The organism is Paenibacillus sp. FSL L8-0436, assembly GCF_038593025.1.
Lineage (GTDB): Bacteria > Bacillota > Bacilli > Paenibacillales > Paenibacillaceae > Paenibacillus_AQ.
On sequence record NZ_CP151955.1, the window covers coordinates 4261519 to 4492204 of the forward strand.

General features: G+C 49.7%; 210 protein-coding genes and 4 pseudogenes (2 of these 214 running past the window's edge). 35 read left to right on the forward strand and 179 right to left on the reverse strand.

Annotated features, from left to right (window positions below):
- Positions 1 to 2067: the 5' portion of a DNA mismatch repair protein MutS gene (gene mutS, locus NSS79_RS19345; protein WP_342440403.1), read on the reverse strand. The gene continues 765 nt to the left of window position 1, outside the view; 2067 of the gene's 2832 nt are visible here — the first part of the coding sequence; it begins with the start codon at positions 2065 to 2067; its stop codon lies off the left edge, out of view.
- 256 nt (positions 2068 to 2323) lie between these two features.
- Between mutS and NSS79_RS19350 the strand changes: the two genes are divergently transcribed.
- On the forward strand, positions 2324 to 3154 hold the full coding sequence (locus NSS79_RS19350) for a GNAT family N-acetyltransferase (RefSeq protein ID WP_038593035.1): 831 nt from the start codon (positions 2324 to 2326) through the stop codon (positions 3152 to 3154).
- A gap of 28 nt (positions 3155 to 3182) precedes the next feature.
- On the opposite strand, the gene NSS79_RS19355 is transcribed toward NSS79_RS19350, so the two are convergent.
- The 7 genes from NSS79_RS19355 to NSS79_RS19385 form a co-directional block, all read right to left on the reverse strand.
- Entirely contained in the window at positions 3183 to 4646 is a 1464-nt protein-coding gene (locus tag NSS79_RS19355) for a hypothetical protein (protein WP_342435763.1), read from the reverse strand.
- Between the two features lie 171 nt (positions 4647 to 4817).
- Entirely contained in the window at positions 4818 to 5375 is a 558-nt protein-coding gene (locus NSS79_RS19360) for an outer spore coat protein CotE (RefSeq protein ID WP_038593037.1), read from the reverse strand.
- A 304-nt stretch (positions 5376 to 5679) separates the two neighbouring features.
- Positions 5680 to 6702 (reverse strand): HD-GYP domain-containing protein, encoded by a 1023-nt coding sequence (locus NSS79_RS19365; RefSeq protein WP_038593039.1) that lies wholly within the window; start codon positions 6700 to 6702, stop codon positions 5680 to 5682.
- Between the two features lie 217 nt (positions 6703 to 6919).
- The gene (locus NSS79_RS19370) at positions 6920 to 7909 is read right to left on the reverse strand and encodes an aromatic acid exporter family protein (protein WP_038593041.1); all 990 of its coding nucleotides are present in this window, start codon (positions 7907 to 7909) and stop codon (positions 6920 to 6922) included.
- Positions 7910 to 7998: 89 nt separating this feature from the next.
- Positions 7999 to 8835 carry an ABC transporter permease gene (locus NSS79_RS19375; RefSeq protein ID WP_081965859.1) on the reverse strand — a complete coding sequence of 279 codons (837 nt, stop codon included), beginning with the start codon at positions 8833 to 8835 and terminating at the stop codon, positions 7999 to 8001.
- Complete coding sequence (locus NSS79_RS19380) at positions 8832 to 9611, reverse strand: ABC transporter ATP-binding protein (protein ID WP_342435764.1); 780 nt, start codon at positions 9609 to 9611, stop codon at positions 8832 to 8834. Before NSS79_RS19380 ends, NSS79_RS19375 begins: the two co-directional genes overlap by 4 nt.
- A 43-nt stretch (positions 9612 to 9654) precedes the next feature.
- Complete coding sequence (locus NSS79_RS19385; protein WP_038593046.1) at positions 9655 to 10662, reverse strand: ABC transporter substrate-binding protein; 1008 nt, start codon at positions 10660 to 10662, stop codon at positions 9655 to 9657.
- 388 nt (positions 10663 to 11050) lie between these two features.
- Here NSS79_RS19385 and NSS79_RS19390 point away from each other — a divergent pair, with 388 nt between their 5' ends.
- A complete protein-coding gene (locus NSS79_RS19390; RefSeq protein WP_342435765.1) occupies positions 11051 to 11500 on the forward strand; it encodes a DUF3459 domain-containing protein in 450 nt (149 codons plus the stop codon).
- On the opposite strand, the gene NSS79_RS19395 is transcribed toward NSS79_RS19390, so the two are convergent.
- Positions 11487 to 12155: a hypothetical protein gene (locus NSS79_RS19395; protein WP_144024245.1), complete on the reverse strand. Its 669-nt coding sequence runs from the start codon at positions 12153 to 12155 to the stop codon at positions 11487 to 11489. The two genes, NSS79_RS19390 and NSS79_RS19395, sit on opposite strands and share 14 nt — an antisense overlap.
- Positions 12156 to 12327: 172 nt before the next feature.
- Between NSS79_RS19395 and NSS79_RS19400 the strand changes: the two genes are divergently transcribed.
- The gene (locus NSS79_RS19400) at positions 12328 to 12567 is read left to right on the forward strand and encodes a hypothetical protein (protein ID WP_038593052.1); all 240 of its coding nucleotides are present in this window, start codon (positions 12328 to 12330) and stop codon (positions 12565 to 12567) included.
- A 111-nt stretch (positions 12568 to 12678) separates the two neighbouring features.
- Here the strand turns inward: NSS79_RS19400 and NSS79_RS19405 are convergent, their stop codons facing one another.
- On the reverse strand, positions 12679 to 12816 hold the full coding sequence (locus NSS79_RS19405) for a hypothetical protein (RefSeq protein ID WP_179091687.1): 138 nt from the start codon (positions 12814 to 12816) through the stop codon (positions 12679 to 12681).
- Positions 12817 to 13145: 329 nt separating this feature from the next.
- On the opposite strand from NSS79_RS19405, the gene NSS79_RS19410 reads away from it, so the two are divergent.
- On the forward strand, positions 13146 to 13772 hold the full coding sequence (locus tag NSS79_RS19410) for an FMN-dependent NADH-azoreductase (protein ID WP_038593055.1): 627 nt from the start codon (positions 13146 to 13148) through the stop codon (positions 13770 to 13772).
- 215 nt (positions 13773 to 13987) lie between these two features.
- Here the strand turns inward: NSS79_RS19410 and rsgA are convergent, their stop codons facing one another.
- Positions 13988 to 15079, reverse strand: coding sequence for a ribosome small subunit-dependent GTPase A (gene rsgA, locus NSS79_RS19415; protein WP_038593058.1), 1092 nt, complete (start codon positions 15077 to 15079; stop codon positions 13988 to 13990).
- 245 nt (positions 15080 to 15324) lie between these two features.
- Here rsgA and NSS79_RS19420 point away from each other — a divergent pair, with 245 nt between their 5' ends.
- Positions 15325 to 15579 carry a hypothetical protein gene (locus tag NSS79_RS19420; RefSeq protein ID WP_342435767.1) on the forward strand — a complete coding sequence of 85 codons (255 nt, stop codon included), beginning with the start codon at positions 15325 to 15327 and terminating at the stop codon, positions 15577 to 15579.
- Between the two features lie 37 nt (positions 15580 to 15616).
- Here NSS79_RS19420 and NSS79_RS19425 read toward each other — a convergent pair whose 3' ends face one another.
- From NSS79_RS19425 to NSS79_RS19435, 3 genes are all read right to left on the reverse strand, one after another.
- Positions 15617 to 16288 (reverse strand): HAD family hydrolase, encoded by a 672-nt coding sequence (locus tag NSS79_RS19425; RefSeq protein ID WP_342435768.1) that lies wholly within the window; start codon positions 16286 to 16288, stop codon positions 15617 to 15619.
- Positions 16289 to 16444: 156 nt separating this feature from the next.
- Positions 16445 to 16900, reverse strand: coding sequence for a DUF3939 domain-containing protein (locus NSS79_RS19430; RefSeq protein ID WP_038593064.1), 456 nt, complete (start codon positions 16898 to 16900; stop codon positions 16445 to 16447).
- 121 nt (positions 16901 to 17021) lie between these two features.
- Positions 17022 to 17618, reverse strand: coding sequence for a metalloregulator ArsR/SmtB family transcription factor (locus NSS79_RS19435; RefSeq protein ID WP_038593067.1), 597 nt, complete (start codon positions 17616 to 17618; stop codon positions 17022 to 17024).
- Between the two features lie 193 nt (positions 17619 to 17811).
- On the opposite strand from NSS79_RS19435, the gene NSS79_RS19440 reads away from it, so the two are divergent.
- Positions 17812 to 18795, forward strand: coding sequence for a YpdA family putative bacillithiol disulfide reductase (locus NSS79_RS19440; RefSeq protein ID WP_342435769.1), 984 nt, complete (start codon positions 17812 to 17814; stop codon positions 18793 to 18795).
- Positions 18796 to 18816: 21 nt separating this feature from the next.
- The gene (locus NSS79_RS19445) at positions 18817 to 19260 is read left to right on the forward strand and encodes a DUF441 domain-containing protein (RefSeq protein ID WP_038593073.1); all 444 of its coding nucleotides are present in this window, start codon (positions 18817 to 18819) and stop codon (positions 19258 to 19260) included.
- 87 nt (positions 19261 to 19347) lie between these two features.
- Here NSS79_RS19445 and NSS79_RS19450 read toward each other — a convergent pair whose 3' ends face one another.
- The 3 genes from NSS79_RS19450 to NSS79_RS19460 all read right to left on the reverse strand — a co-directional run bounded on the left by NSS79_RS19450 (position 19348) and on the right by NSS79_RS19460 (position 22225).
- On the reverse strand, positions 19348 to 19917 hold the full coding sequence (locus NSS79_RS19450; RefSeq protein WP_342435770.1) for a hypothetical protein: 570 nt from the start codon (positions 19915 to 19917) through the stop codon (positions 19348 to 19350).
- Positions 19914 to 20333: a MerR family transcriptional regulator gene (locus tag NSS79_RS19455; RefSeq protein WP_342435771.1), complete on the reverse strand. Its 420-nt coding sequence runs from the start codon at positions 20331 to 20333 to the stop codon at positions 19914 to 19916. Before NSS79_RS19455 ends, NSS79_RS19450 begins: the two co-directional genes overlap by 4 nt.
- Before the next feature lie 143 nt (positions 20334 to 20476).
- Positions 20477 to 22225 (reverse strand): ABC transporter ATP-binding protein, encoded by a 1749-nt coding sequence (locus tag NSS79_RS19460; protein WP_342435772.1) that lies wholly within the window; start codon positions 22223 to 22225, stop codon positions 20477 to 20479.
- Between the two features lie 124 nt (positions 22226 to 22349).
- On the opposite strand from NSS79_RS19460, the gene NSS79_RS19465 reads away from it, so the two are divergent.
- Positions 22350 to 22865: an ADP-heptose synthase gene (locus NSS79_RS19465; RefSeq protein ID WP_076109478.1), complete on the forward strand. Its 516-nt coding sequence runs from the start codon at positions 22350 to 22352 to the stop codon at positions 22863 to 22865.
- 139 nt (positions 22866 to 23004) lie between these two features.
- Here NSS79_RS19465 and NSS79_RS19470 read toward each other — a convergent pair whose 3' ends face one another.
- Positions 23005 to 23322 carry a hypothetical protein gene (locus NSS79_RS19470; RefSeq protein ID WP_342435773.1) on the reverse strand — a complete coding sequence of 106 codons (318 nt, stop codon included), beginning with the start codon at positions 23320 to 23322 and terminating at the stop codon, positions 23005 to 23007.
- A gap of 513 nt (positions 23323 to 23835) precedes the next feature.
- On the opposite strand from NSS79_RS19470, the gene NSS79_RS19475 reads away from it, so the two are divergent.
- Complete coding sequence (locus tag NSS79_RS19475; RefSeq protein WP_342435774.1) at positions 23836 to 25584, forward strand: ABC transporter transmembrane domain-containing protein; 1749 nt, start codon at positions 23836 to 23838, stop codon at positions 25582 to 25584.
- 54 nt (positions 25585 to 25638) lie between these two features.
- On the forward strand, positions 25639 to 27732 hold the full coding sequence (locus NSS79_RS19480; RefSeq protein ID WP_342435775.1) for an ABC transporter ATP-binding protein: 2094 nt from the start codon (positions 25639 to 25641) through the stop codon (positions 27730 to 27732).
- A gap of 36 nt (positions 27733 to 27768) precedes the next feature.
- Here the strand turns inward: NSS79_RS19480 and NSS79_RS19485 are convergent, their stop codons facing one another.
- Complete coding sequence (locus tag NSS79_RS19485) at positions 27769 to 28125, reverse strand: hypothetical protein (protein WP_342435776.1); 357 nt, start codon at positions 28123 to 28125, stop codon at positions 27769 to 27771.
- 176 nt (positions 28126 to 28301) lie between these two features.
- Here NSS79_RS19485 and NSS79_RS19490 point away from each other — a divergent pair, with 176 nt between their 5' ends.
- Positions 28302 to 29558 (forward strand): winged helix DNA-binding domain-containing protein, encoded by a 1257-nt coding sequence (locus tag NSS79_RS19490; RefSeq protein ID WP_342435777.1) that lies wholly within the window; start codon positions 28302 to 28304, stop codon positions 29556 to 29558.
- A gap of 89 nt (positions 29559 to 29647) precedes the next feature.
- Here the strand turns inward: NSS79_RS19490 and NSS79_RS19495 are convergent, their stop codons facing one another.
- The 6 genes from NSS79_RS19495 to NSS79_RS19520 all read right to left on the reverse strand — a co-directional run bounded on the left by NSS79_RS19495 (position 29648) and on the right by NSS79_RS19520 (position 34151).
- On the reverse strand, positions 29648 to 30265 hold the full coding sequence (locus tag NSS79_RS19495; protein WP_342435778.1) for a class I SAM-dependent methyltransferase: 618 nt from the start codon (positions 30263 to 30265) through the stop codon (positions 29648 to 29650).
- Entirely contained in the window at positions 30262 to 30726 is a 465-nt protein-coding gene (locus NSS79_RS19500) for a hypothetical protein (RefSeq protein ID WP_038593114.1), read from the reverse strand. The genes NSS79_RS19495 and NSS79_RS19500 overlap by 4 nt, the downstream gene beginning before the upstream one ends.
- 71 nt (positions 30727 to 30797) lie before the next feature.
- Positions 30798 to 31508 (reverse strand): hypothetical protein, encoded by a 711-nt coding sequence (locus tag NSS79_RS19505; protein ID WP_342435779.1) that lies wholly within the window; start codon positions 31506 to 31508, stop codon positions 30798 to 30800.
- Entirely contained in the window at positions 31505 to 32464 is a 960-nt protein-coding gene (locus tag NSS79_RS19510; protein ID WP_342435780.1) for an ABC transporter ATP-binding protein, read from the reverse strand. The genes NSS79_RS19505 and NSS79_RS19510 overlap by 4 nt, the downstream gene beginning before the upstream one ends.
- A gap of 214 nt (positions 32465 to 32678) precedes the next feature.
- On the reverse strand, positions 32679 to 33026 hold the full coding sequence (locus NSS79_RS19515; RefSeq protein WP_342435781.1) for a four-helix bundle copper-binding protein: 348 nt from the start codon (positions 33024 to 33026) through the stop codon (positions 32679 to 32681).
- 93 nt (positions 33027 to 33119) lie between these two features.
- Entirely contained in the window at positions 33120 to 34151 is a 1032-nt protein-coding gene (locus NSS79_RS19520; RefSeq protein ID WP_342435782.1) for a GTP-binding protein, read from the reverse strand.
- Between the two features lie 227 nt (positions 34152 to 34378).
- Here NSS79_RS19520 and NSS79_RS19525 point away from each other — a divergent pair, with 227 nt between their 5' ends.
- The 5 genes from NSS79_RS19525 to NSS79_RS19545 all read left to right on the forward strand — a co-directional run bounded on the left by NSS79_RS19525 (position 34379) and on the right by NSS79_RS19545 (position 38914).
- Positions 34379 to 34894, forward strand: coding sequence for a MogA/MoaB family molybdenum cofactor biosynthesis protein (locus NSS79_RS19525; RefSeq protein WP_342435783.1), 516 nt, complete (start codon positions 34379 to 34381; stop codon positions 34892 to 34894).
- A 299-nt stretch (positions 34895 to 35193) separates the two neighbouring features.
- Positions 35194 to 36228 (forward strand): DUF5937 family protein, encoded by a 1035-nt coding sequence (locus tag NSS79_RS19530; protein WP_342435784.1) that lies wholly within the window; start codon positions 35194 to 35196, stop codon positions 36226 to 36228.
- Between the two features lie 31 nt (positions 36229 to 36259).
- Positions 36260 to 37057 carry an ABC transporter permease gene (locus tag NSS79_RS19535; protein WP_342435785.1) on the forward strand — a complete coding sequence of 266 codons (798 nt, stop codon included), beginning with the start codon at positions 36260 to 36262 and terminating at the stop codon, positions 37055 to 37057.
- 22 nt (positions 37058 to 37079) lie between these two features.
- The gene (locus NSS79_RS19540) at positions 37080 to 38099 is read left to right on the forward strand and encodes an ABC transporter ATP-binding protein (RefSeq protein ID WP_342435786.1); all 1020 of its coding nucleotides are present in this window, start codon (positions 37080 to 37082) and stop codon (positions 38097 to 38099) included.
- Positions 38096 to 38914, forward strand: coding sequence for an ABC transporter permease (locus tag NSS79_RS19545; protein ID WP_342435787.1), 819 nt, complete (start codon positions 38096 to 38098; stop codon positions 38912 to 38914). Before NSS79_RS19540 ends, NSS79_RS19545 begins: the two co-directional genes overlap by 4 nt.
- A gap of 152 nt (positions 38915 to 39066) precedes the next feature.
- On the opposite strand, the gene NSS79_RS19550 is transcribed toward NSS79_RS19545, so the two are convergent.
- The 10 genes from NSS79_RS19550 to miaB form a co-directional block, all read right to left on the reverse strand.
- Complete coding sequence (locus NSS79_RS19550; RefSeq protein ID WP_342435788.1) at positions 39067 to 39372, reverse strand: hypothetical protein; 306 nt, start codon at positions 39370 to 39372, stop codon at positions 39067 to 39069.
- An 80-nt stretch (positions 39373 to 39452) separates the two neighbouring features.
- Positions 39453 to 40055, reverse strand: coding sequence for a DUF1349 domain-containing protein (locus NSS79_RS19555; RefSeq protein WP_342435789.1), 603 nt, complete (start codon positions 40053 to 40055; stop codon positions 39453 to 39455).
- A 226-nt stretch (positions 40056 to 40281) separates the two neighbouring features.
- A complete protein-coding gene (locus NSS79_RS19560; protein WP_342435790.1) occupies positions 40282 to 42588 on the reverse strand; it encodes a thiamine pyrophosphate-dependent enzyme in 2307 nt (768 codons plus the stop codon).
- Between the two features lie 26 nt (positions 42589 to 42614).
- Complete coding sequence (locus NSS79_RS19565; protein WP_342435791.1) at positions 42615 to 43625, reverse strand: 2-oxoacid:acceptor oxidoreductase family protein; 1011 nt, start codon at positions 43623 to 43625, stop codon at positions 42615 to 42617.
- 425 nt (positions 43626 to 44050) lie between these two features.
- On the reverse strand, positions 44051 to 45280 hold the full coding sequence (locus NSS79_RS19570; RefSeq protein ID WP_342435792.1) for a glycosyl hydrolase family 8: 1230 nt from the start codon (positions 45278 to 45280) through the stop codon (positions 44051 to 44053).
- 318 nt (positions 45281 to 45598) lie between these two features.
- Entirely contained in the window at positions 45599 to 47050 is a 1452-nt protein-coding gene (locus tag NSS79_RS19575) for a nicotinate phosphoribosyltransferase (RefSeq protein ID WP_342435793.1), read from the reverse strand.
- Positions 47051 to 47103: 53 nt separating this feature from the next.
- Positions 47104 to 47646 carry an isochorismatase family cysteine hydrolase gene (locus tag NSS79_RS19580; RefSeq protein WP_342435794.1) on the reverse strand — a complete coding sequence of 181 codons (543 nt, stop codon included), beginning with the start codon at positions 47644 to 47646 and terminating at the stop codon, positions 47104 to 47106.
- A gap of 22 nt (positions 47647 to 47668) precedes the next feature.
- Positions 47669 to 48439 carry an NUDIX domain-containing protein gene (locus NSS79_RS19585; protein WP_038593164.1) on the reverse strand — a complete coding sequence of 257 codons (771 nt, stop codon included), beginning with the start codon at positions 48437 to 48439 and terminating at the stop codon, positions 47669 to 47671.
- Positions 48440 to 48577: 138 nt separating this feature from the next.
- Complete coding sequence (locus NSS79_RS19590; protein WP_038600043.1) at positions 48578 to 49030, reverse strand: YlbF family regulator; 453 nt, start codon at positions 49028 to 49030, stop codon at positions 48578 to 48580.
- A gap of 24 nt (positions 49031 to 49054) precedes the next feature.
- Positions 49055 to 50662, reverse strand: coding sequence for a tRNA (N6-isopentenyl adenosine(37)-C2)-methylthiotransferase MiaB (gene miaB / locus NSS79_RS19595; protein ID WP_340897881.1), 1608 nt, complete (start codon positions 50660 to 50662; stop codon positions 49055 to 49057).
- Between the two features lie 470 nt (positions 50663 to 51132).
- Here miaB and NSS79_RS19600 point away from each other — a divergent pair, with 470 nt between their 5' ends.
- Positions 51133 to 52710, forward strand: a complete 1578-nt coding sequence (locus tag NSS79_RS19600) for an alpha/beta fold hydrolase (RefSeq protein WP_342435795.1) — start codon at positions 51133 to 51135, stop codon at positions 52708 to 52710.
- A gap of 12 nt (positions 52711 to 52722) precedes the next feature.
- Here the strand turns inward: NSS79_RS19600 and NSS79_RS19605 are convergent, their stop codons facing one another.
- The 6 genes from NSS79_RS19605 to NSS79_RS19630 all read right to left on the reverse strand — a co-directional run bounded on the left by NSS79_RS19605 (position 52723) and on the right by NSS79_RS19630 (position 60230).
- Entirely contained in the window at positions 52723 to 53913 is a 1191-nt protein-coding gene (locus NSS79_RS19605) for a beta-ketoacyl synthase N-terminal-like domain-containing protein (RefSeq protein ID WP_342435796.1), read from the reverse strand.
- A 155-nt stretch (positions 53914 to 54068) separates the two neighbouring features.
- Positions 54069 to 55163, reverse strand: coding sequence for an NADH:flavin oxidoreductase (locus tag NSS79_RS19610; protein ID WP_342435797.1), 1095 nt, complete (start codon positions 55161 to 55163; stop codon positions 54069 to 54071).
- A 172-nt stretch (positions 55164 to 55335) separates the two neighbouring features.
- On the reverse strand, positions 55336 to 56181 hold the full coding sequence (rhaD, locus tag NSS79_RS19615; RefSeq protein WP_342435798.1) for a rhamnulose-1-phosphate aldolase: 846 nt from the start codon (positions 56179 to 56181) through the stop codon (positions 55336 to 55338).
- A gap of 58 nt (positions 56182 to 56239) precedes the next feature.
- Entirely contained in the window at positions 56240 to 57496 is a 1257-nt protein-coding gene (gene rhaA, locus NSS79_RS19620; protein WP_342435799.1) for an L-rhamnose isomerase, read from the reverse strand.
- A gap of 77 nt (positions 57497 to 57573) precedes the next feature.
- The gene (gene rhaB, locus NSS79_RS19625) at positions 57574 to 59052 is read right to left on the reverse strand and encodes a rhamnulokinase (protein ID WP_342435800.1); all 1479 of its coding nucleotides are present in this window, start codon (positions 59050 to 59052) and stop codon (positions 57574 to 57576) included.
- A gap of 26 nt (positions 59053 to 59078) precedes the next feature.
- Complete coding sequence (locus NSS79_RS19630) at positions 59079 to 60230, reverse strand: iron-containing alcohol dehydrogenase (RefSeq protein WP_342435801.1); 1152 nt, start codon at positions 60228 to 60230, stop codon at positions 59079 to 59081.
- A gap of 608 nt (positions 60231 to 60838) precedes the next feature.
- Here NSS79_RS19630 and NSS79_RS19635 point away from each other — a divergent pair.
- Positions 60839 to 61594: a DeoR/GlpR family DNA-binding transcription regulator gene (locus NSS79_RS19635; RefSeq protein ID WP_342440404.1), complete on the forward strand. Its 756-nt coding sequence runs from the start codon at positions 60839 to 60841 to the stop codon at positions 61592 to 61594.
- Positions 61595 to 62306: 712 nt separating this feature from the next.
- On the opposite strand, the gene NSS79_RS19640 is transcribed toward NSS79_RS19635, so the two are convergent.
- The 3 genes from NSS79_RS19640 to zwf form a co-directional block, all read right to left on the reverse strand.
- A complete protein-coding gene (locus NSS79_RS19640) occupies positions 62307 to 63596 on the reverse strand; it encodes an L-serine ammonia-lyase, iron-sulfur-dependent, subunit alpha (protein WP_342435802.1) in 1290 nt (429 codons plus the stop codon).
- Positions 63597 to 63814: 218 nt separating this feature from the next.
- The gene (gnd, locus tag NSS79_RS19645; protein WP_340897873.1) at positions 63815 to 64708 is read right to left on the reverse strand and encodes a phosphogluconate dehydrogenase (NAD(+)-dependent, decarboxylating); all 894 of its coding nucleotides are present in this window, start codon (positions 64706 to 64708) and stop codon (positions 63815 to 63817) included.
- 71 nt (positions 64709 to 64779) lie between these two features.
- Entirely contained in the window at positions 64780 to 66318 is a 1539-nt protein-coding gene (zwf, locus tag NSS79_RS19650) for a glucose-6-phosphate dehydrogenase (protein WP_340897872.1), read from the reverse strand.
- Positions 66319 to 66518: 200 nt separating this feature from the next.
- Between zwf and NSS79_RS19655 the strand changes: the two genes are divergently transcribed.
- On the forward strand, positions 66519 to 66833 hold the full coding sequence (locus NSS79_RS19655) for a helix-turn-helix domain-containing protein (RefSeq protein WP_038593196.1): 315 nt from the start codon (positions 66519 to 66521) through the stop codon (positions 66831 to 66833).
- A 101-nt stretch (positions 66834 to 66934) separates the two neighbouring features.
- Here the strand turns inward: NSS79_RS19655 and NSS79_RS19660 are convergent, their stop codons facing one another.
- Positions 66935 to 71713: a LamG-like jellyroll fold domain-containing protein gene (locus NSS79_RS19660; protein WP_342440405.1), complete on the reverse strand. Its 4779-nt coding sequence runs from the start codon at positions 71711 to 71713 to the stop codon at positions 66935 to 66937.
- A gap of 457 nt (positions 71714 to 72170) precedes the next feature.
- Between NSS79_RS19660 and NSS79_RS19665 the strand changes: the two genes are divergently transcribed.
- A complete protein-coding gene (locus tag NSS79_RS19665) occupies positions 72171 to 72365 on the forward strand; it encodes a hypothetical protein (protein WP_342435803.1) in 195 nt (64 codons plus the stop codon).
- 194 nt (positions 72366 to 72559) lie between these two features.
- Here NSS79_RS19665 and NSS79_RS19670 read toward each other — a convergent pair whose 3' ends face one another.
- Positions 72560 to 72769, reverse strand: coding sequence for a DUF5605 domain-containing protein (locus NSS79_RS19670; RefSeq protein WP_342435804.1), 210 nt, complete (start codon positions 72767 to 72769; stop codon positions 72560 to 72562).
- A gap of 174 nt (positions 72770 to 72943) precedes the next feature.
- Here NSS79_RS19670 and NSS79_RS19675 point away from each other — a divergent pair, with 174 nt between their 5' ends.
- Positions 72944 to 73801, forward strand: a complete 858-nt coding sequence (locus NSS79_RS19675) for an AraC family transcriptional regulator (RefSeq protein WP_342435805.1) — start codon at positions 72944 to 72946, stop codon at positions 73799 to 73801.
- Here NSS79_RS19675 and NSS79_RS19680 read toward each other — a convergent pair.
- On the reverse strand, positions 73798 to 74658 hold the full coding sequence (locus NSS79_RS19680; RefSeq protein WP_342435806.1) for a glycosyl hydrolase family 28 protein: 861 nt from the start codon (positions 74656 to 74658) through the stop codon (positions 73798 to 73800). The genes NSS79_RS19675 and NSS79_RS19680 overlap by 4 nt on opposite strands.
- Positions 74659 to 74669: 11 nt before the next feature.
- A complete protein-coding gene (locus tag NSS79_RS19685) occupies positions 74670 to 75035 on the reverse strand; it encodes a hypothetical protein (protein WP_342435807.1) in 366 nt (121 codons plus the stop codon).
- A 245-nt stretch (positions 75036 to 75280) separates the two neighbouring features.
- Between NSS79_RS19685 and NSS79_RS19690 the strand changes: the two genes are divergently transcribed.
- Positions 75281 to 76387, forward strand: a complete 1107-nt coding sequence (locus NSS79_RS19690) for a glycoside hydrolase family 88 protein (RefSeq protein ID WP_342435808.1) — start codon at positions 75281 to 75283, stop codon at positions 76385 to 76387.
- An 81-nt stretch (positions 76388 to 76468) separates the two neighbouring features.
- Here the strand turns inward: NSS79_RS19690 and NSS79_RS19695 are convergent, their stop codons facing one another.
- From NSS79_RS19695 to NSS79_RS19705, 3 genes are all read right to left on the reverse strand, one after another.
- On the reverse strand, positions 76469 to 78355 hold the full coding sequence (locus NSS79_RS19695; RefSeq protein ID WP_342435809.1) for a M56 family metallopeptidase: 1887 nt from the start codon (positions 78353 to 78355) through the stop codon (positions 76469 to 76471).
- Positions 78352 to 78711 (reverse strand): BlaI/MecI/CopY family transcriptional regulator, encoded by a 360-nt coding sequence (locus tag NSS79_RS19700; protein WP_038600059.1) that lies wholly within the window; start codon positions 78709 to 78711, stop codon positions 78352 to 78354. The genes NSS79_RS19695 and NSS79_RS19700 overlap by 4 nt, the downstream gene beginning before the upstream one ends.
- Before the next feature lie 230 nt (positions 78712 to 78941).
- Positions 78942 to 81053, reverse strand: a complete 2112-nt coding sequence (locus NSS79_RS19705; RefSeq protein ID WP_342435810.1) for a glycoside hydrolase family 52 protein — start codon at positions 81051 to 81053, stop codon at positions 78942 to 78944.
- Positions 81054 to 81229: 176 nt separating this feature from the next.
- Here NSS79_RS19705 and NSS79_RS19710 point away from each other — a divergent pair, with 176 nt between their 5' ends.
- A complete protein-coding gene (locus tag NSS79_RS19710) occupies positions 81230 to 82168 on the forward strand; it encodes an AraC family transcriptional regulator (RefSeq protein WP_342435811.1) in 939 nt (312 codons plus the stop codon).
- A gap of 103 nt (positions 82169 to 82271) precedes the next feature.
- Here NSS79_RS19710 and NSS79_RS19715 read toward each other — a convergent pair whose 3' ends face one another.
- Positions 82272 to 83108, reverse strand: a complete 837-nt coding sequence (locus NSS79_RS19715; RefSeq protein ID WP_342435812.1) for a carbohydrate ABC transporter permease — start codon at positions 83106 to 83108, stop codon at positions 82272 to 82274.
- Position 83109: 1 nt separating this feature from the next.
- Positions 83110 to 84042 carry a sugar ABC transporter permease gene (locus NSS79_RS19720; RefSeq protein ID WP_340897857.1) on the reverse strand — a complete coding sequence of 311 codons (933 nt, stop codon included), beginning with the start codon at positions 84040 to 84042 and terminating at the stop codon, positions 83110 to 83112.
- A gap of 82 nt (positions 84043 to 84124) precedes the next feature.
- Here NSS79_RS19720 and NSS79_RS19725 point away from each other — a divergent pair, with 82 nt between their 5' ends.
- On the forward strand, positions 84125 to 84871 hold the full coding sequence (locus tag NSS79_RS19725; RefSeq protein ID WP_342440406.1) for a YdcF family protein: 747 nt from the start codon (positions 84125 to 84127) through the stop codon (positions 84869 to 84871).
- 61 nt (positions 84872 to 84932) lie between these two features.
- On the opposite strand, the gene ybaK is transcribed toward NSS79_RS19725, so the two are convergent.
- The 8 genes from ybaK to NSS79_RS19765 all read right to left on the reverse strand — a co-directional run bounded on the left by ybaK (position 84933) and on the right by NSS79_RS19765 (position 99026).
- Positions 84933 to 85406, reverse strand: coding sequence for a Cys-tRNA(Pro) deacylase (gene ybaK / locus NSS79_RS19730; RefSeq protein WP_342435813.1), 474 nt, complete (start codon positions 85404 to 85406; stop codon positions 84933 to 84935).
- Positions 85407 to 86365: 959 nt separating this feature from the next.
- The gene (locus tag NSS79_RS19735; RefSeq protein ID WP_342435814.1) at positions 86366 to 88120 is read right to left on the reverse strand and encodes a sensor histidine kinase; all 1755 of its coding nucleotides are present in this window, start codon (positions 88118 to 88120) and stop codon (positions 86366 to 86368) included.
- Positions 88083 to 89657 carry a response regulator gene (locus NSS79_RS19740; RefSeq protein WP_342435815.1) on the reverse strand — a complete coding sequence of 525 codons (1575 nt, stop codon included), beginning with the start codon at positions 89655 to 89657 and terminating at the stop codon, positions 88083 to 88085. Before NSS79_RS19740 ends, NSS79_RS19735 begins: the two co-directional genes overlap by 38 nt.
- A gap of 138 nt (positions 89658 to 89795) precedes the next feature.
- Positions 89796 to 91424 carry an extracellular solute-binding protein gene (locus NSS79_RS19745; RefSeq protein WP_342440407.1) on the reverse strand — a complete coding sequence of 543 codons (1629 nt, stop codon included), beginning with the start codon at positions 91422 to 91424 and terminating at the stop codon, positions 89796 to 89798.
- Between the two features lie 108 nt (positions 91425 to 91532).
- Complete coding sequence (locus tag NSS79_RS19750; protein WP_342435816.1) at positions 91533 to 92435, reverse strand: carbohydrate ABC transporter permease; 903 nt, start codon at positions 92433 to 92435, stop codon at positions 91533 to 91535.
- 76 nt (positions 92436 to 92511) lie between these two features.
- Positions 92512 to 93474 carry an ABC transporter permease subunit gene (locus tag NSS79_RS19755; RefSeq protein ID WP_342435817.1) on the reverse strand — a complete coding sequence of 321 codons (963 nt, stop codon included), beginning with the start codon at positions 93472 to 93474 and terminating at the stop codon, positions 92512 to 92514.
- A 126-nt stretch (positions 93475 to 93600) separates the two neighbouring features.
- A complete protein-coding gene (locus tag NSS79_RS19760) occupies positions 93601 to 96606 on the reverse strand; it encodes a glycosyl hydrolase (protein WP_342435818.1) in 3006 nt (1001 codons plus the stop codon).
- A 143-nt stretch (positions 96607 to 96749) separates the two neighbouring features.
- Positions 96750 to 99026, reverse strand: coding sequence for a hypothetical protein (locus tag NSS79_RS19765; protein WP_342435819.1), 2277 nt, complete (start codon positions 99024 to 99026; stop codon positions 96750 to 96752).
- Between the two features lie 195 nt (positions 99027 to 99221).
- Between NSS79_RS19765 and NSS79_RS19770 the strand changes: the two genes are divergently transcribed.
- A complete protein-coding gene (locus NSS79_RS19770) occupies positions 99222 to 99434 on the forward strand; it encodes a hypothetical protein (protein ID WP_342435820.1) in 213 nt (70 codons plus the stop codon).
- A gap of 227 nt (positions 99435 to 99661) precedes the next feature.
- Here NSS79_RS19770 and NSS79_RS19775 read toward each other — a convergent pair whose 3' ends face one another.
- The 4 genes from NSS79_RS19775 to NSS79_RS19790 form a co-directional block, all read right to left on the reverse strand.
- Positions 99662 to 99913: a YolD-like family protein gene (locus NSS79_RS19775; protein WP_341093911.1), complete on the reverse strand. Its 252-nt coding sequence runs from the start codon at positions 99911 to 99913 to the stop codon at positions 99662 to 99664.
- 352 nt (positions 99914 to 100265) lie between these two features.
- A complete protein-coding gene (locus tag NSS79_RS19780; RefSeq protein ID WP_081965866.1) occupies positions 100266 to 100544 on the reverse strand; it encodes a hypothetical protein in 279 nt (92 codons plus the stop codon).
- 177 nt (positions 100545 to 100721) lie between these two features.
- Positions 100722 to 100946, reverse strand: coding sequence for a hypothetical protein (locus tag NSS79_RS19785; protein ID WP_342435821.1), 225 nt, complete (start codon positions 100944 to 100946; stop codon positions 100722 to 100724).
- A 276-nt stretch (positions 100947 to 101222) separates the two neighbouring features.
- Positions 101223 to 102890, reverse strand: a complete 1668-nt coding sequence (locus tag NSS79_RS19790) for a hypothetical protein (RefSeq protein ID WP_342435822.1) — start codon at positions 102888 to 102890, stop codon at positions 101223 to 101225.
- A gap of 271 nt (positions 102891 to 103161) precedes the next feature.
- On the opposite strand from NSS79_RS19790, the gene kduI reads away from it, so the two are divergent.
- The 3 genes from kduI to kduD all read left to right on the forward strand — a co-directional run bounded on the left by kduI (position 103162) and on the right by kduD (position 105610).
- Complete coding sequence (gene kduI, locus NSS79_RS19795; protein ID WP_038593270.1) at positions 103162 to 103995, forward strand: 5-dehydro-4-deoxy-D-glucuronate isomerase; 834 nt, start codon at positions 103162 to 103164, stop codon at positions 103993 to 103995.
- A 34-nt stretch (positions 103996 to 104029) separates the two neighbouring features.
- Positions 104030 to 104785 carry a DeoR/GlpR family DNA-binding transcription regulator gene (locus tag NSS79_RS19800; protein ID WP_342435823.1) on the forward strand — a complete coding sequence of 252 codons (756 nt, stop codon included), beginning with the start codon at positions 104030 to 104032 and terminating at the stop codon, positions 104783 to 104785.
- Positions 104786 to 104854: 69 nt separating this feature from the next.
- Positions 104855 to 105610 carry a 2-dehydro-3-deoxy-D-gluconate 5-dehydrogenase KduD gene (gene kduD / locus NSS79_RS19805; protein WP_342435824.1) on the forward strand — a complete coding sequence of 252 codons (756 nt, stop codon included), beginning with the start codon at positions 104855 to 104857 and terminating at the stop codon, positions 105608 to 105610.
- 122 nt (positions 105611 to 105732) lie between these two features.
- Here kduD and NSS79_RS19810 read toward each other — a convergent pair whose 3' ends face one another.
- The 5 genes from NSS79_RS19810 to NSS79_RS19830 all read right to left on the reverse strand — a co-directional run bounded on the left by NSS79_RS19810 (position 105733) and on the right by NSS79_RS19830 (position 110829).
- Positions 105733 to 106659, reverse strand: coding sequence for a phosphotransferase (locus NSS79_RS19810; RefSeq protein ID WP_342435825.1), 927 nt, complete (start codon positions 106657 to 106659; stop codon positions 105733 to 105735).
- A 221-nt stretch (positions 106660 to 106880) separates the two neighbouring features.
- The gene (locus NSS79_RS19815) at positions 106881 to 108248 is read right to left on the reverse strand and encodes a HAMP domain-containing sensor histidine kinase (RefSeq protein WP_342435826.1); all 1368 of its coding nucleotides are present in this window, start codon (positions 108246 to 108248) and stop codon (positions 106881 to 106883) included.
- Positions 108245 to 108919 (reverse strand): response regulator transcription factor, encoded by a 675-nt coding sequence (locus NSS79_RS19820; protein WP_038593282.1) that lies wholly within the window; start codon positions 108917 to 108919, stop codon positions 108245 to 108247. Before NSS79_RS19820 ends, NSS79_RS19815 begins: the two co-directional genes overlap by 4 nt.
- A gap of 157 nt (positions 108920 to 109076) precedes the next feature.
- The gene (locus NSS79_RS19825) at positions 109077 to 109529 is read right to left on the reverse strand and encodes a hypothetical protein (RefSeq protein ID WP_342435827.1); all 453 of its coding nucleotides are present in this window, start codon (positions 109527 to 109529) and stop codon (positions 109077 to 109079) included.
- Between the two features lie 142 nt (positions 109530 to 109671).
- Positions 109672 to 110829 (reverse strand): stalk domain-containing protein, encoded by a 1158-nt coding sequence (locus NSS79_RS19830; RefSeq protein ID WP_342435828.1) that lies wholly within the window; start codon positions 110827 to 110829, stop codon positions 109672 to 109674.
- A gap of 149 nt (positions 110830 to 110978) precedes the next feature.
- Here NSS79_RS19830 and NSS79_RS19835 point away from each other — a divergent pair, with 149 nt between their 5' ends.
- The gene (locus tag NSS79_RS19835; protein WP_342435829.1) at positions 110979 to 111602 is read left to right on the forward strand and encodes an NUDIX domain-containing protein; all 624 of its coding nucleotides are present in this window, start codon (positions 110979 to 110981) and stop codon (positions 111600 to 111602) included.
- A 141-nt stretch (positions 111603 to 111743) separates the two neighbouring features.
- Here NSS79_RS19835 and NSS79_RS19840 read toward each other — a convergent pair whose 3' ends face one another.
- Entirely contained in the window at positions 111744 to 113822 is a 2079-nt protein-coding gene (locus NSS79_RS19840) for a beta-galactosidase (protein ID WP_342440408.1), read from the reverse strand.
- Between the two features lie 188 nt (positions 113823 to 114010).
- Here NSS79_RS19840 and NSS79_RS19845 point away from each other — a divergent pair, with 188 nt between their 5' ends.
- The gene (locus tag NSS79_RS19845) at positions 114011 to 114901 is read left to right on the forward strand and encodes an AraC family transcriptional regulator (protein WP_342435830.1); all 891 of its coding nucleotides are present in this window, start codon (positions 114011 to 114013) and stop codon (positions 114899 to 114901) included.
- 145 nt (positions 114902 to 115046) lie between these two features.
- The gene (locus NSS79_RS19850) at positions 115047 to 116177 is read left to right on the forward strand and encodes a YARHG domain-containing protein (RefSeq protein ID WP_342435831.1); all 1131 of its coding nucleotides are present in this window, start codon (positions 115047 to 115049) and stop codon (positions 116175 to 116177) included.
- A gap of 166 nt (positions 116178 to 116343) precedes the next feature.
- On the opposite strand, the gene NSS79_RS19855 is transcribed toward NSS79_RS19850, so the two are convergent.
- Together NSS79_RS19855 and NSS79_RS19860 are read right to left on the reverse strand one after the other, a co-directional pair.
- On the reverse strand, positions 116344 to 118083 hold the full coding sequence (locus tag NSS79_RS19855) for an ABC transporter ATP-binding protein (RefSeq protein ID WP_342435832.1): 1740 nt from the start codon (positions 118081 to 118083) through the stop codon (positions 116344 to 116346).
- Positions 118080 to 119816 (reverse strand): ABC transporter ATP-binding protein, encoded by a 1737-nt coding sequence (locus NSS79_RS19860; protein WP_342435833.1) that lies wholly within the window; start codon positions 119814 to 119816, stop codon positions 118080 to 118082. The genes NSS79_RS19855 and NSS79_RS19860 overlap by 4 nt, the downstream gene beginning before the upstream one ends.
- Before the next feature lie 151 nt (positions 119817 to 119967).
- Between NSS79_RS19860 and NSS79_RS19865 the strand changes: the two genes are divergently transcribed.
- Positions 119968 to 120837 (forward strand): LysR family transcriptional regulator, encoded by an 870-nt coding sequence (locus NSS79_RS19865; RefSeq protein ID WP_342435834.1) that lies wholly within the window; start codon positions 119968 to 119970, stop codon positions 120835 to 120837.
- A 76-nt stretch (positions 120838 to 120913) separates the two neighbouring features.
- On the opposite strand, the gene NSS79_RS19870 is transcribed toward NSS79_RS19865, so the two are convergent.
- The 3 genes from NSS79_RS19870 to NSS79_RS19880 form a co-directional block, all read right to left on the reverse strand.
- Complete coding sequence (locus NSS79_RS19870) at positions 120914 to 121462, reverse strand: MOSC domain-containing protein (protein ID WP_342435835.1); 549 nt, start codon at positions 121460 to 121462, stop codon at positions 120914 to 120916.
- Positions 121463 to 121757: 295 nt separating this feature from the next.
- On the reverse strand, positions 121758 to 123638 hold the full coding sequence (gene htpG / locus NSS79_RS19875; RefSeq protein ID WP_342435836.1) for a molecular chaperone HtpG: 1881 nt from the start codon (positions 123636 to 123638) through the stop codon (positions 121758 to 121760).
- Between the two features lie 388 nt (positions 123639 to 124026).
- On the reverse strand, positions 124027 to 124923 hold the full coding sequence (locus NSS79_RS19880; RefSeq protein WP_342435837.1) for a LysR family transcriptional regulator: 897 nt from the start codon (positions 124921 to 124923) through the stop codon (positions 124027 to 124029).
- Positions 124924 to 125042: 119 nt separating this feature from the next.
- On the opposite strand from NSS79_RS19880, the gene dapA (NSS79_RS19885) reads away from it, so the two are divergent.
- Positions 125043 to 125918 carry a 4-hydroxy-tetrahydrodipicolinate synthase gene (dapA, locus tag NSS79_RS19885; RefSeq protein WP_038593308.1) on the forward strand — a complete coding sequence of 292 codons (876 nt, stop codon included), beginning with the start codon at positions 125043 to 125045 and terminating at the stop codon, positions 125916 to 125918.
- A gap of 114 nt (positions 125919 to 126032) precedes the next feature.
- On the opposite strand, the gene NSS79_RS19890 is transcribed toward dapA (NSS79_RS19885), so the two are convergent.
- The 3 genes and pseudogenes from NSS79_RS19890 to NSS79_RS19900 form a co-directional block, all read right to left on the reverse strand.
- Positions 126033 to 126323 (reverse strand): VOC family protein, encoded by a 291-nt coding sequence (locus NSS79_RS19890; protein ID WP_342435838.1) that lies wholly within the window; start codon positions 126321 to 126323, stop codon positions 126033 to 126035.
- Positions 126324 to 126344: 21 nt separating this feature from the next.
- Positions 126345 to 126728, reverse strand: coding sequence for a nuclear transport factor 2 family protein (locus NSS79_RS19895; RefSeq protein ID WP_342435839.1), 384 nt, complete (start codon positions 126726 to 126728; stop codon positions 126345 to 126347).
- 941 nt (positions 126729 to 127669) lie between these two features.
- Positions 127670 to 128806 (reverse strand): annotated as a pseudogene (locus NSS79_RS19900) (DEAD/DEAH box helicase); the annotation flags it as partial.
- Positions 128807 to 129095: 289 nt separating this feature from the next.
- Here NSS79_RS19900 and NSS79_RS19905 point away from each other — a divergent pair.
- On the forward strand, positions 129096 to 129260 hold the full coding sequence (locus NSS79_RS19905) for a hypothetical protein (RefSeq protein ID WP_156130910.1): 165 nt from the start codon (positions 129096 to 129098) through the stop codon (positions 129258 to 129260).
- Positions 129261 to 129418: 158 nt separating this feature from the next.
- On the opposite strand, the gene NSS79_RS19910 is transcribed toward NSS79_RS19905, so the two are convergent.
- The 98 genes and pseudogenes from NSS79_RS19910 to NSS79_RS20395 form a co-directional block, all read right to left on the reverse strand.
- Positions 129419 to 129991: a phosphate propanoyltransferase gene (locus NSS79_RS19910; protein ID WP_342435840.1), complete on the reverse strand. Its 573-nt coding sequence runs from the start codon at positions 129989 to 129991 to the stop codon at positions 129419 to 129421.
- Between the two features lie 164 nt (positions 129992 to 130155).
- A complete protein-coding gene (locus NSS79_RS19915; RefSeq protein ID WP_342435841.1) occupies positions 130156 to 131133 on the reverse strand; it encodes a membrane dipeptidase in 978 nt (325 codons plus the stop codon).
- A 165-nt stretch (positions 131134 to 131298) separates the two neighbouring features.
- Positions 131299 to 131559 carry a stage V sporulation protein S gene (locus tag NSS79_RS19920; protein ID WP_019910496.1) on the reverse strand — a complete coding sequence of 87 codons (261 nt, stop codon included), beginning with the start codon at positions 131557 to 131559 and terminating at the stop codon, positions 131299 to 131301.
- Positions 131560 to 131759: 200 nt separating this feature from the next.
- A complete protein-coding gene (locus NSS79_RS19925) occupies positions 131760 to 132554 on the reverse strand; it encodes a TIGR00282 family metallophosphoesterase (protein WP_342440409.1) in 795 nt (264 codons plus the stop codon).
- A 125-nt stretch (positions 132555 to 132679) separates the two neighbouring features.
- Complete coding sequence (rny, locus tag NSS79_RS19930) at positions 132680 to 134221, reverse strand: ribonuclease Y (protein ID WP_038593326.1); 1542 nt, start codon at positions 134219 to 134221, stop codon at positions 132680 to 132682.
- Positions 134222 to 134528: 307 nt separating this feature from the next.
- On the reverse strand, positions 134529 to 135263 hold the full coding sequence (locus NSS79_RS19935; RefSeq protein ID WP_342435842.1) for a RecX family transcriptional regulator: 735 nt from the start codon (positions 135261 to 135263) through the stop codon (positions 134529 to 134531).
- Positions 135264 to 135377: 114 nt separating this feature from the next.
- Positions 135378 to 136442: a recombinase RecA gene (gene recA / locus NSS79_RS19940; protein WP_038593331.1), complete on the reverse strand. Its 1065-nt coding sequence runs from the start codon at positions 136440 to 136442 to the stop codon at positions 135378 to 135380.
- Positions 136443 to 136739: 297 nt separating this feature from the next.
- Positions 136740 to 138029 (reverse strand): competence/damage-inducible protein A, encoded by a 1290-nt coding sequence (locus NSS79_RS19945; protein ID WP_342435843.1) that lies wholly within the window; start codon positions 138027 to 138029, stop codon positions 136740 to 136742.
- A gap of 46 nt (positions 138030 to 138075) precedes the next feature.
- Positions 138076 to 138663 (reverse strand): CDP-diacylglycerol--glycerol-3-phosphate 3-phosphatidyltransferase, encoded by a 588-nt coding sequence (pgsA, locus tag NSS79_RS19950; protein ID WP_038593337.1) that lies wholly within the window; start codon positions 138661 to 138663, stop codon positions 138076 to 138078.
- Positions 138664 to 138812: 149 nt separating this feature from the next.
- Entirely contained in the window at positions 138813 to 139304 is a 492-nt protein-coding gene (locus tag NSS79_RS19955) for a YajQ family cyclic di-GMP-binding protein (RefSeq protein WP_342435844.1), read from the reverse strand.
- A 208-nt stretch (positions 139305 to 139512) separates the two neighbouring features.
- Entirely contained in the window at positions 139513 to 139674 is a 162-nt protein-coding gene (locus NSS79_RS19960) for a hypothetical protein (RefSeq protein WP_167347618.1), read from the reverse strand.
- Between the two features lie 83 nt (positions 139675 to 139757).
- A complete protein-coding gene (locus NSS79_RS19965) occupies positions 139758 to 140738 on the reverse strand; it encodes a RodZ domain-containing protein (protein WP_342435845.1) in 981 nt (326 codons plus the stop codon).
- Positions 140739 to 140829: 91 nt separating this feature from the next.
- Positions 140830 to 141597, reverse strand: coding sequence for a DUF3388 domain-containing protein (locus NSS79_RS19970; RefSeq protein WP_342435846.1), 768 nt, complete (start codon positions 141595 to 141597; stop codon positions 140830 to 140832).
- 177 nt (positions 141598 to 141774) lie between these two features.
- Entirely contained in the window at positions 141775 to 142035 is a 261-nt protein-coding gene (locus NSS79_RS19975; protein WP_076110066.1) for a DUF3243 domain-containing protein, read from the reverse strand.
- A 153-nt stretch (positions 142036 to 142188) separates the two neighbouring features.
- The gene (gene fabG / locus NSS79_RS19980; protein WP_038593352.1) at positions 142189 to 142956 is read right to left on the reverse strand and encodes a 3-oxoacyl-ACP reductase FabG; all 768 of its coding nucleotides are present in this window, start codon (positions 142954 to 142956) and stop codon (positions 142189 to 142191) included.
- A complete protein-coding gene (locus NSS79_RS19985; protein ID WP_342435847.1) occupies positions 142956 to 144236 on the reverse strand; it encodes a pitrilysin family protein in 1281 nt (426 codons plus the stop codon). Before NSS79_RS19985 ends, fabG begins: the two co-directional genes overlap by 1 nt.
- A gap of 2 nt (positions 144237 to 144238) precedes the next feature.
- Complete coding sequence (locus NSS79_RS19990; protein WP_342440410.1) at positions 144239 to 145477, reverse strand: pitrilysin family protein; 1239 nt, start codon at positions 145475 to 145477, stop codon at positions 144239 to 144241.
- 204 nt (positions 145478 to 145681) lie between these two features.
- Entirely contained in the window at positions 145682 to 146542 is an 861-nt protein-coding gene (gene sleB / locus NSS79_RS19995) for a spore cortex-lytic enzyme (protein ID WP_342435848.1), read from the reverse strand.
- A gap of 262 nt (positions 146543 to 146804) precedes the next feature.
- The gene (locus NSS79_RS20000; RefSeq protein ID WP_342435849.1) at positions 146805 to 149468 is read right to left on the reverse strand and encodes a DNA translocase FtsK 4TM domain-containing protein; all 2664 of its coding nucleotides are present in this window, start codon (positions 149466 to 149468) and stop codon (positions 146805 to 146807) included.
- A 124-nt stretch (positions 149469 to 149592) separates the two neighbouring features.
- Complete coding sequence (locus NSS79_RS20005; RefSeq protein WP_341093949.1) at positions 149593 to 149808, reverse strand: YlzJ-like family protein; 216 nt, start codon at positions 149806 to 149808, stop codon at positions 149593 to 149595.
- Positions 149805 to 150584, reverse strand: a complete 780-nt coding sequence (locus NSS79_RS20010) for an ATP-dependent Clp protease proteolytic subunit (protein WP_342435850.1) — start codon at positions 150582 to 150584, stop codon at positions 149805 to 149807. Before NSS79_RS20010 ends, NSS79_RS20005 begins: the two co-directional genes overlap by 4 nt.
- A gap of 130 nt (positions 150585 to 150714) precedes the next feature.
- Entirely contained in the window at positions 150715 to 151725 is a 1011-nt protein-coding gene (locus NSS79_RS20015) for an anti-sigma factor (RefSeq protein ID WP_342435851.1), read from the reverse strand.
- On the reverse strand, positions 151722 to 152216 hold the full coding sequence (locus NSS79_RS20020) for a sigma-70 family RNA polymerase sigma factor (protein WP_038593373.1): 495 nt from the start codon (positions 152214 to 152216) through the stop codon (positions 151722 to 151724). Before NSS79_RS20020 ends, NSS79_RS20015 begins: the two co-directional genes overlap by 4 nt.
- 236 nt (positions 152217 to 152452) lie before the next feature.
- Positions 152453 to 154132, reverse strand: a complete 1680-nt coding sequence (locus NSS79_RS20025) for a ribonuclease J (RefSeq protein ID WP_038593375.1) — start codon at positions 154130 to 154132, stop codon at positions 152453 to 152455.
- Positions 154133 to 154743: 611 nt separating this feature from the next.
- Positions 154744 to 155619 (reverse strand): 4-hydroxy-tetrahydrodipicolinate synthase, encoded by an 876-nt coding sequence (gene dapA / locus NSS79_RS20030; RefSeq protein WP_342435852.1) that lies wholly within the window; start codon positions 155617 to 155619, stop codon positions 154744 to 154746.
- 16 nt (positions 155620 to 155635) lie between these two features.
- Positions 155636 to 156856, reverse strand: coding sequence for an aspartate kinase (dapG, locus tag NSS79_RS20035; RefSeq protein ID WP_038593379.1), 1221 nt, complete (start codon positions 156854 to 156856; stop codon positions 155636 to 155638).
- Positions 156857 to 157043: 187 nt separating this feature from the next.
- Positions 157044 to 157867, reverse strand: a pseudogene (locus NSS79_RS20040) (dipicolinic acid synthetase subunit A).
- Positions 157868 to 158039: 172 nt separating this feature from the next.
- A complete protein-coding gene (locus NSS79_RS20045) occupies positions 158040 to 158636 on the reverse strand; it encodes a dipicolinate synthase subunit B (protein ID WP_038593383.1) in 597 nt (198 codons plus the stop codon).
- Positions 158637 to 159533, reverse strand: coding sequence for a dipicolinate synthase subunit DpsA (dpsA, locus tag NSS79_RS20050; protein ID WP_342435853.1), 897 nt, complete (start codon positions 159531 to 159533; stop codon positions 158637 to 158639).
- 212 nt (positions 159534 to 159745) lie between these two features.
- Positions 159746 to 160192, reverse strand: coding sequence for a dUTP diphosphatase (gene dut, locus NSS79_RS20055; RefSeq protein ID WP_342435854.1), 447 nt, complete (start codon positions 160190 to 160192; stop codon positions 159746 to 159748).
- Entirely contained in the window at positions 160170 to 161435 is a 1266-nt protein-coding gene (locus NSS79_RS20060; RefSeq protein ID WP_342435855.1) for a pitrilysin family protein, read from the reverse strand. The genes dut and NSS79_RS20060 overlap by 23 nt, the downstream gene beginning before the upstream one ends.
- 80 nt (positions 161436 to 161515) lie before the next feature.
- Positions 161516 to 162502: a polysaccharide deacetylase family protein gene (locus tag NSS79_RS20065; RefSeq protein WP_342435856.1), complete on the reverse strand. Its 987-nt coding sequence runs from the start codon at positions 162500 to 162502 to the stop codon at positions 161516 to 161518.
- A 361-nt stretch (positions 162503 to 162863) separates the two neighbouring features.
- Positions 162864 to 164966, reverse strand: coding sequence for a polyribonucleotide nucleotidyltransferase (pnp, locus tag NSS79_RS20070; RefSeq protein WP_342435857.1), 2103 nt, complete (start codon positions 164964 to 164966; stop codon positions 162864 to 162866).
- A 301-nt stretch (positions 164967 to 165267) separates the two neighbouring features.
- Positions 165268 to 165537 carry a 30S ribosomal protein S15 gene (gene rpsO, locus NSS79_RS20075; RefSeq protein ID WP_019910460.1) on the reverse strand — a complete coding sequence of 90 codons (270 nt, stop codon included), beginning with the start codon at positions 165535 to 165537 and terminating at the stop codon, positions 165268 to 165270.
- Positions 165538 to 165687: 150 nt separating this feature from the next.
- On the reverse strand, positions 165688 to 166635 hold the full coding sequence (locus NSS79_RS20080) for a bifunctional riboflavin kinase/FAD synthetase (protein ID WP_038593402.1): 948 nt from the start codon (positions 166633 to 166635) through the stop codon (positions 165688 to 165690).
- A 37-nt stretch (positions 166636 to 166672) separates the two neighbouring features.
- A complete protein-coding gene (gene truB / locus NSS79_RS20085; RefSeq protein WP_342435858.1) occupies positions 166673 to 167587 on the reverse strand; it encodes a tRNA pseudouridine(55) synthase TruB in 915 nt (304 codons plus the stop codon).
- Positions 167584 to 168561: a bifunctional oligoribonuclease/PAP phosphatase NrnA gene (locus tag NSS79_RS20090; RefSeq protein WP_038593408.1), complete on the reverse strand. Its 978-nt coding sequence runs from the start codon at positions 168559 to 168561 to the stop codon at positions 167584 to 167586. Before NSS79_RS20090 ends, truB begins: the two co-directional genes overlap by 4 nt.
- A gap of 21 nt (positions 168562 to 168582) precedes the next feature.
- Positions 168583 to 168936 carry a 30S ribosome-binding factor RbfA gene (gene rbfA, locus NSS79_RS20095; RefSeq protein WP_076110082.1) on the reverse strand — a complete coding sequence of 118 codons (354 nt, stop codon included), beginning with the start codon at positions 168934 to 168936 and terminating at the stop codon, positions 168583 to 168585.
- Between the two features lie 18 nt (positions 168937 to 168954).
- A complete protein-coding gene (gene infB, locus NSS79_RS20100) occupies positions 168955 to 171633 on the reverse strand; it encodes a translation initiation factor IF-2 (RefSeq protein ID WP_342440411.1) in 2679 nt (892 codons plus the stop codon).
- A pseudogene (locus NSS79_RS20105) lies at positions 171631 to 171949 on the reverse strand (YlxQ family RNA-binding protein); the annotation flags it as partial. The gene infB and the pseudogene NSS79_RS20105, both read right to left, overlap by 3 nt.
- On the reverse strand, positions 171942 to 172250 hold the full coding sequence (locus tag NSS79_RS20110; RefSeq protein ID WP_038593419.1) for a YlxR family protein: 309 nt from the start codon (positions 172248 to 172250) through the stop codon (positions 171942 to 171944). The gene NSS79_RS20110 and the pseudogene NSS79_RS20105, both read right to left, overlap by 8 nt.
- A gap of 32 nt (positions 172251 to 172282) precedes the next feature.
- Positions 172283 to 173380 carry a transcription termination factor NusA gene (gene nusA, locus NSS79_RS20115; protein ID WP_038593421.1) on the reverse strand — a complete coding sequence of 366 codons (1098 nt, stop codon included), beginning with the start codon at positions 173378 to 173380 and terminating at the stop codon, positions 172283 to 172285.
- Between the two features lie 26 nt (positions 173381 to 173406).
- Positions 173407 to 173874 (reverse strand): ribosome maturation factor RimP, encoded by a 468-nt coding sequence (rimP, locus tag NSS79_RS20120; protein WP_038593427.1) that lies wholly within the window; start codon positions 173872 to 173874, stop codon positions 173407 to 173409.
- A gap of 176 nt (positions 173875 to 174050) precedes the next feature.
- On the reverse strand, positions 174051 to 178379 hold the full coding sequence (locus tag NSS79_RS20125; protein WP_342435859.1) for a PolC-type DNA polymerase III: 4329 nt from the start codon (positions 178377 to 178379) through the stop codon (positions 174051 to 174053).
- A 213-nt stretch (positions 178380 to 178592) separates the two neighbouring features.
- The gene (proS, locus tag NSS79_RS20130; protein ID WP_342435860.1) at positions 178593 to 180041 is read right to left on the reverse strand and encodes a proline--tRNA ligase; all 1449 of its coding nucleotides are present in this window, start codon (positions 180039 to 180041) and stop codon (positions 178593 to 178595) included.
- Positions 180042 to 180146: 105 nt separating this feature from the next.
- Complete coding sequence (gene rseP / locus NSS79_RS20135; protein WP_342435861.1) at positions 180147 to 181421, reverse strand: RIP metalloprotease RseP; 1275 nt, start codon at positions 181419 to 181421, stop codon at positions 180147 to 180149.
- Between the two features lie 150 nt (positions 181422 to 181571).
- Positions 181572 to 182711 (reverse strand): 1-deoxy-D-xylulose-5-phosphate reductoisomerase, encoded by a 1140-nt coding sequence (locus NSS79_RS20140; RefSeq protein WP_342435862.1) that lies wholly within the window; start codon positions 182709 to 182711, stop codon positions 181572 to 181574.
- A gap of 23 nt (positions 182712 to 182734) precedes the next feature.
- Positions 182735 to 183538 carry a phosphatidate cytidylyltransferase gene (locus NSS79_RS20145; protein WP_342435863.1) on the reverse strand — a complete coding sequence of 268 codons (804 nt, stop codon included), beginning with the start codon at positions 183536 to 183538 and terminating at the stop codon, positions 182735 to 182737.
- 21 nt (positions 183539 to 183559) lie between these two features.
- Positions 183560 to 184333, reverse strand: a complete 774-nt coding sequence (locus NSS79_RS20150) for an isoprenyl transferase (RefSeq protein ID WP_038593442.1) — start codon at positions 184331 to 184333, stop codon at positions 183560 to 183562.
- A 79-nt stretch (positions 184334 to 184412) separates the two neighbouring features.
- Entirely contained in the window at positions 184413 to 184967 is a 555-nt protein-coding gene (gene frr / locus NSS79_RS20155) for a ribosome recycling factor (RefSeq protein ID WP_038593444.1), read from the reverse strand.
- Positions 184967 to 185695, reverse strand: coding sequence for a UMP kinase (gene pyrH, locus NSS79_RS20160; RefSeq protein WP_038593446.1), 729 nt, complete (start codon positions 185693 to 185695; stop codon positions 184967 to 184969). Before pyrH ends, frr begins: the two co-directional genes overlap by 1 nt.
- A 108-nt stretch (positions 185696 to 185803) precedes the next feature.
- Positions 185804 to 186454, reverse strand: coding sequence for a translation elongation factor Ts (gene tsf / locus NSS79_RS20165; protein WP_038593448.1), 651 nt, complete (start codon positions 186452 to 186454; stop codon positions 185804 to 185806).
- Between the two features lie 129 nt (positions 186455 to 186583).
- Positions 186584 to 187285 carry a 30S ribosomal protein S2 gene (gene rpsB / locus NSS79_RS20170; protein ID WP_036692565.1) on the reverse strand — a complete coding sequence of 234 codons (702 nt, stop codon included), beginning with the start codon at positions 187283 to 187285 and terminating at the stop codon, positions 186584 to 186586.
- 201 nt (positions 187286 to 187486) lie between these two features.
- The gene (locus NSS79_RS20175; protein ID WP_342435864.1) at positions 187487 to 188113 is read right to left on the reverse strand and encodes a hypothetical protein; all 627 of its coding nucleotides are present in this window, start codon (positions 188111 to 188113) and stop codon (positions 187487 to 187489) included.
- On the reverse strand, positions 188110 to 188688 hold the full coding sequence (locus tag NSS79_RS20180; RefSeq protein WP_342435865.1) for a hypothetical protein: 579 nt from the start codon (positions 188686 to 188688) through the stop codon (positions 188110 to 188112). The genes NSS79_RS20175 and NSS79_RS20180 overlap by 4 nt, the downstream gene beginning before the upstream one ends.
- Positions 188689 to 188725: 37 nt before the next feature.
- The gene (locus tag NSS79_RS20185) at positions 188726 to 189037 is read right to left on the reverse strand and encodes a hypothetical protein (RefSeq protein WP_038593454.1); all 312 of its coding nucleotides are present in this window, start codon (positions 189035 to 189037) and stop codon (positions 188726 to 188728) included.
- Positions 189038 to 189154: 117 nt separating this feature from the next.
- The gene (locus NSS79_RS20190) at positions 189155 to 190558 is read right to left on the reverse strand and encodes a FapA family protein (protein ID WP_342435866.1); all 1404 of its coding nucleotides are present in this window, start codon (positions 190556 to 190558) and stop codon (positions 189155 to 189157) included.
- A 29-nt stretch (positions 190559 to 190587) separates the two neighbouring features.
- Positions 190588 to 191376 carry a FliA/WhiG family RNA polymerase sigma factor gene (locus tag NSS79_RS20195; RefSeq protein WP_076110092.1) on the reverse strand — a complete coding sequence of 263 codons (789 nt, stop codon included), beginning with the start codon at positions 191374 to 191376 and terminating at the stop codon, positions 190588 to 190590.
- A gap of 76 nt (positions 191377 to 191452) precedes the next feature.
- Positions 191453 to 191866 (reverse strand): hypothetical protein, encoded by a 414-nt coding sequence (locus tag NSS79_RS20200; protein WP_342435867.1) that lies wholly within the window; start codon positions 191864 to 191866, stop codon positions 191453 to 191455.
- A gap of 2 nt (positions 191867 to 191868) precedes the next feature.
- On the reverse strand, positions 191869 to 192366 hold the full coding sequence (locus NSS79_RS20205) for a chemotaxis protein CheD (RefSeq protein WP_342435868.1): 498 nt from the start codon (positions 192364 to 192366) through the stop codon (positions 191869 to 191871).
- Positions 192359 to 192985, reverse strand: coding sequence for a chemotaxis protein CheC (locus tag NSS79_RS20210; RefSeq protein WP_038593470.1), 627 nt, complete (start codon positions 192983 to 192985; stop codon positions 192359 to 192361). Before NSS79_RS20210 ends, NSS79_RS20205 begins: the two co-directional genes overlap by 8 nt.
- 3 nt (positions 192986 to 192988) lie before the next feature.
- Complete coding sequence (locus NSS79_RS20215; protein ID WP_038593472.1) at positions 192989 to 193450, reverse strand: chemotaxis protein CheW; 462 nt, start codon at positions 193448 to 193450, stop codon at positions 192989 to 192991.
- A 27-nt stretch (positions 193451 to 193477) separates the two neighbouring features.
- Positions 193478 to 195535, reverse strand: a complete 2058-nt coding sequence (locus NSS79_RS20220; protein ID WP_342435869.1) for a chemotaxis protein CheA — start codon at positions 195533 to 195535, stop codon at positions 193478 to 193480.
- Between the two features lie 34 nt (positions 195536 to 195569).
- Positions 195570 to 196973, reverse strand: a complete 1404-nt coding sequence (cheB, locus tag NSS79_RS20225; RefSeq protein ID WP_342435870.1) for a chemotaxis-specific protein-glutamate methyltransferase CheB — start codon at positions 196971 to 196973, stop codon at positions 195570 to 195572.
- Positions 196974 to 197011: 38 nt separating this feature from the next.
- Complete coding sequence (locus tag NSS79_RS20230) at positions 197012 to 197887, reverse strand: MinD/ParA family protein (RefSeq protein WP_342435871.1); 876 nt, start codon at positions 197885 to 197887, stop codon at positions 197012 to 197014.
- Positions 197887 to 199317: a flagellar biosynthesis protein FlhF gene (locus NSS79_RS20235; RefSeq protein ID WP_342435872.1), complete on the reverse strand. Its 1431-nt coding sequence runs from the start codon at positions 199315 to 199317 to the stop codon at positions 197887 to 197889. Before NSS79_RS20235 ends, NSS79_RS20230 begins: the two co-directional genes overlap by 1 nt.
- Positions 199314 to 201347 (reverse strand): flagellar biosynthesis protein FlhA, encoded by a 2034-nt coding sequence (flhA, locus tag NSS79_RS20240; protein WP_342435873.1) that lies wholly within the window; start codon positions 201345 to 201347, stop codon positions 199314 to 199316. Before flhA ends, NSS79_RS20235 begins: the two co-directional genes overlap by 4 nt.
- A gap of 20 nt (positions 201348 to 201367) precedes the next feature.
- A complete protein-coding gene (gene flhB, locus NSS79_RS20245; RefSeq protein ID WP_038593485.1) occupies positions 201368 to 202462 on the reverse strand; it encodes a flagellar biosynthesis protein FlhB in 1095 nt (364 codons plus the stop codon).
- Positions 202463 to 202484: 22 nt separating this feature from the next.
- Positions 202485 to 203270, reverse strand: a complete 786-nt coding sequence (gene fliR, locus NSS79_RS20250) for a flagellar biosynthetic protein FliR (RefSeq protein ID WP_342440412.1) — start codon at positions 203268 to 203270, stop codon at positions 202485 to 202487.
- Between the two features lie 10 nt (positions 203271 to 203280).
- On the reverse strand, positions 203281 to 203550 hold the full coding sequence (fliQ, locus tag NSS79_RS20255) for a flagellar biosynthesis protein FliQ (protein ID WP_342435874.1): 270 nt from the start codon (positions 203548 to 203550) through the stop codon (positions 203281 to 203283).
- A 22-nt stretch (positions 203551 to 203572) separates the two neighbouring features.
- Positions 203573 to 204340 carry a flagellar type III secretion system pore protein FliP gene (fliP, locus tag NSS79_RS20260; RefSeq protein ID WP_342435875.1) on the reverse strand — a complete coding sequence of 256 codons (768 nt, stop codon included), beginning with the start codon at positions 204338 to 204340 and terminating at the stop codon, positions 203573 to 203575.
- Positions 204337 to 204864 (reverse strand): flagellar biosynthetic protein FliO, encoded by a 528-nt coding sequence (locus tag NSS79_RS20265; RefSeq protein ID WP_342435876.1) that lies wholly within the window; start codon positions 204862 to 204864, stop codon positions 204337 to 204339. The genes fliP and NSS79_RS20265 overlap by 4 nt, the downstream gene beginning before the upstream one ends.
- 9 nt (positions 204865 to 204873) lie before the next feature.
- On the reverse strand, positions 204874 to 205239 hold the full coding sequence (locus NSS79_RS20270) for a response regulator (protein WP_019910416.1): 366 nt from the start codon (positions 205237 to 205239) through the stop codon (positions 204874 to 204876).
- Positions 205240 to 205265: 26 nt separating this feature from the next.
- Entirely contained in the window at positions 205266 to 206576 is a 1311-nt protein-coding gene (gene fliY, locus NSS79_RS20275) for a flagellar motor switch phosphatase FliY (protein ID WP_342435877.1), read from the reverse strand.
- The gene (gene fliM, locus NSS79_RS20280; protein WP_038593500.1) at positions 206566 to 207564 is read right to left on the reverse strand and encodes a flagellar motor switch protein FliM; all 999 of its coding nucleotides are present in this window, start codon (positions 207562 to 207564) and stop codon (positions 206566 to 206568) included. The genes fliY and fliM overlap by 11 nt, the downstream gene beginning before the upstream one ends.
- Positions 207565 to 207603: 39 nt before the next feature.
- Positions 207604 to 208071 (reverse strand): flagellar basal body-associated FliL family protein, encoded by a 468-nt coding sequence (locus tag NSS79_RS20285; RefSeq protein ID WP_038593503.1) that lies wholly within the window; start codon positions 208069 to 208071, stop codon positions 207604 to 207606.
- Positions 208068 to 208292 carry a flagellar FlbD family protein gene (locus NSS79_RS20290; protein ID WP_038593507.1) on the reverse strand — a complete coding sequence of 75 codons (225 nt, stop codon included), beginning with the start codon at positions 208290 to 208292 and terminating at the stop codon, positions 208068 to 208070. The genes NSS79_RS20285 and NSS79_RS20290 overlap by 4 nt, the downstream gene beginning before the upstream one ends.
- Before the next feature lie 84 nt (positions 208293 to 208376).
- Complete coding sequence (gene flgG / locus NSS79_RS20295; protein ID WP_342435878.1) at positions 208377 to 209195, reverse strand: flagellar basal body rod protein FlgG; 819 nt, start codon at positions 209193 to 209195, stop codon at positions 208377 to 208379.
- A gap of 123 nt (positions 209196 to 209318) precedes the next feature.
- The gene (locus NSS79_RS20300) at positions 209319 to 209702 is read right to left on the reverse strand and encodes a TIGR02530 family flagellar biosynthesis protein (RefSeq protein ID WP_076110103.1); all 384 of its coding nucleotides are present in this window, start codon (positions 209700 to 209702) and stop codon (positions 209319 to 209321) included.
- Entirely contained in the window at positions 209699 to 210187 is a 489-nt protein-coding gene (gene flgD, locus NSS79_RS20305) for a flagellar hook assembly protein FlgD (protein ID WP_038593518.1), read from the reverse strand. Before flgD ends, NSS79_RS20300 begins: the two co-directional genes overlap by 4 nt.
- A 28-nt stretch (positions 210188 to 210215) precedes the next feature.
- Entirely contained in the window at positions 210216 to 211850 is a 1635-nt protein-coding gene (locus NSS79_RS20310) for a flagellar hook-length control protein FliK (protein WP_342435879.1), read from the reverse strand.
- A gap of 23 nt (positions 211851 to 211873) precedes the next feature.
- A complete protein-coding gene (locus NSS79_RS20315) occupies positions 211874 to 212821 on the reverse strand; it encodes a kinesin (RefSeq protein ID WP_342435880.1) in 948 nt (315 codons plus the stop codon).
- Positions 212822 to 212839: 18 nt separating this feature from the next.
- Positions 212840 to 213283 (reverse strand): flagellar export protein FliJ, encoded by a 444-nt coding sequence (gene fliJ, locus NSS79_RS20320; protein WP_038593525.1) that lies wholly within the window; start codon positions 213281 to 213283, stop codon positions 212840 to 212842.
- Positions 213284 to 213289: 6 nt separating this feature from the next.
- A complete protein-coding gene (gene fliI / locus NSS79_RS20325; RefSeq protein WP_231578293.1) occupies positions 213290 to 214615 on the reverse strand; it encodes a flagellar protein export ATPase FliI in 1326 nt (441 codons plus the stop codon).
- Positions 214596 to 215447 (reverse strand): FliH/SctL family protein, encoded by an 852-nt coding sequence (locus tag NSS79_RS20330; RefSeq protein WP_342435881.1) that lies wholly within the window; start codon positions 215445 to 215447, stop codon positions 214596 to 214598. The genes fliI and NSS79_RS20330 overlap by 20 nt, the downstream gene beginning before the upstream one ends.
- The gene (fliG, locus tag NSS79_RS20335) at positions 215440 to 216456 is read right to left on the reverse strand and encodes a flagellar motor switch protein FliG (protein WP_038593531.1); all 1017 of its coding nucleotides are present in this window, start codon (positions 216454 to 216456) and stop codon (positions 215440 to 215442) included. Before fliG ends, NSS79_RS20330 begins: the two co-directional genes overlap by 8 nt.
- A 4-nt stretch (positions 216457 to 216460) precedes the next feature.
- Complete coding sequence (gene fliF / locus NSS79_RS20340) at positions 216461 to 218050, reverse strand: flagellar basal-body MS-ring/collar protein FliF (RefSeq protein WP_342435882.1); 1590 nt, start codon at positions 218048 to 218050, stop codon at positions 216461 to 216463.
- 35 nt (positions 218051 to 218085) lie between these two features.
- A complete protein-coding gene (fliE, locus tag NSS79_RS20345) occupies positions 218086 to 218394 on the reverse strand; it encodes a flagellar hook-basal body complex protein FliE (RefSeq protein ID WP_342435883.1) in 309 nt (102 codons plus the stop codon).
- A 30-nt stretch (positions 218395 to 218424) separates the two neighbouring features.
- Positions 218425 to 218871 carry a flagellar basal body rod protein FlgC gene (gene flgC / locus NSS79_RS20350; RefSeq protein WP_038593540.1) on the reverse strand — a complete coding sequence of 149 codons (447 nt, stop codon included), beginning with the start codon at positions 218869 to 218871 and terminating at the stop codon, positions 218425 to 218427.
- 6 nt (positions 218872 to 218877) lie between these two features.
- On the reverse strand, positions 218878 to 219285 hold the full coding sequence (gene flgB / locus NSS79_RS20355; protein WP_342435884.1) for a flagellar basal body rod protein FlgB: 408 nt from the start codon (positions 219283 to 219285) through the stop codon (positions 218878 to 218880).
- Positions 219286 to 219663: 378 nt separating this feature from the next.
- Entirely contained in the window at positions 219664 to 221064 is a 1401-nt protein-coding gene (gene hslU / locus NSS79_RS20360; RefSeq protein WP_342435885.1) for an ATP-dependent protease ATPase subunit HslU, read from the reverse strand.
- Between the two features lie 33 nt (positions 221065 to 221097).
- Complete coding sequence (hslV, locus tag NSS79_RS20365) at positions 221098 to 221640, reverse strand: ATP-dependent protease subunit HslV (RefSeq protein WP_038593549.1); 543 nt, start codon at positions 221638 to 221640, stop codon at positions 221098 to 221100.
- Positions 221641 to 221707: 67 nt separating this feature from the next.
- The gene (trmFO, locus tag NSS79_RS20370) at positions 221708 to 223066 is read right to left on the reverse strand and encodes an FADH(2)-oxidizing methylenetetrahydrofolate--tRNA-(uracil(54)-C(5))-methyltransferase TrmFO (RefSeq protein WP_342435886.1); all 1359 of its coding nucleotides are present in this window, start codon (positions 223064 to 223066) and stop codon (positions 221708 to 221710) included.
- Between the two features lie 24 nt (positions 223067 to 223090).
- Entirely contained in the window at positions 223091 to 225187 is a 2097-nt protein-coding gene (gene topA, locus NSS79_RS20375; protein WP_342435887.1) for a type I DNA topoisomerase, read from the reverse strand.
- Between the two features lie 99 nt (positions 225188 to 225286).
- Entirely contained in the window at positions 225287 to 226405 is a 1119-nt protein-coding gene (gene dprA / locus NSS79_RS20380) for a DNA-processing protein DprA (RefSeq protein WP_342435888.1), read from the reverse strand.
- 228 nt (positions 226406 to 226633) lie between these two features.
- A complete protein-coding gene (gene sucD / locus NSS79_RS20385) occupies positions 226634 to 227563 on the reverse strand; it encodes a succinate--CoA ligase subunit alpha (RefSeq protein WP_038593560.1) in 930 nt (309 codons plus the stop codon).
- A gap of 66 nt (positions 227564 to 227629) precedes the next feature.
- Complete coding sequence (gene sucC, locus NSS79_RS20390) at positions 227630 to 228787, reverse strand: ADP-forming succinate--CoA ligase subunit beta (protein ID WP_038593563.1); 1158 nt, start codon at positions 228785 to 228787, stop codon at positions 227630 to 227632.
- A gap of 348 nt (positions 228788 to 229135) precedes the next feature.
- Positions 229136 to 229600 carry a MarR family transcriptional regulator gene (locus NSS79_RS20395; protein ID WP_038593568.1) on the reverse strand — a complete coding sequence of 155 codons (465 nt, stop codon included), beginning with the start codon at positions 229598 to 229600 and terminating at the stop codon, positions 229136 to 229138.
- A gap of 147 nt (positions 229601 to 229747) precedes the next feature.
- Here NSS79_RS20395 and NSS79_RS20400 point away from each other — a divergent pair, with 147 nt between their 5' ends.
- On the forward strand, positions 229748 to 230176 hold the full coding sequence (locus NSS79_RS20400) for an organic hydroperoxide resistance protein (RefSeq protein ID WP_076110114.1): 429 nt from the start codon (positions 229748 to 229750) through the stop codon (positions 230174 to 230176).
- A gap of 122 nt (positions 230177 to 230298) precedes the next feature.
- Here NSS79_RS20400 and NSS79_RS20405 read toward each other — a convergent pair whose 3' ends face one another.
- Both NSS79_RS20405 and NSS79_RS20410 read right to left on the reverse strand, forming a co-directional pair.
- Complete coding sequence (locus tag NSS79_RS20405) at positions 230299 to 230670, reverse strand: hypothetical protein (RefSeq protein WP_342440413.1); 372 nt, start codon at positions 230668 to 230670, stop codon at positions 230299 to 230301.
- Positions 230659 to 230686, reverse strand: a pseudogene (locus NSS79_RS20410) (ATP-binding protein) (its annotated part continues 89 nt past the right edge of the window); the annotation flags it as partial. The pseudogene NSS79_RS20410 and the gene NSS79_RS20405, both read right to left, overlap by 12 nt.

Consider the following 230686-nt stretch of genomic DNA (forward strand, 5'->3'; position numbering starts at 1 on the left):
AATAATAATAAGGCTGCGCGATGTTGCTTTCTCAGTCATGACCTGAATATCAGCCATCTCCACCATAAAGGTGCTCTGTCCGCCAATCAGGTCATCCGCCGCTCCAATCCGTGTAAAGATCCGGTCTATCAGCGGAACCTCCGCGCTTTCTGCCGGAACGAAGCAGCCGATTTGGGCTAGAATGCAGATCAGTGCCACCTGGCGCATGTAGGTGCTTTTGCCAGCCATGTTAGGGCCGGTGATGAGCAATATATTGCCTTCATTCTTGCTCAGTGTACTGCCGTTTGCTATAAATGCAGAATCTTTCAGCACCGCTTCTACTACCGGATGCCGTCCACCTGTAAGACGCAGGTCATAACCGTCGGATAGCTTGGGTTTTACAAACCGGTGCTCGGCGCTGACCGCAGCAAGACATTGATACACATCTATTTCTGCAACCTTCTCTGCCAAGGCCTGCAGCCGGGGGATTTGTGACCCGATACGGTCCCGCAGCTCGGTAAACAGGCTGTATTCGAGATCGGTCATTTTGTCCTGGGCTTCGAGAATCAGTGCTTCTTTCTCTTTCAGCTCAGGGGTAACATAACGCTCTGCATTCGCCAAAGTCTGCTTGCGTTCATATCTTCCTTCCGGCAAGGAAGCAAGATTGGAGCGGGTAATTTCTATATAATAGCCGAAAATTTTGTTGTAGCCGATCTTCAGCGACTTGATGCCTGTAACCTGGCGCTCCTTCGCCTCCAGCTCGGCGATCCAGCGTTTGCCGCTGCTGCTCGCTTCCCGCAGCTCGTCCAGGCGCTCATGATAGCCTGTCCGGATAATTCCCCCGTCCCGCACAGATACCGGCGCATCCTCGGTAATTGCCCGCTCGATATCCTCACGCAGCTCTGCACATTCATCCATGGTGGAACCGATCTCTCTCAGGGTCTCTGAACCCGATGTCAGACACATATCTTTCAGGGCCGGTATTTGCGCCAGTGACTGCTTCAGGGCATTCATGTCGCGTCCGTTGGCACTGCCGAAGGCGATGCGCCCGACGAGCCGCTCCAGATCATAGATTTCTTTCAGCGCCCCGCGCAAATCCTCACGGACAATAAACTGATTATAGAGATAATCCACAGCCTCCAGACGACGCTCAATCGGGGCCCGCTGCAGGAGCGGCTTGTCGATTCTGCGGCGCAGGAGACGCCCGCCCATCGAGGTTTCGGTGCGGTCCAGCAACCAGAGCAGCGAACCTTTTTTGGAGCGCTCGCGCACCGTTTCAGTGAGTTCCAGATTGCGGCGTGTGAACGGATCCAGAATCATATAGTTGCCAGGCTCATACGGTGAAATCTGGCTTAGCTGTCCCAGGGAACGCCGCTGGGTTTCACTCAAATAGGAAATCAGCATCGCCAGACATTTGCCCCGCTCACTCTCCAGACGCACCCAGGCCGCTTCGCCGAACTGGCGGCGGGCCAATTCCTCTTCGCGTTTCTCCCAAGGAGTGTACACGACCGGCTTCGCCAGCAGTGAGGCCTCACTGCGTAAACTCTCGAGCAGGTTAGCATCTCCGATAATCTCGGCTGGCTCATAAATGCCGATCTCATCACGCAGCCATTCCGAACCTGAAAGAACGGAAGTGACATACAGCTCACCCGTAGTCAAATCGCAGGCAGCCAGAGCCATCATCCCGTCCTGCTCGGTCACGCAAACGAGGTAGTTGTTGCTTTTGTCCGTAATAATTTTGCCGTCCATTACTGTACCCGGTGTGACTACGCGGACAATATCCCGGCGCACCATGCCCTTTGTTACAGCGGGATCATCCAGCTGCTCGCAAATCGCAACCTTGTAGCCCTTTTCGATCAAACGCTGTATGTAACCTTCCGCGGCATGGTATGGCACTCCGCACATCGGAATGCGCTCTTCGCCCCCACCCTCACGGCCGGTTAAAGTAATCTCAAGCTCTTTCGAAGCCAGAACCGCATCCTCGAAGAACATTTCATAAAAATCGCCCAGCCGGAAAAAAAGGAAAGCGTCCTTTGCCCCTTCCTTTACCTTTAAATACTGTTCTATCATCGGCGTATATTTTGCCATCATTGACCTCCATACCTATCTTCTGTGTTCTCTATTATAACAGAAACCTGCAAGGCAAAGTCACCCCGGGAAGTCACAATAAGCGAACACTAAGAGAACACCAGAGCTGGAACGCTGCCTGCATCGGATGCATTACAGATATTGTTAATTATAGCCATTGAAGATCAACATGACCATATGATGTGCTTTTTCAATAATTTGCTGTAAAATTATAAAGGAATTATTATACATTACTGAAACTGAAGGAGGTACAAGCTTGATACGCAAACTGAATGAAGCCGACCGGGAGGATTTGATGGAACTGGTAGGCAAAAATCCGGCTATCAATTTATACATTATCGGAGACGTGGAAAATTTCGGGTTCGAGCAGGATTTCATGGAGCTTTGGGGAGAAAGCGACTCCGTAGACGGGCCGTTAAAGGCGGTGATACTGCGTTTCTACGGAAGTTATTTGCCATATTCAGAGGGGCCTTTTGATGCGGAGGGTTTTGCGGAACTGCTGCGCAGAAACAAAAACGCCGAAATGATCTCAGGCTCTTTAGAGGTCGTGCGGACACTCAGTAAATGGTTGAATATCCGGCAGGAAAAAGAGATGCTTTTCGCCGAGCTGACAGAGATGAATGAGGAAATCCGTACAGCGGCATCCGCTCCTGTGCCCATCCAAAAAGCCACGACACAGGATGTGGATGCCATTTGTACATTGACGGATGTTATTTCAGAGTTCACCAGCAGTCCGGAGGACGCGCGTAAAACCCTGCATAAAACGCTGGAAAGCGGAACCGGCCGCACCTACTTCGTGGAACAGAACGGGGAAGTAATTGCAACCGCGTCAACCGCGGCGGAAAATTCGCGGTCAGCGATGATAGTCGCCGTAGCCACCCATCCGGAATACAGAGGACAAAAATTAGCTTCACGGGTAGTCGCACAGCTTTGTGCCGATATTCTGGCCGAGGGAAAATCGCTATGCCTTTTCTATAACAATCCTCAAGCAGGCTTAATCTACAAAAAGCTCGGCTTCCGCGATATCGACAAATGGTCCATGACTTATTTACATAAAGAAAATCAACTTACAGGCGCAGGTATATAAGCCTCAGGGCGACAGAATTCCCAACCGACTACCGCTGATTCCTCATGGACTCTTTCCCGGTCCACAGCGGACGGATATCCCGCGATTCATCCCAGGTCTGTTCCGCGGAGATGCAGCGGAACAGCGGTTCTACGTAAGGGGCGGCGCGCGCGTAGCCGTCCAGTGCGCGAAGCTGGGCCTGCAATGGAGCCCAGGCGGCGCGCAGCGGATCTTTGCTGCCGCTGTAATAGGCGGCATGCAGCTCTTCCCGGTCCAGCGGGCGCTGCGTCAGGTCTTCATAGCGGCTCACGATCAGGTGAGCCAGGAAGACCGCGCCTTTGGCGATGACCGGGGACACCAGGAAGCTCGGCAAGGTCCGGTATTCAAAGCCGCCATGCGGCTGAATACGGAAATCGCCGAGCACCCCGTAACGCGGACGCCGCGCTGCAGCCCGGGCGTCCTCCAGCAGCAGCAGCGGCAACGCCAGATAGTTGTCGAGCGCGCGCAGCAGCGGCGCCGTCAGCCGGACGCCGCTGAAGTGCAGGTGGCCGCCGAGGGCCCAGCCCCGCAGCGGCATGCCTCCCGCCCGCCAGCGGAGCGAGCGGTCGGATACCATCCGGTCCGCCGTGGCTGCGGCGGACATCAGCTGCGCCAGCAGTGCGCGCGGTTCCCCGCGCGGCGCAGGGCGCAGCTCAGCGACCGGGAACATGCCGCGCGTTCCCGGAGGTCCGGCGTCGCAGCCCGCGACGCCGTCTACGGGCAGGAACCGCGACGCGGGCACGACGCGGCCGGAGGTTTCCCGGAGCAGAAGAAACTCCGGGTCCATGCCCATCAGCATGCCTGGACGGCCAGGCAGCTCCCGGGCCAGCTCGCGGGCCAGCGCCAGCGACGCTGTACAGTAAGGCTCCGGCAGCGGCTTGCCGGCAGGTTCTGCGAGCGGGAGGATTTGTTCCACAAGGTATCGCCTTCCGCCCATAGCCTTTAGCCGGACTTCACCGCTGTCCAGCCCCAGACTGTATAAAGCTCTAACAGCAATTCCCCTCACCAGTCCGGCAGTTCCGCGCCGCTCCGGGCCGGGACTGTAATGCGCCTGTTCACCGAGTATTCCGTAATCTCCGGGATTTCCAGGGTCTCCATGATCTCCATGGTTATCAATTTCACCCTCATCTAGCAAGCTAACACCGGTACCCCCGGACACACTATCTCCACCGATTGAGGTAGCTGGGCGGGAATTCCCCGCTGCAGCACTCATGGCCCGGCCGGTACCCAGTGGTGTGATCTCAAGCACTGCCAGATTGAATACCTTAACCAAGTATTGCTGTTTGTGTCTGTCCATATCAGGACCCTTCTTATATGTATGGCCATTTGCAACAGCTATTCTTCCGGCTTGCCCTGCATCCCTCTCCAAGCGATTCCCGCCGGCAGACAGAGCAGCCTCCAGTCCACAGCGCCGCAGCCGGAGCTCTTGTTGCTCCGGAGTTAGCTGCAGGTACTCCTTTAACCCTTCATTCACGCTGGCTCCTCCCTAGTGGTTCGTTCCCCTAACTTTAGATCTTCCAGTTCTTGATGCTGAAAAATAAATAAAAAATAAAAAGGAGGGCATTCGCCCTCTCGCCGCCGCCCTCACTACATATAATGGATTATAACCCACCCGATATTCAGTTGGCGGCGGCGCATTCCTTCCTTACAGCTCATCATCCAGGGCGTCAGGATCCAGATCATCGAAATCAAAGCTTTCACCGTCGAAATCGTAATCCTTGTCTTCCGGATCATCCGTTTGATCAGTGACAAACACGCGAACCTTGGTCTCAGCCACCAGTTCCGCTTCGAATTCCCGCTCTACGCGAAGCGTCACACTGCCGCCGCCCGGAGAGACACCGGCTTCCACACAATTTGGTTCCTGCGTTGCCTCCGCAGAGACCTCTACCGTGGAAGCACGGTGTCTCGGATCCAGATACGACAGCGGAATGAGCTCCACGTAGGAGACCGTTTCCTTGGCTACCTCGGTCTGCTTGTTTTTGTCGTACGAATACCAGATGTTCACATCGTAAGTACCGATTACTTCGATTCCGTTTCCGGCGGCAACCGCTTCGTACTGGTGGTTAATAATCCAAGCCCCCAGAATACTTGTCGGATGATGTGGCGGAGTCACGGTATGAGTTGCGGTAGAGAACTTACGACCTTTGCCGCAAATTGCCTTCGTAATGATCTCCCTTGTTTGACGTTTATGACTTAATGACATCTTTAAACCTCCTCCATACAATCATTCACTATCAAGTGTATGCACGTTCTGGGCATTTGTTGATTGTTAGAGTAGAAATAAATTTGGGTAAGCCCTCCATGCGCCCCGTTATAAGATTCATAGTTCATTTTATTGCAATAATCCCCTGGTTATGAGTACATAGCAAAAAACGGACAGCCCACAGGCAACCGTAGACCTTCCGTCAAGTCGTAACTCCACTCCTGCTATTACAGCCCGTTATTCTTCTTACCAGAAAGGCAAAGACACCCGCAGCAACCGCCTGCGGGTGTCTTCATACGAGGTGTTATAACGGTATTACCCGCATAATCCCCAAATCTCGGTGCCTGCTGAGATCAATGAAATCCTCATCAATATTAACCAATGGCCGCAGCGGATCATGCGCGAGAATCATGATGATTTTGCCTATCCGCCCATCCGAGAGCACTACTTCATTGCCTATCATTGACTGCATCAGCTTATTGATAAAGACACTGCAAATATAAGGGTCAAGCTTGCCGTAGACATTATCCTCCATCTGCCTCAAAACCTCATATAAAGGCGAGGCCTTCCGGTAGTAGCGGTCAGAAGTCATCGCATGGAAAATATCCACCACAGCAACTATTTTACTGAAATCAGTAATCCGGTGGCCCAGAACACCAAAAGGGTATCCGCTGCCATCCATGCGTTCATGATGCTGCAGCGCAACGAGTGCCTGCATATGATTGGTTCCGACCGTATCCCTGATCATCTCGTATCCGATAGTGGTATGCTTTTTCATCATCGCAAGCTCTTCTTCATTCAGGGGTCCGGGCTTGGACAGAATTTCAGCAGGTATCATAATTTTCCCGATATCATGAAGCGTTGCGGCAATGGTCAGCATACTTAGTTCTTCCGGTTTCAGCTTGAGCCACTTCCCCAGAAGTGTAGACAAAATTCCGACTGCAACATTATGTCTGTATGTATAATCATCCTTGGACTGCAACGCAGCCAATATTCCGTAAAAATCGTTTTTCTCACTAACCCGCTGGATAAAGGGAATGACTTCATTGCGCAGCTCAATCATGGGCAGCCGTTTGCTCTTGTTAAAACGTAGTTGCTCAAAGATACTCTCCATCGCAGACGTACACTCGTCAACCGCAATCTGATAGAAAGCTGCACTGTCCACTTGAACCACATCATGCGGCTCGAGAAAGATCTTGTGCTGACTGATCAGACGGATATGATCACTGCTTAACAAAGTCAGTGCGGGCAGAACAAACACGCCATTATGGTTGAAGAGATTCTCAACAAGCTGTTTACCGATATATTGTTCATTGCTGTTGTTCAATAGTCCTCACCTACCTGCGCAGAAATTCACCTATGCGAACCGTCTGCAGTAATTGGAACTTTCACTGCCCCATCTTCTAATGAATAACACATTAATCCTGTTGCCTGAACAAAAACTGAACGACGGGACAATTACCAGCTCACTTTTAGTTCTTACATATCTTATCGTTATTTTACGCAGCAATGTTAATACCTCACTGACATTTACATATTATAGATTACGAGGGGCCACGGAAAGCGGCCGGTCGTTTCAACGGTTTGGCTTCAACCGGAACCTTATGGCGTTTGGCAATTTTCAGATAAAGTGCCAGCTCCCGGCAGAGCTGCAGAATCGCAGAACGGACCTCGAACTCTTCACGGGTTTCCGGCAGCTCCATCCGCTCGAACTCCTGCTCAAGCGCATCCAGCAGCCGCTCCGTCCGTCCGGTGTATTCCTCTGCCAGTACATCATTAGAAAGCTGATCGAACAATTCGGCAACCATATCTCCATGCGGCAGCTGACGGTACACCTGGGAGAGCAATTGCATCATATTCTGGATCGACTCCAGTTGCTCCTTTCGCATATAGAAATAAATATTCCAGGCCTCATCGGGATGAATCACATGATTTTCCATTTCCCTGGACGCAGCCGTAAGTCCCCGCTGCACGGCCTCGTTCGCGCCGATAAGCTCCTTACCGTCCCATACATAACCCGGGTCCCGCAGCGTCCTTGCCATTTGTACAAATATGATCGAAAAGTACTTGTCGACCTCCTTGCGGATACCCGCAATTACCCCGCCAGTCTGCGGCATATAGATCAGATTGACCAGACCCGCCGATCCCAGACCCACTACCAGCAGCTCAATCTGCTGCAGCAGAACATGAAGTGACAGCTCAGCTTGTCCGAACACGCGGAACACGATTACCGAGCTGGTAACGATGCCCTCCTTAAAGCCCGATTTAACGATCAGCGGAAAACCGAACAGCACATACAAGCCAAGTACCCAATAATGAAAGCCCAGGGTGAAAAACAGAATACAGCCTAAAAAGAGTCCCACAAGCGAGGCTGAGAAACGCGCCATTATCGTTCGGAGACTCCTTTTACGCGTAGTTTCCACTCCGAGGATCGCAAGCAGGCCCGCGCTTTGCGCGTTGGGTATACCTATAGCTGCTGCCAGCAGAATGGACAGCAGCGTTGCCGCCGCTGTTTTGATAATTCGAAATCCCATGTAAATACCTCTCCTTGGCGTTTCATCGTTCAGGTAAAGATATAAACATGGTACAAGATTTTCCGGGGAGACACAATATGACATGTTTCTCACCGCCTCGACAACAACAGCTTCTCCACATAGACGACCATCTGGTACATCGCCGTAGCCACCGCTGCAATAATCAGCAGACTGGACATGACAAGAGTGAAATTGAACACCTGAAAACCATATATGATCAGATATCCAAGCCCCGACCTTGCGACTAAAAATTCACCGACAATTACACCCACCCAGGACATGCCAACGTTTACCTTCAAGGTTGAAACAACCGTAGGAAAGGATGCCGGCAGGATAACCTTAAAGAACTCCTGTACTCTGGTCGCCCCAAACGACCTGACCACCTTCACGAGATTCGGGTCTACGCTGCAAAAGCTGTTATACACAACAAGTGTCGTAATGAGAACAGTGATGGATAAAGTAGTGATCACGATTGCGGTAAATCCGGCACCGAACATCACGATAAAGATAGGCCCCAGCGCAACCTTAGGCATACTGTTAAACACGACCATGTACGGGTCAAGCACCGCTGATAAAAAAGGCGACCACCAGATGATCACTGCCAGCAATGTTCCAAGCAGCGTTCCGAGTACAAAGCCAACCACGGTCTCCCCTACGGTAATCCCCAAATGCGGCCAGAGGCTTCCGCTGATCATGTCTTCCCAGATCTGACGAAAGACCTTCGTCGGATAGCTGAACAGCAGTTCGTCAATCCAACCCAGCCGGGCTCCTGCTTCCCATAGCAGAAAAAACAGCAGCAGCAGACTGCCCCGCACGGCCATGACTCTGCTCTGCCAGCGTCGTTTTTTCTTCCTGTAATCGCTATGCTTCTGCTCCAGCCATTGTGCGCGGGAAGCGGTTATTTCGCTTTGCTGACTTGATTTCACACGTCTTCCCTCCCAGCCAACTCCATTTCCTTCCAGACTCCATGAAAAAGCTCCGCGAAACCGGGCAAGTCCCTCGCATACAGCGGGGGTGTATTGCGGATTTCCTCCGGAACGGTAAATATTTTACGTATTCTTCCCGGGTTCCGCTGCAGCAGAATCACCCTGCTGCTGACGGCGATTGCCTCTGACAGATCATGGGTAACCAGAACCGCCGTGGTTCCGCGGCGGCGCAGTGTCTCCGATACCAGATCCTCGAGCTGCAGCTTGATCTGATAATCAAGCGCAGAGAACGGCTCATCCAGCAACAGCAGCCCCGGGTCGGTGGCCAGTGTCCGTACCAGTGCCACACGCTGGCGCATGCCGCCGGACAGCTGTGACGGATAGGCTTGCTCCTTGCCCTCCAGCCCCATATCCTTCAGCAGCTCCAGCGTCTTTTGACGTGTGTTTTCGTTCAGATTTCCGGTGAGCTCCAGTCCAAGTAGCGCGTTGTCCAGGATCGTCCGCCATGGAAAAAGGTAATCTTGCTGGAGCATATACCCTACCTCCGGGGAGGGTCCCTTGAGACTATGTCCGTTAACGAACACTTTGCCGCGGGATGGACTGAGCAGCCCGGCAATGATCGACAGCAGTGTCGTCTTGCCGCAGCCGCTAGGCCCGACGAGACTGACGAACTCCCCTTGTTCAACACTGAGGCTGAGGTCCTCAATGGCCAGAGAAGCCTCGCGGTCACCCAGATAGGCATGCGTCACTTCCTCCAATTGCACTACTGGCAGCATATCAGCCCCTCCTAACCCTTAATCAATTTGACGAAGACAACGCCTACTTGACGTTGTCTTTCGCTTTTTCCGCAAAGCTGTTGTTCACAATTTTCTCCGCCGGAACCCGCTCTTTCAGCTCTCCGGCATTATCCATCACATCCAGCAGATTGTTCCACTCTTCGTTGTCCACGACCGGATCCACGGCATAGGTGTCCTGCTCTTTATAGCGCTTGATCGCGGAGATCACAATCTCACGCTCCGTTTTATCAAAATACGGAAGTACCGCATCGGCAATCTCTTCCGGACTATGCTCTTTCACCCATAGCTGTGCACGCTGGATTGCATTGGTAAATTTTTGCATAGTATCAGTATTTTTTTTGATATAACTCCCCTTGGACATAAAAGCCGTATAAGGAAGATAACCGCTCTCCACCCCAAAGGATGCCACCACCTGGCCCCGGTCTTCACTCTCAAAAATGGAAGCCTGCGGCTCAAACAGCTGTACATAATCACCTGTCCCGGAGGCGAAGGCACCGGCAATATTGGCGAAGTCGATATTTTGAATCAGCGTGAGATCCTTTTCGGCATCAATCCCTTTGTTAAACAAAGTAAAGGCACCCGCCATTTGCGGCATTCCCCCTTTTCTTTGTCCGAGGAAGGTCGACCCCTTTACTTTATCCCAGTTAAAGTCCGCATCCGGTTTGCGGGCGAACAGGAATGTACCGTCCCGCTGGGTCAGCTGGGCAAAAGTGATAACGGGATCATCCGCTCCCTGCTGATAGACGTAAATTGAAGTTTCTGGACCAACAAGCGCCACGTCAATGGCTCCTGAGAGCAGTGCAGTCATTGTTTTGTCACCGCCGGGTATGGTCTGAAGCTCAACATCCAGCCCTTCTTCCTTGAAGAAGTTCTGGGATAATGCCACATATTCGGGCGCATAAAAGACGGATCGGGTGACTTCGCCGATCTTCACTTTTACCGCAGCCGAGTCTCCGCCGCAGCCGGCGAGCACTGAAAAACACAAGGCGAGAATCATGAGCGACAGCGACAGCTTTTTCTTGTTTTTCATTCTTCATTCTCCTTTCTTCCCGGGTCTTTTGCCCTTGCTTGCAGCATATGCGAATGCCTACGAAAAGGTTAAAGAGTATGTGTAGTATCGTTTGCGCTTCATTATAGAACTTCAAAGTGAAAGAACTGGCGAATATTTTGGTTCCTTGTATGAAATTATTTTAATGAAAGTACGATTTTCCGCATAAACACGAGATATCAGAAGAATACAAACAATAATCAATGATATATCACTATAAATCTTCATAAATCGCTTAATTCGTTAATTTTTCGTTTGTGCAAACGTTTTACCAAAATCATGCATTCGACTAAGATATCAATAAAGCGCTTATCACATCAACATACTAATGAAGCTATTTACGTTTATTTATTATGGGGAAGAGATAGGAATGCTTGGAGTGAAGCCCGATGAAGGCCTCCGTGAGCCAATGAAATGGACTGCCGATGGTCAAGGAGATGGCCAGACCACTTGGGAGCAGGCGAAGAATAACGCCGCTAATTCCGGTGCTGATGTGGAGAGTCAGCTGCAGAACAGAGGTTCTCTGCTGGAGCATTACCGTCAGCTTATTTTCTTGCGCAATGAAGTACCTGCACTGAGAGACGGTGGAATTCGCGAATATTCTTCCGGAAACAGTGGCATTATGGCCTTCGAACGGATCACTGCCGGAAAGCAGGTATTGGTGGTTCACAATTTAACTGACGGGACACAGAACATTCCGCTACATCCCGGCACGAACACCGTTACTTATTCTTCTATACTCAAGACGCTCCGGGGAGAAGCGGGTCTGGCGGGCAGCATGCTTACACTGCCTGCTTATTCCACAATCATTCTGGAGTAAACACTGGAGATGTTTGCTGTACCCACTCATAGAGAGCAGAGCATATCTGCGCTTTCGTAACCGGAATGGCAACCATCCAGTCCTCCGCGGCTTCGCAGCTCATACGCAGCAGCCAGCCGCTGGAAGTATCTTCAATAAAAAAGGCATGCTGAAGCTTACACTCCTCTTTACTGCGTGAACACAGCTTAAGCTCTCCTTCAGCCGTTTTGTTCTTCATGACCTTCGCAAGCTGTGCGGATTGCAGCAAATCCCCTGTTTCCGCTGTCAGACATTCTGCCAAAAAACACAAGCTGTAGGTTGCGGCGCTTTCCTTTAGCTCCTCATATCTCCGTCTGGACAGATGCAGACACGGTACATCCTCTACGCTAAACTCTTCAGGCTCAAAGCAATTAAACAGATAATAACAAGCGCGCTGCACCTTCTGTGGATCGCTCAGTCTATAGACGAAGGAATCTGAGGGCTCAATGCCTGCGATCAATGTTATATCCTTATGTACCTGCAGGCAGATATCCTGCACTTGATCACCTTCACAGTATTTTAACCGGCATATTCGGTCCGCGGATGCTGCCATTTGCATCAGATCCGAAATTTCCTTCCCCGCTGGCTTATCTGGGAACAGAAAATTAGCTAAATATACCTTATCCTTTTTATTCACATTGATATATCCTTCCCGGATCCCGCTAACATTGGAATCACACTGCAATAAAAAAAGTCCCAAACTATAAAACTTGTAATCTTTATGTTATCATAAGCTAATTTTAAGGTAAAATTAAGAAACGAGGGGTATGATCTATATCATGAAATACTTGTAGCGAGGTGATTTCAAAATGAGAATGCTCATCACATTTCAGAACAAGCTTGTACCTGTGTACTTCACTACAGAAAACAAACAGCCCACCCAGAAGGTTATCCGGTTGCTGAACAGCACACTGGAGCTAAAAATCCAGAAGGGCAAAAGTGCTCTGCAGAAATGCTTAAATTCTCTGATTAGTATCGAAATTAAAGGCTCTGAAGCTATATTGCACAGTTATAGTGAAAATGATTCATTGGCGCTATCCCTCTATTAATTAGAGGGGTTGTTTTTTTGTACAGAAAAAAAGCACACCCCTTCATTAACATGGGATGTGCTCTGCTCGCTCTATATGTTGGCCGGGTATCTGTACTTCAGCGGCATATCTTCAACTAATCCGGTGATTTCTGTTCTCTTCCTTTTCTGCCTTCTGAATCCGCAATTTGAACAACTTCACTAAGTTGCGACGAGTCTGCTCTTCGTGACAGTTGTCCAGTTTTTTAATGATAAAACGGTCGATGGACATGTCAATCGCTCCTTCTTCAATAAGTTGTATTGCCAACCTGAGGTGAGGAAATCATTTCCTTTAATCCTTGTAACACCTATATAACCGGGTCCTGTATTCCTTAAACTTTGCCCAAAAATGAAAAAAAAGCTGAGTCAAAGCGGTTTCACTACATATTGATGTTCTGCCAAAAAAACAATTCGTCCATTAAGAGATGTAGTAGCCCTGCAAAGAAAAGGCCTTTGCTGTCGAGCAAATAAAAATTTGTTTCGACTGTTATTTACAAACTAAATATTAAATGCTATATTATTGATAGTAAGTATTAAATATATATCTAAGGAGAAATCATAATGTCTAATGTACTTTTCATCAAAGCCAATAACCGCCCTGCAGATCAATCCGTAAGCGTTCAGCTTTACAACGAATTCCTGGCAAGCTACAAGGAGTCCCACCCGCAAGACGAAATCACTGAACTGGATTTGTTCGCAGAGCAACTTCCATATTATGACAACACACTGATTACCGGTGTTTATAAAGCTGCTCAAGGCTACGAAGCTACTCCTGAAGAAGCTGCCGGCGCTGCACTGGTTAAGAAATACCTGAATCAGTTCCTTGCCGCTGACAAAGTAGTATTTGCTTTCCCGCTCTGGAACATGACTGTTCCGGCTGTACTTCATACTTACATCGACTACCTGAACCAGGCAGGCACCACATTCAAATACACTGCTGAAGGTCCAGTTGGCTTGCTGACTGACAAAAAAGCTGCTGTACTCAATGCCAGAGGCGGCATCTATTCCGAAGGACCGGCAGCAAGCGCTGAAATGGCTGTTAACTTCATCATGGGCAACCTGAACTTCTGGGGCTTCAAAGATACTACTCAAGTGATTATTGAAGGCCACAACCAGAACCCTGCACAATCCGCAGAAATCATCGCGAGCGGTTTGCAACTGGCCAAGACTGCTGCTGCATCGTTCTAAGAACACACCAGTATTAAAGGTCCGGTTCTAAAGATAGACATCCGCACTTTAATTAGGTATATGCATTGCAATTAGCCGGACTTTTATTTATATATAGCAAGGGCGCAGCTTCTCTGGAGCTGCGCCTTTGCGTTACAAGAGGGTCTCCTTACAGCCATTCTAAGGCTTCAAGGGACCCTCTTGTTCAGGTTACTGTTGCTTAATTATACTGTTCCTCAATATTCCTCCAGCTCCCGGCGCCAGCCGGAATTTCTGGAACGGGAAGGCGCTGCCTTGGTCGCAGCGGCTGCTGTTTTCCGCTTCTGCTTCACCTCTTTGCTGCTCTGGTATAGCAGCTCCTTCTGGGTTTTGCGGTAATTCAGCAGCCGTTTCTCTTCCAGCGCACCGTTTGATACTGCCGCAAGAACTGCGCAGCCCTCTTCGCGTTCATGTCTGCAATCGCTAAAACGGCAATCTGCTGCCAGACTGCTGATATCCCCGAATGCGAGATCAAGTCCGCCTTCATCCTCCCACAGCTGCAGCTCGCGCATTCCCGGGGTATCGACAATGATACCGCCGTCCGGGAGGATGAACAGTTCCCGGTGAGTGGTTGTGTGCCGCCCCCGGCTGTCCCCTTCCCTGACATCCTGGGTGAGCTGCAGGGTTGCTCCGCTAAGCCAGTTAACCAGCGTTGACTTCCCGCAGCCCGAGGAGCCGGTCAGGGCCACTGTCTGACCGCTGCCAATATAGGGCAGCAGTTTATCCCGCCCGTCTCCGAGCAAGGCGCTGACTGCGTACACGGCCACTCCGGGTGCTGCCCGCTCCATCTCTGCAATTTTGCTCTCTGCATCATCACACAAATCCGCTTTGGTCAGCAGGATCACCGGGTTTGCCCCGCTGTTCCAGGCCATGATCAGATATCTTTCCATCCGCCGGACATTAAAATCATCATTTAACGCACTGACAAGGAATAAAGTGTCTACGTTGGAGGCCACAATCTGTTCCTCATTTGTATTTCCCGCCACCTTCCGCGAAATCACACTTTGCCGGGGCAGCACGCCATGAATAACGGCATGTTCTCCACCATCCATCATCGCCAGCGACACCCAGTCACCGATTGCCGGATAATCCCCGGAATCGGTTAAGGTATGTCTGAGCCTGCCTGCCAGCTCACCCCAGGTTTCTCCCGTTTCCGTCATAACCCTGTACTTGCTGCCGAAATCGCCAACAATTCTGCCGGGTACAAATGTTTTGTTTTCCAGACTTTGATGCAGTTCGTTCCACTTGTTCATCCAGGTTTCATTCCAGCCATATTGTACTATTGTCATCTAAATCCTCCTGATTGTTTAGTTCGTACACTCCCGGCCCGGCTTCGAAAGAAGCCGGCGGCGGAAATAAATCACTTCGTTTCTTCTGACTAACGTGTATTACGGGAACACAAAAAGCCGCCGGAATCCTCATTCCGGCGGCGGACTTCACAGAAACTCTCCCCTGCACTATGGCAAGGGACAATTTCTGTGAAGTCAAGATCAGAGCATGCTATTCCTCCTCCGAAGAGGAGAACCAGCACATTTTGAGCGTGAATCCGGTATGCACGAATACAATAACCGTATCCGTACTTACCGATCCACGCAAAAAAGCCGCCGGAACACATACGGTTCCCGGCGGCTCTAAAAGGCATCGTAGAGCTTACCCGCAAAGCTGCGTGTTACTTACACTGCAGCTGCTGTTCCCGGAAGACACGTATCCACAACAGTTGTTACCAATCGCGCAATTGCAATATAAACTGTCATATAACATCGTCTCCTTCCGAACTAATATGCTGTAATAATAAACTTGCCGGCAGCATATTGTCAACAGCAAAGCTAAAGAATTCCCTTCAACTCATCAAGCTCATGGATGGTTTTCCATGGATGCACATCCAGCTTGTCATCCCATTCATGATTACGCTTCAGCCAGATTGTTTCCATACCTGCCTTGCCTGCACCCCAGATATCGTTCACTGGATGATCGCCGATGAACAGCGTCTGTTCCGCTGTTGTGCCCAGACGCTCCAGTGCAAGACGGTAAATAGCCGGATCCGGCTTGCTGATTCCGGCTTCGCCGGAAATGACTATCGTCTTAAAGAAGCCGCGCAGTCCAAGAAGATCGATTTTGCCATATTGGATCTGTTTCTTGCCGTTCGTAACCAGACCAAGAATATACCCCTGCTCCCGGCAGTAGTTCAAAATATCTTCGGCGTACTTCATAAGCGCTCCGTGCCCGGTGTAGGTCTCATCATAATAGGCCCGGATGTCCGCAGCCGACACAGCCTTCTCCCATGGCAGCACCTCGCTGAGCTCGGCAAAAAAACCGTCCTTGTCCCGGTACCCGTCGGCATCCCGCACAATAATATCCTCAACTACCCGCCGTGCTTCTTCCGGCTGCAAATGCCCGAGGAAATCACTTACAAATTGTTCGCTGAAACTGCGGAAGGTTGAATCACGGTCCATGAGCGTGTTATCCAGATCAAACAGAAGTGCTTGTACTTTGTTCATGCAATAATTCTCCTAATCTATGAATTCTTCCGGAACGTGTTACCAGAAATTCATTGTACTATGCCAGCATGAACAAAGAAAAGACCGTTCTGCTGACAGGCGCCTCAGTGCCCCTCAACTGAACAGTCTTCCTCGTGTTAAGTGTAAATCGTTCATTCATTCAAAATGCTCCGGCCGATGGGTCAGCATCATCTCTTCCTCCGTGATGTACAGGGGAAATGGCGGTGTTTCTTTCAGATAACGTTCAGTGTGCAGCAGGCGGTAATGAACCTCCGGCAGCCAGGTATCCTCAAGCAGCGGCAGCTTGCCGGTGTCGTTGATATAATTATCCACAGCCGACTGAACCATATCAATATAATAAGGCACCATCTTGTCAGCTTCCTCAAAAATTTCGAACGTTTCCCGCGACATGTAAAACTTCTGATGAGGCACTCCGCCCAAATATCTCTTGAGCCGGATAAGGTCAATGCTCTTATCCTCCAGAATCAGTGCGGTACGGTTGATCGGAGCAGGCATATCTTCTTCAAATTGCCTAACAGCTTGCTTGATCTGCGGCAAAGTAACAGTGAGATGAACGGGAGGTGTATTTTTTTTCGCGCGTTTGAATATCATACTGAAAGTCTCCTTTCGAAGTATATGTCAGATAACGCTTACAATTCCAGTTTATTCGTTATTCGGACATTTAATCAGTCGAACCTTCAATTGTCACAAAAAATCCCCATATATTAGATCATTATTTGACATTTTCCCAGTGAGTCCACATCTCCGGCGGGTTAAGCTCGTATTTGTCATTTTCCCGGTACATAAACTGGTGCATGATGAACTCCCGGCGGATCGTGGCATAATCCTCATGGAATGGTTTGATAAACTCGTTGATTTCTTTTTCCGTATACACCACACCGGGTTCAAGCTTCTCAACCATATATTGCAGTGCGATCAGCTTCTTCTTGTATTGTGCGGGAATCTGGCGCAGCCGGCCGTCTTTGGCAAAAAAGTTGCGCAGCACTGAGTCCTTCAGACTCTTTTCTGTAGATAACTCGTCCATATCTTCTGCCCCCTTGGCAAAAATAAATTTAAGCGATGCCTCTGAGCCAGCCTTGATAAACTCGGGGTTCAGCGAAAAGTAAACCGTATTCTTGTCTCTGCGCTCCTTGATCATTGCGGCCTCACGGAGCTTGGCGGCATGATGTGTTACGGTAGGCTGTGATAAATTAAGTTTCTCCGCCAGCGCCTGTCCGTGCACCTCCCCCTTGGACAGCAGCAGCAGCATGCGCAGGCGTGTCGGGTCGGATAAAGCTTTATGGTAATTCACAATTTTCTCCAGCTGCATCGGGGTCACTCTCCTATAACATTTGCAAGCAATTTTTACGATTAAACTATGTTTAGATATATATCTAATTATACTATAATCCAATCTCCAGAGCAATAACGATTAGCTGAATATGCTGCACAGATAGCAAAAACATTAAATTTAAGGTACGATTTAGAGAAAAGAAAGTATACACCAGGAGGTTACCATCCATATGAAAGACGTCATTATTATCGGGGCAGGTCCGTGCGGGCTTTCGGCCGCAATGGAATGCCAGCGCCAAGGGCTGTCCAGCCTGATTATTGAAAAAAACTTTATTGTCCACTCCATTTATCTGTATCCGACCAGCATGCAGTTCTTCAGCACAACCTCTTTATTGGAGATTGGCGATGTGCCTTTTACCTCACCCAATGACAAGCCTTACCGCCATGAAGCACTCGTCTATTACCGCCGCGCCGCCGAGCAGCATGGACTCGATATTGCCGCTTACGAAGAAGCGCTCTCAGTCGAACGTCTGGAGGACGGAAGTTTCGCTGTACATACGATCACTAAACGGGGGGAACAGCTAACCCATACAGCCTCAAATGTGGTTATCTCCACCGGTTACTTCGACCAGCCCAATATGATCGGCATCCCCGGGGAGGAGCTCCCTAAGGTCACGCACTATTTCGGTGAAGCCCATCCCTATATGGGGATGAAGGTTACTGTCATCGGCGGCAGCAATTCTGCTGTGGATGCGGCACTTGAGTTAATGCGGGTGGGAGCTTCCGTAGATATGGTCTACCGGGGAGCCAGCATTTCGCAGAACATCAAACCGTGGGTACGGCCTATCTTTGAAAGCATGGTAGCTAAAGAAAAGATAACGCTCCATCTGGAATCACGGGTAACCGAAATTACACCCGGTTCAGTCATTGTTACCAAATCAAACGGTGAGACGCTTGAACTCGACAATGATTTTGTACTCGCCTTAACCGGCTTCCGCCCCAGCAGAACACTTCTGTCTTCCGCAGGGGCAATAATGGACGACGAACAGGATAAACCTGCCTATAACCCGTCCACGATGGAAACTAACATCCCGGGACTTTATGTAGCCGGTGTTATCGCCTCCGGACGCAATGCCAATGAGGTATTCATCGAAACCGGACGGGGCCACGGGAAGCTGATTGCAGATCACATCATTTCAAAACGGCTTACTTAGGATAAGGAGTGTTTCGTTACGATGGATATCACCTCGCTCCTCCTGCTGGGCCTCGCAGCCCTCGGCATTATCAGCAGCAATACGCCGGTAACGATCGCAATGGTTGTGCTGCTGCTGCTGAGGGTGCTTGGACTGCAGCAGGCTTTTCCGTGGCTCGAAAAGTATGGCCTGACTGTCGGGATCATCATCCTTACCATCGGCGTGATGACTCCGCTGGCGAGCGGTAAAATATCGCTGCAAATGATCTGGCATTCCTTTTACCACTGGAAATCGCTGCTTGCCATTGGGATCGGTATCCTTGTTGCCTATTTGGGTGGGCGTGGAGCAGTGCTTATGGGCAGCCAGCCTACGATCGTTGCCGGCCTGCTGATCGGCACGGTTATCGGTGTCGCTTTCTTCAAAGGCGTACCCGTAGGTCCGCTGATCGCGGCAGGTATCCTCTCCCTGCTGATTGGACGTGGATAATGGTTTAAAGATGGAGACAGGCAGGCCACTCTGCTCACTGTGAGCGGAGTGGCCTGCCTATTTGGTATGTCGCGATGCCGATGAAGCTTATAAACCCGTTCCCTCAACCCGGTATTTCTCCTCGAGTTCTGAGCGGTAATGGGGGTCATAACGAATGAGCTTGGGAAGTGAGCAATCGACCATTCCGCTGTCGCTGCCGTCCGGATGAGTGCTCGTTGGCTCAGTTAGGGCCTGTTCTTTGACTCTTCTGACGACCTCCTCGTCTATTTCTACCGTTTCCTCATCCACACTTTCTGCATCAACAATGCGAAGCGGCACGAGCACTGTTTTACAGTTCTCCATGCCACTGTGATCTGTGAATGACACATGAATGCTCAAGCTGACTAAGCCGCAATCCATAGGCTGGATTGTATAGATCCCTAATAAAAGGTCATTTGGTATTTCGGGCTGCTCAATAATGACTCTGCCACTGGTATCCTGTGGATAGCCCTTTGCTTTCCCGTCCCAATGGATCCCTGATGGAAGCTGCAGTTCAAGTACCGCTTGCTTCCCCCCGCCAAGTGGCTCCAAATGGACCCAGAGGTGATTCATTCCCTCTTCATTCTCCAGCACAGACTTTGCAAGACGCACCTCGATCGTGATTGCCGCTCCAGTCATGGGGTGTTGCCTCCCTTCAGCAGCCGGTTCACCGTTTCAACCAGCTCGGACTTTAGTTCTGCAGATATGCGCGGACTAACCGTAAGCATCACATCTTCATTAATGACTAGGGTCTCATTGCGGAAAATATGCTCCGTTTGGTAGAAACGCAGACGATCGCCAATCTTAGCCACTTCCTCCGCTGGCAATCCCGCAAGCTTCTCTTGAATATCTGCCAGACTCTCCCCGCTTTTGGACAAGGTGAGGATCGCCCGCAAATATTCCAGATGCCGGTTCGTATAGACCCGTTTGTTGCCGGATAATTCCAGCGGTGGCAGAAGCCCGATTTGCGTATAGTACCGTATCGTTCTTAGATTCATATCCGGCTCTTCTCTCTGAAGAAGATCGGCAAGCTGTTTGCCGGTATAGGTATTCATCCAACCATCCTCCACTTCGCAAAAATGATTTAAACTTCCGACATTAGTTACACTCAACTGTTATGGTTACAGTATACTGTAACTTATACTTAAATGCAAAGAAAAAGCGGTTCCCGAAGGAACCGCATAGCAGTGAACTCTATTCATGCATCCAGCCGCTGCACATTGAACAGCCGGGCGTAACTTCCGTCAAGCGCCATAAGCCCTTCGTGGGTCCCACGCTCGGTGATCTCTCCATTCTCCAGCACAACAATCTGGTCTGCATGGGTAATCGTGGACAGTCTGTGGGCGACAATCAGCGTTGTACGCTCGGATGAAAGCGACTGGAGCGCCTGCTGGATCAGATGCTCCGATTCCAGGTCCAGTGCCGAGGTAGCCTCGTCAAGAATAAGCACCTTTGGGTCCTTGAGAAATACCCGCGCAATCGCCACGCGCTGTTTCTGGCCTCCCGACAGCTTCACCCCCCGCTCTCCTACCTCAGTATCATAGCCATCAGGAAGCTGCATGATGAAATCATGCGCGTTAGCCGCCTGTGCTGCGGAGACAATTTCCGCCTCACCAGCTGCCGGATTGCCGAAGAGAATATTCTCGCGCACCGAACCGCTGAACAGGAAATTATCCTGCAGTACCATGCCGACAGTCCGCCGCAGACTCTCCTGTGTCAGCCCCCGGATATCATGCCCGTCCATTCGCAGATTGCCTTCACTGATATCATAGAACCGCGGGATCAGACTGATTAGGGAGGACTTCCCCCCGCCGCTCATCCCAACAAAGGCCACCGTCTGTCCGGGATTTATCCGCAGATTAATATCCTTCAGCACATATTCGTTCTCATCGCCATATTTGAACCATACCTGATCGAACTCTATATCTCCTGTCGGATTGTTCAGCGGCTTTGCTCCAGGCTGATCGATGATATCGTAAGGTTCGTCCAATAGCTCCATAACCCGCTCCAGCGATGCGGAGGCCTGAGTCAACACGGTAGAGGAATTGATTAGCCGCCGCAGCGGGGCATACATCCGGTCCAGGTAACCGAAGAAGGCAACAAAGGTGCCCAGCGTCAGATTGCCGTGTATCACCTGATATCCCCCATAACCGATCACAAGCAGCGGGGCGATGTCCGTTAAGGTATTGATAATAGCAAAAGTAACGGCGTTCCAGCGCGTTTGGGCCATCGCCTTTTCCAGAAACTTGCCGTTGATAGCCTCAAATTGCTTCTGGTCGACCCGCTCCATCGTAAAGCTGCGGATAATCGCAATGCCCTGAATCCGCTCATGCAAATAACCTTGAATCGCTGCAAGCGCCTGGGAACGGTCCTTGGTCAGCAGCTTGAGCCGCTTATAAAGTGTGTTCACGGCAATGCCATACAGCGGCAGGATGGCTATGGATACGAGCGCCAGCACCGGATTGAGGTAGAACATGAAACCTAGTGCAAAGACGAGCGTGAACATATCCAGCCAGACGTTCATCATCCCGACTTCCACGAGATTCTTTGACTGCTCCACATCATTGATGAATCTGGATATGGCCTCGCCTACCTTGGTATTCTGATAGTAACGCAGTGACAGGCGCTGCAAGTGGCTGTACAGCTTGTTGCGCATGTCGAACAGCACTTTGCTTGTGATCAGCTGGGCAAAATACTGCCGGAAATACTCAACGGGACCTCTGACAATGACAAACAGGAATAATGCGCCTCCGAGGACATACATCAGTTTCGAGACACGTTCCGCGACAGTCAGTACGGAGTTGCTCAGAAGATCATCCACCACATATTTCAGAATCAGCGGCAGTGTTAGCGGAATGCTAAATTTGATCATGCCGATAATCAGCGTCAGCACAATCCATTTCATATAAGGCCGGACAAAAACAAAATAAGATTTCCATTGTTTCACAGATGGTTACGCCCTTTCTATTCACCTTGTTGACTGGGTACTGTTGACATTTGCGCTCCACAGTGTTTTTATATTTTTAAGTCCATAAGTACGATTGCAGTACCTGAACTTCAGGAGGATAACGATGTCTAGACAATTTGTGACAGAAGCGGTCATGATGGCAATTTATGGCCAGCTTCTCATCCCGCAAAGCCCTGTAGAATATATAGTGCCCTATACAACCATCATGGAATTGTATGAACTGCGGGACAGTGACGAGCCGTTAATGAACCGGGCGGATGATGATCAGCACGTTAAATTGAAGATCCGTGAACTGATCGCCTATTTCGAGGAACCGCTCAATTCCAAGAAGATCAACCGCTGTCTGGCTGTTCCATGGGCCAAGAGCTCCGGCATTCTGCTCGGAGGGCAGGCACAGATCACCATCATCAACAGCATTGATAATGCTACATACGGAGAGCTGTTTGATCCGATCGAAACCGAGCTGCTGCTCTCTTCCCAGCGTGAGAAAGTACCGATTCTGACCGACCAGTTCGAGCTTATTCAGCGCATCATCGAAGGCGGAGTCCCCGTCCAGGTGTATGACATTGATGACTTTGATTTCGCTATGGAGGAAGAGACCTTCCGCAGCTCGCACTAATGACGTTTTAGGATTTATAGGCCCAACCTTATAGATTCTTGTATCCGTAAATCCTCTATCTGAAAAAGCCCCGGCCTTTTGGCAAGGGCTTTTTCAGATAGTAACCTGTGCTATAATACCCAGTCTGCACTGGGCAGAATTACTGCTCCACTCCACCGGCCACCGGCAGTAACTCATACTGGTAGTCGATATCATCCTCAGCCTCCACATAGACAATGGATAGGCTGTATCCCTCCATATACCACAAGTCCTGCTCTTCCATATAAAAAATCAGGCCTCCCTGCTCAGTCTGCACAGCAGGACGTCCCGGCAGTTCGGTGGCGATCCCCAGTGAAAACCCGGGATGCAGTCCTCCTCCTGAACTGTAACGGGGAAATAACCGGATATGCGCCCCTGTCTGCAGATCTAATTCCCGCTTAAACCAGGCGGCGGCTTCTGGGCTGATTACCATCTTCATGTCTTTTAGCTCCTCCCGTTTCTTCTTATCATACTGAAAAAAAGTCCACATTCCAAATTATCGCAACGTATTTTATCATACTGCTATTTCGAAATTTGTTCAAAATTACATTTGACAATTCTTAACGGCGGATGATAAACTCTGAACATAACGAAGCGTCTTCAAGTTATTACCAAAACTAAGGAAAGGGTGAGCGCGGTGTTTAACCTTGTTAAAGTTGATTTTTATACTATTGTCGGCAACTGTACACAACTGAATACCAAAGCAGCCCAAGTAGTGGAAAGCACCTGAAGAATCATGTATGTAACGCGTACATCTTGATTTCAGGTTATGCAAGTCTCTTCCATGTCTCTGTGCTGTCTTAGCACCGTGGACATGATAACTGCTGTATATCACAGGCATATCATCCGTTTTCGGATGATATGCCTTTTTGTATGCTGTTAAGAGCTGAACCACTATTTGCACCATTCCAACAGCCGGCAATCAATTTAATACGAAAGGAAGGGATTTCCCTTGTTCTCCGTTCTCCGAAATCTCGGTTGGTTCTTCCGCCGGGAGAAAAGGCGCTACACCGTAGGCCTGATTTTATTAATTGTAGTTGGTGTGCTTGAACTGCTGCCTCCTCGTCTGCTCGGCAATGCCATTGACGAGATCGTACGCGGCTCGATAACCTCCGGTTCCCTCATGAAGTATATTGGCCTGATCGTCCTCATGCTTCTAATTATTTATTGGATCACCTACATATGGATGCATAAGCTGTTCGGGGGTTCCAACCTTGTGGAGCGTCTGCTCCGCTCCCGCTTTATGAATCATCTTATGACGATGACGCCCTCCTTCTTCGAGCGCAACCGTACCGGTGACCTCATGGCCCGGGCAACCAATGATATCCGGGCCGTATCGGCAACCGTAGGCTTCGGGATGCTGACTCTGGTGGATTCAACGGTTTACCTTACCGTTGTGCTGCTGGCCATGGGCTTTCTGGTCAGCTGGAAGCTGACACTCGCGGCAGTGCTGCCGCTTCCGCTGATCGCCATCGCCATGATTTACTATGGCAAGGCCATTCATGACCGGTACAGTCTGGCACAGGATGCCTTCGGAGATATGAATGACCAGGTACTGGAATCCGTATCCGGTATTCGCGTGATCCGGGCCTACGTACAGGAACGTATGGACGAGAAACGATTCTCCGACATTACGGAGGATGTATACCGCAAAAATATGGCGGTAGCCCGCGTTGATGCCTTTTTTGAACCAACGATCCGCTTTTGTGTGGGACTAAGCTATATTATCGCGCTTACCTACGGCATTTATCTTGTATTCCGCAATCAAATTACACTTGGAGATTTGGTTTCCTTCAATATGTATCTGGGGATGATCGTGTGGCCGATGTTCGCGATCGGTGAGCTGATCAATATTATGCAGCGCGGCGGAGCATCCCTTGAACGGATCGATGAGACGCTGAATTCCCGTCCTGATGTTGAGGATATTGCTCATCCGGTTCCGGTTGAACACCCGACCCGTATTGAGCTAAAGGATGTAACGTTCCGTTACCCCACTTCGACCATCGACAATCTAAGCGGCGTCAGCTTCTCCCTCTCCCAGGGACAGACGCTCGGGGTAGTTGGACGCACAGGCAGCGGCAAATCAACCTTGCTGAAACAGCTGCTTCATGAATATCCGTCCGGTAAAGGCGACATCCTGATCTCCGGTGTGCCGATTGGGCAAATTGCCCTCGACCGCCTGCACGGCTGGATGGGTTATGTGCCGCAGGAGCAAATTCTGTTCTCCAAATCGGTTCGTGAGAACATCCAGTTCGGCTACAATAACGCCAGCGACGAACGGATTATGGAAGCCATCACGGCAGCGGCTTTTCAGAATGACCTCGGCACCTTGTCTGACGGCTTGGATACCCTAGTGGGTGAACGCGGTGTCTCTCTTTCCGGAGGCCAGAAACAACGCGTTTCGATCTCCAGAGCCTTTATCGCAAATCCCGATATTCTGATCCTGGATGATGCGCTTTCTGCCGTTGACGCACGTACAGAAGCCAAAATTATCGAGAACATCCGCTCGGAGCGTGCCGGCAAAACCACGCTGATCTCCACTCACCGTCTCTCTGCTATTGAGCATGCCGATCTGATCGTTGTGCTGGATAACGGACATATAGCAGAGCGGGGTACCCATCAGGAGCTGCTGAACATGAACGGCTGGTATCGTGAGCAGTTCGACCGCCAGCAGGTGGAGAACAATTTAACGAATGAATAAATGATGAGCATAGGCTTTTTGAAGCTCCCTAAAAACGTTTAGGAGGTGTCACCGTTGACACAAAGTACGGGCAAACGCCTGCTGCAGTACGCATTAACTGCCAAAAAAACATTTATCGCAGCACTACTGCTGCTTACTATCGGAGTGGCAGCCGAGCTGGCAGGGCCTTTTATCGCCAAGAGCATGATCGACAATCATCTGCTGGCCATAGAGAAGCCCTACTTCCAGACGGACTCTTCCAAGGATGCCGCTGAATATAATAATTCCTTCTACAAACGCGGTGACCGGTTTGCCGATGGCGAAGCCAAAGGCCAGGAAATCCGCCTGCTACAGGTTGGAAAAAGCTTCTACTTTATCAATGAAGCCGTAGCGCAGCCGGAAGGCGAGCGGACCTTCCGTGACGGAGAGATGCATATCCAATACGGAGACACTCTGAGTGTCTATCCAGCCGAGAAGCTCTCGGCAAATGAATTATTCGCTTTTTACAAACCTGAATTCCCCGGCATTTATAAACTGGTAGGACTGTACGCGATGTTCCTGGTCATCTCGATCATAGCGGAATTCGGTAAAACCTACTGGCTGCAATCGTCAGCCAATCAGGTCATCCGCAAGCTGCGGACCGATGTGTACGCCCATATCCAGCGGCTGCCGGTTTATTTCTTCGACAATCTGCCGGCGGGTAAGGTCGTCTCCCGGGTTACGAACGACACGGAAGCGGTCAAGGATCTGTTCATCGCCGTATTATCCAACTTCAGCACAGGGATTATCAATATCATCGGCGTTTATGTCGCCCTGTTCCTGCTTGATATTCACCTCGGACTGGTCAGTCTGTTCATTGTCCCGATTGTGATTCTCTGGATTGTGCTCTACCGCAAAGTTGCCACCAAATACAATACCATCATCCGCTCGCGGCTTAGTGAGATCAACGCCATCATCAATGAATCGATTCAAGGAATGTCGATCATCCGCATTTTCCGCCGCCAGAAGCAGAGCAGTGAAGAATTCGAGCGCCTGAACGATGATTATCTGAAATACCAGAATAAAATGCTTAACCTGAATGCCTTCACTTCCCACAACCTGGTGAACTCGCTGCGCAGCCTCTCCTTTGTACTGGTATTATGGTACTTTGGATTCGGCAGCCTGGATGGCTCTACCTTTGTGTCGCTGGGTGTGCTGTACGCCTTCGTCGACGTGCTCGGACGGATGTTCCAGCCGATTACCGGGATGGTCAACCAACTGGCCAATCTGGATTCCTCGATGGTTTCTGCCGGTCGCGTATTTACACTAATGGATGAACCCGGCGAACCGGTGACCGATGGTTCCATGCCGCGTTACAAGGGAGATGTGGTGTTTAAAGACGTTTCCTTTGCTTACAAAAAAGACTTCGTCCTGCGCGACATTTCCTTTGAGGCCCGCTCTGGTGAAACTGTCGCTCTGGTGGGACATACCGGCTCCGGTAAAAGCTCGATCATCAATCTCCTGTTCCGCTTCTATGATCCACAGCGCGGAAGCATTACCATTGATGGTCAAGAAGTTAAAGATCTGCCGAAGCAGTGGCTGCGGAGCCATATGGGTATTGTGCTTCAGGATCCTTACTTGTTCACAGGGACCATCGCTTCCAATGTCAGTCTCGGAGACGAGCGAATCACACGGGAGCGGGTGGAACGGGCACTGCGGGAAGTCGGTGCGGATAAGCTGCTGTCTCATCTGCCCAAGGGCTTCGACGAACCGGTGGTGGAGAAAGGCAGCACGCTTTCGGCCGGCCAGCGTCAGCTGATTTCATTTGCCCGGGCGTTGTCCTTTGATCCGGCCATTCTTATCCTGGATGAAGCGACCTCCAACATCGATACGGAGACAGAGAGCATCATTCAGGAAGCGCTGGAGGTGCTGAAGAAAGGCCGCACCACCTTCATCATCGCTCACCGCTTATCCACGATCCGCAGTGCGGATCAGATTCTTGTCCTGCATCACGGTGAAATCGTTGAGCGCGGCAGCCATGATGAGCTCATGGCGCTGGGTGGTCGCTACTTCCGCATGTACCAGCTTCAACTCGGTGCCGGTGCGGAAAACGGAGCTGCGTCCGGCTCGGCTTCCGCATCTTCTTCTGCCTCTGCCGCAGTCCTGCAGCCTTCGTTCAAGCAGGGCTAGTGATTCGACTGCTTCTTCCCAAAAAGAGACAGTTCCTCATGTATTGAGGAGCCTGTCTCTTTTTAATTTACTTAATAGTAATACTTCCTGTAAGTTTGTAATCGGATCTGCTGCGAGATAACCTAAAAATGAATTCATGACCAAGGCATACGCCCCGTATAACACACCTAAAGAGGTAAACGTTTTTTGATTTTTATAATAAGACATGCCCACAAAACAGGAAAATAGGGCAACGGCCCCCCATACACCGATAAAATATGTAGAAACAACTCCAATGCTTATGAATATCATTAGCCAGATTGTTATTTCTTTGACACTAAAGTGATAGCGGGAAACGGATTGATAAATAAAAAAGAAGCTTACGATTTGAATTATCATTATGAAATGAATCATTTTAAACACCACCAGTCTTCACACGAAAAATTCCCTTTACCACCAATTGTCATATTAACTTAATGATACTCTCCAGTCTATCACTATACTTCCCTTAGTCCTGCTAAATTGTATTTGTGTACAGAACGTTTGTTCTATATAATGGAAACTAATACATATGATCGGAGTGATCGATAATGATTACCTACAACATAAGCAAGAAGCAGGCCAGACTTTTTTTGCTGCAGCATCAGGGGCTGATCGCCGGTGGTCTTCCTGGCGGCAAGACAGGTATTTATGAATTCGTTCGCCATGTAGGCTGTATTCAATATGATCCGCTGAATATTGCCGGGCATAATCATGAGCTTGTGCTTCAGGCACGGATTCCCGGCTTTATTCCCGCTCAAGCCAATGAGCTTCTGTACCAGGACAGGCTGCTGATCGACGGCTGGGACAAGAACATGTCGATCTATTGCACGGAGGACTGGCCCTGCTTCCAGCGGCTGAGGGAAGCAGCCTCCGGGCATCACCAGGGAAATGAACCTTTGGAAGCAACGGTGCTGCAAGTCCGTGATGCGCTGAGTCAGCGCGGCCCCCTCTCTTCTCTGGACCTGGAAGGCAAAGAAAAGATTAACTGGGCCTGGGCCCCTGCCAGATTGTCACGGGCAGCTCTGGAAACCATGTACTTCCGGGGTGAAGTGTCTATTCATCACCGTGTGCACACCCGCCGCTACTACGATTTCACGTCACGACTGCTGCCGGAGCAGGTTATTGCAGCAGCCGATCCCAATCCCACGACTGAACAATACCATGACTGGTACGTGCTGCGGCGCATTGGAAGCATCGGACTCCAGTGGAATAAATCAGGTGACGGATGGCTTGGCATATCCGGTCTGAAGAGCAAAGAGCGGACCGCGGCAGTGCAGCGTCTGCTGCAGAATGACAGCCTGCGCGAGGTGCAGGTGGAGGGTATTAAGCTGCCGCTTTACATGCGGACAATGGATGCGCCCGAGCTTGAAGCTGTGCTGCAGCTGGGGGAAGAGGCAGAAGATCCCGGAAGCAGATTTTCTCCGGGAAGCTTCGCCACTGCTCTGGCTCCCTTGGACAATCTGTTGTGGGACAGAGAATTGATCCGGCAGCTGTTCGGATTTCATTACCGCTGGGAGGTATACAAACCTGTGGTGGAACGGGAATATGGTTACTACGTGCTTCCGCTCCTGTACGGTGACCGTTTTATCGGCCGGTTTGAGCCGGTCATGAACAGAAAAAGCGGCATCCTTACCATTACCCGCTGGTGGTGGGAGCCTGAAGAGATGCTTACTGCAGAGATGGTTCCCGCACTGCGGCAGGCTTTGTCCTCCCTAGCACGCTGCACAGGAGCATCCGCTATCCAATTTGCCCCGGAGGTAGTCAAGGCATGTGGACTTGAAGCACTGGAGACAGCAATTCTGTAGCACAGCTCCTGATTAAACACAAAAGAACTCTCCTATGGACAGCATTTCTGCTATCTGGGAGAGTCTCTTTGCCCTTCTATGTATGCATGTTAGCGAAGCGGTTTCTGCACGATATAATCTACAAAACCCTGGGTGATCAGTTGACCGTCATATATTCGCTCCAGCACCCTGTCTTCCTTATACAGCAACTTCATCCCGCTGAACAATTCATCCGGTTCTGTAGCGGTATAGTAAGAGTGGATCACCGGCAAATCATCGTCAAACTGCTCGTATTGGTTCTGTCCAAGATCGCCTCCTTCACCGCAGCGGAAATCATTCACCGTCAAAAAGTTAACAAACATGATCCCGCCAGGCTTCAGCACTCTCTTCATCTCTTCTATGGATTGGGCGACCTCCAATTTCCTCATATGAAAGATAGAATTATAGGAGTAAACGAAGCTGAATGACTCATCTTCAAAGGCAAGCTGCCGCATATCCCCTTGCTGTATACCCAGTTCATATCCCTTCTCTGCAGCCCAGGTCTGAGCTATATCTATTTGCTCAGGATTACAATCTATGCCGCTGGCCACATACCCATACTGGGCGAATAAGCCAAGTGGAGGACTGTCTCCACCTGCTCCGCAATCCAGCACAGTACGCTCGAGATCACTTTCATTACAGAAACTAAGGTATCTGTATAGTGGAATTTGCTTATAAACTTCGTTCACATTAAATCCTCCTCTTCAAGTCCCAATTTCGTGTACATCTCCGTGCAGTAGCCCTGCAGCTTGATTTCCAATCTTCTGGCCTTGTTCTTGAAACGCTTCAGCTCACGGATCATGTGGGCCCTGCCGGCCGGAGTGAAGGTCTCCTGAATACGCTCCTTGAAATAGTCATGGACGATATGATTGCGCTGCTTCCAGACTGCTTGCAGCTGCACCGTCTCCTCTTCCGAGAATGGAAAATGATGCTGGATTTCTTTGATGAGCTGGCCGAGTGAATTGCTGAGTTTGCGCTGATACAGATCTGCGAGATCCGCTTCAGTAGGTGTCTTCCCCTGAGACAGCTTCGTAAGCAGCAGCAGATTGGTCAACTGCTGCTCCAGAGCCTGACAATAATAGACTGCCAGCCCGAAATAAGCAAATAGCTCTTTGGATTGTTCACTCTCCGGTATTTGTGTATCCTTCATCTTTCCTCCCGTTTCTCTCTCTTCATTTTTTCAGAAAATGAATTCTAATGGCTTCACGCCAAGTCTGTTTCTCACAGGTTTTTGTTAACATCCATTCGTCTGGTGCGGTACAAATAAAAGCCGGTCAGCACGGAAATGTAGGCCAGCGCGTGGGCGAAGGAACCCAGCAGTGATGAAGCAGGCAAATCATCCGCGTTCATCAAAGCATCCATAACCGGTGACACCGGCGGCAGCAGGATAGGCATGACAGGACCCGGGACAAGCTCCTGCAGTTTGGTACCCCCTATAGACAGCGTGATGATGATCAGCATTGATCCCGCAGCATAGCTGTTTTTGGAAACCCAGGAGGACTGCAAATAGAGCGAGATTGCAATTCCCAGGAACCCGAGCAGCGCATGTCCGGCTAAAGCAAGAAATAAACGGTACCCTCCCACAGGATCGCTAAAATTCCCCGTAAATATAGGATAGAGCACAATCACGAAGCTGAGCAGCAGAGTAAGCACACCCATTGTCAGCATTGCCCCGATGCTGTGCTTAACCGCACTTCGCAGATGAACCACAGCTACCTGCCGCTGCACCGCCTGCTCATGATTCAGAAAGCTCAGTCCCAGCCAGGCACAACCGACGAACAACATCACTGCCGACGCCGCATAGCTGTTCATCACCGGGTTAGGCTTATAGGAGTAGAGAATCAGCACAGCGATCAGAGTTCCGGCAACGGGAGCGAAATACCGCTGGGAAAAGGTATAACTGCGGAGAAAATACGCGATTAGCGATCTCATAAAGGTTGTTCCTCCTGGACAGTCTTCGGGTCCATCCATTGCATAAGCCCTGATAAGCCGCGGCGCCGTTCTACAGAAATCACCGATCCTCCCGCATCAAGCACAACCCTGAGACATTGATCTGTCCATTCCCTTTCCACAGTTAAACCGGAACATTCCATCCCGTACTCATCCCGAACCGCTACTATAGAGATCAACCACGGCATCTCCGCCAAAGCCGATTTTTGTTGAGGAGCAATAGCTGTGCACATTATGTATGTGGAAGGCTTATCATGCAGACTCGCTGTTTCTGATAGCTTCATGACTGTTTGGCCTGCTTGAAGCACATGTACGCCATCGGCAAGGGTTTCCACACAAAGCGGCTCATGAACGGAGAATACCATCGCTGTACCGCCTTGCTTCAACTCTTGAAGAAGTTCAATCAGCGTATGCTGTGCCGGAAGATCCAGGCCGGACATAGGCTCGTCAAGCAGCAGCAATTCCGGCTTTGGAAGCAGACTTTGAATCAGATTCACCTTTTGCAGCATTCCTTTAGAAAAGCTGGTCATGGGATACGTCCGGAACTGCTCCAGATGAAAAGCCTCCAGCAGCGCTGTTATGCGCTCTTTCAGTCCTGCCTCCGGGATCCCGCCGATCCGGCCCATACTGCGTAAGTACTGTTCAGCAGAAAATTTAAGACCCGGGAAAGCCTCGGGTGCATAACCAATCGAAATCGTCCCCTTGCTGCGTTGGATTGTCCCGGAAGATAGCTGGGTAAGTCCAGCTAAAATGGAGAGCAGCGTACTTTTGCCGGAACCGTTACGTCCGATCAAAGCCAGAGCCGTTCCACTTTCCACCATAAGTGAGACTTCACGTAAAACCGGGCGTCCTCCATAAACCTTGGTAGCCCGGGTAAGTTCAATCAAAGGGCCGCTGCGGTCCGTCAATCGGTGTTCACTAATACTTCGAAACGCCATTCGGCTGTCTTCCCCCTTAGCCAGAAGCCAAGCTTGCTTAGCGCATCTAATGGACAACTGGTTCTTCCACTCTATAATTCGCCGGGACTGCACTGAATTCCTTTGAGAAAGAACAGATTGAGGATCCATTCTATACAAAAAAACCAGAACCCTCAGTATAATTACTGCGTTGGTCTGGTCTTGTATAGTTTGCTGCAAAACAGCAATTTTAAATTTATGCGTATACCTCAACGACATCACTGATTAGACGGCAAGCTAATGCCGCATTGCGGCAGGAATCGATGCATTCCTGGCAATGAGTATGCTCATGTCTGCTGCTCTCGCCGGCACAACGTTCGCAGATTTCAGCACATAAGCGAAGGATTTCCGCTACAAATGGACTTTGGCGGGTCATTGCCTGAACGGCGAAAGAACAAATATCCGCGCATTCCCGGTCAAGCCGGATGCTCTCCCGAAGTGATGCTAGATCATATTCTTTCAGGCTTGAGACATAGCTGTAGTTACAGGCGTTCATACATTTTATACAAGCGTCAATGCACTCCTGATATTGAATTCGGGTCATAGCCTAAAACCTCCTGCAATTATTATAGGGTATGCCTATCTATTAACCTGCAAGAAAAGGAACGAACCAATTCCCCTGTCAAAGGAAGCTTGATTAAAGGCTCCTCTTCACTGTACCCGGCCGGATTAATGTACGTTTCTCCAGCTGAAGCAGCCTGCTGCGCAGCTCGCTTGATGAGAAGTGCTCACCGATAAATACAGCAACATCAGGGACTTCGCCCTGAGGAGTTATTTTCATGAAATCGGCTTCCCTGTAGGCATATTGGAACAGAAAACGGCTCGCAGTGTCATTAAAAGTTACGATCCCCTTAGCCCGGTAAACATCCCGTGGAAGCTCCTTAACGAACTGCTCGAACTCCTCACTGTTCACCGCACGTTTAAAATAATGGGTATATGCCATTACATGGTCATGGGTATGATGGGATTCTCCCCCATTCTCCGTACTCAAACCGCCGACCGCCGGACCGGCTGCTTCATCCTCTGCATCCTCCTCTGGACGGGCCTCCGCATGAACTCCGCCGACGCTGCCAAGCAGCACTTCCGGATCCAATTCACAGCGCACCGCAGGCATGATCTGGGCGTAGGCGTTCCATTTGCGCAGCACAGCGGATATCTCTTCCGCTTCCTCTGTGGTTACGCGGTCGGTTTTGTTCAGTATCAGCACGGATGCGCAGCGGATCTGCTCCTGCATCAGCCTGTAGGTAGCGCCCTGCTGGGACCGGTACAGCTCCAGCAAATGTGCGGTATCCACAACGGTAATCAGCCCTTTAAGCTCCACGAGCTGATACAGCGAGGTTTCGGTAACGGCATCTACGATTTCCAGCGGGTTCGCCGCACCTGTCGCTTCAATGATAACAACATCGGGTGATTCTTTCTTCACCAGCGTAGTCAGTTCCGTACTGAGATCACCGCGGCTTGTGCAGCAGATGCAGCCACCCAGCATTTCTGCCATCGGTACGGATTGTTCGACCAGCAGCCCGTCGAGGTTCACCTCGCCAAGCTCGTTCATGATAACTGCCGGTCTGAGTCCCTGTGTCTTCCAGTGATCCAGCAGCCTTTGCAGCAGAGTCGTCTTGCCGCTCCCCAGAAATCCTGACAATATGTAAACTGGCAATGCCTGTTCCAAGTTTCATCTCTCCCAACAAAATTCCGTTATGGTAGCGAGTGTACTACAAGTACCCATATGCACGCAAGGAGGCCGAAGTCGAGCGGGGGATTTCGACTTCTGTCAAGGCCGCAGCTTGTCTTTGACTAATCCTTCCCCTAATATGGGGTAAAGAAGGATTAGGCTGAGCCCATGCCGTCTCGTTGGGCAGCTGGCAGCCATAATGAATGATGAAGGAGTTGGTCTGCATGTCATCTGTAGAGGAACACCGGCGTGAAGCGCCCCAAACGGTGGCCTGCCATATTATTACGGTCTCGGACACGCGTACCTTGGAGACCGACACCGGAGGCGCCCTGATAGAATCTATGCTTAAAGAGGCTGGATTTGTAGTCACAGGCCGCGACATCGTCAAGGACGATTACGAAGATATCCGCGAGCTGGTCTACAAAAGCTCTGTGCACTCCGGCATCGAAGCTGTACTGCTGACCGGGGGGACAGGGATTTCACCGCGGGATACCACCTACGAAGCCGTTGCTTCCCTGCTTGACAAGTCGCTGCCGGGCTTCGGGGAGATTTTCCGGCTGCTGAGCTTCACGGAAGATATCGGCTCCGCTGCGATCCTCAGCCGGGCTATAGCCGGGACGATCGGCAACAAGGCTATCTTCTCCATGCCCGGTTCCACCGGTGCAATTAAGCTGGCCATGGAACGGCTGATTATTCCCGAGCTGCGACATGTCATGCGTGAAATATATAAACAGCCGTAACTGGAATATAGGACAGAGTAATGGAGTGCCCATATTTACACTTACTCTGTCAGAGATGAGATGTGCACTATCTCCGGCTCCAAGCGCGGCAAGAAGCGATAACAGATCTTCCAAATCATAATAATGCTGCCCTCAAAGGCGAAAGATCAAATGCGTGCACGGTATTCACGCGGTGTTCTTTCGCCTTTTTTGGCTGTGGAAAAATCCGTTGACAACCGGGGCTGTGAAATTTATACTATTGAACACTTTACGCGAAAGTGGTTTTTGATTAACCAGATGGTTAATCGGAAAGGAACGAGATGAGCTCACTCTTAACCTTGCAACGCAAGATCAAAACCGTCATCAGTCCGTATCATGAACTGCTATGCAGTCTGCATGTGCTGCATCAGCCTCAGCATCATCCGAAACGGCTGCATTGGGCCAGGGAACTTACAGCGCAAATGCCGCACTCGTTGTGCGGGGAGATTCAGACTATCGGGCGGATATCGGACGGATGGCTGTCCCTGATGACACCAGTACGTCCCGGCTCCTCCTTGACATGCTCAGAAGGCATCGCACTGCTCAAGAGTCTGCCCGATGCAGAATTTATGCACCTTTTGCTGAACAGCAAGGTCTCGCTTGGAACGATTCTTGAATGGCAGCAGGGTAAGTTAGCAAACCCTCACGGAGAACAGCCGGATGAAGCCGGGCTGTATCTGCTGAAGAATCTGAAAGACGTCCGCCACCTGCTGCTTGCTGTGCTGGAAACCTACGAGAGGGAGTATTTCCGCAAGGAATGGGATTACATCGCCCCGTGGATCGGCACAGCCGCCGCACAATTTCAGGCAGATGTAGTCCGCTCGGCCGAAAAGGCACTGAATTCGCTTCACCCGCGCCTGCATGCCGGGAGCGGAACCTTTACCGCCCAGAAGGCAGTCACCTACTATTTCCCCTATGATCGTCTGCAGCAGGTGTATGTATTGCCTTCAACCTTCATCCACCCGCATCTGCTAATGGACTGGAGTGAGGATACACTGACCCTTCCGCTGGCCGTGGATATCCCCGGCCTGCCTTACAGCGAAGCACCTCCGGAGGATCTGCTGCGCCAGTTGAAGGCGCTCGGTGATGGAAGCCGCCTGCGAATTCTAAAGCTGCTGTGGCAGGCTCCGCATTGCACGAAACAACTGGCCCCGCTTCTCGGCATCTCAGAAGCGGCTGTATCGAAGCAGTTGAAGCAACTGGTTGAGGCCGGACTGGCGGGTTCCGAGCGGAAAGGCAATTACTTGTTCTACTTCTGCAACAAGGAAGCCTTTGACAGTCTGATCAACTTGCAAAGGCAGTTTTTCGAACAATAACGCCGATTACTGAAAAAGGAGTTGTTTCTTTGTGTGGCAAACCGCAATCGCAACCGCAGTCAGGAACCAGAGATCCAATTTGAGAGCTTACCCCTGGACTTTTACCTTCGGTCATATTATTGAAGGAGGCTATCTTGTCCTAATTTCTTATTTCTCGTATTACTATTTGATCCGGGGCGAACTGGATGCGCAATTCTCTGTTTTTGCAGGCAGCAGCAACTACCTGGCCTATGTAATCATCGGAGGGGCACTAAGCATTTTCTCCACCAGCATGATCATGAATGTCTCCCGTGCGCTGATGACAGAATGGCGGGAAGGAACACTGGAAGCGCTGCTGCTCTCCCCCTCCAGACGGAACGGATATTTTCTGGGCAACGCCGCCCAGCAGCTGTACCGCAGCGGTTTTGAACTGGTCACGATCCTGTTGTTCGGATATCTGGCAGGCCTTCGGCTCCCCACCCCTCATCTGCTGTCGGTATTGACCAGCGGACTGCTTTTCTTGCTGTCCTGCTATGCGATAGCTCTGGTGCTGGGAAGCATCATGCTGTACACAAGAGATACATACATCGTACAAAACACTTTTTTCGCGGTAACTACGCTGCTCTGCGGATTTCAGTTCCCGCGGCAATATTTGCCCGGTTATCTGCAGCAGGCAGCCGAGATTTTTCCGCTGACCTCTGCACTTGAGCTTCTGCGCAGCAGTCTGCTCACCGGGGAGGAAGTTGGACTGCGTGATGTTCCCCTGGTCCTGCTGCTGTCGCTCCTTTACATCGCAGTAGGCTTATGGTGCAACCGGCGCGTGGAGCGTGGAATGTTTGAGCGATTTTAGCCAATGAAGGAGTGAATAGCAAATGATTCAAATGAATGAGGTTACCAAAACGTACGAAACGAGGAACAGAACCGGCTTATTCCGCTCCGAGCTAAAGAGAGTGACTGCCGTTAAAAACCTGTCGTTGAACATTGATAAAGGGGAAATTGTCGGATTGCTGGGCCTGAATGGTGCTGGCAAAACGACAACCATCCGTATGTTATCCACCCTGCTTGATCCCACCTCAGGGGATATTCAGATTGACGGCGTCTCTTTGGCCGGAAACCGGCGTGACGTGCAGCAGAAGGTCAACATGATTGCCGGTGGAGAACGGATGCTCTACTGGAGACTCACAGGAAGAGAAAACCTGCAATATTTCGGCAAATTATACGGTCTCAGTGCTTCCAAAATTCGTGTGGAATGTGATCGACTGCTTGCTGAAGTCGGCCTGACTGAAGCCGCAGACCAGCCTGTGGAGCAATATTCCAAAGGAATGAAGCAGCGCCTGCAGATTGCCCGCGGTCTAATCAATGACCCGCAATATTTATTTCTCGATGAGCCGACACTCGGGCTGGATGCGCCTATTGCCAGGCAGCTGCGGGGCACTGTGCGGCAGCTTGCCAAAGAGCAAGGCAAAGGCATCCTCCTGACCAGCCATTATTTGCAGGAGGTTGAAGAGCTCTGTGACCGGGTGTATGTACTGAATCGCGGCGAGCTGCTCCTGTGCGACAAGCCGGAGGCGATTGTCCGGCAGGTTGCCGGATCGCAGACCGCCCATCTCGATGTCATCGGTTGGGATGAAGCCATGCGCCCGCAGCTGCTGGAGCATCTGGGCCAGCTGGGCCATCCGGCAGAGCTTGCGGGCAGCTGCCGAAGCGATGAATCCTCATTTGGGAGCGATGCCTTCTACCGCATCTCCGTGCAGACCCCTTCCGCCGACAGGCTGATTACGGAGCTGCTGCCCTGGACCGCAGCAAACGGTCTGGTGATCACCGGTTTTTCCTGCGACAAGCCCAATCTGGAGGATGCGATCATTTTGCTCTCGGAAGGACGGGTGTCATGAGGCCCGGCGGTTTATGGTTGACGGTTGCAGCCGAGCTGCGCAAGCAGCACCAGAACCGTACGAAGGGCCGGACTGTGTTTTTCTCCCTGCTGTTTTGGCCGGCGCTCGCCTTTTTGACTTCCTATTATTCGATGAAGCCTTATCGCAGCGGAGAGGGCTCCATGCTCTCGCAGGTTATCCCTGACGGCAGAATCCCCCTTTTTTTACTGAGCGGTTATCTGGTCTTTCAGCTGTTCTGGACAGCGGTAGAGTCGGCATGGCTGTTCGAATTGGAGCGCAAAGGCGGAACGGTGGAGACCGTCTTCCTGACCCCGTCCTCGAAGATGGGTTTTCTGTACGGGCGTTCTCTGTATTCTCTGCTTCACGGCATCTGGATGTTCGCCTCCTTTTCACTGCTCACCTTCATCTTTGTAGCGGATATGTCCTCTGTAAACTGGCTCGCGCTGCTGATGGTCCTTCTGGTAACGCTGGCAGCGGCCATAGTCTGGGGAGCCTTACTCTGCGCGGTATCCTTGTTCTCCAGGGAATCTTCGTTTCTGTACTATATCTTCCAGGCACCGATGCAGCTGTTCGGGGGCGTGCGCATACCGCCTGCGGTCTTTCCGGCCTGGGCTACAGGCTTATCTGCACTGTTCCCGGTCACCTACAGCTTGATTCTGGTGCGCGGGGCACTATATAACGACATCGGCACAGGCTGGTGGTGGTCGCTCGTCATCCTGATTATCGGCAGCCTCGCGCTGATCGGCTGCACCCGCTACACGCTGCACCGGGCAGAAAGACATGCCAGAATGAAAGGCAACTGGACTTTATTTTGATACTATCGCAGCATTACACGTGGATAAGGATTTAGCTCACCTTAACCACAAGAAATACAGATAAAAACAGGCCAGCCGGGAATCGGGCTGGCCTGTTTCTATGCGTTGCGGGATCTTCCTCAGTTTGAGGTTTATTGCATTTCATCACAGATTCAATGGGCACCCATATGTCCCCAAAGTCCGTTAAAGAACGCTTTTACCTTTTTAGAATATTTGCCCCTTTCTTTATTCATCGAGGTGTACACAATTGGAATTCCGGCTTTGTTGCCCGTTTCTGATTCTGTCACAGACGTTTCTCCTGGTGCGACCGCTCCATATACATCCGGAATATTGCCTCTTAGCTCTGCCCGGATGGTGAATGATTGAACTGCATCCTGTTGTGAAGGCTGGTTAGAGCCTGTCAGCATACTCCCTACAGTCCAAACAGCAGCAAGCCATCCCGCAATATAGCGCTTCATATCCGAAACCTCCTAAGCCAAGTATTGTTAGATCCTGTTAACTATAGGATGGCTGGGAGTTCAAAAAATATGCAGCAGGATTAGAGCAGCGGGGGATCCGTATGTACATCCTTATCGGGATCCGTGGTTATCCAGCGTGTGAAGACAACCTTTAATCCCGCTCTTGTAGGAGCACAGACGAAGGGTCCCGCTTGTACACCGGACTCATAAGGAAAACGGGCGACCCGCAGGGTCCGCCAGGGATGCGACTGCGTTCTGGCTCTGATGATGACTGCATCCTTCATGCGCGAAGCGCGGAAAGTTACGGTCTCTCCGGCCCATTCTGCCACGGGAGACAACGACCAGTCGGAGTATCCGTCAGTTACAACTGCACCGGCATGAGGCACGCCATCATTCATCTCTATGCCTGCTTTAATCCAGACTGTAGGGCTATGCCACAGCATAATTCCCGCCTGATCGTATAGTTCCGTGATGTCCTGCAATGAAAAGCTGATCTCAACAGCTTCTCCCTCCTTCCATGGAGCCAGCAGTGCATGCCCGTTGTCATGCTGAAATTCATACATCGTTTTTTGCCAATAATCGCTGCCCTCTACTGCTTCGACAATCAATTGATCGCCCTGTACTGTATAGCTCTTCGGTTCATTGGTCCATATCCCATCCTGCCAGTTGTTCGTCTTTACCATTTAGGCACCTCCACTTTCCGCTTTCACATCAGCCATTAATTTGCTAGGCACAAATTACCATAACAACAATATAACCTAACATTGCGGTTGGATGAAGCTTATAAATGCTGTAAGTTAGATTCTGTGCAAATAAACCCGGCAGAAGAATCCGCCGGGCTTTGTGCTTAAATTTCTTTTATATAGTGAAAAATAATATATATAACGGCTTACAGGTTGACTCGATCTTTTACAAATCTGGATGCTCATGTTTCGCTTTCAGACGGTTCCAGCGGCGTTGTACTTCGTTCTCGAAGCTGCGCAGCGCAGGCTCGTTCTCAGGCTTCAGCAGATGGCGGGTTTTGCCCATCGTCTTCAGCCATGCGGAGACCTCCACCCGTTTATTCTTGTCTTCCGGATTATACGTAATGTTCGTCGCTCCTTGCTCTACTTCGTAGAGCGGGAAGAAACAAGACTCGACAGCCAGGGATACGATGTCGGTTCCATCCTTGTCTTCGGACATCCAGTTCAGCGGGCAGGCAATCAGAATCTTGCCATAGACCAGACCTTCATTCTGAGCATACCATTGTGCTTTGGCTGCTTTCTTCAGCAGATCCTGCGGGTAAGCCTCACAACCGGTGAACACATAAGGAATGTTCGTAGCCGCCATAATTTGCGCAGTGTCTTTATGCTGTGTTACTTTGCCCTGCTGGGTTTTCCCGATGCTGGATGTCGAAGTACGGTGTCCGAGCGGTGTAGAATACGATTGCTGTGCGCCTGTATTCATATAACCTTCGTTATCGTACTCCACGATGATCATCTTGTGGCCGCGCAGCGCTGCACCGATGGCCGGTCCCATACCGATATCCATCCCGCCATCGCCGGTAACCATGACAAAGGTAAAGTCCTCTTGCAGGCCCAGTCCATCCAGCTCGCCGCGGCGTTTGCGTTCCCAGAACATTTCCACGACACCGGACAGCGTAGCTGCACCGTTCTGGAAGAGGTTATGGATAAACGTCGATTTGTGGGAGGAGTACGGATAACCTGTTGTGGTTACCATTGCGCAGCCCGTGTGGTAGAGCGCTACGATATCTCCTTCAATCCCTTTGAAGAACAGCTCCAGGCCCGAGAAAATACCGCAGCCCGGACAAGCACCATGACCCGGTGACAACCGTCTAGGCTTCTTCATCAGGCTACGGACCGGAGGCACCTTCACACTCAGCTTGCCGGTCACTTCATCCTGCTTCACCGTAATCAGGCCGGTCTTGAGCGACTCGAAATTCATCGGTTTCAGCAAACGTTTCGGAGCTTTTTCCGCTTCACCAGGATTATGTCCATAATAATCGAACGGCACTTCTACGCGATCCGCGACCACAGCGTCCATGGCGAGCTGGAAGAAATGATGTCCATCTTCAGCAAAGAAATCCTTACCGCCCAGCCCATAAATGCGGCTGATTACCTTGGTAGTGGTGTTGCCGTAAGTGAACAGGGCCGCCTTAATTTCGTTGACCATATTGCCGCCGTGTCCGCCAACAGAGTCAGCGCGGTCCCCGACAGTGATCGCTTTAACATTCTTCAACGCTTCGGCAATTTGCTTCTGCGGGAAAGGACGAATCATATTCGGCGAGATCGCACCGGCTTTGATGCCTTGCAGGCGAAGCTGATCTACCACGTCCTTGATAATTTCGGAAGCGGAGTTCATCAGGAATACCGCTACGTCGGCATCCTCCATCCGGTATTCCTCAATCATAGGGTAATGGCGTCCGGTCAGCTCAGCAAATTCCTGGGCGATTTCCTCGAACACTTCACCGGCATTGTACATCGCTACCGATTGCTGGTAACGGTTGTTGATATAATCCGGTTCATTCATATAAGGGCCTACCGTAACCGGATTGTTGCGGTCCAACGTATCGGTAAAACCGGTTGGCGGCTGTTCGCCTACGAACTTCTGAACATCCTCGCGGTGGGCGAAAGCCTGCACACGGCGTTTCTGGTGGGAGGTGAAATAACCGTCAGAAGCAACCATAACCGGAAGACGGACCTTGGCATGCTCTGCCAGCTTCAGTGCCATCAGGTTCATGTCGTAGACGGACTGCGGATCACGGCACATCAGGATCGGCCAGCCGGTGTTCAGGGCAAAATACAAATCCGAATGGTCGCCATGAATATTCAGCGGACCGGAAATGGAGCGGCAGACCAGGTTCATGACCATAGGCATCCGCGTACCGGCTTGTACAGGCAATTGCTCCAGCATGAACATATAGCCTTGAGCACTGGTCGCGTTGAATACACGTCCGCCTGCTGTAGAAGCACCATAACAAATCCCTGCCGAGCTGTGCTCGCCGTCCGAAGGAACCAGCATAATATCATGCTGTCCGCTTGCTTTCATCGTATCAAGGAACTGGGCAACCTCCGTCGACGGGGAGATCGGGAAATAACCCATGACATGGTAATTAATCTGATGTGCGGCATATGCCGCCATTTCATTTCCTGATTCATACAGGAATTTCTGTTCCACCTTGGCGGAACCTACTTCTTTTTCATAATCAATAGCCACTGTTCATTCCACCTTTCTTCAGAAGATTAAGACTGCGGTATAAGATCGAATTGATGGTGCACCGTATGACTGTCCGCATAACCTTCCTTCTCACGCAGAATGGACAGCGCAGAGGTCGGACAGGCGCCTACACATTTCAGGCAGCCCTTGCAATATTGATAGTCAATGCCCAGCAGGAACATTTGCGAGCGGCCTTTACGGTCGAGCCGTTCTTCCCAGACAAAACACTGATCGGGGCAAACGGTATCGCACTGTGCACAGTGGATGCAGGATTCATTCTCATATGCAGGAATCATTCCGGAACGGGAAATACTCAGATTCTTGAGGAAGCTGCTGCCCGGGTTAATGATGGTACCGCCCATCGGCTGGGTCTCATAGCCCAGCGCTGAAATGTCGGAACGTACATATTCCGGCATGCTGTCGCCCTCCGGCAGCTCAAAATCCATAAACTTCACTTCATTGAAGCCCCGTTCAAAGGTGGTAATCGCCGATTGTACTGCTTGCGGATATTTTTTGCCAAGAGATTTCTCAATTACGCCCTTCATGGTTTCGGTATCCAGGAAAGGACAAAGCCGGAACAACGCACCCAGCATCGCCATATTGACCCGGTTCTTTTCTTTCAGGGCAATGCTTGTCGCATCGATCACCGCGATCGTGCCTGCCTTCATCTTGAGCAGCTCTTTCAGCTCCTCCGGCGTCTTGGCCGAATTCACAAGAACGGTACTGTGCTCATAAATGCCGCTGGTCACATTGACGGTTTTGGCCAGTGCTTCATGGAAAACCCCAACGACGTGTGGACGCTCAACCGGCGAAGTATCGCGGATATGTGTGTCCAAATCACAGAAACGGATATGGGCCTTTACTGCTGACCCCTTCTTCTCCGAGCCGTAAGACGAAAAACTGACGCCGTTCAGACCTGCGCCCACCACGCCCGCTTCCGCGAGCATCTTACCGGCCAGATTCGCTCCCAGCCCTCCAATGGACTCCAGACGAATCTCAAAGAAACCGAGATCGTTCAATTTTGGTAATTGTACCACCGACATAACCCCTTCCTTAGTGTCAAGTAGAATAACATCCTTTTGACTTTTTCAACGATTGTAACTTGAATTTGCAAGTCGCGAAGTGACATATCTTGCATTTTCCACGCTTTGGGAATCACATTTATTTATGGATTTTAGTTGATTTCTTTATACGCGACAGGGTGGCGTTACTTTAATAGAAGGTAATCTGCCATACAAGCAACAATATATGAAAATTGTGTGAAAAATCCGTGTTTCCCAAGGTTTTTGTGGATACAAGGTCACCCTTAATTTAGCAATAAAATTAAAAATTAAGATGTTAAATTTATCACATTAAACATGATAAAAATCACAGGTAGCATACTCTTCCCAGCGAAAAACGGGTCTGAAAATTACAAAAGCCCATCCGGTGATGGGCCAGGATTGCTCTAATCCTCAAAGGTTTAGTAAGTCCACCAGTTACCCGACATCACAATCATCGAGAACAGCTTGATGCTGTCTTCGTAGTAATCTTCCGCTGCGCTGCCTGCCGTATGGCTCCAAAGTGAATTCAGCCAGCTCTGGTTAGCCGAAGAGGTCATGGCACTTACACCGAACGGAGCATAAAAAGCACCGCTGTTGTAGCTTCCGAAGGTAGTCCCACTTAGCTTGTAGCCATCCTTAATATTGCCCGGCGTATTGCTGACTTTAGTCTTGATCCAGCTGTTGAGCTGGTTAAGCTGGGACAAGGCTCGGTTGTCTCCCGAGATCAGGTAATCAGTTGTAATCCGCCATGGGGTACGACAGGAATTATAGTTATAGTGCCCGTCGTTGGCATCCTCAAGGAAGTTGGCTGGCGCCGGTTTGTATACCCCTCCAGAGTAGACCACGAAGTCGGGCAGCAAACCGGTGGTAGAGCTATAGCCTGTATACAGGCTGTTGATGATCGTATAGGTTTTATCTGCAACATTTTTCCAGCGGGTATCTCCGGTTGCTGCTTGAAATGTCTTTAAATGACTCAGCATAAAGTCCGATGGCCGGGTAGCGGTATTGTAAGAGCCGCTGTTCGCCCAATCGCCGAGACGGATGGTCCACTGCGTCTGATTGATTTCATCGTCCATAATTGCATTAATAATATGATTGGCTGCCTGCAGATAGTTAACTGTGCCGCCGCTGCCCCACTGTTTGTCTGCGAGCAGGAGCGAGTAGGCGATATCCATATCACCGTCCGTAGCAGAATCTTCCCCCTCGATATTCTCAAAGCTGCTGTTCTGCTTCCACGACATCAGGTAAGGATTAAGAGAGCTGGGATGTTCGGTGTAATAATTATACAGTCCGTCAAAATAAGTCTGTGCGTTGCTGTCATAACCACCCATAAGTACCGTGAACAGCATACCGTAGCCATGGGCTTCGGAAACGGTTTCGCCAGCCGAATTATATTTTACGTAATATTTTCCTGTGCCTGCCGGTTTCAGATAAGCCGCTTTCCAGGCATTCCATTTTGTTTTTACCGAGTTGTCCATACTTGTCTGTGTGACATGGTTAGGCTTGATTGTACCGCTCGTATAAGTCGTATGCTGAGGGAAAGGTTTGTTTACAGCAGCAAATGCGGAACCAGCCGGCAGGATAAGTAGCGCCAGACAGAGTAACAAGAAGCTATTCCAGCCAAGTTTATGCTTGCCTCGTCTTTTCATAAATGATTCACTCCTCAATAGTAGAATAAGAATCAATTGCGAAAATAAACCGGCGAAACCAGAGCTCCCCCCTCTCAAATGGATCAATGAAACTTTCCGACAGCAGCAATGAAAGTTAAATCGTTTTAACTTTCATGACAAAATAGATAATTCAGTTTCCTGAATTCGTCATGAAAGTAAGAACATCTTTAATATATAATCCCTGTTATTTTCTGTCAATCAGTATCGTGTCTTGCATACTGAAATCAAAAAGCTGCCCCCATCGCAGTTGCCTGCAGGGGACAGCCCGTCCATCACATTCTATTTAAAAAGCCTCTTCTACTCGATATCCTGCTGCATATGCTCAGCGATCAGCTGCTGCTTGCGGTCCCACACCTGCTCGCTGAGATTCACGCGGTACACTTCAGGATTGAGTTTGCGCAGATATTCAGGCCAGAACAGGTCGAGCTGCTCCTGATGGTAGCGGCGGATCTCATCCAGCTCCGGTAATTTATAAACCTGGAAACCATTGACGTAGATTGGCTCCAGCATCGGCAGCGCTTCGTAACGGTCCACATGCTTCTTCATATACGGATGCAGCGGATTAAACAGTTTCAGCCGGGCACCGCTGCGCGGGCCAGTTTCTTCAGGGAAGCTGATATAATCAGCCAGCGCCTTGCCATTGGTGCCGACAATCCGGAACACTTCCTTCTTGCCTGGCGTAGATACTTTTTCGGGGTTGGAGGAGATTTTGATCGTCGGTACCATTTCACCGGAAGGGGACTCAATCTCCACCAGCTTGTACACTCCGCCGAGGGAAGGCTGATCGGATGCCGTAATCAGCTGTGTTCCCACACCCCAGGTATCTATGGCAGCTCCCTGTGACTTCAAGTTCATGATCGTGTTCTCATCGAGATCATTGGAAGCGACGATCTTGACATACTGCAGTCCGGCTTCATCGAGCATCTTGCGTGCCTGGCGTGACAAATAGGCCAAGTCTCCGCTGTCGAGCCGGATGCCGTTCATACGTTTACCCTCTGCCTCCAGCTTCTTCGCGGTGTTAATCGCATGCGGCACACCGCTGCGCAGCGTGTCAAATGTATCCACCAGCAGCGTAACACCATCCGGCAGCACCTTGGCATAAGCATCAAACGCCTCCTGTTCGCTGGGGAAGCTCTGCACCCAGGAATGGGCATGTGTGCCCTTCGTGGGTATGCCGAACATTTTGCCGGCCAGCATATTGGAGGTGGCATGGAAGCCGCCGATATAAGCTGCACGTGCTCCCCACACCGCTGCGTCGGCTTCCTGAGCACGCCGCGTGCCAAACTCCAGCAGAATATCATCCGGCGCCACCTGCTTGATACGGGAAGCTTTGGTGGCGATCAGCGTCTGATAGTTCATGAAGTTCAGGATGGCTGTCTCCACAAGCTGAGCCTCCATGATCGTACCTTCCACACGGATCAGCGGCTCATCGGGAAAGACAAGCGCTCCTTCCTTCATGGAATGAATGCTGCCCTGGAAATGAAACTGCAGCAGCTCCTCCAGAAAAGCAGGTGCATAATTCTCCTCCTGCTCAGACAAGTAACGGATGTCTTCCTCAGTGAAACGCAATTCACTGATGTACTGAGCGATTCGCTCCAGGCCCGCGAACACAGCGAAGCCGTTCCCGAAGGGAAGCTTGCGGAAATAGGCTTCGAATACAGCCTTACGTTTATGGCTTCCATTCACCCAGTGGGCGTACATCATATTAATCTGATATTTGTCCGTATGTAGAGCAAGCTCTCTCCTCAAATCCTCATCTCCTAGTATCTTCACTGCTGCATCTGCAGGTGCTATAGTTCTCTCTATTTTGCGGTAACTACTTTTGCTCCAAGGCTGCCCCGGAAATGGCCCAGCGCCCAGACGTGCCCATCGGCATTAAAGCTCGCCACAGCGTCTTCGTGTATGATGATTTCAAAACCTTTGTTATATGCATCCACTGCAGTATGCAGCACACAAATATCTGTACATACCCCTATCAGATGAAGTTCGGCAATCCCGCGTTCACGCAGTTTCAGCTCCAAATCCGTGCCGCTAAAGGCGCTGTAACGGGTTTTGTCCATCCAATAGATATCTTTCTGGTTCGCTTCATATATGTTATGCAGCTCCCCATACAGCTCACGCCCCCGGCTGCCGCGCAGATTATGCTCTGGAAACAGTTTGCTCTCCGGATGATAAGGATCATTGGCTTCATGTAAATCTACCGCCATCACCACGAAATCGCCACTCTTCACAAATTGCTCTGTCAACTGGTTCACTCTGGACGCAATGTCTATGCCGGGCTGTCCAACAGGCAGGCTGCCGTCAATAAAATCATTGGTGAAATCGATCACGATCAATGCCTTCATCTAGTGACCTCCTTAATCTGCTTTAAGTATAAATTGATAATAATGGCTCGTGGTCCGTAAACATATAGAGCTGGGCAGGGCGCTGGGAGTATTGGTTGGAGCTGAGCGGATTGCCTGCTTCATCGCTCACTTCTTTTAATATACCCTGCCGGCTGCGGGTTGACGTAATTTTGCGGATAAAGTTCGGTTCTTTAAATTCCGGCACTACGGTCTGAATGACCTGATATAACTCGCTCAGCGTAAAATGCCGCGGTAAAAACTGTCTGGCTATCGTCGTCTGCAGCATTTGCTGCTGAATCCGCAGATAGGCGTCGTTAATAATATCACGGTGGTCAAAAGCCAGCTCCAGCTCTTCAAGCGCTTCCTGCAGCGTAAACAGCCCTACCTCACCCGCGTCATCGGAGGCTTGTCTCTGCTCCAGCATCCACTCCTCCACAAGTGCGAAAAAGGCGTGGCTGATAATCCAGCCGCGCGGATCCCGGCCCGGTGTACTGTAGACACCAAGGTATTCCAAATGTCCGCCGTCCACACCGGTTTCTTCCTTCAGTTCACGTGTGGCTGCATCATATATAGATTCATCTTCCTGGCAGAAGCCACCCGGCAAGGCCCACATGCCCTCGCAAGGCCATTTCTTCCGACGGATCAGCATGACTTTCAGTTCGCGCAGCGGAAGCGTCTTCGTGACCGTCTTCCGTTCCCGTTTGGTCAGGGTAAACATGACAATATCGGCCGGAACTCCGTCCGGTGTACGGTACTTTTTGGCGTTATAGTTTTGTTCCGCGTTCTCGCTCACTCTAGATCATCCTTTGCTGCAGCTTTAATTTAACTGTTCGTATCTTTTAATGTACCAAACCTGAACTTCTAAAATCAATTAATTATGATGTCCTACCTGAAAAAAGGGACGGATCTGCATCCGCCCCCCGAAATTTATTTAATCACCGCATGTGGACGGAGGCGCTTCAGTGCCGGCTTCCACATTGATTTTTTCCGATACGGTGTCTCGGATTACAGAAATAACGAGCTGCAGCAGATAGTTAATATCGCTCTGGCTCTGCTGAAATTCGTTCACGACCGGTATGCCGTCAATTTCATCCTGCAGCACTTCAATTTCACGCTCAATCTTGGCCACCATCTCTTTATTCTTGAAGCTCTCAAAGGCCACAATCTCCTTCTGCTTCTTCTTGATCGTGGCGATCAGTCCCTGCACCCGTTCATGATTCAGAATCTTTTGCTCGGCCTGCTGGAAATGCTGCACCTCTTCACTTGTCGAAATGAGTGAAGCGAGCTCCTTGGCTTTGCCCATAATATCCTCGCGCACGATCAGATCGCGGGTATTGTAGGTCGGCATGCCGTATTCGTTCAAACGCGGTTCTTCCTGGCTCACTGACATCGCTCCATTCCTCTATAATTAGAGGACAGCCGCGGCTTCCGCCACGCAATCCCCTTTAATGTACCATGTTTTCGTATCGGTAATTCTGACTTGCACCAAACTGCCGATGAGATCCTTCGAACCTTCAAAATGCACCAGTTTGTTGGCGCTGGAACGGCCTGAAAGCACTTGAGCGTTATTCTTGCTCTCCCCTTCCACCAGCACCTCGACCAGTTCGCCCAGCATCCGGTCATTGCTGATCCGGCTCTGCTCTTTAATGAGGTCATTCAGCCGCTGCAGGCGCTCGCTCTTCACCTCGGCGGGTACATTATCCTCCATCGCGGCCGCAGGCGTACCCTCGCGCGGTGAATAAATGAAGGTATAAGCCATATCATATCCTACTTCACGCACCAGCGACAGTGTTTCTTCGAATTGGTCCTCGGTTTCACCGGGGAATCCCACGATGATATCCGTCGTCAGCACGGCAGCAGGCACACTGGCCTTAATCTTGCGGACAAGCTCCAGGTAAGCCTCGCGTGTGTATTTACGGCTCATTTTCTTCAGAACAGCAGTACTTCCGGACTGTACCGGCAGGTGAATATGCTCTGCGAGATTTCCGCCTTTTCCCAGTACTTCAATCAATCTATCGTCAAAATCGCGGGGATGCGAAGTCATGAAGCGGATGCGCGGAATGTCGATCTTGCGCATATCGTCCATGAGGTCCCCGAATGTATAATCCAAATCCGTAAAATCCTTGCCGTATGCATTCACATTCTGCCCCAGCAGAGTTACTTCCTTAAAGCCCTGACGGGCCAAGTCCCGAACCTCGGCGATGACATCCTCCGGACGGCGGCTGCGCTCCTTGCCCCGCGTAAACGGTACGATGCAGTAGGTACAGAACTTATCACAGCCGTACATGATATTCACCCAGGCACGCATCCCCTCCCGTTTCTTCGGCAGGTTCTCGATGATGTCGCCTTCCTTGGACCAGACTTCCACTACAAGCTCCTTGCTATAAACCGCTTCCTTAACAAGCTGCGGCAGCCGGTGGATATTGTGCGTGCCAAAGATCATGTCAACGAAGCCGTATTTGGACATGATGCGGTTAACCACGCCTTCCTCCTGTGACATGCAGCCACAGACCCCAAGCAGCAGACCCGGCTTCTCGAGCTTCAGCGTCTTGAGATGGCCCAGCTCCCCGAACACCTTATCTTCGGCATTCTCGCGGATCGCACAAGTATTCAGCAGAATAATATCAGCCTCATTGCGGTCTTCGGCAGCGAGATAACCCATTTGCTCCAGCATACCTTTCATCGTTTCCGTATCATGCTCGTTCATCTGGCAGCCGTAGGTGGCGATGAAATAATAATGCTGTTTGTGGCGGTTTATCTCCCGGAACTGCTCCATGGCCTGATTTGTATCGGTATCTTCAAAGTTGATAACTTCTATTTCCTGCTTGCCCCTGCGCTTGCCCTCTTTGTAGTCCGGGTTGGAATTGATCTGTACGGTACGTCCTTTGATTCTATACGTAGTTTTGCCTTCTTCTTCACTGATGACTTTGGCATCAGAAAAATCAAAATACTTCGAGTAATCTTTCGAACCACCCTTGCCGAATTTTAAGTCCGGTGAGTTATTCCCCATTGTCATTATTCCACGTCCTTTATATTGAAGCTTTGTAAAATAAACTCTAGAATTTTATTCTTGCTAATAAAAAATTATAGCATAAGGATAAAATGCAATCCAAGTTTAACAATTTTAAAAGGCAATCTGGTAGAATAAATTAAATCCCCTGATACAATTAGAATTCTACATACTAATAAACCCTCCTACTTTAATAAGTAAGAAGGTTCGTCTATAATAATTATTTCGTACATTTATTATCTGCGGATATACATCCGTAAATAGACCAAATCGAACTTGGAATCCTTGACGCAAATACAGTAAAACATCTTCATAGCTGCACATCATCTCCCCTGAAAAGTATTGCTTATTCCAAGTTTAGCAAAGCACCGCTACACATACGTTACACATTTCTACAAAAAACCACATATTACGATAAAATATTATATATTTTTCAGATATAATCATTATATAACGCAACGTAGAGGGGTACAGTAATGGCTTATATTTCAAGGGATGACATCGATATCCACTATGAATACAACACGGCAAAAAACACCAGTGACCGCACAGAAACCTTGGTACTTATCCATGGTCTGGGATTTGATCTGAGAAGCTGGGACTTTATGGTTCCATATATGACTGACAACTACCATATTGTAAGATATGATCTCCGGGGTCATGGATTAAGCGGAAGCTCCAAGACTACCCTTGATAAACTGGCCGCATTATTTGTCGAAAATTTGCGAATGCTGCTGGATGATCTCCAGATTCAAACCTTCCATATCATCGCCCATGGGGCAGGGAGCATTATCGCCCTGTATTTTGCCAAAGCGTATCCGGATCGAGTAAGAAGCACTGTTCTTTTGTCGCTTCCCTTGTTCAATTCGTCGGGGACAGCCAATAAATATAAGGACTACCGCAAAAAGCTGATGACTTATCAATCCATGCTGGCGCTTGCAGACCACGTGATTCCTAACGCGACCCTTTATCCGCGCCATAGCGCTGAAACGGAAGCGCTGTACAGTGCTTTTGCCAAAGTCACCTTTGACGTTTATCTGGAACTGCTGGATTTCTTTGCTTATGCACATAACGAGATTATGGATCTGTTCAAACAGCATACTCATCCGACATTAATGTTGACTGGGGAACAGGACCCGATGTATCCTCCCTATCTGTCCAGCCTGATTGCATACGCCAATCCGAATTGCCGGTTTATGACCTTATACAATGCATCCAACATGGTTTTTTATGACCAGCCGGAGGAAACCTTTAAACAAATTGAAGTCTTTCTGAAGAGTAAGTGGATAAACAGGGCTCCTTTGGACCCTTTGCTGTTGAATTTGCATTCCGAATTTCTGGACATGGTTAACAATAATCCGGCCGGTAACGCCCCATCCATACAATTGAAGATCAATTTACTCAACAGATTTACGGTTGCCGTAGATGATATTCCGATTATTAGTGGCTGGGGAAGGAGAAGCGCCAAGGATTTGCTGATTTATTTGCTGCTGAATCCCGTTGTCACCAGAGACCGGCTCTGTGAAGAATTATGGCGGGATATGGACCTTGTCAAAGCCAGAGGTCAGCTTCGGGTATGCCTTACCCATCTGAAGCAGCTGCTGAACAATGAGGTCACGAAGCTGATCTACAGCGATAAACAGCAAATTTCCCTGCAGACTGCTGTGGACTCCGATGTGCTGACTCTGCTGGCGGAGATTAACCGGGCTAATAAGGAAACTAATCCTGAACTGAAGGAACCACTGATTCATTCTGTTTTTGCGCAGATCCAGCCTGACCTATTCAGAAATCTAAACCAGGAATGGAACCTGCACCTGAGAGTCAAAATGGAGATTCAACTGGTTACACTTGCCCAGCAGCAATCAGATTATCTCGCGTCTCAAGGCAAGTTCACTGCGGCTATAGCGTTTTTAAAATATGTACTTTTATTTAATGCGGAAGAGTTCGATGCCTACGAACAAATTGCTAACCTGTATGAACAAAATCATCAAAAGCATGAAGCGAAGAAATGGCGGCTCAAGGCGGAACAACTGCAGCAGACCAAAAGTATGTAAATTGTTAAATCATCATTGCTTCGTTAAATAGACACAGGCATTGTTGCCTCCGTATCCATGGCTTGTAATCAGTACTTCGGATGTGGCTTTCGGGAGAGTCTTTGTGATTAATGGAAGATGCTCATAGCCATGTTGATCTGTCCGGATGGTTCCGGGAATAAAATGATGCTGAAAGCCGAGCAAGGAGGCAATAATCTGTGCCAGGCCGCTAACGCTGAACGGATGGCCGATCAGCCCTTTGATCGAGGTCAGCGGTACTTCATGCTGAAAGATATCCCTGGAGACTATATCCTCGATTCTATCATTCGCGTCGTAACCCAAGGCCTGGCTGTTAAAATAGTCAGGTCTTCTGTTGCCCAGCACATCATTTACCGCCTGCTTCATATTCCTTCCGGTTTTGTCCTGGCCATTCACCGATTCAGCGTCATTATTCGTAGACACGGCATCTATATACCCATAAATAGTTGCATTGCGGCTAAGCGCATGTTCTTCGGTTTCCAGAATCAGGCTGGCAGCCCCCTCCGACAGTATGAAGCCTTTGCTTTTTTTGTTGAAGGGCGATCCGGAATTCCTGATGTCTTGATTGAATGGCAGCGCTCTTATCTTCCCGAACCCGTACACCGTCACTTTATTGTTGCTGCTATCCGCTGCACCTACAATCGCCGTGTTTATCTTTCCACTTTGCAGATACAGCATGGCGTCCTCCAGCGCTTCAAGTCCGGCAGTGCAGCCGGTCGTTACCGTCTTCGAGATTCCTGTCAGATGAAAAAAGCTGGAGATGGAGGAAGCCAGACTGTGATAATGCACCAACCCGCAGCAGTAAACGGGCATTTCTCTGAACTTGCCGGCAGATGCGTAATGGACCATTTCCTCCAGCGGAGTTGTACCGCCCATGGTGGTCCCAAAGAATACCCCCGTCTTATTGCCAGGGTCCGTCAGATCTAGTCCAGCCATCGCTAGTGCTTCGGCGCTTGTACTAATGGCCAGCTTGGAGATTCTCGGCAGAACCCGGTACTGCTTATCCTCCAGCGTCCCCAAATCCCCAAGAATTTCACCAACCCATAAAGGCTCCTGATTCGGTGTAATATCATTTCTTGCCGTGAAATCATACTCGCCGCTGATCAGATGATCCAACAAATCGTTGTTGTTCTCTCCGTTAGGAACCTTCACACCAAAACCGGTAATTGCTATTCGCTTATTCATCGTTCCCCACCCTTTTCCTGATAATTAATAAAAAGAAAACACAAAGAGGACTTCTCCCACCTGCGCGTTTTGGATGCTCCGTCCAAAACTCTCCCATGCGGTTGAAGCCCTCTCTGCTCATAATTGCCTTCCTCCTAAAGTTAGCCGGCTGCCGTTCAGTTCAGTGTCTTTGTGGACTCGGACGTAAACGGGATGATCTCATTCATTCTGCCGCTTTGCACTTTGGCCGGCCACTGCGGATCACTGATCAGCGCTCTGCCGACCGCTACCAGATCAAATTCCGCTTGTTCCAGCTTTTCCAGCAGGCGTTCGATGTTATCTTCCTCATTTTCCTCCTTCACCGCACTGGTGAACTCGCTGTTGAGACCTACAGAACCTACCGTGATGGTTGGTTTGCCGGTGATTTTCTTCGTCCAGCCGGCCAGATTCAGCTCGGAGCCTTCGAACTCCGGCAGCCAGAAGCGGCGTGTGGAGCAGTGGAAGATATCGACTCCGGCATTGCTGAGCGGTGTCAGGAAACGGGACAGCTCTTCCGGTGTTTGGGCAAGCTTGGCAGAGTAATCTCCGCTCTTCCATTGCGAGAAGCGCAGCACAATCGGGAAATCCGGTCCAACCGCACGGCGGCAGGCATCAATAACCTCGACAGCAAAGGTAGTCCGCGCTTCAAGATCACCGCCATATTGATCGGTGCGCTGATTGGTCTTCTCCCAGAAGAACTGGTCGATCAGATAACCATGTGCCCCATGCAGCTCAATGCCGTCAAAACCGATCCGCTTGGCGTCTACGGCCGCCTGGGCAAAAGCAGCGATGATACCGTCGATCTCCTGCTGCGTCATCGGCTCTGTAATCTGCTGGCCGGCCAAATTCAGCCCGGATGGACCAATCGGCAGCGCTTCGGCATTCGGCAGCTCGCCAATGTTGCGGGCCATGCCGACATGCCAGAGCTGCGGAATGATTTTGCCGCCGGCGGCGTGAACTTCTTCCACAACCTTAGTCCAGCCGGCCAAAGCAGCCTCTCCGTGAATATTCGGAATGTTCGGATGGCTGACGGCTGATGGATGGTTGATCGCTGTGCCTTCGGTTACAATCAGGCCTACACCACCCTCTGTCCGTTTACGGTAATACTCGGCAACCGCTTCGGTTGCTACCCCGTTCGGTGAATATGCCCGGGTCATTGGCGCCATTACGATCCGGTTTTGAAGTGAAAGCGTTCCAACCTGAAAAGGTGTAAACAATTTATCGGTATTCATATACTACCTCCATTTAATAATATAATTACTTTAAGTAAGGATATTATGACGCTAGTTGAAGGCAAATGCAAATCCTGGCAGCAGATCTTCAGGACAGCCGCTGCTGCGCAAAAAACCGGACAAAGGCAGATAATCTGCCCATGTCCGGTTGTCCTTCGCTATGAAGTGTATTTTATAACTCCAGGATGCCGGCTTTGGGTGTAACATGGAAAGCCGCCGCCAGATCCGCCAGCTGGCGGTCGGTAATTTTCTGTTTGATTTCTCTGCCACCGATCAGGTTATAGACAATCGCCGCTTTCTCAATCGTTTCCACCAGACCAAAGGTAGCATCCATCGTGCCGCCGGTCACAAAAATGCCATGCTGCGGCCAGATAACTACCCGGTATTCCTTCATTTTATCGGCTGTGGCGCGGCCGATTTCACTGCTGCCGGGAACGATCCAAGGAATAACACCCACGCCGTCCGGGAAAACCACCAGACATTCGGTGCACATTTCCCATAAGGTTTTGGTGAATTTCAGCTCATCCAGATCATGCGTGAAGGTCATGGCAATGACATTGGTAGCATGGGTATGCAGTACGATCCGGTGGTTGGGGTCCACCTTCAGGCGCTCTATATGGCTCATGAAATGGGAAGCCAGCTCGCTCGTCGGCACGGCGTTGTTGCGCAGACCCCAGAGCACTTCTACACTCTCGCCGCTGTCCGTGACACGCAGCACACCGAGATTGGCTTCCGGGTCTTTGATCACATTCCGGAAATATTTGCCGGAGCCGGTGACGATGAAATATTTGCCAGCCAGCTCAGCGACCGGGAAGGTCAGGTTAATCGTCCGCAGCGGCTCCCGTACGTTAATGTATTTAGCAACCTCATCCTCTTCCAGCAAATAGCTAACGTTACCGCCGTTCAACTCATCCCAGCCGAGCGACCACATGTGATGGGTAATCTCCGACATTTCCTGAATAAATGGCGCCTCGATGCCGGCAATGTATCCTTTGGACTTCATTACGGATGTACTCATATGTCTTCTCTCCTTTATATACACTGCTTAATGTAGTCACGTCTTGGTTAGCCGTTGCCTATCTTGCCGCCAGCACTTCCTGCTCGTAGCTCTTGACCTCAGCCAGCCATTGTTCACGGACCGGTGTATTCTGCGAAGCGCAGTAATAATCCCAAACCGCGCCAAATGGATAGGACTTAAATTCTTCGACAAGTGCGAGCCGGGAAGTGTAATCACCGGCCAGTTCAACAGCCTTCAGCTCCGCTACTGGTTCCAGCATCGCACGCAGCAAGGCTTTGATCGTGTTGCGTGTGCCGATAACCCATGCCGCAATATGATTGATACTGCCGTCGAAGAAATCCAGACCGATATTCGTGCGCGGCAGTAAATCTCCGCGGACCAGCTCCCGGGCAATCTCCAGCAGTTCATCATCCATGGTCACCACATGGTCACTGTCCCAGCGGACCGGTCTGCTGACATGCAGCAGCAGCTGCTCGCTGAACATCAGAATGGAGGACAGCTTATTGGAAATCACTTCAGTCGGATGGAAGTGACCGGCATCGAGGCAAATCGCTTTGCCCCGGGTCAGCCCGTAGCCCATATAAAATTCATGCGATCCGACCACATAGCTCTCCGAGCCGATGCCGAACAGCTTGCTCTCCACGGCATCAATATTATACTGTGGATCAATCTCTTCGCTGAACACTTCATCCAGCGATTCTTTCAGCCGTATCCGCGGCGCCAGCCGGTCCACCGGGGTATCCTTATAACCGTCAGGCACCCAGAAGTTGGTGACGCAGGGTTGTCCCAGCTCACGCCCGAAATGTTCGGCGATCCGCCGGGAAGCCTTGCAATGTTTAATCCAGAAGCTGCGGATGGCTTCGTCTGCATGGCTCAAAGTGAACCCGTCTGCCGCATTCGGATGGGAGAAGCAGGTCGGATTAAAATCAAGTCCAAGCCCCTGCTCCTTGGCCCAGTCTACCCACGATGCAAAGTGGCGCGGTTCCAGTTCGTCCAGATCCACCTTTTCGTCTGTATCAGCATAAATTGCATGCAGGTTGACCTTGTGCTTGCCCGGAATCAGCGATAAGGCCTTCTCCAAATCCTGACGCAGTTCCTCTGGTGTGCCGGCGCGGCCGGGATAACTTCCGGTTACGGCAATCCCGCCGCTAAGCTCCTTATCCTTAAACAGAAAACCTCTAACGTCATCTCCCTGCCAGCAGTGCAGTGAAATCTTGATCTGTGCCAGCTTCTCCAGTACTTCATCCACATTAATGCCATGAGCGGCGTACAGTTTCTTGGCTTCGTTATAGCTGTTCATGATGCTCTGATCCATGGCGCATCCTCCTAAAAGTTTTGTGAGCATCTGCTCCATCGGTTTACTTCGGGCAAAACCCGCTTCCAAAGCGGAGCTTATGCGCCTTCACTTGTAGCCGTTTCCGCTGCATTCAGCTCCTCCCAGCGGACCAGCAGCTCGCCAAGCTGCGGCATAGGCCGGGGTAGATAGGATTTGATCTCAAACGATTGCCCGATCAGTGTTCTGGCCTCGTGGATGTCCGCGACCTTGCCCGACTGAATCAGCTGCACCGCAATATTTCCCAGTGCGGTGGCTTCAGTGGGTCCTGCAAGGACCTCCTTGCCGATTACGTCTGCGGTCAGCTGGCACAGCAGCTCGTTGTTCGCTCCACCGCCGACGATTTGCAGCACTTCGATGGCTGTGCCAGTAAGCGCTTCGAGTTCTTCCAGATAGCTGTGATAGGATAACGCCAGACTGTCAAAGATGCAGCGTGCCAGTTCACCCGGCGACTGCGGAACAGGCTGGCCGCTCTCGGCACAGAATAGGCGGATTTCTTCTATCATGTTATCCGGATTCAAAAAACGCGGATCATTGCAGCCAATCAGGCTGCGGAACCCTTCAGCGGCAGCGGCCTGTTCAGCCAGCTCAGCAAAGCTGTAGCGGCTGCCGTCCAGCCTGCGCACCTCCTGGATCAGCCACAGTCCCATAATGTTTTTGAGGAACCGGTAGGTGCCATAAGCACCCCATTCATTGGTATAGTTAGCTTCCCTTGCACTCCGGTTATTAATCGGCTGATCCAGTTGAGCGCCAAGCAGCGACCAGGTGCCGCTGCTGATATATGCTGAAGATCGCCCGCTTTGCGCCGGGATGCCGAGGACGGCGGAAGCCGTATCATGGGTTGCCACGCAAATGAGCCGGCATTCCGGCAGATCATACTGCTGCATCAGTGAATCACTGATGCTGCCTAGATCTTCACCGGGCTCTGTCAGCCCGGCGAACTGCTCTCGCTCAAGCTGAAGCAATGCAAGCAGCTCAGGATCGAAATCACGGCTTGCGAGATTGAGCAGCTGAGTGGTCGAAGCATTGGTAACCTCGTTGATCTTCCGGCCGCACAATCTATAGTAGAGATAATCGGGCACCAGCAAAATCTGATCCGCCTTAGCCAGCTCCTCACGGTCATGGACATACAGCTGGTATAATGTATTAAATGTTAACTGCTGAATCCCCGTCTTGGCATAAACAGCTTCCGGAGAAATGAGCTTCGCCACCTCTTCCATGACCCCATCCGTTCTGCGGTCCCGGTAAGCATATACCTCATTGATTCGGTTTCCCTCAGCATCCAGCAGGACGTAATCTACCGCCCAAGTATCAATCCCGAGGGTGCATTTCGTCACACCCCCTGTTTTTGCTTTTTGCAGCCCGATAAGGATCTGCTCCAGTAAGTAATCCACATCCCAGAAGCAGGAATCGTCGCGCTCGGTGAATCCATTGCTGAAACGGTGGATCTCCTCCAGGGTGAGACTCCCGTCCACGATGGTTCCGAGCACTAGCCGCCCGCTGGAGGCGCCGATATCGACGGCGATATGATTGTTCATAGGGAATCTCCTTATTAAAAGATGTTCTAGAGGATTTTGCGGAATAGGGCAATGACTTCTTCTTTGGCAGGAATGAATGGATTTCCTGGTGCACAGGCATCCTTCATCGCATTTTCAGCGAGCAGGTCAAGATCAACCTCATCTACACCCAGCTCGGATAATTTGGCCGGTATGCCGACTTCCTTGGACAGCGCTTTAATTGATTCGATTACGAAATCGGCGCATTCCTTGTCGCTTTTGCCGTTCACCTGCAGGCCGATCGCTTTGGCGATACTTCTGAATTTCTCCGGTACATATTTGGCGTTTTCTTCTTCTACATATGGCAGCAGCATCGCATTGCACACCCCATGCGGCAAATCATATACTCCACCAAGCTGATGCGCCATGGCATGCACATATCCGAGTCCGGCATTGTTGAAAGCCAAGCCTCCAAGAAAAATTGCGTAAACCATCTGCTCACGCGCTTCAATATCATGGCCGTCTTTCACCGTGCGGGCCAGATTGGCAAATATAAGCTCCACCGCAGCTAATGCCGTTGCATCGGTGACCGGATAAGCTCCTGGCGTCACTAATGCTTCAATAGCATGAGTCAGGGCATCCATTCCTGTTGCCGCAGTAAGCGCGGCCGGCTTGTCGACCATCAGCTCAGGGTCATTTACCGAGATGGTGGCAATGCTGTTCTTATCCACCATAACCATCTTCACCTTGCGTTCCTCATCCGTAATGACATAGTTGATCGTCACTTCGCTTGAAGTTCCGGCGGTAGTGTTCACCGCAATAATAGGCAGCGATTTATGCTGTGACTTGTGTACACCTTCGTACTCTGCGATATGTCCGCCATTGGTAGCAACGATGCCGATGGCTTTGGCTGTATCCTGCGGCGAACCACCGCCGATGGACACCAGATAGTCGCATTCATGCTGCTTCAGAAAATCAACGCCGTCGTGGACATTTTTACAGGTCGGGTTAGGTTTGACTTCATCATATACGACATAATTAATTCCCGCTTCATCCAAAACAGCCAGCAGCTTACCGGCGATTCCGCTCTTGACCAGAAACTTATCGGTGACCACAAGCGCTTTCTGCAAATTCAGCTCTTGAATGTACGGCCCGATTTCCTTCAGACAGCCTTTTCCCATAATGTTGATAGAAGGAACATAATAAACATGAGTACTCATTGATTGACCAGCCTCCCAGGCAATTTATATACAGCGTTTACAAGTTAACACTCTTTCCTCTGCAAGCTTGGTTTCATTCGGCTGTGGCACTTCAGGCTGGTCTCTGAAGATTCGCAGCGGACCGGCTCTGGCGCTCCTCTAAGAGGCATGCGCTTTCAAAGGAATAATGATATCCTCATCGTATCGTCTTGAATCTTTGTTGTCAACATTTAAAATAATAATTATGTTGTTTTTATTTGTTTATTGTTTGTTTCGCGAAGGTTATAATAGAATTAATGTTGTTTCTCCTTAGTTTATTGCAAAACACAGATCGTTAGGTCTATATTTATTAAATAGTTCTATATAGATTGAACTTGAGAAAATACACTTAGGGAAAAGTGGCGGAGGAGAATTTTGGAACTGTAGGAGCGATAGCGTCCGCCTGAAAGCTTTCCGCAGGAAAGCTCGCTTCGAAAGCATAGGCAAGGTTTGGATTTCTACCGCGCAGTTTATTTCAGGAAATCCAAACCTAACAGCGGCTGGAAGTCCAAACACTCTCTGGAGTCACGGCCAACCCCAAAATAGAAAATCACAAGTTCAATCTATATAACTCCGGAAAGGTGATTATGATGCTCGCAGCTGAAAGACGCAAAAAAATAATAGATTTAGTGCATCAGGATAAAAGAGTTCTGGTCTCTGATTTAAGCCGCATGTTTGAAGTAACGGAAGAAACGATCCGCAGGGATCTGGAGAAGCTGGAAAAGGACGGCATTTTAAGCCGTACATACGGGGGGGCTATGCTGAACAGGCATACCAATGAGGATCTGCCGTTTGTCACCCGGGGTGCCATAAATACTGATATCAAACGCAACATCGCGCTTAAGGCGCTTGAACTTATTAATGACGGTGACACGTTGATGGTCGATCCCAGCTCAACGTCCTTTGAATTCCTCAAACTGCTGGGCAACAAAAACAATCTGACGGTCATTACGAATTCCATCAATATTTTGCATGAGTTCGCCAGCTCCGGTATGAATATTATTTCCTCCGGCGGATCTTTGCGCCACCGTTCACTCTCTCTTGTGGGTCCTGTCGCCCATGACACGATCCAGCGGTACAACGTAGATACTGCCGTAATCAGCTGCAAGGGTGTTGATATGGAACGCGGTATCACCGATTCCAACGAACCGGAGTGCGAGCTTAAGAAATACATGCTGCGCCAGGCCGAAAAGGTTGTGCTGCTCGCCGACCATACCAAATTCGACAAGACCGCCTTTACACAACTGGTCCAGCTTAACCGAATCGACGTGCTGATCACGGACCGCAAACCGTCAGAAGCCTGGCTCAAGCGGCTCGCAAAGGAGAATGTTGAGGTGCTGTACTGACCTCTGCGGAAGGGCCTGGCCGCCCAGAAGATAGTTGTGGCAACAGGAAACGACGTATGAAAGCAACGAAAGGACAAACCAGGGCAATACGAGGATATTACTGGGGCAATAACAAGGCTGCAATAGGAGTGTTATAAAAAATAAGAGCGGCACTTCCCTCCTTTAAGGATGAGAAAGGCTGCTCTTATTGGGATAGTTCAGAGATAATTCCATAGTATTTGCTGAACGGGATTCAATGTTTGTTAAGCAGACAGATATCTGGCTCATATACTTGCAGAACTGACCAGTCCACCTATATGTGCATGCCGGTTCTATACAATGTGCATCGGACTCCAGTGACGTTATTTCGGAAAATACCCTGTTTCCGGTCACAAAGCGGACTCCAGAGATGTTATTTTTCATTCCCAGCGCCATTTCGCCGTTTTTTCCGGGAATAACGGCTATACGGTCCGTAAGAAAGACATTACGGCCTATTATTATAGAATAGCGGCTTTACGGTCCGTTAGCCGGTTTGGTAACGCAGAATGCTGTATCGTTTGAGCTTAGACAACAGTCGCATGTGTTGCATGTGTTGCATGTGTTGCATCAATCGCATCAGTCGCATCAATCCACGTCAGTCACGGACGCCTTTCACATCAGTCACATCAGCCACGCCATTCGCAGCATCCATAACGTCAGACAGCAGCCTCGCTTCACTATCTGATCTGCCTGATTACATTACCTCTCCCTTAGACAGCATGATGTTAAGAATTGTCGTATCCGTTGCGGCAAGGCCTTCCTGGACCAGCCTCTCCATGTTGCGGATCGTATCTTCCACCTCTTCAAAAATCACCCCATCCCTATCGGTGGGCGAAATATTGTTCATGGCCAGTGTAGCTGCCTGAATTGCTGCATTAGTAGCCGTGGAGATTTTCAGCGCGCAGGTGGATTTCGCACCATCGCAGATCATCCCCGACAAAGAGGCTATCGTATTCTGTATCCCGTGCTTAATCTGCTCCAGGCTCCCGCCCATCAGATAGATGATCCCGCTGTTGGCCCCTACTCCGCCTGCGATGCCTGATCCGCATAGCGGGGACAGACGCCCGATATAATGTTTGACATGGACGGTGATCAGGTTGCTGAGGGCCAGTGCCCGCGCCAGCGTCTCCTCATCTTTGTTCATGAGCCGGGCGAGCTCAATCACCGGCAGCGTACACGCTATGCCCTGATTCCCGCTGCCTGCCGTTGTCATCACCGGCATTGCACTGCCGTCCATCCGCGCATCGGAGGCTGCAGCTGTAGCAGCGATGACCTTGTTGGCCACATCATTGCCAAACAGATTGACCGCCGATTGCTGCAACATTTTTTTACCCACCTGCAGCCCGTAATCTCCCCGCAATCCCTCATCGGAGATGGCCTTGTTCATTACCGCACCTTCCAAAAGAAACTGAAGGCTGGAGAAATCGACAGTCCTGACGAACTCAAAAATTCCGTCCAGTGAAACCGCATAAACCTCAGGGTCCAATTCCTCGGATCTCTCACAATCCGCCTTGTCTTTTGGCAGATCAAGTGCGATCCCATCCTTGGCCAGAAAGATCACATGTGTATGCTCTTTGGCAATAATCGCTGTAGCTGTGTGGCTCTCACTGTGTACCCGCGCCTCAATATACAGTTTCTCGGGCGTGTTTTTCAGCTCCACTTCAAGCAGCTTCCGGTCAATGATCTCGTTGGCTTTACTAAGCTCTGCCTGGGACAGCCCTGACAATATCTCGAGCTTCTTATGGGAACGGTGAATCACCGCCCCCAAGGCAGCTGCAATGGGCAGACCGTTTTGTCCGGTACCCGGAATGCCTACACCCATAGCATTTTTAATAATATTTCCGCTAAGAAACAGCTGAATCGACGTGATTTCTTCCTGAACCAGCTCCGCTGCTAAGGAGACTGCATAAGCGACGGCGATCGGCTCCGTACATCCCTCCGCCGGAACTACTTCCTTTTTCAAAACATCCAATAAATTAACCATGTTCGATATCACCATTTCCTCTTGTTGTCGGAGCATTTCTTATATAGTACAGGAATATTGCCGAGAGATCGACCCTTCTTCTCTGGAAATTGTCCGGCTCATGCTATTTCTCTGGCGGGTTTAACCTGTTTGGCATTACAAAAAAAGCAGCAAGTCCCAATACCACGATGGTATTAAGTCTTGCTGCCTATTGTTATCCTATGTGTTTCCAGAACTTCTTATTTGCTCTCCACTGCATGGCCGCCGAATTCGTTGCGCAGTGCGGCGACCACCTTGCCGGTGAACGTATCGGTTTCAAGCGACCGGTAGCGCATCAGCAGCGCCATGGCGATGACCGGTGTCGCAGCCTGCAGGTCAAATGCCGTTTCCAGTGTCCATTTGCCCTCACCCGAGGAGTGCATAATCCCTTTGATCTCGTCCAGCTTGGCGTCTTTGGAGAAGGCGCGTTCTATCAGCTCCATCAGCCATGAGCGGATGACGGAACCGTTGTTCCACACGCGGGCTACTTCTTCAAAGTTGAAGTCATAACCGCTTTTCTCCAGCACCTCAAAACCTTCGCCGATCGCAGCCATCATGCCGTATTCAATCCCGTTGTGCACCATCTTCAGGAAGTGGCCGCTGCCGGACTTTCCGGCGTACAAATACCCGTTCTCCACAGACGTATCACGGAACAGCGGTTCGACCACTGCCCAGGCTTCCTCGTCTCCGCCAATCATATAACAAGCGCCATTGCGGGCGCCTTCCATTCCTCCGGAGGTTCCCGCATCCAGGAAATAGATCCCCTCCTTGCTCAACGCCTCATGGCGGCGGATCGATTCCTTGTAGTGTGAATTTCCGGCCTCAATAATGATATCGCCTTTAGACAGCAGCGGTGTAAGCTCAGCAATAACAGAATCGACAAACTGATGCGGCACCATAATCCAGGCAACCCGCGGGGTTTCCAGCTGATTAACAAGCTCGGCGAGACTCTTTGCCATAGCCGCACCTTTAGAACCCATCTCCTCCACCGCAGCGGCATTCACATCAAACGCTACAACTTCATGATCATGCTCCAGCAGGTTCTGGCCCAGATTGAAGCCCATTTTTCCTAAACCGACTAATCCTACTTTCATTAGATATCCCTCCGAAAATTATTAATTGGATCTTATAAAACCAAGTGGGCAAGTAGTTACAAAGGGCTTAATCAAGCACCCGGCCGGATGGCCACAGGATCGGTCTCATGAACACCATTCGGCTCATGCTGCTCCGCAGGGAGCTCATCATCCAACCACCAGTGGTCCTCTCCAAGCAGCTCATCGGCCGCATCCGGTCCGTAGGAACCCGCAGCATACGAATGAAGCGGCAGAGTGCCTTCCTCAGTGGCTTCAATAATCGGCTGCACCCACTGCCAGGACAGCTCGACTTCCTCCCAATGGGCAAAGAAAGTAGCATCTCCAAGCAAAGCATCGTAAATCAGGTTCTCGTAAGCTTCCGGCAGATCCGGATTACCGGATTCATGCTTAATGCTGACCGGCTCCAGCTGCCCGTGCTGGCGCGGATTTTTGGTGTTCAGCTGCAGGGAGATACCTTCGCCGGGACCGATTTCGATCACCAGCAGGTTAGGATCAAGATCCAGCTTCCCTCTGTTTTTGTTATGCAAATCATTAAACGGTTCTTTGAACTCTATAACGATTCTTGTTGATTTCTCTTTCATCCGTTTACCGGTACGGATATAAAATGGCACCTCACTCCATAATGGATCATCAATCCAAAGGCGGGCCGCGATATAAGTCTCATTCTGCGAAGAAGCTTCAATTCCCGGCTCGGAAGTATAGCCGGCTACCTCCCTGCCCCGGATTTCACCGGCGGCATATTGTCCACGGACCACATGCCGGGCCACGTCTTCTTTCAGCAAGGGGCGCACCGAGCGGATCACATGCCGCTTCTTGCTGCGGACATCTTCCGGCGTACTGCCCTTGGGAAGCTGCATCGCCATCATCATCAACAGCTGCAGCATATGGTTCTGAAACATATCGCGCAGAGCACCGGCTTTGTCATAATAACCTGCCCGTTCCTCTACCCCAACCGTCTCAGCGGCTGTAATCTGAACATTAGCGATATAGCGGTTCTGCCATAACGCTCTCAGCACCGGATTCGAATATTTCAGCACTTCGAGATTCTGGACCATCGGTTTGCCCAGGAAGTGGTCGATCCGGAAGATTTCCTCTTCTGTAAAAGCTGCATTCAGGCTGTCATTCAGCTCCCGCGCCGATTTCAAATCTCTGCCGAACGGTTTCTCGATGATCAGGCGTTTCCAGCCTTTGGTGTCACCTAGTCCGCTTGTGTTAATGTTGCCGGCAATCGGCCCGAAAAATTCAGGACCTACAGACAAATAAAACATCCGGTTCTCCGGAATGTTCAGCAGTTCCTCACGGCGCTGCACATGCGCCAGCAATTTCTTATAATCCTCCGGACGTCCAACGTCCAGCACGCTATATTCAAAAGCCAGCAGGAAATCCTGCAGCTCCGCCGATTCTTCTACCTTCCGCCGGGAAAAGGTGCGCAGCGAATCCAGCACTTGCGCCTGGAAGGTTTCGTTACTGAGCTCTCTTCTGCCGAGACCAATGACCGAGAGAGGACCGGAAAGCTTGCCATCTGCGAACAAGTTATATAATGCAGGGTATATTTTACGTTTTGCTAAATCTCCTGTGGCGCCAAAAAGTACAAAGGTTGATGATTCCACTTTCATTCCTCCCGTTGTTGTCAAATGTTTATGAGGTTACTTATTATTACTCGCAAACTTTTATAACACCCATCATACGACTGCAAAAAGTATTCGTCAACCTCATTCTGACATTTACGAAAAGTACTTATTTTCACGAACTCTTCACTATGCTATAGTAAGGAGGATATTAATAATAACTGTGAGGGGTGGGAAAGGCAATGAAGCAGGATTTCAAACCGTTGCTCGCCAAGGTGGAACATGCCTATCATATCATCGGGAAGAAATGGGTTAATCTTATCATCCACGTTTTAATGGAAGGACCCAAGCGCTTCAGTGAGCTGCATGCCATCATCCCTGATTTAAGCAAACGAATGCTGAATGAACGCTTGAAGGAGCTTGAAGAGTGCGGGTTGCTAAATCGTGTGGTCATCCCTGACCGCCCCGTAAAAACGGAATATTCGTTAACGGAAAAAGGGCAGGAGCTTGGAGCAGCACTCTGCCATGTGGAGGTATGGGCGATGAAATGGTTATAACTCCAGCCCCTTACCGTAAAAAAGAGGGAGTACCCAAGCCTTAACGGCTTCCGGTTCTCCCTCTTTTCGGGTTACTATTGTTTGCAAATGTCTGTTAATTGTTAATTACTGTTCAGATTGTACTCTGCCAGCACGTCTTCCGCCGAAAGCGTATTGTTATAGACCTTCAGTTCGTCGATCAACCCTTTTAACGGTGGATTCCAGTAATTAATGCCCAGAGTGAATACGGCATTCTTATTGGTAAACACATCCGGGAAGCCCGTGCCGGAGAATTTCTCCGATCCGTTGATGTACACTTTGACTTCACCTTCACGTACTGTAAAAGCGACATGTGTCCACTCATTCAGCGGGATTAGCAGACCGGTCAAAGCATCATACCAGGCCGTTCCTGACCATAGCAGCGTCTGGCCGCCGGCATTTTGCAGGACCAGGCTGATCCAGCTGTCCATGGTGCTTGCACCGAAAAAGGTGGTCGTGAAATCCGTCAGCTGCGCAGGATTTAACCACATGGAGACAGAGTAGGTGCTGCTGTTCAAAAGCCCGTCAGGCAGCCGGATACCGGAAGTACCATCGAAGACAGCCGCCTGTCCGGCAACACCTGTCCCATAGGTAATACTGCCGACCGTTGCACTGTCCACTTTGTCACCGGTTACCTTGCCCGCCGCAGACAGCTGCAGCGAATCCTGTAAACTTCCGTCAAACGCATAATAAGCTATTTTCCCATCTGTAACCTTCACTTGATAGCTGGAAGTAACCGCGCTGCCATCTGTCGCCTTTGCAGTAATACTTGCATCCCCGACCTTCAGAGCCGTTACTACACCTGTCACAGCATCGACAACTGCGACCTCGGGAGTGCTTGAGCTCCACTCCAGCTGCTGGTTACCGGCATTGGCAGGCAGTATGCTGACCACCGGGGTATAACTGTTGCCTGCAGCTACTTGTTGGACTGCTGTACCGAAGGATATCGAGGTCACCTTCGTATCCGTTTCCGGCTCACCATTCACCAGCCAGCCCACGGCTTCCGGAGACAATGCTTTTTCATAGACCCGGAACTTGTCAACCAGGCCTTTGTACGGAATATCCCAATAGTTGACGCCGAGGGCAAACACGCCGGAATCATCTGTAAATACGTTGGTAAATCCGCTTTTCGTTGATTTCAGTACGCCATTCACATACATTTTGACTGTGCCGGCATCGTAGGTAAAGGCCACGTGAGACCATTCACCTGCCTTAATCTGCAGGCCCGTATCCGCATCCATCCAGGCCTCACTGCCAAACCACAAGCGGGTTGTTGTGACACCGTTGCCGTAAGGAAGCAGGCTGATCCAGTTCGTATCGGACTTTGCTCCGAAGAACGCAGTCGTAAAGGCGGTCAATTCATCCGGGTTCAGCCACATGCCCACGGTATAGGAGCTTCCGGAAATCAGGCCGTTTGGCAAACGGATGCCGGAGCTGCCATCCAATTGTGCTGCCTGTCCGTCTTCACCGCTTACATAAGTGACCGTACCGCCGGTGTTGTTCACCCGGTTCCCCGTTTCCGTCCCCGCTTCAAGCCGTCCGCCGCTTTCCTCGAGATTGCCCTCAAAGTCATAGGCGCCAACTAAACCGTCCTCCAGTTGACTGCCGCTAAGTGCTACAACACCTACTGTGAAGGTTTTGGTAGCGCTCGCATTGCCAAGCCGAATCGTAGCCGTCAGTTCCACAGACGTGTCACCGCTGCCAACCTCCGGCCGTGTTACCTTCCCGTCATTTCCAACAACGGCTTCATTGGACGAAGACCAAGTTATCGCAATACCGCGTACACCTTCGCTCGGCAGGGTTAGATCCCTGTACACTTTACTTGTGTTGCCAAGTGTCAGGCCGCTTGTAGCATTGGCCACCAGTTGCTCATCGCTCAGTGTTTCCAGCGCACTGCCCCAGACGGCAATACCTTGATCCGACATGGCAGTGAAGGTCATGACATGATCTTGGCGCGTGGAATCCCACAGCTTGACGAAGACACCTTTGTACAGCCGTTCAACGGCAGTGCCGTTCTGTGTCTCGTTGATGAGCAGATCGGCATAATAATCGCCTTTCAGTTTCCAGGTCCCGGTCACCGGTCCTGTAATGGTTCCGTCTGCCAGGAGTTCAATATCGGCGCTTGATTTGATTTTAGCGCTGATATCCTTGCCATGGTTGATGAACTGGTAGGCACCGGCGATGTCTTCCGCCGCTACTTTGCCGATAGTTTCGCCGGAGTAACGGTGCGGCGCGACCACCGGCCAGCCGTCCTCGTTCATGAACATCTGGTGTACGCGAAGCTCATGAGCTTCGCCCCGGTAAGGGAACCGGGTATGGAAGAAGTTGAACGTCTTCCCGCTGTCTTCATCGTAATATACCGAATTATGGCCGGATGAGACATAGCCATAGACCGGGAACTCCGGATCGCCGTTCACGTTCGTGAACAGGAAGTTGCCCAGCAGCTTGTTGCCGTATGCCGAGTGGTCACCATCCGTAGTGAGCACGGCATCCTGCCCTGCTGCATCCTTGTAAGGACCGCTTGGGCTGCTCGAACGGAACTGCCGCATACTGTAGCCGCCATCTGCCGCAAGACCGCCATAGGTTACATATAAATAGTAGTAGTCCGTATTTTTGTCGTACATTACATACGGGCCTTCACCGGATTTATAATTACCTCCCGAGATTTTGGTTCCAAAATAGCGGTCGATGATTCTGCCGTCCGCTGTCGTCCCGTCTTCTCCGGGATACTTGGGCCCGCCGGTTGCAGGATCAACCTCCAGCACGAAAATCCCGCCCGACCATGATCCGTAGGTCATCCACAGCTTGCCGTCCTTGTCATAGAACAGCGTAGGGTCAATTGCGTTTGTATACATTTTATTGTTATACGTACCATCGGTATTAAACCAGGCCGGATTCATTGCCTCCAGTGTTCCATCATCAATCAACGCCTGAATGTTGGTATTCGTCCATTTTTTGTTGACATCACTGTTCGCATCATAAGCTTCGCCTGCCGTGAAGCCGGAATACAGCACGGTTCCCCCGTAGGTGTAAGGTCCTTTAATCTTTTGCGAAACGGCGTAGCCAATGGCTGAACGAATATAGGTGGAGGAAGTGGAATAATACATCATATAAGTGCCCTTGGTTCCATCCTCGTTAACATAGTCCTCATTCCAGAAAACATCCGGTGCCCAAACGGAGAAACCGCCTTTGCTGTCGGAATCGTTCTCCCCGGCCCAGGCGAAGGATTCCGACAGATTCGCGGAAAGATCACCGTAGAGTGCATTCTCCGGCGTTTTATAGCCGTTGGTGAACGTGCTCCAATTCATCAAATCTTGCGACTCAGCCGCCTCGATATGCGAACCGAAGACATAATACGTATCGCCGTCCTTCACAACTGAGGGATCATGGACGGATACATTGCTGAACACCGGCGCGGTCGCTTCCGGCGAAACCACCGGTGTAGCCGTTGGTGACGGCGTTGGTGTCACACTTGGTGTCGCACTTGGTGTCGCACTTGGTGTCGCACTTGGCATCGGACTTGGTGTAGCTGTCGGTGATATCGGGGTCCCTCCCCCGCTGCCCGCAGTCGCTGTAGCAGTAGCCGTTGCCGCTGGTGTTTCCAGCTTGATCAGAGAGCTGTAGACCGGGTCAAAAATCACTTTACCGCTGCCTTGGACAGTAATCTGCTCCTTCACGCCGACCTTCAGATTTTTGATCTCCGTGCCCGCTTCCACACGCAGTCCCGTCTTACGGTTAAGCGTCATGTCCGTGATACTGCCTCTGTTTAATACCAATGTCGGCTCACCCAGTGCATTCACGACTACCGAGTCGAAGCTGCCGCTAAGCTGTACCACCGAATTTTTGGACAATGTCTGTTCCACTGTAATTTTACTGAAGCCCGTCCCGGTTACAGCTGCATCTTCCTCAAGCTTGACGCCGGACTGAACAATGACGTCCGTTACAGCGCTGCTGCCTTTGGCTATGACGCGCAGCTTCCCGTTCTTTTTGTTCACCACCAGCCTAGAAGCCGTTGAATTGTTCATGACAACGCTGTTTTCACCGCCGCCAGTGACAACTATTTTGCCTGCAACCTTTACGTTGTCGAGGGTAATGCCCCCTTCAGCAATTCCTTCGGTAAGATACAAGTTGCCCGCGATGCTGGCGTTCTTGAGCTCCACTCCAGCGGTGCTGACAATAACGTTCCGGGCAGTCAAATCGCTGTAGGTTCCGCTCTTGAGGATGATTTGCCCGGACACTTTACTGATTAACCGCAGTGCTTCAGCTCTCGTTACCGCTCGTTTCCCCTTAATGCTGCCATCCTCGTACCCGCTGAGGAAACCGTCTCCCAGCAAAGTAAGTACAGCTTCCCTGCTCCACTCCGGCAGCTCCGCGGCATCCTTCGGCGCGGCAGCAGCGGTTGAAGCATCAAGCTGGAACAACCGGTACAGCATCACGGCCGCTTCCTGGCGGCTGACCGTTTGGGCGGGACGGAAGGTGCCGTCGCTGTAACCCGACACAAAACCGGCTGATACCGCTTTCATAACATCGTTATAATAAACGCTTCCTTCCGCAACATCACTAAACCTGCTCTCGCTCAGAGTCTGCAGATTAAAGACTCTGCCTACAAGTGAAACCCACTCTGCGCGGGTGATATTCTGCTCCGGTTTATAAACACCGTTCCCATAACCCGTGAGCAGACCATTATCTACCCATGTCTGAAAATCATCCTGTGCCCAGTGGCCTGTATAGTCAGGCACTAAGATTTTGGTGGTAAGCTGCCCCGCCTTGTTGTTATCTTTCACAGTCCCGGAAGCCGCCATAATCGGCGAAGGTACAAGCAGCAGCAGCGCAAGAAACGAAGACGTTAGCTTGCCAGTCATCTTGTTCAAATGTGAGATCCTCCGATTCTAAAAAATAGTCATGCCTGGCCTTGCGATTACAATATCAGGTAATTAGCGGACTTCTTGCTGGTATGCTGCACCTCCCCTTTTATCAGCTGCAAATAAAACGCTTTCATGTAGTCATTAAAAAAATGTTCTGCCGTAAGGTTTAGTTTATTTTAGATAAACGAAAACTAAAAGTTCATAATTCGGCTTGAACGGTTTTATTTTAACGGTACAATCGGCAATTAGTCAATTAGAATTTTATATTAAAATAAATCGTTTTATATTTATGTTGATTATAAACTTCAGCAAAATAAAAAATATGAAATGAAACACTGTGATCCGCTTCAGGCTAGCAAATGTATGTATATCACTGCTACAGGAGTCGTTGACGAGGGATGCCTATGCTACAATAAGGACACTAACGAAAGCCAAAATATGGAGGTGGAAGTTCGTGTCAAAGTTTGAAACAACCGGGGTCATCACGGCGAATGTGTACAAGGTAAGCCCGGAGCAGAAAGAACAGCTTGATCTTCTGGCAGAGGAACGACTTCTAAAGGCACGTGAGGAGGCAATACCGAATATTCTCAAGCGGTACGAACAGCGGCAGGAAGAGATCCGGCAGTTAAAGGATTCATCGAAGAAATAAGCAAAAACCGATGACTATTATAGATCAAGTCGGCATTAAATGATAACGGAATCATTTATGTTGTCGCTATATCAAAGAAGCCTGCAGGCACAAATGCGCATGCAGGCTTCTTTGGTAACTATCCATGTACAGAATCCAAAAAAGTGCGAAGATTGCACTCACCTTGCTTACCGCAAGCAATGGAAGTCCTTAAGCTAATTCACTGCGGTGATCCGCAAGGCAATATACTGCTTATCGGGCAGCTCGATGCGGTAGTCTCCTCTTACTAACTCCTGCACAGCAGTGATGGTCATATTCCAGGTATCGATAATTTCAATCCGGTAATCATGATCGGGTGGCAAAACTAGCTTCTTAAAAGCCGGCCGCTGATTGCCGTGCCCATTTCCTCTTATTACCTGCGCCATTATCCTTCCAGTGCCTTATATTCAAAAAAGTCAAAATACGCCTTTTTACTCTGCTGGTCCAGGGGATTGTCTATTTAAATTTTGGATTTACAGTTAATATTGTAGCGCTTGCAGCGGTTGAAAGTTATAATGAGTTATTATAAAATGTTTGTATTTTGTCATGTTGGAGGAACTATGAAGCAGCTGTTCGAACCTGTTATTTTCACGGACCACAAGTCGCTCATCTGGGACTATCAGCTATACACTGATGACTATTACAAGGGCTACTACCACTGGCACCAGTGCTGCGAGATCATGTATATCCACAGCGGTCAGGGCAATGTTGTCGTCAATCAGCAAATGTATGATATCCGCTCCGGCATGCTGTTTTTTTTCCAGCCTTATCAGCTGCACCGGATTTATTCGGAGGTCTCTGCGGAATGCCCGTTCGTGCGCAGCATTTTCTATGTCGATCCGCATACCGCCGAGAATCTGCTGAAGAACTTCCCCAAGCGCAAAGCGCTTTTCTCTGCCTTATGGCAGGGTAAGAACACCTATTGCGGGTTTGATCTCGGCAGTCAGAATGAGGCCATACAATGGATTTATAACCAGTATGATCAATGCCGGACCCATTCCCCGGTGGGGGACTCGGAGGATATTACAATGCTGCTTACGCAATTACTGAGCTGCCTGGGAACCGGCGGCAACATGTTGATCCAACCGGAGGAACGGCGGAATCTCCGCTATTCCGAGCAGATCATGAACTGGATCGAGGAGCATTACCAGGAAGAGGTGAACCTCGAGCAGCTCTCAGCGGAGACCCATTTATCGAAGTCTTATGTCTCGCGGATTTTCCACCAGGAAACGGGAAGCCGCCTGGTCGACTATCTGACCGCCCGGCGGATCAAGCAAGCCTGCCGCCTGCTCAGCACAACAGATATGCCTGTGGAGCAGATCGGTATCACGGTGGGTTTCCCGAATGCCTCCTATTTCAACCAGCTGTTCAAAAGAGTCCTCGGCACTACTCCCCTAAAATACCGGAAGAGTAATTAACGGGGATCTTCACTTACAAAAACTATATTGCGCGCATATTCATTGATCAGTATTCTGTCTGTGTGCGCCTCTCCTATCACTTCGCCATTGATCTGCAAATTGATAAAAGATACACCGTCTACGCCCCGTTTTCCATCGTATCCATAAATACGGGAAGGTTGGATGTCAGCTCCGTCATAACGGACATTGCGGAACGTAATATTTTCGATGCCCGAGCCCGGTTCCGGATTATAATCCTTGTTCATCACCACACGCAGATCCAGCAGCTGACCCTGCTCTATCCGCTCCACCCTGATATCGCTATACAGGATATTCCGCACCATATTGCGGTCCCCGGCATTAATCGCCAGTGCTCCCCAATAATTCTCCTGAGGTTCATGATGCTCCAGAATATCGATATTCCCGAATACAATGTTCTCGATCAAATCCCCATCGTGCTGGTGATCTCCATGGGTGCCAATCATCAGCGGATGAGCCACATCGGCCCATAGAATGGAGTCCCGTACGCTAATGTTCCGGCTGTCTCCATAGAAATCCCATCTGGAGCCATAAATGGCGATGCAGTTGTCTGAATTCCGCATGAAGACATCACGGATGTCAATATCGCTGCTCGCCATGATGTCGATTCCGTCGCTCCAGCCCCGTGTGCTGAATGACTTCAGGTTGTTGATCGAAATCTTAGCAGACTGCCCGATAAACACACTGTAATGCGGCGGATCAATGACTGTAATCCCTTCCACATTCACCCGTTGCGAGAAGACGATTCGCACGCCGCGAAAAGCCGAAAACCGGTGGAAATCCGCCAAATAAATGACACCCCGCCCGCGGATGGTTACATCCTCTACACCTTCACACACCAGTGAACCTACTAGGACTGACCCTCCGGCAAGATATACGGTCGTTCCTGAGGGCACCGGAAATGCCGTTTCTTCGATGTAATGAGTGCCTGGTGCAAAATAGAGTGTTTGCGGCCATCCTGCTCAAATTTGATATTTCTTGCTGCCGGAGCAATGTTCACATGAGTAATTTCTGTATAGAGGCATGTAATTTCCACTTCAGCCACACCCTGCAGATCAAAAAAAGCGAGCGATGCCGGGCGGACCTGATGCATGTCCACTTTGACCTCGTAAATCAAAAGCGGCTGCCATTCCCCTCCAACCGGACGAACCTTAACCCTGAAATCCTCCCTGAGCGGTATGTTATTGGGAGCGTTATAAATTTGCACTTGGTTCATTGACCTGAGTCCCCCCTGTAATTTTCCTATTCATATTATAAAGTTCAGGGGCCGCACAAAAGTTTGGCAACGTTATAAGGAAATGTTTATATTTTGTCGCGTTAGCAGTAGTTGTGGAATTCTCGAATGATCTTTATTCCGTTATTATCATGACAATATTTCGATATTTTTGAATATCAAATCGCAACTTTGATAATACGGATAGCGATATACTGGGGGCACATCTAAACATTGGAGGATTCGCGATGAGTAAAACGTATTGGCAGGAAATCATGGACAGACTCGATACAAAGGTAACACGCATGGTGGAGCAAATCGGCGGCAAATGCCCGCATTTCGCCGGAGCAGACGGCAAATTTGACGATATCGGCTCAGACTGGTGGACGACGGGCTTTTGGCCGGGCCTCCTGTGGATTATGCATGATATGACCGGAAAGGACCTGTACAAGGAGGCCGCCTGGCATTGGGACGGCACACTCGAGGAATGGTTTGTTAAACCGACCGTTGAGTTGCATCATGATGTAGGTTTTCAATTTCTGCCGACAGCCGTAATTAAGAATACTTTGACCGGAGATGAGGATGGGCTGCGCAGAGGACTTGAAGCCGCCAATTTCCTCGCTGCACGCTACAATCCGGTGGGCAAATTCATCCGTGCGTGGAATGAGGATAAATACGGCTGGGTGATTATCGACTGCATGCTGAATATCTCTCTGCTGTTCTGGGCGAGCAAGGTCAGCGGCGATCCGCGATACAAGCATATGGCTGTGAGCCATGCCGAAACGGCGATGAAATATGGCGTCAATGAAGACGGATCGACCAAACATATTCTCTCCTTCGACGCAGAGACCGGAGAATACATCGAGAACTTTGGCGGACAGGGCTATTCCGCCGAATCCTGCTGGAGCCGCGGGGCAGCCTGGGGACTTTATGGCTTCATCAACACTTACCGCCACAGCGGGGATGAGCGTTTTCTGGATACGGCCAAGCGGATTGCCCATTATTTCATCGCGGCATCGCCTGAGGATCACGTGCCATATTGGGATTTCCGTCTGGAGGATGACAAGCGGATGTTCAGAGACAGCTCGGCTGCATCCATCGCTGCCTCCGGATTACTGGAACTCGCTGAAGTTGTTCCGCCCGGCGAGAAGAGCCTTTACGCTAATGCTGCAGAACGGATCTTGCGCTCGCTGACAGAGAACTACGCCACCTGGGACCAGCCGGAGCATGAAGCCATTCTGCTGCACGGGACGGGCAGCGGAACCTCCTTCATCGACGTGTCACTGATTTACGGAGACTACTACTATGTGGAAGCTGTCTCGAAATTGAACGGATGGAAACATCGCATTTTCTAAGCTTGAGAATGAAGCATGTGACCATAGAAAACGCCTTGCTCTCCCTAAGAGGACAAGGCGTTTTCTATTGATACGTACAGTTTATTTATGCTGTGCAGTAGCTTCGCTGATCAGTTTTTCTGCTTCCGTTGGAGTTAACTTTCCAGCTTTCACCTGTCTCTCGCAATAAAGCTTTATTGCAGCCAGCAATTCTTCTTTGGTGTCATAAGGACCGATGTCAGATGTATTCCCGTTGTCATCGGAAATTGTCATTTCGTGAGCTGTAGATACCTCTATTTCTCCAGGGTCATACGACAATATCACGTCATCTTTTCCATCCACCGATTTTGAAACCTTCACACCCTTCTTAATATCCTCCAATATCCCCTCATACATGGCTATGGCCTTATTAACCCTCTCAGGTGTCCATTCATACCAGCCGTCGGTCGGATTCCAGCCTTTTCCGCCAATGATGGATTGCAGCGATTTCTTTTCTTCCGCAAGCCATGCTTTATATTCTTCATAGGTCCACCATACAACCTTTGGCTTCGGATTTGCTTCTTCATATGCTTCTTCACTCGTCCACGTTTTCCCGTCATCGTTGCTGATTTGAACTGCGCCAGTTTCATCGCTATAGGAATAAGAAGTACCAGACGACTGGTCCGTTGCACCTGACAGAGCGAAGTCTTCATTGTCCGCAATACCGAGTTCCTTTCTTTTCTCAGCGAACTCCTTCTTCAATGCTTTCTTCTCGGCTGTTGTCTTGTTGAACTCTTCCGGGCTCCGCTTTTCGATTCCAGCCAGTTTGCCATTCTTATAGACTGCATATACATCTACAGTTCCATCCATCATGGACTGGCCGACTCCCGCCTGTTCATCAAAGAAATCACGGACTTCTTCATTTTGATACATTAACTCGTGGCTTTTGGCATCATAGACCAGACCGTAGGGTTTATAAACCGCCAGCGAATTCTCATCAAAATCACTGCCGGAAACCGGCTTCGCAGCACTGGTTGCAAAAGCAGTGACTGTACCCGCAATCAGCAGCAATCCCGCTGCAGATCCAAAAACAGTTGTTTTTTTCATTTTCATAATCGCAATGATCCTCTCTTCAATTGAATTTTTACTGAAGCTGTTGAATAACGGAGTCGCCTTGCTTTTCTTCTCCTCCATCCCAATCAGCGTCATGGCATACGCCGCTTTTATGGGTTCTCCGAATGTCCGCACAACGGTTTCATCGCAGGAGAGTTCAATATCACGATTGACCAGGATATACATCACCCAGACCAATGGATTGAACCAGTGCAGGCACAGTGCAAATGTCAACACCAGCTTGGTCAATGCATCAAACCGCCGGATATGCACAAATTCATGGGTGAATATATACCGCAGCCTCGTTTCATCAGTCCAATCCATATCTTTGGGCATGAGTATTACAGGCTGGAGAATGCCATACGTCAACGGCGCTTTGATTTGATCCGATTGCCTGATTTGTACCTGCCGGCGCAGGGGATGTTCCTGCAGCCATCGAGCGGCGAAATCATTCTTGACCGGCAGTGAGGTTTGAAATTCCCTGCGGCATTTAATATAGGTCACGATAAAAAACAGGGCAAAGGCACACATTCCCAGCAGCCCAATGACCGCGGGGAGTGAAATGGATGCTGGTGCTGGTGCCGATAACGCGACATTTCCAATTGACTCCGCTGTCCCTGTAAAATTCACATTATGTAAGATTCTTGCTGCTTCCGCAGGAGGCGGAGTTGAGGTTGTTGTCCTAAACACCCGTTCCAGCTTCTCTAAACCTGTGTAGAAGCTGAAGGGAGACGGAATCGAGAACGGAATAAGCAAACGGCAGAGCACCACGCCCCAAAGTACGAGAAACGTTTTCTTCGGCAGCTTATGCAAGGTTAACGCACGAACAATCACGATCGCAATAATGAGTACAGCCGCGGTCAGGCTCATTTGAAAAATATCCATCAACCAGCTCATTTCAATTGCTCCACGAGCTGCTTGAGTCTTGCGATCTCCTTAGCGGATAGATTCTTCGTGTTCAAAAGAGAAGCAAACAGCATTTCGGTGGAACCGTCAAAGACCTTGTTTATCAATTCAGCCGTTTCTTGTTCCTGTACCTGCTCTTTAGAGAGAATAGCCCGGCAGAGAAAATTAGGTTCAAGCCGTTCTATGGCACCCTTGTCGATACATTTCTTGATCACAGTGTAGGTGGTGTTCTTGTTCCAGCCCACCTGCTCACTCAGGACTTCAGCAAGCTGCTTGGCGGTTATAGTCCCTTCCTTCCATAAGACATCCATGACCTTGAGCTCAGAGTCAAAAAGTTTAATTTGAATATGGATCATCTCCTCTCAGACTATTGCAATAGTTTGTAAGTTCATACTACTACGATAGTCTGCATATTTCAAGAGTACTGCAGTAGTTTTTAGAAATTTAATTTCTCTTACAGGATTTCCGTATCTCAAAATGACTAAAAAGCGGTCCCCCGGTCATGAGCTAACCGGAGGAACCGCTTATTCTGGTGTTTCTCTATATCAGGTACCCGCTTGTTGCAGAAGCACTCTACTTATTGTTCATCCAGCCACAGGATAGCTGTTACCCCGCGAGGATAATATTTGCTGCCGGTAATTTCCCCGGAGATAATCTGGTCGCTCCAGCTCCAGATGGAAAGCTGCGGATGCGTGAGCCATTCCACATGCGCCCGGTCCGCTTCCCGGCCGGCTTCATTCCATTCCACCCCAAGAATTTGTCTGGCGATAAATTGGCAGAGATACACTTTGCTCAGCCAGCTGTTATTGCTGGTAGAAGAGATTTTCCAGCCGCCGTTCTCGAACAGGCAGACACCCTGCACAAGAACCGCCTCCAGATGCCGCTCCAATGCCGCGATATAAGCGCCGAACCGGCCTCCGCGTTCCAGTGCTTCCTTGCAGCCTGTAAAATACGGGAAAACCAGACCTTCAATAGCCGGGATGATCTTCGAATCATTCCCTTCCCCAATCACTGCCGGGATATAACCCTCTTCTGTCACGCTGGCAACAATCGTCGCCGCACAGCGTTCCGCTTGAGCTCCGGCTGTTTCTGACAGTTCCGTATTTCCATTCTCCCGGAAAATCTTCTCCATGGCCAGATAAGCCGCCCAGCACTTCCCGGCAAGATAGATGTTGTTGCGGGCCTGGCCAAGCGAAACATCCAGGCTGTCATAGGTGGTAATTTCGGCACCGCCCATTGTGCGCGAGCTGTCGAGGCCCATCACTCCGTTTCTCTGCTCCGGGTCCGGATGATCGCGGTTCAGCATACTTTGCAGGCAGCTCTCCAGCACGTTCAGATTCCGCTCCATCCAGGAAAGATCGCCTGTATGCTCCAGATAGACGGCCGACGTAAGAACCCAGTTGACCAGCTGTTCATGGGTCATATGCGAGAAACAGCCGTCAATACCGTACATCTCATAGGCGGAATAACCGGGACGTGATACAGCATTTGCCACCCCCATATCATGGGTAAAGCTGAGGCCTCCAGGGTACTCCGTTTGGTCGCCAGGGAAGCGGACCGTATCGATGTAGCTGAATCTGTCCACGAACATATCCAGCTCGTTGCGCACCGTCCATGGATTAATCTTCAGTTCATAGAACAGCTGATCAACGGTAAGGTCGAAGGTGTTCATCATCCGGTATTCGCCCTCATTTACGATCCAGAACGGCTTGCCCTTGTAGTCCAGCAGCTGCGTCGATCCATAATAGCTGCGGATAGCGTGAGCCAGCATAAAGGTCTGATCCCTACTAAGGCCTGTGTTTTCCAGCAGGCTGTTCGCCTGCAGCGCCTGCTGCTTCAATTCATCAAAATGCGACAACGCATATTCCGCCACGGACTCCACATTGCTGAAATAGCGGTTGTAATAATAAGAAGCATCCATACCGGAGGTAACGTAACCTGACCGGTGGAAGCTGACAGCGAAACGGTAGGTTTTCCGGACGCCAGGCGGAACATCCATAACAAGTGCCCCTACCCGGCCAAGGCCAAAGGTCCAGTTCTCCTCCAGCTCCGACAGCAGAATATCCTCCAATTTGAAATGCATGGCCGACCTTGCCGTTCCCTGCTCTGCGGCAATCGCCACAAATCTTCCTTGCCCGACACCGGCAAGCTCTGCGGAGCAGTCATCCAGTCTTCTCATCGCACTATAGGGATCGTTGCCCTGGAAGCCAAAGAATGCACGCCGCTCAACTTCACCGGCAGTGTTATCCACTTCAAATTCCACCAGCAGTGCCGGCAGCAAAATCCCCTTCAACTCTTCTTCCGAAGCCGTCTCCGGGTCTGGCACGGACCGCACCGGCGAATAAATGCGGAAGGTCAAATCACCGGCCTGCCAGCTGTCTGTAGTCAGCTTGAAATCCCGGACAATTTCCCCGTCCGCAAACGGAAAAAGGATCCGCGGCTTAGACGGTTTAGGATCAGGATTCTCGATATCGTAGCGCTTGCTCTCATCCTCCCCGTCATGCTCGTGAAACGGCAGCGTATCAAAGCCGCTTCCATCCTTCCGCTGCAGTCCGATAAATATATTCTGTCTGGGCGGCTTCCCGGCTTCCAGATCAAAGCCGCCTCCAGCCCCCTTAAATCCTAATGTAAAACTGGCAAAAGAGCCGATTGGTGAATGATGGGCGTTGAAAAACTGATTCTGCGGCATATCGTAAAAACACTCCCTCCAGGCTGATTCCCGGCGGCGGCCGGGCTCTATCTCTATGTTATCTATGCCGCCCTGGGTGCGACAGGGCCAAAGCCGCCTATTATTTGGGCAAATCAATCGCCTGGAGCAAGCTATGCTATAATAAACCCATATTCTATTCGAAAATGAGGATGGCAATGAAGTCAAATGATCCCGGCATTCAGCATTCCCTGGACGGCCGGATGTCACCGGACATCCAGGCAGCTTTTCATATTTTTGCCGCCCACTGGCGCAAAGTAAATACACAGTGGCAGTATCCAGTACATACCCACCCAATGTTTGAAATCAATGTAGTTCTGCAGGGCAGGCAGCAAATGACGGTCGGCGGCCGCGCTTACGTTCAGGAAAGCGGAGATATTCTATTCATCCGCCCCGGCGTGCAGCATTCCAGCCTCGGCGCGGATTCCGGCAATGAAATGACTTATTTCTGCCTGCATTTTGATATTGATGATCTGATTCTGCGGCGTTCCCTAATGACGATGGATACGGTCAGTCTCAGCGGGAGCAGCCCGGAGCTGCGGTCTATCCGTTCCGCACTGGACATTATCATCAGCAGGGTGATTCTCTCCGAAGCCAGCGATTCGCAGTTGAACCGGTTAATGATACTGAACGCCTCATTGCAGCTATTCACCGCACTCAGCGGCTGGGTCTTGGCCGAAATGCCTGTTGTTTCTGGAAGCGCACTCCCGGGAGTCACGGAGAATACCGTTGCCCTGGCGAATGCCATCGAAGGCCTGCTGCAGGAATCCGTCTTCACAGCAGAAGCTACAGGCAGCCGTGGCGACGGTATTGAAGGCATTGCAGGGCAGCTGGGTTATAGCCCGAATCACTGCAACCGGGCCTTCCGTCAGATCTACGGGATGTCTCCGAGACAATATCTCTCCGATCTGATTATCCGCCATGCCAAGCTGCTGCTGCTTGACAACAGCCTGTCCGTCGAAGCGATTGCCCATCGGCTCGGTTACCGTGACGTCTCCCATTTCAGCAAACAATTTAAGCGCTGGACCGGTCTGCCTCCAATGGGCTACCGCAGGCTTACAGCTGATCCTGAGCTGTCAAACGATAAATTAAGCTAAACATCAGGGGTTGAAAGTGAAACGTTAAACCCGGCAGCGTAAATAAAAATGCAGCAAGGCCGTCCCCTGTGATCTAGGGGCAGCCTCAACAATATATTTATGCTTAACCTTTGGTAGCGCCTGCGGCGATGCCTTTAACAAAATACTTTTGCAGCGATACAAAGACAATCAGCACAGGCACAACGGACATCGCTGTTCCGGCAAAAATCATATCCCAGCGGGAGGAAAATTCACCGATATAGCGGTAGATTTCCACGACCATCGTTTTGGCTTCGCCTGAAGGAAGCACGAGCATCGGCAGCAGGAAGTCATTCCAGATCCCCAGACCGTTAAGCACAACCATGCTTGCCGTAACCGGCCCCATAAGCGGGAAGACAATTTCCCAGAAGATTCCGTAACGGGAGCAGCCGTCAATCTCTGCCGCTTCCTCAATTTCCTGCGGAATGCCTTTGACAAAGCTGGTGTAGAGCAGGCAGCCAAAGCCGACAGCCCCGGCAACATAGACCAGAATCGGACCTGCAAGACTTCCATACAACCCGAACATTCTCAGCTCTTTGAACAAAGGGATCATGTAAGCCTGAAACGGAATCATCATCCCGGCCAGGAAATACAGGAACATAAATTTGGTCCAGCGGACATTTCTGCGTTCGATGGCGTAACCTGCCATAGGAATGATCAAGACCTGAGCTACAATCGAAACCAGTGTTAGAATCAGACTGTTCAGGATCGCCCGGGGAAATTCGGTTTCTGTGAGCAGGTATTTAAAGCTGTCCAGATATAATCCCTTAGGGAACGCGATGGCGTCCCTCATAATTTCGGCGTTGCTTTTAAAGGCGGACATCAGGTTAAAGAAGATCGGGAAAAAGAAAATGATCGCCAGCAGCAGCGTTACAATAAACAGGGAAATCTCCCAGAGTCTTTTTTTCGTATGAATCGTCATATTACATCTGCACCTCACGTTTCCGGAGGAATTTAACCTGGATGACCGTAATAATCATTATGATCAGGAACAGCACCATTGCCAGCGCCGTACCAAAGCCCTGCCTTAGTTCGCCAAAGCCGACTTTATAAATAATATAGGTCAATGTCTCGGTATCAAAGCCGGGGCCTCCATCGGTCATTACTGCAATCTGGTCAAAAATCTTCAGCGCACTGATCATGGAAAGCACCATACATACGGTCATCGATCCGGCTAACAGCGGGAAGGTAATGTGGCGGAATTGCTGCCAGCCGTTTGCACCGTCAATGCTCGCCGCTTCATTCAGCTCAGCAGGAATGCCTTGCAGCCCCGCCAGATAGATGATCATGTAATACCCCGCACCTTTCCACACCGTGGACAAAATGATCGAAATCATCGCATACTTCGGGTTCCCGAGCCAGTCTACCATCCAGCTTCCCAGCCCGACACTATCCAGAATCTGATTAAACACACCAAAGTTGTAGTTCAAAATCATGGCCCAGACAAACCCCATTACAATCCCGCTGAGCAGAGTAGGGAAATAAAAAATACTTCTGAACAGATTGCGGAACCAGCGCACTTTATCTACAAGAATAGCCAAGGCAATAGCGGCGATATTCTCCAGCACTACCAGGCTGACCGTCATAAGCAAAGTATTCTTCAGCGCGTTGTGAACGCGGGGGCTATTCCAGATTTCCACAAAGTTAGCGAACCCGATGTACCTCACATCTTCGCTGATGCCATCCCATGAGGTGAAGCTTAAATATATACTTCCTACAGTAGGAACAATAACGAACAATGTATAAATCAAAAATGATGGCAAAATAAACATGAACGCGTAGGACTGCCACTTCTTCTTTTTCTTCGGAACGGCTGCCGCCAGCGGCTTGTCTGCTCTCTCTATTGCTGTAGCCATGGCTTAAGCATCTATAAGGAGAGCTTACGTGGTACAATACGGCTATAGAGTATACATATAAAGGGAACGGAGGTTGATCCTGCTGATCTATATTATTAAATTCGTCTACAGCTTCATTCTGCCGCCGGGTCTGTTTGTACTGTTGTTCGCCGCGGTAGCCGTGTGGTTATGGCGAAAAAACCGCCGCCCCGCCCTGGTGCTGCTGGGCATCACGCTGCTGCTCTATCTGTCCATGACCAGCCTGGTTGCCGATCCGTTAATCGGCAGTCTGGAGCGGAAATATGACCAGCCAAACACCGTTGACGGCGATGTTATTGTGGTGCTGGGCGGCGGCGCTTCCTCTGGTAACCGGGATCTTGACGGTGAAGGCAACCTGCTGGGACCGGCGGCGAACCGGCTGCTGTCCGCAGCGCGGCTGTACCGCGAGACCGGTCTGCCGATTCTATTCTCCGGCGGACAGGTCTATGCCGATAGCGGGAATGAAGCTGACATCGCCAAACGCCAGTTAATCGGGTTAGGAATTCCCGAGGCTGATGTACTGGCGGAGAACCAGTCGCTGAACACAGAGCAAAATGCTGTAAATACGGCTGCGCTGATGAAGGCTCACGGCTTTAGCCGTCCCGTGCTTGTAACCTCAGGCTTTCATATGGCACGTGCCATGCTGGAGTTTGAACATGCCGGGCTGTCTCCGCTGGCCTTTCCCACTGATTACATTGCCAGCCGGGAATCTTCCTTCTATCTCGGCAAGTTCTCCCCTTCCCCCGGCTCAGCGGAGAACACCGGAATCGCGCTGAAGGAATACTTGGGGATACTGGCAGCGCATTTTTAAGAGCAGACACAAAAAAGCAGCGGCCCAAGCTTCCCCGGGCCGCTGCTTTTTCTGCTTCATTCTATTTAATCAAATCGCCATACTTCGCATTGACCATTCCTGCGAGTTCATCCGGTGCAAGCTCAATCTGCATGCCGATCTTGCCGCCACTAACCGCTATGCTCTCCAGTTCCTCCGCACTTTGCTCGATATAGGTCGGATACAGCTTTTTCATCCCGACCGGCGAACAGCCGCCCCGGACATAACCGGTCCATTTCAGCAGATCCTTCAGCGGGAGCATTTCAATCTTCTTCTCACCCGCAGATCTCGCGGCTTTTTTCAGATCGAGCTCTTCGGCAACCGGAATGACAAACACATACAGGTTTGCTCCGCTATGCGAGACCAGCGTCTTAAAGACGGTTTCCGGCGGTCTGCCAATCTTCTCCGCTACCGCAGTTCCGTGGATGGCCCCGTCCTCATTATCATAGGTATGTATTTCATAGCCAATTCCCTTGGCATCCAGCATCCGCATGGCATTCGTTTTGGTTATTTGCATCCTTCATCAACCTTTCCGGCAGCCCGTCATAGCTACCGAGTTTTTGCAGCGTAATTGCTTCTATTTATTATATCATGTACATTTACTTCATCAACTTCATCAACCTATTAACTTCATCAACTTCATCAACTTCATCAACTTCATCAATGACTTCGAACATTAACAACACCAATTGTCAAAAACACCAAACCAGATAAGGTCCAACCTGTAAAAATCATCCACCACCCAATCAAAACTGCTTAAACATTTGTAGCGGGAATACCTCCCGCTAATTATGTATATATCCTTCTTCTGAACAATGTAGCGGGAATCCGTACCGCTAATATTGATGAATATTTTAATTCCGTTGTTATAAGAATTATTAGCAGGCAAAATTCCCGCTAGTCACTCAATTCAGATTGTTCGGTTTTACCTAGCGGTAACTTTTCCCGTTAAAAAAGATCGGTAGCGATACCCGAGCAGTATGTTTTGAAGCGATAAAGTCTGTGCCTGAAGGCCACTACGGGCACTTCGAAAGCTTTCTATTGTACAGATATACAAACCATAGACATCATAACTCAATGCATAAATGTATTATAAGTCAGTAGTTTGATGTTATACAACCGCTCATCGCATAACTTCCTCCTAACCGCCTCCGTATAACAAAAAACCGCTGTCCAGCTACAAAGGGCTGGGCCAGCGGCTTCTACACTCTTTCCACTACATCGGTTGGATCAAGGCAACCACGCTCATTCCACCACTCCAGCTGGATCAAGGCAACCACGCTCATTCCACCACATCGACTGGATCAGCAGCATCAATGCTCATTCTACCGCATTGATTCGATCAGCAGTAATACGCTTCTATCCCTATGGACTGTACTGGTTCACTTGCTCGTCATTCCGCCAGAATGGCACGAATCGTGATAACCCCTGCCGCCGGAACCGAACTCCTTCATAGCGGATGAAGCCATCAGGAGGCTACATCCGGCAGGGAATGGTGATCTGTATACAGGTGCCGATTCCAGATCGGCTGGCGATGGCTACGCCATACCCTTTCCCTCCATGCAGCTTAATCCGGGAATCGACATTGCGGATGCCGTAGCCGATCCGGGGTCCTTCCGGTGCCAGAATCTGCTCTATGGTGTCTGCGTTCATGCCCACACCATTATCAATAATTTTGAATACAATGTCCGTTTCCCGCTTCTCCACGACAAGCCGGATTCCGATCGTACTTCCGAACCAGGCATGCTCTAGCGCATTCTCAAGCATCGGCTGCAAAATCAGCTTGACGGTCATATAATCCAGCGCCGCAGGATCAATATCGTAATAGACGGACAGCCGGTTGCCGTATTTGATGCACTGAATGGCAATATAGGCTTTGGCATGTTCAATTTCCTTGCCGACCGTAGTGAGAATGTCCCCGCGGTTCAAGGAGAGCCGGTAGAATTTCGCCAATTCCTGAACGAGAATATGCAGCTTCTGAATATCTCCGAATTGTGCCAGACGGTTGATCGAGGACAGGGTATTATATAGAAAATGGGGATTGATCTGCGCCTGGAGCGATTCCAGCTCCGCTTCTTTTTTCTGGAGACCGGCAACATAATTTTTGTGGATCAGCTCTTCGATATTGCTGCCCATCCGGTTAAATGCTGCAGCAATCTGTGCCAGTTCATCGTTGCCTTTATAATGGATTCTTTTCTGGAAGTCGCCATCGCGAAAAGCATTCAGTGAACCTACAATTTTTTGGATTCGCCGCGAAAAATAACTGGAAACACCAATACCCAGGAAAGCCAGCACAAAGGCGCTGATCAGGCAGACGATCAATGTCAGCCTCCGCACGTTATTCGCACTTTCGTCGAACAGGCTGTTCGGAATGTAGGCCCGCAGCTCCCAGCCCAGGCTGTCCAGCGGTTCACTCAGCAGCAGCCGGTTTCCGGTCCGTGAACCCTTCAATCCCTCCGCTTCCGGGGCTGATTCCAGCACCACGTTTCCGCTGCCGTCCAGCACCTCAAGAGTCGTGTGCTCTCCAATCTTGTGGTAATCCACCGAGTCCAGCAGGTCGCTTAGTTGGACGGTCACGCGAACCAGCCCGATGTTCTGCCCCCGTTGGACATCGTCCAGCCGCTGCAGCAGCGAGATATTGCCATAGCGCTCATCGCGCAGAATCTGGCGCCAGAGTCTTTGATCCGCCATGCTACCGGAGAACTCCAATCCACGGTACCAGTCTGTCTCCTGTATCCGTTTCAGATGATAAATCTCATAACGTTTAATCGAAAGCAGCGGATTCTGATCAATATCTGTGTAGTATAATTCCGGAAGGGTATCGTTCTGGAGGTAAAGGGACAAGCCGATATTGCTGGCTGTGTAATTCAGAAGATTTTCAAGCGCTGGCATCAGTGTCTTCGTCATCGTCTCATAGCTGTCCCATCCCTGCTCGTAGCGGCGCAGAGCGCTCTGCAGACTGTAATTGTAATACAGCATTTTGGAAATCCGTTCAACATCATCCGTGCGGTAACGAATATTGTCCCGTATCTGCTGCAGCGTGCCTTGTATATTTTCCCGTGTCTTCTCTCTAAGGGAGTTCACGGAATGCGCATAGGCGAACATGCCGACGGTAAGGACGGCAAACAGCAGACAGAGTACATAAGGTACAATCAGCTTATATCCAAAAGGCACATTCAGCATACGGCGCATGTTATAGATGCCTCCGGTAATCGCCCGGACTGACGCCATAATAATCCTTGAACTGCTTGCTGAAATGGGACAGATTCTTATAACCGACCTGGTGTGCAGCTTCATAGACCTTCAGCTTCGGATCACCGAGCAGCAGCTTGACGCGTTCCAGCCGCCTTATGGAGACATAATCGGAGAAATAAATGCCTGTCTCATCGTAGAAGATTTGACCCAGGTGATTGGGAGAGAACGAGAAGTGGATCGCTGCATCCCGCAGCATGACGTTATTTTCCAGCTCCACCTCAATGTAGGCTTTAATTTCTTCGATAAGCTTGTATTTCTTGCCCTGCCGTTTCCGCTGAAGCCGTTCAGAGAGCTCGAACATCCGGCGGCGGAGCCAGGATTTCATATCCTGGGTTGTCTCAAATTGATATAAAATGCTGAGATGTTTTCTGTCCAGCCCCAGCAGAATATAAAAGTCCTCGTTAATTGTATGCAAAAAAGCATCCAGTTTGGAGACAATGTGCAGAAACAGCTGGTAGATTTCCAGCTTGGTTTCCATTTTGCCGACCCATACGAACAGTTCCTCATTGCAATCGTCGACAGCGACCAGACGGTAAGAAGATACCGCCAGAAATAAAGACTGCAGAATATCATCCAGATCCTTCGCCGTGGCCGAGATCGGACCTTTGGCATCGGTATGGAGAATCAGCTTGCCCTTGCCCAGAAACAGCTTCAGTCCCAGCGCCTCTTTGGCCCGCCGGAAGGAGAGATGCAGCTCGGTAAGACTTGTCACAGGCGGACCAACCCCAATAGTCACTGTAAGTGGTGTCCCGCTGACCGCCATAGCAATCAGTCCCTGCAGCCGGCTGCTGTCCACCCGTTCTTCCACGATGAGGGCATACCGGAACCGGTCCAGCCGGCAGAACTGAATCCGTTCCTGAGCACAAAATTGCTCGACCGCTGTCTCCAGCCTTTTCTCCATCTCCGCCTTGGCTTCTTCCCCAAAGCCGTTTAGTTTCCAGGATAAATCATCCGGTTCAAGCAGCGCGGTGTACAGCACGGTCCGATGCCAGGTAATCCCAACCTGCTGCAGTAAGGGCAGCATCTTGTCTGCATCCGGCATGCCGTCATCCAGCAGCTGCATGAACAGCTCCCGCTTCAACAGGGGCTCCGAATCTGAGAAGCAGCGCTGCAAATGGGATTGCGCCTGTTCCCGGTCCAGAATGCCCCGCACCTCTTCAAGCGTCCTGCGCATATCTGCATCATCTACAGGCTTCAGGACATAGCCGGAAGCACTCATCGAAATCGCCTGCTTGGCATACTGAAAATCCTCATAGCCGCTAACAAAAATGATCTTCGGCTTTGGGTTAAGCTCCAGGGCAAGTGCTCTGCGGGCCAGCTCCATCCCCGACATGATCGGCATTCTGATATCAGTGACGATAATATCCACGGTTTGTGACCTCAGCACCTCCAGTGCTTCAAAGCCGCTGCTTGCGGCTGCGCAAACGTCCATGCCCAGGCTCTCCCAGTTCATGAAGCGCTGCAATCCTTCCAAATCCAGCAGTTCATCGTCAACCAGCAGCACCTTGTACATATCATCCCATCCTTCAAATCTGTATAGATGAGCTTAACATACTCTGCCCGCAGTTCCTTATCTAACCTTACATTTTTTAGCAAAAAGGGTATACTTGGTTACAGTATACCCCACAGGTACATCAGACTCTAGCGTTATTTATTTCATCTTGCTGAGGTTGTTTTGCCATCTTTCCGTCTGGAATTTAAGCAGCTTACCGTAGCCGGCACGTTTAGCGTCCTCATTGGCTTTGCTTAAGAGGGAGCGCACTTCGTCATCGCTTTTGGCATACAGCGCTTTAGCAAAAACCTCCTGATAGATATCGTTGACAGCCGTCGCAATCGTTCCCTCTTCGGAATCCGGCAGCGGGTCCAGATTCGCAAACTCCGTAAAGTTCTTCGAAGTATTCCATGTGACTTTTTTCTGGGCCAATGTCGTCCAATTTTGTTTCTCTTCCGGCAGCTGCGCATCCATCAAAGCCTTGGTCTGATCGATGAATGTGGTGTTGCCCACCCAATTGAAACGGCCGATTCTTTCCTTGTCTTTATCAGCCTGTGGGGTGTTCAGCCCGGCCTCATTCTGAATCGGCACCCCATCAGCATCCGATTCATCCCAGTACAGGCCCTGGCGTCCAAAATTCAGGATACGCTGTCCCTCTTCACCCGTTGCCCAGTCCAAATAGGAGAAGATCGCTTCCGGGTCCTTCGCTTTCTTCGTAATCACAAGCACATTCCAGCCGAGCGAGCTGTAATTGTTCGGAGTGATCTTCTTCGCGTCAAGCCCTGCCTTATGAATCGGCCAGATGATGTCGTACCCGGACTCCGGATCAAGGGTCCGCAGCGCGTTATTCGCATCCCGGCCCGGATTGACCACATCACCTTCCACGAATACAGCAACCCGGCCCGTCACAAGCTTCTCTGTCACTTGATTGCCCGTTTGTGTGAATGCATCCTGGGTGATCAGCTTCTCACGGAACAGCTTGCTGGCGTACAGCATGTTCTCGGTGAATATCGGATCCTCAAAAATTGACTCCAGCGCATTTCCCACCGGATTCGCTTTGGACAGATAAGGCTTATTCTCGGCAAAGCCGCCATACATCGTATCAATGCCCCGGCCCTTAGCCCCAATCTCCAGCGGGATCACATCACTGTATTTCTCCTTGACCTGCTTCAGGTAGGCATACAGGTCATCATAGGTTTCCAGCTTCGGGGAACCCAGCTCTTTATAAATCTTCCGGTTAATAATCCACCCGCCATTGCCATTAGGACTTGAGGTATACCAGTTCGGGAACTGGTATAGCTTGCCGTCGTCGGAGCGGAGCATGCCCAGCGTCGCTTCACCGGCATTATTTTTCAGATTCGGATATTGATCAAGGTATTCATCCAGCGCCACAAGCATTCCTGCCTGCCGTAAACGCTCCACATTGGCACCACGGTCCATCATAATAACATCCGGCAGACTGCCCGAGGCAATCATCGTGCTGAACTTGGTTTCTGCGGCACCGCTGGACTGGATGGGTGTCATATTTACCTTAAGGGTATCTCTAATCCAGGCGGTTGTGGAATCCTTGCCCCACGGCTCTGTAGTGTCCCAATCGTAATTGCTGTAATAACTGAAAGTGACCGGCTTTACGATGCTTCCTACCGCTGCGGCAGGCGTTGTATCAGTAGCTTTGGCAGTTTCCGCAGCTACAGGTTCTTTTGTCGGTTCAGCGGTGCTTTGAACAGTTGCATTGTTCCCTCCGCCACAACCCGACATCAGCAGCACCGAACACAACACAGCCATCATTACCGGCAAGCTCTTGTTACGCTTCAAATGAGTAACCCCTCTCTAATGCTTACTATACGCACGCAAACTCTGAATCATAAGCAAACCATTCACTTCATATGAAGCCGCCTATTCCTTTAATGAACCGATCAGCACACCTTTGACAAAATATTTCTGCAGGAACGGATAGACCATAATAATCGGCAAGGTTGCCACCATGGTTGTGGCCATAATCAGTGATTTGGATGTGACCGATTTCATCAGCGCCAGCCGGTCCTGAGCCGCCGCATTGGCACCGATGGACTGCAGCTGATCCGTCACGATATTGGAATTCAAAATTTGCTTCAGCAGGGTCTGGATCGGAATGAGATTCGGATTATTGATATAAATACTGGCGGAGAACCAGTCATTCCAGTGCCATACCGCCGTAAACAGTGACAAGGTCGCCACAACAGGTCCGGAAATCGGTAAAATAATCCAGGTCAGCACACCGATGTGATTGCAGCCGTCAATCCGTGCCGACTCGGCCAGACCTGCGGGCAGCCCCAGAAAAAACGTCCGGAAAATAATCATGTTATATACGCTGATTAATCCGGGAATCACCAGCACCCAGAAGGTGTCCATCATACCAAACTCGCGCAGCAGCAAGTAAGTTGGAATCAGTCCGCCGCTGAAATACATTGTAATGACGCAGAACACCATGAAAAATTTCCGGCCCATCAGCTCCTGCCTGGATAACCCGTAAGCCAGAATGGCTGTGAACAGCACCGACAGAATCGTCCCGACTATTGTCCGCAGAACGGAGACCAGGAACGCCTGACTGATCCGGCTGTCATGGAATACCACTTCATAATTGTCGAGCGTCGGGCTGCGGGGCCAGAACGTAATGCCGCCAAACGCCGTATCCGCGCCCGTATTGAAGGAGATCACCAGTGAATTCCAGAAGGGATACAGGGTGACGAAACCCAGCAGGATCAGCAGGAAATAGATGATCACTTGCAGCACTTTATCTCCCCGCGACAGCTTCATCATAACCTGTTCCCCGCTTTCCGATAGACTGTACCGACACTAGACCAAGTTTCCAAAAGCCCATTCGCCGTCCCTTTGCTTACCATAGGCTTGAGCCCATTTTTCTGGCCGCTTTGTTGGCGATAGCCAGCAAGCTGACGCTGACAACCGCTTTGAACAAGCCTGCTGCCGCCGCATAAGAGAAACGGCTGTTCAGAATCCCCATGCGGTAGACATAGGTGTCGATGACATCCGAGACGTCCCGCAGGATCGGATTGGTAGCCAGAATCAGAATGTCCTCAAAACCGGCATTCAGAATGTTGCCCACTGCCAGAATCATAAAGATGATAATAACCGGCCGGATGCAGGGCAGCGTGATCAGCCCAATCTGCTTAAAGCGGCCCGCCCCGTCAATGGAAGCGGATTCATACAAATGCGGGTCAATGCCGGCAATGGCTGCCAGATAGACAATCGCCGCAAAACCGATTTCTTTCCACACCCCCGTTCCAACGAGTATGCCCCAGAAGTATTCCGGCACTGACAGAAAGCTGATCGGCTCTGAGGTAAGATCCAGGCTCATCAGCAGCATGTTTACGCTTCCATTATCCGTCGAAAGCATCGAGCCTACGAACCCGCCGACTATGACCCAAGAGAGAAAATGCGGCAAATAGCTGACAGTCTGAATGATCCGCTTGAACGCCATCCTCCGCACCTCATTCAGCATCAGCGCCAGCAGGATGGGTGCCGGGAATCCGAAGCATAGCTTCAGCAGGCTGATGACAATCGTGTTGCGCATCACCGTCCAGAAGTCGGGCGAATTGAAGAAGGCTTCAAAGTGCTTCAACCCGACCCAAGGACTTTGAAAAAAACCGCCGAACAGCTGATAATCCTGAAAGGCCATCAGCACCCCATACATCGGCAGATAGCTGAATACGAAGATAAAGATCATTGCCGGTACAACCATCAGCTGAAGATCCCACTGCCTGACCCATCTGGACCAGGAAGAAACAGCATTCCCTTTCTTGTAAGGTAAGGCCCTTGGTTCGATTTCCACATTTGTCATCCTTCCTGTGTCTTTGCTTTACACCTTAATCTTATGTCGCACAGGAAGGACGTACCAGTACCGTGGTCAACGAAAAATGTGGTCTGGCAATGATGACAATCAGCAGCTTGTATGCGGCCCGATCATCTATTCCTCTTCCTCCGGCAGCTTGATGGCCTTCACGTTGTCAATGTACAACGTACCACTGCCTTGGGTTCCGCTGCCCTGGGCCACATAGAAAGCAAATTCCTTGATAGAGCCCAGATCAATCACACCGTTGCCGCTGGTGGCCCACCCCGGTTTGGCAAAACCGGTAAATGGAAGAGTGACCAGCACCGGTGCAGTACCCTGGATCTTGAAGCTGGCTTCCCAGACTTCACCGTTCGTCTCATGGAACTGGACAGCCAGCTGACGGTTCGAGCCATCCGGCAACAGCCAGAAGGATATCGCTTCCATCCCCGGCCATTCCTTGCCCATGCTGCGGTAGACCCCCGCGTAACCGGGATTCCCGATCGTATAATCCAGCTTCAGGCTGTAGGTGCCGCTGTTCGTATGGTAGGTGTCGAGTGTTACCGTCGCTGCGTTGCCTGAGACGTTGCGCTGCCATTTCGCACGCAGACTGCTGTTCGAACCGCCGTACTCCTCGAAATCATCAATCACATAGCTGTCCACCGGCGGAGGAACAAACGGACCGTTACCGGTTTCACCGTTGTTTAATGCGCGGGGATGGCTGTAAAGTGATTGAATGCCGCTGAGTGAATTTTTATCGGTCAAATATCCGGACCAGGTCATGAAATATACGTACTGCGGCTGTTTCTCCTGAAGCATCTCCATATCCGGCAGCTCCCCGTTCTCCCCGATCGCAATGGGTCTGCCGCCGCTCAGCTGCACCAGCTTGTTGTAATACGTATCACGGTAATCGTTGTTGTAAATATCCATCGCCAGCACATCCACCTCATCATGTCCGGGATAATAAGGGGCGGAATCATAGGCCCAGGAGCTTTCCGCATTCGGGCTCCACACCCAGATTAAATTGTCCAGCCCATGCAGATTGGTGAAACGGTCGTACATATTGTGCCACAGCTGCCGGAACAGCTCAGGACGCGCCCCCCACCAGAAGAATTCAGCGTTCATCTCGTGATAAGGCCGCCACAGCACCGGGATCCCTTCATCCCTTAGCTGCTGCAGATAACAGGCTACTTCGTCCATTTGTGCCGCCCACTGGTCATACAAGGCTGTACCGGGAGTTACGATATCCGTCATCTGGGCAACCGTAACATCGCCCGTGACACTTTCCCAGCCAGCCGTCGGCGTATCCATCGGCCTAGGCTCATGATAGGTCAGCGTCACCATAGCTCCCGATTCGCTTTTCACAATGGCCTCGTCGATCATCGCCTGGCGCAATGCGCTGAAGTCCCCGCCGGTGTAATAGGCGAAATCCGAACCCCACAATGCCGGGTAATAACCGGTCAGCTCTGCTGCCGTGTCATACCACAGGCTGGGTTGTTCGTAATAATTATGCTGCCCTGTATAAACGGCATTGCCCACCGTGGCATACAGCCGGTCCAGCAGCTCCACCGCCTCTTCCGAAGCATTCGGATTCACCGGATACATCTTTTCTGTGGTCACCTGGAGCGCACTCGCAGCTGACACTGCAGTGCCTTCGCTGACCGCCTTCACCTCGATGTCATACAAACCTTCCGGCGACAAGCCCTCCAGTTTGTATGCATACAGTGCTTGACCGGGAACATACGGCACCATTACATTTTGCCACTCGGTATCGGCTGCTTTTTTATACGAAATCTTGTAAGACTTTACGCCAAAAGGACCCGAAGAAGCTTCCCATTCCAGATTGGCGGATACACCATCCTTACCGGTCACTGAGAATCCCGCGGGTGCCCCGGGTGCAAGCTCCAGCGGAAGCTGCGGAAGTTTGCCGATAACAACCTGATCAAGGAACAGCTCCGCACCAGTAGTGTTACTCACTGCAAAGCGCATGGACTGGGCTGCTGCGCCGGTGAGTACCTGCTGCTCCTGCCGTTTCCAGCCTAAAGACGCCTCCGCTGGCAGCGGGTGCGTAATTATGTCGTTGTCCTGATAGACGGCAAGACTTACCGTAGCAGGCGGGACTGCCGCCTCAGCTGTAGATCTGCTCCAGTACGAAACCAGATAAGAGGCATCGCCTTCGGCGGCCATCTCAGCGGTCTTAATTCCTGATTGGTTCAGGAGCTTTAGCGCATACCCTCCTGAGTACGTGTCATAAGTTACCGTCTGCACGGTCCCCGTGGTTTCCCAAGGTTCTGTACTTCCGCTCTCAAAACCGCTATTAGAGACAAGGTTCGTCCCCGGAGTTGCTTCCAGTCCCATCACCGCATCTGAAGTGTTGCCTGCCGCATCCTTGGAGCGCAGCATAATAGCGTACACTGAAAATGGATCCAGCTGACTTAGCGTATAGGTGTGCATTGTGACTGTCTCCTGATGGGGTACGGTCACTGTGTTCCAGTCCGGCGCGTCTGTTTTTTTGTACGACAGCTGGTAGGATGCTACGCCCATATCATCCGTCGATCCCGCCCAAGTCAGCTTCAACGCTTCCGGCTCATGCTCAGCCTGCCAGACACCGGGCGTTGACGGCCGTTCGATATCCACATTTTCACGAATGACTGCATCGTCAATATAGTAATCCTTGCTGGTGCTGTTCCAGAACGATAGACGGACATGCTGATCCCCGGGAGCGGGGGTATACAGCAGCTGACGGTATTCCCAGCTCGTCGAACCCGAGAACTGAAGACTTTGTTTGCCCTGCTGCGTGCCGAATGAATCCATATCAATTACAGCATGGGTCACTCCTGTTCCGGCGAATTTGACCCATAAACCGACACGATAGGTTTTGCCTTGCTGCACCGCCACAGACGCCGAGGCTCCCCCGGTATTCCGTTTCACCTGAAGACTTTTATCCCCTCCATGCTTTTCACTGGCAGTCACTACAGGGCTACCCCACTTCTCCCACCCGACATCACCTGACTCAAAACCCGGATTACCGAGCAGATTCTCTCCTGCCGCACGCGATGGAGCAGGAAACACAGCGATTGATGCAATAAACAGAGCGACGGCCAGCCAACCATGGAACCATTTTTTGCCCGTTTGTGCAACCACTTTGTTCAGGCCTCCATTTGAAAAAGCCGGTTTATATTCGATATTGGCATCGTCCGGCCCCTTCAATGTAAGCGTTACCATTTAACTGAACAAGAATCATTTGCAACGAAAAGTTTGTTTTAGCAACGACTAATTTGAAAAGGTCACCTACGCTGCTGTTTATCCCTGTCCGTAACTGCCGATGTACGAAAAGCTCCGTTGCCGCAGGAGACGGCGAGCACCTGTCCGCCTGCGCAATCGACAGCAATTCCCTTCCAGCGGGGGGCGCCAAGAGATAAATTCTCCCACTCCTCCCAGGACAAACCTCCATCCCGGCTGCAGACGACCCGGGCCTCCGTTCCGGTACGAACCATCGGCTCACACGCCAGAATCAGCAGGTCCTTGCCGGAGTTCCCCTTACCCACAGCAAGCGCCGACACATTGAACCTTTCTCCCTCCCCGGCCGGGAACAGCTTGCTCCAGCTTTGCCCGTTATCTTCGCTGCGCCATAACCCTTCCGAGATAAATCCCGCATACAGGGTGCCTGCATGAGCGGGTGAAAACGCCACTGCATTTAATACTGAGGACGGGCTGCTGTACTGGAAAGGAAGTCCCGCACCGATGAATTGCCAAGTGTCCCCGCTATCCTCCGAGCTCCAGATTCCCTCCGTCCATTCCCCGAGCATAAGATGTCCAGCCTGATGGTAATCCGTGTCCAGCAGTTGATTGGCTCCACAGGCATTTTTGACCTGATAGACAACTACCGGCAGCAGCTCGGCTTCAATCCACTTCTTCTGATGCGGCAAAGTTGCTAGATGCGCCGGAGGACGGAAGGACGTCCGTCCCCAGGATTCTCCACCATCTCTGGAGCGGTAGATTCCAGCTCCTAAGGCCATCTCACCGTCCACAAAAGCATAGAAAGTCCCTGGGTTGCCCCTATCTTCCCGCAATGCCTGGACGAACAGACCCGGACCAAGGGAAAGTACGGCTGCCGCGCTGTCGCCTCCGTCACGGCTCCGTGCAATGCAGGCTGTTCGCCCATGCCCGACAAGACCGTACAGATAATGCTTGGAGTCTGTTCCGGACATGACGGCAGCAGTACTGCCTGAGTAGCCATCCAGACTCGGTAAATTGCGGAAGGTCTGCCCGCCATCCTCCGTGATCTTGGGCGGATGGTCTGCCATCGTGACGCAGAACTTCCCCGGCTGCACAGTGTCAGCGATCACCGCTTCCATGCAGGTCGTTTCCAGCCCCCGGAAATGATTCGCCCGCCAGCTCTTCCCCCCATCCTCGCTAATTGCAACTCCATACCAGTTGCATAGATAGAGGCGGCCCTTGCTGAAGCGGTCAACGATGATTTTGGAGATCGCCCAGCCTGTTGCCGCTGCCCGGGATCCTCCGCTGAAATGATCCATATACGCCGGAAAGCCGCTGAGGTCTTCATCGGAATGAGGATGGAGCAGTTGCCAATGTCCACCCCCGTCACAGGAAACATACAGTGGTATCGGCGGACACTCCTTCATATGCGGCCGCAGATCCGGGGCCGTGTACCATCTTTCCGTCCGATGGCAGTCCTGCACAACAGTCCCGTATCTCTGTCTGCCGGGCAGCAGACCTTCTTCCGTGGAAGCCCAAGTCCTGCCGCCATCGGTGCTGCTCCGGATTCCGCCCCAGATCGTAGCCGCCAGCAGATGCTGGTCATCAAGGTTGTCGAATGACAGCTCGGCAAAGCTGGGCCCTTCCTGCAGCAGCTCCCAGGATTCTCCCAGATCAGAGCTGACATACAGCTTGCCTGACCTGCCCCGGGGCTGATCCTGAAGCAGCCCCAATACGCCGCCTTCGCCAATTTCAACATAATCCATGTTCAAATCGTCATCGCTTATTGTTCCGGCATACAAGACACCGGGAACAGACGGGTGAAACGCAACGCAGCCAAACCGTTCCTCTGGAAGCCCCGTGCGTCTCCAGGTCTCGCCTTCATCCCGGCTGATCCAGAAGCCGCCGGTATACCCTCCGGCGGCGATTATGTCCGGGTGATGAGGGTCTGCCGCGATCACCTCACCGTACATCCTGGTGGGACCATTTCCATAGAATCCCATACCCGTGCAGACTTCCCGCCAGCTGTGCCCGCCATCAGCAGATTTATGGACCGATCCGTAGAACTTCCGGCTCCTGACCTCCCCGGAGCAGCGAAACAGCACCTCCGGGTGATACGGACTGATCGCAAAGCTCTGCACCTGATGGTGATACGCCTTCGTCAGCCCGCCATTCAGCGTTTCCCAAGTCTCCCCGCCATCGGAGCTGTGGAAGACACCCGCCACATCGCAGCGGGCATACACAATCCCGCTTATAGCCGGGTGCTGAATAAGCCCCGTGATATACCCGCCTCCACCCAGTGAAGCCGGAGTCCAGACATGCGCAGTATTTTCGATATTATTCATAATGCTTAATACCTCCTCTACATCTCTTCAAGCTTACACCCGGGCTTCAGTTACGGGCATCCCTGCGAACAACGAATTGTGCCGCTGGGCAAGGAAGATATTTTCATCAAAAAGTTATAAAACTACCCATTCACACAAACAGAAATGATAGTCATTGCATCTCTTATACTATCCAACCGGAAAGAGGTGTTAACTATGACGGAACGTGCAAAAATTCGCAGGGCCATTGCTGCACTGCGTGCGCAAAGAGCCATTCTGCGCGAACAGCTGGAAGAAATTAATGAGAATTTACGCAGAGTGCCTAATCCCAGCCGGGCCAGACGGGAACTTTTGGCAGCGAGGGTAGCTATCAGAGAAGCATTGCGTTTAAATGCCATCGCCATTCGGCTTTTGCGCAGTGTGCTGTAACCGGATTATGCTGAAGCTAGTGCAGTAGCAGGTATCCTGTGAAATAGTTTATCGAGCATCCTTTGGGATGCTCTTTTTTGTAGGCAGATTCTATATATCCGAAAAAAAGAGCACCGGGGCTCTCCCCGAATGCTCTGTTCTCTGTTGCCAAGACGGCTTAAGCACGGCTTTCCTGCTCTTCCGGCTGTAGCCGGAGTGCCAGTTCTGGAAATCTATCTTCGCATGCTTTAATCTCTTGGATAATCCATTGCCATTATATCCATAAAAGGCACCTTGACCAGCTCTTCCTTACAGCTGAGATGCACCTTGCCCGTACGCGGGTCCATGCCGACAATCTGCCCCCGGACCTGATCTTCCTTGCCCCAAACCGTCAATAGCACTTCAGAGGCCTCTTGCATCGCTTCCGTCAGTTGATTGCCGATTTCTTCCAGCACAAATTCATCTCTTGTCGGCCGTTTGGCCACCTTCGCTTTTGCCACACTATTCCTCCGTTAATTTAAGACTGTTTCCATGTGTTATTCCATATAAAATAAATGTCATTTTTACTCGCTCATGGATGTTATCGAGTTAATTATAGCAATTACTCTTAAGCGGTGAAAAGAGCGTAGTGATTATGTTCCTCCAACTGAACTTCAGCTGTTTTGCATAAGGAGCTATTCTAACAACTACTCTACGTAGCTTAACATTTCCTGCAGGTCTGAACAAGGTAATCGTGATTTGCGTCACGAATCACAGAATCGACCTGGGAAGCTGATCGGCGCAATTCATCAGCTCCAGTTCGCGCTCTAAGAAAAGGAGTCGCTGGCGCTTCCCTGCCAACAACTCCTTTTGTTATTTTCTTTTATAGCTCTTAGCCCAATTTAATGTCATTTCTTGAAAACTCACCTGTCTGCGCCAAGTTCTATGAGTGGTTTCCCATTCGTTAACAGCTTGCTTATAAGGTGTGTAAAATCGCCAATCACTAATATCCCAAGAACAATAAATTTTTCGATAAAATTTTCCGAATGGAATGTCTTGAGAGTATCTTCGTACGGCCTTACTTGCCTGTCGTTTTATCCAACGACTTGCCTGGTCTTTACTTACGGGTGTTTTCTTAATGCTTCTACTCAAATCAGCTCTAACCTCCTTCAGGGAAGCTAGAGTCCGTCTAGTAATTTCATTGATTCACCCCTTATTTTTCCATATCCAGATAATAAACCGATTAACTCACTGAAGCAACTTTTCTTTTAGCATGCAATCCGGAAATGAGCTATTTTCTGATCCGCAGGAAGAAGTGAAGCCTAAAGTTCAATAAATATAATTTTTAAAAAAACCCAGATATTTCTTTTTTTCTTGGATGTCGCCAATAAAATGAGTATTGTCTTTTACATCAGGAACGCTGTAGACGGAGAACAAGATAAAATTTTCTCTTACCGTCAGTGAATCTAGCAATGATTTTGCGATCAGGTTCGTAATTGCTCCTGACTCCCCAACTTTAAATATCTCATCTGGCCGATTCATTGCATAATCCACAAAATCAGCTCTAGTCGGATTTGAGACTGCCAGTAGGATCAGAATGATTATCAATCCGAGCACCATACTCGTCTTTTTCTTAGTGGATCTGTGAGTAGTTCTTACTGGGTTTACATCATAAGTCTTTCCATTTCATCCCCTCCTGTGAAAACTTTAAACCATTTGGTTATTTATGCAAATCACAAAACTCTTCTTCAGTTTATGGTGCAGCGTACACGCAAACGGACAACCGCAAGGTTGCCCGTTCATTTAACCCGTATTTAGGATAGAATCTTATTAAACAACATAGTCTTCCAGTGAAATCCGGCTGCCGCCCAGACCGGCTTGAGGGCCCGCCCCCACCCCAAGGGTGAGCTGTAGCTGATCGCCGCTTAAAGTCTGATATTGGACCGACAGGTCATCTCCGGTGCTGAACTCCGGCGCTTTATTCGTCATAGCCGTTGCAAAAGCAGGCAAGTCGCCAAATCCCAGCTCTGCTGCCTCTTTCACCGGAACAGCCTCCACTACAACTCCTCCCGGCATTCCTGTAGCCGTAACCTCCAGATAGTCCTGCCGTTCTTTCAACTCGAAGCGCTGGGACAAGTAGACAGCAAAGTAGACTTTGCCTGCCTTCCCGAACAGCGCCTGCTGCGACTTGATCCACTCCCCTTTGGGCAAACACCCTACGATGGAGTCTTTATCTCCTTCCGGAACGGGATACAAGGAAAGGACCGTACTCTTGTGAAACAGCACCTCCATATGCGGACTCTGATGGCGGGGATCGCCTTCCCGATAGCCTTGACCGGGATGGAAGAAATACAGCCGGTTGCTCCCTTCCTGTACGCCAATTGGCAGTGAGAAGGCCCACCGCAGCTGTTCGTTGTCAAATTCCTCTACCCGCTCCCACATACCTCCAGCCGCATAATACTCCGTGATATAAGCGTATGAATGCAGCAGCGGCTGAGGATCCGGGTCACTTGGCATAACCTTCCGGGTCAGCTTCTTGACTTCAACAGGCACGCTACGGTCCAAAGCAGCGGACCGTACCTGCTCCGGTGCTTCATAGAATAGTAATCCGGCATATTCGGTTCGCGGCATCTCCGCAGGCAATTTGAAGTCTCCAAACTGCACATAATCATGCAGCACATTGCCGTCCGCCGGAACATCATGCGGCCAGCCCCGGGAATGTGCGCCTACCCAGGCGCCCTGAAGGTAGAAATGCCCCCGTTCCTTCCACAGATAATCCAGCATTTCTGCCAGCATGTCTTTGATCTTAGGGTCCTCTTCCAGCTCCCAGGCACAGGTAAATGCCTGCACCCAATGCCAGAACCACGGCAGGCTGCCATACTCCGGCATGCCATTCCCGCGGATATAGACCAGTGTATTCTGCAGGCTAAGCAGTCCGTCCTCGCGTAATTCCTCATCATCAAACAGCTTGCCGAAGATCAGCTTTGCTGCGGTATATTTAGCTTCATGATGCCCAAATGTCACCACCGGTTTGCGGTAAAATCCGCTGCGGTAGATATGGCCGATGGCCGTATGAAAAGCAATTCGGAGTCCTGCACTGAACTCGCTGGAATAATGCTTGCAGAACCAAGCCATCAGGCTGCCCATTATTTCCACCGGAAGCTCATGCGGCGAGGCCTCCCGCGGCAGCGGGTTCAGGCCAAGCGGCCAGTGTCCGTATAGCGCAGTCCCGGGCTGTCTGTTCTGCAGCAGAACGGTTTCCAGCAGCACGGCTTCCGCCTTCTGCTTCGCCACTACACGGTCAAAGGGCAGCCCGCGAGACGGGTCTGCGGCAGCTGCGAACAGGTAAGAGGCATAATAAAAATTATTGCGTACATCATCGTGGAACCAAAGACCGCTCTCCAGCAGCGGACGGCTCTCCGCTTCCCGCGCTACATTATATATAATTTCATCCTGACGAATTTTATAAGGACTCTGACTATGATTGACATTCACCATTACCGGTTTCACCCTCCATATTTTAAGTTTCTATTTATCGCTCTCTGCTTCACTCTCAGGAATCACGACTTCAACAACATCCCCTTCACTCTCCCTGGACCTTGTATTTAGTCTATTGTGCACGCTTTCGGTTCATATGGCAATCTCTAAAAGCGGTAAATAAACTAAAATAAACGCACTAAAAAAGATTATCACTTGCCAAATGAACGTAAATGGATTAAATTGTACCTATACGAACGAAAATACGTTTTTGAAGGAGATTGAATATCCAATGGAAAGACGTTTCGCCTCACATCCCAACGAAGTTAAGCAGTTTGATACTGAGCGCCTGCGCAAAGAGTTCCACATTCCCGTTATTTTTGCTCCGAATGAACTGAAGCTTGTGCTTACCCATGAAGACCGCATGATCGTCGGCGGTGCCAATCCTGTAACCGAAGATGTTGTGCTTACCACAGATCTGAAGGAACTGGGAGTCACTTACTTTCTGGAACGCCGTGAACTGGGTATCATCAATGTCGGCGGCAAAGGTTCAGTTGTTGTAGACGGAACAGAATATGAAATAGATTTCAAAGAATGCCTGTATGTCGGGCAAGGTTCCAAAGATGTGGTGTTCAAAAGCGCAGACAGCGCCAAACCGGCGAAATTCTACCTGAACTCCGCTCCGGCTCACCAGTCCTATCCTACAACCAAAACTACACTCGCCGAATCCGAATCCGGAGCAATGGGGGGTCTGGAGAACTCCAACGAGCGTACGATTCACCGCTTCATTCATACCAATGGCGTACAAAGCGCACAACTGGTCATGGGTATGACACAGCTCAAACCGGGCAGCATGTGGAATACAATGCCTTCGCATACTCATCCGCGCCGGATGGAAGCCTACTTCTATTTCGATCTTCCGGACGACTCTATCGTGTTCCACCTGATGGGTGAACCTACCGAAACCCGCCATATCGTGATGCACAATGAACAGGCCGTCATTTCCCCAAGCTGGTCAATCCACAGCGGTGTAGGCACGCATAACTATACCTTCATCTGGAGCATGGCCGGTGACAACAAACGTTATGATGATATGGACCCCGTAGGTATGAAAGAATTACAATAGAAAGAAATCAACTACGGAAAGATGAGGCAGGCGGATGAACCCGATACGGCGACACGAGATGATTATGGAAGTTATGCTGAACCAGAAGGACGTAACGGTAAACGAATTGAGCGACAAGCTCCAGGTGACGGGAAAAACAATCCGCGAGGACTTAAGCAAGCTGGAGGAACAGGGATTGATCGTGCGTGTGCACGGCGGTGCTGTACTGGCCCAAAGTGATCAGTTCGGCATTCTGCCTTCCAAGAACCCGCTGGATAAATATTCCGTCGAGAAAACGGAGATTGCGCTGCGTGCGCTTGCCCATATCGAAGAGGATGACATCATTGCGCTGGACGGCGGGAGCACCACGCTTGAAATTGCCCGGCGGCTGGACAATATGCCTCTGACGGTCGTCACCAACGATGTGTACATCATCAGCGAACTGGTTCCCAAAGACAACATACGTCTGGTCGTTCCCGGAGGCTACCGCGTCCGCAACATGCTCGCAGGTCCCGAAGCTGTCTCATACGTGCAAAAGCTAAATATACAAAAAGCATTTCTGTCGGCTACAGCCGTGCATATCGAGCATGGGCTGTCTATTTACACCGGTGATTTAATAGATTTCAAACAGGCCTTGGTCTCCACGGCCCGCAAAGTATTCGCCGCCTGCGATCATCATAAATTCGGGCATACCGCTTTGCGCACCTTCGCTTCACTGCAGGAAGTGGATGTGCTGCTTACGGACAGCGGCCTTGCACCCGAAACGGTGGAACAGTTCCGCAGTGCGGGCGTCAATATTGAATGCGGATAATAAATTGCACTTTTTTAATAAACTTAAGTACAAATTCCATAATCCCCACTCAAAGGAGAGAATATTAATATGTCATCATTATTCAGTCTGGCTGGTAAAACAGCCATCGTAACGGGCGCTGCCCAAGGTCTTGGACAAGGTATTGCCCTTGCTTTTGCGGAAGCTGGCGCAGACGTTGTTTCTGCCTCCCTGAACACAAGTGCGGAAACCGTTGAAGCCGCCAAAGCTTTCGGTGTGAAAGCTATCGGCATCGAAGCTGACCTGAGTGACCACACTACCCTGCAGGGCATGTTCGACAAAGCGCTAGAATTGACCGGTCACGTTGACATTCTGGTCAACTGTGCAGGCATGATCCGCCGTACTCCGGCCAAAGACCATAGCGAAAAAGACTGGTTCGATGTCATCAACCTGAACCAGAATACTGTATTCCTGCTGTCGCAAATTGCCGGCCGCCACTTCCTGGAAAGAGGGTCCGGTAAAATTATCAACATCTGCTCCATGCTTTCCTACCAGGGCGGGATCAATGTTCCGGGTTATACTGCAAGCAAACATGCGGTTGCCGGTCTGACCAAAGCATTCGCCAACGAATGGGCCGGTTCAGGTCTGAACATCAACGCGATCGCACCAGGCTACATGGCTACAGAAAACACAGCTCCAATCCGCGCGGATCAAAGCCGTTCCGACTCGATTCTGGACCGCATTCCTGCCGGACGCTGGGGAACTGCAGAAGATGTTAAGGGACCTGCCGTATTCCTGGCTTCCGCTGCTTCCGACTACCTGAACGGTCATATCCTGGCTGTAGATGGCGGATGGCTGGCCAGATAAGTATTTTACTAACCCAATAATAGAAACAGCAGCAGTCAGGGACGAGAAAATAAAATCCCAGGCTGCTGCTTTTTTTGACAATCGTTATCTGATAACTTCATTCTGCCCTATTCACTGTTAGTTCAAGAATGGCTATACTCCATCCGGCTTCTATATAAGTTCAAGATTCGGACTTGTTCCTCGCTTAGCTCTTTAGCATTCCAATACATATGCATTAAATTATATTCAAACAATTCTTTTAATTTCATGAATAGCGGTAGTTTTGTAAGCATCTCGGAAGAGAGCTCATTCTCCTCTTTATATCCATCTACTAACGCCCTGGTAATGGATCTTTGATAATCTCTGAGGTTCTCTCCCCCTGAGAAGGAGAACTCCAGTGCAGAATAGATAGGAACGGCTAAATCGTATACATAAAAATGTTTTTCGCAATCTTGAAAATCAATCATCGTTAGCTTGGAGTCACTGTCTACAAGGATATTTTCCAGCCACAGGTCTCCGTGTATTAAGCCATAATTTGAAAACTCCTGCGGCAGTTCCTTAATTCTATTTACTACATCGTGTGCAATTTCCCGTATGGTTTTCTCTTCTGCAGGAATGTATTTAAGAAAATCGTATTCTTTACACGCATACCAATGATTGATATGTGCAGTAGTCTCAGAATTCATATATCCTTTACTGACTCGATGCATTCTGCCTATTTGTTGTCCAAGATCTTTAAATACCGTTTTGTTCCATTTTGAACGTGGCAGATGAATTCCTGATGCAGCCTGAAATACAACGACCCGCTTCTCTTCCTCTAACATTATTTTCCCAATGAATGAATTATTAATAGTGGCTATAACCCGGGGAACCCCTATACCTTGGTTAAAAAGATAATTCGTCCAATTCACTTCATCTAATTGTTCTTGATAGGACTTATAATTCGTTATTCGAACAAAAAAAACACCTTTTTGAGATTGGCAGCGGTACATTTCATTTGTTACGGCTTTAACATCATAAAAATTAATAGGATATGTATTATTTAGAAATTGCAATATTCTTTCTTCCATAGTGTTGTTTACCTCAACTTTCTAAATGCTGCTTCAACATTCAACAAGATTATAACAAGCAGACTCCCTCTATGGCAGGTAAAGTTTCTTTATAAATAATTGTGCGTTAATTTCAAGCTGAATCATCAATCTAAGCACGTACGAAAAAACACCCCGGCAGCACAGGCAAGCAAGCTTGCACAGGCTACCGGAGCGCGGGAATTGATGCAGTATGAATCTTATTACACTGCCGGCGTTACGATTGGCAAGGTCACAATGAATGTTGTTCCCCTGCCAGGTTCGCTTTCTAACCGGATGTCACCTTGATGAAGCGATACGATCTGTTTAACGATGGCAAGCCCCATACCGCTGCCCTCATACTTACGGCTGTGGGAACGATCAGCCATAAAAAACCGCTCAAATATACGCTTCTGGTCCTCGGGGGAAATACCAATGCCAGTGTCGGATATTGTGACTGTCACGTTTTTGTTATCCTGTGTAATGCTGACGGTAATAACGCCGCCATCCTTGGAAAATTTAATGCTATTGCCGAGAATATTGGTCCATACCTGATTTAGCTGGTCATGATCTCCCGTTAGCATAACTGCCTTCAATTCGAGCTCGAAGGTGATGTTGCGAGCCGACCATTGCGGCTGAATCGCGACAATGACCCGCCTAATCTGTTCATCCAGACTGAGCGTTGACAGAGTCAATTGCTGTGACTGCGATTCAAGCAAACTCAGCTTTAGCAGGCTAGCGCTCATCTTGGACATCCGATTCGCTTCATTGATGATAATGTCGAGATAACGTATCCGCTTATGAACCTCGATGTTTTCTTGTTTGAGCGCCATAGCATAACCGGATATCGAGGTGAGCGGTGACTGGATTTCGTGCGACACATTCGATACGAATTCCCTGCGCAGCTGCTCCAGCTGCTGCAGGTCGTGCGTCATTTCTTCAAAGCTGCGAGCCAGAGTACCTAGCTCATCTTTTTGCTTAATATTCAGCTTCACACTGAAATCTCCATCAGCGATACGCCTAGTCGCTATGGTCAGCTTTTTGATCGGACTGACTAGGAACCTGGCAGCAACCAGAATCAATAGGCTACCTGCGATCAACGAATAAGTTATAAAATTCAAAATCCACTTTCGGGTGAAAGCGGCAGAAGGGGGGCCGATTGATTCTAAAAACATCGCTTTCGTACCCGTTTCAGTTCTCAATGGCAATCCTAAGAGAACAGTAGCATAACCACTGGGATTTACTTGAACTATCTCTCCATCTATTACTTTTTTCAGTTGTTCCATACTCACAGTGACAGGTTTGTCTCCGTTAAGCGATCCATAAGACTTGAACTTACCCGTTTCTTCGTAAATTCGAATATAATAAGATTTGAGCTGATACATTCCACTTACGAACTCGTCCGCTTCAGACAATGGAAGGGTTTCGTAAAGCCGGGCGACATCCTGGCCAAAGTGAAGTAAAGGCATTTGCATGTTTTCGTTCAGTTTATCTTTATATACCCAAACGGCCACATACAGGGCAAGGACTGTGCCCCCGATGACGGAGACTAGAAATGTCAGGACGATACGTGTATATAAGGATCTGATCATTCGTTAACCTCAAGCCGGTAGCCAAGTCCGCGCACCGTCTCGATACGAAAATGTGGTGTAGTCGCGAACCGTTCGCGCAGCCGTTTAATATGTACGTCGACCGTTCGGTCATCTCCAGCGTAATCGATCCCCCAAATTTGATCAATCAGCTGCTCACGTGTATACACTTGCCCCGGTGTTCCTGCAAGCTTATACAACAGCTCGAATTCCTTGAGCGGCAACGTGAGCGACTCCGTCCCTCTCATCACCTTATAGGTTTGCCGGTCAAGGATGACGTTGCCGAACTGGATCGGTTGCGTAGAGCCAATCCGGTATCGTTTCAGCAATGCCCTGACACGAGCTGTCAACTCTAACGGATCAAATGGTTTCGTCAAATAATCGTCCGTCCCAAGTTCGAACCCTTTCACTTTCTCCCAGGTTTCACCTCTAGCAGTCAACATAAGTAAAGGAAGGTCAGGATTGGCTCTTCTGAGCTCCTTGCATAACGTCCATCCATCCATAATAGGCATCATTATATCGAGCACGACAAGATCAACATGCGTTGAGGCGTAGACGTTCAGTGCTTCTTTGCCGTCCACGGCTTCAACTGTTTCAAAACCGTCGTTGCGCAGAAACAAGCAAACAAGTTCGCGAATGTTCGCATCGTCGTCAGCAACCAGTATAGTAGGCATTCGTTCCCTCTTTTCCTGTTGTAGATCCTAGCATTATACTATGAATCAACCCAAAATAAACGTTCAACTAAAAGAACCGTCTGTTAAAAATGCATCTTGTGTCGTCAGCTGCAACTAAGCATAACCGGGTGACTGGACAGCATCCTAGCTGAGCGGATTAATCCGCCAATAACACAAACTCCTCGGGATGGGAACGAATATATTTCACAATAATGGAGTGGGTCATCGGGGCCACCTGCTCAAATCGGTCAAACAGGGATTTTATCATTTGCATCAGTTCGTCATCCCGCTCCAAATCCATAAGCGTTGCATCTCCCCAGTTGACCTTTAACCTGCTGTTTCTCGCTTCAAGCTGCCCCCTGGTTTCCTCCAGCAGCGCTACCATTCCCGACTCGTCAAAAAACCGCACCCCCTCCATCATCCGGTCCCAATACCCCGGTATACTCAGCATGTAGGAGATCCAGGCATAATACTCGGCCGCCGATTTATAACTGTGACCATACATAACCCGGAACATGCAGAGCGCCTGTTGTCCCCCTGTCAGCTGCGAGATCACCTCCGCCTTAACCGCCGGCGATTTACCGCGTATCTGCATAAAAGTCGGCTCCATACACGCACTCCCAAGTTTTTCATCACCTAAGCTATAAAAGGATTCCCGCTTCATCGTCACTAAACTCATTACATTCCCCTTTTCTCATTTAATAAATCCACCAGCGAATAACTATCATCCACTCCACAAGTCCGGCTTTTCATTATTTTATTTTACTGCCGATAGCTGCCAGTTCAACTTTGATTTTCTCTGCCGCTTGATTATCCTGTGCATTAAGCGGATTAAGCACAAGTTTATCCGAGATTATTACCAAACCTCTATGATAATACGTTTTCTTGCTAAATACATCCATTATCACTCTCAGGGGGACAAACGTCCGTCCGTTTTTTGTCTCGATCGTTGTGTTTTTTGCTGAGGAATGGCCATTGACTGAAATGGTGGAATCCGCTTCATTGATTAAGAGCTTCTGATTTCTGAATTGAATCGTGACCTCATGCTTCTTGGAATCAAAATGTGCTGCGGCACCGAACTGATCTGATATAAAACGCAGTGGAACCATTGTTGTCTCTTTGTGCAGATATGGGGTGATCTTTGAATTCGTTTCATCTATTATTGTCTGCTTTCCTTTGGCAAGCACGTTACTCTGGCCGATAGACAGAACGATGGCGTCTCTCTTAATATCATCTACCAAGGAATTGATTGCTGCCTGCTGCTGGCCACCGCTCTGACAAAGGTCGTCCTTGTACAGCTCCATATACTCAATAATAATGTCGATGGCTTCTGGTCGAATGTCCTGTTTCAGACTTTTATCGGCAAGGACCGCCTCCGTATTCTTCCAGCTGCACATTAAGTTCTCTTGAGACACGGCAAGCGCATGGATCAGGGCTACCGTCATACTGTCCGGTGACGCCTTCTTGGCCTCAGTGATCCAATACAAATCAGGATCAAAATAATGATCGAGTACTTTCATATAGCCAAGAACAAAAATCTCCTGCGGTGTCAACTTCGCTTTATCCAGCGAATCTGATTTCTTTCCATAAACAGATTGTGAATACTCCTCTGTCAGATCTCTATCCTCCCATCCTTGAACTGAATACAGCGCATTGATTACTGCCGCTTTTTGATCCAGTGGTGTGGTTGCCGATGATAAAAAACCGTTAACTTTCACGCCTAATCCGTTATTCAAGGCCTCAGTAACCATATCTAGATCAAGATAAGCCTCATAAATAGCCGTCGAGGTTATGGGCGAGTCTGCATGCACGGTCTCCTGCTTATTCCCAAAAAAATAACCAAAAAAAACTATTGATGCTACCAGAAACAATTTGCCTAGCCTTGAATGTAACAGGCTATTCATAAACATTCCTCCTTGGGATGATGGGATATTCTAGCTCATTCATATCGGATTCTATGTGAACAAGCCGTTGCCTGTGCGGCAAATGCTATGATATATTTAGCCGACGAAGTAGGATCGGCATCACCAGATGTAAACATTAATAAAGGAGCCTTCGCATGAATGACGAACTACTGAACACTTTTGATGACAATGGCAATATTACCGGGACCGCACCCCGTGATGAAGTTCACCGGTTGGGACTCTGGCACGAAACCTTCCACTGCTGGTTCGTCAGCAAAGAACAGGATATGCTCCATATTTATCTTCAGCTGCGCAGCGAACTCAAGAAAGATTATGCCGGTCTGCTGGATATCACGGCCGCCGGGCATTTATTATCTGATGAGGTTCCGGAGGATGGCGTCCGTGAGGTGCAGGAGGAGCTTGGAATCTGCGTTGCTTTTGAGCAGCTGATCCCCCTTGGGATCATCCCTTACAGCATGGACAAAGAGGGCTTTCTCGACAGAGAGCGGGCGCATGTCTTTTTATACACGAACGCCTCCCCTTTAAGCGACTTTAAGCTGCAACAGGAAGAGGTTGCGGGAATTGTTACAGCCGATTTCGCCGGCTTTCGAAGTTTGTGGCTGGGAGACAGCGCTACACTGCAAATCCAAGGATTTAGGGTGGAAAGCAGCGGTAAGCGGATTCCAATCAGCCAGACTGTGGACAGGAGCCACTTTGTGCCGCATGAGATCAACTATTATCGGCGCATCATTGAGGGCATTGAGGCAGCCTTTGGCTGATTAGCATTCTTCAATCATTACCTATTTTAACCATTCCCTTATGCATATAGCAAGATTCTATCCTGCACCCGCAGGCTGCTTCCGTCTCCACAATGAAAAGGCAGGACCCTGATGACCGGGTCCTGCCTTTTGTAATTCTATCTATTTCTGTGCTACTTTCCGTTTCAGCATTACTAGCCCGTTCACAGGAAGTGCAACAACTTCCGGGGCTGGCTCGCCTGATTCCAGATCTGTATAAACCAGACCATCCAGTGTCACTGACGCTTCAGTACCGCTAAAGTTCTGCAGGAAAATATAGTCTTGTTCACCGTCTGTACGGAGCTGCGCCGTTACACCTGCTGGCAGTTCACTTTCCAGCACGCGGCCAATTCCCGCCTTGGCGCTAATTGCAGCATACAGTTCTACGTAAAACGCTGCGTCTTTGACGCGGGTAGCCAAATGGTACGCTCTGCCTGCTCCGAGCTTGTTCAGTGTCAATGCAGGCTGCCCGGCGTAGAAATCGCTGCGGTAATGGCCTAGCGCCTCTGCCCCCTCCAGATGGATCAGCTCGGCAATTTCATGCGCATCGTAATCACCCGAGAGCTTCAAGGCGTTGCCTGCCTGCAATACAAGACCGTTCACATCCCGGCTGTGCAAGCCTTCCGTTTCTTCAGCCCAAATGCCGAGCGTTCTGCGCAGCGGCCCCGGGAACCCGCCGAGGTGACACAAATCTGTTTCGCCTACCACTCCAGACCAGTAGGTTGCCAGGAAGGTTCCTCCCTGCTCCACATATTTCTCGATTCTTTGACCATTCTCTTCACTGATCAGGTATAGCATCGGAGCGATGACCAGCTTGTAGCGTGTGAGGTCATCTCCTGAACCAATCACGTCAACTGGGATGCCCAGCTCCCAAAGGGCACGGTAATGCTGCAGCACGGTCTCTTCGTATTTCAGTCCGGAATTGCGGATCCCTTGGGCATCCTTGATTGCCCAGCGGTTATCCCAATCGAACAGGATCGCCGTCTCCGCCGGTGTGACGGTGCCCACTACTTCGGTTAATCCCGCAAGTGTTTTGCCAACCTCGGCGACATCCCTGAACACACGGGTTTCTGCATGGCCGCTGTGGTCGAGCACAGCACCGTGGAACTTCTCGCTGGAGCCGCGGCTCTTGCGCCACTGGAAGTACTGCACAGAATCAGAGCCATGAGCGACCGCCTGCAGGGATGACAGCTTATGCATGCCCGGCCGTTTCAGCTTGCTGACTGACTGCCAGTTCGTGAGCGAAGGCGTACTCTCCATCAGCAGGAACGGCTTTTGCTTGAAGCTGCGGAACATATCATGGTTCAGAGCTGTCCAGGCCGCCAGCCGGACATCATCATTGTCCTCGGTGTAATGCCATTCCGGGTATGCATCCCAGGAGACGACATCCAGAATTTTGGCCAGCTCACGGTAATCAATGCCGTCGATCATATGCATGTTGGTGGTCACGGGCAGATCCGGGTTAAAATCTCGTACGGCTGCAATTTCATGCCGGCAGAAATCAATCGTCCGCTCACTGACAAACCGCCGCCAGTCCAGGTTCAGGCCATGGACCTGTGTCTCCCCATGCGGTGCCGGTGAATCAATCTGCTCCCACGAAGTGTAGGTATGGCTCCAAAAAGCGGCCCACCAGGCATGATTCAGTTCGTCGAGACTGCCCTTATATTTGGCCTTCAGCCATTCCCGAAAGGCGTTCTGGCACAAATCGCAATGGCATTCGCCGCCGAATTCATTCGAAATATGCCAGCCGATGACTGCCGGATGGTGGGCATACCGTTCAGCCAGCTTGGCATTCAGCGTTGCCGTTTTTTCCCGGTAGACCGGGGAAGTGTAGCAATGGTTGTGCCTGAATCCATGCAGATTGCGCACACGGTTTCGTTCCACCCGCAGCACCTCAGGGTACTTCCCGGACATCCAGGCTGGCCGCGCTCCGCTTGGAGTAGCCAGGAAAGCATATATACCGTTCTCAGCAAAAGTGTTCAGCACATGATCCAGCCAATCGAATGTAAATACGCCCTCTTCAGGCTCCAGCGATACCCAGGAAAAAATTCCGACAGACATCGCATTACAGCCCGCCAGCTTCATCAGGCGGATGTCCTCGCGGAGAACTTCAGGATATCTCAGCCATTGCTCGGGATTATAGTCGGCCCCATGCAACATCACGGGAGCCTTGCTGCTGACCGCAGGGAGTTTTTTGCTCATCATCGTATATCCATCCTCTCATTTTAGATCCGTGTCAGAGTGAGACTTTTCTCTGATTCAAGTCGTTCTGTGTCTCTGTCTTTTTCACGGACAAACATTTATACTATTTATAATATAGGATAACCGCAGATTCACAGTAGGATTATACTCGCGATTACATAGCACAAAATGAATATGAGGTGAACAGTTTGCTGCCTTTTTCTTTGGTTGAAATGCCGCGTAACCTGGAGGACTTTCCTCTGTACCCTTATTCTGTCGGCAGACACATTCAATACCATCATGTCCGCCCGGCTGGATTCCCTGTCCATCAGCTCTTCCTGATCCGCAGCGGAAAGGGGATATTCCGCGATCTCACGGACGGAACCGAAACGGTGCTGGCACCCGGAATGGCTTTCGTTTTCCCGCCTGACCGCGGACATGAATATTACCCGCTGTCTCATGAGCCGTGGCATGTAGCTTTTACCGGCATCTACGGCAGCCAGACAGGGCCAATGCTTCACAGCCTCGGCTTGTTGCCGCCCTCCGCCTATCATCTTGTGCGTTTCGAGGAATGCTGGGAAGCCATCGGCGGAATCTGGCAGACCGTAAATGGAGGGAATGGCGGCCGCCAGGAGGAACAGGCCACGCAGGAACTGTCCGTCAGCCTCTACCGGCTGATCCTTATGATGCGCCGGGGCGAGCCTTCTGCCGGTACAGCCAGCCGCCTGGAAAATGAGCATGTCCGCAACGAGGCACTGCAAAAAGCGGTGAGACTAATCAATGAGCATTTCACCGAACCGTTGCTGGTCGCTAATCTGGCTGCCGCCGTCGGCTATTCCGTGCAGCATTTCCAGCGACTGTTCTTGCAGGAGTATGGCGTAACCCCGCATAAATACCTCCAGAACCTGAGAGTGGAGCGGGGGCTTCAAATGATGACTGAAAGTCCCGGCATCCCTGTGCAGGATATCGCTTTGAATCTCGGGATGGAAACAAACTATTTCATCCGGGTATTCCGCAAGACTTACGGCTGCACGCCGGGTGTAATGAGGGAGTCGCTGCAGCGAAGCCAGAGTCAAGCAGCGAACCGGCAGAAGCAATAAGTGCTTTTGCCCCAGGAACTGGGCTCTATTTTTAAAATAACAGACAAGATAATATAAAAAAACTCGTTGGAGCTGCCCCCTTTTTTGTGGTATATTTTCTAAATCCAAATTTTAGGATGTAGAAGTCAACTAAGGGGGATGCAATTTGTTTTACCACAATCTCAGAAGAATGGGTCTCATTTTTGGAGTTCTGATTCTCTTGTCAAGCTGTTCCACAAAGGAACCAGTGAACTTAACAAAGGAAGAAAATAGCAATAAGGCTGTAAGCCCGGCAAATCCGGTCAGGGAATACATCATAAATGACAGTAACAAGGTATTGCTGAGTGCCGACAACATTAGTAATATGGATAGTCATATCATGGAATTGGCGCGTAATGAGATTTATGGCCGGCATGGTTATATATTCAAACGAAAGGATTTAGCTGACTACTTTGCTTCAAAGAAATGGTACAAAAAGAACCAACACTATAAGGATGCTTTCACGGACATAGAAAAGAAAAATATCGAATTATTACATACCTATGAAGCAAAGTACGCAGCCTATCAGTTAATCCCAGTACATATGGATGATGATCGTGTCAAAAATTACGAGGGTTCCAATACCTTTAAACAGCAACATATGGTTATTGACCTTAATGGAGATGGAATTAGTGATAATGTTGAGCTAAAGATCCCTACAACGAAAGGCGATACAACCTGGACGCTAAAAGTAAATGGAACATCTCTTCAATTTGACGGTGAAGACATGTTTCCTTATTTTGAAATTGTCGATCTTAATATTAATGATCCTTACTTTGAAATCGCTTTTCAATTTGATAGTCAGTATGATTTTTTTAGAGAGACTTATTTTTATTACTATGACGGTCAAAAAATCAGATCCGTTGGTACCGTTCCCGATTTCGCCGCACATTCTTCTATGATTGACGGGCTTGGCACTGTTAAAGGGATTGATCGAGCGAAGGAGCTGCAGACATGGTATCGTGAACTCGTATTCCGGTTAGATGCAGAGCATCAGCTTCGTGAAGAAGAACAAGATTTCTACTCTATGTCTCCCCCTACTGTGTTAACCGCCAAAAAAGAACTAAAATTGCAAAAACTAAGAAACTCAGATGAAGGATATCTTCAAATCAACCCTGGAGATCAAGTGAGTTTCTTAGGAGAAGACAACCGGGGTTATATTAAATTTGAGCTCTCCACAGGATTAACCGGTTGGTTTCAGGCAGGGGATATATATGATTTCACGGATTATTTCGAAGGGCTGATATTATATGATTGAAGCAGCTTGAACTAACGAAGAACTCTCTCTCAATAAAACAGCGGCAGTCCAGGACGCTTCTTTACCGTCCATGAACTGCCGCTGTTTGAATAGATGGGGTCAATGAAAGAGCGTGAAGCTCTGCCAAAGTGGCATGCTTCCTACATAACCTGCAATCTTAAGCCTGCTATACCATCGCAAACTGGCTGTTGTACAACCGGGCATAGTGTCCCCCGCTTTCCAGGAGTCCCTCATGTGTGCCGCTCTCGACGATGTCTCCGTCCTTCATATAGAGAATGAGATCGGACTCGCGGATCGTGGACAGCCGGTGGGCAATAACGAAGCTGGTGCGCCCTGAGATCATGGCGAGAAAAGCCTTCTGAATCCGAATCTCCGTCAATGTATCAATGCTGCTGGTTGCTTCGTCCAAGATGAGCATCGGCGGATCCACGAGCATAACGCGGGCGATGGTGAGCAGTTGTTTCTGGCCCTGGGACAGATTGTCTCCAGAACCGCTGATCTTCGTAGCGTACCCTTCCGGCAGCCGTTTGATGAAGCTGTGCGCATTCGCTGCTTTGGCTGCTGCTATGACCTCTTCCTCTGTCGCATCCGGTTTGCCATAAGCAATATTATCGCGGATGGAGCCTCCGAACAGCCATGTATCCTGCAGCACCATTCCGAAATTACGCCGCAGACTGTCCCTGGTGATCTTATTTATGTCTATTCCGTCAATTTTGATTGTCCCGCTGTCTACGTCATAGAAACGCATGAGCAGGTTGACCAGCGTCGTCTTCCCTGCCCCAGTCTGTCCTACAATGGCTACACGGGTACCCGGCTTCACTTCCAGGCTGAAATTCTTGATTAGCGGACGCCCGGGATCATATGAAAAACTTACTTTATCAAAGGTAATTGTGCCCTGGCTGGTGTCCATGACGTGAGCCCCTGCAGCATCCGGCGTTTCCGCAGGAAGATCGAGAATGGCAAAAATCCGCTGTGCCGAAGCCGTCGCCGACTGCAGCTGGGTGATGACACCGGTAATCTCATTAAACGGCTTTGCGAACAGGTTCGAATAAATCAGGAAACTGGACAAATCCCCGACCGAAAAATGCCCACCAATTACAAGCGCGCTGCCGATCATCGCAATGACCGAGAAGGTAATATTATTGACCAGCCGTGTTGTCGGATTAGCCAATGAACCGTAAAACTGGGATTTGACGCCTGTCTGGTACAGCTCATTATTACGGTCCGAGAAACGGGCGAAGGAACGGTCCTCGTAGTGGTATGCCTGCACCACCTTTTGCCCGCCGATAATTTCTTCCACATATCCGTTTAATCCACCGAGGATCTTCGCCTGCTCACGGAACAGCTTCTGGGAACGCGTAGTGATGAACCGGGCGACAAAAAAGGTTGCCGGAGCCGACAGCAGCACGACTACCGTCATCACCGGACTAATGTACAGCATCAGCCCGATCGCACCGGCAATGGTCACAATACCGGTCAGCAGCGTGGAGAAACCCTGCAGCAGCCCGTCCGAAACGGCGTCCATATCATTGACAAAACGGCTGATGCTGTCGCCCTGCGGATGATTGTCATGGAATTTCAGCGGCAGTACATTCAGCTTGTCAAACAACTCACGGCGCATGTCGTAGACCGTCTTGTAAGCTATCCGATTGGTGTAATACGTCAGCAGCCAGCCAAAAAAGCTGCCCACAATATATACCGCAGCCAGGATCAGCAGCAGCCGGAGGATTCCGGTGAAATCAACATCGCCCGGACCCACCATATGATCGACAGCCCGGCCGATCAGCAGCGGCCCGATTAGGCTGGCAATCACGCTGATGATAGCGCAGATTACCGCGGTTATGGTCATACCTCTAAAATGACTTGTATAGCCAAACAATCTCTTCCAGGTATTATTGCCCCTCATTGTCCCGCCTCCTCGCTGGAAAGCTGGGACTGGCAGATTTCCTGATAAACACCGCAGCTCTCCAGCAGTTCCTGATGACTGCCTTTCCCAACAATCCGTCCTTCGTCAAATACGATAATCTGATCCGCCTGCCGCACCGTGCTGACCCGCTGGGATACCAGCAGCACGGTCATATCCCTGCTGCTCTCCTTCAGTGCCCTGCGTAGTGCCGCGTCGGTCGCAAAGTCGAGCGCACTGGAAGAATCATCAAGGATAAGAATCGGAGGGGTACCCACGACGGCGCGGGCAATGGTAAGACGTTGCTTTTGTCCGCCGGATAAGTTCAATCCTCCACGCGCGACCGGTGTATCCAGCCCTTCCGGCAGCTTGCGGATGAATTCATCGGCCTGGGCTACAACGGCTGCCTGCATCATTTCCTCTTTCGTTGCATTCTGCTTGCCCCAGCGGAGGTTATCGGCAATCGTCCCGGTGAACAGGAGCGCCTTCTGCGGTACAATGCCGATCAGGCTCCGCAGCTGATCCAGCCGGTATTCTTTGACGTTGACGCCGCCTACTCTGACTTCCCCCTCCACCGCATCATAGAAACGCGGAATGAGATTCACGAAGGTGGACTTGCCGGAGCCGGTGCTGCCGATAAGCCCCACGGTTTCACCGCGGTTGATCACCACTGAGATATCCTGCAGTGCAAGCTCTCCGGTCTTGTTGTACCCGAAGGAGACATGCTCGAAAGAAATAGCAGGAGCTGCCGCTTCCATCACTGGCAGGGCGCTATTCCCTTCATCCGAGATTGAGGTTTCAGCCGCCAGCACTTCATTCACACGATTCGCAGAGGACGCAGCCTTGGTAAAGAGAATTACCAGATTCGATACAACAATCAGCGCCAGCAGAATCTGGGTTACATAGTTGATGAACGCAATGATTTCACCCTGTGATAATCGGCCGGCATCAATGTGTATGCCGCCAGCCCACAGAATGGCAATAATCGCTGCGTTCACCACCAGAGTAGTCATCGGACCAAGCCAGGCAGAGATGCGTCCAACCCGGATCGCCGTTGCCGTCAAATCATCCGAAGCTTCATTGAAGCGCTGCTTCTCCCGCAGTGCTTCGGCAAAGGCGCGGATGACGCGGATACCGGATAGATTCTCGCTGAGTACCAGCGCCAAATGATCCAGCTTCTGCTGATATTTGCGGTAGAGCGGCGAGCTGCGGGTAATGATAAAGTACAGGATAACGCCAAAAACAGGTGTCGCCGCGAGCAGAATCAGCGACAGCCGGAAATCGAGAATCATCGACATAATAATGGCCCCGATGCAGATAAACGGCGCACGGACTACGAGACGGATCAGCATGGCCACAGCCAGCTGCAGCTGATTCACATCACTCGTGATCCGGTTGATTAGCGACGGTGTACCGAAGGTATCCAGCTCGGCATAGGACAACAAAGAAATATGCTTGAACATCTTGTTGCGCAGCGAAGTGCCAAATCCCTGTGATGCCCGGGCGGCATAATATTGGCAAACCATCGAGCAGCCGAAACCGAGGAGCGACATCAGCAGCATAAGCCCGCCCATCCGGTACACATAGGCACTATCCTGCCCGCCGATTCCGTTGTTCACGATCAGCGCAACGATGGTCGGCAGCAGCAGCTCCAGGATCGCCTCCAGCAGCTTAAAGATCGGCCCGAGTATAACTTCTTTTCTGTACGGTTTAAGAAAAACAGCAATTTTGAACACAGTAACCCTCACCTAACATATGTAGTATGTAATCACTATGAAATAGCGTTAAGACCCGTTATGATTATGTCATAACTGCTTACATATTAATAATATTGGTTTCGTATCAATGCCATACTTAATTCATATGCCAAATCCGGAGGTTTAACAAATGGATATCCGACAGCTCAAATACTTCTTGGCGATTGCCGAGGAAGGACAGATTACTTCCGCTGCACGGAAGCTGCAAATGGCCCAGCCCCCGCTCAGTCAGCAGCTGAAGCTGCTGGAGGAGGAGCTTGGTGTAAAGTTAGTGGAGCGCGGACCGCGCAGCATACAGCTGACCGATGCCGGAGTAATTCTGCGGGGCCGGGCACAGCAGATTCTGGAGCTGGCCGATGCCACCACGCGTGAGATTAGTGATTTTGCAAGCGGGCTGCGGGGAACACTCTCCATTGGGACGGTATCCTCCTCCGCGGCAACTCTGCTGCAGGATCGGCTCTTTGATTTTCACAAAATCTATTCCGGCGTCAAATTCGAAATTCACGAAGGCAACACCTATAAGGTGATTGATCTGCTCAGCAAAGGAATCATCGAGGTCGGCATTGTTCGCACGCCCTTTAACAGCGCAAGTCTCGAATGTGTATATGCCGGGGCTGAACCTATGATTGCCGTGATGACTCAGGGTTATGACTGGACGGACGGAGAGTCCTCCATTGATATCGGGGAACTCAAGGACAGGCCGCTGATTATTTACCGCCGCTTCGAGCAGCTGATCCGTGAAACCTGCCTGGAGCACGGATTCAATCCGGATGTGTTCTGCATGAACGACGATGCCCGCACCACGCTGCTGTGGGCCAATGCCGGTCTCGGCATCGGCATTCTTCCGAAATCCGCCTTCGGCCTCATGAGAAACGACAATCTGCGTTATAAGGAAATCCGCGGTGAATCGCTCCGCACCCGGGTCGCTGCCGTATGGATGAAGGACAAATATTTGTCGTCACTTGCCGAGAAATTCATTGAATGCTTCAGAGCGGAGTAGGCATCGGTATGGATACACAAAATGAAGAAGCGCTGAACCGGCATTACCCGGAACAGCGCTGGCATTTCGCTTAAGCTTATTGGCTTGCCGGCCTATCAGCCAGATGAATCTCATCTCCGACGCAGACACGCCCGGTTTGGATAACGCAAGCATACACGCCGAAATGAAGCCCCAGCTCTTTGTTGACGATTTTCAGAAGCGAGGGGGCTTTCTCTGCAGTATCCGGGTCCATCGTCGTCATGACGCATCGCTCGCACAGCTCATTCACCTGCAGCTCTACCCCGCCAATCCGCAGCCTCCGCCCGGTCCAGTCTCCCTCAAACAGCGCCTCATCGCTTAATGTTATCACGAAATTCCCGCGGAACCGGCGCTGGTCGACCTCGCGTCCCCAGAGCGCCTCCAGTTTTCTCAGACTGCCATCGGTAACAAGCAGAATACTGGCCCCATCCACCGACAGCAGATGCGGATTCTCCGGGTGCTGTTGCTTCAGGCCGGACATGCTCACCGGGATTTTTGTCTGGCTTTGAATCTCCTCAAGCAGCTGCTCGTCCCAGCGAAAGGTCCGCCCGTCCGCTGCAGTGACAGCGACCGCCCCATCCCGGTAACGCGCTTGATAAGTAAGCATATTCGGTATATTACGGGCCGTAACGAATCGCTTCCAGCCGCTCTCCCGCAAACGATTTGACCGGATACCGGTTGATTTCACGGATCACACCAACAGTCAATGTCAAAGTCTGTTCCTCCATTTGTCCTATAAATTACATAAGCTTATTGTACCCGATTTCGCCTTAAATTGTAGCTCTCTTGAAACAGGCCTCCACAAAAAAAGGAAGCCTCATCTTTACGATGAGACGTCCTCTCTCCGGGCAGCCGTTGGGCGAAGCCTTCAGTGATGCTCCAGTTCGGCAAATGCCGCCATTCTATACCATGATTTTGCAAATATCGTTGGTGAACTGTACAGGATCATTAACCTGCAAGCCCTCGATCAGCAGCGCCTGATTGTAGAGCAGGTTCGTGTAAAGGCCCAGCTTCTCCTGATCCCCTTCGGCAGCAGCCTTCAAGGACTTGAAGACGTCGTGGTTAATATTGATTTCCAGTACCTTATCCGCCTGTACCTCTTGTCCGTTCGGCATCGCTTTGAGGATTTTTTCCATCTCGATGGTCAGCTCGCCTTCCGTGGACAGGCAGACCGGATGACTTTTCAGCCGTTTGGAGGCTTTGACTGCCTTCACTTTGCCGGACAAAATACCCTGCATCGCGTCGAACAGCCCTTTGTTCTCGTTTTCCTCTTCTTCCGAAGGTTTGTCAGCTGCATCTGCTTCAATCCCAAGATCACCGCTGGATACATTTTTGAATTCTTTTTCCTTATAGCTCATGATCATCTTGATCGCGAACTCATCGATATCATCAGTGAAATAGAGCATTTCATAGCCCTTGTCCAACACCATTTCAGTCTGCGGCAGCTTCTCGATCCGCTCAACCGATTCCCCGGAAGCATAATAGATATATTTCTGGTCTTCCGGCATTCTTTCCACGTATTCAGCCAGCGTAACCAGCTTCTTCTCCTTGGAGGAGTGGAACATCAGCAGGTCCTGGAGGGTTTCTTTTTCCATGCCATAGTCATTGTAGACTCCGAATTTAAGCTGTCTGCCAAAAGACTTGTAGAATGTCTCGTATTTCTCTCTTTCATCCTTCAGCAGGCTCAGGAGCTGGCTCTTAATCTTGCTCTTGATGTTCTTGGCAATCAGGGTCAGCTGGCGGTCATGCTGCAGCAGCTCTCTGGAGATATTGAGCGACAGATCCTCGGAATCGACCATCCCTTTGACAAAGCTGAAGTAATCCGGCAGCAGATCCCCGCATTTGTTCATAATCAGCACGCCGTTGGAGTACAGTTCAAGACCTTTTTCATACTCCTTGGTGTAATAATCAAACGGTGTATTTTCCGGAATGAACAGGATCGCATTATAGACTACAGCACCATCGGCACTGATATGGATATGCTTCAGCGGTTTATCGAAGCCGTAGCGTTTTTCGGCATAGAAGTTGTCATAGTCCTCTGTAGTCAGCTCGTTTTTGTTCTTGCGCCAGATCGGCACCATGCTGTTTACAGTCTGCTCTTCTTTGGTTTCCTCGAACTCGCCTTCGCTGCCTTCCTTAGGCTTACTGCCGGTAATATCCATCTTGATCGGGAAACGGATAAAGTCAGAATATTTCTTGATGATGGATTTCAGGCGATATTCTTCCAGGAACTCATCGTAGTTGTCTTCTTCACTGTTCTCTTTAATCTTCAAAATAATCTCGGTGCCGACAGCATCCTTCTCGAACGGTTCGATCGTATATCCATCCGCGCCCTGGGACTCCCATTTGTACGCCTGGTCGCTGCCCAGCGCCTTGCTGATTACAGTAACATCGTCCGCTACCATAAATGCAGAGTAGAACCCGACACCGAACTGGCCGATAATATTGTGACCGTCCTTCGACTCATTGTCCTTTTTGAATGCAAAAGAGCCGCTGTTCGCGATAATCCCCAGATTGTTCTCCAATTCTTCCTGCGTCATCCCGATCCCTGTATCAGAGATGGTCAACGTGCGGCTGTCCTTGTCGGCAGTGACTTTAATGAAATAATCCTCTTTATTGAACACCAGCGCATCGTCTGCCAGCGCTTTGTAATAGATTTTATCAATGGCATCGCTTGCGTTGGAGATCAGCTCCCGCAGGAAAATTTCCCGCTGTGTATAAATGGAGTTAATCATCATCTCTAGTAGTCTCTTCGATTCGGCTTTAAACTCTTTTTTGGCCATGAATAAAATAATCTCCTTTCAAAAATAACTCTTCTGTTTGCTCTCTGGAAATTAGCACTCCACTCGAATGAGTGCTAACACTTCCTTTTATATACCATATTCTCGTTTTTGATGTCAATATCTTGCTGCATACTATTTAGATTGAACTTATAATTCTTTTATTTTGGGATTGGCCGTGACTCCAGAGAATGTTTGGACTTCCGGCCGCTGTTAGGTTTGGATTTCTTGAATTAACCACGAATCGCAGTAGAAATCCAAACCTAAAGGCGGACGCTGTCGCTCCTCCAGTTCCAAAATTCCCCTCCGCCACTTTTCCCTAAATGTAATTCTCAAGTTCAATCTATATAGCCCATTAAAAATCCACTTAACTGTCGTTCATCCGAGCATTTCACAGCGCTACCGTCTTCGCCTTTGCATCTGCCAGCAGCATCTGAATCAGCGATTGCAGCGGCAGTGATTTCCACTTCTTGGGATGCAGCAGCAGCTGCAGATCGAAATGAATTTCCGGATGGGCAAAAGACAGCTCCGACAGGTTCCCCCGCTCGATCTCCTCCTCGGCGACGATTCTTGGCAGCAAGGCAATGCCCAGCCCGTTGCGCACGCAACGCTTGATCGCCTCCAGATTCGACAGCTCAAAGCCGATGCGGAACACAATCCCATGCTCCCGCAGCAGATTCTCGAACAGGCTGCGGTAAATGCAGCTCTCCTCGGAAACGATCAGCTCACAATTGTTCAGATCCTGCAGTGTCACGTCCGCAAGTTGGGCCAGAGGATGGGTTGCAGGTGCAACAAGCACCAGCGGCTCATCTCTGATGATCGTCCGCTCAAGCACGGAGTCGGTGGCATTCCGGTCCAGCATTAAGCCGATGTCCACTTCACCGTCCCGGATCTTCGCCACCAGATTGGCTTCCTGCTCGGTCTGCAGATGAATGTTCAGTCCCGGAAAAGTCGTGCGCAACTGCTGCAGGAACGGCGGCAAATAAAACGCAGCCAAGGAATCAATGGTCCCGATCGTCAGCGTCCCGCCGATTTGTTGAGCGATCGTCTCCTTGGAACGGTCATACAAATCCAGAATCTCCACGAACAGCTTCAACAGCTCTTCTCCAGGTGGAGTCAGGCGCAGCGCACGTCCATGCCGCTCTATGAGTGGAACCCCGTATTCCTTCTCTATCTTCTGAATCTGCATCGTCACACTGGACTGCGCGTAGCCCAGCTCTTCAGCCGCGCGGGTAAAGCTCTGCCGTTTCGCGACTTCGCGGAAGGTCCGCATATATGTTAAATCCATATCCTCACCCTAACATCAATATTATTGATAACCCACATCATTTATTATAGCTAACGCCGATGGAATATTCCATGCTACAGTAAGATAAAAGGATTTCAACATTTTGGAGGACGATATTCATGTTAACAGAAGAACAGATTTATGGAATCTATGTTCCCGTGGTAACCCCGTTCAATGCAGCTGGCGAGATTGATCTGGAATCATATCAGCGTTATGTGAACAACATCATCAAGAACAATATTCATGGTCTGGTCGTCAATGGAACCACTGGAGAATCGCCGACAGTCAACATACAGGAATTACAGACTCTCGTGGATGCATCACGGGAATTATTGAAATCGAGCCCGGTCCCGCTGGTGGTCGGCACAGGCACTAACGATACGGCCTCCACTATAGCCCGCACTGAGCTGGCTGCCAATTCAGGTGCTGATGCTGTGCTCGTGGTCGTCCCTTATTACAGCCGCCCTTCCCAGCAAGGCATTATTGAGCACTTCCGCAAAGCCGCCGAGGTGGGCATTCCGGTCATCGCCTATGATATCCCGGGCCGCGCCGGAGTCGGTATGTCGGTCGATACAGCACGCACCATCCTTGAGATGAATAACGTAGTAGGTTTAAAAGACTGCTCCGGCTCTCCGCTGCTAGTCTCCGAGCTGTCCCGGCTGGGATCGAAGCCGGTGCTGTGCGGCGACGACCTGCAGTTCCTGCATATGCTGGGCTGCGGAGCCGCCGGGGGCATGCTGGCCTCGGCCAACGTGCATACCGCGAAGTTCCTCGGTATCTACGAGCAGTTCAAAGCCGGGCAGACTGCTGAAGCTACAGCAGCGTTCGACCAGCTGCTGCCGCTGATGAAGCTGCTCTTCAAGGAGTCCAATCCGGCTCCGATCAAATGGCTGCTTAGCGCCTACGGAGAGATTTCCTCTGATACGCTCCGCTTGCCGATGACCTCGATCAGCTCTGAGCTTCGTGAGGAACTAGGGGCTTATCTGGCCGGATAACACCTGAATCCATAACCGGATATTTACGCATAACAACAACCACTACGGTACAGTCACAGACTATCCAAGGCGGTTGTTGTTATGTCTACCATTTTCAGCGTAGTCTAGGTATTATTAACTTTCCGCTGCAACCGGGTTAACCGCAAAAATAGAATGAATGTTGCCTTCCGGATCTGCGAAGAAACCCGTGGTATGCCCCCAAGACATCGACTTCGGTGCAGTGATCCCTGTAGCCCCTTTTGAAATAAGCTCCTCATACATCGTATGGACAGCCTCCGGTGAATCACATTCGAAGTTAATCTCGAAGGCTTGCCCTTTACGCTCTTCTATAAAGGAATAATGACCGTTTGTGTTATCCGCCATCAATGGTATTGAACAAATCGCAAGGCGAATGCCGCCATTCACAAATAACTGTTTTATAATGCTTTAACCATAATCTTCAATCAATGCTATTTTTCCATTTTTAATTTCAAATGCCGACTTCCCTTTTAGTTGAAGTGTATCTCCAGTCTTTAATCCATTAGGTAAATCAACAGCCAGTATTGCTTCATAATCAATTTGTATTTCTACTCTGTCATCTACAGCGCTGTAATGGGTAATGGTCTGACGACGATTAGAGAAAACCTGTAAAGACTTTTCTGCCAGTTCTTTAAACTCTTGAATTCCCCTGGTCTCTGTCGTGATTTCACCATTGGAAAAATCTTTAAACAAAGTCTCAGCATCTAAAAGTCTAACCATGCCCTCGACATCAAACGCATTGTAGGCCTCAACATAAGTATCAATGATTGCTTGGTTTTCTCCACTAATCAAAGTCATACTCCTCTCTTAGATTGTACGCTATCCATATTCTTCAGGATGGATAGTTTCACCTTTATTTGCTGTCTCGTGAAGCTTCTGAACCGGATAGCTAGCTGCCTTTACTCTTCGATACCAATAAAAAGCGGAAGTCATGGCTGAAATAAAGCCCTAGACTACCGCTTTTTTATGTAACTGACGAGACTCGCAAGCTTAACAACAAATTTACTCAGCTTCACTTAGAACCATCTTTAAAATGAAAATGTTCATGGTGGATCCCGTCCATACCAACCAATTTACCACTCTTTTTATGATAGTATGCGAAGCTATAATTTATCGGCATTCGAAGTAATTGATAATTATCAACGACGAAAATTCCCCAGACAAATTCATCTATCACATACCTCACCTCTCTTACTGCAGTTTAGCCTACAGCTTCGGAAAACAGAACTCATAACGCACAAAAAACAGCCTCCCGCTCAGGGAAGGCTGCAGTCTAATCTATAAGCATCCGTTTATTGCGATCTGCCCGCTTTGGCTGCAGGTCTGCCGCCTGGGCGGCTGCTGTGGTTGTTACCGGGTCTGCCGCCTTGGCTGCCGGCAGGTCTGCTGTTCTGTCCGGTACCAGCCCGTTCGCCAGGTCTGCCGCTATAGCCGCCTGGGCGGCTGCTAGCACTTGCTCCGCTGCCGTTTCCTCCGCTTGCTCTGCCGCTAGAACCAGCTCCACCGGCCGAAGCGCTCCCGGGTCTTGCACCCGCTCCTGCTTGATGAGCCGATTCCCCGTTCAGTCTGCTGCCCTGGCCGCTGTTCTTGCTTCCGCCGGAAGTGCTGCCTGAACGGTTGCCCTGTGTGAACCATTCCGACTTTGGCTTGCGCGCCGGATTGGTCTTCGCCTTGGCTGCCGGCTTCGCCGGAGCTTTTGCCGGGCGTTCATTCAGCAGAGCCTGTGCGCTCTTAGACATCGGATACGCATGGTCCTTAACTTCAGGTATCGTCTTGCCGATCAGCTTCTGAATATCCTTGAGGTACGGGATCTCTTCGGCCTCACAAAGAGAAATGGCGATTCCGCTCATACCGGCACGGCCTGTACGGCCGATACGGTGGACATAAGTTTCCGGAATATTCGGCAGGTTGAAGTTGATGACATGCGACAGCTCGTCAATATCAATTCCCCGGGCGGCAATGTCTGTAGCAACAAGCACGCGGGTAGCTCCGCTTTTGAAGTTACGCAGCGCATTTTGCCGGTCATTCTGGGATTTGTTGCCGTGAATCGCTTGAGCAGTAATATTAATCCGCGTCAAATCACGGGTAACCCGGTCAGCACCACGTTTGGTGCGGGTAAAGACCAGTGCCGAGACAATCGATTTGTCCTGAAGAAGGCGGTTTAATTGATTCTGCTTGTTGCCGTTCTCCAGCAGATAGATCGACTGCTCGATTCTGTCCACGGTGGAGGAAACTGGCGTAATCTCGATTTTCACCGGATTCACCAGCAGAGTTTTGATCAAATTCGAAATTTCTGTCGGCATCGTAGCCGAGAAAAATAATGTTTGTTTTTTGCTTGGCATTTTGGCGATAATCCGCTTCACATCATGAATGAAGCCCATGTCCAGCATGCGGTCCGCTTCATCCAGTACAAGAATCTGCACATACTGCAGATCAACATGCTTCTGGGTAATCAGGTCGATGAGCCGCCCTGGCGTGGCAATCAGGATATCCGCGCCCTGGCTTAATGCCCGCTCCTGAGCTTTTTGCGATACACCGCCAACAATAGCTGTTGAACGGATACTGGTGAATTTGCTGTAGGCCTGGATATTTTCCGAGATTTGCAGTGCAAGCTCTCTAGTCGGTGTGAGAATCAGCGAACGAATCCGGCGTCTGCCGCCGGTTGCAGAAGGCTGCTGGCTTAGCAGCTGAATAATCGGCAAGGAAAAAGCGGCTGTTTTGCCTGTTCCGGTCTGTGCGCAGCCGAGAACATCTCTGCCGGCCAAAGCCGCGGGAATGGACTCCTCCTGAATGGGGGTGGGTGATGTATAATTTTCTTGGCTTAACGCCTTGAGGATCGCTGGGATCAAATTCAGATCATTAAAAGTCATGTTGTCTCCTTAATTTTAAATACATATATTATCAATCAGGTAACTGCTGTACCTTGTTTGCAGCGTCTCCACATAGCGCTCATCAAAGTCATAACACATAATGATAACACAAATTGAACAATAAGAGAAACATCAGCAGAAATTTTTATGTTAGTCCTAGTGTAACCACCGTCCATTCCTTTCACGCCTCTTGTTCCATCAGCAAAGCAGCGTTGTTCAGATTTGGTTTAGATTGCTGGTGTACAGTAATCATGCAAATCACAAATGACGCAAAGGAGCGCTTTGAATTATGGGTAAAAAAAGAACAGCAAATCCATCATTATGCACATTCCCCAACTGTTCAGCGAGACATTATGCAAAGGGCTATTGCAAGAAGCACTATAGCAATGAATGGTATAAAAACCGCGCCGCCGCCAAACTCAGCCAGACTTTGCTCGAAGAACGCACTCCGTAGGAACCATCGTAAACACTGTAGTTATAACAAAATAACCACTTCCTCATCTCACTTACCCACTACCCTCAACTCCAAGTATCATCCTAAACGCATAAAATAACAGAACATAAAAAAGCGGAGGATCGCTCCTCCGCGTCTTGACCTGCTATAAATAAATACTAATCTACAATTTCAGCTGTGTCGCCGTTGTTGGCACCTGCAGCATTGGCTTCGTCGGTGTCGATATGCATATCAAGCGCAAAATTGTCCGATACGCGGGCAAGAACATTTTCCAGTACCAGGCCGCGTTCGCCGCCCAAACGTACTTTTAGAAGCTGCTTGTCGGCGATGCCCCAAGCTTCTGCTTGAGAAGTGTGGAAGTGAATGTGACGTGCAGCAATAATTACGCCAGTCTCCAGTTCTACTTCACCGGCTGGTCCCTTAAGGGTAATGCCCGGTGTACCTTCGATATGTCCGGATTCACGGACAGGTGCTTTCACGCCGAGGCTGAAAGAATCTGTGCGGGAAATCTCCAGCTGTGATGCCGGACGGACAGGTCCTAGAATTCTTACTTTGTCGAATTTACCTTTGGTGCCGATCACTGCTACTTGCTCGTTAGCTGCGAATTGTCCGGTTTGGGAGAGCGGTTTGAACTCAGTCAGTTGATAACCTGCGCCAAACAACGCTTCCACATGCTCTTGCGTAAGGTGAATATGTCTAGCCGACACACCTACGGGTACAGTCTTGCTCATTGTAAAGTCACTCCTTGTATTTTCTCTAGTATCTGTACAAGCCACTGAATATTATACCTCTTATTACCCAAAAATAAAAAGACCCTCTGCACAATGAAAGTCCTTTTTTCGACATTTTGAGATTTCGAAGCTGGATTGTCACGATTTTGTCATGATCTGTTATTTTATGGTATTTTATGGTCGTTTAGTTTTGACGGCAAATGTAGGCTTAAAAAACTCCAAGCATTTTCGTACAGCCACCCCTTCACTTGATCCTCCGGATAGTAGCGGAGCAGCAGCTCAGCAAACTCGGCGTATTTTCCAGGATGCTCGAGTCCCTCTACCCAGGCATCGATCCCGTCAAAATCGGAACCAAACATCAGCTGCCTTGTGCCGCCCAAGCTGCAGACGTGATCGATATGCTTTAGAAGATCATCCGCTTTGGCATCTCCTCCATTTTTAACAAACCAAGGAACAAAGGTAAGTCCCATCCGGCCGTCCATGGCAATCAACGCTCTGATCTGTTCATCACTCAGATTGCGAGGATGGCCGCACACAGCTGCCACGTTGGAGTGGGAGGCAATAAACGGGCGCTTGCTCCGCTCCGCCAACTCCCAGAAGCCTGCTGGGGCCAAATGAGACACATCCAGCAGCATGCCGCTGCTGTTACACCACTCGATCAGCTCCCGGCCTTTTTCGGTAAATCCTCCATTCCGCTGTTCGAGTACACCATCTGCAGCCCAGTTCGCATAATTCCAGGTGACTCCAAGGAAGCGCACCCCGAGATCGAAGCACAACTGAGCATAGAATAGCTTCCCCTCCAGACCGTCTACGCCTTCCAGAGACAGCAGCCCCCATCTGGGGGGCACTCTAACCAGTTCCACTGCTTCCTCCTTCCAGCGCAGCCACTGAAGGCCTCCTGAGCCTAGTACTTTGCCCTGGAATAGTTCAATTTGTCCCAGCACACTTTCAAAACTAGGTCTTCCCCTAACCGTAGACAGATAAATCGCAAAAACTTGCAGGCCGACGCCACCCGCTGCAAGCCGTTCTGCAGTTACATCAAGCCGGCTGTCCTTGTCGAAATTAAGATGGGGGGAAGCCTGCAGTTTGCTCAGAACATCACAATGGAAATCCGCCACCCGTAGTTGCTCCGCTCTTCCCATGAGATCGGCCTCACTTTCTTACTTGTCATCCAGTTTCCGCGCCACATCGCATCCAGCGCTCCTGATTATAGTTTATGCAGAGGATGACCCGCTCTTCACCTGAACAGCAAAAAACCTGTTTACATAGGTAAACAGGCTCATCCCGTAAGTTCTAACATTCATTAATTATCTAGGCTCTACAATGAGTTTAATCGCCGTCCGATCCTCTCCATCAATCACTATGTCAGTAAAGGCTGGAATGCAGATCAAGTCGACACCGCTTGGCGCGACAAATCCCCGGGCGATGGCAACTGCTTTGACTGCTTGGTTCAGTGCTCCTGCTCCAATAGCTTGTAGCTCGGCCGATCCACGTTCACGAAGAACACCCGCTAGTGCGCCGGCAACGGAATTCGGATTGGATTTAGCTGATACTTTTAATACATCCATAGTAAGTACCTCCCCTGGGAAAATGATGGTGTTCTTCCACTACTGTAGATGTTATTCGCGAGAGAAGAAATAATTCCTTCTTTTTGCGGACTACTCCGGAGAAAATGATACAAAAGTTACTCTTTTTCGATATAAAAAATATCACACTTTACCCCAAATCAGCGATTATTCCCGAAAAGCCTAATTCCTTGGTGCCCTCATTAACTCATTACCCATTCATCTTCACGCAGCCGAATCTTCTCCAGACGTGTTGCCTTGCCCGTAGCCTCGTCAATCTCTGCGAATAAACCGTGCAATTGCCATTTACCTTCGTCAACTACAAATCTGGCCGGAAGCTGGGTGGTGAACTTATAGAGGACCGCATCCTTTTCCATACCCAAAATCCCTTCTCTTGAACCAACCATGCCGGCATCCGTCAGATAAGCAGTGCCTCCCGGCAGGATAACATCGTCATTGCTCTGCACATGTGTATGGGTTCCTACAACAATGGAAGCATGCCCGTCCATAAAATAGCCCATAGCGATCTTCTCGGAAGTAGCCTCGGCGTGGAAATCCACCAGAATACACTTGTGATTCCGGCGCAGCTCGTCCACAATCTCTTCGCCCACCCGAAACGGATCATCAATCGCCGGCAAAAAGGTCCGTCCTTGCAAATTGACAATCGCCAGCTCTTTGCCATTGCCTTTAATAATCGTATATCCTCTGCCAGGTGTTCCTGCAGGGAAATTAGCCGGACGGATGATCCGGGCCTCGTCGTCGATAAATTCGAAGATGTCCTTGTTATCCCATGTATGATTGCCCATTGTAATGCCATGAACGCCCCAGTTGAAAAATTCATTGGCAATAGCGGAAGTAATACCTCTTCCCGCTGCGGCATTTTCTCCGTTCGCAATGATTATATGCGGCTGGTATTTATTCTTCAGCGAAGGCAGCATTTCACGCAGCGCTTTTCTGCCGGTGTTGCCTACAATATCACCTATAAATAAAACTTTAATGTCGTTCTCCTCCTAAAAGTTTAGTGGGTTAACCCGTACAGAATGTTCTTCGTACACATCCGGCTTCGAAAGCATATATTCTGTATGAAAGAAAAAAGGCCCCGCAGGGGGGCCGATTTCCTTGCTTATTTAGCGTATTCAACAGCCCGTGTCTCGCGGATTACGGTAACCTTGATATGACCCGGATAATCCAGTTCACTCTCGATCATCTTCGTAATGTCGCGGGCCAGACGGAATGCTTCCGCATCGTCGATCTTCTCAGGCTGCACCATCACACGAACCTCACGGCCTGCTTGAATGGCGTAGGACTTCTCGACGCCGTCGAAGCTTTCGGAGATTTCCTCCAGCTTTTCCAGACGTTTGATATACGTTTCCAGTGTCTCACGGCGTGCGCCAGGGCGTGCAGCCGACAAGGCGTCAGCAGCTCCAACCAGCATGGCAATAACCGAAGTAGCTTCGCAGTCACCGTGATGGGACGCGATACTATTGATAACAACCGGATGCTCCTTGTATTTCTTCGCCAGTTCGACGCCAATCTCGACGTGCGAACCTTCCACTTCATGATCCAGCGCTTTGCCGATATCATGCAGCAGACCGGCACGTTTAGCAAGCACGATGTCTTCCCCAAGCTCACCGGCCATAAGTCCAGTCAAATAAGCAACCTCCATGGAGTGCTTGAGTACATTTTGACCGTAGCTCGTACGGAATTTCAGACGGCCCAGAATTTTGATCAGATCCGGATGCAATCCGTGAACGCCAACCTCGAAGGTAGCCTGTTCCCCGTATTCGCGAATCCGCTCATCCACTTCTTTGCGGGATTTCTCCACCATCTCTTCAATCCGTGCCGGATGGATACGTCCATCAGCGACCAGCTTCTCAAGTGCCGTACGGGCCACTTCGCGGCGAATCGGATCAAAGCCCGACAAAATAACAGCTTCCGGCGTATCATCAATAATGAGATCAATACCAGTAAGAGTTTCCAGTGCACGGATGTTGCGGCCTTCACGGCCGATAATCCGGCCCTTCATTTCTTCATTCGGCAATGTAACTACTGACACGGTTGTTTCCGCCACATGATCAGCTGCGCAGCGCTGAATAGCCAGTGTAATGATTTCGCGGGCTTTCTTGTCCGCTTCCTCTTTGGCCTGCTGTTCAATTTCCTTAATCATCTGTGCGGTCTCGTGGCGAACTTCCTGTTCTACATTGCTAAGAATGATACTTCTGGCATCATCGATGCTCAAATTGGAAATACGTTCCAGTTCAGTGACCTGGTTCTTGTAAATTACATCAATTTGCTGTTGTGTTTCGTCAATTCGTTTCTCTTTGTTAGCTACTTGTTCTTCTTTTCGTTCAAGCGATTCCATTTTTTTATCCAGTGATTCTTCCTTTTGCAGCAAACGTCTCTCTTGCCGTTGGATTTCATTCCGACGTTCACGAGTTTCTTTCTCAGCTTCAGTACGGATTCTGTGGACTTCGTCCTTAGCTTCGAGTACCGTTTCCTTCTTCAGCGCCTCCGCCTCTTTCTTCGCGTTCTCCACGATGACTACGGCTTCTTTCTCTGCGCTTGAAATCTTAGCTTCTGCAAGGGATTTACGAATAAAATAACCGAATCCAAAGAATAATGCAGCTACAACGAGAACGATTATGACCCAGATTGCAGTTACCATCTGTTCACCTCCTCGTTGGTTCCTCCAAGGGAAATGCCTTGGGAATTGTGCAGTTGTTAAACTATCCGTTCATCACCATACAAAAAACCGGTAATACACCGATTGCCATACTGCACATGCTGCACATGCACACTGCCCGCCTTATCCGGCGATTACATTTCATATGAGTTGTACGCGAACCGGTTCATAAGAGTCTGCTTTTTGGGAAGGAAAAAGGATTCTTAGTTTATGCCGATTCATGTTATATTTTATTATTTATAAAAAGACCTTGTCAAGAGAGTCGATAACCGCATTTAAGTCAAGAGAATCAGTCAGGGAAGTAAATCTCCTCTTCTTCACCCTCAAAATCCTCTTCCTGGCGTAAAACATTCAGTACCTGCCGTACCATTTCACCGGAATATCCGCGCCTCATGAGGAAGGCTCCGGTCTTTCTGCGCTTGTCATTAACGTCTCCGCGAATCAGATTCCATTTCTTGCGCCCTGTCTGCAGAGCACTCTCCAGTTCCTGTTCCGGAGGGATATTCTCCAGCGCTTCCGAGATCAGCGACTTGTCGATTCCTTTCTCCCGCAGCTCCTGACGGATCCATAGCTTGCCCTTACGCTGATTTGCAATGCGTTGTTCCGCCCACTGCTTGGCATACAAGGGATCATCAAGGAAACGCTCCTGCTGCAACCGCAGCAGCACCTCGGCGATAATAGTCTCTCCGATTTCTTTCTCGCGTAAACGACGGGCCATTTCCTGAGACGTCCGAGGCTTGCGTTCCAAATACCGCAGTCCCTCTACATAAGCACGCTGCCGTTCATCCGCAACAACAATTTCCACCAGATCTTCCTTCATGAACGAACTGCCGGTAATCATCCGATATTTAATCATGACATCTTCATGAACAGTCATGTTATATGCGCCGAAATGAATAATGTAACGGTGATCGGACTTCTTTTGCCGCTCTACCCGTGTGATGACAAGCAGCTCACCTTCAGGGAAATTGTCCAGCGGTTGTTCTTCCTGTTCTTCCGGTTCAGGGTTCAATTGTATTACCATGGCTGTCTGTCACCTCATAGCTATTGATTCTTATATTCTTCTGATCTTATGAAAAAGCGCCCTGTTAAGATCATTCACAGGGCGCCTATTACCTTATATAATATTCACTTCAATTTATTCGATTTCGAGCAGCAAGTTTTCTTCTTCCTCTTGCTCTGCAGCAATCTCGGTTTCACTCGGAGCCGCTACAATCGTCGACAAATTGCTGGCTTCACGAATCTTATTCTCAATTACCAGAGCAATGTCCTGATGCTCTTTCAGGAACTGCTTGGAATTCTCACGACCTTGGCCCAAACGTTCACCCTCGTAGGAATACCAGGCACCGCTCTTGTTCACGATATCCATTTCCGTACCGATATCAACAAGGCTTCCCTCTCTAGAGATACCCTCACCGTACATGATATCAACGTCAGCCTGCTTGAACGGAGGTGCAACCTTGTTCTTCACGACTTTGATCTTCGTACGGTTACCGACAACATCATTTCCCATCTTGATGCTCTCTACGCGGCGCACATCAAGCCGAACGGAAGAGTAGAATTTCAATGCCCGGCCGCCTGGAGTTGTTTCCGGGTTACCGAACATAACGCCGATTTTCTCACGCAGCTGGTTAATGAAGATGGCAATCGTATTAGACTTGTTGATCGCTCCAGACAGTTTACGTAAAGCTTGAGACATCAGACGTGCCTGCAAACCAACGTGCGAATCTCCCATATCGCCTTCAATTTCCGCTTTCGGTACCAATGCCGCTACGGAGTCCACGACAATAATGTCTACTGCGCCACTGCGGACGAGCGCTTCGGCGATTTCCAGTGCCTGTTCGCCTGTATCCGGCTGGGAGAGCAGCAGCTCATCAATGTTTACGCCGAGAGCATTAGCATACTTAGGGTCAAGCGCATGCTCTGCATCGATGAAAGCAGCTTGTCCACCAAGCTTCTGCACTTCTGCAATCGCATGTAGAGCAACAGTCGTCTTACCGGAAGATTCCGGTCCGTATACTTCAATAATGCGTCCTTTAGGAAGTCCGCCAATACCTAATGCAATATCAAGTGCCAAGGAGCCGCTAGGTACGACTTCGACTTTCATATGCGAGGATTCTCCCAGTTTCATGATCGAACCTTTACCGAATTGTTTTTCTATTTGACGAAGCGCCATATCAAGCGCTGCACGACGATCTGACAATCAGACCACTTCCTTCACTGTTTATAGTAATATAATAACGTGTTTTGGAGGTCTTGCCAAGCTTTTTTTCGAACATACATTCGTTTTTTTTGTCTTCCGGGAGAATACTCCCTTTTATTGTAAGCCTCCTTCCGGATGTTGAATTCAATACAAATCCTTCAGTCACCGGAAATCAACGGCCTATGCTCGCAGGAGCTCCGCTGTAGTCCGCGGCGCCGCATAAAACAAAAAACCGCAGCAGAGAGTTCTCAGTGCTACGGTTCTTCCGTATATACAATTATATACCCTCTTAGCAGGTTATTGCAAGGCTGATCCATCCAGCGGAGTAGCCACCTTGCGCTCCTCCAGCCTGCGCCAGAGACGGTATAATAGCGCTTTGACTGAACGCAGCCGGATGTTCTCGCGCGTCCCTTTGAGATTGAGCTCATACACCTCAGTCTTTTGCCCCCGTTCCGCTAAGCCGACATAGACAAGCCCTACCGGCTTGCGTTCGGAATAGCCGGGACCGGCAACGCCTGTAACCGATAACCCGAAATCACTGTCCCCTATCATTCTTACCTGTTCCGCCAGCACCTCAGCGACTTCGCGGCTGACCGCTCCGGCAGCATCAGGACCCTCGAGAAGAGCAGCAGGCACATTCAGCAGCTTCTTCTTCAGCTCATTGGAATAGCAAACTATACCTCCATTGAACATGGATGCGCTGCCCGGAATATTCGTGATGCTCTCCATCAGCAAACCGCCTGTACAGCTCTCTGCGGCGCTTAAGGTCAGTCCGGCATCTGCCATCCAATCGACAATAAGCTGTTCCAGCGGCACATCTATATTGGCATACATATGCTCCGGCAGAATATCCTTGATTGTCTTCTCCAGCACGTCCAGCTTCTCCATGGCACTGTGTTCAGAAGTCGCTTTGGTAGAGATACGGACCGTCACTTCCCCTTCCTTGGCATAAGGAGCGATAGTTGGATCAGTCTGACTCCGGATCAGATCGATCAATTTGTCCTCCAGCAGCGACTCGCCGATGCCGGCAAATTTGAGCATTTTGGAGTAAATCGGCATTTCGTCTGTCAGCGCGTGCTGCAGCAGCCATGGCTTAGCCTTGTCCGTAAACATCGGCTTCATCTCGCGCGGCGGGCCTGGAAGCACGATATAATACTTCTCTTCATGGGCAAACGCGATGCCGACAGCAAGGCCGATTTCATTGGAAAGCGGCGTAGTTCCTTCAATAATAAGTGCCTGCTTACGGTTGTTCTCTGTCATCACAATCTTTCGGTCATCAAAAAAACGCTGTACATGATCCATCGCAAGCTGGTCGATATGAAGCGAACGGCCCAGCGTTAACGCCAGTGCGTCTTTGGTCAGGTCATCTTCGGTCGGACCGATTCCACCAGTGAACAAAATGACATTCGCACGGCTCTTTGCAATCTCTATCGCTTCCTGAATACGGCCGCTGTTATCTCCGACCACAGTTTGAAAATAAACATCAATTCCCATCGCGGCCAGCTCTACAGATAAGAACTGGGCATTGCTGTTCACGATTTGTCCAAGTAAAAGCTCCGTTCCGACGGCAATAATTTCCGCTTTCATAGCTGGCTTTCTCCTCCTGGTTATAGAGTGGATGCGTTATTAAGTTCTAAGCATCATGAAGCTGCAGCAAATCCTTGTTCTTCACGAAATAATCAATCCCCGAGTAAATAGTGATGAGCGCAGCAGCCCAAATGGCAATATCATCAAGAGGAATACTGACGAACTGGAAGGGAAAGTTGTTGAGCAGCAGAAGTGAAATGGCGACAATCTGCACGACTGTCTTTATCTTGCCCCATTTGCTGGCGGCAACCACTTTGCCTTCGAGCAGCGCTACCTGGCGCAGCCCGGTTACGGCGAACTCACGGCTGATAATCACAATGGCGATCCATGAATCGCATCTTCCCAGCTCAACCAGAGAAATCAGCACCGCAGAAACCAGCAGCTTATCCGCCAGCGGGTCGAGCAGCTTGCCGAGGTTAGTGACCATGTTATATTTCCGGGCTATATAGCCGTCTATACCGTCCGTGCTGGCCGCGAGCAGAAAGATTACAGCCGCGATCAGATGATTAATTGAAAGCTGGAACGAGCCCCAATGTAAAGGCTCAGGATAAAATCTGAAATCCACCAGCAAAAAAAACATCATAATCGGGATAAGGCAAATGCGGGCTAGCGTGATGCGGTTGGGCAAATTCACTGAAGTTCCTCCCCTGATCGTTACGAATCCGAAATTCCACTATTTTCTTCAAAACTGCTTAAGCAAGTATATTATAGCCATATGTACGTGTCAAAAAAACAGAAAGCACCCCGCAAAAATGGTGCGTAAGCACTGCGGGGCACAAAAGCTTACTTTAAATTGTTAAACTGCAAATCCAGCGGCAAATCGGCTTTGCGCAAAATCTGAATAATTTGCTGCAAATCATCGCGGCTTTTGCCAGTAACGCGGATTTGATCTCCCTGAATCTGACTCTTCACCTTCAGCTTGGAATCCCGGATCAGAATATTGATTTTCTTGGCGTTTTCCTGATCGATTCCCTGCTTGAGGCCAAGACGCTGGCGCACTGTCCCAAGGGAAGCCGGTTCGACTTTTCCGAAATCCAGATTCTTGAGGGTAATCCCACGTTTGACCATCTTGGATTGCAAAATATCAATGACTGCGCCCAGCTTATACTCGTCCTCTGAGGCGATTATAAGTGCATCCTTTTCCAGCTTCAGGCTGCTTTTGCTGTTCTTGAAGTCAAACCGGTTATCAATCTCCTTCTCGGTCTGGTGAACAGCATTGGTCAATTCCTGCATATCCATTTTGGATACAATGTCAAATGAACTTTCCGAACTCATGAATCCACGTCCTTTGCTAACAATTATTCTGCTCCTATTATATGAGAAAGGGCTTCTTAAGTCTAATTATGGCAAGAATAAGACACCCGCACCCCCGCATGCAAAACAGCCCCACAGATGTGGAGCCAAGTGCAGGCCTTTGATAAACAAAGGCTAAAAACACGCCCCCCGGCAATAACAGCAGCCGGGAGACGTTCATACAGCGGCTTTATCTGCTACGAGCGGGAGCCCGAAACATATCCAGGATCCCCAGCACAATATGTGCCAGTCCGAAGCCAAGAATTCCATAGCCCCAGGCGCTCGGTGTCAAGTAATAACCGAGGAGACTGACGATAATGCCCAGCCCTGTTACAATCCAGCTAACGGTCATGAGAGTATACACCTCACTTTGGCGTAAGAACTGTAAATCACTCTTAGATTCTCCAAAAAGCCAAAGTCTATACGTGGATACCTTTATTGACCTGAATTGCTATTCTGGCTAGTAGCGCTGTCCTGCGGCTCATCTGTGTTTCCAGGTTCACTGTCGGCTGAAGTGCCCTCATCCAGTTCAAGCAGAATGCGGGAGGAGGTTTTGCCGTCAGTGATCACTTGTCCGTTAACAGTAATATTTGTAGCCGGTGAGTAACCGGATTTAATATAGATCCCTTCACTGCCGAGTGTAAAGCTCTTATTCTCGCCGGCCGCAGTGTTGCCAAAGCTGAGCTTCTCACCTTTGGAATTCTCACCCTTGTAAACTTCAAGCCAGCTTACACCGGTTGCCGCAATCTCAACCTGCACAGCGCTTCCGGAAGGAGCAGTAACTTTGTAAATCGTCGTTTTGCCCGATTTACGGTCCTGTGTGACCGTAACCGCCTGAGCGCTTGGTGAAGGAACCGGTGTAGCCGTCGGAGCCACAGTAGCCGTTGCAGTCGCTTCAGGGCTGCCTGCTGATTCCGAAGGAGACACCACTCCGCCCCCGACCGCTGTCGGGGAAGGCTGATTCTTAGAAGGATCCTTTTGTTCGTTGGTCAAATTCTCGGGAGCAGCATTTTCAGGATCAGCTTTGTTCATATTCGAAGAAGCGTACAAATAAATTACTACAATAATCAATATGGGGAAGGTCCACATGAGGACTGTCGGAAGCCACTTCGCATTCCGTTCCGTTTCAGGTCTGCGGCTGCGCTTCTGAATCACGGTCTCCATCGTTGTTGTTTCTACAGGGGCAGCCGGGACATTGCCATGCTCCTCCATGAGCTCGTCCGGGTTCACACCCACTGCCTCAGCGTAGGTTTTGATAAACGCCCGAACATAGAAGCTCCCGGGAAGCACTTTATAGTCACCCGCCTCGATGGCTTCTAAATATTTTTTTCGAATCTTTGTTACTTCCTGGACATCGTCAAGACTCATCCCTTTTTGCAGACGAGCCTCCTTCAAATGCCGGCCCAGTTCCGACATGCCATCACCTCCTAAAAGTTTTGTCAGCATTTGCTTTCTTGAAGAGCTTCGTACAAAACCCGCTTCGAAAGCATCCGCTTTGTTTTATATTCTAAAGATCATCACTGTAGCTTGTCGTAAACGACTCGTACAATATCTCTTCGTTCGGCATATTGCGCAGCTCAATAATGATATCAAAATCATCAAAGGTATACTCGGATTCCCGCACAAAAATATCCGGATGTTCAATTACTTTTGTGCTGGGCATGCTCATCACATTCTGAAGCAGATTGTAATGCTTCTCATTGGAGCGGATCGTGCTTACAATCCCGTCAATAATAAAGACATTATGAGGGTTCATCTCATCCTCAGCCAGCTGGCTGCGGACCGTTTGCCGCAAAAGCGTCGAGGAAACAAATGTCCAGCGCTTCATGGCGCAGACACTGCCGGCGATAATAGACTCCGTCTTGCCGACGCGGGGCATTCCCCGTAGTCCTATAACCTGATTCCCATCCCTTTTAAACAGTTCACCGAGGAAATCCACAAGCAGTCCCAGCTCATCCCGCGTAAAACGGAACGTCTTGCGGTCATCCGAATCGCGGTCAATATATCGTCCATGCCGGACAGCCAGCTTATCCACAAGCCGTGGAGAACGCAGCGCCGTAACCGTAATGTTATCTACTTTTTTGAGCATTTCACCCATCAGCATAATTTTCTCATCATCGTTTGTTTCCAGGAGCATTCCGCGCGTCTTGCCTTCCACACCGTTGATGGTCAGGATGTTGACTTCAAGCATTCCGAGCATAGAAGCGATATCTCCAAGCAGACCAGGTCTGTTCTTATGTATCTTGTACTCCATATACCATTGTTTATATTCCACTTGTTACACCTCATAGATTCCTTTTCCCTGCACTTTGCCATACATTAAAAAAACCTGCTTCGGCAAGCGTTCTGAAACACGGGTCATGTTAATGATATATAAAATGAAATTGAAAGGCAAGGACACTACTGTAATAATTGCAGAAAAGCTCCCGCGAGGGGAGCTTGTTCCGCATGCCTATGCGTTTTTCTTCGCCAGCTTGACCATGAGGGAAGCAATGGTATGCTTCTCATCGTCCGTACCGACATCCCACAGCTCTTTGATTGCCCGGTTGGAATAGTTTCCCGGATCGACTTTTTTATCAAGGAATTCCCCGATTTCGAAAGCCAGCTTGGAAATGGTTTCTTCGCTCATCCCCATTTTTTCAGCCTGAATGACCCGTTCACCCAAAAAGCTTTTCCAGGTATCAAAGTTTTTCACTACGGTTTCTGTTGACATCTTAAATCCTCCTTCATGTTTACGGTCCGCCCGCCTTGTTCAGGTGACAGCCGCCTTACGTGAGATTTAAAAGCAACAGTTATAATATGTCTCAGACGGTACGTTCTTATGCTGGAGCATTTCTCCAAGCCTCCACGCCAGTAACCGGATTCATCAGGTGATCCATCCGCCGTTCGGACTGATCACCTGGCCGGTAATGTACCCGGATTCAGGCAAGGCAAGAAAATAAACAAGCGAGGCGATTTCATGAGGGGAAGCCAGTCGTCCCGCAGGAATCTCTTCCTCAAGCATCCGCATCTCATCCTCCTGCAGATTGGCCAGCATGGCCGTATGGACAGCACCGGGAGCCACGGCATTCACCGTGACTCCTGAGGGTGCCAGCTCTTTGGATAATGCCTTAGTGAAGGCATTCACCCCGCCCTTGCTGGCGGAGTAGGCAACCTCGCAGGAAGCGCCTGAGATGCCCCAAACGGAGGAGACATTAATAATCCGCCCATACCGCTGGCTGACCATATAAGGCATAAAAATCTGGCTGCACAAAAAAGTGCCTTTCAGATTCACCGCCATAATATCGTCCCACTCTTCCTCCGTCACATCGGCCAGCATGCCATAATGTGCTTTTCCGGCGTTATTAACCAGAATATCCGGCTGCATTCCGCTGCTTTCCAGCTTTTCTGCCATGCGGACAAGCTGGCTGCGGTCCTTCATGTCAGCGGTCACCGTCAACACCTTGGACCCCAGCGCCATACAGCGCCGGGCCACATCATTCGCCGCTTCGTGCGAGTTCATATAATGAATAACAATGTTCATCCCCACAGAAGCAAAACGTTCGGCAATGGCCCCGCCAATTCCTCCGCTGCCTCCAGTGACAAGCACGGTCATTTCTCCTATTGGCTTGCTGCCCTCTCCCGATAACGCCATTAAGGACTCACCACAAGCGATACAGCGAGTTGTTCCCAGTCCACATGATCACGCAGGCGGGCATTGACCTCATCCAGCGTAATGGATTCATAAAGCGGCAGCACTTCAAATAAATCGCCGCCTCTGAACTGGTAGCGTGTGAATTCGTGAGCAATGCTCTCCGGCGAGTTCAGCATGCGCAGATAGCCGCCGATTTTCTTTTTGCGCGCCCGCTCGAAATCCTTCTCGGCGAAGCCGGTCTTTAGAATAACACTGATTTCTTCCTTCAGCCTGCTGATGAGCAGATCCGGGTCCTTCGTATCGCCGCCAATCGCCGAGAACGCGTACTGCGGTGAGCTGTTAAATTCATGTCCGAAGCTGTCGGAGATCAGTTCCTCGTCATAGAGCTTCTGGTACAGCGTCGTACTGCTGCCCAGCAGCAGATCCAGCATTAGCTTAGTGGTGAGATCACGGCGGACTGCCGCTTCACCGGTGAGACCTTCTACCTTCTCTTTAAAGCCAAAGAGACATTTCGGCATAGATACGGCAAGACGGCTTTCCTTGTGTTTCTCTGCAACGTGAACGGGCTCCTCTTCAAAAATACGCGAGATTTCACCCTGCTTCTCGTATGATTTGCCGGCCTGGTTGCTGCGAATCAGCTCGAATACCTTCTCCGGTTCTACGCCGCCGACTACAAACAGCAGCATATTGCTGGGATGATAAAAGGAATTGTAGCAGGTGTACAGTGTTTCTTTGGTAATGGTGGCAATGGATTCGATCGTTCCGGCGATATCGATATGTACCGGATGTTTGGCATACATGGCCTCAATCAAACCGAAATAGACGCGCCAATCCGGGTTATCCGCGTACATATTGATTTCCTGGCCGATAATACCTTTTTCCTTTTCGACATTCTCGTCGGTGAAATAAGGCCGCTGTACAAAATCAACGAGGGTGCTGAGATTGGTCTCAATATTTTCTGTGGCCGAAAAAAGATACACTGTCTGGTCAAAGCTCGTGAAAGCGTTCGCCGACGCACCGTTAGATGCAAAGGTGGCAAAAATGTCGCCTTCCGGCTCTTCGAACATTTTATGCTCCAGGAAGTGGGCAATCCCGTCAGGGACAGTGGTTTCCTCACCGCCGGCAACTTTGAAGTGATTGTCCACAGAGCCATATTTAGTGGCAAAGGTGGCATAGGTTTTCTGGAAAGCCGGCTTAGGCAGCACATAGACCTGCAGACCGTTATCCATAACCTCGTGATACAGTGTTTCTTGAAGTCTTTCGTAATGGATCTGTTTCACCGCTATTCCTCCTTCCCTGTCAGGAAATAAATCGTATCCAGCTGGAACGTGTCGGCAGCCGCCTTCACATCTTCCACTCCGGTGCCATCGACTTGAGCCAGCAGCTCCAGTGCGGAACGGTCTTTTCCGGACAACTGGCGGTTGAAATCAAACGAGATCAGTTCAAACGCCGAATCTTGAATTTCGGAAAGCAGATTGCGGATCATGGCCTTGGTCTGGTTCATCTCCAGGTCACTGATATTGCCGGCCTTCAATTCCTCCAGCTGTTTGCGGATAATATCGACGGCCTTGCCGTAATTTTGGGTTTCGATCCCTGATTGAATGGTTCCAATGCCTTTATGCCCGTCATAGCGGGAGGAAGCATAATAAGCAAGGCTCTCCTTCTCACGAACGTTTACGAACAGCTTCGAGTGAGGATAACCGCCTAATATCCCGTTATACATCAGCGCGGAGGCGTATTTGTCATCCTTGTAAGTTATGGAAGTGCGGAGCCCCATGTTAAGCTTGCCCTGATTGACATCCAGCTTCTCTTCCACAGTCCGGACCTCTGTAACGGCTACCGGTGTAAAATTGGAGGAGTACGCTGCGGTCTCCTTGTGGCCACGGCCAAAATGGCGAACGACCAGCTTTTCAACTTCCTCAGGTGTAGTGTCACCAACAACGTAAAGATCGAGGATCGCTCCGTTCAACCAGGAATTGTAGGATTCATACAGGTTTTCTCGAGTAATGCTGTCAAGGTCGGCTCTTTGGCCAAGGGGATGCAGACGGTAAGGCTCCTGACGGCACATTTCTTCAATACAGCGTTCAGCCGCATAGCGGATCTTATCGTTAACAATCGCTTCCAGCTTTTTGCGTACCGTCTCACGTTCTGTTGCGACATAGGATGCACGGAAGCTTCCGTCTTCCAGCAAAGGCCGGGTCAGTACTTCTCCTAGGAAAGCAAAAGACTCCCCGAGAAGGCTCTCTTTGCTCTGCACAAAGGAGTCGTTGATCGTATCCATCCGGAACTGGACAATCTGATAATCGCCTCTTTTGTAGATATCAAAACCAAATCCGGCACCATAAAGTTCCTCCAGACGTTCACGGAACTGGGTTGTTTCCGGATAGTTAGCTGTACCTCTGCGAAGCACAAAAGGAACCAGCGCTGTTGAAGTGACCGTACTTTCGTCCAGCGGAACCCCTGCATAAAGTGAAATGGCGAAGGTCTTGAACGCCTTGGTCGGCAATACATGAATGCGCATGCCTGCGGCGTTGCCATGTTGAAATCCATTATTTGTCAAGTCTAAAACTCCTTTACGGCGTGGATAGATGCTCTACAACAAGTTTATGAAGTATTATCCATTCTAAACCATTCCAAAGTAAGGAAGCAACCGGAAGAAAGCTTACCGGTTGCTCTGGGTCGGTTTTATACAGGGGGTTAAATTGCGGCAAATGCAAGTCCGCTGCTACATGCAGAAAATATGCTCCCCGATTGTCTTCACCTGCGGACGGGTCCAGATCCATTTGGAAGTAGCCGTCTTCGGATTAAAATAATAAAGGCAGCCGCCGGAAGGGTCCCAGCCATTAAGCGCCTGTTGAACAGCTTTGCGTGCCTGCTCATTGGGTTCTAGGTAGATCTGCCCGTCAGCTACGGCCGTAAATGCCCCTGGCTGAAAAATAACGCCGGAAGGTGTATTCGGAAAGCTTGGGGACTTCACGCGGTTCAGAATAACCGCAGCAACGGCAACCTGTCCTTCAAACGGCTCACCCCGCGATTCCCCGTAAACGGCATTGGCCATGATTTTTAAATCATTTTCGGACAGGCCCATTGTATTCCCTGAGGACAGTTCCGCTATATTCGACTTGCCGGAATCGGCAGTTTTACTTTTGTTTCCGGTACTTTTATTTGCTGTGCTGGTTGAAGGCTCTGTGGGCTTCCAGGCCTTGGTGGCATTGTACAGTTTCAACTTTGTTTTGGCACCGACGATACCGTCAGATTCTATGCCGAATTTCCACTGGAACCAGGTTACTGCATTTTTCGTTTTAGACCCAAATTGGCTGTCAATTTTGCCCACGTAATAACCAAGATGCTTCAATCTTCCCTGCAGCTCGTAAACATCTTGTCCGGAAGAGCCGACCTTAAGCGGTGTTGTTCCAAAAGCAGGCAATGCCTCACCATCGGGATCAGCGGTTTCCGACAGATCAGACGAAGCATGATACGGACTGGCGTTGACCGCATTCTGATCCTCAAAGAATAGACCTGCAAGCGGCAAGGTGGCCAGTGCAAGGGTTAATCCGGCAAAAATCCATTGCTTATGTTTTTTCATTGGGTTCGCTCTACCTTTCTCTTGTAAGTTCAACATTGATGGCTAAAGTTATTATGACGACTGACAGGTGATCCTATGCATTGCAACCCGGAGAAGGACTGTATTCCATTGCAAATGAGAATGATTATCACCTATAATCAAAAGATTTAATGCACAGCTCGATTACATCGTTGAACGTCTCCTTGCAGCGCCAAAAGTACACTAAATATCACATGCAAAAAAGAGCTGATCCCGGGTAAAGGGATCAGCTCTTTTGGCTATATTATGAGCTTATTTTGTTATGTTGATATTGCTCCAGTGACATAAGCACTTCCCGCGGCTTGCTGCCTTCGTACGGCCCGATAACCGCTCTGGCTTCCATGGCATCTATCAGCCGCGCAGCACGGGTGTAACCTACGCGCATCCGCCGCTGGAGCAGCGATACAGAGGCCTGCTTCGCTTCCAGTACAATCTGTACCGCCTGCTCATAGAGCTCGTCCTGCGGCTCCTGGTCCTCTGTCACCATGTCATCTACTTCAGGCACCAGGGTCTCGTCATAATTGGCCTCCCCTTGGCTGCTGACATACTGCACGATGGTCTCCACTTCCTGATCGCTCATGAATGCCCCCTGCACACGGATTGGTTTAGATGCGCCCATCGGCAGGAAAAGCATATCCCCGCGTCCAAGCAGCTTCTCGGCCCCCGGCATGTCCAGGATCGTCCGGGAATCCACATTTGACGACACGCCGAATGCGATACGGGAAGGAATATTTGCCTTAATAAGTCCAGTTATAACATCCACCGATGGACGCTGGGTGGCAATAATCAAATGAATGCCCGCCGCCCGTGCCATCTGCGCCAGCCGGCAAATCGCATCCTCAACATCATTTGCCGCAACCATCATGAGGTCGGCAAGCTCGTCCACAATAACAACAATATAAGGCAGAACTGCAGCAGGATTATCCTTCATCAGTGTATTGTAGCCTTCCACATTGCGTGTGCCCGATTTGGAGAAGAGCTCATATCTCTTTTCCATTTCCACGACAATCTTCTTCAGCGCCAGGCTAGCCCGCTTAGGATCTGTAACTACCGGGGCAAGCAGATGGGGAATCCCGTTATATACATTCAATTCAACCATCTTCGGGTCAACCATCAGAAATTTGACCTCATTTGGTTTCGCTTTATAAAGGATACTTGTAATGATACCGTTGATACAGACGGATTTACCCGATCCGGTAGCACCGGCTACGAGCAGATGGGGCATCTTGGCTAAATTGCCGACAATCGTCTGGCCGGAAATATCGCGGCCGAAAGCGATCGACAACCGGGACTCGGCATCTTGGAACACCTGTGTTTCCATAACCTCCCGCATGGTTACGACGGATACCTCAGAGTTAGGCACCTCGATCCCAATTGCTGATTTACCCGGTATTGGCGCCTCCATACGGATATCCTTCGCTGCAAGCGCAAGCGCGATATCATCCGTAAGATTGACGATCCGGCTTACCTTCACCCCGATATCCGGCTGAATTTCGTAACGGGTTACGGCCGGGCCTCTTACCACCTCAAGTACCTTCGCCCGGACACCAAAGCTCTCCAGTGTAGCTTCCAGCTTGCGGGCAGTCTGCATGTAATCGTTCTGGTCTCCCGCCTTCCCTCCATTGTTAGGCTTGGCCAGAAGCCGGAAGGAAGGGAGCTTATACGGTTTGGGCGGAGGAGGAAGCGGGGCAGCAGGCACAGGGACTCCATCTTCGCCAGCACCCAGCAGCCCGTCCAGCTCCACAACCACAGGATCTTCCGGCGCATCTCCATCAATAGCTGGAGTATCTGCCGGAACTCCTTCTAACACAGAAGAGCCTCTCAAGCTGTTCCCGCTCCGCGCTGCAGGAGAGAATTCGCTCCAGTCTTCACGGTCTTCTTCATTCAGTCCTTCTGAACGGATATGCTCGAAGAAATCGCGGATAATCGGTGTAACGGGCTCCAAATCTTCTCCAGCGAAATCATCCTCCAGATTATCCTGGGAAGCACGCCCCCTCCCAGCATCCAGTCCGCTAATAATCGGGCTATTGGGTGAGCTGTTAAGCAGATCTGCCGAGAGATCTTCCTCCCGTTCTTCTTCGCCTTGCCCTTCTGTACGTGGAGTCCCGCTCAGCCAACCCCCAATCCGCCGGAAGAACAGCGGCTGACTTCGTCTTGGCAAAGCCTGCTCGTCCTCATCCTCTTCGTCCTCATCCAGCTCTTGTACAGGCTGTGGTGCTGGTGTTCTGCCTGTTCTGGTGGAACGGGCCGCAACGGGAACTGCAGCTGGACGGTTGGCCGCTTTCAGGCGAATCCCTTCCAGCAGTTTCCCAGCACGTACCCGCAGCAGCGAGAACAGTTCTACATAAGACAGGTTCGTGACCAGCATGAAGCTGATGGCCATCATTACAATCATTAGCAGCTTGGCACCAAGCGTGCCGAAAAGCCACAGCAGGGCTGCAAACTCCAGCGCACCGATATAGCCTCCGCTAATATCTTTGCCAAGCATATATACGCTGCTGTTGCTGGAACCGGGCGAAAGCGCACCGGAAAGATCATTATGTATTTGCGCCATAACATTGCCAGGATGCAGCATCGATAATGGACCGAGCTTCTGCTCCATCGCTGAGATCGAACTCATCAGACACAAGGACAGCACAAGCAGCAGCACGCCGGAATGGCGGCTATTCCAAGTAGAAGGCCATCTTCTGTGAATCATCACCATCAGCCCGTAAAAAATACCGGTCAACGGCAGCACAAAATAAAAACGGCCCAATAAATAACCTGCCATACTCGAAAGAGAACGTCCAACCGCAGCCTCGCCGGACAATGCAATGACGGAAATCGTTATCAGCATAATGCCGTAAATTTCATATTTTAGAACACTGCCGAGCAGCGCTTTTTTCTTCTTCTTTTTTCGTTTAGCCACAACAGCCACCCCCGGAACAACATTATACCATATAATGGCGTGGCGTACCTATGTTCTGTTTTGTCAGAAAATGCATCTTTATGTTCTCTGTTCGCATTTCCCTTAAGGATTCCGGGGGTAGTTGTCATCTATCGTAAAATACGACGGCTCCCGGAGCGAATGCCGGGTCCAAATATTTGTCCAGCGGGCATTGAAGCAGCCTTACAATCCGTGCTTGTCCCCCCTCCAGCGGTTCAACCTGCATCAGCATTCCCTGAATGCTGACCTCCCGCAAGGGCTGTGAAAAGTGGATCGCCCCTTCAAAAACTTGTTCCATCGGAAGTACCGTATAGAAGGTCATTGTGTCAGCCCCCCCGGCAGCAATACATCTGTGCTTTGGGGATTATCCTTGGCAATTAGACCATTCAGGTGCGTCAGCGCCGCGCCGATGCCTCCAACCTCATCCATCAGACCATATTTGACGGCATCATAGCCGCCTACAGCTGTGCCGATATCACGGTTAAGCTCCCCTGTCTTAAACATTAAATCTTTAAATTGCTGTTCTGAAATACGTGAATGGGAAGTGACAAATCTGACCATCCTCTCCTGCATGCGCTCCATGTATTCAAAGGTCTGGGGCACACCGATAACAAGGCCGTTCATGCGGATTGGATGAATCGTCATAGTTGCGCTCTCCGCAATAATGGAATAGCTGGAAGACACGGCAATCGGAACTCCGATGCTGTGGCCCCCGCCAATAACTACGGTCACTGTTGGTTTCGACAAGGACGCGATCATTTCTGCAATCGCCAGCCCTGCCTCCACATCACCGCCGACCGTATTCAGAATAATCAGCAGCCCTTTTATATTCTTGTTCTGTTCGGCAGCCACCAGCTGCGGAATAATATGTTCATATTTAGTCGTTTTGTTGTGCGGAGGCAGTACGAAATGCCCCTCGATCTGCCCAATAATTGTTATACAGAAAATATCGGGTTCTCCCGTTGGAACTACCGTCTGCCCCAGCTCCTTCAGAACCCCCACAGTACCCGGTGGGATTGGTTCACTCGTTACGGGCTTTATTTCTCCCGGAAGGATCTCTTCATTCTTGCCAGTATCAGTACCTGCTGTAAAGTCCATTGTGTGCAGTTCACCCTTTCCGCTTACAGCCCTAATCTGCTGCAGCCGTACTATCTTTCAATAGTATGACATTCGAGGGGACTCCCTTATGCAATGAACTTCTATGAAAAATCAGCCTGCCCCTCCTATCTTAATAGTTATCCGCAACGGCTCCCAGCACGGCACCGCGGATATAGGGCTGCCCATTCAGGTTTTTCAGACCGGCTGCGGAGCCGGTGACCACGACACCCAGAATGCGGACATCTCCGGCTTCAGGTTCATTTTTATCTTTTTTTAGGTATTGTTGGATCCGCTTGTATTCACTGTGGTAATTGTCCTTTAGTTTAAGCCCGCTCTTAATGTGCTCAAGAAAATCATCCGGTGATGCCTCATCCTGGTTAGGCCCGATCCCAAAACCATATACACCAGAGGAAGATGCCATGGGCTCGGGGTCTATCATCCCGCCGTTCCCGTCTTCATGGGGTTCCAAATTGAACCATGAGGTTTCATCATACGTATCGACCCAATACCATACAGGTCTCGCTCCTTCAGGCAGCATCTTCTTCACTTCATCAAAGGAATAAGGCTTATCAAAGGATAAAGCCATCTCCATCAGTTCATCAGGCTCCATCTTCGTGAGCAAATGAAGGTCGTTCAGGATTTTGCCATACTCCACTTGCGGAATATAATAAGCCATCTCCCTCTGTCCGTTGTAGGGATTGTACTGCCTGTTGTATTTATAGCCCTCCACTTTCATCTGCGGGTCAGTCCCACTAAGATGGGTTGTACCTCCATATGCACCGGTAGCGAACGGAAACCACCACTCGTTGTAATTGAACCATTTTTCATTCCACGGAACAGGTACACCTTCAATGATTTTGTACGTATTCACTTCCATGACACCTGACAGAAATCCACGGTTGTCTCTAAAACCGGACGAAAATTCATTGGGACTGCTAATCCTCATATACATCCATTCGCTATGGCGGGATTCAGTCGACCTCCGCTCCACCAGCTGCGCAGCACCGAAGAAAATAGCGGTCAGCGTAAGAATACTAACAATCAGCGAAATGACAATGCTGCGGAACAGGCTTTTGCGTTTGGCTTGTTTCAGTGTATGTACCAGATTCTGATCCTCTTGTTCTTCCCATGGAGCAGTCATTCAGCCTCACCTCCGTAAATTTGTTGAAACTGCTGTCTGGCGCGGTATAGTGAAGCCTTTACCGTCCCTTCCGTTATGCCAAGAAGCGCCGCGATTTGTTTATAGGAGAATTCCATCTCATATTTCAGCAATATCAGCTGGCGGTTCGCCGGATTCAGCTTTCCAAGAACCTTTTCGATAAGCACTTTTTGCTCCTGCTGCAGCAGCATTGATTCGGGCAGCTCATTTGCAGGTGCCTCAAGATCGATTTCCTCGGAATACTGGAACCGTGTTTGCCTTCGGCATAAATCATAGTAGCTGTTAATTGCCACCTTGTAGAGCCACGCGCTGATCTTATGTTCGTCAATCCCGTCAAGATACAGCAGTGCCTTGTACACAGTGTCCTGTACGATATCCTCCGCATCGGCGGTGCCAGCGCCCAAGCGGATTAAATACTTGCGGATCTCTGCCATTTTGGATTGAAGCTGCTGCTCCTTCAGTTTCGGGCCCATCTTGCACCTCCTTGGCTATATAACGATTGAAGGGCCTAAATGTTGTCCCTGCCAATAAATTAAATTATTTGGGCACATCGGCATCGGAGCCGGACCTGCCATTCAGATTTTGCATAGACACTGGGGATAATACTGCACAACACAAAGACCCCTCCTCCCCAAGAAACCGTCCAATATTTCCGGGGAGAAGGGGCCTTTGGCCCTGCATATTTATATTATGAGAAGCTAGTTGCTTCTTACACTTCCATAATGATCGGGAGAATCATCGGTCTGCGGCGTGTTTGCTCATAGAGGAAACGGCCGAGTGAATCTTTGACGCTTGTTTTGAGGGAAGCCCATTCATTGACCTTCTCGCTCATCAGGCGCTGCAGTGTACTGGAGACAATCCGGTTCGCTTCATCCAGAAGTCCTTCGGACTCGCGCACGTAGACAAAGCCGCGGGAGATAATATCCGGTCCGGATACGATTGCTCCGTTCTGCTTGCTTAGTGTCACAACGACAACAAGGATACCATCCTGAGACAGCAGCTTGCGGTCGCGCAGTACAATATTGCCGACATCGCCAACGCCAAGACCGTCAATCAGCACGTTGCCTGCAGTAACTTTGCCGGCTTTGCGGGCTGATCCGCCCTGAATTTCAACAATTTCGCCGATTTCGGTAATGAAAATGTTGCTTGGTTCCACTCCGACAGATTCTGCCAGAAGCGCATGTTTGCGCTGCATCCGGAATTCACCATGGATAGGAATAAAGTATTTAGGCTTCATCAGGTTGAGCATCAGCTTCAGCTCTTCCTGGCTGCCGTGACCGGAGACGTGAACGCCGGAATTGGAACCGCTGTAAATCACGTTAGCGCCAAGACGGAACAATTCATCAATCGTACGGCCTACATATTTCTCGTTACCCGGTACCGGCGTTGCCGCAATGATAACGGTGTCGCCCGGCAGAATATCCACTTTGCGGTGGCTGGAGCGCGCCATGCGTGTAAGAGCTGACATCGGTTCGCCCTGGCTGCCTGTGCACAACACAACTACACGGTTGCCGGCCATTCTATTCATTTCCTCCGGTTCAATCAGCATGCCGTCCGGCACATGCAGATAACCCAGCTCGGAAGCGATGGATACCACATTCACCATACTGCGGCCAATAACTGTAATCTTGCGTCCAGTGGATTCAGCGGCGTTAACCACCTGCTGAATACGGTGCACGTTGGAGGCAAAGGTTGCCACAACAACACGCTGTTCAGCCTTGCGGAAGATATCTTCCAGTACGATGCCGACATTCTTCTCCGAAGGCGTGAAGCCTGGCTTCTCTGCGTTCGTACTGTCAGACATAAGCGCAAGTACGCCTTTCTGGCCAATTTCAGCCATACGGTGGAGATTGGCAAATTGACCATTGACTGGGGTGTGGTCAAATTTGAAGTCACCTGTATGGACAACATTGCCTTCCGGTGTTTCGATGCATACTCCGACGGAGTCAGGAATACTGTGATTGGTTCTGAAGAAGGTTGCTTTCAATGAAGTTCCCAGTTCGATTTCCGAATCTTCGTTAATTAGAATCCGTTTCGTTTCTCCGAGCAGATTAGCTTCCTTAAGCTTGTTCTCCACAAGTCCAAGGGTAAGTCTTGTTCCATAAACCGGAACATTCAGGTTCTTAAGCACATAAGACAATCCGCCGATGTGATCCTCGTGTCCGTGGGTAAGCACAATACCTCTTACCTTGTCGCGGTTTTCTGTCAGGTACGAAATGTCAGGTATTACAATATCAATACCGAGCATATCTTCCTCCGGGAACTTCAGACCGGCATCCACGACTACAATGTCGTTTCCGTATTGAACGACATACATGTTTTTCCCGATTTCTCCGACTCCGCCCAATGCGAATATCAGCAATTTATCGTTGTTGTTTTTTTTGGACAAATGAATCTAACCCTCCTATGATGTTGGACGTCATACTTTTTATTTGTAAACAATAAGCTTCATTATTTCAGCGGCGCTGAACACATTCTTCAAATTGCCGATAGTTTCCACGATGAACAAGAAATTCCGTAAGTCTGCATAATTACGCAAAGCGAAAAACCCCCGAATTCGGGCAGTGAGCACCTTCTTGAAGCGGACAAACACCGTCAAACTTCACCGCCGCGCCCCTCGCGCGTAAATCTGGCAGCAATTGCACAGACTTATACAAGGACCTATCCTGTCACACAATGTAAAATTACATTGACGGAAGATTACCGCATATTTAATTTTTGCCGCACCCAGTCACTTAAGAACATTATACATGATTTTTTTGGCAAAAGACAAGTCATCGGCTTCGTAAGCCTATTCTTTCCTTAAAGAACCTGCATTATTTGAGGAAAAGACAAGCAGAAACTATGTTGCAGTCCTTAACATTTCCGCTTATTTCACAGCATTTCCCTGTATGAGATTTAACCGCCAGCTTACAGTTTTAATACAAAAAACAAGAAGCCGGCTTTCCCACGCGGGAAGCCGGCTTCTTGCTGCAATGCTTATTCAAGTGATTTGACCTTCTAATTCAGCAGCGCTTTGATGAACTCGGCTTCATCATCGCTCGGTCCCACCAGTGGTAGACGCACGGATCCGACAGGAATACCCCGCAGTTCCAGTGCATACTTAACAGCCGAAGGGTTCGGCAGCGGCTGCGGGCATTCAAACAACCCTTTGAACACAGGGAACAGTTGGCGGTGAAGCGCGCCGGCCCGGTGCACATTGCCGGAGATAAAAGCTTCGATCATTTCCGACATCTCAACTCCCACTACATGGCTGGCTACGCTAATAATGCCGTGACCGCCGACGGCAAGTGTTGCCAGTCCCGCAGAATCATCCCCTGAGTATACGTGGAAATCATCTGCACAAGCCGAAGCGATCAGCGTAATCTGATCGACTGAGGCACATTCCTTGGTCGCCACAATATTGGGGATTTCAGCAAGTCTTAATGTCGTCGCCACACTCATGCTTACGCTGGTACGGCTGGGAACATTGTAAAGAATACAGGGCAAGGTTGTTTCCGCAGCGATCGCCGAGAAATGCCGGTACAGCCCCTCCTGGTTTGGCTTATTGTAATAAGGAACGACGAGAAGAACACCATCTACTCCGATTTTCTCCGCTTCCCTCGTAAGATGTATGGAATTCTTCGTGCTGTTGCTGCCCGTTCCGGCAATGATTTTACAGCGTCCGTCCGCTTTCTCCAGAACGTAGGAAAAAAGCCGGAGCTTCTCCTCCTCGCTAAGTGTGGGCGATTCTCCGGTGGTACCACAGACTACCAGCGCTTCGGATTTCTGTTCCTCAATCAAATAGTCAACAAGGCGTGAAGTTGCTTCCCAGTTGATTTCTCCATCCCCGTCAAAAGGGGTTACCATCGCGGTTATTAATCTTCCGAAATCCACTTTGAATTCCTCCTTGTCAGCGGTGCAATTCAAACTTGGCATGCAGTGCGCGCAGCGACTGCACCATATCTTCCTTCTTCACCAGTACCCAGATTGTTGTATTGGAATCGGCAGACTGTAGAATCTGAATGTTCTGCGAGGTTAACGCCTCAACAATGCGCGCCATAATCCCCGGCACGCCGTTAATGCCTCCGCCGATTACCGAGACCTTGGCGCAGCCGGACAAGCTCTTGGGACGAAGCCCCAACTCTTGCAGCGCAGCGATAGCCTGCTCCGATTTGTCATCGTTCACAGTGTACAGCGCCTCCGAAGGCGTTACATTGATAAAGTCCACACTGATTTCATTGTCGGCCATGCTTTTGAAGATTTGCAGCTGTACTCCGGTACCGTTGCCGTCCGGACACTCCACAGAGATCTGTGTAATGTTGCTGACATAAGCAATCCCCGTAACATAACGGTCCACTACCCCGTGTGAAACATCGCTGAACCCTTCAGGATGGGTGACAAGTGTACCTTCGGCTTCCGAGAACGTTGAGCGCACACGTACAGGAATCTGGGCCTGCATGGCAATTTCCACCGCACGGGGATGTATAACTTTAGCCCCTTGATAGGCCATGTTGCAGATTTCTGTATAGCTGACATAGGTCAGTTGCTTCGCATCTTCGACAATCCGCGGATCGGCTGTAAGAATCCCGTCCACATCGGTGTAAATATCGACCATATCCGCACGGAGCGCTGCACCAAGCGCAGTTGCCGAGGTATCGCTTCCCCCGCGTCCAAGGGTTGTAAAATCACCGGCTTCGGTCTGACCCTGAAACCCGGTTACTATAACTACTTTATGCTCTCGCAATTCCCGTAGAATGCGTTCGGTCTGCACATCAAGAATTCTTGCGTTGCCGTAGTTGTTGTCGGTAAGGAAGCCAGCCTGTGCACCTGTGAGCACCGTAGAGCGGATGCCCTCCTGCTCCAGCAGACCACACAGTGTAGTGGCGGAGATTATTTCTCCGCAGCACATCAAGAGATCTTTCTCCCGGTCCGGCAGGGAATTCCCGTTCTGCACTGCCCAGTCGAGCAGCGTATCGGTTGCGTAAGGCTCCCCTTTGCGTCCCATAGCGGAGACGACAATAACGAGATCAAAGCCGCTGGCCATCTCCCGTTTGACGTGGCGGATGACATGCTCCCTCGCTGCCGGTGTGGACAATGAGGTTCCGCCGAACTTTTGCACCAAAATACCCATTTATAATTCCTCCATTACTTCTCTAAGCAAGCATGCGTTATATGCACTGAAGAACTGTTTCTATCCAAGGAACGGCTCATGTGCGCAAGAACTTTACTTTGAAATGCTGAATATTGGTCAAACCTTCCTCTTAGCAGATTGAAGCGGATTGAAAGTAATAATATAACCTACTCATTTATAAGCCCATTCATTTATTGTCCGCTGTGCGCAATGTCTCGTCCGATATCGACTGCACCAACGCATTAGCCATAATCATCCCTGCGCTTTTTGGGGCAACCATTCCAGGCAGACCTGGAGCCAGCAACGCCTTGATTCCATGCTTCTCTGCATAGCGGAAATCGCATCCGCCCGGGGCGGAGGCCAGATCGATAATTACACAGTGCTTCTGAAGACGTGAAAGTACCTGCGCGGTTATAATCATGCCCGGTACGGTATTAAAGATGAGATCAGCCTCCGGTACATGCAGCAGCAGTTCTCCGGTCATAAATGGCTTCCAGCCCATCTCTTCCGCACGTGCGTAATGCCCATGCCGAGCACCATCGAAGAGGAGCCGTGAATTGTAAAATCGGTATTCTGGATAGCCATAACCAGTGCACCCTCTGCTGTTGGGATGGAGTTGTAAATCGCCACATCGTCCCGGTTCAGCAGTTCCACGAGCTTAATCGAATGTCTGGCGCACAGGTTGCGTAAATAACTTTTGGCTACACCGGCATACACTGTGCAGTTCGGCGGCAACGCCGCGATATGTTCGTCAAGCAGCTGTAGGCGATCCGAGGAAAATACGGCATTAATATTTCCTTCCTCGTCACACCCCACCGTAGGCAGCACCAGCACATCCGCGCTGCTGAGCAGCCCGGCCGAAAGCTGACTCATGTTCACTTCCGGACTTGGAGTTTCCCACTTATCAAACCCGGCGGCGCTTACCGTCGCATCCATCTCTACGCATTTACGAATGACCTCCAGCTGTCTTGCGTCCCCGCCCAGGAACACGATCCTGAGGCCAGTAAACATAAGGATGACGCTCCTTTCTAATTGCACGGGACCTGCCCAAATCAAGTAATGACAATAGGCGCAGCCAGGTCCAACCTTTGGAATGCTAAAAAAGAGCTGAACCGCCCTCAGAATGAGGGCGGCAAAAGTGAAGCCTATGTTCGAGCATGATTACTATACCGAAACATGCTAATTATGCTGAATGAAACCGTTCGATAATCATCGGCTGCAGCTGATTGCCCTGCAAAGCTGCGTAGCAGGCCTCGGGTATGAGATCCATACGCGCTACAAGCGAGTTGGGCTTGCCTACAGGATTATCCTGGCCGAACGGCACAAAATAAATATGTTTGGCTACCAAAAGCTTTGCAATATTCGCCGCATTCAGGCCAAGGCCGTCATTCGTGGAGATGGCCAGCACTAGCGGCCGACCGTTACGCATCTGGGACTTTGCTGCCATCAGTACGGGGCTGTCTGTCATGGCGTTCGCCAATTTGCTCGTCGTATTCCCCGTGCAAGGGGCGATCGTCAGAACGTCCAGCAGCTTGGAAGGACCCAGCGGTTCCGCTTCAACAATTGTAGAAATGATATCATTCCCTGTTATATCTTTCAACTGTTTTAACCAATTTTCCGATGTGCCGAAGCGGGTATCCGTGTTCAGCACCGATGCGGAAACAATCGGCACCACATTTGCACCGTCGTCCATAAAGCGCTGAATCTGCGGCATCACTTCGGCAAAAGTGCAATGTGAACCGGTAATTGCATAACCTACTGTTTTACCATGCCAATCCATTTATTCGTCCCCCCTGATTGAAGTCTCGTCAGATATCGACTGTACCAGCGCACTACCCATAATAATTCCGGCGCTCTTGGGGGCAACGATCCCGGGTAATCCCGGAGCCAGCATCGCTTTAATCCCGCGCTTCTCCGCATAGCGGAAATCACATCCGCCCGGGGCGGAGGCCAAATCAATAATTACGCAGTGCCTCTGAAGGCGGGATAACACCTGCGCGGTAATAATCATGCTTGGGATGGTATTGAAGATTAGATCAACATCCGGCACATGAAGCAGCAGCTCACCTGTCATAAAAGGCTTCCAGCCCATCTCTTCCGCCCGCGCATAATGCTCCTGTCTTCTTACCCCCACCTTTACGCTGGAGCCGAGCCCTTGAAGTGCCCGCGCCATCGTAAACCCGGTTCTTCCCATTCCGAGTACCATCGATGTAGAACCATGAATAGTAAAATCGGTATTCTGAATGGCCATAACCAGCGCGCCTTCTGCTGTAGGGATGGAGTTGTATATCGCCACATCGTCCCGGTTCAGCAGTTCCACCAGCTTTAGTGAATGTCTGGCGCACAAACTGCGCAAGTAGCTTTTGGCCATACCGGTATACACCGTGGATCGGGACGGCATCGCAGCGATGTGCTCATCCAGCAGCTGCAGACGGTGAGAGGAGAACAGCGCATTGATAATCCCTTCATCATCACAACCAACGGTTGGCAGTACCAGCACATCCGCATTGCCTAAGAGCTCTGCCGACAGCTCTTCCAGGTTCACCCCCGGGCTAGGGGATTCCCACTTATCGAATCCGGCAGCACTTACCGTCGCATCCATTTCCACACATTTCCGAATCACTTCAATCTGTCTCGCGTCCCCGCCCAGGAACACGATCCTGATGCCAGTAAGCATAGGGATGACGCTCCTTTCCACATACACTATCGACTATAAAGCATCTTATGCCGGGGACCGCCCATGGGTGAAGAGCAGAGAAGAAATACAGGAGAAACTGATAAATGGATTAACTCAATTTAAGGTCAATTCAACAAAAAAAGCCTGCGGAGAAGGCCTTTACAGGCTACATCCGCAAGCTCCAGGTATGAGTAAAACAAAATTTCCGCCTGCTATTTGCCCGTATGGCCAAAGCCTCCGGCGCCGCGTTGTGTCTCGGACAGCTCGTCCACTTCCACCATGTTCACGGACGGCACGGCCTGGAACACCATTTGGGCAATCCGCTCATTGCGTGCGATGGCAAACGGCTCCTGACCCAGGTTAATCAGTAAAACTTTGATTTCACCACGGTAATCTGCATCAATCGTCCCCGGGGTATTCAGGCAGGTAATGCCGTGCTTTAGAGCAAGGCCGCTGCGCGGACGGATCTGCGCCTCCAGCCCGTCCGGCATCGCCAGTGAGATTCCCGTAGGGATCAGGGCGCGCTCACCCGGAGCAAGCACAACCTCACCGTCCACAGACGCATACAGGTCATAGCCGGAAGCCTGCTCCGACATTTTGCGGGGCAGCAGCACATCCTCGTTGCCGGACAGTTTGTTAATTTGAACGTAATAAGACAAGATCATCTCTCCTAACATTGGCAATAGCTTTATCAGAGGAGCCGACCATCGCTAATGCGAGGGGCTCAGCAAACATGTGGTCCAGTAATCGATTGATATCATCCATGGTGACAAGTCCGATTTTGGCGATCATATCGTCAAGTGTATCATGCCTTCCAAGCATCAGCTCATTTTTGCCGATCCGGTTCATCCGGCTGCTGGTGCTCTCCAGGCTGAGGATCAGGCTTCCCTTGAGCTGCTCCTTGCCTTTTCTCAGTTCATCTTCGCTCAGACCGTTAACGGCAAGATCATGCATCATTTCCTTGATCAGCTCCGTCACCTCTTTGGTCTGCTTCGGCGCAGTGCCGGCATAGACGGTGAACAGGCCGCTGTCTGCCTGGGAGCTGTGATAGGAGTAGACGGAATAGGCTAACCCGCGTTTTTCGCGAATCTCTTGGAACATTCGGGAGCTCATTCCGCCGCCGATGGCATTATTCAGCAGCACCATGGCATATTGCAGCGGTCCGCCGCTTTCTACACCCGGGAGGGAGAGGCAAATATGGTTTTGCTCCGTCTTTTTGCGGTGAAACAGCAGTTCGCCATGGAAATCAGGAGCTGTCAAAGGCGCGGATTCACCATGGTTATCGAATGATCCGAAATGGGCCTCCAACAGTTCAACCAGCCCGTCATTGATATTGCCTGCTACGCTGATCACCGTATTCTCAATGGTATACTGCTGTTTCATATACGCGTGGAGATCATCGGCCGTCATGTCCGCCAGCCGTTCCTTCAAGCCCAGAATGGAATAAGCCAGCGGATGCTCGCCGTACGCCGCGGCGCACATCAGATCATGTACCAGATCATCCGGCGTATCCTCGCACATGGCGATTTCCTCCAGGATGACATTTTTCTCCTTGGCCAGCTCTTCGGCATCAATCCGCGAGCGGAAGAACATATCGGACAGCACATCCACGGCGATGGGCAGATGCTCATCCAATACTTTTGCATAATAACATGTATATTCCTTCGAGGTAAATGCGTTGACGTTGCCGCCAATCGCATCAAACTGCTCGGCAATATCCTTGGCACTGAACCGGTCGGTGCCTTTAAAAAGCATATGCTCGATAAAATGGGAAATCCCGTTATTCAGCGGGTTCTCATTGCGGGAGCCGTTCTTGACCCAGATTCCAAAGGAAACGGAGCGTCCGGTAGGAATTTTCTCCGTAACCACCCGCAGGCCGTTCGATAATACTATTTTTTCCACTTCTACGTCCTCCTGGCATAGCCCTGTATCTATCTTTGTATTTGTTACGCGCGACTCTTATCCTACCAGAAATTAACCGCTCACTCAACTTCTGAAGGGGCCAGCCGCTCCGCTGACAATGTTTCACTGACCGTACCCAGCTGAAGACCTTCAGCCTTAATCCCCCGGATCATGCCTCTCAGCGCTTTGGAGGAGGAAGCTGTCGGATGCATCAATATCAATGTGCCCGGCTCGGACTGGCTGCTGATTTTGGCGACAACGGATTCTGGAGAAGGGTTGCGCCAATCAACGGTATCCAGTGTCCACAGCACCGTTTTCAGCCCCAGTGAGGCGGCGATATCCACTGTTTCCTGATCAAAATCACCAGACGGAGGCGCAAACCAGATATTGGTTACTCCAAGACTTTCTTTCAGCAGACTCTTTGTTTTCTCAATCTCGGCGGTCGCCCGGTCCCGGCTTAAAGTGCTCATATTGGGATGGGTATACGCATGATTCTCCATCTCATGCCCTCGCTTCAGCATTTCGGCCGCAAGCTCCCGGTTATGGCTAAGCCAGCTTCCATCCAGAAAAAAGGTCACCTTCACCTTTTCCTCATCCAAAATGTTAAGCATCGGTATAATGAATTGATTGCCCCATGCTACATTGATCATCAGCGAGACCATCGGCTTGGCGGGATTGCCCCGGTAAATCGGGTGAGCACCCAGATCATTCAGTGACACCTTCGGCGGGATTTGCCGGTACACCCATTTCAGGCCCTCTCCCGGCCCCTGCAGCAGTGTATTACGGTACGTGGCCTCTACATCAACCTCAAGGCCATTATAACCCGGAATTGCCTTCCACACCCGGTCCACGGCAGCATCCACCGGTGCGGCATTCAGCTTAGCCGCTTTGCTCTCAATCAAAGAACGCAGCTCCTGACCACGCTCTTTCGGAATGTTACTCCACACAGCCAGCCCATCCTGCGGCTTAAGCTCAGCCAGCATTTCCTTCACCGGTCCGTATGTACTGCCAAGACCGATTACCACAGCAATACAAGCAAGCACAAGCGCTGCTTTTTCCGTCTTCATGACGCCTTTCCTCCCCGGCAGAAACGTCTCACGCTCGTCCCGCACAGGGTGCTAGGACGCTTTGTCCCAGCCTATGTAAGTTTGGAGAAGAATATGCATACAGCCTGCACTTGAAGCAAATTAAAATAACCCCACAAAGTGGGGCCCGGGCTGCAAAGATAATCCAGATACATCGTTATATCAAGTGGAAACGGCTTAGCTGTCCTTAAAGGGAAGGTATCCGTTTCAGTGAGAAATATAAGGATAATTTATAGCGTGAAGCATATAAATTCCTATATTTTTAAAAAAGAGCCAGAATGCATACGCTTCTGTCTCTTCTCAATTATACAATTGACGCTTTTGCCAAAAGGGTGAGGCCGGCTTACGCCTTTGCTCCGCTTTCCGAAGTCAATACCGCTTTGCGCGATAGATTCACACGGCCCTGCTGGTCAATTTCGGTAACTTTTACAGTGATGGTGTCGCCGATGGCAACTACATCTTCCACCTTGGCTACGCGATCAGTGGAGAGCTGGGAAATATGCACCAATCCGTCTTTACCCGGAATCAGTTCAACAAATGCGCCGAACTTCTCAATGCGTCTAACGGTACCCACATAAATTTCGCCGACCTGCACTTCACGCACAATGCCTTCGATAATGCCGCGGGCTTTCTGAATCATTTCTTCGTCCGAAGATCCGATAAAGACACGGCCATCCTGTTCGATGTCGATCTTCACGCCGGTTTCTTCAATGATTTTATTGATAATCTTACCACCTGCACCGATAACATCACGGATCTTGTCCGGATTGATATTGATGATAATGATCTTAGGAGCGTATTTGGACAAGCTTGGTCTAGGCTCGGAGATAGCCTCCATCATTTTGCCCAAGATGAACATACGTCCTTCTTTAGCCTGCTGCAAAGCATCCTGCAGGATTTTACGGTCGATGCCGTCGATTTTGATATCCATCTGGATCGCCGTTACACCTTCAGCCGTACCTGCTACCTTGAAGTCCATATCGCCAAGATGATCTTCCATTCCTTGAATGTCCGTTAAGATCGAGACATGCTCTCCATCTTTAATCAGACCCATCGCTACTCCCGCTACAGGGGCTTTGATCGGCACACCCGCATCCATCATTGCCAGAATGCTCGCGCAGATACTTGCCTGGGAAGTAGATCCGTTGGATTCAATCGCTTCAGATACCAAACGGATGGTGTACGGGAATTCGGTTTCACTAGGAATGACTTTGGACAACGCGCGTTCTCCAAGGGCTCCGTGGCCAATCTCGCGACGTCCCGGTGCTCTAAGCGGACGTGCCTCCCCTACGCTGAACGGAGGGAAATTGTAGTGATGCATGAACCGTTTGGTTTCTGCCGGATCAATACCGTCAAGAATCTGTACATCACCCAGTGCACCCAGTGTACATACGCTAAGAATTTGTGTCTGTCCACGGGTGAACAGTCCGGATCCGTGCGTACGCGGAAGCAGAGAAGTATCGCATTCAATCGGACGAATTTCATCCAGCTTGCGGCCATCCGGGCGAACCTTATCATGTGTAATCAAACGTCTGACTTCATCCTTCACGATATCATGCAGGACTTCCTTCACATCTTTAAGAAGTTCAGGTGTCTCTATGTATTTCTCTACGAAATACTCCACCGTTTCATTGTTGACCAAGTCGATGGCATCCTGACGGGCATGCTTCTCGGCAATTTTCACGGCATCTACGAGACGGCTTTCCGCATAAGCGCGAACCGCTGTGTTGACATCAGCGTTTACCGCATGCAGCTTCACAGCCATCTTCTCTTTGCCTGCAACTGCTACCAGCTGCTCAATTGTTGCTACGATCTTGCGGACTTCATCATGACCGAACATGATGGCTTCCAGCATTACATCTTCCGGCACTTCATTGGCTTCCGCTTCCACCATCATGATGGCGTCTTTAGTTCCCGCTACCACCACGTAGATGTCACTTGCCGCCTGCTGTGCAACGTCAGGATTAATGATGAATTGACCGTCAATGCGGCCGACAGCCACACCGCCGATAGGACCATTGAAAGGAACATCGGAAATACTGAGTGCTGCGGAAGTACCGATCATAGCAGCAATATCCGGCGCACAATCCTGATCCACGCTCATAACCATATTCAGTACTTGCACGTCATTGCGGAATCCTTCCGGAAACAGCGGACGAATCGGACGGTCAGTCAGACGGCTGGACAAAATAGCCTTCTCACTCGGTCTGCCTTCGCGTTTAATAAATCCACCCGGGATTTTACCCACTGCGTATAATCTTTCTTCATAGTTAACCGTAAGCGGGAAAAAATCCAGATCTTTAGGTTCGCTTGACGCTGTAACCGTACACAATACAGCAGTATCTCCGTAACGAACCATTACGGCTGCGTTCGCTTGTTTGGCCAGACGGCCTGTTTCCAGCACAAGGCGTCTTCCGCCAAGCTGCATTTCTACACGTTGTTCCATAAAATCCCTCCTTGAATGGTAGTAGACCCGCTGTACATTATCGCAGGTTCAATGATTGTCATTGGTGAAACGGATGTCTTGATCACTTTGGGGTCAAGGGCCGGTTCTCTATGTTTTATACAAGCAAAAACGGCTTGTCCTCCATAAGAGGTAAAATAGCCGTTTTTGCGAATAAGTTAAGCTAGCCTAATTGTAAAAGTTTTCTCTAAATTTTCAAAAAGCAACCCGGCTGTCCCGCTGTCGCTCCGAGAAGGACATACGGTATACAACCAGGCTGCTTTAAGGGTAATCTTATGGAAAATTAACGACGCAATCCCAGTTTTTCGATCAGGGCGCTGTAACGTCTGATGTCTTTGTTCTTCAAATACGCCAGCAGTTTACGACGTTGTCCAACCATCTTCAGCAATCCGCGACGGGAATGATGATCCTTCTTGTGCGTACGCAAGTGGTCAGTCAAATTAACGATGTTCTCCGTAAGGATAGCAACTTGCACCTCAGGGGATCCAGTATCGGATTCATGAGTTTTGTGCTCGTCGATCAATTGGTGTTTACGTTCTTGAGTCAATGCCATCCTGTTCACCTCCTTCATTATAATCGCCAGTAGCCTCGTCACCGTCGGTGAGAACGAGCAACCAAGCTATGGTTATGATGCTGTTTTTCCAGCAACGTTAATCAGTATAGCATTATCGGAAAGAAAAGTAAACGGCTTGTCCCGTGCAGATTAAGAATGATAGCCCAGCAGCTCTTTGGCCGTTTCGGCATCTGCAGCAATCTGTGAAATCAGGGCATCAATCGACTCAAACTTACGCTCAGGCCGGATAAAGGAGACCAGTTCTACCTTAAGTTCCTCTTCATAGATGTCTCCTGCAAAATCAAACAGATGCACCTCAAAGCTCGGGGCAATCATCCCCTCATGGAACGTAGGCTTCACGCCGACATTCATTACGCCGTACAGTACGTCTTCCTTATAAAAGACCCGCACTGCATACACCCCTTTAGCCGGGATGACATAACGGTCTTCGAGCTGAAGATTTGCAGTCGGAAAACCAATCGTTCGGCCTCTCTTCTCCCCGTGCCCTACAACTCCGCGCAGATGATAGCAGCGCCCAAACCATGCGTTGGCCAGGGTTAGATCTCCGTTCTGAAGGCTCTTCCGAATGCCGGAGCTGCTTACCTTCTCTCCTTCAAGCAGAAAAGGAGGCACTGTCTCCACATTCATCACACCGTTCCCCAGCTCTCGGAGCATATCGGCATCCCCTTCGCCCATGTAGCCAAAGCGGAAATCGAAGCCGATAACTGCAGTTACAATATGCAGCGGCAGCAGCATTACAGAGACAAAATCCTGCGGGCTAACCCGGGATAGCTGCTCATTAAATTCAATTATATACAAAATATCGACCCCCATGCCGGCAAGCAATTCCTGCTTGTCCTTCGCCGGGGTCAAATATCCATCATAGTCACCTTTGCCCATTACATCCTTGGGATGAGGATGAAAGGTCATGACTGCTGCCGGTACGCCTTGTTTACGGGCCAGAGCTACAGCGGAAGTAATGACGCTGGCATGTCCGCGGTGCAGTCCGTCAAACTGGCCCAGGGCAGTCACTTGCGGCTGCGCCCACTGCGCTGCGGTCTCCGCTGGCATTGGATAACTTAAGGTTACGGTTCTCACGCTGGTTCTCACCTACAATTCACTAATAAAATTAATATTATGCTTGTGCGAATACCTTTACAGGGGCTATAGCTCCTGTGTCATCCAATTCATAAATGCCCAGGAACTCTCCCTGTAGATCATACAACCGGAAATGTCCGGCCTGCTTTACTTCAGGTGCTACGTAACGTGTTGAAAGGCGCTGCCCCTGCAGGGCTGCCTTCCTCTTCTCATCCATTACCGAATGTCGGGACAGATGAGAAATCGCTTCGTCCGCCGCAATGAGATGTTCATCGAGTGTGCCTGCTTCTTTATGCTCGGCAATTTGCTCAAGAGTTAGACAGTGACTGGCAGATATCCCTGCGGACATCGTCCGTTCCAGCTTGACCATCACACCGGGCACTCCAAGCGCCCGGCCGATATCTACGCAAAGCGTACGGATGTATGTACCCTTGGAACACAGCACACGGAAGGTAATATCGGGATAATTGCCGCTGTACACCATATCCGTCATCTCAATTTCGTAAATCTCCACTTCACGGCTCTTGCGCTCTACAGTCTTGCCTTCTCTAGCCAGCTCATAGAGGCGTTTACCTTCCACTTTCACCGCTGAGTACATCGGGGGAACCTGAGAGATTACTCCTTTAAAGGAGTTCAGTACCGCCAGAACTTCTTCCCCGGTAACTTTCACTTCATTTACAGTTTCCGTGATGGTTCCGGTTAAGTCTTCGGTATCGCTTGCCATACCTAGTCTCAGTGTGGCCACATATTCCTTAGGCAGCTCCTGGATATACTCCACAACCCGGGTTGCCCTTCCAAGACAAAGCGGCAATACGCCTGTCACTTGAGGATCCAGAGTTCCGGTGTGTCCGATGCGCTTCATGCCAAGAATCCGCCGGGCTTTGGCTACAACATCATGTGAAGTGTACCCTGCCGGCTTAAAAACCGCCAAAACACCTGTAAGCTCACTCATAAAAGACGTCTGACCTCCTCCAGCACCCGTGGTATTGCCTGCTCCAGCGTACCCTCAACCCGGGCACCTGCTGCGCGGGTATGTCCGCCGCCTCCGAAGACTTGAGCCAACGCCGCGACATCGACCTTGCCGGCCGAACGCAGGCTGACCTTCACAGCAGTCTCATCGATGACCTTGAACAGCATGCCGACCTCCACACCGCGGATATTACGCGGATAATTAACAATGCCTTCAAGATCCTCATTGGCGGCATTACATTCGAGCATATCCTGTGGTGTTACATAAACCCAGGCAACATCGCCCTGCGGAGTTAATTGCAAAGTGTTCAGTGCCCGGTTCAGCACCTTCACCTGAGCTAATGTCATTTCCTCCAGCAACGTCTCCGCCAGCTCGGGGCCGTTAACTCCCAGTGCCAGCAGCTCAGAGACAGCCGCCATCACTTTAGGCGAGGTATTGGTGTAGCGGAAGCCGCCGGTATCGGTCAGTAATCCTGTATAAATTGCTGTAGCAATATCTATATCCCATTCCACCTCAAACGTCTTCAGCAGGTCGAACAAAATTTCCGCAGTCGCAGCAGCGTCCGGCTTAATCAGCGTAACGAATCCGTAACCGTTATTGGTGGGATGATGGTCAATGTTTGCGATAAGGGCATCCTGAGCAAAAAAGCGCTGGGTCAGCCCCACACGCTGAAAATCTGCACAATCGACGCAAATGACGTTACTGTACGTCCGGGGCAATTCACCGTCCGCCAGATTGACAATCTCATCGGCATGCCATAAGTATTCCATCCGTTTGGGAATCGGGCCTTCATTCAGCATAGTATATTTTTTGCCCAGACATGAGAGAAGCCAGCCCACCGCGAGGGTGGAGCTGACTGCATCTCCGTCCGGCTGAACATGCGACACTACAAGATAATCGTCGTGTTCCAGCAGAAACTTACGGGTCTGCTGGAGACTTTGTTCATAGCTCTGCATTCGCCGTCTCCTTTATGTTTCCTAACTTTCTTCGTTCTTGCCGATCTCGCCGAGCAGCTTCTCAATATGACTTCCGTAAGCAACGGATTCGTCCATCTTGAAGATCAGCTCAGGCGTGTGGCGCAGGCGGATCGCCTTGCCAAGCTCGGAGCGGAGAAAGCCATTGGCTTTCTCAATCGCTTTTAGCGAATCACTCTTCTGCTCTTCGTCTCCGAACACGCTCAGGTATACCTTGGCCTGCGAGAGATCGTTCGTTACATCTACCCCGGTTACTGTTACGAACCCGATGCGCGGGTCCTTCAGTCCGCTTTGGATAAGCTGGCTCAGCTCTTTCTTGATCTGTTCGCCAACCCGTCCCGCTCTGATTTTAGACATCTATATTCACCTCTTCGCTTAGCGCTCTACCGTTTCCATAATGAACGCTTCGATAATGTCGCCCTCTTGGACGTCATTATAGCGTTCCAAAGTTATGCCGCATTCATAACCCTGCGCCACTTCTTTGGCATCATCTTTGAAACGTTTTAAGGTGTCGATCTTGCCTTGGAAGACAACGATACCGCTGCGGATCAAGCGCATTTCGGCATTGCGGGCAATTTTACCGGAAGTAACCATACAACCTGCAATGGTACCCACTTTGCTGATTTTGAAGACGTTGCGCACTTCTGCATGACCGATAACGTTCTCTTTATAGATCGGATCAAGCATCCCTTTCATCGCACTTTCAATTTCCTCAATTACGTTGTAGATGATGTTGTGCAGACGAACATCCACTTTTTCTTGCTCGGCAGCCGCTTTCGTCTGGGCATCCGGACGAACATTGAAGCCGATAACAATAGCATTGGATGCAGCAGCGAGTGTAATATCAGATTCCGTAATGGCACCTGCACCGCTGTGAATGATCTTCACGCGTACACCTTCGACTTCGATCTTGGCCAAAGAGCCTTTCAGCGCTTCAACCGATCCCTGCACGTCCGCTTTAATGATTACGTTCAGGTCTTTGATCTCGCCATCCTTGATGTGCTTGAACAGGTCATCCAAGGTTACACGGGTATTCGTGTTCAGCTCGGACTGGCGCTGGGTTGTAGAACGTCTGTCCGCGATAGCACGGGCTTTACGCTCATCTTCAAAGGCCATAAACGGATCGCCTGCCTGAGGCACCTCAGTCAAACCGGTAATTTCCACTGGTGTGGAAGGACCTGCTTCCTTGATCTTGCGTCCTTTGTCATTAACCATGGCGCGTACGCGTCCGAAGCAGTTACCTGCTACAAAAGCGTCCCCGACTTTCAGCGTACCGTTCTGCACGAGAATACGGGCAACCGGTCCACGGTTCTTGTCAAGCTCAGCTTCGATTACAGTACCGCGTGCCCGTTTGTCCGGGTTAGCCTTGTACTCATTCACTTCAGCAACGAGCAGAATCATTTCCAGCAATTCTTCCAGGTTGATGCGCTGTTTGGCGGACAGGTTAACGAAGATGGTATCTCCGCCCCACTCTTCCGGAACCAGCTCATAGCTTGTAAGCTCTTGCTTCACCTTATCAGGGTCTGCACCCGGCTTGTCGATTTTGTTGACTGCAACGATAATCGGAAGACCTGCGGCTTTCGCATGGTTGATGGCTTCCACCGTCTGAGGCATTACACCGTCATCGGCAGCAACTACGATAATCGTCATATCTGTTACTTGGGCACCACGAGCACGCATCGCGGTGAACGCTTCGTGACCCGGTGTATCCAGGAATGTGATTTTCTTGTGGTTGATTTCAACTTGATAAGCACCGATATGCTGAGTAATTCCGCCAGCTTCGCCGCCAGTTACGTTCGTGGAACGAATGGCATCTAGCAGTGTTGTTTTACCATGGTCAACGTGACCCATGATCGTTACTACCGGAGGACGAGCCTGAAGATCCTCTTCGGAGTCGTTCTCTTCAACGGTCTCGAAGCTGTCTTCATCCACTGGAATCTTCACTTCAACTTCTACGCCGAACTCACCGGCCAGCAGCAGAATGGTGTCAATATCAAGTTCCTGGTTGATGGTTGCCATAACACCCATCGAGATCAGCTTCTTGATCACTTCAGAAGCATCCTTATGAAGCAGCTTGGCAGTTTCACCAACGGTCATGCTGCCGCGTACGATAATTTTCTTCGGTGTGTTGTCAATCTTCTCGCGGCGTTCCATTGACTGGTTTCTGCCACGGTTGTTCTTGCCGCCACGGCCGCGGTAGTTGCCGCCTTTGCCGTCTTCAAAGCGCTTTTGGCCGCTGTTGTTGTTCGGTCTGCCGCCTGTAGTGTTTCTCTTAGCGCCTCTGTCACCGCCACCGCCGCGGGAGAAGTCTCCGCCGGTGCCGCCGCCTTGAGCTTGCGGACGGTTCTCGCCAGTGCGTGGTGCACCGCCTTGAGCTTGCGGACGGTTGCCGCCAGTAGAGCTGCCTTGCGGGCGGCTGCCGCCGGTCGAGCTGCCTTGCGGACGGTTGCCGCCAGTAGAGCTGCCTTGCGGGCGGCTGCCGCCAGTAGAGCTGCCTTGCGGGCGGCTGCTGCCAGTAGAGCTGCCTTGCGGGCGGCTGCTGCTAGTGGAGCTGCCTTGCGGGCGGCTGCCGCCAGTAGAGCTGCCTTGCGGGCGGCTGCTGCTAGTGGAGCTGCCTTGCGGACGGCTGCCAGTGGAGCTGCCCTGAGGGCGGGAATTTTGAGTGGAGCCTGTTGTTGTTCTGCGGGAATCTTGTCCGCTTTGGGGCCTTGGGGACGTCGTCGATTGGTTGTTGTTTTGGTTACTGTTCATACCTACCTGCTTTTCCGGTTGATTTTTGTTGGCATTCTGAGCACTTTGAGGTTCGGCTGTTACCGAGCCGGTAGTTACCGGACGGCTGCTGGTGCCGGGATCCCGCTTGGCTGCAGCGTTTGACTTAATATCCTTGAAGAACTGTTCTACTTTGGTCACAGAGCCATTCTCCATGACACTCATATGATTATTCACAGGGACATCCAAACGCTTCAGAATTGTAATAATTTCTTTACTGCTCATGTTCAGAGACTTCGCGTATTCATACACGCGCAGTTTATCTTTATTGTCTTCTTTAGTCAATAACTCCACCTCCGACAGTATCTCCGAGTTGCTTAGAGATCATTTCCGCGAATCCTTTATCCGTAACGGCCAGCACAACGCGCTGGTCTTTACCAATACTTGCACCGAGTTCATCCCGGTGAAATGCGATTACTAGTGGAATATCGTAGGTTCCGCATTTATCACGGAACTTTTTTTGGGTATTATCTGAAGCGTCACCTGCCAGAACGACCAGCTTCGCCTCTGAAGACCGTACCGCTTTAAGCACGGCCTCATCGCCGGTGACAATCTTGCCTGCTCTCATCGCAAGCCCTAAATAAGAAAGTGCCTTACTCATCGTCCTCACTATCCTTTGCTGCCAAAAATTGCTCCTCCACGGATGCAAAATCCCGGGCAAGCTGGGCATAGATTTCAGGACTCACTTGACATTTTAACGCACGGTCAAGTGCTTTATTCTTTTGTGCCAGTTTAAAGCATTCAAGCTTGCCGCAGATATAAGCGCCCCGGCCTGACTTTTTGCCTGTCAGGTCGATCAGCACTTCGCCCTCGGGCGTTCTAACCACGCGAATCAGCTCTTTTTTGGGCATCATCTCCTGGCTGGCAACGCACTTGCGCAGCGGCACCTTTCTTTGCTTCATCATAAACGCCTCCCCTCTAGTGAGCAGGTTAATTAATCAATGGAGACGGAATCCTGATGCATTTCATCGCTTACCGTTCTAGGTCTGCCGTATTCCTGCTCTGCCTGGGTCTCGCTCTTGATATCAATTTTCCAGCCGGTCAATTTAGCAGCAAGACGGGCATTCTGCCCCTTGATGCCGATCGCCAGCGACAATTGATAATCAGGCACGATGACACGGGCCATTTTTTCCGCTTCAAAGACTTGAACTTCAAGCACTTTGGACGGGCTGAGCGCGTTGGCCACATATTCCTGTACAGCCTCAGAATAACGGACAATGTCAATTTTCTCGCCGCGCAGCTCTGTGACGATGGTCTGCACGCGTGTGCCTCTTGGACCTACGCAGGAGCCAACCGGGTCCACTTCGGGATTGCGCGAGAAGACAGCAATTTTCGAACGGAAGCCTGCTTCGCGGGCCACAGAACGAATTTCAACCACGCCGTCAAAAATTTCCGGAACCTCCAGCTCGAATAGACGCTTCAACAATCCGGGATGACTGCGGGACAACATAATCTGCGGCCCTTTGGTCGTATTCTCCACCTTGGTGATATAAGCCTTGATGCGCTCGCTTTGCTTGAACTTTTCTCCAGGCATCAGCTCGCTGAGCGGCAGAACCGCTTCGATTTTGCCAAGGTCAACATAGATGTTGCGCATATCCTGGCGCTGTACAAGCCCGGTAACGATATCATCTTCCTTGTCGATAAAAGCGTTATAGATAAGTCCGCGCTCCGCTTCACGAATACGCTGGGTGACTACCTGCTTGGCAGTCTGGGCAGCAATACGGCCGAAATCGCGTGGCGTTACTTCAAGCTCAGCGATATCCTCAAGCTGGAAGTGCGGGTTGATTTCCCGTGCAGCCGGCAGTGAGATTTCGGTCCGGGTATCCAGAACCTCTTCAACAATCAGCTTGCGGGCAAATACCTTGATTACGCCTGTGTTGCGGTTCATGTCCACACGCACGTTTTGCGCCGCATTAAAATTGCGTTTATAGCTGGAGATCAGCGCAGCTTCGATGGCTTCAAACAGCACATCCTTGCTGATGCCTTTCTCCCTCTCCAGTTCATTCATAGCTTCGATAAAATCCATACTCATGAAAATCCGGTCCCCCTTTCAAGACGTTAAAAAATAATGGCCAATCTCGCGCTGGCGACTTTGGCATACGGTACTACATGTTCTTTTTTGCCCGCGGAGATGAGCAGTTCCTCGTTCTCGAATGAGAGCAAACGACCTTCGAATTCTTTGAGTCCCTGAATCGGCTCATAAACTGTCACATACACGTCCTTGCCTACCGCTTTGGCAACATCCGCCGCTTTCTTAAGCGGGCGCTCAGCACCCGGCGAGGAAACCTCAAGGAAATAAGCCTCGGGTATAGGATCATTCTCGTCCAGCTTCGAGCTGAAATATTCGCTGATGGCACCGCAGTCGTCAATATCTATGCCGCCTTCTTTATCTACGAATATGCGCAAAAACCAGTTGGAGCCTTCCTTCACGTATTCAACGTCCACCAGTTCGAAACCATTGTCCTCGAGATAGGACCCGAGCATCTGCTCTACCGTTTGTTTAATTTTGGATTTGGGTGTGCTCAAAAGAAATTAACCTCCACGAACTTGTCTTTTGCTATATACCAAAGATAAAGAGTGGGTTTCCCCACTCTTTACACAACGGACTTATCTCATTATTACCAAAAAAATTATACCATAGTGCAACAGCACTGACAAGTGCTAGCCCTTGACTGCCACTTTTCAGGCATCCAATTTGTAGTTTAAAACAGGGATAGCTGATTGCTTTCCGGCAAGCCGCGGAAGCAGCCCATCCCGGTCAGCAGCTCAATTACCGTCTTACTCGCCTTGGACTTCTGCTGGAAATCCTCGATGGAGAGGAACTCTCCGGCATCCTTGGCGGCGGCAATGTTATAGGCGGCATTCTCACCGATTCCCGCGAGTGCAGAGAACGGTGGAATGAGGCTTTTGCCGTCAACGGTAAATTTATTGGCATCGGAACGGTACAAATCAATATTTTTGAAAGTAAAACCACGGGCTGTCATCTCAAGCGCCATTTCAAGAATCGGCAGCATCGCTTTTTCCTTTGGAAGCGCCTGGAAGCCCTTCTGTTCAATATCTACAATCTGGCGGGCGATGGCTTCGTAACCCTGGCAGCAAAGTTCAATATCAAAATCAGCGGCCCGCACCGTGAAGTATGTCGCATAATATTCAATAGGATGATACAGCTTGAAGTAGGCGGTACGGACCGCGGAAATAACATAGGCGGCGGCATGCGCCTTCGGGAACATGTACTGGATTTTCAGGCAGGAATCAATGTACCACTGAGGAACCTTGCACTTTTTCATTTCCTCGATCCATTCAGCAGACAGCCCTTTCCCTTTACGTACGCTCTCGGTAATTTTGAAGGCCAGTCCCGCATCCATTCCAGCCTTGTAAATCAGAAACAGCATAATATCATCGCGGCAGCCGATAACTGTCTTGATGTTGCAGGTGTTGTTCTTGATCAGTTCCTGGGCATTGCCGAGCCAAACTCCCGTACCATGCGACAGCCCGGAGATTTGCAGCAAGTCGGCAAAGCTGGAAGGCTTCGACTCCACCAGCATCTGGCGGACAAATTTCGTCCCCATTTCCGGAACTCCGTAGGTAGCCACAGGGGTCCGGATCTGGTCAGGCCTTACTCCAAGTGCATCAGTAGAGTTGAACATGCTCATGACCTTCGGATCGTTCATCGGGATGGTTGTAGGGTCCACTCCTGTTAAATCCTGCAGCATCCGCATCATTGTCGGATCATCGTGGCCCAGAATATCGAGCTTTAGCAGGTTGGCATCAAAGGCGTGATAGTCAAAGTGGGTGGTCTTCCATTCCGCATTGACATCATCTGCCGGGAATTGCACCGGAGTAATATCCTCTATCTCCATATAATCCGGCAAAACGACAATACCGCCGGGATGCTGGCCAGTGCTTCGCTTGACCCCGGTGCAGCCTGCGGCCAGACGTCCCACTTCCGCTCCCCGCCAGCGCTTCTGATGATGTTCCTCATATTTCTTCGTGAATCCAAAAGCAGTTTTCTCCGCCACCGTACCGATGGTGCCGGCACGGAATACGTTGTCCGGACCAAACATTGTTTTGGTAAAGTTATGGGCGTTCGGCTGATATTCACCCGAAAAGTTAAGGTCGATATCGGGAACCTTATCGCCCTTAAAGCCCAGAAATGTTTCAAAGGGGATATCCTGGCCTTCACCCTTGAGCTTACCGCCACAGTCCGGACAGACCTTGTCCGGCAGGTCAAAGCCGCTTGGCACGCTGCCGTCGAGGAACCATTCACTATGCCGGCAATCCGGATTTACACATATATAATGAGCTGGCAGCGGATTTACCTCGGAGATTCCGAGGAAGGTGGCAACTACTGACGAACCTACCGAACCACGGGAACCTACGAGGTAGCCATCCTTGTTCGACTTTTTCACAAGACGCTCAGAAATCAGATAGTTGGCAGAAAAACCAAATTTAATAATCGGCGCCAGCTCTTTTTCCAGCCGGGCAACGACAACCTCAGGCAATTCCTCACCATAGATTGATTTTGCCGTCTCATAGCAGGTGTTGCGGATTTCGTCATCAGCGCCATCGATAATCGGCGTAAACAGCTGGTCCGGGAACAGGTCATATTCCTCAAAGCGGTCAGCCAGCTCCACCGTATTGGTGACGACAACTTCCATCGCTTTTTCCGCGCCCAGGAATTCGAATTCGGCCAGCATTTCTTCCGTGGTGCGGAAATGGGCATCCGGCTTGCGCTGGTCTTTGAGCGGGCTAAATCCTGTAATCCCGTGGATCGTAATATCGCGGAACAGCTTGTCCCGCGGCTCCAAGTAATGCACATTGCCTGTTGCAATAACAGGCTTGTTCAGCTGTTCGCCGATTTCACAAACCTTACGCACTACGCCCCGCAAATCCTCTGCGCTGGCCACGAATCCCTTGTCCACCAAATGCATGTACATCGTCAGCGGCTGAATCTCCAGAATATCGTAGAACTGGGCAACCTCCATCGCTTCTTCAGTAGACTTATTGAGCACAGCCTCAAAGAACTCTCCCCGTTCGCAGCCGGAAATGACCAGCAGACCGTCCCTGTGCTCTTCGAGCTTGGACTTAGGAATGCAGGGAACGCGCTTGTAATACTCCGTATGCGACATGGATATCAGCTTGTAAAGGTTCTTCTTGCCAGTCGGATTGAGCGCATAAATGCCGCAGTGAAACGGCCGGGTGTTCGACAGATCATTGCCTACATAATCATTCAGCCGGTCAAGCCGGGTCATCCCCTTCATCTTCTCGGCATCAGCCAGCAGACCGTTCAGAATGCCTCCCAGGGCGATGGTATCATCCACCGCACGGTGATGGCTTTCCAGCAGAACCTTATATTTGTCGGCGAGTGTATTCAACCGGTGGTTCTTCATGCTGGGATACAACAAACGTGCCAGCTCCAACGTATCCAAGGAAGGATTGGGCAGCACAGGCAGACCCAGTTTCACCAGTGAAGCCTGAATGAAGCCCATATCAAATCTGGCATTATGGGCAACCAGAATACTGTCGCCTATGAACTCGACGAATTTCTTCAGCACCGGCTCCAAATCGGGAGCGTCCTTAACCATCTCATCAGTAATATTGGTCAGCTGTTGAATATGGTACGGAATTTTCTCATGCGGATTCACGAACGTTGAGTAGCGGTCGATCTCCTGGCCGCCGGTCATTTTAATCGCAGCAAGTTCGGTAATATTATTCCGGGTGATTGACAAACCGGTGGTTTCAATATCGAATACGACATAGGTGGCGGTCTTCAGGTCCAGCGGCTGTGCGTTCTCCACAATATTTACCGAGTCATTCACCACATTGGCCTCGACGCCGTAGATCATTTTGATCTTATGCTTATGTGCAGCATGATTAGCGTCCGGAAAGCTCTGCACAACCCCGTGGTCAGAGACGGCAATTGCCGGGTGCCCCCACTTCGCTGCGGTCTTGACATACGCGTCAATTGGCGCCACTGCGTCCATCGTGCTCATAGTCGTGTGCAAATGAAACTCTACCCGCTTCTGCTTCGCATTATCCTTACGTGCCGGTGGTGCCGATACTTCGTTCAGATCCGATGGAATCATTACCAGCTCCGGAATCTGCATAAAGCGGTCATATTCAACCTTGCCGCGTGCTCTAACCCATTTGCCGTTGGCCAGTTGGCCCATAACCTTCAGATCTTCTTTGGTCTTCGCAAACATCTTCATTTGCAGAGAATCAGTAAAGTCTGTGATGCAGAAGGTGAACAGGGTATTGCCGTTGCGCAGCTCCTTGCTGTCCAGTCCGAAGATCGTACCCTGAATCGTGATTTTCTTCTCTTCATCCTGAATTTCCAGAATAGGCACAGCCTGCTCCTTGATTTCATAACCGACCTGAAGCTTAATGACTTCATTCGGATCTCCCTCATCAACGGGTTCATCCGGCTCGCTGGCCATCATCATCATTTCAACGAGCTCACGCTGCTCCTGCTGAAGCTTCTGCTGGAACTCTTCATAAGCATCCGCTTTGCTGTTTTCATTCTCGGCAATCTGCAGCTTAACTTTCAGGGACAGGCCAAAATATTTATCGTAAAATTTAATAATGGCGCCTTCGATTCCCTTTTTACGGGCCAGCTCTAAAGACATCGAATCATTTAGGCTGAGCAGAAGTGTCCTGTCTTGAAGCTCTTGAGTGGAGCGGGTCAGCCAACCGTTGACCGATGGGATCTCGCGCTGCGCCCATTCCAGAAACAAGCCCCAGTATTCCTGTACAAGCTCTGCTCTGCTTACTTTTTCATCATATAGAAACAAGAAGCTGACTTTGGCGATATGCTGCAGCTTCTCACGCATTCTCAAACAAAATGTCCGGTAGGTCTGTGCCGGAACAAGAGTATCTTTGGCAATAACGATGTGCCAGTCCCGGTTACCGCGGCTGATTTCCACACGTTCGATATGCCCGTCCAAAAAGTAGGGATCAATGAGTGCAGGCGGAATCTCTCCCTGCTTCATCAACAGCTCGAATCTTTTTCTTCTTTCCACGTTCTGTTCCATGCTTCCCCCACCTAACTTTTACACAGATAATAAAATCTCCCCGCAATTTGAAAAAACCTAATTTCCAAAACCAAAGAAAACATTAGGAAGCCTTGAGTCCACTATTTTAAAAAGCTCCCGGGAGGTGAAAGCATTGGGTTCTTTCGGCCCGCCGACTCCTCTCCCAGAAGCTACATTCAGATACTGAAGAATTATATAGTATTGAGCAAAGAATTAATACGCCTTGGCAAAAACAACCGTATGCGCAGCGGGCTTGCCGCAGCAAATACAGGTATCCTTCTTCACCGCAGGCTCAAACGGAATATTACGGCTGCCTGCACCTGTTTCTTCCTTGACTTTAGACTCGCATTCTTCGGAACCGCACCAGCCTGCCAAAGCAAAACCACGCTGTTCTTCCATCGAATCCTTCATTTCTGCTAACGTATCCACCGAATAGAAGTGGTCCTCACGGAATTTCAACGCACGTTCAAACATTTCATTGTGTACTTGCTCCAGCAGGGCATTAACCTCTGCGACAAGTTTCTCCTGCTGAATGATTTTCTTCTCGCCTGTAATACGCGAAACCAGAACACAAACCCCGTTTTCCATATCACGAGGACCTAATTCAAGACGGACTGGCACTCCACGCATTTCGTATTCATTGAATTTCCAGCCTGGAGTAACGTCAGCACGGTCGTCTACACGCACACGGATGCCTGCGTCTTTCAGATCCTTGAACAGCTCGTCCGTCCGGCCAATGACAGCTTCACGGGTCTTAGGAGGTCCGATTGGAATCATGATTACCTGTGTTGGAGCGACCTTAGGCGGCAAAGCCAAACCACGGTCATCCCCGTGCACCATAATAAGCGAGCCGATTAAGCGTGTTGTGGATCCCCATGAGGTTGTATGAACATATTCCAGTACATTATCACGGCTTAAATATTGAATATCAAAAGCTGTAGCAAACTTGGTTCCCAAATAATGAGAGGTTGCCGCCTGTACAGCTCGTCCATCCTTCATCATGGCTTCTATAGAATACGTGTCAACCGCCCCGGCAAAACGCTCGGAAGGTGTCTTCTGTCCAGTGATTACCGGAATTGCCAAATAGGTCTCGACAAAATCACGGTAATTCTCAAGCATCCGCATCGTTTCCTCACGGGCCTCAGTTTCATTCTCATGCGCCGTATGGCCTTCCTGCCACAGGAACTCTGTAGTACGGATAAACGGCAGCGTACGCTTCTCCCAGCGGACTACGTTGGCCCATTGGTTGATCAATACCGGAAGATCGCGGTAGGATTGAATCCATTTGGAATACATATGCCCGAACATGGTTTCGGAGGTCGGGCGAACCGCCAGACGTTCCTCCAGCACATCACCGCCAGCTTCCGTAACCCAAGGCAGCTCAGGGTTAAAGCCCTCGATATGATCCTTCTCCTTCTGGAAGAAGCTTTCCGGAATAAAGACCGGGAAATAAGCATTACGGTGGCCCGTTGCCTTAAGGCGGCGGTTCATTTCCTCCTGAATATGCTCCCAAATCTCGTATCCCTCCGGTTTGAAAACAATACAGCCGCGAACCGGAGAGTAATCCATCAGGTCCGCTTTCTTGATTACATCGATATACCAGCGCGAGAAATCCTCGCTCTGTGGGGTGATTTCCGTAACAAACTGCTTATCTTTTGCCATATGATGGAACTCCTCCTAATGCCCTGCAAAGTGTGGCTTTGGTTTCACAACATCGTTCAAGTCCTTTGCGGGGACTGCCAAAGCTCTAATTCATTCAAGAAAAAATCAACCGGTGATTAACCGCAGGATATCATTATAGGTAACGGCGATCATGACCAGAAACAGCAGGGCAAATCCGACAAAATGGACCATCCCTTCACGGCTTGGATCTACCGGTTTGCCGCGAAGTGCTTCTACACCCAGGAAGACAAGACGGCTTCCGTCAAGTGCAGGGATCGGCAGCAGGTTAAAAATACCGAGATACAGACTCAGAATAGCTGCCCAATAGGTCAGATATTGAATGCCTTGCTGAGCGATTTGACCCGTTATCTTCGCTGTTCCGACCGGACCTGAAATATCATTCATATTAAAATTATTAATCAGTGTTTTAAAACTAACAAAAATCGTTTTGGTCCAATCCACCATGGCTGTTCCTGATTTAGTAATGGTCTCGCCAAAACCGGGCTGCCGTGTAGGCAACTCAGGAGTGATCCCCACTTTGCCGCCTTCTTCGCCCTCCATACTGCGGGGAATCATGGCCACATTAAAGGTTTCATCGCCGCGCTGCAGCGTCCACTGCATCTCTTTACCTTTGGAAGCGGAAGTTAATGAAATCATCTTTTGGTAGTCTCCGCCAATCTGTTCTCCATTAATAGAGACGACAATGTCACCTTTTTGCACTCCGGCTTTCTGAGCCGGCATACCTTCGCTAAGATCTCCAATCTTCACAAAGGTTGGATTGTCAATAACGATACCGGCCATCTGCAGATGTAACGCAAACAATACAAAAGCAAGCAGAAAGTTCATCACCGGCCCGGCAACGATGGCCAAAGCACGCTGACCTACAGTTTTACTGCCGAATTGACGGTCTTTGGGCGCAATCTGTGTCTGCTGTCCCCGTTTGATCATCATTGCCTGTGGATGAACATCATAAGTGGTGACATCTCCATCGACATCAAGGCGGATCTTCAGCTCGTTCTCAAGGTCGGTATATTGCGCTTCCCCACGGATTACATTTCTGCGGGTATCGAGCGCGTCTAGAAAGATGCTCTTAACTTTGTTATCCTGTCCCAGTCTTACGGCAATCGTCTGCCCTGGACCGATCTCAATAATTTCGGGATCTTCACCGGCCATCCGTGCATAACCGCCAAAAGGCAGCAGGCGAAGCGTGAACTGGGTTTCATTGCGTTTATAAGAAAACAGTTTCGGACCGAAACCGATAGCAAATTCTCTTACAAGGATACCCGCGCGTTTGGCAAAGTAATAATGCCCCCATTCATGCACGGTCACCAAAACAAAGAACATGAACACCGTTAAAAAGACGACTCTTACCATTTCCATGCGTTACATTCCCCCTTAAGGTGTAAGACCGAAGTATGTCCTCTTAATTTATCATTATTCCAAGGCCTTGCACAAGAGAATCAACTGTCTCACCCAATTTTTCAGGGCAAAGAAAATATTTCCATTTTCCAAGTACATAAAGTGACTTATTTAAAGTTTAGCTGCAAGCTCCCGGGTCATCTCATCGCAATGCTGAATCTGCTGTAAATCCGGCTGTTTGACATTCACCAGGCGCTGGAGCACTTCTTCAATAATCTCTTCAATACGCAGGAAGGGAATCTCATGCCGGAGAAAACGGGCAACTGCAATTTCATTAGCCGCGTTGAAGGCTGTGGTTGCCGTCCCCCCCGCTTTCCCGCATTCAATCGCCAGCTTCAAGGCTGGAAACCGTACAAAATCCATTTCCCGGAAAGTCAGGCGTCCTATTGCGGCAAGAGACAGCCGCGCGGCAGGCGATTCCCAACGTTCCGGATAGGTCAGCGCATATTGGATCGGGACCCGCATATCCGGATTTCCGAGCTGGGCGACAATACTGCTGTCCCGGAATTCTACATAGGAGTGAATGATACTCTCCGGATGCAGCAGGACATTTATCTGCTCATAGGGCAGACCAAACAGCCAATGCGCTTCAATGACCTCAAGTCCTTTGTTAACCATGGTTGCCGAATCAATTGTTATTTTGGCTCCCATACTCCAGTTGGGGTGGCGAAGCGCATCCTCTACGGAAACCTTCTTCAGCTGCTCACGGGTGTAATCACGGAAGGACCCGCCTGAGGCGGTGATGGTAATACTGGAAACATCCTCGCGGTTCTCACCGTTTAGACATTGAAAAATTGCAGAGTGTTCACTGTCGATGGGCAGCATCTTAACACCTTTACGGTTGGCAAGCTCGGTAACCAAATGCCCTGCCGTGACAAGCGTTTCCTTATTGGCTAGCCCAATATGCCGTCCGGCTTCGATCGCGGCAAGCGTTGACTGCAAGCCCACGCTGCCCACCACTGCCGTGACGACTGTATCAGCGTCCCCACCTGCAGCAATTTCTATCAATCCTTCACTTCCGTAAAAAAGCTCAATACCGGAAGGCAGCTCCGGTCTGATCTGCTCAGCGAGTTCTTTCGTGGACACTGATACTCGGCGAGGCTGAAAACGGCGGACCTGCTCCAAAAGCAGGGCGGTATTGCTCCCTGCAGCCAAACCATCAACATCAAAAGAGTCCGGATGCATTGCAACTACATCCAGTGTTTGAGTGCCGATCGAGCCGGTAGATCCGAGAACACTTATTTTCTTCATATGTGAACCTTCTTTCCCGTCGTTTAATAGTAAGGCATAAGCATTACGATATGTACGAAAGGAAATACGATAATCCAGCTGTCGCAGCGGTCAAGAATTCCTCCATGACCTGGCAGCAGCGAGCCTGAATCCTTAATACCGTACACCCGTTTATAGGCAGATTGTACAAGATCTCCAAGCTGACCGAGCACAGCGCAGGACAAACCGATAAGCAGCGCGCGTCCGTAAGTCAGCAGATCAGGAACAAATATTGCGAAAACAATGGAGATTACGATAGAGATCAGTACCCCGCCAAGGGCTCCTTCTACCGTTTTATTGGGACTGATTGAGGGCCAGAGCTTATTTCTCCCAAAGCTTCTCCCTACAAAATAAGCACCTGCATCACTGCCCCAAATGCAGCACAACAAAAGGAAGGTCCAGAAGAGCCCATGACCGTCGCCTGCAGCTCGGGCCACAGCCATATAGGAAAAGCCCATTCCTATGTATACAATCCCTGTGAACAGGAGTGAAATAATCTTAATATCCTGCTTATTCTTACTGAACACCGTCACCAGCAGGAACAGCAGCAGAAGAAGCCATATGCCTTGTTCCCAGGACAGCCATGGATTCACTCCGAGCAGGCTCCAAGGAATCATGTAGCAGGCTACAGCAGCATAACCAAGTATTGCAGTACCACCAAACACCCGGACACCTGTCATTTTAACAAATTCATAAAACCCGATGAGCGCCATACCGGCAAGCAAAAGCTGATAAGCCCAGCCGCCCAAAAAACACAATCCCAAAAACACTGCTCCGGCAACAATTCCGGTGATCAATCGCTGCTTCAAAGATTCCCATCTCCCATCAGGCTACTTCAGTCCACCATAACGGCGTGTGCGTCTCTGGTACTCCGCCACAGCCTGCAGCAAATGCGTTTTATCAAACTCCGGCCAGAATACATCTGTAAACCAGAGCTCACTGTAAGCGACCTGCCAGAGCATAAAGTTGCTGAGCCGCATCTCTCCACTGGTCCGGATCAGCAGATCCGGATCCGGCAGTCCGCCTGATAAGAGTCGGCTGTCGATCAGCTCCGATGTAATCTCCTCCGGGGATAGCAGGCCTGCTTGGATATCCTGACCCAATCCGCGCATGCAATCTTCGATTTCTTTACGTCCTCCGTAATTCAGGGCAAAATTTAATATAAGTCCAGTATTCCCTTGTGTCCGGGCAACGGCTTCTTCCATCGCCTTCCGGGTATGTGTAGGCAAAGCATCGGTATCACCCATCACGCGCACTTGTACGTTTTTCTCAATCAGCTCGTCCAGTTCAAGGGCCAGGAACTCCACAGGCAAACGCATCAGGAAGTCAACTTCATCCTTAGGACGTTTCCAGTTCTCTGTAGAAAAAGCGTACATGGTCAAAAACTCAACGCCCAGGTCATTGGCGGCAATTGTTGCACGTTTTACAGCTTTCATCCCATTCTGATGCCCGACAATGCGTGGCAAACCACGCCGTTTAGCCCAGCGTCCATTGCCGTCCATAATTACAGCCACATGCCGGGGAATGTTGTCCGGTGAAATCTCGACTGGCTGTGGCTCCTGCCTGTCTTTACGGCTCAGCCATGCTTGAATCCGTTTGATCATTTCCGTTTCCTCCAAGCTCTTATCAGAAAGAGACAAACCCCACCATAAACGGAGGGGCCCTGAAGTCTCTTGATTGTCATTATACTTCCATAATCTCTTTTTCTTTGGACAAGAGCACCTTATCAACTTCAGCTATGAACTTATCCGTTGATTTCTGAATATCTTCTTGGTGTCCGTGTGATTCATCTTCCGAGATGCCGTTCTTCTCCATTTTCTTGATATCATCGTTGGCATCGCGGCGGATGTTGCGGATGGCTACCTTTGCTTCTTCACCAAACTTTTTGGTGAACTTCACAAGCTCAGTGCGGCGTTCCTCGGTTAACGCAGGAATGGACAAACGGATGATTGTACCGTCATTAGCCGGTGTAAGTCCCAGATCGGACTTCATAATTGCCCGTTCAATGTCGGAAAGTGATGATCTGTCCCAAGGCTGAATCAGCAGCGTCCGTGAATCCGGTGTGCTGATGTTGGCCAGCTGGTTGACAGGGGTAGGTGCACCATAATATTCAACTTGAATGCGATCCAGCAGCGCTGTCGAAGCGCGTCCCGCCCGCAATGAGGCCAAATCACGTTTCAGCGATAAAATCGCTTTTTCCATACGCTCTTCGGCATTTTTCTTGACCGCTTGTGGCATTAATCTACACTCCCCTTAACAATCGTCCCGATCTTCTCACCGAGAACGACACGTTTGATATTGCCTTGCTCTGTAATAGCAAACACAATGAGCGGTATATTATTATCCATGCACAGAGAGGATGCAGTGGAATCCATGACGCCAAGATTTTTGTTCAGCACGTCCATGTAGGTCAGCTGCTCGTATTTCTCGGCAGTACTGTCTTTGAAAGGATCTGCTGAGTAGACACCGTCCACTTTATTCTTCGCCATCAGGATAACTTCTGCTTCAATCTCAGCTGCTCTGAGGGCTGCCGTCGTATCCGTCGAGAAGAAGGGGTTGCCCGTTCCTGCGGCAAAGATTACCACGCGGCCTTTCTCCAAATGGCGAATGGCGCGGCGGCGGATGTACGGTTCAGCAATCTGCTGCATCGAAATGGAGGTCTGTACCCGGGTAGGAACATCGATTTGCTCCAATGCATCCTGCAGTGCAAGTGAGTTCATCACTGTTGCCAGCATCCCCATGTAGTCGGCTGTTGCACGGTCTATACCGCTTGCGCTTCCTGCGATTCCGCGCCAGATATTGCCTCCGCCGCAAACAATAGCGACTTGAACTCCAAGCTCAACAACTTCCTTGACCTGCTCTGCGATGGAAATAATCGTCTCGGCATCAATGCCATATCCGTTTTGTCCTGATAGTGACTCACCGCTTACCTTAAGGACTACTCTTTTAAATACCGGCTGTTCCAAATGTATACCCTCACTTTCTTACAAAAGACGGAACACGATTGTGCCTGTGTTCCGTTCATTTGATGCTTGCATTATTCAGTTCAATGAAGTTGTAATCAGTCTTGCTTCTTATTGATTAACTTGCGCCATTACTTCTTCAACAAAGTTGTCGACTTTCTTTTCCAGACCTTCGCCCAGTTCAAAACGAACAAAACGACGGATGGAGATGTTTTCGCCAATGGTGCTGATTTTTTCGTTCAGCAGCTGGGAAATGGTTTTGTCCGGATCTTTAACGAAGGGTTGCTCAAGCAAACAATATTCTTCGTAGAACTTGCTGATACGGCCTTCAACCATTTTTTCAACGATTTTCTCAGGCTTGCCTTCATTAAGCGCTTGTGCCTTCAGAATTTCTTTTTCTTTCTCTACAGCTTCTGCCGGAACTTCTTCACGACGAACATACAGCGGGTTAGCTGCAGCAATTTGCATTGCGATATCGCGTGCAAATTCTTTGAAGGAATCCGTTTTACCTACGAAGTCAGTTTCGCAGTTGATTTCTACAAGTACGCCAATACGTCCGCCAGCGTGGATGTAAGATTCTACAGTACCTTCAGTAGCAATACGTCCAGCTTTGTTAGCTGCTGCGGAAAGACCTTTTTCGCGAAGCAATTCAGCGGCTTTTGTGATATCATTGTTTGCTTCTTCAAGCGCTTTTTTGCAATCCAGCATCCCTGCGCCTGTTCTTTCACGAAGTTCCTTTACTGCTTTTGCATCTACTGCCATTGTTATTCCCTCCAGATAATTGTCGTTTTATACCATTTTGGTCCATTATCCTAAAAAAAGGGCAGTGAGAGGTTATCCACCTGCCAACCACCCTTTTCATTTAAGTTCTTGTTTGATTCCGGCTACTATTTAAGCAGTAGTTGTATCTTCGCCCTGGTGAGCTTCGACAACGGCATCAGCCATTTTACCAGTAAGCAATTTCACGGCGCGGATTGCGTCGTCGTTGCCCGGGATAACATAGTCGATTTCGTCCGGATCACAGTTAGTATCAACGATAGCCACGATAGGAATACCCAATTTGCGAGCTTCCGCAACAGCGATGCGCTCTTTACGCGGGTCAATGATGAACAGCGCGCTTGGCAGACCTTTCATGTTCTTGATACCGCCCAGGAATTTTTCGAGACGATCTTTCTCTTTGCGGAGAAGGATTACTTCTTTCTTAGGCAGAACTGCGAAGGTACCGTCTTCTTCCCAAGCTTCCAGTTTCTTCAGGCGATCAATACGCTTCTGAATAGTTTGGAAGTTAGTCAGGGTACCACCCAGCCAACGTTGGTTAATGAAGAACATACCCGAACGTTCAGCTTCTTCTTTTACGGAATCTTGAGCTTGTTTCTTTGTTCCTACGAATAGGATTGTGCCGTTGTCACCAGCGACGCTTTTTACAAAGTTGTAAGCTTCTTCTACCTTTTTAACCGTTTTTTGCAGGTCAATAATGTAAATTCCGTTTCTTTCAGTGAAGATATAACGATCCATCTTTGGATTCCAACGACGAGTCTGATGACCGAAGTGTACCCCAGCTTCGAGAAGCTGCTTCATGGAAATTACTGCCATCTTCACACACCTCCTAATTTTGGTTTATTGTGTGTCTCCTCCGCCGCGTGTCATTTTTCTACAAGACTTCCTTCAGAAGAAAGCACCACTTGTCGAAATCAACCGGCGTGTGTTTTAACACCGTCAATTACTATACCATAATAAAATAATGTATGCAACGATTCATGAAAAGTTTTGTGAATTTCAAAGTTCTCAGATAGATTATTTCACTGTAATCAGCTTGTCAATGATAACATTATTGCTCTCACCTTTAGTAAAGCTGTACCGTCCATATTGAATTTTCGTATTGGCTTTACGGCTTACTGCCGTCTTAAGAAACTTATTCTTATCCGTAATTACACCTGCTTTGACCAGCAAATCGGCAGTTTCCGTAAGTGTGCTGCCGGTAGGAATTGTAACAGATATCGAGCCGTTTACGGCAACCTCCGGAGTGGCTGGCGCAACCGGGGCACTGGATGGTTTCTTCTCGCTTGCAGGCTTTGACGGGGTAACCGGCTCAGAAGGAGCAGCGGCAGCGCTTGGCTCCACCGCTGCTTGCGGCGTAGTAGCAGCCGAAGCTGGAGCGGCGGGTTCAGTTGCTGACGGAACAACCGCAGCTGTCCCCTCTTTCCCTGATCCTTCTGTTCCCTCTCCTGTCTCGCCTGTATTACTAGTGGCAGTAGGTGTTGCACTCGGATCGGTTACGGTAAGGTTCAGCTTCGCAGCTTCCTTAATTAGCTTCTCCTTGGACAAGGGGGCGGCTCCCCCGGTGATCATCACTTGCAGCAGCAATGCTCCTGCAATCAGGCCTGTACCTAGCCCGAACATGAAGGAACGATTCTTGATCATGCCGTTTCCTCCTGCTTGGCCAGCTGCAGAATCAGTTGAACCTCTCCACGCTGAAGTCCTGCTGTCTTAGCGATAGCGTCAATAGACTTTCCTTGCTCATGCAGCTCGAACAATCGCGGATAACGCAATTTGATCGAGTTGACCGGCTTTGGTTTCGGCTCAGGCTGTTCTGCAGCGTGCTCTGTTGAAGGCGGTCTCACAGCTTCTGAAGCGCGGCTGGCTGAAGATTCCTTGGCAAATGAAGCTGTTAGCTGCAGCAGGCCCTTTTCTTCAGCCGTCAGACGCGTTTCAAGCAGCATTAAGTTCTTTTGCAGATCGGCAACTTGCTCCCGAAGTGAATCGATCTCCTCCTGCATTGCTGTTCTGTTGTTCTGGGATTGCTGTTTGATGCTGCTGACAAGCTGCAGCATTTTATCATTTTCCCGCTCGATGTCCGCCATATATAGTTCAAGCGCCGCTTCTGTTTCCTTTAGACTCTGCTTATCGGCTGAGTCTTCTTTTGCACGCGCCGGCAGTCTCAGGGCATAAACGATAGCGACAGCGCCTACCAGCACGATATATACCCATGGTTGCAAGTGCCCTATCCCCTTTTATATATCAAATTATATCCTCTCAGAGACTGAGATCGATCCGTCGGCCCTTATAGGGATGTTCAGCGTCGTGAGACGTCTGCTGTTTCTCTTGTTGATGGGAAGAGGACTGACTTCCCGCATGATTTCCCTGGCTATCATCATTGCGCAGCGCAGATTCCGCAGATTCGTCAACCTCAGTGCTGCGATGGGCCAGCTCCGAGCTCTGCTTGACATTCTGTCCTGCGAGCTGCTGCTGATCTACAGCAGGACGATGCTGCAGCCCATGCTGGACTTTGCCCGCGTCAGTTGTCCGGGGCAGGGCAATCTGCAATTCCACCGGTTTCAGACTCATAGCAACCCTCTTCTCATAAGTAGAAACGGACGGGCCGTCCCAAGATTCGCAAATCCTTCCGAAGCCTGCTGTATTTAGACATCAAGGATGGCCGGCCGCCTGTCGCTGCCCGCCTGATTAAACGTACGGCGCCAAAGTGATATCGCCTTCACTATAAATAAATACAACCCGTTCCGTAGGATCCTTGACAAAACGTGTATATCTGCCAATTACGATTTTGGAACCTCCGTAGATGGTCTTAACTACTTCCACCCTGGCTCTAACTGTATCCTCGAGCATTCTTTCAATTTCAAGTACACGCTCTTTAATGCGTTTCTCTTCACGCATATGCGATTGCTTGGTGGCGTTCAGTTTGACGCGCAAAGCCACCTTATCAGGAGCAAGCTGACCATTGTTCGCCAATTGATTCAGCAGGTACAGCGCTTTGTTGGTTTTATCCTCATTTTCAAGCAGCTGCCGCAGCTCCAGGCGCAGATCGTTAATCTCATTTCGGAGTTCTGGTACAACGCCAACCTCAATGGCCGTCGCCGTAGACATCGTATTTCCGATGGTTCTTGCTACAACTCTTTCACCGGCTTGTACAACTCCCCCTACTATAAGTCCCTTTGAACCATTGCAAAGCACATCCCGGCCTGCCCGGATATTAGAGTGCATAATACTTTGGGAAACGATAACATCCTCTCCGGCGACGACATTTCCATCCTGGATGAACGATACTTTTACATTTTTACCTGCACTGACGAGTCCCTTGTTATACCCGATAATTCCGCCGGCAATCTCGATCGATCCCCCGGAGATCAGTTCAGCACCTTCCACTCCGCCAACCACACGGATATCTCCGGCAGATTTAACCGTAAACCCGGTCAAGACATTGCCGCGAATAACAACTGTCCCTACAAAATCAATATTTCCTGTACTGTAATCAACATCACCGTTGACTTCATAAACCGGGAAAACATTGACCTTGCCCTTCTCCGTCAGAGTAACGAGTCCGTCCATCGCGGCATACATCGAAGTTTCATCTTGATCGATTAGAACATTTTTGCCGACTTTAAAGTGGGCATCTTTTCCCGCTCGATACGGAATTTCCTCGCCGGTAACCGTATTGCCGCTTTTGCCGGGCATCGGCGGAATTTTTCTGGCAATCAATTGGCCTTTCTTAACATTGTGCAGCCGGACCAGGTCCTTATAATCGACCTTGCCATCAGCTTTTTCGAGCGGTTTGCGGTCCTCCTCCATATCAATAGCAAGGACCACCCGCCCATCCGTACCATTCTCCGCGGGATCACCAATCGCAATTGGCACCCTGTTGAAGAAATACTCTTCTGGATTACTGCTGATTCGCTGTACAATATCCCGCTGAATACCGTAACGAATATTGTGACTGTTTAGGAAGTTTTCGAGATCTTCACTCGAACAGGAGAAGTTTTCATCCTTCTTGGAAAATTGGAGGTACGCAATCCCTTTATCCTCCGAAAACGTGATACTCACGTACTGGTTCAAAGCATAATTACCGATCAATTTTGCTCCCCCTTGTCACCGTCGCCCGGTTAATCGTTTTGCATGAGAAGATCGCGATTTTTCTCAAGTGTTCCTCTCAGCCGCAAAATAGCTTTTGAATGAAGCTGCGAAATCCGTGAAGGCGACAGTGACATCACCTCGGCGATCTCGCTTAATGATAAATCTTCATAATATAAAAGGGACACAACGGTCCTTTCTTTCACCGTTAGTTTCTCGATGCCTTTAGTGAGCGTATCGCGCAAATAAAACTCATTTACTTTGCGATCCGGATTTTTGGCTTTATCATCCACCAGGATGGACAAGCGTGTCTCTGATTCTTCCTCGCGAATAGGATCCTCTAGTGAGCAGAGCGACATTACTGCTACGTCCTGCAGCATATTCTGAAATTCCGTCTCCGAAACATTCAGATATTCGCTCATTTCCTCATCACTGACTGATCTTAGGTATTTCTGCTCCAGCTGCTGGTAAGCATCTTCGATTTTTTTGGCTTTCTCCCTCACGGACCTGGGAACCCAGTCGCTCTGGCGCAATGAATCAAGAATCGCTCCACGCACACGCCAGGAAGCATAAGTCTGAAACTGGAGTCCCCGCTTATAGTCGAATTTCTCGATGGCATCAATCAAACCCATGACACCGTTGCTGGCCAAATCATCTTTAGATACATTTTTGGGTAATCCGACTGCCAAGCGGCTGGACACGTAATCTACAATATGGAGGTAATTCTCAATCAGCTTTTTTTTGGCTTCGGGATTACCTTGCTCTTTCCACTGTTCCCAGAGCCCGTCAGTTTCCGATTGAGAAGCTTTATGCTCGTTCAACGGCTTTCACCCTTCCCAAAGTTTAGTCAGCGGGCATAACACGGAACAGGTGAGCCACTTCCGCAATAGCACACGCTTATTCTTCTTTCAGGTGACGAACGGCCTTGGCCAATTCTTCAGGATCTTTCATAGAGACCAGTTTAGGCGGCTGCAGCGGTGTAAAACCTTCACTGCTTCCGCTTTCTTCGGCCGGCTTCGGTTTCAGCAGGTTTATTAATTCTTCATCCTCATCCGGAGTAATGACATCGAAATTGCCACCCAGCGCCTCATTGCCCTCTAAGTTTGTGTCAGCATCATCTGGCTCTACAGACTGTCCAGCAATAAAACCCAATACCCAACTTAAGAGGAATGCAAGCACAAACCAAATAATAAATCCAAAACTGGCCCGAATTAAACTTGTTCCAAGTAAATTATGCCCATAGTTCACAAAAAAGGTAAACAAAAATCCTATCGCTCCGGCGATGATGCTCACTATTATTTTTCTGCTCATGGTTATATTTCCCTAGTGCCTTTTTGCACGCTGCGGATATAGAGTATACCGGTACTGCAGGAAATTTCAATGGTGCGGCCAAAATTGCCGCCCGTGTCCTCGGCAATCAAAGGGATCTTTAGCGCCTCCAAAGCAAGCTTACAGGATTCCACATTACGAGGCCCGATCCTCATGGTGTCATTCCCCCCGGCAAAGGCAAACATTTGAGAGCCTCCGGCCATCTTGGCCACGATCCGGCTGCGCATTGCTCCAAGTTCAAGCAAGCGGTTCAGAAGCTCCGGCACTGCGGTATCTGCAAATTTGGCAATGTTCATTTGTCCCTCACGTGCGATATCCGACGAAGGCAGCATCACATGCGCCATCCCCGCCAGCTTCTTCCCAGGATCAAACAATGTAAGCCCCACGCAGGAACCAAGACCTGTTGTACGCACAAGGCTGTCTTGGCTTCCTACGTTAAGATCTGCCATACCTACTTTAATAATGCTTTGTTCTTCAATCATTATCAAACGGTACTCCTAATGATTTAAAGATCTTCGGGAATGATTCTGGATCGGGAATAAGAAAGAACTGTCCTTCAATTTCGTCCTTGCCTTCCAGGAAAGTCGTGTCGATCAGCAAAGCATCATCGCCCATCTGACCGAACTGCAGCAGACCGTAGCCCAGAATGGCCCCGGCCATGTCCATGGCCAGTGCAGGCACTGTAGGGTACATGGAAAGCGAGGTGAAGTCGGCAAGGGAAGAAAGGTAAGACCCGGCAAGAATGTTACCAATTTCATTCAAAGCCGAAAGCTCCATTTCGCCCAGCTCCTGCTCGGGAGAAATCTCAATACCGGCAACCCGGTTAAGCAGGCTTATAGCCGCTTCCGGAGTAAGAATGAAAAAGAGATTGCCCGGTGCTTCACCCTCGACCCGCAGGAAAACCGCATATACCAGTTCTTCTGCTCCTCCGACCTTTTCAGTGATTTCTTCAAAGCTCAGCAGCTGCACTTTCGGAACAGCCATGTCGATCGGCTTGCCAAGAAGCTGAGATAACGCGGTGGCGGCGTTACCAGCTCCAATGTTGCCCACTTCCTTAAGGACATCCATTTTAAAATCCTTGAAGTTTTTGAAAAGCTCCATATGTTAGCCCTCTAGGCTTTCCAATTGCACGATTTCGCCCTTGTTCAGCACCTCGTTCAAATTGAGCATGATCAGCAAACGTTCTTCTCCAATTTTGGCCACTCCGTCCAGATACTTCGCTCTGATGCCCCCCACAACCTCCGGTGGTGTATCGATGGAATCGCGGTTCAAGTCAATAACATCATTGGCCGAGTCCACAATAAAGCCAACTTCCATTGCATTTACATTGACGATAATGATACGGGTCTGGTCAGTATGATCAGCTTCCTCAATTCCGAAACGGCCCCGCAAATCAATTACCGGAATAACCACTCCGCGCAAATTGATAACTCCCTTAATAAAGGAGTAGGTCTTCGGCACACGGGTAATTGGCATCATGCGTTCAATAGTTTGGACTTTCTCCACTTCAATGCCGTACTCTTCAGAGCCTAGTTTAAACACGATTACTTTGATATCTTCAGCCATGGAATGAACCTCCCTGTTCTATCCTGATTATTTAATAAAAGCATTCGGATCAATAATAAGTGCGACCTGACCGTCACCAAGTATGGTCGCCCCAGAGATGCCTTGAACCTCAGGCAGATACTTGCCAAGATTCTTGATGACGATTTCGTTCTGCCCAATAAAATCCTGAACGGCCAGGGCTACGAGGCGTTCCCCTTTGCGGACTACTACTATTTCCGTTTCCTCTTCAGTACTTTCATCAAAATCAGGCACCGAGAAGAATTTGCTCAGTGAAAGCAGAGGGATATGACCGTTACGGAATTCAATCATTTTGTTGCTATGAATCGTGCGGATCTGAGTTTTCTTCACAATCCCAGTCTCCACGATGGAAGAAAGCGGGATGGCATATTTCTCGGAACCCAGCCGCACCAGCATGGCCGCGATAATCGATAAGGTCAGCGGAAGCTGTACTGAAAAGTTAGTTCCTTTGCCGAAGGTGGAATAAACAACCACGTTGCCGCCAAGAGAAGTAATCTTGGATTTCACGACATCGAGTCCGACTCCGCGCCCCGATACGTCAGAGATAACCTCTGCGGTACTGAAGCCCGGTGAGAACAAAAGTTGAATGGCTTCATCATCCGAATAGCCAGCAGCCTGATCCTGAGTAAGAATTCCCTTCTTAACAGCAGATTTCAGGATTTTCTGCGGATTTATTCCGGCTCCGTCCTCCTCAATTTCGATAAAGACGTGATTGCCGCTATGGAAAGCTCGCAGATTTATCGTACCCGTCTCCGGTTTGCCGGCAGCAATACGCTCCTGTACACCTTCAACCCCATGGTCAACAGCATTACGGAGCAAATGCACCAGCGGATCACCGATCTCATCAATAACAGTACGGTCAAGCTCTGTTTCAGCACCAGTAACGATCAGATCGATTTTTTTGTCCAGAGATTTGGCAAGGTCACGAACCATGCGGGGGAAACGGTTAAATACAGTGTCGACCGGTACCATGCGCAGCTTCATGACAATGTTCTGCAAATCGCCGCTGACCCGTCCCATATGTTCAACAGTCTCAGTAAGGTCACTATTCTGCACTTCTGTAGCCAGCTGTTCCAGACGGACACGGTCGATCAGCAGCTCACTAAACAGGTTCATCAGCACATCCAGTCGTTCGATATCTACGCGGATCGTCCGGGAAGGCGCTGCAACTGTTTTGGCAGCTGCCGCTTTGATTGCTTCTTCTCTGACCGGTGCTGCAGCCGGTGCCGCTGCGGGAGCAGCCGCCTCTTGAACCGGTGCTTCCACAGTAGCAGCAGCCATATCCTGCACCATCTGTTCCAGTGTCTCTTGATCAAGGGCTAAAGCCGTAACCTTATCAATTTCCGATAAGTTTAGGATCATGGATTGAATTTCACTTGCGTCCTTTTGGGTTATGTAATAGAGGGAAAAGCCGTAATCGAATTTTTCCTGCTCTATATCCTGAACCGAAGGGAAGGATTTGACCACCTCTCCTGAACGTTCCAGAAGATCGAAAACCATATATGCCCGCACCGCTTTAAGCTGACAATCCTGACGGATCGCTACGTCCACATAAAGCACCTGATGGCCTTCCTGCAGCGACTGCTGCAGAACCGAGTATTGGAATTCATCTAAAAACACCGGAGCGTCTCCAGTCTTTTGAGCTGCAGCTGTAACCTCGGCAGCGGCACCGGCTGCAGTAGGAACTTCACCTCGAACAATGGCCTGAAGAGATGTCACAATTGCCGAGACATCCGCCTTACCTTCGCCCCCAGCCGTAATATCCTCAACCATTGACTCCAGGGCATCCAGACTTTTGAACAGTGTGTCAAAAATGAAATCCTGCATCCGCAGCTTGTTATTGCGCACTAAATCCAGAACATTTTCCATCTGGTGGGTAAGAGAAGCCAAATCCTCAAAACCCATCGTAGCCGCCATACCTTTTAAGGTGTGCGCAGAGCGGAATATTACCTGTACAATACTCAGATCATCAGGATTTGCTTCCAACCCCATCATACTTTCGTTCAATGACTGCAGATGATCATTTGACTCATCAATAAACATGGATAAATATTGGTTCATGTCCACTAACGAGCACCTCCCCTTCAAGTTCGCTTTTCCATTATTTAACGGCTTGCACCAGCCTTGGAGCAATTTCATGCAAAGGCAGGATATGTTTAACGCAATTCAATTCCACCGCAGATCGCGGCATTCCATATACAACGCAGGTTTCTTCACTTTCAGCGAAGGTTGAGGTTACACCCGAATCATATAGGGACTTCATCATTCTGGCACCATCGCTGCCCATACCCGTCATAATCACCGCATGGCGTTCCAGCGTGGTAAGCGGCAATAGTGATTCGAACATCATGTCCACGGATGGACGATGCCCATTACGGGCATCCTCACTCGTAAGCTCAATCGCATATTGTCCGCCTGCTGCTGGAACAACCTTCAGATGATAACCACCGGGAGCGATATAAGCCGCTCCCTGGCGAAGGATCATGCCATGCTCCGCTTCTGCAACCTCAAGCGGGCTGAAGGTATTAAGCCGCTGGGCCAATGATTTGGTGAAATTAGGCGGCATATGCTGGACAATGACTATCGGTGCCGGAAATTCAGCCGGGATGTTCTCCAAAAACGCCTTGAGCGCACGTGGCCCGCCTGTAGAGCAGCCTACAGCAACAAGCTTGCGCAGCCCTTTAGTACTGCCGGACTTCCGGTCAGCCGAAGCTGCAGGAGGTTCGGCGAACGTACCGAGAACACCATCCAGTTGTGGACGTACATCAGATGTAAGTGGAGTAGAGTTCGCTTTGGAGCGGTTTTTTGCTTTTTCAGATGATGCCGGGGTTACCGGAGCTGCAGTAGGCTTGACAGAATTTCGCGGGGACCCACTATTCCCTGGCTGCTTATCAAGCAAATTCTTACCCGTTTCCTTAGGGGGCGCAGTCTTTGCCTCCGGCTTCAGCTTGTCTCGCGCTGATGTCCCGGGAACTTCCGCGGTTTTAGCTTTCTTGGGAAGTTCCTGCTTGCGTACAGGAGGATCCGCCAGAGGTTTTGGAGTAACCGCAGCTGGCGGCTTGTCCTCACTCTTGGAGGCGGATGCTCGAGCTTCACGCTGCTCACGGGCCATCATCGCTTCTTTCATTTGCTCCCGGAGAGATTCTCCTACAGCAATAATATCCTGGGAGTTGGAAATGGATGGCTTACGTATGAAATCAAATGCTCCTGACTCCAGCGCCATAATCGTTTCCTTCATGCCCTGCTCATTGATTCCTGAGAGCATGATCACCGGCAGCGGACGCTGGGCCATTATTATTTTCAGCGCCTCCAGGCCGTTCATTTCCGGCATCTCCACATCCATCGTTACCAGATCCGGAGAAAGCTGATTCACTTTCTCAATAGCTTCACGGCCGTTTGAAGCCGTAGCGGTGACCTGGAAGTTCGCGTCATTTTCAATTAAATCGGAAATGATCTTGCGCATAAATGCAGAATCATCAACAACCAAAACTTTATATGGCTTCATATCATTTCCACCTCTGCTCCTCTAATTCAGAACAATTATTATTTACGCTTCAACCACCTGTTGATAAATCCCTTTATGCCCTCTACCTTGCTTGGTTCCGCTGAATCCGCGGCCAAATAGTTTTGGGCAAGCCGCTGTACATCTTTGGCTGCTGCACTGTTCGGAAAAGCTACTGAGAATGGAACTTGTTTCTTAACTGCCTGAACAACATGTGCATCACTACTCATATACCCGAGAAACGGAATATCTAATTGTAAAAAGCGGCTTGCCGCCATGCGGATTTTGTCGCTGGTTGCTTTCGCTTCCCTCTCGTCTCCTGCTTGGTTCACAATCAGTCTAAAAGAAGTTTCGGGAAAGGAATTGTGCACTACCTTCATCAATGCATATGCATCAGTTATAGCTGTAGGCTCAGGGGTTGTTACCACAAGGCAATCATCCGCCGAGCTTATAAATTTGAGCGTTTCTTTGGAAAGTCCTGCCCCCGTATCGAACAGGATAAAATCCATAGTATCAGCAATTTGCGCAATCTGTGTTGTAAAGTAATTCAAATCTGATTCCGAGAGAGAAAACAGCTCATCCATACCCGATCCGCCTGCAATGAATTGTAGACCGCCTGGGCCCGTCTGAATAATTTGTCCGATATCCGCCTCTCTTTTCAGCAGATGGTACAAATTGTATTTAGAAGAGACACCCATTAGCACGTCTATATTGGCCATTCCGATATCGGCGTCGAACAATAGCACCTTACGGCCCATTGCCTTCAGCGCTAATGCAAAGTTCAGCGTGAAATTCGACTTTCCGACACCGCCTTTTCCACTGCATACGGTGATAATTCTGGCGGATACCCCGTCTTTGGGGACGAGTATGGTGTCCTTGTTGGACACCAGCTGTCTCAAGGACTGCGCCTGATCCATTACGCCCCTCCTGTTCCCAGCAACATCCCTGATAGCTGCTCTTTGGTAGCCATTAGCAGGTCATCTGGCACATTCTGGCCATTCGTTATATAAGACAGCATAAGAGGGAAATCATTCAGAACATTAAATAACGGACCATAGCTTCCTGTCTCGTCCAGCTTTGTGAAGATAACCTTGTCAAGCTGATAACGGCCGAAATGCTCGGCGATCGTCTTCATATCGCGGCTTTTTGAGGTCAGGCTGAGTACAAGGAAAGTTTCACTCTTAAGTTCCTTGGCCAGCAGGCTCTGAAGTTCAGCGACGAGCATCTCATTACGGTAATTCCGTCCTGCCGTATCCATCAAAACGAGGTCACAGCTCTCCAGGCGGAACATCGCTCTTTGCAAATCTCCCGGGGACTGAACAACCTCCAGCGGAATATTCAGTATCGATGCATACGTGCGCAGCTGCTCCACCGCGGAAATCCGGTAAGTGTCGGAGGTAATGAGGCCAACCTTCCTGCCTTGTTTAAACAGCTGCTCTGCCGCCAGCTTGGCGATTGTTGTTGTTTTGCCCACTCCGGTGGGCCCGGCAATGTAAACAATCCGCGTATCCGCCGCAATTCCGTTTGCAATACGGCCTGACAAAAATCCATCCACCTGAGCTTTCAGCATTTCACCGAATTGATCAGGAGCTCCGGTACGCCCCTCATCATTCCAGCGGGTAAACACATTGCTGATCCATTCCTCCACCAGCACCGGGTCAGTCTCCTGGTCCAGTAAACGGATTTTAAGCTGTTCCAGCTGCTCGGGCAATTCCACTCCGCTTGAAGAGTAGCGGGCGATACGTTCCATCCAGTGCTTCATGTCCCTGATTTCGCGAAGGACATCACTTTCCGCTACCGGGACTGCGGGCGGATTGGGTTCAGCACCAAAGTTCTCAGAAAGTGCCGTGACCGAACCAGGCTGTTCCTTCGGAGCAGAGGCCTGCATTGCATAGGCAAGCTCTCTATCCAATTCCTCTTTCTGTTCCTCAACAGCAGTTACGGCTGCGGTTGCAGTTGAAGGCAGAACAGCTACATTCCCTCCCGCCTCAGCAATCCCGGAGGCTTCCGATATGGCAGCGGCAATTTCAGCAAAGCTCCGGCCAGCCGCAGGCTCCTTCGTGAGCGATGCTGACGGCGATGATGCTGTAGCAGCTTTCTGATAGGCCTGTGGCACTGCACTACGCGGAACATTCAGCGATTGTACAGGGGCCTTTTCAGGTACAGCCGGCTTCCGCACCTCTTCCACTGCGGCTACAACTTCAATTTTTTTCTTTTTAAACATGCCCATAAATCCGCCGACTTTAACTTCCTTGGTGCTTAGGATGACGGCATCGCTTCCTAGCTCGCTGCGGATGGAATGCATGGCGTCAGGCATCGTATCGACCACATAACGCTTCACTCTCATAAGTTCACCACTCCAACGCTTTGAATTTCGATATTAGGTTCCAGTTCGCTGTAGGACAACACCGGAATATCCTGCATCGTCCGTTCAATAACCTGCCGCAAATACATACGAATGGTCGGTGAAGTCAATACGATAGGCTGCTGCCCGGACTGAAGCAAACGGTTGATCTGTTCCGTAAGCCGCTGGTACACGGTTTGTGTCGAAACCGGATCCAGTGCCAGATAGCTGCCCTGTTCCGTTTGCTGCACACTTTCGGAAATTTTCTTCTCCAAGTTAGGTCCGACAGTAATTACGCGCAGCGTCTCTCCCACTTGAGAAAATTGCTGTGTAATCTGTCTCGACAACGACTGGCGGACATACTCGGTCAGGATATCAGGATCTTTGGTGTAAGTACCATAGTCTGCCAGCGTTTCGAAGATCGTCACCAGATCGCGGATCGAAATCTTTTCACGCAGCAGCTTGCCGAGCACCTTCTGAACATCACCAATTGCCAGTACCGAAGGAATAAGTTCATCAACCAGCACGGGGTAATTCTCCCGGAGATTGTCGACCAGCTGTTTGGTTTCCTGACGTCCTAGCAGCTCATGCCCATGACGTTTGATCAGCTCCGTCAAATGCGTAGCAACCACGGAAGGCGGATCAACTACGGTGTAGCCGGATAATTCCGCCCGTTCTTTCACCGATTCGTCAATCCAAAGTGCCGGAAGTCCAAAAGAGGGTTCAACAGTTTCAATACCGTTTATAGATTCATCATCATAACCGGGACTCATGGCAAGATAGTGATTAAGTAATAATTCACCACCGCCGACATTATTCCCTTTAATTTTTATGACATATTCATTCGGTTTTAGCTGAATATTGTCGCGAATACGAATAACAGGCACCACAAGTCCCATTTCTAGAGCACATTGCCGTCTAATCATGATAATTCTGTCGAGTAAATCTCCGCCCTGACCTGTATCGGCCAGAGGAATAAGTCCGTAACCGAACTCAAATTCAATGGGATCCACTGTTAGCAAGTTTATGACGCTCTCCGGACTCCGCACTTCTTCAATCTGCTTCTCCTCGACCAGTTGTTCCTCGGCAATTTGTTTTTGGTTTGCCTTCTGGCCCATGCTGTAAGCCGCATATCCCATGAGTGCTGCCAGGGGCAAGGTAGACATTACTGTAATCGGAGTGAAGAATCCAAGGAAGGCGATTGTCGCCGCAACGATATACAAGAGCTTCGGATAGTACAATAATTGACCTGTCAAATCCTCTGCCAGGTTTCCTTCTGACGCCGCCCGTGTAACGATCAAACCGGAAGCGGTTGAAATGAGCAAAGCAGGAATTTGGCTGACCAGTCCATCACCAATTGTCAGTACGGAATATGTCGAAAGTGCATCCTGAAACGACAGTCCATGAATAGTCATCCCGATGACGAAACCGCCGATCAGGTTGATCAGCAAGATGATGATACTGGCAATTGCGTCACCTTTGACGAATTTACTCGCACCATCCATTGCTCCGAAGAAGTCAGCTTCGCGTTCAACGTTCCGGCGGCGTTCCCGTGCCTGCTGTTCATTAATCATCCCTGCATTCAAATCAGCATCAATACTCATTTGTTTACCGGGCATCGCGTCCAATGTAAACCGGGCGCCTACTTCAGCAACACGTTCCGAACCTTTGGTAATAACAATGAACTGCACAACAACCAGAATTAGAAAGACGATGAATCCGATAGCGATTTGTCCCCCGGCAATCCAGCTGCCGAACGTGGCAACAACTTCACCCGCATGACCATCCTTAAGAATCAGCTTAGTAGTAGAAATGTTGAGTGCGAGACGGAATAACGTTGTGATCAACAGCAAAGAAGGGAAAATCGAAAATTGCAGCGGATCCTTTGTATTCATTGCGACCAAAATAATGGTTAGTGCTATCGAAATATTGACAATCAGCAGTACATCCAGAAGCCAGACCGGGATGGGCAGAATCATCATAAGCACAATACCGATAACGCCCAGTAGAACTGTTAGATCTTTAGCTTTCAATGTCCTTTACCTCCCCCGGCTTATCTCCTCTTACCTTTAAGCTTGTATACATAGGCCAGCACTTCGGCAACCGCCTGGAACAGATCGGCAGGAACGACATCGCCAATTTCTGCTCTTTGGAATAATGCCCGTGCCAGCGGCTTGTTCTCCATAGTCACAACACCATGCTCCTTAGCCAGCTCTCGAATGCGGAGCGCCACATAATCCTGGCCTTTGGCTATAATCTGCGGAGCCTCCATTTTGGAACCGTCATATTTAAGGGCAACGGCAAAGTGCGTAGGATTCGTAATGATCACATCCGCCTTTGGCACTTCCTGCATCATCCGCTGCATTGCCATTCGGCGTTGGCGCTCCCTGATCTTTCCTTTAATTAAGGGATCGCCCTCCATCTTTTTGTATTCATCTTTAATGTCCTGCTTGGACATTTTCAGACTTTTTTCATGTTCGTACTTCTGGTACATATAATCGAGAACTGCCATAATAAACAATACAGCTGCTATTTTGATGCCAAGATTCATGGTCATCTTTGCAGTGAAACGGTATACACCCTCCGCATTCACATGTGAAAGAGCGGCAAAACTCTCTTTTTCTCCCCAAAGCGTGCTGTAAACCAGATAGGCAATCAGCACCAGTTTAAAGACCGATTTCAGGAATTCCACAAACGAACGCATAGAGAATATATTTTTGAACCCCTTGATTGGATTAATCTTGCTGAACTTAGGCGTAATCCCCTCACCTGAGGCCATAAAGCCAACCTGTGCAAAATTTACGACTAGTGCGAGTAAGAAGGTAATCCCGAGCAGCGGAGCCAGCAGAATCAGTATCTGCAGACCATACTCGTTGAACATCTTGGACACATTTTCCGCTGTTACTTCCATCATCATACGATTCTGAAAAACATCCAAATACAAACTCATAAAACGTTCTTTCATGAAACTTCCGAACATCGTCAGACTAAGCAGCGCCGAAAACAATACAACCGCACCGGAAAGTTCGGCACTTTTGGCTACCTGGCCCTTTTTACGGGCATCCTGACGTTTTTTCGGGGTGGCTTTCTCTGTCTTGTCCCCCCCAAAATGCTGAAGATCCAGTTTATATCGTTTCGGCTTCGGCATTACACTCTCTCCTTACAGTCACCTAAGGACTCTTCCCCATAAGCCCCAGCAAATTTTGCATGGACTCAAACATAATGTCGAAGAGATTCTGGAACAACGCAGCCAGACTCGGCATCAGAATAAGAAGCAGCGCGAGACCTATAATAATTTTGAGCGGTACCCCGATGACGAATACATTATATTGCGGAGCGGTTCTTGCCAGAAAGGCTAAACCGATATCCGTAAGAAACAGCGCGGTAACCAAAGGTGCCGACATTTGAAAGGCCAGCATAAAAGATTGGGCAAAAGAGCGGACCAGAAATTCTGAAAGGCTGCCATTGATCATTTTGACAAACAAATCGTTGTCTAGGGGTACCCAGTTATAGCTGTATACGATCGCATTCAGCAAGTAATGATGTCCATTCATGCTCAGAAACAGCAGCAGGGCGATCATGTACTTAAAGTTACCTATGATTGGGGCTGATGCTCCAGTCATTGGGTCAATGACGTTGGCAATCCCAAATCCGATTTGAATATCAATGAAGGATCCGGCCGTCTGAATCGTCATAAACATCAGATAGCCGATAAACCCGAGCAGCAAACCTATCAACGCTTCCCTGGCCACTAGCAGAATGTAGGTGAGGTCCTGCGGAACAACAATGCCGGTCCCCCTTGAGCTGAAGACAACTAAGGCGACCAAAAAGGACAATCCGATTTTGAAAGTTGCCGGCAGACTCTGAGAAGAAAACACTGGTATTACAACAAAAAAGGCGGAAATTCGACAAAAAATCAACAGAAAGACGGGAAAACTTTGCAGAAGGGTCTCCATATCCATAGTCTTAACCGATATACATGTAGAGACTGCCCAAAATTTGACTGGTGAAGTCTACCAGCTTCGTAATGATCCAAGGGCCGAACAGCAGTAATGCAAGCAGTACGGCGACGATTTTGGGAACGAACGCAAGCGTCTGCTCCTGAATCTGGGTTGTAGCTTGGAAAACACTGACTATCAGTCCTACCACCAGACCAAGAATCAGCATGGGAGCGCTTGTTTCCAGCACCAAATATACGGCTTGGCCGGCTAGACCGATAATAAACTCCGTATTCATCCCTTATGCCTCCTCTTATACGTCAGGTGTTAAAACTCATCAGCAGTGATTTTACAACTAAGTACCAGCCGTCTACCAGTACGAAGAGCATTATTTTGAACGGTAATGAAATCATGACCGGAGGCAACATCATCATCCCCATGGCCATCAGTGTACTCGAAACTACAATATCAATGATCAGAAAAGGTATAAAAATCATGAAGCCCATCGTAAACGCCTTTTTCATTTCACCAATGGCAAAAGCCGGCACCATCACTGTCAACGGAATATCATTGTATGTGGCGGGTTTGACCGTGGCATTATTGCCCGTGTAATTCATAAACAAAAGCAGATCTTTGGTGTTCGTCTGTTTGAACATGAATTCCTTCATCGGTTCGGCTGCTTTATTAAGCGCTTCGGACTGAGTTAAGGTACCTTTCATGTACGGCTGCAGCGCCGTTTCATTCACCTGTGCAAGTGTAGGCGACATTATGAAGAGAGTAAGAAAAAGCGCCAATCCTACAAGCACTTGGTTCGGAGGCATCTGCTGTGTACCGAGTGAGGTTCTGACGAAACCCAATACGATGACGATCCGTGTGAAGCTGGTCATTAGAACAAGAAAAGCCGGGGCTACACTCAGAACCGTTACAAGTAGCAGAATAGAGATGGAACTGGTCCCCCCGCTGCTTGAGCCGTTACTGTCGCCTACTTGAATATTAATGTTCGGTATAGGTTCAGCGTGTATCGGATGCAAAAGCAAAACACTGAACATACCGAGCAGAAGAAATGAAAGAATCAGCTTTTTTTTCATAAATCCCTCGACTCATCTTTAAGTGCATCATCCCGGAGAAGCTCTTCCATCTTTTCGTTGCGCTCAGGTGCAAGTGCAAGCTTGGATTGCAGGGTCTCATAAAAAGAGGATGTTTCACTAAGTTCGATTTCCTGAGATGGAACCTCACCGCGTACCTTGGCTTTGATTTTGGAAATGAGCGGCACCAGAAAGTTGTTCTGTCCTGACGACTCTTCTTCAAACGTAGAAATGATAAGTGCCACTTCCGCGGGGTCCGTGATTTTATCCAGCATGGATATATTCTCACCGACCCCGATCATGTAAAGGCTGCCGCCGATTTCAATAATCTGCACAGACTTATTGGGGCCCAGTCCGAGCGCACCCAGCGTTCGGATGGAGCGCCCGCTCATTAACGTCTGATTGCGGCGGCCAAGAAAACGGATCAGCAGCACTATAAGAATGACGATTACCGCAAGGACAAAAATAACGTTGAGCAAATTCAGCAGAGGATTACTGTTTCCCAGCGGTTCGCTGTTAGCCGGCATGTCTGATTCCTACACGCCCAGCGTTTTGTTGATCGCTTCAATAACACGGTCTGCCTGGAACGGTTTAACGATAAAGTCCTTGGCACCCGCTTGAATCGCGTCAATGACCATAGCCTGCTGACCCATGGCTGAACACATGATGACCTTGGCATTGGCATCTACTTTTTTAATTTCTTTAAGAGCGGCAATTCCGTCCATTTCAGGCATGGTAATATCCATCGTGATCAGATCCGGACGCAGTTCTTTAAACTTCTCAATAGCCTGCGAACCGTCCTGGGCTTCACCCACTACCTCAAATCCGTTCTTTGACAAAATATCCCGGATCATCATTCTCATAAATGCTGCATCGTCCACGATTAGAATTCGGTTAGCCATTTTTAAAAAATCCTCCCTAAGTATGCTTATTGTAATTTTTGAATTCGGTCCCACTGGCTGACGATATCCGTAACGCGAACTCCGAAGTTTTCGTCGATAACTACGACTTCACCCTTGGCAATGAGTTTGTTGTTCACCAGAATGTCAACAGGCTCACCAGCCAGCTTGTCCAGCTCGATAATCGAACCTTGCGACATTTCCAGAATATCTTTGATCTGCTTCTGGGTCCTTCCTAATTCTACGGTCACTCTCAGTGGTATGTCCATCAATAAATTTAAATTATTTTCATCAATATTGCCAAAGGCTCCTGCGCTAAGATTAGCGAATTGAACAGGCTGTACATTTACATTGCGTCCAAGAGGCGGCGTCTGCGGTGGAACCTGTCCGTAAGGCACTCCCTGCGGCGGTACTCCATATGACGGCACGCCCGGCATTCCATAAGCGGGCATTCCTGCCGGTGGATAATAATAGCCTCCTTCAGGCATTCCTGGATATGGCGGCATTCCCTGCGGCGGATATTGCGGCGGAACTTCACCAGGTCCAGGCGGTGTCTGCTGCACTGGAGGCGCTGCAGGAGCCTGGGCAGGTGCGGGTGCAGGCGCTGGTGCAGCAGACTTATCTGCTGTCGACACAGCCGCCTCCTGATCCGCCTGACTGACATCACCGAGCAGCATGCTGACCATATCCTTGGCGAACTGAACCGGCAAAAGCTGCATAATCGTGGAATCGATAAGATCCCCGATTTTCAGACGGAAGGAAATTTGAATCAAGGTTTCATCATCCGGAAGACTGCCTACCCCTTCTCCGCTTGACATATTCAGGATATCAATTCCCGGAGGCGAGATGTTGACGAACCGGTTGAAGATCGTTGACATGGAGGTAGCAGACGAGCCCATCATCTGGTTCATTGCTTCCTGCACGGCGCTGATATGAATTTCATTCAGCTCTTCATCCTTCGGTTCTCCTTCACCGCCAAGCATTAAGTCGGCAATGACTTGCGCATCCCTGATTTTGATTACCAATGAGTTAATGCCTTGAAAACCATCCACGTACTGTACATGTACGGCAACATGAGGTTTAGGAAAAGCTTCCTCAAACTGTCCGCGGGTAATGATGGACACTTGCGGAGTCGTAATATCTACCTTCTTACCCAGCAAAGTGGAAAGTGCAGTCGCTGCACTGCCAAAAGTAATATTGCCGATTTCCCCCAGCGCATCCTGCTCAAATGGTGTCAGGTAATCATCAACTGTCTTTTCCTGTGGTTCCATTGAGCCTTCCGCGGACTGTCTGAGAAGAGCATCGATCTCTTCTTGGGATAAATAGTCTTTACTCGTCAAACTCTTCAGCTCCTTCACTGACAATCTCGTCTATTTGCACAGCTACACGCTCTTTAATCATCCCTGGACTTCCAATGAATTTCAGCTTGTCCCCTACTTTGATCGACAGCCCGGAATCCACGGTCTTATTGAGAGAGATTACGTCGCCGACGCTAAGCCCGAGAAATTCAGCTATGGATAACCTGGATTCACCCAGCTCTGCAACTATAGGCAGCTGCGCCCTGTGAACTCTCGAACGGATAGATTCAAGTTCAACCTCGTCCCGCACCTTCTTCTCAGAAACAAACCATTGGTGCACGGACAGCCTAGTCATAATCGGCTCCAGTACGACATGAGGGATACATAGATTGATCATCCCGGTAGTGTCGCCTATTTTGGTGCTTAACGAGATCAGCGCAATCGTTTCATTCGGTGATACAATCTGCATGAATTGCGGGTTCGTCTCCAGAGCTTCCATCCGTGGATTAATATCCAGAACCGTCTTCCAGGCTTCCTGTAGACTTTCAAAACATCTGCTGAAAATTCTCTCCATGATGGTTGTTTCAATTTCGGTCAGTGCATTAATCTTGCTTGGTGCTGTTCCAAAACCGCCCAGCAGCCTATCGAGCATGGCAAAGGCAATATTCGGATGCACCTCCATGACCATTCGTCCCTCCAGCGGTTCCGCTTCGAAAATATTCAGAATCGTCATTTTTGGAATGGAACGGATGAACTCATCATAAGGGAGCTGCTCTACTTGTACGACACTGATCTGCACAAAGGTACGCAATTGGGCCGAAAAGTACGTCGTAAGATAGCGGGCAAAGTTATCATGAATCCGCGTAAGACTGCGGATATGATCTTTCGAGAAGCGCACGGCCCGTTTGAAATCGTAAGAGCGGATTTTTTTCTGGGTTTCTTCTTTTTTAAGTTCGTCGGCATCCATTTCACCGGATGAAAGTGCGGCAAGCAGAGCATCAATTTCATTTTGTGATAGTACATCAACCAATTCAATCACCCCCCATCAAACAATTAAACCCGCCAGCAGCTAAATAGAAGCCATAATGAATTTAGTGAATTCGATCTGGGTTATAGACCCTTCAGTCAAATTCTTGTTGATTATATTCACCAGCTTGCTGCTGATTTGATCTTTGCCGCTAGCACCATTCAGATCCTCTGGTTTGGTATCGGCAATCGCCTTAATAATTAGCGGCGTGATCTTAATAGCTTTTATCTTTTCGAATTCTTCCTTGGACTTCGCTGTATCCAATTGGAACGCGATGTCTACTGAAAGGATGTAATCGGGATCGGCAAGATTAGTTTTGATATCGGTGATTTGCGCCGTCAGTTCGACGATTTGATCAGCACTCATTCTGTTGGTTTCCACATTTTGAACTGCTGCTTTCACATCATTCGCATCGCTTGGGAAGATCTTATCCATTAGTAAAAATGCAGCTACTACGATGAGTGTTACCGCAAGTAAAATTGTAATGAGCCACGGCATCATCTTTTTCATGAGAGCTCCTCCATAGACTGGACTTTAATGGTGGCAGCATATGTGCCTATGTCCCTGTTATAATCTCGGATCTTACGTATGACCTCGTCGGCTTTTTCAAGCACAATCAGTCTTTTTCCGGTTACCAGTGTAATGTAAGTATCCGGGCCTTCCTCTACCATTTCTACCAGCAAAGCATTTAAAAACATTGGTGTTCCATTCAATCTTGTTACCGAAATCATAACAGGCCTCCTAACAAAAATAGGGGGAGGAGTTCCTCCCCCATGACTTCACAATACAGCAAGTTTATGATTATGGTTTAAAAATTAACGCTTGAGGTTAACGACTTCCTGAAGGACTTCATCAGACGTTGTAATAATCCGTGAGTTCGCCTGAAAGCCGCGCTGGGTTACGATCATTTCAGTAAACTCACCCGTCAGATCAACATTGGACATTTCCAGCTGACCGGAGACGATTTTCCCTGTACCTGCTTCCGCATCATTCGGAGTCGTTATCACTAGCTCACCGTCGGCATTCGCATTAAGTGTCATGCGGTACAGATTGCCGCCGATTTTCTCCAAACCTTGCGGATTGCTTACTTTAGCCATACCGATTCTAACGCCCGGCTCAGTTGTTCCGTCAGCCATCGTCTGTACGATGGTGCCGTCGCTGGAGATTGAAAATGCCGTTACCTCAGGAGCAAGTTGAATAGCCTCGCTATCAGAATTCAGAACATGCAGTCCATCGGAAGTGATCAGGTTGCGGGCTGCATCCATATGGAAATCACCGGCACGGGTCAGAAAAGGAGTCTCCTGATCATCCGAAAGTCTAACCACGAAGAAGCCGTCTCCGTCAATCCGCAGGTCGGTAGGGTTGTTGGTAGTCATGGCACTGCCCGCCAGATGCATGGTGTCTACGGAACCGATGCTTACTCCAAGGCCAATCTGCTGCGCATTGACCCCGCCCTGACCGCCTTCAACCGGAGCAGTAACGCCTGATACGGTTTGGCTCATGATGTCCTTGAACATTACGCGGCCCGATTTGAAACCGAGTGTGTTCACATTGGCGATGTTGTTGCCGATGACATCCAGCTTGGTTTGAAATCCGCGCATACCTGAAACGCCTGAATACATAGATCTTAACATGATTAATATCCTCCCGGATTATAGAGTCAACTGACCCATAATTTATAATGTAATTCATAATTGAGCTGTAGACGCGTCAGTCGGTCGGCGTCTACTCCGGCTCTCCCGATAGGACCGGCCGGTTTACGAGATAATAACTGCACTATCAATTTGTGTGAACACATTGTCCTTCATAGAGCTTCCATCCATAGCCGTGACTACAGTACGATTAGGCACACTGACGATTAGAGCCATATCCTTCATTAATATCAAGGATTCTTTGCTGCCCTTGGCTGCAGCTTTATCCACTGCCGAAGAGATCTCATCCAATTGACGGGTTCCAAGTTCAATCCCCCGTTGCTCCAGTCGTTTCGCGGCATGATTGCTGAATTTCAGTAAATTCCGCTGAAGCACACTTTCAAATGAAGCTTCTGTTTTGACCGTATTCTTTGCTGCCTGCTGTCGCTGTAGAGCCTGCGGATGTACACTTGAGGGATACAGTTGTCCTATAGTCAACCTGTCGCTCATATTGTCCCCCCGCTCTCCCCAGCGTCGTCTTGAGTCTTGTCGCTCACAGTTTCCACTTTAGATGCTGCATTCTGGATTTGTGTAATGTCGGTTAAAGCAATTCGCTCAGTGCCTACAACTGCATATTGCACACCCTTATTGACAACGATGGATTCCACATTGCCTGTCTTTGGAAGTTTGGTTTCCGTATCAGTCCAGGTGATATCCTTGCCGATCAATCCGGAGACCGAACCAAGCGACTGACTCATAGCCGTCATTTGGGTCGAAATATTCATAAGTTGCTCTACCGATGAGAATTGAGCCATCTGGGCGATAAATTCTTTATCCTCCATAGGCTGCGTGGGATCCTGATTCTGCAATTGAGTCATGAGGATTTTTAAGAACTGATCCTTGCCCAGGACGGAGCTGCCTGTTGTTTTCTTGCTGCTGTCAGGAACTACATAATTCCATTGATCTTTGGTAGTTATCGGAGTCGTTGATTCCATTTCATTTCACCTCACTTTTTTCAAAATATTAAGCTTTGGCTGAGAAGCCTCCGCCTTCGTTACGGATATCCTCCTGGCCGTTTGCTACCCAATCCTTCCATTCCCCATTAAGCTCTGCGGCAAGTACCGCATCAGCAATTTCCTCACGACGTTCCTTGGAGCGACCATCCTGCTGTTGCCCTCCGGAAGCCGATTGACGTCCCTGCTGCCCGTTGAACTGGGAAAGAAGCGCTGAATTCTGCGAAACTTCCAATTTCTCGACCTGAAGTCCTTGAGACTGCAATGCGCTGCGCAATTGACTCATCTGCTGCTCAAGCATATCTTTGGCTCCGGAATGCTCAGTCAAGAACTGGGCAATCAAATTGCCGTTTTGCATCGTAATCTTAACATCTACTTGTCCCAAATTTTCCGGAAAAAGCGTAATTGTAGCTTCAGCTACCCCGCCTTTTTTTAGAATTTCAAGTTTCCCCGTGATCATTTTGTCCATTTCTTGAGCAAATTGATGAACGGGCACTTGGACTGTCGTTGCCTTCAACGGCGCTGTAATACCGCCTCTAAGCGACAATTGTCCTGCAGTCACAACATTGTTCTCATCTGCAGTTCCATTGATCTCGGGCAAAGCTTCTTCTATGATTCCGGCCGGTTTAACCTCCGCTCCAGTCTTGGAGGCTGGTGTTGTGATCACCTCTGCCGAAGCAGCACCTGTATTTGTTACAGGCGTAAGCGGATCTGCGCTCTCAACGTTAGCCGCAGTTGTGGCGGCAGCATTGCCGACAGTTTGTACAGGTGCCTTAGCTTCAAAATGATATACAGGCCTGTTATTCTCAGTCATGGCCTGTTGTTTCAAAGTCACAGCAGGAGTATTGCTAAGGTTTGTTGCCTCTACCGTTTTTGCCTTATTGTCCGGTATAGTAGTTTCTGCCCGAGTTAACTCTTTAGCAATAACGTTATTTTCTACGGCTGATGTCTCCGCATGGACAACTGGCTTTGACTTAAGTTTATTTTCTGGAACGGCAACTTGGGCCATAATGACCGTGAACTCGTTCAACAGCTCAATACCCTCGGCCGCATTTTTTTCATTCCCGGTAACGGAGGACTGCTGAATCAGATTCACTAGACTAGTAAGGTCATCCTGAACAACAAAACGCACAGTGTCTGAATTCTGGGCAAGCGGAGATAAGCCCGATGCAGGGTCGATGTCCATGTTGGCTGCACCAGTCTCAGCAGGGTTGTTACTGCCGGACAGCAGTGCCGATACCTGAATCAGCCAGCCTTGCAGGGCAGCGAGCAAAGTAGGGTCAGCGCTGATGTTGTCATCCAGCTTCTCAATATCCTGCAAAAGCCCTTCCAGCTGCTTAGAGCTCTCGGAACTTTCTGCATCCTTACCGCCCCGCGATTGACCAGCTTCTTCCCCCGTCGAGCTTACGCTATTCAGCAGACCCTGCAGCAATGAAGCCAGATTGCCCAGTAAAGGCGTCTCGGTTTCCTTTGCAGTTCCTCCAGTCATACTCTGTACTAGAGTCTGAGCAAACGGCATTGCCGTTGTTGTTCCGTTTGCGACAACTGCTCCACCAAGGGCTGAGGCTGCTCCGGTTGCAGCAGAAGAAGTTCCTGCCGATGTTGTCAGGTTACCGCCAGAAAGTGATGGAACGACTAAACTCATTATTTTTCACCTCCTTTCAGGTGTTATTTACCACCCATCAGCCGATTTACAATTTTGGCAGTTTGGGCGCTGTTTTTCTTCGTCATCTCGCCTAAGATCGAGGATCTTACACTGTCGCTCACCGTATTCAATATCGTAATCACCTTATCAGGGCTAATACTGTACATGGAACCAAGCAGGGTTGCCGCTTCTGTCGCAGGCATGGACGTGAATGTCTGGCTGAGCTTGTCCTTATTGAGATTAGCGCTTGAAGTTGTTGTGGCCACACTAGCCTCGTTCTGCTTCAACCTCGATTGAAGGGCTGCAATAGCCATATCGGTAGAATCCGTCGTTTCTTTTAGCTTAATCGAGACATCTGCAGCCTTTTTAGGATCCATTTTTTCCAGAATCGCTGTTTTGCTGGCTTTACTCATGGCGCTAAAAACTTGAACCATTTCTTCGGTAGTTAAATTCTCCATAATCGGAGCTGCCTTGGAGGCTTTCATTCCCGCATACAGCTTGGCTAATTCAGCAACCTTCACTTCATACGGATCTTCCGTCTCCTCAGGAGCAACCTCCGCAGCTGCAGCTTCTTCCTTCATACCGTCAATCTGCTTTTGGAGCGCCTGAACCTGTGTTTCCTGAGTCGTTTTTTCTTCGCTCACCTGCTGCAGCTGTTTGGCCTGCTCAGCAACCTGGGCCTTAAGTTTTTTGATCGTTGTTTCCGAACTTGCCTCCTGCTCTTCGCTTTGCGCTTCAGGATCAGCGGCAGTCTCGCTCCCCGGTTCGGCGGGAGGATCAGGAATCACCTTTTCGATAAAAGGGATCTTGTTTCCGATTGCCAGCACGTTGTTGCGGATATCCATATTAAATAGAGTCAACAACACACCAAGCAGTACGAGAGTGAATATGATCGGAATCATTAAGAACAAAAACCGCTCGAATTTACCTGCTGACTCTTCGTTTTCAAATTCCATATCATTGTTAGCCACTAGCGGAAACCTCCCGGGTTAGAGGGATTTCATCGCGAAGCGGACGGTAGCCATCTCATCCAGTTCGTTTTGTTCCCGTAAAATCATATTCTGCTGAAATATAGTTTGAGCCTTGTCTTTGGCTTTCAGCCAGACCTTCTCGTCAAGGACCTTAGTGCTAAGATGATCCTGCTTATGCTGCACCTCTACATGAGCCCGGCGGATATCCAAATGCTTGCGGGCGATACAGGTATCCAGATAATCCATGTAATCCTGCATCTCTCTTATCTTGGCCATCGGTGTCTTTTGTTCGGCTGCACTTTGCAGGGACAGCATCAGTGTGCTGCGCTGAGAGATTAATTCATCAAGACTTTTTTCCTGGGCTTGCAATTCTCCGAGCGCACTTGAAAGCATCCACTCTGCCTGTGTTTTTTCGTTGCCTTTCAAGTCCACAACTTTTTGAAAAGTATAATGGAACCTCACTGCTGATCAACTCCTCGAGAACTGTGAAATTAATGATTGTTGAACCTCGGCCAGCGTCACTTTTTCGTTAACTTTCTGTTTCGTGAAATCCCAGATGCTGTCGATATAATGCATCGACTCATCAATCTGGGCATTCGAGCCTCTCTGATAGGCACCGATATTGATCAAGTCCTCTGAATCCTTATATACCGCCATAAGTCGTTTTACATTTTCGGCCGCGTCAATTTGCTCCTCGGGAGCAATATCCTTCATTACACGACTGATGCTGGCCAGTACATCAATTGCAGGAAAGTGACCTTTATTGGCGATATTCCGGTTGAGCACAATATGTCCGTCGAGTATACCCCGCACAGCATCGGCAATGGGTTCATTCATATCGTCACCATCCACCAGCACTGTGTAAAAAGCGGTAATGGAACCTGTTGGCCCTGTTCCCGCCCGTTCCAGCAGCTTGGGCAGACTAGCAAATACGGAAGGAGTGTAACCTCTCATTGCAGGAGGTTCGCCTACCGCCAGCCCTACTTCGCGCTGTGCCATGGCGTAACGTGTTACCGAATCCATCATCAGCATCACATTCAGTCCACGGTCGCGGAAATATTCAGCAATCGTTGTGGCAATCAGCGCACCTTTGATCCGTATGAGTGCCGGCTGGTCGGATGTAGCAACAATAACTACTGAGCGCTGCAGACCTTCAGGCCCTAAATCACGTTCAATGAAATCCAGCACTTCCCTGCCCCGCTCACCTATAAGGGCAATCACATTCACGTCCGCCGAAGTATTGCGGGCGATCATGCCCATTAGAGTACTCTTACCGACGCCGGACCCTGCAAAAATCCCTACCCGCTGTCCTTTGCCGATCGTAAGCAGACCGTCGATCGCCCGGACGCCAATACTGATGGGCTCATGCACCCGGGGACGGTTCAGCGGATTGGACGGAATATTGAAGGTTGAGCTATGCGGCATCCGGGCTGGAATCAGTGAGCCGTCAAGCGGCTGGCCCAATCCATCCAGCACCTTGCCAAGCAGTTCGGAACCAACCTGAACGCTCAGCGGTTTGCCTGTACCTACAACATCACAGCCGGGGCCTATCGCCTGCAATTCTCCAAGAGGCATCAGCAGCACTTTATTATCGCGGAAGCCTACAACCTCAGCCTGCAGCGGCTTATTGCCTTTTGAAGGATAGATGTAGCAGACATCACCGATGCTGGCATCCGGCCCTTCTGACTCAACCATTAGCCCGATCACCTGGGTAACCTTCCCGTTAATTCTTACAGGATCGAAATTACGCAGCTGTTCTTTATATCGCCCACTGTCAAGCATCGCCTTCCCCATTTCTGTGCTCCTCGGTGTCCAATGCAATTCGAACCAGCTCTTTCTTGATTTCTGCAAGCTGAGTGTCGATTCGTGCATCAATGCTGCCGAAGGAAGAGCGGATCACACACCCAAGATCCTTAACTGTGGAATCAGGCAGGATTTGCAGTTCGGCCTGCGAATCCACCGCCAGCGCCAATTCTTCCCTGGCCGCATTGACGAAAGCGAACTGCGCAGGTGAAACGCAGAGGGAGATAAGTCCCTGCTCACGTTTGCGGGCCAGATTCTTGCGGATCAGATCCAGTGCGAACTGCGGTTCAACCGTCAGCTGCTTGTCCACAATTTTCTCGGCGATACTGCAGCTAAGCTCCACCAGGAAAGGTTCAGCTTCCTGAATAATGACGTCTCTCCCGCGGTATGCCTCTTGAAGAACATTACGTGCTTCCTCCATCATCTCCGCAAGCTTCTGCACCATATCCTGTTCAGCCTGTGTGACGCCTTCCTGATACCCTTGCTGAAACGCCTCCGCCTTGATAGCTTCTATAAGATGCTCATCCTGCTCCCTACGCTGCCGCCACCATTCCTCAGCTTCATTCCGTGCCGATTCCACAATATTCTCAGCTTCCTGCGATGCGTTCCGGACCTGTCCTTCAGCGAACTCCTGGGCGTCCTTCAGCATTTGCTTGCGTGCTTGCTCTGCCTCTTCACGGGCCGGGTCCTGATATTGAACCTCTCCTGATGCTGTTTCTTCGTGAGCCGGCTCTACAACAAGCCCTGCATGCTGCCTGGCTTGTTCCAGCCGCTTAAGCACATCTACGGGAACATATTGAGAATGTTTAATCAGCTTAGACAATGATGTCATCTCCTCCACCACGGGCGATGATAATTTCACCTGACTCTTCGAGTCTGCGGATCGTGCCTACAATGCGGGTCTGTGCTTCCTCAACATCACGCAACCGCACCGGACCCATATATTCCATTTCCTCGCGGAAGCTTTCGGCCATCCGTTTGGACATGTTGCGGAAAATAACATCGCGCACTTCTTCACTGGCCACTTTGAGTGCAAGCTGCAAATCCGCATTCTCGATATCTTTGATAATGCGCTGGATGGAACGGTTGTCGACATTGACAATATCCTCGAACACGAACATCCGTTTTTTGATCTCTTCGGCCAGCTCCGGATCCTGTATTTCCAGGGAATCCAGAATCGTACGTTCCGTCCCCCGGTCAACACCGTTCAGGATCTGTACGATAGATTCGATACCGCCTGCATTTGTATAATCCTGCGTTACTGTTGCAGAAAGCTTCTGCTCCAGCACGCGTTCGATTTGCGTGACGACCTCTGGTGAAGTACTATCCATAATCGCGATTCTTCTCGCAACTTCAGCCTGCTTCTCTTGTGGCAACGAAGAAAGAATGGAAGCTGCCTGCTCAAACTGCAGATAAGATAATACAAGGGCAATAGTTTGTACATTTTCATTCTGGATAAAGTTTAATATTTGATGCGGATCAGCTTTGCGTGCAAAATCAAAGGGTCTGACTTGCAGTGTTGCCGTCAGGCGGTTAATGACCTCCATAGCCTTGGTTGAACCAAGCGCTTTCTCCAGAATCTCCTTGGCGTAGTTAATACCGCCTTGAGAGATATATTCCTGAGCGAGGCATATTTGGTGAAACTCGGACATGATTGACTCTTTCTCGCCGCTATCCACCTTACGGACATTGGCTATCTCCAGAGTCAGTTGCTCAATTTCCTCGTCTCTTAGATGTTTGAATATTTGTGCCGATACCTCAGGGCCTAGTGTGATAAGCAGGATCGCCGCTTTTTGACGGCCGCTGAGACCCTGCTGGCTAGCTTTTGCCATTAGTTCACCTCTGTTCGTCTGCAAGCCATGTACGCAACAAGTTTACGAATTCATCCGGCTTTTTCTTCGCCAGACTTTCCAACTGCTTGCGAACCTGACTTTCATTCGTCACGCTCTCAAAGTTAATAGAAGGAAACTCGGTAGGAACCTGCAGCGGAATGTCTTCTTCCACTTCTTCTTCTTCTGTCTTCTTGCGGCTGCGGTAAATGAAGTATCCCCCGCCTGCGCCGACCAGCAATGCTGCCGCAGCAATGGCCCAAATCATCCACGTAGCAAGTCCGCCCGACCCTGTATCAGCAGCTGTATCTCCAAATTGTTGCGAGTATACCGAAACTTTTTTGGTCAAATCTGCGTCTGTATAAGTGACTCCTGAATCTGCTAGAGTAGCTCTTACAATATTGGTCAGAATATTCTTAATTGCTGCTGAAGTAGTATCATCTAAAATATTTTGTCCTGTAGGTGGTTCAACCGCAACATTTATGGTTAAATCTTTTACAGTATACGGGCTAGCGATAATATCCTTGGTGATCCGGTTCACTTCGTAGTTTCGGGTCTCTGATGATTCTTCAGATGTAGAAGCGCCTGTATTAGTTCCAGATGGATAACCTGAGACATCTTCTGAGCCCGTACCCGCAACGCCTCCGGTAGTATTTCCTTGCCCCGAATAGGAATTGCTGATAATCTGCGAACTGATTTCAATCCCTTTCATATTCTCTGTATCTACCGGAGTAACAAGGTCTTCTTTCCGGTTCTCTTTGTCAAAATTCAACTTAGAGAAGACAAGGACATCAACTTTATCCGGTCCTGTGAGCGTAGTTAGGAACTGTTTCACATTTTTCTTAACTTCTTCTTCAAATTTCTTTTGAAGAGCAAAGTTTTCTTCAACCTGGTTGGTAACCCCTGCCTGTCCGCCTTTAGCTGTCGGCATCAACTCGATCTCGTTATTTGCAATCGTGATGTTGTCAATCGGCAAATTCGGCACAGCAGTCTTTACAAGGTTGAAATAACCGTCAATATTGTCTTGTGATGGTCTAAATCCTGGATCAAAGGAAAGTACAACGGAAGCCGAAGCCTGCTCCTGACCCTCTTGAGCGGCAAAGACCGTCTCTTTGGGCAAATTAATCAGCACCTTAGCATCCTTGATTCCCTGCATCCGTCTCATCAGCTGTTCCACTTCACCATTTAGAGCATTGTTGTATTTAACATCAAACTCACTGTCCGTCGTACCGATCATCGACGAAGATTCGTCAAACACTTTATACCCGATGGAACCTCCCTGCACGATTCCCTGCGAGCCAATATCCACTTTAATGCGAGCGGCTTCTGTGCTTGGTACGGATATGCTGTGTCCATCCGGACTTAAACGGTATGAAATTCCTTTTGTATCCAGGTAAGTCATGACTCCAGCGGAGTCTGTGCTGTCCAGATCTCGAAATGCCACTTCATATTCCGTTTTCGAAAGCCTCATGGTCAAAACTACGATTATTAAAATAATGATAAACAATGTAGAAAAAAATAAAATCTTCTGTTTAGCGCTAAATCTGTTCCAATACTGAGTGATTTTCTCCCGGTACTGGGCCAATCGTTCATTCACAGTGTCACCCCATCCGAAACTAAGCTAAGGATTATTTAGATTTGAGTTCTCATAATTTCCTGATAGGCTTCGATCACTTTGTTCCGGACTTGTGTAGTCAGCTGCAAACTCAGCAATGCCTGCTGGGAAGAAATCAAAGCCTCATCAATGTTGACTTCTCCCAATACGAATTTATTATTCATATCCTTGGAATATTGCTCTTGCTCTGCCACTTGATTAAGTGCATCCTGCAGATAAGAACCAAAGCTTTGTTTGGAACCGCTAACCGCTTCTGACTCAGCAGCTACTGGCTTCATAGCAAGCGGTTGAACAGCTTGGGTTCCGATAGTTAAATTCTGTATCAACTGTTTTCCTCCTAAGATGTCATTTCAAAATTACCGTCCAATTTCAAGCGCTTTGCTTACCATAGCCTTGGACGCGTTCAGCATCGTAACATTAGCTTCATAGGAACGGTAGGAAGACAGCATATCCACCATTTCCTTCGTGACATCTACGTTAGGCATATACACATAACCTTCGGCATCCGCATCAGGATGGCTGGGGTTGTATACCGGCTTCATAGGTGAGGCATCGTCAATAATCGACTGTACCTTAACCCCTTCGCTTTCACCATTCATCTTAGCATTCAATATGTTGGAAAAACTTTTGTTCTCGGCTGTCTCCAGCACCACCAGCTTTCTCCGGTAAGGTACGGCTTTGCCGTCCACTACAGAGGCTCTGGTTGTTTCAGCATTGGCAATGTTGGAGGATATTACATCCATCCGCAGCCGCTGAGCGGTTAAAGCTGAAGCGCTTATTCCAAAACTGCTACCAAAATTCACTATTTGTTACCTCCCCTCAACTGCTGTGCGCATTTTAGTGATATCACTGTTTATCAGATGTACATAAGAGTTGTACCGAAGCTGATTCTCGGCGCTTAACGCCATCTCGCGCTCCATATCCACATTATTATCATTGTTGTTCATCGAGGTGGTGTGGTCTGTAGTGACTACTGCAGACGGAACGGCTGTAGCCGATCCGAATTGGAAATGGCGGGAATCCGATATCTTCGCGTTAAGCGTTGACTTCAGTCCATTTTCCTGTTGCCTAAGCAAACTTTCAAAAGAAACATCGGAGCGTTTGAAATTCGGTGTGTCGTTATTTGCCACATTGTTGGCCAAAACACTTTGTCGTTTATTGGCGGCATCAATGCCTGCCTGTAGTCTTTGAAAACTGACATTGTTTAGCAAACCCATGCAAATCCCCCCCTTCCAAAGCTATCATAATGAAAAGAATTCCACAACTTCTTCCGAAATCCTGCTACTTTCGACAAATAAAGCTAAATTTTTAACTTTTTTATGTGATGCAGGTCGAAATCTGTCGATGAAGATTTAAAATCTCAATCTCATATACATTGATTCTCTTAGAAATTGTATATTATTACAATAAGAAATAAGCCCTATCTTTTCTGAAAAGAGAGGGCTTAAAGCATGGTTTTTCAATTATTTACCTTTTTCGTTCCAATATTTAACTTTATTTAGCATATAGTGACATAAAAAGGTTGATTTCCACCGACTTTTGTCATGTCACTACTTCCATATACCTAATTTGAAGTAATTTTGGAGGCTGTCGGATTAGAGGATATACTGGCTTAAATCGCGGTCTTGTGCGATTTCTGACAGTTTTTCACGAACATATTCCGGAGTGATTACCATTGTTTCGAGAGTCAATTCAGGAGCTTCAAAAGATAGGTCTTCCAGCAGTTTCTCGAGAATGGTATGCAAACGACGCGCACCTATATTTTCCATGTTCTGGTTCACAGAGGCTGCAATTTTGGCAATTTCCTGGATCGCTTCCGGCTGGAACTCAATTTCAATGTTTTCTGTCTTGAGCAAATTAACATATTGTTTCGTCAGCGCATTCTCCGGTTCAGTCAATATGGAGACGAAATCCTCCAGTGTTAGACTGCTCAGCTCCACACGGATCGGGAATCGCCCCTGAAGCTCAGGGATAAGATCGGAAGGCTTCGCAATATGAAAGGCTCCCGCTGCCATAAACAGAACATAATCCGTCTTCACAGGTCCGTATTTAGTCATCACCGTAGATCCTTCGACGATAGGCAATATATCACGCTGCACCCCTTCACGGGAAACATCGGGTCCAGAACCTTTGCCCTGGCTGGCAACCTTATCGATTTCATCGATAAAAATAATACCTGACTGCTCGGCACGGGACACGGATTCCTGAATAACGTCGTCCATGTCAATCAGCTTGGCCGCTTCATCCTGAATCAGCACTTTGCGTGCTTCCTTGATCGGAAGCTTGCGTTTTTTGGTCCGCTTGGGCAGTAGACTGCCGAACATTTCCTGCATGTTCATTCCCATCTGGTCATTGCCTTGTCCGGCAAACATGTCCAGCATCGTAGGGGCGGTATCCTCCACGTCGATTTCAATGATGTCGTCTTCCAGCTGCCCTGCCAGCAGTTTGAATTTGACACCTCGCCGGCGTTCGCTGAGCGAACCATCCTCGGGCTCTTCCTTTGTATCTTCGGAGCTTGCGTTATTGCCGCCGAAAATCATTTCGAAGGGATTGCGCTGTGACTTGTTCTTGGAAGTAGACGGAACAAGAATCGAGACGATCCGCTCATTCGCCAATTCTTCAGCCCGGTCTTTCACCTTCTCTGTCCGCTCAAGCTTAACCATACGGATGGAGGTCTCCACCAAATCACGGACCATGGATTCCACATCGCGCCCCACATAACCAACCTCGGTAAACTTGGTAGCCTCTACTTTGATGAACGGGGCATTTACAAGCTTGGCAAGCCGGCGGGCGATCTCAGTCTTCCCTACCCCAGTAGGACCGATCATCAGAATGTTTTTTGGAACAACTTCATCCCGCAGCTCTTCAGCAAGCAAACTGCGTCGGTAACGGTTACGCAGTGCAACTGCCACCGATTTTTTTGCCTGCTTCTGGCCAACGATATATTTATCGAGCTCTGCTACGATTTGACGCGGTGTAAGCGATTGATTACCCATTATGACTTCCTCCCTCTTTCTGCGGCACCGTGCCTATAATTGTTCAACAATAATATTGGAATTGGTATATACACAAATCTCGGAAGCGATTTGCAGTGCTTCCCTGGCGATTTCGGCAGCTTCTAAATTCGGAGCATGGCGTTTCAGCGCACGTCCTGACGCCAGTGCAAAGTTGCCTCCGGAGCCAATGGCCAACACATCATCATCCGGTTCAATGATTTCACCGTTGCCGGAGATCAGCAGCATTCCCTCTTTATCCATCACAATCATTAAGGCTTCCAGCTTGCGCAGGATGCGGTCCTGGCGCCAATCCTTGGCCAGCTCCACTGCTGCCCGCTGCAGATTGCCGTGATGCTCCTCCAGCTTGCCTTCAAACTTCTCGAATAAAGTAATCGCATCGGCCACGGAACCCGCAAAGCCAGCGATTACTTGTCCTCTGTACAGGCGGCGGACTTTTTTAGCCGTCGTCTTCATGATGACACTTTCTCCAAAAGTAACCTGACCATCGCCGGCTATTGCCGCATGGCCATTATGTCTAACCGCACAAATTGTAGTCGCATGAAAGCTGGGTAACATGATTTTGCAACCTCCTAAAAGTTTTGTGGGATGCCACTTGCAAAAGAACGGCTTAACACACCCTAGTTTATGACGGGCTTGGTTCAGTGATCTCCGGTTCTGTGTAGGGAAGTCCTGTGCGGGCTGCGAAATCGGCAATACTGTCTAGTGCGCGGTGAGCCAGAAATTCATTTTTTTCCTTCTTGCTGCGGATTTTCTTCTCAAGCTTAGGAAGCAGGCCGAAGTTGGCATTCATTGGCTGGAAATGTTCTGGATCCGCGGAAGTGATGTAAGCAGGCATGCTGCCCAGCACACTGTCCTCCGGGAAGATCAAGCCCTCCTCGCCAAGCGCAGCTCTGGCCGCGTTAATTCCGGCGATCATTCCGGAAGCAGCTGATTCCACATAACCTTCGACACCCGTCATCTGTCCGGCAAAAAATAATCTTTCCTTGCCTTTCATCTGATAAGTCGGATGCAGCAGTTTGGGAGAATTAATAAAAGTATTGCGGTGCATTACGCCATAACGGACATATTCCGCATTCTCAAGACCCGGGATCAGCGAGAAAACGCGTTTCTGTTCCCCCCACTTAAGATGGGTCTGGAATCCAACCAGGTTGTACAGTGTACCTGCAGCATTATCCTGACGCAGCTGCACTACTGCATGAGGCAATTTTCCAGTGTGGGGATTCATGAGTCCTACCGGCTTCATTGGGCCGAACAACGCCGTTTGCTTGCCGCGCTTCATCATGATTTCAATCGGCATACAGCCTTCAAAATAAATCTCTTTCTCAAAATCTTTAAGTGCTGCGGTCTCGGCCGAGATCAGCGCATCATAAAAAACATCAAATTCCTCTTCCGTCATCGGACAGTTAAGATAGGCTGCTTCCCCTTTGTCATAACGGGAGGCCAAATACACCTTGCTCATGTCGATGGTGTCTTTCTCCACAATCGGCGCTGCAGCGTCATAGAAGTAGAAATATTCTTCACCGAGCAGCGCTTTAATCTCAGCAGATAAAGCCGGAGAAGTCAGCGGACCGGTCGCGATAACGACAATCCCTTCCTCCGGTATATGCGTAAGTTCTTCATTTATGACTTCCACCAAAGGATGATTGTGCAGCGTCGAAGTAATTTCACCCGAAAATCCGTCCCGGTCTACGGCAAGCGCACCGCCGGCAGGAACCGCATGACGGTCTGCAGCACCCAGGACCAGCGAATTCAACCGCCGCATTTCTTCCTTTAATACACCAACGGCATTACCAAGACCATTTGCACGCAGGGAGTTGCTGCATACCAGTTCAGCGAACTGATCCGTGTGATGCGCAGGCGTCTTTACAACAGGTCTCATTTCATATAGTCTGACCGGCACTCCGCTCGAAGCGATCTGCCATGCGGCCTCACTGCCGGCAAGACCGGCGCCTATTACTGTTACTTTAGCTGTTTCTGTCAATTTCCTTTCCTCCTGTAGCGACTATTATTCTGCTAATTCTTCGTTGTCCAATACAGCCTCTGTATGATCGCACGAGGTGCATTGCAGCTTGGTTCCTTGTTTGTTGCGCTTCTCAACCATCCAGGAGTTGCATACAGGGCATGGTTTAATGGAAGGTCTATCCCAGGAAACAAAATCACAGCCTGGATACTGATCGCAGCCGTAGAAGACGCGTCCCTTTTTGCTGCGCCGCTCAACAACCTTGCCTTCATGACATTTCGGGCAGTTTACTCCGATATCCTTCACGATCGGCTTGGTATTGCGGCAATCCGGAAATCCTGAACATGCCAGAAATTTCCCGAAACGCCCCAGCTTGTAAACCATCGGCTTGCCGCATTTCTCGCAGAGCTCGTCGGAGACCTCATCTTCAATCTCGATCTCTTTCATTTCTTCTTCCGCGAAGATTAGCCGTTTCTCGAAAGACTCGTAAAATTCGGCAAGCACCTTCACCCAATCCTCCGCGCCTTCTTCTACATGGTCAAGATCCCCCTCCATATGTGCTGTAAATTCCACATCGAGAATTTCGGGGAAAAACTCCTCCATCTGCTCTATAATCAGCTCACCAAGTTCAGTGGGCATAAATTTCTTCTCTTCAATAGCCACATAACCACGCTTCTGGATCGTTTCCAGCGTTGGTGCATAGGTACTTGGACGCCCAATACCCAACTCTTCCAGCGTCTTAACAAGACGTGCTTCTGTATAACGCGGTGGAGGCTGAGTGAAATGCTGTTTGGGTTCAATGTCCTGTTTAGTCAGATCATCTCCGGCTTTGAGCGGAGGCAGAAACTTCTCTTCATCTGTTGTTCCATCATCATTTCCTTCTACATAAACCTTCATAAAGCCCGGGAAAGAAACCTTTGAGCCTACGGCTCTGAAGACAGCATCGCCTGCGGCGATATCCACGGAGAGCGTATCCAAGAGCGCAGAAGCCATTTGACTGGATACAAAACGCTCCCAGATCAGCTTATACAAGCGGAATTGATCGCGGCTCATATATTCTTTTACGGTCTCCGGCTCGCGGAATGCTGAAGTAGGGCGGATCGCTTCATGCGCGTCCTGCGAACCTGCGGCTTTTTTGGAATACTGGCGAGGCGACTCCGGCACAAACTTCTCACCGTATTTTGCCCCAATCAGTTCCTTGGCTTCATCTTGTGCCGTTGTGGACAGCCGGGTGGAGTCAGTACGCATGTAGGTAATTAAACCGACGGTGCCTTCTTTGCCCAGTTCCACACCTTCATAGAGCTGCTGTGCCACGGACATCGTCTTGGCCGCACGAAAGCCCAGTTTACGTGCAGCTTCCTGCTGCAGTGAACTTGTCGTAAACGGTGCAGAAGGGTGGCGCTGCCTCTCCTTCTCTTTCACTTCATTTACTTTGAAAGCGGCGTCCTTGATAGCTTCCAGAACTTCCTGAACATCGCTTTCCTGGCCCAGCTCTTTTTTCACTCCGTTCAGCTTATGAAACTTCGCTTCAAAACTGGAGTCACGAATGCCAAGCTTTGCGGTGATGCTCCAATATTCAGTAGGGACGAAAGCGGAAATTTCATTCTCCCGGTCCATAATGATCTTGACTGCAACCGATTGAACGCGTCCGGCCGACAGGCCTTTTTTGACTTTCTTCCATAATAGTGGGCTAATCTTGTAACCGACAAGGCGGTCAAGAATCCGCCGGGCCTGCTGTGCGTTCACAAGATCCATGTTGATTTTGCGGGGTGTCTTAAAAGCATCCTTGACTGCTTGTTTGGTGATTTCATTAAAAACAACACGGCACTCCTCGGTATTATCCAAATCCAGCGCATGCGCCAGATGCCAGGCAATGGCTTCACCTTCACGGTCCGGGTCAGCCGCCAGATAGACTTTTTTCACTTTTTTGCTGGCGTCTTTGAGTTCCTTCAATATGGAACCCTTTCCGCGGATCGTGATATATTTGGGACTGAAATCATTCTCTACTTCCACGCCAATCTGGCTCTTTGGCAAATCTCTGATATGTCCCATTGAGGCCTTTACGATATATTTACTGCCTAAATATTTGCCGATGGTCTTCGCTTTTGCAGGCGATTCGACGATAACTAATGCATCCGCCATAGGTTGTTCCTCCTAAAAGTTTTGTAAGCATAAGCTTCCTGGAACTGCTTCGGGCATATCTGAATCCGAAAGCGTACGCTTAACACAATCTCTTCTATATTAAATTACCTTATAAATTGCACCCGGTAATTGTGTTACCGCTTTTTTTATGATTAAAGATAACAGAACTGAATGCAAATGTCCAAAATCCCATCTCGTTCTACCCAACAGCTCATCCAACGTAAATGGGCCTTGATGCAGTATATGGTATAGGTGAGACTCCTCACTTGTCAATTTCTTTTCTGCCGACTTGTCCCCGTTTTCAAGGTTAAAGAGCTCATTCTCTCTCTGTTCCACCGACTTTACAGGCAGATAGAATATGTATTCTTCCACGATGTCGTGAGCACATGTCACTAATTTTGCCCCTTGTTTGATCAGGTCGTTCGCACCCCTGCTTTTGGGTGAAGTCACTGGACCCGGCACGGCAAAAACATCTCTACCGGCCTCCAGGGCGGCATCGGCAGTAATTAGCGAGCCACTGCGGCTGTCCGCCTCTACGACCACCGTCCCAAGGGCAAGGCCGGCAATAACCCGGTTGCGCTGTGGAAACAAGCCTGGGTGGCTTTTAGTGCCAATTGGATATTCGCTGATTACAAGTCCATCCTGTGCGATTTGATGTTCCAGTTCCCGGTTCTCTGAGGGATAGACCTTATCCAGTCCTGTCGCGACCACCGCAATCGTACTCCCGCATCCACGAAGGGCCGCTTCATGGCATACACTGTCGATCCCCCGGGCCAGTCCGCTGACCACAGTAAGGCCTGCCCCGCTCAGCTGCTCTGAGAGCGTCTCCCCTACCTTACGGCCATATGCCGTAGGCACACGGGTACCAACCATGGCAATCGCCGGGCGGGAGGCCAGGGTGAGGCTGCCACGATAGTAGAGCACCCATGGGGGCTGCGGCGTCTCTTTCAGAAGCCCGGGATACTCGTCGTCGAGCAAAGTTACCATTTCCACTCCGCTTTCTTTCATTAGAATGTGACGATGGTGAATCCACTCGGAAGTATATACCGCTTCGAGGCGCTGCGACATTTTCCCGCTGATTCCGACACGTTCCCAATCACCGGCACTACAGGTAAAAGCCAAATCCGTTAACATACCCGCTCGACGAATTTTGTCGATACTCTTCCAGCCGATGCCTTCCACTTCATTTAATCCAAACAACAAATATCGCGAATCCATATGTAAATTCTCCCTCTTGAGGAAGGTCAGCCTTCCCTATTTTGTGATACCTGTGTCAGAAATGCAAGTTACAGTTCCTTAAACGTCTATACGGCAGCAGATTTGTACGCAAAAAAAGCAACCTTTTATCCCCATGAACAGGAACAAAAGGTTGCTTACCTTTGAACATATTATACACGATGCCCTGCTAAAGAACATACGTATGCTGATAAATATAATAGTAGAAACTTAGCTTCCGGTAAAAGCGCTCAGAATGCCGCGCTCTTCCAGCACACTTACAAGTGTTGAGCCCATTTCTGCCGGAGTAGGAGCCACCTTAATACCGCAGGATTCCAGCACGGCAATTTTTTCGCTTGCCGTCCCTTTTCCTCCGGAAATAATCGCACCTGCATGGCCCATTCGTTTGCCTGGAGGTGCAGTAACCCCACCGATGAAACCAACTACCGGTTTGGTCATATTTTCCTTAATCCATACAGCAGCTTCTTCCTCCGCCGTACCGCCGATTTCTCCGATCATAATGACCGCCTTGGTTCCCGGATCCTCATTAAAAAGCTTGAGAATATCAATAAACTCCGATCCCTTAACCGGATCTCCGCCTATCCCTACTGCCGAAGACTGGCCGATGCCGCGCTCAGTTAGCTGATGCACCGCCTCATAGGTCAGAGTTCCGCTGCGTGAGACAACCCCTACGTACCCCGGAGTATGGATGTAGCCCGGCATAATGCCGATTTTACACTCTCCCGGTGTAATAACACCCGGACAGTTCGGACCAATCAGAACCGTAGAACGACCTTCCATATAACGCGATACTTTCACCATATCCAGTACCGGGATGCCTTCTGTAATGCAAATAACCAGTTCCAGCCCTGCATCCACTGCTTCCATAATGGAATCGGCAGCAAACGCCGGTGGCACATAAATTACACTCGCAGTTGCCCCGGTCGCTGCCTTGGCTGCTATCACCGTATCAAATACAGGAAGGCTGACCTCACTGCCGTTCTCCAGCGTGATGTTCACCGTCGTGCCGCCTTTGCCCGGTGTAACCCCGCCCACCATTTGCGTACCGTAATCCAGCGCTCCCTTGGTATGGAACAAGCCCGTTGATCCTGTTATGCCCTGCGTGATGACTTTCGTATTTTTATCTACAAGAATGCTCATGTTTTAGGTCACATCCCTACTTAGTTTGTCGAATACGAGCACTGGCGCTCAAAGGCCCAGCCGCGATTACACAAGAGCAACAATTTTGCGGGCACCGTCCGCCATGGAGTCGGCAGCAACGATATTCAGTCCGGAACCGGCAAGAATCTGCTTGCCCAGTGCCACATTGGTTCCCTCAAGACGCACTACGAGCGGTTTGGTCAGACCAAGTTGCCGGGCCGCTTCCACGACACCCGTGGCGATAACATCGCAGCGCATAATTCCACCGAATATATTGACGAAAATCCCGTTCACTTTATCATCGGACAAAATGATTTTAAAAGCTTCGGTAACCTTCTCAGTCGTCGCACCGCCCCCTACATCCAGGAAGTTGGCCGGTTCGCCGCCGTAATATTTAATGATATCCATTGTAGCCATCGCAAGTCCCGCACCGTTGACCATACAGCCGATGTTGCCGTCAAGGGCAATATAGCTGAGATCGTATTTCGAGGCTTCAATTTCCTTCTCGTCCTCTTCATCAAGGTCCCGCAGCTCCAGAATATCCTTATGCCGAAACAATGCGTTAGAGTCAAAATTAAGCTTGGCATCCAGAGCCATTACATTCCCGTCAGCTGTAACGACCAGCGGATTAATCTCCGCAATGGAGCAATCCTTATCCACAAAAGCCAAATATAGCGCTTGCATGAACTTGACAGCCTTATTCACCAGTTCTGTCGGAATAGCAATGCTGTACGCCAGTTTGCGGGCCTGGAAAGTCTGCAAGCCTACTGCAGGATCAATGATTTCCTTGAAAATCTTTTCCGGATGAGTGGCCGCTACCTCCTCAATTTCCGTGCCGCCTTCTTCAGAAGCCATCATGACCACCCGGCCGGAGCCACGGTCCACAACGATTCCAATGTAATATTCTTTCACAATCTGGCAGCCTTCTTCAATCAGCAGCCGCTTTACAACCTTGCCTTCAGGACCGGTTTGATGGGTCACCAGTGTCTTGCCAAGAATCTCTCCGGCATAAGACCGGACTTCGTCAAGCGACTTCGCTACCTTCACACCGCCGGCTTTTCCGCGTCCGCCTGCATGAATCTGCGCTTTTACCACCACTACCGGTGTACCCAGCGATACTGCAGCTTCTACTGCTTCCTCCACTGTATAAGCTACTTTTCCGTTCGGTACGGCTACGCCGTACTTCTTAAGTACTTCTTTTCCCTGATACTCGTGGATATTCATACCGGAAGCCTCCTAAAGTGTTGCGGTGGCTTAAACAGGCAGCCTGCAGCCATTCCGCTTTCCGTTTTGATTGTCCAAAGCCGGGTCCAGACCGGTTTATTGCTACATATTCCGGCACAAGCAGAAAACCTAACCACATCTAATAGAAACGGCGTGGCTTCTGCCAGTGACACAAGCTTTGAAATACAGATTTTCATCTATATTTAGCTATATGTCAGAAAAGGAAACCCAGAATATTGTAACATGTTTTAAAAGCGCTTTCCTCAAAAACTTTCACTATTTGCACACACATTTTCGCTTGATTTCATGCCGGAATGCGAACGATTATATTGACACAGCTTTCAAGAGCTATTTAGAGGCATTAATATTAGCTTCGTGTACACGAGCCAGAAGGTCTTTAAACTGGCCCAGCAGAGCAACAAATTCATCTGCCGACAGCATCGTTCCTTCCGCCATTTTCCCCGGAATGCATGCCGCTTCACCCTGCAGTGCCCAGCCCTTTTCTGTCAGGGAAATCAGAACCTTCCGCTCATCCTGCAAGGAACGCTCACGCAGAATCAAACCTGCTGCCTGCAGCCGTTTCAATAGCGGCGTTAAGGTGCCGGAGTCCAAAAAGAGGGCTTCGCCCAGCTCTTTAACCGTACACTGCTGTCTTTCCCAAAGCACGATCATCACAAGATACTGGGAGTACGTTAAACCAATCTTGTCCAGGTGAGGCTGGTACAGCTTCGTAAATTCGCGCGAGCAAGCATAGATGGTAAAACAAAGTTGATTATCAAGCATTAGCTCAGGAGTTGTCGTTGTCTTTTGCATTTCTTCTTCACCTGCCTTTATGACATTATTTTATCACAATTCATCAGTAATATCATGTTAATAGCGAAAAATAGATTGACTATTATTTTAATTGTGTTAAATTAAGTCGTGTACAATATATCATCAAATGAACGGGAGCGGATAATAATGATGACTATTCAACAAAAAATGTATGAAACTACAGTTAAAGCAGTAGGCGGAAGAAACGGAACTATTGAGTCGGAGAACCCTAAGCTGGCGCTTACGATCAGCACTCCCCGCGAAATGGGCGGCGCCGGCGGCGAAGGCACAAATCCTGAGCAGCTGTTCGCTGCCGGATATTCCGCTTGTTTTGACAGCGCTTTGAACATGGTGGCCCGGATGGGCAAAGTGAAAATTGAAGGCAGCGAAGTTACCGCTACTGTAAGCTTCGGCAAAGTTGAAGACGGGGGTTTCGGCATCGCTGTGAAGCTTGATGTTCTGGTTAAAGGCGTTGACCATGAAACTGCAGCCCAGCTTGTAGAAGCCGCCCACGGTGCCTGCCCATACTCCCGCGCTACCCGCGGCAACATTGAAGTGGAAATAAACGTCCTGTAAAGAATCTGCGTTTTTCCAATCATTCTCGGAATGAGAACAGAACAAGCCGTCCATTGGCTAAGGGCGGCTTGTTTGCCGTTAATATATATCATCATTCGTAATAGACTATATACTATAAATCGCTAGTCCTCTGTCATGATCTGCCTGTCCAGATTGCGGTACTGCACCGCCTCCGCCAGATGTGCAGAGACAATGTTTACGGATCCTTCCAAATCGGCAATCGTCCGGGCCAGCTTAATAATCCGGTCATGGGCCCGCATGCTTAAGCCGAGACTTTCCAGAATGGTATGCAGCATCAATGTGCCTTCCCTGCCCAAACCGGCATACCGGCGCAGTGCCGCACCGGATAGTTCACTGTTCCAGGATATTGGCAGAGCCTTATATCGCTCTGTCTGAATAGCCTGGGCTTTCAGAACCTCTGCGCGCATCTCTGCCGAAGATAATGAAGGCCCCTCACCGCCCCAATCCTTCGGACGGGGAACATCCACCTGCATATCAATCCGGTCCAGC

Coding starts and splice junctions, on each gene's coding strand:
- NSS79_RS19360 (WP_038593037.1), bottom strand. CDS start 5,375: ATGTCATTAAGTCATAAACGTCAAACAAGGGAGATCATTACGAAGGCA.
- NSS79_RS19370 (WP_038593041.1), bottom strand. CDS start 7,909: ATGGGATTTCGAATTATCAAAACAGCGGCGGCAACGCTGCTGTCCATT.
- NSS79_RS19380 (WP_342435764.1), bottom strand. CDS start 9,611: ATGCTGCCAGTAGTGCAATTGGAGGAAGTGACGCATGCCTATCTGGGT.
- NSS79_RS19385 (WP_038593046.1), bottom strand. CDS start 10,662: ATGAAAAACAAGAAAAAGCTGTCGCTGTCGCTCATGATTCTCGCCTTG.
- NSS79_RS19390 (WP_342435765.1), top strand. CDS start 11,051: ATGCTTGGAGTGAAGCCCGATGAAGGCCTCCGTGAGCCAATGAAATGG.
- NSS79_RS19400 (WP_038593052.1), top strand. CDS start 12,328: ATGAGAATGCTCATCACATTTCAGAACAAGCTTGTACCTGTGTACTTC.
- NSS79_RS19405 (WP_179091687.1), bottom strand. CDS start 12,816: ATGTCCATCGACCGTTTTATCATTAAAAAACTGGACAACTGTCACGAA.
- NSS79_RS19410 (WP_038593055.1), top strand. CDS start 13,146: ATGTCTAATGTACTTTTCATCAAAGCCAATAACCGCCCTGCAGATCAA.
- rsgA (WP_038593058.1), bottom strand. CDS start 15,079: ATGACAATAGTACAATATGGCTGGAATGAAACCTGGATGAACAAGTGG.
- NSS79_RS19425 (WP_342435768.1), bottom strand. CDS start 16,288: ATGAACAAAGTACAAGCACTTCTGTTTGATCTGGATAACACGCTCATG.
- NSS79_RS19430 (WP_038593064.1), bottom strand. CDS start 16,900: ATGATATTCAAACGCGCGAAAAAAAATACACCTCCCGTTCATCTCACT.
- NSS79_RS19435 (WP_038593067.1), bottom strand. CDS start 17,618: ATGCAGCTGGAGAAAATTGTGAATTACCATAAAGCTTTATCCGACCCG.
- NSS79_RS19440 (WP_342435769.1), top strand. CDS start 17,812: ATGAAAGACGTCATTATTATCGGGGCAGGTCCGTGCGGGCTTTCGGCC.
- NSS79_RS19445 (WP_038593073.1), top strand. CDS start 18,817: ATGGATATCACCTCGCTCCTCCTGCTGGGCCTCGCAGCCCTCGGCATT.
- NSS79_RS19450 (WP_342435770.1), bottom strand. CDS start 19,917: ATGACTGGAGCGGCAATCACGATCGAGGTGCGTCTTGCAAAGTCTGTG.
- NSS79_RS19455 (WP_342435771.1), bottom strand. CDS start 20,333: ATGAATACCTATACCGGCAAACAGCTTGCCGATCTTCTTCAGAGAGAA.
- NSS79_RS19465 (WP_076109478.1), top strand. CDS start 22,350: ATGTCTAGACAATTTGTGACAGAAGCGGTCATGATGGCAATTTATGGC.
- NSS79_RS19470 (WP_342435773.1), bottom strand. CDS start 23,322: ATGAAGATGGTAATCAGCCCAGAAGCCGCCGCCTGGTTTAAGCGGGAA.
- NSS79_RS19485 (WP_342435776.1), bottom strand. CDS start 28,125: ATGATTCATTTCATAATGATAATTCAAATCGTAAGCTTCTTTTTTATT.
- NSS79_RS19490 (WP_342435777.1), top strand. CDS start 28,302: ATGATTACCTACAACATAAGCAAGAAGCAGGCCAGACTTTTTTTGCTG.
- NSS79_RS19500 (WP_038593114.1), bottom strand. CDS start 30,726: ATGAAGGATACACAAATACCGGAGAGTGAACAATCCAAAGAGCTATTT.
- NSS79_RS19505 (WP_342435779.1), bottom strand. CDS start 31,508: ATGAGATCGCTAATCGCGTATTTTCTCCGCAGTTATACCTTTTCCCAG.
- NSS79_RS19510 (WP_342435780.1), bottom strand. CDS start 32,464: ATGGCGTTTCGAAGTATTAGTGAACACCGATTGACGGACCGCAGCGGC.
- NSS79_RS19515 (WP_342435781.1), bottom strand. CDS start 33,026: ATGACCCGAATTCAATATCAGGAGTGCATTGACGCTTGTATAAAATGT.
- NSS79_RS19525 (WP_342435783.1), top strand. CDS start 34,379: ATGTCATCTGTAGAGGAACACCGGCGTGAAGCGCCCCAAACGGTGGCC.
- NSS79_RS19530 (WP_342435784.1), top strand. CDS start 35,194: ATGAGCTCACTCTTAACCTTGCAACGCAAGATCAAAACCGTCATCAGT.
- NSS79_RS19540 (WP_342435786.1), top strand. CDS start 37,080: ATGATTCAAATGAATGAGGTTACCAAAACGTACGAAACGAGGAACAGA.
- NSS79_RS19545 (WP_342435787.1), top strand. CDS start 38,096: ATGAGGCCCGGCGGTTTATGGTTGACGGTTGCAGCCGAGCTGCGCAAG.
- NSS79_RS19550 (WP_342435788.1), bottom strand. CDS start 39,372: ATGAAGCGCTATATTGCGGGATGGCTTGCTGCTGTTTGGACTGTAGGG.
- NSS79_RS19555 (WP_342435789.1), bottom strand. CDS start 40,055: ATGGTAAAGACGAACAACTGGCAGGATGGGATATGGACCAATGAACCG.
- NSS79_RS19570 (WP_342435792.1), bottom strand. CDS start 45,280: ATGAAAAGACGAGGCAAGCATAAACTTGGCTGGAATAGCTTCTTGTTA.
- NSS79_RS19580 (WP_342435794.1), bottom strand. CDS start 47,646: ATGAAGGCATTGATCGTGATCGATTTCACCAATGATTTTATTGACGGC.
- miaB (WP_340897881.1), bottom strand. CDS start 50,662: ATGACAATGGGGAATAACTCACCGGACTTAAAATTCGGCAAGGGTGGT.
- NSS79_RS19600 (WP_342435795.1), top strand. CDS start 51,133: ATGGCTTATATTTCAAGGGATGACATCGATATCCACTATGAATACAAC.
- NSS79_RS19605 (WP_342435796.1), bottom strand. CDS start 53,913: ATGAATAAGCGAATAGCAATTACCGGTTTTGGTGTGAAGGTTCCTAAC.
- NSS79_RS19610 (WP_342435797.1), bottom strand. CDS start 55,163: ATGAATACCGATAAATTGTTTACACCTTTTCAGGTTGGAACGCTTTCA.
- rhaD (WP_342435798.1), bottom strand. CDS start 56,181: ATGAGTACATCCGTAATGAAGTCCAAAGGATACATTGCCGGCATCGAG.
- rhaA (WP_342435799.1), bottom strand. CDS start 57,496: ATGGATCAGAGCATCATGAACAGCTATAACGAAGCCAAGAAACTGTAC.
- rhaB (WP_342435800.1), bottom strand. CDS start 59,052: ATGAACAATCATATCGCCGTCGATATCGGCGCCTCCAGCGGGCGGCTA.
- NSS79_RS19630 (WP_342435801.1), bottom strand. CDS start 60,230: ATGAGTACTCATGTTTATTATGTTCCTTCTATCAACATTATGGGAAAA.
- NSS79_RS19635 (WP_342440404.1), top strand. CDS start 60,839: ATGCTCGCAGCTGAAAGACGCAAAAAAATAATAGATTTAGTGCATCAG.
- NSS79_RS19640 (WP_342435802.1), bottom strand. CDS start 63,596: ATGGTTAATTTATTGGATGTTTTGAAAAAGGAAGTAGTTCCGGCGGAG.
- gnd (WP_340897873.1), bottom strand. CDS start 64,708: ATGAAAGTAGGATTAGTCGGTTTAGGAAAAATGGGCTTCAATCTGGGC.
- NSS79_RS19655 (WP_038593196.1), top strand. CDS start 66,519: ATGAAGCAGGATTTCAAACCGTTGCTCGCCAAGGTGGAACATGCCTAT.
- NSS79_RS19660 (WP_342440405.1), bottom strand. CDS start 71,713: ATGACTGGCAAGCTAACGTCTTCGTTTCTTGCGCTGCTGCTGCTTGTA.
- NSS79_RS19670 (WP_342435804.1), bottom strand. CDS start 72,769: ATGGCGCAGGTAATAAGAGGAAATGGGCACGGCAATCAGCGGCCGGCT.
- NSS79_RS19675 (WP_342435805.1), top strand. CDS start 72,944: ATGAAGCAGCTGTTCGAACCTGTTATTTTCACGGACCACAAGTCGCTC.
- NSS79_RS19685 (WP_342435807.1), bottom strand. CDS start 75,035: ATGAACCAAGTGCAAATTTATAACGCTCCCAATAACATACCGCTCAGG.
- NSS79_RS19690 (WP_342435808.1), top strand. CDS start 75,281: ATGAGTAAAACGTATTGGCAGGAAATCATGGACAGACTCGATACAAAG.
- NSS79_RS19695 (WP_342435809.1), bottom strand. CDS start 78,355: ATGAGCTGGTTGATGGATATTTTTCAAATGAGCCTGACCGCGGCTGTA.
- NSS79_RS19705 (WP_342435810.1), bottom strand. CDS start 81,053: ATGCCGCAGAATCAGTTTTTCAACGCCCATCATTCACCAATCGGCTCT.
- NSS79_RS19710 (WP_342435811.1), top strand. CDS start 81,230: ATGAAGTCAAATGATCCCGGCATTCAGCATTCCCTGGACGGCCGGATG.
- NSS79_RS19715 (WP_342435812.1), bottom strand. CDS start 83,108: ATGACGATTCATACGAAAAAAAGACTCTGGGAGATTTCCCTGTTTATT.
- NSS79_RS19720 (WP_340897857.1), bottom strand. CDS start 84,042: ATGGCTACAGCAATAGAGAGAGCAGACAAGCCGCTGGCGGCAGCCGTT.
- ybaK (WP_342435813.1), bottom strand. CDS start 85,406: ATGCAAATAACCAAAACGAATGCCATGCGGATGCTGGATGCCAAGGGA.
- NSS79_RS19735 (WP_342435814.1), bottom strand. CDS start 88,120: ATGGCGTCAGTCCGGGCGATTACCGGAGGCATCTATAACATGCGCCGT.
- NSS79_RS19740 (WP_342435815.1), bottom strand. CDS start 89,657: ATGTACAAGGTGCTGCTGGTTGACGATGAACTGCTGGATTTGGAAGGA.
- NSS79_RS19745 (WP_342440407.1), bottom strand. CDS start 91,424: ATGATGGCTGTGTTGTGTTCGGTGCTGCTGATGTCGGGTTGTGGCGGA.
- NSS79_RS19750 (WP_342435816.1), bottom strand. CDS start 92,435: ATGATGAAGCTGTCGCGGGGAGATAAAGTGCTGCAAGTGATCATCTAT.
- NSS79_RS19755 (WP_342435817.1), bottom strand. CDS start 93,474: ATGACAAATGTGGAAATCGAACCAAGGGCCTTACCTTACAAGAAAGGG.
- NSS79_RS19765 (WP_342435819.1), bottom strand. CDS start 99,026: ATGAATAATATCGAAAATACTGCGCATGTCTGGACTCCGGCTTCACTG.
- NSS79_RS19770 (WP_342435820.1), top strand. CDS start 99,222: ATGACGGAACGTGCAAAAATTCGCAGGGCCATTGCTGCACTGCGTGCG.
- NSS79_RS19790 (WP_342435822.1), bottom strand. CDS start 102,890: ATGGTGAATGTCAATCATAGTCAGAGTCCTTATAAAATTCGTCAGGAT.
- kduI (WP_038593270.1), top strand. CDS start 103,162: ATGGAAAGACGTTTCGCCTCACATCCCAACGAAGTTAAGCAGTTTGAT.
- NSS79_RS19800 (WP_342435823.1), top strand. CDS start 104,030: ATGAACCCGATACGGCGACACGAGATGATTATGGAAGTTATGCTGAAC.
- kduD (WP_342435824.1), top strand. CDS start 104,855: ATGTCATCATTATTCAGTCTGGCTGGTAAAACAGCCATCGTAACGGGC.
- NSS79_RS19810 (WP_342435825.1), bottom strand. CDS start 106,659: ATGGAAGAAAGAATATTGCAATTTCTAAATAATACATATCCTATTAAT.
- NSS79_RS19815 (WP_342435826.1), bottom strand. CDS start 108,248: ATGATCAGATCCTTATATACACGTATCGTCCTGACATTTCTAGTCTCC.
- NSS79_RS19820 (WP_038593282.1), bottom strand. CDS start 108,919: ATGCCTACTATACTGGTTGCTGACGACGATGCGAACATTCGCGAACTT.
- NSS79_RS19825 (WP_342435827.1), bottom strand. CDS start 109,529: ATGGAGCCGACTTTTATGCAGATACGCGGTAAATCGCCGGCGGTTAAG.
- NSS79_RS19830 (WP_342435828.1), bottom strand. CDS start 110,829: ATGTTTATGAATAGCCTGTTACATTCAAGGCTAGGCAAATTGTTTCTG.
- NSS79_RS19835 (WP_342435829.1), top strand. CDS start 110,979: ATGAATGACGAACTACTGAACACTTTTGATGACAATGGCAATATTACC.
- NSS79_RS19840 (WP_342440408.1), bottom strand. CDS start 113,822: ATGAGCAAAAAACTCCCTGCGGTCAGCAGCAAGGCTCCCGTGATGTTG.
- NSS79_RS19855 (WP_342435832.1), bottom strand. CDS start 118,083: ATGAGGGGCAATAATACCTGGAAGAGATTGTTTGGCTATACAAGTCAT.
- NSS79_RS19865 (WP_342435834.1), top strand. CDS start 119,968: ATGGATATCCGACAGCTCAAATACTTCTTGGCGATTGCCGAGGAAGGA.
- NSS79_RS19870 (WP_342435835.1), bottom strand. CDS start 121,462: ATGCTTACTTATCAAGCGCGTTACCGGGATGGGGCGGTCGCTGTCACT.
- htpG (WP_342435836.1), bottom strand. CDS start 123,638: ATGGCCAAAAAAGAGTTTAAAGCCGAATCGAAGAGACTACTAGAGATG.
- NSS79_RS19880 (WP_342435837.1), bottom strand. CDS start 124,923: ATGGATTTAACATATATGCGGACCTTCCGCGAAGTCGCGAAACGGCAG.
- dapA (WP_038593308.1), top strand. CDS start 125,043: ATGTTAACAGAAGAACAGATTTATGGAATCTATGTTCCCGTGGTAACC.
- NSS79_RS19905 (WP_156130910.1), top strand. CDS start 129,096: ATGGGTAAAAAAAGAACAGCAAATCCATCATTATGCACATTCCCCAAC.
- NSS79_RS19910 (WP_342435840.1), bottom strand. CDS start 129,991: ATGAGCAAGACTGTACCCGTAGGTGTGTCGGCTAGACATATTCACCTT.
- NSS79_RS19915 (WP_342435841.1), bottom strand. CDS start 131,133: ATGGGAAGAGCGGAGCAACTACGGGTGGCGGATTTCCATTGTGATGTT.
- NSS79_RS19920 (WP_019910496.1), bottom strand. CDS start 131,559: ATGGATGTATTAAAAGTATCAGCTAAATCCAATCCGAATTCCGTTGCC.
- rny (WP_038593326.1), bottom strand. CDS start 134,221: ATGGTAACTGCAATCTGGGTCATAATCGTTCTCGTTGTAGCTGCATTA.
- NSS79_RS19935 (WP_342435842.1), bottom strand. CDS start 135,263: ATGGTAATACAATTGAACCCTGAACCGGAAGAACAGGAAGAACAACCG.
- NSS79_RS19945 (WP_342435843.1), bottom strand. CDS start 138,029: ATGAAAGCGGAAATTATTGCCGTCGGAACGGAGCTTTTACTTGGACAA.
- NSS79_RS19955 (WP_342435844.1), bottom strand. CDS start 139,304: ATGAGTTCGGAAAGTTCATTTGACATTGTATCCAAAATGGATATGCAG.
- NSS79_RS19960 (WP_167347618.1), bottom strand. CDS start 139,674: ATGACCGTTAGCTGGATTGTAACAGGGCTGGGCATTATCGTCAGTCTC.
- NSS79_RS19965 (WP_342435845.1), bottom strand. CDS start 140,738: ATGTCGGAACTGGGCCGGCATTTGAAGGAGGCTCGTCTGCAAAAAGGG.
- NSS79_RS19975 (WP_076110066.1), bottom strand. CDS start 142,035: ATGTCAACAGAAACCGTAGTGAAAAACTTTGATACCTGGAAAAGCTTT.
- fabG (WP_038593352.1), bottom strand. CDS start 142,956: ATGGCGTTATCGGGAGAGGGCAGCAAGCCAATAGGAGAAATGACCGTG.
- NSS79_RS19990 (WP_342440410.1), bottom strand. CDS start 145,477: ATGCGCATTCATGTATTGCCGACCAAGGCGTTCAAGACCTTCGCCATT.
- sleB (WP_342435848.1), bottom strand. CDS start 146,542: ATGAAAAAACATAAGCAATGGATTTTTGCCGGATTAACCCTTGCACTG.
- NSS79_RS20005 (WP_341093949.1), bottom strand. CDS start 149,808: ATGACCTTCTATACGGTACTTCCGATGGAACAAGTTTTTGAAGGGGCG.
- NSS79_RS20010 (WP_342435850.1), bottom strand. CDS start 150,584: ATGGACTTTACAGCAGGTACTGATACTGGCAAGAATGAAGAGATCCTT.
- NSS79_RS20015 (WP_342435851.1), bottom strand. CDS start 151,725: ATGACTGCTCCATGGGAAGAACAAGAGGATCAGAATCTGGTACATACA.
- NSS79_RS20020 (WP_038593373.1), bottom strand. CDS start 152,216: ATGGGCCCGAAACTGAAGGAGCAGCAGCTTCAATCCAAAATGGCAGAG.
- dapG (WP_038593379.1), bottom strand. CDS start 156,856: ATGGGTATTTTGGTGCAAAAGTTCGGCGGAACCTCATTGTCCACACCG.
- NSS79_RS20045 (WP_038593383.1), bottom strand. CDS start 158,636: ATGGATTGGCATGGTAAAACAGTAGGTTATGCAATTACCGGTTCACAT.
- dpsA (WP_342435853.1), bottom strand. CDS start 159,533: ATGCTTACTGGCATCAGGATCGTGTTCCTGGGCGGGGACGCGAGACAG.
- NSS79_RS20065 (WP_342435856.1), bottom strand. CDS start 162,502: ATGAAGACGGAAAAAGCAGCGCTTGTGCTTGCTTGTATTGCTGTGGTA.
- pnp (WP_342435857.1), bottom strand. CDS start 164,966: ATGGAACAACGTGTAGAAATGCAGCTTGGCGGAAGACGCCTTGTGCTG.
- rpsO (WP_019910460.1), bottom strand. CDS start 165,537: ATGGCATTGACTCAAGAACGTAAACACCAATTGATCGACGAGCACAAA.
- truB (WP_342435858.1), bottom strand. CDS start 167,587: ATGAGTGAGCTTACAGGTGTTTTGGCGGTTTTTAAGCCGGCAGGGTAC.
- NSS79_RS20090 (WP_038593408.1), bottom strand. CDS start 168,561: ATGCAGAGCTATGAACAAAGTCTCCAGCAGACCCGTAAGTTTCTGCTG.
- rbfA (WP_076110082.1), bottom strand. CDS start 168,936: ATGTCTAAAATCAGAGCGGGACGGGTTGGCGAACAGATCAAGAAAGAG.
- NSS79_RS20110 (WP_038593419.1), bottom strand. CDS start 172,250: ATGAAGCAAAGAAAGGTGCCGCTGCGCAAGTGCGTTGCCAGCCAGGAG.
- nusA (WP_038593421.1), bottom strand. CDS start 173,380: ATGAGTATGGATTTTATCGAAGCTATGAATGAACTGGAGAGGGAGAAA.
- NSS79_RS20125 (WP_342435859.1), bottom strand. CDS start 178,379: ATGGAACAGAACGTGGAAAGAAGAAAAAGATTCGAGCTGTTGATGAAG.
- proS (WP_342435860.1), bottom strand. CDS start 180,041: ATGGCAAAAGATAAGCAGTTTGTTACGGAAATCACCCCACAGAGCGAG.
- rseP (WP_342435861.1), bottom strand. CDS start 181,421: ATGGAAATGGTAAGAGTCGTCTTTTTAACGGTGTTCATGTTCTTTGTT.
- NSS79_RS20140 (WP_342435862.1), bottom strand. CDS start 182,711: ATGAAGAAAATAAGTGTTCTCGGATCTACCGGCTCGATCGGCACTCAA.
- NSS79_RS20150 (WP_038593442.1), bottom strand. CDS start 184,333: ATGATCAAACGGATTCAAGCATGGCTGAGCCGTAAAGACAGGCAGGAG.
- frr (WP_038593444.1), bottom strand. CDS start 184,967: ATGCCACAAGCGGTCAAGAAAAATGCCGAAGAGCGTATGGAAAAAGCG.
- tsf (WP_038593448.1), bottom strand. CDS start 186,454: ATGGCAGTAGATGCAAAAGCAGTAAAGGAACTTCGTGAAAGAACAGGC.
- rpsB (WP_036692565.1), bottom strand. CDS start 187,285: ATGGCAGTAATTTCCATGAAGCAGCTTCTCGAAGCTGGGGTACACTTC.
- NSS79_RS20175 (WP_342435864.1), bottom strand. CDS start 188,113: ATGATCAAGAATCGTTCCTTCATGTTCGGGCTAGGTACAGGCCTGATT.
- NSS79_RS20185 (WP_038593454.1), bottom strand. CDS start 189,037: ATGAGTCTGAAACCGGTGGAATTGCAGATTGCCCTGCCCCGGACAACT.
- NSS79_RS20200 (WP_342435867.1), bottom strand. CDS start 191,866: ATGAGCAGAAAAATAATAGTGAGCATCATCGCCGGAGCGATAGGATTT.
- NSS79_RS20205 (WP_342435868.1), bottom strand. CDS start 192,366: ATGATTGAAGAACAAAGCATTATTAAAGTAGGTATGGCAGATCTTAAC.
- NSS79_RS20210 (WP_038593470.1), bottom strand. CDS start 192,985: ATGGAGCTTTTCAAAAACTTCAAGGATTTTAAAATGGATGTCCTTAAG.
- NSS79_RS20215 (WP_038593472.1), bottom strand. CDS start 193,450: ATGGCTGAAGATATCAAAGTAATCGTGTTTAAACTAGGCTCTGAAGAG.
- cheB (WP_342435870.1), bottom strand. CDS start 196,973: ATGAAGCCATATAAAGTTTTGGTTGTTGATGATTCTGCATTTATGCGC.
- NSS79_RS20230 (WP_342435871.1), bottom strand. CDS start 197,887: ATGGATCAGGCGCAGTCCTTGAGACAGCTGGTGTCCAACAAGGACACC.
- NSS79_RS20235 (WP_342435872.1), bottom strand. CDS start 199,317: ATGAGAGTGAAGCGTTATGTGGTCGATACGATGCCTGACGCCATGCAT.
- flhB (WP_038593485.1), bottom strand. CDS start 202,462: ATGCCGAAGCCGAAACGATATAAACTGGATCTTCAGCATTTTGGGGGG.
- fliR (WP_342440412.1), bottom strand. CDS start 203,270: ATGGAGACCCTTCTGCAAAGTTTTCCCGTCTTTCTGTTGATTTTTTGT.
- fliQ (WP_342435874.1), bottom strand. CDS start 203,550: ATGAATACGGAGTTTATTATCGGTCTAGCCGGCCAAGCCGTATATTTG.
- fliP (WP_342435875.1), bottom strand. CDS start 204,340: ATGAAAAAAAAGCTGATTCTTTCATTTCTTCTGCTCGGTATGTTCAGT.
- NSS79_RS20265 (WP_342435876.1), bottom strand. CDS start 204,864: ATGCCGGCTAACAGCGAACCGCTGGGAAACAGTAATCCTCTGCTGAAT.
- NSS79_RS20270 (WP_019910416.1), bottom strand. CDS start 205,239: ATGGCTAACCGAATTCTAATCGTGGACGATGCAGCATTTATGAGAATG.
- NSS79_RS20285 (WP_038593503.1), bottom strand. CDS start 208,071: ATGAAAAAGATGATGCCGTGGCTCATTACAATTTTACTTGCGGTAACA.
- NSS79_RS20290 (WP_038593507.1), bottom strand. CDS start 208,292: ATGATTTCGGTAACAAGATTGAATGGAACACCAATGTTTTTAAATGCT.
- flgG (WP_342435878.1), bottom strand. CDS start 209,195: ATGTTAAGATCTATGTATTCAGGCGTTTCAGGTATGCGCGGATTTCAA.
- NSS79_RS20300 (WP_076110103.1), bottom strand. CDS start 209,702: ATGAGCGACAGGTTGACTATAGGACAACTGTATCCCTCAAGTGTACAT.
- flgD (WP_038593518.1), bottom strand. CDS start 210,187: ATGGAATCAACGACTCCGATAACTACCAAAGATCAATGGAATTATGTA.
- NSS79_RS20310 (WP_342435879.1), bottom strand. CDS start 211,850: ATGAGTTTAGTCGTTCCATCACTTTCTGGCGGTAACCTGACAACATCG.
- fliI (WP_231578293.1), bottom strand. CDS start 214,615: ATGGGGAAGGCGATGCTTGACAGTGGGCGATATAAAGAACAGCTGCGT.
- fliG (WP_038593531.1), bottom strand. CDS start 216,456: ATGGCAAAAGCTAGCCAGCAGGGTCTCAGCGGCCGTCAAAAAGCGGCG.
- flgB (WP_342435884.1), bottom strand. CDS start 219,285: ATGGGTTTGCTAAACAATGTCAGTTTTCAAAGACTACAGGCAGGCATT.
- hslU (WP_342435885.1), bottom strand. CDS start 221,064: ATGGGTAATCAATCGCTTACACCGCGTCAAATCGTAGCAGAGCTCGAT.
- hslV (WP_038593549.1), bottom strand. CDS start 221,640: ATGTTACCCAGCTTTCATGCGACTACAATTTGTGCGGTTAGACATAAT.
- topA (WP_342435887.1), bottom strand. CDS start 225,187: ATGGCGGATGCATTAGTTATCGTCGAATCGCCTGCAAAAGCGAAGACC.
- dprA (WP_342435888.1), bottom strand. CDS start 226,405: ATGGATTCGCGATATTTGTTGTTTGGATTAAATGAAGTGGAAGGCATC.
- sucD (WP_038593560.1), bottom strand. CDS start 227,563: ATGAGCATTCTTGTAGATAAAAATACGAAAGTCATCACGCAGGGCATA.
- sucC (WP_038593563.1), bottom strand. CDS start 228,787: ATGAATATCCACGAGTATCAGGGAAAAGAAGTACTTAAGAAGTACGGC.
- NSS79_RS20395 (WP_038593568.1), bottom strand. CDS start 229,600: ATGCAAAAGACAACGACAACTCCTGAGCTAATGCTTGATAATCAACTT.
- NSS79_RS20400 (WP_076110114.1), top strand. CDS start 229,748: ATGATGACTATTCAACAAAAAATGTATGAAACTACAGTTAAAGCAGTA.
- NSS79_RS20405 (WP_342440413.1), bottom strand. CDS start 230,670: ATGCAGGTGGATGTTCCCCGTCCGAAGGATTGGGGCGGTGAGGGGCCT.